General features: G+C 41.8%; 227 protein-coding genes, 4 tRNA genes, 9 pseudogenes and 1 other annotated feature (2 of these 241 cut by a window edge). Of the genes and pseudogenes, 201 read left to right on the top strand and 39 right to left on the bottom strand.

Annotated features, from left to right (window positions below; all coding sequences use genetic code 11):
- Nucleotides 1–220, bottom strand: partial view of a diguanylate cyclase domain-containing protein gene (locus tag NQ550_RS15815; RefSeq protein ID WP_025579148.1) — the 5' end (the start) only. 974 nt of this gene lie to the left of the window's left edge; the window shows 220 of its 1,194 coding nt (coding positions 1–220); it begins with the start codon at nucleotides 218–220; the stop codon falls past the left edge of the window.
- 346 nt (nucleotides 221–566) lie between these two features.
- Here NQ550_RS15815 and NQ550_RS15810 point away from each other — a divergent pair, with 346 nt between their 5' ends.
- The 8 genes from NQ550_RS15810 to NQ550_RS15775 all read left to right on the top strand — a co-directional run bounded on the left by NQ550_RS15810 (nucleotide 567) and on the right by NQ550_RS15775 (nucleotide 4,262).
- Nucleotides 567–776, top strand: coding sequence for a hypothetical protein (locus NQ550_RS15810; RefSeq protein ID WP_182437563.1), 210 nt, complete (start codon nucleotides 567–569; stop codon nucleotides 774–776).
- Between the two features lie 71 nt (nucleotides 777–847).
- Nucleotides 848–1,303: a MarR family winged helix-turn-helix transcriptional regulator gene (locus tag NQ550_RS15805; protein WP_025579149.1), complete on the top strand. Its 456-nt coding sequence runs from the start codon at nucleotides 848–850 to the stop codon at nucleotides 1,301–1,303.
- Between the two features lie 49 nt (nucleotides 1,304–1,352).
- The gene (locus NQ550_RS15800; protein WP_242833595.1) at nucleotides 1,353–1,925 is read left to right on the top strand and encodes a YczE/YyaS/YitT family protein; all 573 of its coding nucleotides are present in this window, start codon (nucleotides 1,353–1,355) and stop codon (nucleotides 1,923–1,925) included.
- A gap of 128 nt (nucleotides 1,926–2,053) precedes the next feature.
- Complete coding sequence (locus tag NQ550_RS15795) at nucleotides 2,054–2,365, top strand: alpha/beta fold hydrolase (protein WP_044996491.1); 312 nt, start codon at nucleotides 2,054–2,056, stop codon at nucleotides 2,363–2,365.
- A 362-nt stretch (nucleotides 2,366–2,727) separates the two neighbouring features.
- A complete protein-coding gene (locus NQ550_RS15790; protein WP_025579153.1) occupies nucleotides 2,728–2,934 on the top strand; it encodes a helix-turn-helix domain-containing protein in 207 nt (68 codons plus the stop codon).
- 326 nt (nucleotides 2,935–3,260) lie between these two features.
- A complete protein-coding gene (locus NQ550_RS15785; protein ID WP_005341260.1) occupies nucleotides 3,261–3,485 on the top strand; it encodes a DUF3791 domain-containing protein in 225 nt (74 codons plus the stop codon).
- The gene (locus NQ550_RS15780; RefSeq protein WP_025579155.1) at nucleotides 3,478–4,044 is read left to right on the top strand and encodes a DUF3990 domain-containing protein; all 567 of its coding nucleotides are present in this window, start codon (nucleotides 3,478–3,480) and stop codon (nucleotides 4,042–4,044) included. The genes NQ550_RS15785 and NQ550_RS15780 overlap by 8 nt, the downstream gene beginning before the upstream one ends.
- Nucleotides 4,032–4,262: a hypothetical protein gene (locus NQ550_RS15775; RefSeq protein WP_025579156.1), complete on the top strand. Its 231-nt coding sequence runs from the start codon at nucleotides 4,032–4,034 to the stop codon at nucleotides 4,260–4,262. The genes NQ550_RS15780 and NQ550_RS15775 overlap by 13 nt, the downstream gene beginning before the upstream one ends.
- Nucleotides 4,263–4,411: 149 nt before the next feature.
- Here the strand turns inward: NQ550_RS15775 and NQ550_RS15770 are convergent, their stop codons facing one another.
- The gene (locus NQ550_RS15770) at nucleotides 4,412–5,689 is read right to left on the bottom strand and encodes a sensor histidine kinase (protein ID WP_025579157.1); all 1,278 of its coding nucleotides are present in this window, start codon (nucleotides 5,687–5,689) and stop codon (nucleotides 4,412–4,414) included.
- 143 nt (nucleotides 5,690–5,832) lie between these two features.
- Between NQ550_RS15770 and NQ550_RS15765 the strand changes: the two genes are divergently transcribed.
- The 6 genes from NQ550_RS15765 to NQ550_RS15740 all read left to right on the top strand — a co-directional run bounded on the left by NQ550_RS15765 (nucleotide 5,833) and on the right by NQ550_RS15740 (nucleotide 13,571).
- Nucleotides 5,833–6,504, top strand: a complete 672-nt coding sequence (locus NQ550_RS15765) for a response regulator transcription factor (protein WP_025579158.1) — start codon at nucleotides 5,833–5,835, stop codon at nucleotides 6,502–6,504.
- A gap of 84 nt (nucleotides 6,505–6,588) precedes the next feature.
- Entirely contained in the window at nucleotides 6,589–9,057 is a 2,469-nt protein-coding gene (locus tag NQ550_RS15760; protein ID WP_197724775.1) for an ABC transporter substrate-binding protein, read from the top strand.
- A 53-nt stretch (nucleotides 9,058–9,110) separates the two neighbouring features.
- Complete coding sequence (locus NQ550_RS15755; RefSeq protein WP_025579162.1) at nucleotides 9,111–10,055, top strand: carbohydrate ABC transporter permease; 945 nt, start codon at nucleotides 9,111–9,113, stop codon at nucleotides 10,053–10,055.
- Nucleotides 10,052–10,939: a carbohydrate ABC transporter permease gene (locus tag NQ550_RS15750; protein WP_226852677.1), complete on the top strand. Its 888-nt coding sequence runs from the start codon at nucleotides 10,052–10,054 to the stop codon at nucleotides 10,937–10,939. Before NQ550_RS15755 ends, NQ550_RS15750 begins: the two co-directional genes overlap by 4 nt.
- Nucleotides 10,940–10,965: 26 nt before the next feature.
- Complete coding sequence (locus NQ550_RS15745) at nucleotides 10,966–12,489, top strand: HlyD family efflux transporter periplasmic adaptor subunit (protein WP_025579165.1); 1,524 nt, start codon at nucleotides 10,966–10,968, stop codon at nucleotides 12,487–12,489.
- A complete protein-coding gene (locus NQ550_RS15740) occupies nucleotides 12,486–13,571 on the top strand; it encodes a hypothetical protein (protein WP_025579166.1) in 1,086 nt (361 codons plus the stop codon). The genes NQ550_RS15745 and NQ550_RS15740 overlap by 4 nt, the downstream gene beginning before the upstream one ends.
- Before the next feature lie 56 nt (nucleotides 13,572–13,627).
- On the opposite strand, the pseudogene NQ550_RS15735 reads toward NQ550_RS15740, so the two are convergent.
- From NQ550_RS15735 to NQ550_RS15715, 5 genes and pseudogenes are all read right to left on the bottom strand, one after another.
- A pseudogene (locus tag NQ550_RS15735) lies at nucleotides 13,628–13,783 on the bottom strand (transposase); the annotation flags it as partial.
- Between the two features lie 169 nt (nucleotides 13,784–13,952).
- Entirely contained in the window at nucleotides 13,953–14,336 is a 384-nt protein-coding gene (locus NQ550_RS15730; RefSeq protein WP_025579167.1) for a DUF3592 domain-containing protein, read from the bottom strand.
- A 17-nt stretch (nucleotides 14,337–14,353) separates the two neighbouring features.
- Nucleotides 14,354–14,995: an ABC-2 transporter permease gene (locus tag NQ550_RS15725; RefSeq protein WP_049947370.1), complete on the bottom strand. Its 642-nt coding sequence runs from the start codon at nucleotides 14,993–14,995 to the stop codon at nucleotides 14,354–14,356.
- Nucleotides 14,992–15,849 carry an ABC transporter ATP-binding protein gene (locus NQ550_RS15720; protein ID WP_025579170.1) on the bottom strand — a complete coding sequence of 286 codons (858 nt, stop codon included), beginning with the start codon at nucleotides 15,847–15,849 and terminating at the stop codon, nucleotides 14,992–14,994. Before NQ550_RS15720 ends, NQ550_RS15725 begins: the two co-directional genes overlap by 4 nt.
- Before the next feature lies 1 nt (nucleotide 15,850).
- Nucleotides 15,851–16,225 (bottom strand): GntR family transcriptional regulator, encoded by a 375-nt coding sequence (locus tag NQ550_RS15715; RefSeq protein WP_021908000.1) that lies wholly within the window; start codon nucleotides 16,223–16,225, stop codon nucleotides 15,851–15,853.
- A gap of 483 nt (nucleotides 16,226–16,708) precedes the next feature.
- Here NQ550_RS15715 and NQ550_RS15710 point away from each other — a divergent pair.
- The 12 genes and pseudogenes from NQ550_RS15710 to NQ550_RS15655 all read left to right on the top strand — a co-directional run.
- Nucleotides 16,709–16,933, top strand: a pseudogene (locus NQ550_RS15710) (DUF961 family protein); the annotation flags it as partial.
- 102 nt (nucleotides 16,934–17,035) lie between these two features.
- Nucleotides 17,036–17,677, top strand: a complete 642-nt coding sequence (locus NQ550_RS15705) for a DUF2178 domain-containing protein (RefSeq protein ID WP_025579173.1) — start codon at nucleotides 17,036–17,038, stop codon at nucleotides 17,675–17,677.
- Nucleotides 17,678–17,680: 3 nt separating this feature from the next.
- Nucleotides 17,681–17,884 (top strand): helix-turn-helix transcriptional regulator, encoded by a 204-nt coding sequence (locus NQ550_RS15700; protein ID WP_008787613.1) that lies wholly within the window; start codon nucleotides 17,681–17,683, stop codon nucleotides 17,882–17,884.
- 68 nt (nucleotides 17,885–17,952) lie between these two features.
- A pseudogene (locus NQ550_RS15695) lies at nucleotides 17,953–18,735 on the top strand (ATP-binding protein); the annotation flags it as partial.
- Between the two features lie 215 nt (nucleotides 18,736–18,950).
- Nucleotides 18,951–19,556 (top strand): annotated as a pseudogene (locus NQ550_RS15690) (ATP-binding protein); the annotation flags it as partial.
- A gap of 158 nt (nucleotides 19,557–19,714) precedes the next feature.
- Nucleotides 19,715–20,050: pseudogene (locus NQ550_RS15685) on the top strand (helix-turn-helix domain-containing protein); the annotation flags it as partial.
- 10 nt (nucleotides 20,051–20,060) lie between these two features.
- A complete protein-coding gene (locus NQ550_RS15680) occupies nucleotides 20,061–20,282 on the top strand; it encodes a hypothetical protein (RefSeq protein ID WP_004844214.1) in 222 nt (73 codons plus the stop codon).
- 79 nt (nucleotides 20,283–20,361) lie between these two features.
- The gene (locus NQ550_RS15675) at nucleotides 20,362–20,670 is read left to right on the top strand and encodes a type II toxin-antitoxin system RelB/DinJ family antitoxin (RefSeq protein ID WP_025579177.1); all 309 of its coding nucleotides are present in this window, start codon (nucleotides 20,362–20,364) and stop codon (nucleotides 20,668–20,670) included.
- Nucleotides 20,667–20,996 carry a type II toxin-antitoxin system RelE/ParE family toxin gene (locus tag NQ550_RS15670; protein ID WP_025579179.1) on the top strand — a complete coding sequence of 110 codons (330 nt, stop codon included), beginning with the start codon at nucleotides 20,667–20,669 and terminating at the stop codon, nucleotides 20,994–20,996. Before NQ550_RS15675 ends, NQ550_RS15670 begins: the two co-directional genes overlap by 4 nt.
- Nucleotides 20,997–21,142: 146 nt before the next feature.
- Complete coding sequence (locus tag NQ550_RS15665) at nucleotides 21,143–21,334, top strand: antirestriction protein ArdA (RefSeq protein ID WP_259838010.1); 192 nt, start codon at nucleotides 21,143–21,145, stop codon at nucleotides 21,332–21,334.
- A 60-nt stretch (nucleotides 21,335–21,394) separates the two neighbouring features.
- Nucleotides 21,395–21,889, top strand: a pseudogene (locus NQ550_RS15660) (antirestriction protein ArdA); the annotation flags it as partial.
- A 5-nt stretch (nucleotides 21,890–21,894) separates the two neighbouring features.
- Nucleotides 21,895–22,665, top strand: a pseudogene (locus NQ550_RS15655) (conjugal transfer protein); the annotation flags it as partial.
- 64 nt (nucleotides 22,666–22,729) lie between these two features.
- Here NQ550_RS15655 and NQ550_RS15650 read toward each other — a convergent pair.
- Nucleotides 22,730–23,053 carry a winged helix-turn-helix transcriptional regulator gene (locus NQ550_RS15650; RefSeq protein ID WP_025579182.1) on the bottom strand — a complete coding sequence of 108 codons (324 nt, stop codon included), beginning with the start codon at nucleotides 23,051–23,053 and terminating at the stop codon, nucleotides 22,730–22,732.
- 123 nt (nucleotides 23,054–23,176) lie between these two features.
- On the opposite strand from NQ550_RS15650, the gene NQ550_RS15645 reads away from it, so the two are divergent.
- Together NQ550_RS15645 and NQ550_RS15640 are read left to right on the top strand one after the other, a co-directional pair.
- Nucleotides 23,177–23,695, top strand: a complete 519-nt coding sequence (locus NQ550_RS15645; RefSeq protein ID WP_025579184.1) for a nitroreductase family protein — start codon at nucleotides 23,177–23,179, stop codon at nucleotides 23,693–23,695.
- Nucleotides 23,696–24,750: 1,055 nt separating this feature from the next.
- Nucleotides 24,751–25,539 (top strand): reverse transcriptase domain-containing protein, encoded by a 789-nt coding sequence (locus NQ550_RS15640; protein WP_259838006.1) that lies wholly within the window; start codon nucleotides 24,751–24,753, stop codon nucleotides 25,537–25,539.
- 44 nt (nucleotides 25,540–25,583) lie between these two features.
- Here NQ550_RS15640 and NQ550_RS15635 read toward each other — a convergent pair whose 3' ends face one another.
- Genes NQ550_RS15635 through NQ550_RS15625 form a run of 3 tightly spaced genes read right to left on the bottom strand, consistent with a single transcriptional unit; the run spans nucleotide 25,584 to nucleotide 28,789 of the window.
- The gene (locus NQ550_RS15635) at nucleotides 25,584–26,597 is read right to left on the bottom strand and encodes a site-specific integrase (protein WP_021922144.1); all 1,014 of its coding nucleotides are present in this window, start codon (nucleotides 26,595–26,597) and stop codon (nucleotides 25,584–25,586) included.
- Complete coding sequence (locus NQ550_RS15630; protein WP_021922143.1) at nucleotides 26,578–27,561, bottom strand: tyrosine-type recombinase/integrase; 984 nt, start codon at nucleotides 27,559–27,561, stop codon at nucleotides 26,578–26,580. Before NQ550_RS15630 ends, NQ550_RS15635 begins: the two co-directional genes overlap by 20 nt.
- Entirely contained in the window at nucleotides 27,554–28,789 is a 1,236-nt protein-coding gene (locus NQ550_RS15625; protein WP_021922142.1) for a site-specific integrase, read from the bottom strand. The genes NQ550_RS15630 and NQ550_RS15625 overlap by 8 nt, the downstream gene beginning before the upstream one ends.
- 194 nt (nucleotides 28,790–28,983) lie before the next feature.
- Here NQ550_RS15625 and NQ550_RS15620 point away from each other — a divergent pair, with 194 nt between their 5' ends.
- The 5 genes from NQ550_RS15620 (at nucleotide 28,984) to NQ550_RS15600 (ending at nucleotide 35,694) form a co-directional block, all read left to right on the top strand.
- Nucleotides 28,984–29,613, top strand: a complete 630-nt coding sequence (locus tag NQ550_RS15620; RefSeq protein WP_055154370.1) for a reverse transcriptase domain-containing protein — start codon at nucleotides 28,984–28,986, stop codon at nucleotides 29,611–29,613.
- Nucleotides 29,614–30,045: 432 nt separating this feature from the next.
- Nucleotides 30,046–32,637 (top strand): ATP-dependent chaperone ClpB, encoded by a 2,592-nt coding sequence (gene clpB / locus NQ550_RS15615; protein WP_025580805.1) that lies wholly within the window; start codon nucleotides 30,046–30,048, stop codon nucleotides 32,635–32,637.
- Nucleotides 32,638–32,811: a DUF4250 domain-containing protein gene (locus NQ550_RS15610; protein ID WP_008706656.1), complete on the top strand. Its 174-nt coding sequence runs from the start codon at nucleotides 32,638–32,640 to the stop codon at nucleotides 32,809–32,811. It abuts the gene before it with no gap.
- A 426-nt stretch (nucleotides 32,812–33,237) separates the two neighbouring features.
- The gene (locus NQ550_RS15605) at nucleotides 33,238–34,677 is read left to right on the top strand and encodes a sodium:proton antiporter (RefSeq protein ID WP_025580804.1); all 1,440 of its coding nucleotides are present in this window, start codon (nucleotides 33,238–33,240) and stop codon (nucleotides 34,675–34,677) included.
- 15 nt (nucleotides 34,678–34,692) lie between these two features.
- Entirely contained in the window at nucleotides 34,693–35,694 is a 1,002-nt protein-coding gene (locus tag NQ550_RS15600) for a cytidylate kinase-like family protein (RefSeq protein ID WP_025580802.1), read from the top strand.
- Nucleotides 35,695–35,895: 201 nt separating this feature from the next.
- Here the strand turns inward: NQ550_RS15600 and NQ550_RS15595 are convergent, their stop codons facing one another.
- Entirely contained in the window at nucleotides 35,896–37,230 is a 1,335-nt protein-coding gene (locus NQ550_RS15595; RefSeq protein ID WP_025580801.1) for a sodium-dependent transporter, read from the bottom strand.
- A gap of 155 nt (nucleotides 37,231–37,385) precedes the next feature.
- Between NQ550_RS15595 and NQ550_RS15590 the strand changes: the two genes are divergently transcribed.
- The 9 genes from NQ550_RS15590 to NQ550_RS15550 all read left to right on the top strand — a co-directional run bounded on the left by NQ550_RS15590 (nucleotide 37,386) and on the right by NQ550_RS15550 (nucleotide 51,208).
- Complete coding sequence (locus tag NQ550_RS15590; RefSeq protein WP_242833682.1) at nucleotides 37,386–38,288, top strand: LysR family transcriptional regulator; 903 nt, start codon at nucleotides 37,386–37,388, stop codon at nucleotides 38,286–38,288.
- Between the two features lie 233 nt (nucleotides 38,289–38,521).
- Nucleotides 38,522–38,989: a MarR family winged helix-turn-helix transcriptional regulator gene (locus NQ550_RS15585; protein ID WP_022381257.1), complete on the top strand. Its 468-nt coding sequence runs from the start codon at nucleotides 38,522–38,524 to the stop codon at nucleotides 38,987–38,989.
- Nucleotides 38,990–39,125: 136 nt separating this feature from the next.
- Nucleotides 39,126–41,288, top strand: a complete 2,163-nt coding sequence (locus NQ550_RS15580) for an ABC transporter ATP-binding protein (RefSeq protein WP_025580799.1) — start codon at nucleotides 39,126–39,128, stop codon at nucleotides 41,286–41,288.
- Nucleotides 41,285–43,123 (top strand): ABC transporter ATP-binding protein, encoded by a 1,839-nt coding sequence (locus NQ550_RS15575; RefSeq protein WP_025580798.1) that lies wholly within the window; start codon nucleotides 41,285–41,287, stop codon nucleotides 43,121–43,123. Before NQ550_RS15580 ends, NQ550_RS15575 begins: the two co-directional genes overlap by 4 nt.
- 606 nt (nucleotides 43,124–43,729) lie before the next feature.
- Nucleotides 43,730–45,787, top strand: a complete 2,058-nt coding sequence (locus tag NQ550_RS15570) for a HelD family protein (protein WP_025579762.1) — start codon at nucleotides 43,730–43,732, stop codon at nucleotides 45,785–45,787.
- A gap of 320 nt (nucleotides 45,788–46,107) precedes the next feature.
- Nucleotides 46,108–47,253: a hypothetical protein gene (locus NQ550_RS15565; protein ID WP_025579764.1), complete on the top strand. Its 1,146-nt coding sequence runs from the start codon at nucleotides 46,108–46,110 to the stop codon at nucleotides 47,251–47,253.
- A 171-nt stretch (nucleotides 47,254–47,424) separates the two neighbouring features.
- Nucleotides 47,425–48,237 (top strand): class I SAM-dependent DNA methyltransferase, encoded by an 813-nt coding sequence (locus tag NQ550_RS15560; protein ID WP_025579765.1) that lies wholly within the window; start codon nucleotides 47,425–47,427, stop codon nucleotides 48,235–48,237.
- Between the two features lie 117 nt (nucleotides 48,238–48,354).
- Nucleotides 48,355–49,233 (top strand): Hsp33 family molecular chaperone HslO, encoded by an 879-nt coding sequence (gene hslO / locus NQ550_RS15555; protein WP_008706643.1) that lies wholly within the window; start codon nucleotides 48,355–48,357, stop codon nucleotides 49,231–49,233.
- A 58-nt stretch (nucleotides 49,234–49,291) separates the two neighbouring features.
- Nucleotides 49,292–51,208, top strand: a complete 1,917-nt coding sequence (locus NQ550_RS15550; protein WP_025579766.1) for an NAD(+) synthase — start codon at nucleotides 49,292–49,294, stop codon at nucleotides 51,206–51,208.
- Between the two features lie 61 nt (nucleotides 51,209–51,269).
- Here NQ550_RS15550 and NQ550_RS15545 read toward each other — a convergent pair whose 3' ends face one another.
- The gene (locus NQ550_RS15545; RefSeq protein ID WP_025579768.1) at nucleotides 51,270–51,707 is read right to left on the bottom strand and encodes an FMN-binding protein; all 438 of its coding nucleotides are present in this window, start codon (nucleotides 51,705–51,707) and stop codon (nucleotides 51,270–51,272) included.
- 103 nt (nucleotides 51,708–51,810) lie between these two features.
- On the opposite strand from NQ550_RS15545, the gene addB reads away from it, so the two are divergent.
- Nucleotides 51,811–55,185, top strand: coding sequence for a helicase-exonuclease AddAB subunit AddB (gene addB / locus NQ550_RS15540; protein ID WP_025579769.1), 3,375 nt, complete (start codon nucleotides 51,811–51,813; stop codon nucleotides 55,183–55,185).
- Between the two features lies 1 nt (nucleotide 55,186).
- The gene (gene addA, locus NQ550_RS15535; RefSeq protein WP_025579770.1) at nucleotides 55,187–58,996 is read left to right on the top strand and encodes a helicase-exonuclease AddAB subunit AddA; all 3,810 of its coding nucleotides are present in this window, start codon (nucleotides 55,187–55,189) and stop codon (nucleotides 58,994–58,996) included.
- 54 nt (nucleotides 58,997–59,050) lie between these two features.
- On the opposite strand, the gene NQ550_RS15530 is transcribed toward addA, so the two are convergent.
- Entirely contained in the window at nucleotides 59,051–60,454 is a 1,404-nt protein-coding gene (locus NQ550_RS15530) for an RsmF rRNA methyltransferase first C-terminal domain-containing protein (RefSeq protein ID WP_025579772.1), read from the bottom strand.
- Nucleotides 60,455–61,217: 763 nt separating this feature from the next.
- On the opposite strand from NQ550_RS15530, the gene NQ550_RS15525 reads away from it, so the two are divergent.
- The 8 genes from NQ550_RS15525 (at nucleotide 61,218) to NQ550_RS15490 (ending at nucleotide 68,874) form a co-directional block, all read left to right on the top strand.
- Nucleotides 61,218–61,538, top strand: coding sequence for a PadR family transcriptional regulator (locus NQ550_RS15525; RefSeq protein WP_020993548.1), 321 nt, complete (start codon nucleotides 61,218–61,220; stop codon nucleotides 61,536–61,538).
- Nucleotides 61,535–62,242 (top strand): DUF1700 domain-containing protein, encoded by a 708-nt coding sequence (locus NQ550_RS15520; RefSeq protein WP_029677075.1) that lies wholly within the window; start codon nucleotides 61,535–61,537, stop codon nucleotides 62,240–62,242. The genes NQ550_RS15525 and NQ550_RS15520 overlap by 4 nt, the downstream gene beginning before the upstream one ends.
- Entirely contained in the window at nucleotides 62,239–63,207 is a 969-nt protein-coding gene (locus tag NQ550_RS15515; RefSeq protein ID WP_025579776.1) for a DUF4097 family beta strand repeat-containing protein, read from the top strand. The genes NQ550_RS15520 and NQ550_RS15515 overlap by 4 nt, the downstream gene beginning before the upstream one ends.
- 131 nt (nucleotides 63,208–63,338) lie before the next feature.
- A complete protein-coding gene (locus NQ550_RS15510) occupies nucleotides 63,339–63,524 on the top strand; it encodes a PspC domain-containing protein (protein ID WP_008706626.1) in 186 nt (61 codons plus the stop codon).
- Between the two features lie 140 nt (nucleotides 63,525–63,664).
- Complete coding sequence (locus NQ550_RS15505; protein ID WP_022380942.1) at nucleotides 63,665–63,862, top strand: small, acid-soluble spore protein, alpha/beta type; 198 nt, start codon at nucleotides 63,665–63,667, stop codon at nucleotides 63,860–63,862.
- A gap of 122 nt (nucleotides 63,863–63,984) precedes the next feature.
- The gene (locus NQ550_RS15500; protein ID WP_025579780.1) at nucleotides 63,985–64,953 is read left to right on the top strand and encodes a Gfo/Idh/MocA family protein; all 969 of its coding nucleotides are present in this window, start codon (nucleotides 63,985–63,987) and stop codon (nucleotides 64,951–64,953) included.
- Nucleotides 64,954–65,147: 194 nt separating this feature from the next.
- Entirely contained in the window at nucleotides 65,148–67,829 is a 2,682-nt protein-coding gene (locus tag NQ550_RS15495) for a putative Ig domain-containing protein (RefSeq protein WP_025579781.1), read from the top strand.
- Nucleotides 67,830–68,115: 286 nt separating this feature from the next.
- The gene (locus tag NQ550_RS15490; RefSeq protein ID WP_025579783.1) at nucleotides 68,116–68,874 is read left to right on the top strand and encodes a hypothetical protein; all 759 of its coding nucleotides are present in this window, start codon (nucleotides 68,116–68,118) and stop codon (nucleotides 68,872–68,874) included.
- Nucleotides 68,875–69,019: 145 nt separating this feature from the next.
- On the opposite strand, the gene NQ550_RS15485 is transcribed toward NQ550_RS15490, so the two are convergent.
- Both NQ550_RS15485 and NQ550_RS15480 read right to left on the bottom strand, forming a co-directional pair.
- Entirely contained in the window at nucleotides 69,020–69,913 is an 894-nt protein-coding gene (locus NQ550_RS15485) for a C40 family peptidase (protein WP_025579784.1), read from the bottom strand.
- A gap of 187 nt (nucleotides 69,914–70,100) precedes the next feature.
- Nucleotides 70,101–70,436, bottom strand: coding sequence for a helix-turn-helix domain-containing protein (locus tag NQ550_RS15480; protein WP_025579785.1), 336 nt, complete (start codon nucleotides 70,434–70,436; stop codon nucleotides 70,101–70,103).
- Between the two features lie 118 nt (nucleotides 70,437–70,554).
- Between NQ550_RS15480 and NQ550_RS15475 the strand changes: the two genes are divergently transcribed.
- From NQ550_RS15475 to lanM, 6 genes and pseudogenes are all read left to right on the top strand, one after another.
- Nucleotides 70,555–71,109 carry a hypothetical protein gene (locus NQ550_RS15475; RefSeq protein ID WP_025579787.1) on the top strand — a complete coding sequence of 185 codons (555 nt, stop codon included), beginning with the start codon at nucleotides 70,555–70,557 and terminating at the stop codon, nucleotides 71,107–71,109.
- Nucleotides 71,110–71,114: 5 nt separating this feature from the next.
- Nucleotides 71,115–71,822 (top strand): LytR/AlgR family response regulator transcription factor, encoded by a 708-nt coding sequence (locus tag NQ550_RS15470; RefSeq protein WP_025579789.1) that lies wholly within the window; start codon nucleotides 71,115–71,117, stop codon nucleotides 71,820–71,822.
- A 206-nt stretch (nucleotides 71,823–72,028) separates the two neighbouring features.
- Nucleotides 72,029–72,792 (top strand): annotated as a pseudogene (locus NQ550_RS15465) (IS5 family transposase).
- 10 nt (nucleotides 72,793–72,802) lie between these two features.
- The gene (locus NQ550_RS15460) at nucleotides 72,803–74,188 is read left to right on the top strand and encodes an ATP-binding protein (protein WP_025581190.1); all 1,386 of its coding nucleotides are present in this window, start codon (nucleotides 72,803–72,805) and stop codon (nucleotides 74,186–74,188) included.
- A gap of 16 nt (nucleotides 74,189–74,204) precedes the next feature.
- A complete protein-coding gene (locus NQ550_RS15455) occupies nucleotides 74,205–74,333 on the top strand; it encodes a hypothetical protein (protein ID WP_255601783.1) in 129 nt (42 codons plus the stop codon).
- A gap of 32 nt (nucleotides 74,334–74,365) precedes the next feature.
- Nucleotides 74,366–77,017 carry a type 2 lanthipeptide synthetase LanM gene (gene lanM / locus NQ550_RS15450; RefSeq protein ID WP_025581191.1) on the top strand — a complete coding sequence of 884 codons (2,652 nt, stop codon included), beginning with the start codon at nucleotides 74,366–74,368 and terminating at the stop codon, nucleotides 77,015–77,017.
- A 52-nt stretch (nucleotides 77,018–77,069) separates the two neighbouring features.
- Here lanM and NQ550_RS15445 read toward each other — a convergent pair whose 3' ends face one another.
- Nucleotides 77,070–77,594 (bottom strand): RNA polymerase sigma factor, encoded by a 525-nt coding sequence (locus NQ550_RS15445; protein ID WP_025581192.1) that lies wholly within the window; start codon nucleotides 77,592–77,594, stop codon nucleotides 77,070–77,072.
- Nucleotides 77,595–77,894: 300 nt separating this feature from the next.
- Between NQ550_RS15445 and NQ550_RS15440 the strand changes: the two genes are divergently transcribed.
- The 5 genes from NQ550_RS15440 (at nucleotide 77,895) to NQ550_RS15420 (ending at nucleotide 82,362) form a co-directional block, all read left to right on the top strand.
- Nucleotides 77,895–78,125, top strand: a complete 231-nt coding sequence (locus NQ550_RS15440; protein ID WP_025581193.1) for a BhlA/UviB family holin-like peptide — start codon at nucleotides 77,895–77,897, stop codon at nucleotides 78,123–78,125.
- A 602-nt stretch (nucleotides 78,126–78,727) separates the two neighbouring features.
- On the top strand, nucleotides 78,728–80,437 hold the full coding sequence (locus NQ550_RS15435; RefSeq protein WP_025579939.1) for an IS1634 family transposase: 1,710 nt from the start codon (nucleotides 78,728–78,730) through the stop codon (nucleotides 80,435–80,437).
- Between the two features lie 2 nt (nucleotides 80,438–80,439).
- Complete coding sequence (locus NQ550_RS15430; RefSeq protein ID WP_025579941.1) at nucleotides 80,440–80,667, top strand: hypothetical protein; 228 nt, start codon at nucleotides 80,440–80,442, stop codon at nucleotides 80,665–80,667.
- 4 nt (nucleotides 80,668–80,671) lie between these two features.
- Complete coding sequence (locus tag NQ550_RS15425; protein WP_022381278.1) at nucleotides 80,672–80,950, top strand: hypothetical protein; 279 nt, start codon at nucleotides 80,672–80,674, stop codon at nucleotides 80,948–80,950.
- A gap of 236 nt (nucleotides 80,951–81,186) precedes the next feature.
- Nucleotides 81,187–82,362 (top strand): leucine-rich repeat domain-containing protein, encoded by a 1,176-nt coding sequence (locus NQ550_RS15420; protein WP_022381279.1) that lies wholly within the window; start codon nucleotides 81,187–81,189, stop codon nucleotides 82,360–82,362.
- Between the two features lie 80 nt (nucleotides 82,363–82,442).
- Here NQ550_RS15420 and NQ550_RS15415 read toward each other — a convergent pair whose 3' ends face one another.
- Nucleotides 82,443–84,155, bottom strand: a complete 1,713-nt coding sequence (locus tag NQ550_RS15415; RefSeq protein ID WP_025579942.1) for a hypothetical protein — start codon at nucleotides 84,153–84,155, stop codon at nucleotides 82,443–82,445.
- Nucleotides 84,156–84,682: 527 nt separating this feature from the next.
- Here NQ550_RS15415 and NQ550_RS15410 point away from each other — a divergent pair.
- The 11 genes from NQ550_RS15410 to NQ550_RS15360 all read left to right on the top strand — a co-directional run bounded on the left by NQ550_RS15410 (nucleotide 84,683) and on the right by NQ550_RS15360 (nucleotide 100,296).
- Nucleotides 84,683–85,399 carry an ABC transporter ATP-binding protein gene (locus tag NQ550_RS15410; protein ID WP_330366493.1) on the top strand — a complete coding sequence of 239 codons (717 nt, stop codon included), beginning with the start codon at nucleotides 84,683–84,685 and terminating at the stop codon, nucleotides 85,397–85,399.
- A 3-nt stretch (nucleotides 85,400–85,402) separates the two neighbouring features.
- Entirely contained in the window at nucleotides 85,403–89,185 is a 3,783-nt protein-coding gene (locus NQ550_RS15405; RefSeq protein WP_025579945.1) for an FtsX-like permease family protein, read from the top strand.
- 106 nt (nucleotides 89,186–89,291) lie between these two features.
- Nucleotides 89,292–90,497: an amidohydrolase family protein gene (locus NQ550_RS15400; protein WP_022381283.1), complete on the top strand. Its 1,206-nt coding sequence runs from the start codon at nucleotides 89,292–89,294 to the stop codon at nucleotides 90,495–90,497.
- Nucleotides 90,498–90,570: 73 nt separating this feature from the next.
- Nucleotides 90,571–90,805, top strand: a binding site (T-box leader).
- Between the two features lie 173 nt (nucleotides 90,806–90,978).
- Nucleotides 90,979–93,633, top strand: a complete 2,655-nt coding sequence (locus tag NQ550_RS15395; protein ID WP_025579947.1) for a valine--tRNA ligase — start codon at nucleotides 90,979–90,981, stop codon at nucleotides 93,631–93,633.
- 12 nt (nucleotides 93,634–93,645) lie between these two features.
- Nucleotides 93,646–95,682 carry an LTA synthase family protein gene (locus NQ550_RS15390; RefSeq protein WP_025579949.1) on the top strand — a complete coding sequence of 679 codons (2,037 nt, stop codon included), beginning with the start codon at nucleotides 93,646–93,648 and terminating at the stop codon, nucleotides 95,680–95,682.
- 110 nt (nucleotides 95,683–95,792) lie between these two features.
- Nucleotides 95,793–97,091 carry a bifunctional folylpolyglutamate synthase/dihydrofolate synthase gene (locus NQ550_RS15385; protein ID WP_025579951.1) on the top strand — a complete coding sequence of 433 codons (1,299 nt, stop codon included), beginning with the start codon at nucleotides 95,793–95,795 and terminating at the stop codon, nucleotides 97,089–97,091.
- Nucleotides 97,088–97,240, top strand: a complete 153-nt coding sequence (locus NQ550_RS15380) for a hypothetical protein (RefSeq protein ID WP_008707227.1) — start codon at nucleotides 97,088–97,090, stop codon at nucleotides 97,238–97,240. Before NQ550_RS15385 ends, NQ550_RS15380 begins: the two co-directional genes overlap by 4 nt.
- Before the next feature lie 10 nt (nucleotides 97,241–97,250).
- A complete protein-coding gene (locus tag NQ550_RS15375; protein ID WP_025579952.1) occupies nucleotides 97,251–98,588 on the top strand; it encodes a tetratricopeptide repeat protein in 1,338 nt (445 codons plus the stop codon).
- Between the two features lie 226 nt (nucleotides 98,589–98,814).
- Complete coding sequence (locus NQ550_RS15370) at nucleotides 98,815–99,132, top strand: STAS domain-containing protein (protein WP_306441450.1); 318 nt, start codon at nucleotides 98,815–98,817, stop codon at nucleotides 99,130–99,132.
- 22 nt (nucleotides 99,133–99,154) lie between these two features.
- Nucleotides 99,155–99,580 (top strand): anti-sigma F factor, encoded by a 426-nt coding sequence (gene spoIIAB, locus NQ550_RS15365; protein ID WP_020994121.1) that lies wholly within the window; start codon nucleotides 99,155–99,157, stop codon nucleotides 99,578–99,580.
- A 2-nt stretch (nucleotides 99,581–99,582) separates the two neighbouring features.
- Nucleotides 99,583–100,296, top strand: a complete 714-nt coding sequence (locus NQ550_RS15360; protein WP_008707232.1) for a SigF/SigG family RNA polymerase sporulation sigma factor — start codon at nucleotides 99,583–99,585, stop codon at nucleotides 100,294–100,296.
- 171 nt (nucleotides 100,297–100,467) lie between these two features.
- Here the strand turns inward: NQ550_RS15360 and NQ550_RS15355 are convergent, their stop codons facing one another.
- The 6 genes from NQ550_RS15355 to NQ550_RS15330 form a co-directional block, all read right to left on the bottom strand.
- The gene (locus NQ550_RS15355; protein WP_022381088.1) at nucleotides 100,468–100,965 is read right to left on the bottom strand and encodes a QueT transporter family protein; all 498 of its coding nucleotides are present in this window, start codon (nucleotides 100,963–100,965) and stop codon (nucleotides 100,468–100,470) included.
- Between the two features lie 68 nt (nucleotides 100,966–101,033).
- Nucleotides 101,034–101,648: a stage V sporulation protein AA gene (locus tag NQ550_RS15350; RefSeq protein ID WP_022381087.1), complete on the bottom strand. Its 615-nt coding sequence runs from the start codon at nucleotides 101,646–101,648 to the stop codon at nucleotides 101,034–101,036.
- A gap of 6 nt (nucleotides 101,649–101,654) precedes the next feature.
- Complete coding sequence (locus NQ550_RS15345) at nucleotides 101,655–102,011, bottom strand: SpoVA/SpoVAEb family sporulation membrane protein (RefSeq protein ID WP_025579954.1); 357 nt, start codon at nucleotides 102,009–102,011, stop codon at nucleotides 101,655–101,657.
- Between the two features lie 30 nt (nucleotides 102,012–102,041).
- A complete protein-coding gene (locus NQ550_RS15340; RefSeq protein WP_022381086.1) occupies nucleotides 102,042–103,124 on the bottom strand; it encodes a stage V sporulation protein AD in 1,083 nt (360 codons plus the stop codon).
- Nucleotides 103,125–103,193: 69 nt separating this feature from the next.
- Nucleotides 103,194–103,658, bottom strand: a complete 465-nt coding sequence (locus NQ550_RS15335; RefSeq protein WP_022381085.1) for a SpoVA/SpoVAEb family sporulation membrane protein — start codon at nucleotides 103,656–103,658, stop codon at nucleotides 103,194–103,196.
- 117 nt (nucleotides 103,659–103,775) lie between these two features.
- Nucleotides 103,776–104,195: a stage V sporulation protein AB gene (locus NQ550_RS15330; RefSeq protein ID WP_008707239.1), complete on the bottom strand. Its 420-nt coding sequence runs from the start codon at nucleotides 104,193–104,195 to the stop codon at nucleotides 103,776–103,778.
- An 816-nt stretch (nucleotides 104,196–105,011) separates the two neighbouring features.
- Between NQ550_RS15330 and NQ550_RS15325 the strand changes: the two are divergent.
- The 42 genes and pseudogenes from NQ550_RS15325 (at nucleotide 105,012) to NQ550_RS15120 (ending at nucleotide 133,777) form a co-directional block, all read left to right on the top strand.
- Nucleotides 105,012–105,776 (top strand): annotated as a pseudogene (locus NQ550_RS15325) (IS5 family transposase).
- A 111-nt stretch (nucleotides 105,777–105,887) separates the two neighbouring features.
- Nucleotides 105,888–106,808 (top strand): UDP-N-acetylmuramate dehydrogenase, encoded by a 921-nt coding sequence (gene murB / locus NQ550_RS15320; protein WP_044996597.1) that lies wholly within the window; start codon nucleotides 105,888–105,890, stop codon nucleotides 106,806–106,808.
- A gap of 85 nt (nucleotides 106,809–106,893) precedes the next feature.
- On the top strand, nucleotides 106,894–107,781 hold the full coding sequence (rapZ, locus tag NQ550_RS15315; RefSeq protein WP_025579633.1) for an RNase adapter RapZ: 888 nt from the start codon (nucleotides 106,894–106,896) through the stop codon (nucleotides 107,779–107,781).
- 10 nt (nucleotides 107,782–107,791) lie between these two features.
- Complete coding sequence (whiA, locus tag NQ550_RS15310) at nucleotides 107,792–108,751, top strand: DNA-binding protein WhiA (RefSeq protein ID WP_025579631.1); 960 nt, start codon at nucleotides 107,792–107,794, stop codon at nucleotides 108,749–108,751.
- Entirely contained in the window at nucleotides 108,748–109,002 is a 255-nt protein-coding gene (locus NQ550_RS15305; protein WP_008707243.1) for an HPr family phosphocarrier protein, read from the top strand. Before whiA ends, NQ550_RS15305 begins: the two co-directional genes overlap by 4 nt.
- Nucleotides 109,003–109,209: 207 nt before the next feature.
- On the top strand, nucleotides 109,210–110,355 hold the full coding sequence (locus NQ550_RS15300; protein ID WP_008707244.1) for a hypothetical protein: 1,146 nt from the start codon (nucleotides 109,210–109,212) through the stop codon (nucleotides 110,353–110,355).
- Between the two features lie 564 nt (nucleotides 110,356–110,919).
- Complete coding sequence (gene rpsJ, locus NQ550_RS15295) at nucleotides 110,920–111,237, top strand: 30S ribosomal protein S10 (protein ID WP_008707245.1); 318 nt, start codon at nucleotides 110,920–110,922, stop codon at nucleotides 111,235–111,237.
- Between the two features lie 96 nt (nucleotides 111,238–111,333).
- Nucleotides 111,334–111,966 carry a 50S ribosomal protein L3 gene (gene rplC / locus NQ550_RS15290; RefSeq protein ID WP_008707247.1) on the top strand — a complete coding sequence of 211 codons (633 nt, stop codon included), beginning with the start codon at nucleotides 111,334–111,336 and terminating at the stop codon, nucleotides 111,964–111,966.
- Nucleotides 111,967–111,987: 21 nt separating this feature from the next.
- Nucleotides 111,988–112,608 (top strand): 50S ribosomal protein L4, encoded by a 621-nt coding sequence (rplD, locus tag NQ550_RS15285; RefSeq protein WP_008707249.1) that lies wholly within the window; start codon nucleotides 111,988–111,990, stop codon nucleotides 112,606–112,608.
- Nucleotides 112,608–112,907: a 50S ribosomal protein L23 gene (rplW, locus tag NQ550_RS15280; protein ID WP_008707251.1), complete on the top strand. Its 300-nt coding sequence runs from the start codon at nucleotides 112,608–112,610 to the stop codon at nucleotides 112,905–112,907. Before rplD ends, rplW begins: the two co-directional genes overlap by 1 nt.
- Before the next feature lie 123 nt (nucleotides 112,908–113,030).
- A complete protein-coding gene (rplB, locus tag NQ550_RS15275) occupies nucleotides 113,031–113,876 on the top strand; it encodes a 50S ribosomal protein L2 (RefSeq protein WP_025579627.1) in 846 nt (281 codons plus the stop codon).
- 15 nt (nucleotides 113,877–113,891) lie between these two features.
- Entirely contained in the window at nucleotides 113,892–114,173 is a 282-nt protein-coding gene (gene rpsS / locus NQ550_RS15270; RefSeq protein WP_008707255.1) for a 30S ribosomal protein S19, read from the top strand.
- Between the two features lie 88 nt (nucleotides 114,174–114,261).
- Nucleotides 114,262–114,651 carry a 50S ribosomal protein L22 gene (gene rplV / locus NQ550_RS15265; RefSeq protein ID WP_008707257.1) on the top strand — a complete coding sequence of 130 codons (390 nt, stop codon included), beginning with the start codon at nucleotides 114,262–114,264 and terminating at the stop codon, nucleotides 114,649–114,651.
- 11 nt (nucleotides 114,652–114,662) lie between these two features.
- Complete coding sequence (gene rpsC, locus NQ550_RS15260; protein WP_008707259.1) at nucleotides 114,663–115,319, top strand: 30S ribosomal protein S3; 657 nt, start codon at nucleotides 114,663–114,665, stop codon at nucleotides 115,317–115,319.
- Nucleotides 115,319–115,756, top strand: coding sequence for a 50S ribosomal protein L16 (gene rplP / locus NQ550_RS15255; RefSeq protein ID WP_008707261.1), 438 nt, complete (start codon nucleotides 115,319–115,321; stop codon nucleotides 115,754–115,756). The genes rpsC and rplP overlap by 1 nt, the downstream gene beginning before the upstream one ends.
- A complete protein-coding gene (gene rpmC / locus NQ550_RS15250; protein WP_020994114.1) occupies nucleotides 115,746–115,955 on the top strand; it encodes a 50S ribosomal protein L29 in 210 nt (69 codons plus the stop codon). The genes rplP and rpmC overlap by 11 nt, the downstream gene beginning before the upstream one ends.
- 15 nt (nucleotides 115,956–115,970) lie before the next feature.
- Nucleotides 115,971–116,225, top strand: coding sequence for a 30S ribosomal protein S17 (gene rpsQ, locus NQ550_RS15245; RefSeq protein ID WP_008707264.1), 255 nt, complete (start codon nucleotides 115,971–115,973; stop codon nucleotides 116,223–116,225).
- A gap of 13 nt (nucleotides 116,226–116,238) precedes the next feature.
- Nucleotides 116,239–116,607: a 50S ribosomal protein L14 gene (rplN, locus tag NQ550_RS15240; RefSeq protein WP_008707265.1), complete on the top strand. Its 369-nt coding sequence runs from the start codon at nucleotides 116,239–116,241 to the stop codon at nucleotides 116,605–116,607.
- Between the two features lie 11 nt (nucleotides 116,608–116,618).
- On the top strand, nucleotides 116,619–116,930 hold the full coding sequence (gene rplX, locus NQ550_RS15235) for a 50S ribosomal protein L24 (RefSeq protein ID WP_008707266.1): 312 nt from the start codon (nucleotides 116,619–116,621) through the stop codon (nucleotides 116,928–116,930).
- A 21-nt stretch (nucleotides 116,931–116,951) separates the two neighbouring features.
- Nucleotides 116,952–117,491, top strand: coding sequence for a 50S ribosomal protein L5 (gene rplE / locus NQ550_RS15230; protein ID WP_008707267.1), 540 nt, complete (start codon nucleotides 116,952–116,954; stop codon nucleotides 117,489–117,491).
- A 15-nt stretch (nucleotides 117,492–117,506) separates the two neighbouring features.
- The gene (locus NQ550_RS15225) at nucleotides 117,507–117,692 is read left to right on the top strand and encodes a type Z 30S ribosomal protein S14 (protein ID WP_008707268.1); all 186 of its coding nucleotides are present in this window, start codon (nucleotides 117,507–117,509) and stop codon (nucleotides 117,690–117,692) included.
- 143 nt (nucleotides 117,693–117,835) lie between these two features.
- Nucleotides 117,836–118,237: a 30S ribosomal protein S8 gene (gene rpsH, locus NQ550_RS15220; protein WP_008707269.1), complete on the top strand. Its 402-nt coding sequence runs from the start codon at nucleotides 117,836–117,838 to the stop codon at nucleotides 118,235–118,237.
- 88 nt (nucleotides 118,238–118,325) lie between these two features.
- Nucleotides 118,326–118,865: a 50S ribosomal protein L6 gene (gene rplF / locus NQ550_RS15215; protein WP_025579624.1), complete on the top strand. Its 540-nt coding sequence runs from the start codon at nucleotides 118,326–118,328 to the stop codon at nucleotides 118,863–118,865.
- Nucleotides 118,866–118,882: 17 nt separating this feature from the next.
- Entirely contained in the window at nucleotides 118,883–119,251 is a 369-nt protein-coding gene (rplR, locus tag NQ550_RS15210) for a 50S ribosomal protein L18 (RefSeq protein ID WP_008707271.1), read from the top strand.
- 18 nt (nucleotides 119,252–119,269) lie between these two features.
- A complete protein-coding gene (gene rpsE / locus NQ550_RS15205; RefSeq protein ID WP_008707272.1) occupies nucleotides 119,270–119,779 on the top strand; it encodes a 30S ribosomal protein S5 in 510 nt (169 codons plus the stop codon).
- A gap of 15 nt (nucleotides 119,780–119,794) precedes the next feature.
- Nucleotides 119,795–119,977 (top strand): 50S ribosomal protein L30, encoded by a 183-nt coding sequence (gene rpmD / locus NQ550_RS15200; RefSeq protein WP_008707273.1) that lies wholly within the window; start codon nucleotides 119,795–119,797, stop codon nucleotides 119,975–119,977.
- A 143-nt stretch (nucleotides 119,978–120,120) separates the two neighbouring features.
- Nucleotides 120,121–120,561, top strand: a complete 441-nt coding sequence (gene rplO / locus NQ550_RS15195) for a 50S ribosomal protein L15 (protein ID WP_008707274.1) — start codon at nucleotides 120,121–120,123, stop codon at nucleotides 120,559–120,561.
- Nucleotides 120,561–121,877, top strand: coding sequence for a preprotein translocase subunit SecY (gene secY, locus NQ550_RS15190; RefSeq protein ID WP_025579622.1), 1,317 nt, complete (start codon nucleotides 120,561–120,563; stop codon nucleotides 121,875–121,877). The genes rplO and secY overlap by 1 nt, the downstream gene beginning before the upstream one ends.
- Nucleotides 121,878–121,946: 69 nt before the next feature.
- On the top strand, nucleotides 121,947–122,591 hold the full coding sequence (locus NQ550_RS15185) for an adenylate kinase (RefSeq protein ID WP_008707277.1): 645 nt from the start codon (nucleotides 121,947–121,949) through the stop codon (nucleotides 122,589–122,591).
- A 32-nt stretch (nucleotides 122,592–122,623) separates the two neighbouring features.
- On the top strand, nucleotides 122,624–123,379 hold the full coding sequence (gene map, locus NQ550_RS15180) for a type I methionyl aminopeptidase (RefSeq protein ID WP_008707279.1): 756 nt from the start codon (nucleotides 122,624–122,626) through the stop codon (nucleotides 123,377–123,379).
- 25 nt (nucleotides 123,380–123,404) lie between these two features.
- Nucleotides 123,405–123,623, top strand: a complete 219-nt coding sequence (gene infA, locus NQ550_RS15175) for a translation initiation factor IF-1 (RefSeq protein ID WP_005428560.1) — start codon at nucleotides 123,405–123,407, stop codon at nucleotides 123,621–123,623.
- A 626-nt stretch (nucleotides 123,624–124,249) separates the two neighbouring features.
- Nucleotides 124,250–124,363, top strand: coding sequence for a 50S ribosomal protein L36 (rpmJ, locus tag NQ550_RS15170; RefSeq protein ID WP_003497809.1), 114 nt, complete (start codon nucleotides 124,250–124,252; stop codon nucleotides 124,361–124,363).
- Between the two features lie 321 nt (nucleotides 124,364–124,684).
- Nucleotides 124,685–125,053, top strand: coding sequence for a 30S ribosomal protein S13 (gene rpsM / locus NQ550_RS15165; protein WP_008707282.1), 369 nt, complete (start codon nucleotides 124,685–124,687; stop codon nucleotides 125,051–125,053).
- Between the two features lie 162 nt (nucleotides 125,054–125,215).
- The gene (rpsK, locus tag NQ550_RS15160) at nucleotides 125,216–125,611 is read left to right on the top strand and encodes a 30S ribosomal protein S11 (RefSeq protein WP_008707283.1); all 396 of its coding nucleotides are present in this window, start codon (nucleotides 125,216–125,218) and stop codon (nucleotides 125,609–125,611) included.
- Nucleotides 125,612–125,642: 31 nt separating this feature from the next.
- Nucleotides 125,643–126,236 carry a 30S ribosomal protein S4 gene (rpsD, locus tag NQ550_RS15155; RefSeq protein ID WP_025579617.1) on the top strand — a complete coding sequence of 198 codons (594 nt, stop codon included), beginning with the start codon at nucleotides 125,643–125,645 and terminating at the stop codon, nucleotides 126,234–126,236.
- A 146-nt stretch (nucleotides 126,237–126,382) separates the two neighbouring features.
- Nucleotides 126,383–127,342 carry a DNA-directed RNA polymerase subunit alpha gene (locus tag NQ550_RS15150; protein ID WP_008707285.1) on the top strand — a complete coding sequence of 320 codons (960 nt, stop codon included), beginning with the start codon at nucleotides 126,383–126,385 and terminating at the stop codon, nucleotides 127,340–127,342.
- 138 nt (nucleotides 127,343–127,480) lie between these two features.
- Complete coding sequence (locus tag NQ550_RS15145) at nucleotides 127,481–128,017, top strand: bL17 family ribosomal protein (protein ID WP_008707287.1); 537 nt, start codon at nucleotides 127,481–127,483, stop codon at nucleotides 128,015–128,017.
- Nucleotides 128,018–128,300: 283 nt separating this feature from the next.
- Entirely contained in the window at nucleotides 128,301–129,188 is an 888-nt protein-coding gene (locus NQ550_RS15140; protein WP_025579615.1) for a phosphatidylinositol-specific phospholipase C/glycerophosphodiester phosphodiesterase family protein, read from the top strand.
- Nucleotides 129,189–129,518: 330 nt separating this feature from the next.
- Nucleotides 129,519–130,853, top strand: coding sequence for a MurT ligase domain-containing protein (locus tag NQ550_RS15135; protein WP_008707292.1), 1,335 nt, complete (start codon nucleotides 129,519–129,521; stop codon nucleotides 130,851–130,853).
- Nucleotides 130,853–131,575 (top strand): type 1 glutamine amidotransferase, encoded by a 723-nt coding sequence (locus tag NQ550_RS15130; RefSeq protein ID WP_025579613.1) that lies wholly within the window; start codon nucleotides 130,853–130,855, stop codon nucleotides 131,573–131,575. Before NQ550_RS15135 ends, NQ550_RS15130 begins: the two co-directional genes overlap by 1 nt.
- A 2-nt stretch (nucleotides 131,576–131,577) precedes the next feature.
- Entirely contained in the window at nucleotides 131,578–132,219 is a 642-nt protein-coding gene (locus NQ550_RS15125; protein WP_025579611.1) for a hypothetical protein, read from the top strand.
- Nucleotides 132,220–132,244: 25 nt separating this feature from the next.
- Complete coding sequence (locus NQ550_RS15120; RefSeq protein WP_025579609.1) at nucleotides 132,245–133,777, top strand: substrate-binding domain-containing protein; 1,533 nt, start codon at nucleotides 132,245–132,247, stop codon at nucleotides 133,775–133,777.
- Nucleotides 133,778–133,823: 46 nt separating this feature from the next.
- On the opposite strand, the gene NQ550_RS15115 is transcribed toward NQ550_RS15120, so the two are convergent.
- Nucleotides 133,824–134,396, bottom strand: coding sequence for a xanthine phosphoribosyltransferase (locus NQ550_RS15115; RefSeq protein WP_022380651.1), 573 nt, complete (start codon nucleotides 134,394–134,396; stop codon nucleotides 133,824–133,826).
- Between the two features lie 352 nt (nucleotides 134,397–134,748).
- On the opposite strand from NQ550_RS15115, the gene NQ550_RS15110 reads away from it, so the two are divergent.
- The 3 genes from NQ550_RS15110 (at nucleotide 134,749) to NQ550_RS15100 (ending at nucleotide 136,585) form a co-directional block, all read left to right on the top strand.
- Nucleotides 134,749–134,976 (top strand): hypothetical protein, encoded by a 228-nt coding sequence (locus tag NQ550_RS15110; protein ID WP_019162473.1) that lies wholly within the window; start codon nucleotides 134,749–134,751, stop codon nucleotides 134,974–134,976.
- A 130-nt stretch (nucleotides 134,977–135,106) separates the two neighbouring features.
- Entirely contained in the window at nucleotides 135,107–135,454 is a 348-nt protein-coding gene (locus NQ550_RS15105) for a metal-sensing transcriptional repressor (protein WP_008707305.1), read from the top strand.
- 300 nt (nucleotides 135,455–135,754) lie between these two features.
- A complete protein-coding gene (locus NQ550_RS15100; RefSeq protein ID WP_008707307.1) occupies nucleotides 135,755–136,585 on the top strand; it encodes an Mrp/NBP35 family ATP-binding protein in 831 nt (276 codons plus the stop codon).
- A gap of 76 nt (nucleotides 136,586–136,661) precedes the next feature.
- On the opposite strand, the gene NQ550_RS15095 is transcribed toward NQ550_RS15100, so the two are convergent.
- Complete coding sequence (locus NQ550_RS15095) at nucleotides 136,662–137,540, bottom strand: LysR family transcriptional regulator (RefSeq protein WP_008707308.1); 879 nt, start codon at nucleotides 137,538–137,540, stop codon at nucleotides 136,662–136,664.
- Nucleotides 137,541–137,798: 258 nt separating this feature from the next.
- On the opposite strand from NQ550_RS15095, the gene NQ550_RS15090 reads away from it, so the two are divergent.
- Nucleotides 137,799–141,563 (top strand): phosphoribosylformylglycinamidine synthase, encoded by a 3,765-nt coding sequence (locus NQ550_RS15090; RefSeq protein WP_025580562.1) that lies wholly within the window; start codon nucleotides 137,799–137,801, stop codon nucleotides 141,561–141,563.
- Between the two features lie 567 nt (nucleotides 141,564–142,130).
- Here NQ550_RS15090 and NQ550_RS15085 read toward each other — a convergent pair.
- Nucleotides 142,131–142,838: a hypothetical protein gene (locus NQ550_RS15085; protein ID WP_019162467.1), complete on the bottom strand. Its 708-nt coding sequence runs from the start codon at nucleotides 142,836–142,838 to the stop codon at nucleotides 142,131–142,133.
- Nucleotides 142,839–143,301: 463 nt separating this feature from the next.
- On the opposite strand from NQ550_RS15085, the gene NQ550_RS15080 reads away from it, so the two are divergent.
- The 21 genes from NQ550_RS15080 (at nucleotide 143,302) to trpA (ending at nucleotide 162,891) form a co-directional block, all read left to right on the top strand.
- Nucleotides 143,302–143,478, top strand: coding sequence for a hypothetical protein (locus NQ550_RS15080; protein ID WP_008707318.1), 177 nt, complete (start codon nucleotides 143,302–143,304; stop codon nucleotides 143,476–143,478).
- A 5-nt stretch (nucleotides 143,479–143,483) separates the two neighbouring features.
- Nucleotides 143,484–143,744 (top strand): cyclic nucleotide-binding domain-containing protein, encoded by a 261-nt coding sequence (locus tag NQ550_RS15075; protein WP_008707319.1) that lies wholly within the window; start codon nucleotides 143,484–143,486, stop codon nucleotides 143,742–143,744.
- 60 nt (nucleotides 143,745–143,804) lie between these two features.
- The gene (locus NQ550_RS22930) at nucleotides 143,805–143,972 is read left to right on the top strand and encodes a hypothetical protein (RefSeq protein ID WP_416386866.1); all 168 of its coding nucleotides are present in this window, start codon (nucleotides 143,805–143,807) and stop codon (nucleotides 143,970–143,972) included.
- Nucleotides 143,973–144,503: 531 nt separating this feature from the next.
- The gene (locus tag NQ550_RS15070; protein ID WP_025580559.1) at nucleotides 144,504–145,559 is read left to right on the top strand and encodes a methionine ABC transporter ATP-binding protein; all 1,056 of its coding nucleotides are present in this window, start codon (nucleotides 144,504–144,506) and stop codon (nucleotides 145,557–145,559) included.
- The gene (locus NQ550_RS15065; protein WP_008707324.1) at nucleotides 145,546–146,205 is read left to right on the top strand and encodes a methionine ABC transporter permease; all 660 of its coding nucleotides are present in this window, start codon (nucleotides 145,546–145,548) and stop codon (nucleotides 146,203–146,205) included. The genes NQ550_RS15070 and NQ550_RS15065 overlap by 14 nt, the downstream gene beginning before the upstream one ends.
- Nucleotides 146,206–146,276: 71 nt before the next feature.
- Nucleotides 146,277–147,221, top strand: coding sequence for a MetQ/NlpA family ABC transporter substrate-binding protein (locus NQ550_RS15060; RefSeq protein ID WP_025580557.1), 945 nt, complete (start codon nucleotides 146,277–146,279; stop codon nucleotides 147,219–147,221).
- 232 nt (nucleotides 147,222–147,453) lie between these two features.
- Nucleotides 147,454–149,379 (top strand): protein kinase domain-containing protein, encoded by a 1,926-nt coding sequence (locus NQ550_RS15055; RefSeq protein WP_025580555.1) that lies wholly within the window; start codon nucleotides 147,454–147,456, stop codon nucleotides 149,377–149,379.
- A 175-nt stretch (nucleotides 149,380–149,554) separates the two neighbouring features.
- On the top strand, nucleotides 149,555–149,962 hold the full coding sequence (locus NQ550_RS15050) for a hypothetical protein (protein ID WP_025580554.1): 408 nt from the start codon (nucleotides 149,555–149,557) through the stop codon (nucleotides 149,960–149,962).
- 178 nt (nucleotides 149,963–150,140) lie between these two features.
- Nucleotides 150,141–153,116, top strand: a complete 2,976-nt coding sequence (locus NQ550_RS15045; protein WP_025580553.1) for a leucine-rich repeat protein — start codon at nucleotides 150,141–150,143, stop codon at nucleotides 153,114–153,116.
- A 386-nt stretch (nucleotides 153,117–153,502) separates the two neighbouring features.
- Nucleotides 153,503–153,575 (top strand) — tRNA-Val (locus tag NQ550_RS15040).
- 15 nt (nucleotides 153,576–153,590) lie between these two features.
- Nucleotides 153,591–153,664: transfer RNA gene (locus tag NQ550_RS15035), tRNA-Met, on the top strand.
- A gap of 31 nt (nucleotides 153,665–153,695) precedes the next feature.
- A tRNA-Val gene (locus tag NQ550_RS15030) sits at nucleotides 153,696–153,768 on the top strand.
- A 16-nt stretch (nucleotides 153,769–153,784) separates the two neighbouring features.
- Nucleotides 153,785–153,858 (top strand) — tRNA-Met (locus tag NQ550_RS15025).
- A 293-nt stretch (nucleotides 153,859–154,151) separates the two neighbouring features.
- On the top strand, nucleotides 154,152–155,612 hold the full coding sequence (locus tag NQ550_RS15020; RefSeq protein ID WP_025579716.1) for a uracil-xanthine permease family protein: 1,461 nt from the start codon (nucleotides 154,152–154,154) through the stop codon (nucleotides 155,610–155,612).
- A 625-nt stretch (nucleotides 155,613–156,237) separates the two neighbouring features.
- On the top strand, nucleotides 156,238–157,725 hold the full coding sequence (gene trpE / locus NQ550_RS15015) for an anthranilate synthase component I (RefSeq protein ID WP_025579715.1): 1,488 nt from the start codon (nucleotides 156,238–156,240) through the stop codon (nucleotides 157,723–157,725).
- Nucleotides 157,722–158,300, top strand: a complete 579-nt coding sequence (locus tag NQ550_RS15010; RefSeq protein ID WP_025579713.1) for an anthranilate synthase component II — start codon at nucleotides 157,722–157,724, stop codon at nucleotides 158,298–158,300. The genes trpE and NQ550_RS15010 overlap by 4 nt, the downstream gene beginning before the upstream one ends.
- Entirely contained in the window at nucleotides 158,293–159,303 is a 1,011-nt protein-coding gene (gene trpD / locus NQ550_RS15005; RefSeq protein WP_025579712.1) for an anthranilate phosphoribosyltransferase, read from the top strand. The genes NQ550_RS15010 and trpD overlap by 8 nt, the downstream gene beginning before the upstream one ends.
- A 99-nt stretch (nucleotides 159,304–159,402) precedes the next feature.
- Nucleotides 159,403–160,203: an indole-3-glycerol phosphate synthase TrpC gene (trpC, locus tag NQ550_RS15000; RefSeq protein ID WP_025579711.1), complete on the top strand. Its 801-nt coding sequence runs from the start codon at nucleotides 159,403–159,405 to the stop codon at nucleotides 160,201–160,203.
- Between the two features lie 30 nt (nucleotides 160,204–160,233).
- Entirely contained in the window at nucleotides 160,234–160,872 is a 639-nt protein-coding gene (locus NQ550_RS14995) for a phosphoribosylanthranilate isomerase (protein ID WP_025579709.1), read from the top strand.
- Nucleotides 160,873–160,934: 62 nt separating this feature from the next.
- Entirely contained in the window at nucleotides 160,935–162,119 is a 1,185-nt protein-coding gene (gene trpB, locus NQ550_RS14990; protein ID WP_025579707.1) for a tryptophan synthase subunit beta, read from the top strand.
- Nucleotides 162,112–162,891, top strand: coding sequence for a tryptophan synthase subunit alpha (gene trpA, locus NQ550_RS14985; protein ID WP_025579706.1), 780 nt, complete (start codon nucleotides 162,112–162,114; stop codon nucleotides 162,889–162,891). Before trpB ends, trpA begins: the two co-directional genes overlap by 8 nt.
- Nucleotides 162,892–163,244: 353 nt before the next feature.
- On the opposite strand, the gene NQ550_RS14980 is transcribed toward trpA, so the two are convergent.
- Nucleotides 163,245–164,039, bottom strand: coding sequence for a Cof-type HAD-IIB family hydrolase (locus NQ550_RS14980; protein ID WP_025579704.1), 795 nt, complete (start codon nucleotides 164,037–164,039; stop codon nucleotides 163,245–163,247).
- A 179-nt stretch (nucleotides 164,040–164,218) separates the two neighbouring features.
- Nucleotides 164,219–164,422 carry a hypothetical protein gene (locus NQ550_RS14975; protein ID WP_172730338.1) on the bottom strand — a complete coding sequence of 68 codons (204 nt, stop codon included), beginning with the start codon at nucleotides 164,420–164,422 and terminating at the stop codon, nucleotides 164,219–164,221.
- Between the two features lie 249 nt (nucleotides 164,423–164,671).
- Between NQ550_RS14975 and NQ550_RS14970 the strand changes: the two genes are divergently transcribed.
- The 18 genes from NQ550_RS14970 (at nucleotide 164,672) to NQ550_RS14885 (ending at nucleotide 184,797) form a co-directional block, all read left to right on the top strand.
- The gene (locus NQ550_RS14970) at nucleotides 164,672–165,622 is read left to right on the top strand and encodes a diacylglycerol/lipid kinase family protein (RefSeq protein WP_008707346.1); all 951 of its coding nucleotides are present in this window, start codon (nucleotides 164,672–164,674) and stop codon (nucleotides 165,620–165,622) included.
- Between the two features lies 1 nt (nucleotide 165,623).
- Nucleotides 165,624–167,744 (top strand): glutamine synthetase III family protein, encoded by a 2,121-nt coding sequence (locus NQ550_RS14965; protein WP_025579702.1) that lies wholly within the window; start codon nucleotides 165,624–165,626, stop codon nucleotides 167,742–167,744.
- A gap of 116 nt (nucleotides 167,745–167,860) precedes the next feature.
- Complete coding sequence (locus NQ550_RS14960; protein WP_025579700.1) at nucleotides 167,861–168,781, top strand: AAA family ATPase; 921 nt, start codon at nucleotides 167,861–167,863, stop codon at nucleotides 168,779–168,781.
- On the top strand, nucleotides 168,771–170,564 hold the full coding sequence (locus tag NQ550_RS14955) for a cobaltochelatase CobT-related protein (protein ID WP_025579699.1): 1,794 nt from the start codon (nucleotides 168,771–168,773) through the stop codon (nucleotides 170,562–170,564). The genes NQ550_RS14960 and NQ550_RS14955 overlap by 11 nt, the downstream gene beginning before the upstream one ends.
- A gap of 178 nt (nucleotides 170,565–170,742) precedes the next feature.
- Nucleotides 170,743–172,641: an OPT family oligopeptide transporter gene (locus NQ550_RS14950; RefSeq protein WP_008707353.1), complete on the top strand. Its 1,899-nt coding sequence runs from the start codon at nucleotides 170,743–170,745 to the stop codon at nucleotides 172,639–172,641.
- Between the two features lie 24 nt (nucleotides 172,642–172,665).
- Nucleotides 172,666–173,031: a PqqD family protein gene (locus NQ550_RS14945; RefSeq protein ID WP_008707355.1), complete on the top strand. Its 366-nt coding sequence runs from the start codon at nucleotides 172,666–172,668 to the stop codon at nucleotides 173,029–173,031.
- A gap of 158 nt (nucleotides 173,032–173,189) precedes the next feature.
- On the top strand, nucleotides 173,190–174,062 hold the full coding sequence (locus NQ550_RS14940) for a YitT family protein (RefSeq protein ID WP_025579698.1): 873 nt from the start codon (nucleotides 173,190–173,192) through the stop codon (nucleotides 174,060–174,062).
- Between the two features lie 146 nt (nucleotides 174,063–174,208).
- Nucleotides 174,209–175,297: a PucR family transcriptional regulator gene (locus NQ550_RS14935; protein ID WP_008707357.1), complete on the top strand. Its 1,089-nt coding sequence runs from the start codon at nucleotides 174,209–174,211 to the stop codon at nucleotides 175,295–175,297.
- A 299-nt stretch (nucleotides 175,298–175,596) separates the two neighbouring features.
- The gene (gene ftsE, locus NQ550_RS14930) at nucleotides 175,597–176,280 is read left to right on the top strand and encodes a cell division ATP-binding protein FtsE (RefSeq protein ID WP_022380148.1); all 684 of its coding nucleotides are present in this window, start codon (nucleotides 175,597–175,599) and stop codon (nucleotides 176,278–176,280) included.
- Nucleotides 176,270–177,175: a permease-like cell division protein FtsX gene (ftsX, locus tag NQ550_RS14925; protein ID WP_025579695.1), complete on the top strand. Its 906-nt coding sequence runs from the start codon at nucleotides 176,270–176,272 to the stop codon at nucleotides 177,173–177,175. Before ftsE ends, ftsX begins: the two co-directional genes overlap by 11 nt.
- Nucleotides 177,176–177,255: 80 nt before the next feature.
- A complete protein-coding gene (locus NQ550_RS14920) occupies nucleotides 177,256–178,446 on the top strand; it encodes a S41 family peptidase (RefSeq protein WP_025579694.1) in 1,191 nt (396 codons plus the stop codon).
- Between the two features lie 179 nt (nucleotides 178,447–178,625).
- Nucleotides 178,626–179,495, top strand: coding sequence for a DegV family protein (locus tag NQ550_RS14915; protein ID WP_025579692.1), 870 nt, complete (start codon nucleotides 178,626–178,628; stop codon nucleotides 179,493–179,495).
- A gap of 92 nt (nucleotides 179,496–179,587) precedes the next feature.
- A complete protein-coding gene (locus NQ550_RS14910; protein ID WP_029677072.1) occupies nucleotides 179,588–181,525 on the top strand; it encodes a bifunctional metallophosphatase/5'-nucleotidase in 1,938 nt (645 codons plus the stop codon).
- 114 nt (nucleotides 181,526–181,639) lie between these two features.
- On the top strand, nucleotides 181,640–181,945 hold the full coding sequence (locus NQ550_RS22620) for a DUF3990 domain-containing protein (protein WP_226852910.1): 306 nt from the start codon (nucleotides 181,640–181,642) through the stop codon (nucleotides 181,943–181,945).
- The gene (locus tag NQ550_RS14900) at nucleotides 181,833–182,438 is read left to right on the top strand and encodes a flavodoxin family protein (protein ID WP_226852912.1); all 606 of its coding nucleotides are present in this window, start codon (nucleotides 181,833–181,835) and stop codon (nucleotides 182,436–182,438) included. Before NQ550_RS22620 ends, NQ550_RS14900 begins: the two co-directional genes overlap by 113 nt.
- A 483-nt stretch (nucleotides 182,439–182,921) precedes the next feature.
- Nucleotides 182,922–184,028 (top strand): RNA-guided endonuclease TnpB family protein, encoded by a 1,107-nt coding sequence (locus NQ550_RS14895; RefSeq protein WP_330671055.1) that lies wholly within the window; start codon nucleotides 182,922–182,924, stop codon nucleotides 184,026–184,028.
- A 137-nt stretch (nucleotides 184,029–184,165) separates the two neighbouring features.
- Nucleotides 184,166–184,588: a hypothetical protein gene (locus NQ550_RS14890; protein WP_025579222.1), complete on the top strand. Its 423-nt coding sequence runs from the start codon at nucleotides 184,166–184,168 to the stop codon at nucleotides 184,586–184,588.
- Between the two features lie 23 nt (nucleotides 184,589–184,611).
- On the top strand, nucleotides 184,612–184,797 hold the full coding sequence (locus NQ550_RS14885; RefSeq protein WP_243151981.1) for a hypothetical protein: 186 nt from the start codon (nucleotides 184,612–184,614) through the stop codon (nucleotides 184,795–184,797).
- Between the two features lie 228 nt (nucleotides 184,798–185,025).
- Here the strand turns inward: NQ550_RS14885 and NQ550_RS14880 are convergent, their stop codons facing one another.
- The 5 genes from NQ550_RS14880 to NQ550_RS14860 form a co-directional block, all read right to left on the bottom strand.
- Nucleotides 185,026–185,844, bottom strand: coding sequence for a DUF4097 family beta strand repeat-containing protein (locus tag NQ550_RS14880; protein ID WP_025579219.1), 819 nt, complete (start codon nucleotides 185,842–185,844; stop codon nucleotides 185,026–185,028).
- A complete protein-coding gene (locus tag NQ550_RS14875; RefSeq protein WP_025579218.1) occupies nucleotides 185,841–186,455 on the bottom strand; it encodes a DUF1700 domain-containing protein in 615 nt (204 codons plus the stop codon). The genes NQ550_RS14880 and NQ550_RS14875 overlap by 4 nt, the downstream gene beginning before the upstream one ends.
- A complete protein-coding gene (locus NQ550_RS14870) occupies nucleotides 186,452–186,769 on the bottom strand; it encodes a PadR family transcriptional regulator (protein ID WP_025579216.1) in 318 nt (105 codons plus the stop codon). The genes NQ550_RS14875 and NQ550_RS14870 overlap by 4 nt, the downstream gene beginning before the upstream one ends.
- 302 nt (nucleotides 186,770–187,071) lie before the next feature.
- Complete coding sequence (locus NQ550_RS14865) at nucleotides 187,072–187,482, bottom strand: Ig-like domain-containing protein (RefSeq protein ID WP_025579215.1); 411 nt, start codon at nucleotides 187,480–187,482, stop codon at nucleotides 187,072–187,074.
- 1 nt (nucleotide 187,483) lies between these two features.
- The gene (locus tag NQ550_RS14860) at nucleotides 187,484–188,386 is read right to left on the bottom strand and encodes a LysR family transcriptional regulator (RefSeq protein WP_025579213.1); all 903 of its coding nucleotides are present in this window, start codon (nucleotides 188,384–188,386) and stop codon (nucleotides 187,484–187,486) included.
- Between the two features lie 384 nt (nucleotides 188,387–188,770).
- On the opposite strand from NQ550_RS14860, the gene NQ550_RS14855 reads away from it, so the two are divergent.
- The 3 genes from NQ550_RS14855 to ttdB all read left to right on the top strand — a co-directional run bounded on the left by NQ550_RS14855 (nucleotide 188,771) and on the right by ttdB (nucleotide 191,735).
- On the top strand, nucleotides 188,771–190,036 hold the full coding sequence (locus tag NQ550_RS14855; RefSeq protein WP_025579211.1) for an SLC13 family permease: 1,266 nt from the start codon (nucleotides 188,771–188,773) through the stop codon (nucleotides 190,034–190,036).
- Between the two features lie 145 nt (nucleotides 190,037–190,181).
- The gene (gene ttdA, locus NQ550_RS14850; protein WP_025579210.1) at nucleotides 190,182–191,087 is read left to right on the top strand and encodes a L(+)-tartrate dehydratase subunit alpha; all 906 of its coding nucleotides are present in this window, start codon (nucleotides 190,182–190,184) and stop codon (nucleotides 191,085–191,087) included.
- A 15-nt stretch (nucleotides 191,088–191,102) separates the two neighbouring features.
- Nucleotides 191,103–191,735 carry a L(+)-tartrate dehydratase subunit beta gene (gene ttdB / locus NQ550_RS14845; RefSeq protein ID WP_008707382.1) on the top strand — a complete coding sequence of 211 codons (633 nt, stop codon included), beginning with the start codon at nucleotides 191,103–191,105 and terminating at the stop codon, nucleotides 191,733–191,735.
- Between the two features lie 319 nt (nucleotides 191,736–192,054).
- Here the strand turns inward: ttdB and NQ550_RS22615 are convergent, their stop codons facing one another.
- Nucleotides 192,055–192,123 (bottom strand): DUF6783 domain-containing protein, encoded by a 69-nt coding sequence (locus NQ550_RS22615; RefSeq protein WP_349048179.1) that lies wholly within the window; start codon nucleotides 192,121–192,123, stop codon nucleotides 192,055–192,057.
- Here NQ550_RS22615 and NQ550_RS22925 point away from each other — a divergent pair.
- The 12 genes from NQ550_RS22925 (at nucleotide 192,103) to thiI (ending at nucleotide 208,225) form a co-directional block, all read left to right on the top strand.
- The gene (locus NQ550_RS22925; protein WP_306452313.1) at nucleotides 192,103–192,183 is read left to right on the top strand and encodes a DUF6783 domain-containing protein; all 81 of its coding nucleotides are present in this window, start codon (nucleotides 192,103–192,105) and stop codon (nucleotides 192,181–192,183) included. The genes NQ550_RS22615 and NQ550_RS22925 overlap by 21 nt on opposite strands.
- A 178-nt stretch (nucleotides 192,184–192,361) precedes the next feature.
- On the top strand, nucleotides 192,362–195,142 hold the full coding sequence (locus NQ550_RS14840) for a transporter substrate-binding domain-containing protein (protein WP_025579207.1): 2,781 nt from the start codon (nucleotides 192,362–192,364) through the stop codon (nucleotides 195,140–195,142).
- 290 nt (nucleotides 195,143–195,432) lie between these two features.
- Complete coding sequence (uvrB, locus tag NQ550_RS14835) at nucleotides 195,433–197,421, top strand: excinuclease ABC subunit UvrB (RefSeq protein ID WP_025579205.1); 1,989 nt, start codon at nucleotides 195,433–195,435, stop codon at nucleotides 197,419–197,421.
- Nucleotides 197,422–198,067: 646 nt separating this feature from the next.
- Nucleotides 198,068–199,108, top strand: a complete 1,041-nt coding sequence (gene hrcA / locus NQ550_RS14830; RefSeq protein ID WP_008707388.1) for a heat-inducible transcriptional repressor HrcA — start codon at nucleotides 198,068–198,070, stop codon at nucleotides 199,106–199,108.
- Nucleotides 199,109–199,125: 17 nt separating this feature from the next.
- Nucleotides 199,126–199,770, top strand: a complete 645-nt coding sequence (gene grpE / locus NQ550_RS14825; protein WP_022381213.1) for a nucleotide exchange factor GrpE — start codon at nucleotides 199,126–199,128, stop codon at nucleotides 199,768–199,770.
- A 60-nt stretch (nucleotides 199,771–199,830) separates the two neighbouring features.
- Nucleotides 199,831–201,708 (top strand): molecular chaperone DnaK, encoded by a 1,878-nt coding sequence (gene dnaK, locus NQ550_RS14820; RefSeq protein WP_008707391.1) that lies wholly within the window; start codon nucleotides 199,831–199,833, stop codon nucleotides 201,706–201,708.
- A 119-nt stretch (nucleotides 201,709–201,827) separates the two neighbouring features.
- Nucleotides 201,828–203,015, top strand: a complete 1,188-nt coding sequence (dnaJ, locus tag NQ550_RS14815) for a molecular chaperone DnaJ (protein WP_022381214.1) — start codon at nucleotides 201,828–201,830, stop codon at nucleotides 203,013–203,015.
- 119 nt (nucleotides 203,016–203,134) lie between these two features.
- Nucleotides 203,135–203,860 carry a phosphatase PAP2 family protein gene (locus tag NQ550_RS14810; RefSeq protein ID WP_044996509.1) on the top strand — a complete coding sequence of 242 codons (726 nt, stop codon included), beginning with the start codon at nucleotides 203,135–203,137 and terminating at the stop codon, nucleotides 203,858–203,860.
- A 117-nt stretch (nucleotides 203,861–203,977) separates the two neighbouring features.
- Nucleotides 203,978–204,931 (top strand): 50S ribosomal protein L11 methyltransferase, encoded by a 954-nt coding sequence (gene prmA, locus NQ550_RS14805; RefSeq protein ID WP_008707396.1) that lies wholly within the window; start codon nucleotides 203,978–203,980, stop codon nucleotides 204,929–204,931.
- Nucleotides 204,932–204,935: 4 nt separating this feature from the next.
- Nucleotides 204,936–205,682, top strand: coding sequence for a 16S rRNA (uracil(1498)-N(3))-methyltransferase (locus NQ550_RS14800; protein ID WP_025579202.1), 747 nt, complete (start codon nucleotides 204,936–204,938; stop codon nucleotides 205,680–205,682).
- 21 nt (nucleotides 205,683–205,703) lie between these two features.
- Entirely contained in the window at nucleotides 205,704–206,858 is a 1,155-nt protein-coding gene (locus NQ550_RS14795) for a cysteine desulfurase family protein (protein WP_025579200.1), read from the top strand.
- 185 nt (nucleotides 206,859–207,043) lie between these two features.
- Nucleotides 207,044–208,225 (top strand): tRNA uracil 4-sulfurtransferase ThiI, encoded by a 1,182-nt coding sequence (gene thiI / locus NQ550_RS14790; RefSeq protein ID WP_025579197.1) that lies wholly within the window; start codon nucleotides 207,044–207,046, stop codon nucleotides 208,223–208,225.
- Between the two features lie 115 nt (nucleotides 208,226–208,340).
- On the opposite strand, the gene NQ550_RS14785 is transcribed toward thiI, so the two are convergent.
- A complete protein-coding gene (locus NQ550_RS14785) occupies nucleotides 208,341–208,577 on the bottom strand; it encodes an HPr family phosphocarrier protein (protein ID WP_022381218.1) in 237 nt (78 codons plus the stop codon).
- Between the two features lie 317 nt (nucleotides 208,578–208,894).
- Here NQ550_RS14785 and mtaB point away from each other — a divergent pair, with 317 nt between their 5' ends.
- From mtaB to NQ550_RS14740, 9 genes are all read left to right on the top strand, one after another.
- Entirely contained in the window at nucleotides 208,895–210,226 is a 1,332-nt protein-coding gene (mtaB, locus tag NQ550_RS14780) for a tRNA (N(6)-L-threonylcarbamoyladenosine(37)-C(2))-methylthiotransferase MtaB (protein WP_025579196.1), read from the top strand.
- A gap of 213 nt (nucleotides 210,227–210,439) precedes the next feature.
- Complete coding sequence (locus NQ550_RS14775) at nucleotides 210,440–210,712, top strand: IreB family regulatory phosphoprotein (protein WP_020994102.1); 273 nt, start codon at nucleotides 210,440–210,442, stop codon at nucleotides 210,710–210,712.
- Nucleotide 210,713: 1 nt separating this feature from the next.
- Nucleotides 210,714–211,136 (top strand): Holliday junction resolvase RuvX, encoded by a 423-nt coding sequence (gene ruvX / locus NQ550_RS14770; protein ID WP_025579194.1) that lies wholly within the window; start codon nucleotides 210,714–210,716, stop codon nucleotides 211,134–211,136.
- 12 nt (nucleotides 211,137–211,148) lie between these two features.
- Complete coding sequence (locus tag NQ550_RS14765) at nucleotides 211,149–211,406, top strand: DUF1292 domain-containing protein (protein ID WP_008707416.1); 258 nt, start codon at nucleotides 211,149–211,151, stop codon at nucleotides 211,404–211,406.
- Between the two features lie 163 nt (nucleotides 211,407–211,569).
- On the top strand, nucleotides 211,570–213,318 hold the full coding sequence (locus NQ550_RS14760) for a ribonuclease J (RefSeq protein ID WP_008707417.1): 1,749 nt from the start codon (nucleotides 211,570–211,572) through the stop codon (nucleotides 213,316–213,318).
- A 1-nt stretch (nucleotide 213,319) separates the two neighbouring features.
- Complete coding sequence (locus NQ550_RS14755) at nucleotides 213,320–213,664, top strand: YlbF/YmcA family competence regulator (protein WP_022381223.1); 345 nt, start codon at nucleotides 213,320–213,322, stop codon at nucleotides 213,662–213,664.
- Nucleotides 213,665–213,753: 89 nt separating this feature from the next.
- The gene (locus tag NQ550_RS14750; RefSeq protein WP_008707419.1) at nucleotides 213,754–214,158 is read left to right on the top strand and encodes an endolytic transglycosylase MltG; all 405 of its coding nucleotides are present in this window, start codon (nucleotides 213,754–213,756) and stop codon (nucleotides 214,156–214,158) included.
- Entirely contained in the window at nucleotides 214,155–214,799 is a 645-nt protein-coding gene (locus tag NQ550_RS14745) for an O-methyltransferase (protein WP_008707426.1), read from the top strand. The genes NQ550_RS14750 and NQ550_RS14745 overlap by 4 nt, the downstream gene beginning before the upstream one ends.
- A 5-nt stretch (nucleotides 214,800–214,804) precedes the next feature.
- Entirely contained in the window at nucleotides 214,805–216,028 is a 1,224-nt protein-coding gene (locus NQ550_RS14740; protein ID WP_020994100.1) for a peptidase U32 family protein, read from the top strand.
- Between the two features lie 38 nt (nucleotides 216,029–216,066).
- Here the strand turns inward: NQ550_RS14740 and sigK are convergent, their stop codons facing one another.
- Nucleotides 216,067–216,696: an RNA polymerase sporulation sigma factor SigK gene (gene sigK / locus NQ550_RS14735; protein WP_022381225.1), complete on the bottom strand. Its 630-nt coding sequence runs from the start codon at nucleotides 216,694–216,696 to the stop codon at nucleotides 216,067–216,069.
- A 157-nt stretch (nucleotides 216,697–216,853) separates the two neighbouring features.
- Here sigK and NQ550_RS14730 point away from each other — a divergent pair, with 157 nt between their 5' ends.
- The 5 genes from NQ550_RS14730 (at nucleotide 216,854) to NQ550_RS14710 (ending at nucleotide 220,886) form a co-directional block, all read left to right on the top strand.
- Entirely contained in the window at nucleotides 216,854–217,009 is a 156-nt protein-coding gene (locus NQ550_RS14730; RefSeq protein WP_008707432.1) for a hypothetical protein, read from the top strand.
- 10 nt (nucleotides 217,010–217,019) lie between these two features.
- Entirely contained in the window at nucleotides 217,020–217,685 is a 666-nt protein-coding gene (locus NQ550_RS14725; protein ID WP_008707434.1) for an HD domain-containing protein, read from the top strand.
- A gap of 248 nt (nucleotides 217,686–217,933) precedes the next feature.
- Nucleotides 217,934–218,914 carry a tRNA dihydrouridine synthase gene (locus NQ550_RS14720; RefSeq protein ID WP_025579191.1) on the top strand — a complete coding sequence of 327 codons (981 nt, stop codon included), beginning with the start codon at nucleotides 217,934–217,936 and terminating at the stop codon, nucleotides 218,912–218,914.
- 236 nt (nucleotides 218,915–219,150) lie between these two features.
- A complete protein-coding gene (locus tag NQ550_RS14715; protein ID WP_243283602.1) occupies nucleotides 219,151–220,116 on the top strand; it encodes a YibE/F family protein in 966 nt (321 codons plus the stop codon).
- Entirely contained in the window at nucleotides 220,113–220,886 is a 774-nt protein-coding gene (locus NQ550_RS14710) for a YibE/F family protein (protein ID WP_022381228.1), read from the top strand. Before NQ550_RS14715 ends, NQ550_RS14710 begins: the two co-directional genes overlap by 4 nt.
- Here NQ550_RS14710 and NQ550_RS14705 read toward each other — a convergent pair.
- Both NQ550_RS14705 and NQ550_RS14700 read right to left on the bottom strand, forming a co-directional pair.
- Entirely contained in the window at nucleotides 220,877–221,119 is a 243-nt protein-coding gene (locus NQ550_RS14705; protein ID WP_242833599.1) for a helix-turn-helix domain-containing protein, read from the bottom strand. The two genes, NQ550_RS14710 and NQ550_RS14705, sit on opposite strands and share 10 nt — an antisense overlap.
- A 54-nt stretch (nucleotides 221,120–221,173) precedes the next feature.
- Complete coding sequence (locus NQ550_RS14700) at nucleotides 221,174–221,383, bottom strand: hypothetical protein (RefSeq protein ID WP_147612036.1); 210 nt, start codon at nucleotides 221,381–221,383, stop codon at nucleotides 221,174–221,176.
- On the opposite strand from NQ550_RS14700, the gene NQ550_RS22920 reads away from it, so the two are divergent.
- The 13 genes from NQ550_RS22920 to asrB all read left to right on the top strand — a co-directional run.
- Nucleotides 221,368–221,637, top strand: coding sequence for a hypothetical protein (locus NQ550_RS22920; protein WP_259837839.1), 270 nt, complete (start codon nucleotides 221,368–221,370; stop codon nucleotides 221,635–221,637). The two genes, NQ550_RS14700 and NQ550_RS22920, sit on opposite strands and share 16 nt — an antisense overlap.
- A 381-nt stretch (nucleotides 221,638–222,018) precedes the next feature.
- The gene (locus NQ550_RS14690; RefSeq protein WP_008707440.1) at nucleotides 222,019–223,341 is read left to right on the top strand and encodes an ATP-binding protein; all 1,323 of its coding nucleotides are present in this window, start codon (nucleotides 222,019–222,021) and stop codon (nucleotides 223,339–223,341) included.
- Nucleotides 223,342–223,397: 56 nt separating this feature from the next.
- Nucleotides 223,398–223,889 (top strand): MATE family efflux transporter, encoded by a 492-nt coding sequence (locus NQ550_RS14685; protein WP_226839686.1) that lies wholly within the window; start codon nucleotides 223,398–223,400, stop codon nucleotides 223,887–223,889.
- 113 nt (nucleotides 223,890–224,002) lie between these two features.
- The gene (locus NQ550_RS14680; RefSeq protein ID WP_120062710.1) at nucleotides 224,003–224,371 is read left to right on the top strand and encodes a DUF2500 domain-containing protein; all 369 of its coding nucleotides are present in this window, start codon (nucleotides 224,003–224,005) and stop codon (nucleotides 224,369–224,371) included.
- A gap of 59 nt (nucleotides 224,372–224,430) precedes the next feature.
- Nucleotides 224,431–224,679: a hypothetical protein gene (locus NQ550_RS14675; protein WP_120062711.1), complete on the top strand. Its 249-nt coding sequence runs from the start codon at nucleotides 224,431–224,433 to the stop codon at nucleotides 224,677–224,679.
- A 75-nt stretch (nucleotides 224,680–224,754) separates the two neighbouring features.
- Nucleotides 224,755–224,994, top strand: a complete 240-nt coding sequence (locus tag NQ550_RS14670) for a winged helix-turn-helix transcriptional regulator (RefSeq protein WP_025581328.1) — start codon at nucleotides 224,755–224,757, stop codon at nucleotides 224,992–224,994.
- Between the two features lie 185 nt (nucleotides 224,995–225,179).
- Complete coding sequence (locus tag NQ550_RS14665) at nucleotides 225,180–225,872, top strand: CPBP family intramembrane glutamic endopeptidase (protein WP_049947394.1); 693 nt, start codon at nucleotides 225,180–225,182, stop codon at nucleotides 225,870–225,872.
- Between the two features lie 23 nt (nucleotides 225,873–225,895).
- Nucleotides 225,896–227,257, top strand: a complete 1,362-nt coding sequence (locus NQ550_RS14660) for an MATE family efflux transporter (protein ID WP_259837828.1) — start codon at nucleotides 225,896–225,898, stop codon at nucleotides 227,255–227,257.
- Nucleotides 227,258–227,370: 113 nt separating this feature from the next.
- Nucleotides 227,371–227,739: a DUF2500 domain-containing protein gene (locus NQ550_RS14655; RefSeq protein WP_173699392.1), complete on the top strand. Its 369-nt coding sequence runs from the start codon at nucleotides 227,371–227,373 to the stop codon at nucleotides 227,737–227,739.
- A 59-nt stretch (nucleotides 227,740–227,798) separates the two neighbouring features.
- Nucleotides 227,799–228,038, top strand: a complete 240-nt coding sequence (locus NQ550_RS14650; protein WP_025579579.1) for a hypothetical protein — start codon at nucleotides 227,799–227,801, stop codon at nucleotides 228,036–228,038.
- A gap of 317 nt (nucleotides 228,039–228,355) precedes the next feature.
- Nucleotides 228,356–229,045 carry a Crp/Fnr family transcriptional regulator gene (locus NQ550_RS14645; protein ID WP_025579581.1) on the top strand — a complete coding sequence of 230 codons (690 nt, stop codon included), beginning with the start codon at nucleotides 228,356–228,358 and terminating at the stop codon, nucleotides 229,043–229,045.
- A gap of 20 nt (nucleotides 229,046–229,065) precedes the next feature.
- Nucleotides 229,066–230,064, top strand: coding sequence for an anaerobic sulfite reductase subunit AsrA (gene asrA, locus NQ550_RS14640; RefSeq protein ID WP_025579582.1), 999 nt, complete (start codon nucleotides 229,066–229,068; stop codon nucleotides 230,062–230,064).
- A gap of 1 nt (nucleotide 230,065) precedes the next feature.
- Nucleotides 230,066–230,686: the 5' portion of an anaerobic sulfite reductase subunit AsrB gene (asrB, locus tag NQ550_RS14635; protein ID WP_025579584.1), read on the top strand. Its footprint extends 168 nt past the window's final position; only the first 621 of its 789 coding nucleotides appear in the window; its start codon is at nucleotides 230,066–230,068; the stop codon falls past the right edge of the window.

Raw genomic sequence — 230,686 nt, 5'->3', positions numbered from 1 at the left:
CCACAAAAACGCATACCACCGGCACACTCCCCTGTGCCCCCAGCATCATAGCCGCCACAATCACAAGAATGTGCAACGTGGTGGTGGAAATGGCCGGAAGCTCAATGTATCCCAGATAAGAAAAGGCAAACACCGCTTCCCAGGCCATCAGCATCAGGATGATCTCCTGCAATTTCTTTTTCGTCAGAGCAATCCCATATCGCTGTCGAAAACGCTCCATACTCCTTACTCCTCCACATCCTTTTCTTCATGTATTATACTTATATTATACTTATTCCTGTGTGAAAAGCAATACGATTCATAAATCTTTGCAAACATCAACCTGGACGAGCTTCATGCAAAGCATTCCAAATATTAGCGTGAAGAAGCATACCGCCTGTTAGATGCACTCCTGAAACAGTACAACACATAAGAAAACGATTGCTACACATTTTAACGATTTATGACAAAAGCGGCTTCCCGGGACGGAGAGCCGCTGATTTTCTTTAAGGAAGTTCTCAATGAAGCTTTCCGTGCAAGGGATGTCGGAGCCGACAATGGTTAAAGTATTTCGATTTTAACGCTTCTTGCACCAACAGCGTAAAAAAATATCTTTAGAGGCCTTTGATTCTCTTTTTTACTCATTTTCCAATGCATTTTTCCTCGATAAGACTTTGAAAGGCTATGATCCAATTGCTGTTGATGGCTCGGATATTTATGTTGATGAAATGTATGGACAATATGTGAAAGGAGCTGCGGAAGTAACAAAAGCGGGGTTGACATCTTTTATAAAATAGTTATAATTCTAAATATTAGAAATATAACTATTTTGTTTGTGCTTAACACAAAAAGGGAAGGAACGTGAAACATGGACATATCATTGCATTATCTGACAATGGCTAACCAGATGCTGATTCAGAAGAGGCTTCTGGAGCGGGTGAAGGCTTCGGGGCTTACGCTTGGACAGCCGAAGGTTCTGGATTATCTTAAAAATCATGATGGAGCCAGTCAGAAGGAAATCGCAGCGGGTTGTTTTATTGAGGCAGGGTCTCTGACTTCAATTTTGAATCGCATGGAAGAGAAAGGTTTGATCGAGCGGCGTATGCTCAATGGAAACAGAAGGACTTTTCATATTTTCATGACAGAATCCGGGAAAAAAAGCCAGAAGCTTGTGGAAGAAGCTTTTGTGGAGATTGAGGAGGCTGCATGGAAAGATATTTCTCCAGAAGAAGCAGAGGCTTTTATGAAGATTTATCATAAAATTTACAGTAATCTGTCTGAGACAGGCTGCGAAGAAACAGGGAAAGAAGGAAGGAACAAATGAACAAATTAACAAATTAAAAAGATACGTAATCTTTCTGATCGGCCTGTTCGTGAACTCACTTGGTGTTAGTTTGATCACCAAGGCAAGTCTCGTAACCTCACCAATCACATCGATTCCGTATGTATTAAGCTTAAGTTTTCCGTTTACGTTGGGAAACTTTACGATTTTTTTCAGCGTATTTTTGATCTTACTGCAGTTGCTGATCCTGCGTAAAAATTTTAAACTGGAACATGTTTTGCAGATACCGATATCCATTATCTTTGGATATTTCATCGATCTGACCATGCTTCTGTTTACATGGGTAAATCCACAGACATACATTATGAAAATCGTATATCTTCTGATTGGGTGTCTGATCCTTGGATTTGGTGTGTACATGGAAGTGCTGGCAGACGTTGTAATGTTGCCGGGAGAATCTTTTGTCCGAGCAATCGTTCTGACATGGAGAACCAACTTTGGTACGACAAAAATCTGCTTTGACGTTTCCATGGCAGTGATCGCAGCAGTCCTGTCTTTTGTATTTACCGGACATCTCAATGGTGTGCGTGAGGGTACGATCATTGCGGCACTTCTGGTTGGATTTGTTGCCAGAGTTCTTGGTAAGAAACTTGCATCTGTCTGAAAAAGATGCAACACATAAGATTCAGAAAAAAGACAAACAGCGTGCGGATAACTACCATTATTACATAGGACGCATCTGAGGAGCATCAGCAAACTTTGATCTGATATTCTGATTCTTCATTTACAGTAATGATGATGTCCTATGATTCAGATCCTAAAGAATATGCAAGGCTTGCTGGTTTTGGTTACAGAATGCTTGCTGAGGCAATCAAAGCAGATTTGGCATATCATATCAGTTGTCCGGCACTTCTTATCTGTGGCGAAAAAGATAAAGCGGGCTCAGCCCAAAGCTACAATAAAAAATGGCATCAGAGAGAAGGTTTACCGCTTAAATGGATAAAGAATGCTGGTCATAATTCCAATACGGACCAGCCGGATGAAGTAAACAGACTGATAGAAAAATTTATCAGCGAGGTAGATAGGAGAGGAGTGCCCCGATGAAATTAAATATACAGTGGAAAAAGTATTATGTGGGATTGCATTGATATGGTCAGTGACCTGCTGATGCAGGCAGAGGCAGTCTGAGACGACTGCAGATGACAGGGAAACGCACGCTAGACCGCCGGACGAATGAAACTGATAACAATGTTTACAGGGCGAAATGCCTGGAAAGGATGGATTCATGGAAGCACCAGATGGTGAGATTTCATTTGATTAATTCAGAGTAAATGGTTGGAGAGGCTGCCCTTTGCCGTGGCATCCTTTTTTCCATTTTACAGAAGATATCAAAAATCACAGGTATTCAACCTAACGAAATCGTGATATAATCAAAATATGTTTATACGAAAAGATGGAGGTAGCTTATGGGCGTAAGTTATAACAGGTTATGGAAAATGCTCATAAATAAAAATATGAAGCGGATAGAGATGCAGTACCTCACCGGGATCAGTGGAAACATTCTTGCCAGGATGGGAAAAAACCAGTATGTATCAATGGAGACGATTGAGAAGATTTGCAAGAAACTGGACTGCACCGTTGATGAGATGATGGAATTTACAGATGATGAGTAACAGGAGCAGACATGTCAAATTATTAAACCTGGCAGAATGCTTCAGAAGTCAAAAAGAATTTGAAAAAAGATAACACGTCGGATACGGCATAAATCTCTTAGTAACGCTAAGAGCGCACTTCGATACAGACAATTTCATCTGCCTGTATCGTGCAACCTGCGGTGCTGCTCCCGGTTTTGAGAAATCTCAATCCGGGAAATACAGCGAAATCAAAGATTTCGTACAAGGGGAGTTTCCCCTTGCGGCACAGGTGCCTATCCCAATAAAGTTTATGACTGAATATTTCAGATACAGACATATAAAGTTATAAATTTGGAGGATTCATTATGAGTGAGAAAACAGAGATTACTTTCATGCAAACAAGACTAATCCGGCTTGCTTCAGAAGAGTGGCATTTACCTGTTGAACAGATTATCCACTTGTTTAAAGAAGCTGATGTTCTTGGATATATAGAAAAATGCTATGGGATTTTTCATTGTGAAGGTGATGAAGCTGTGCTTGAAGACATTACAGAATTTCTGGAAGGAAAGGGGATAAAGATTAGTGCTTGAGTTAAAAGATGGATTTGTTCTCTATCATGGAAGTTATTGTGAAGTAAAAGAGCCAGATCTTGCCAAATGTGCAAAGAGAAAAGATTTTGGGCAGGGATTTTATTTAACCACATCCAAGGAGCAGGCAGAAAGTTTTCTGAGAACCTCGATAGTCAAAGCAATCGCAACCGGAACAATTGAAGAGGGACAGAAGTATGGATATATTTCAACTTTTGAATTCAAACTTTCAGAAAATCTTGAAACGCATATTTTTGAAAATGCAGATGTAGACTGGTTACATTGCATTGCCGCTCATCGAAAGAAAAAAATGTTCATCGAAGTTGAACGTGAAATGGCAAGGTATGATATCATTGCAGGAAAGATTGCGGATGATGCAACAAACGCTACCCTTACTGCTTACCTTGCCGGGGTTTTCGGGACAGCAGGCGATAAGGAAGCAGACGATTTCTGCATCAGACAGTTGCTGCCCAATAAACTAAAAGATCAATATTGCTTCAAAACAGAAGCCGCTATTAGGTGTCTGAAATTTGTGAAAGGTGAGAAGATATGGCTGAGGTAACAATTCCAAAAGAAAAAATGAATTATACAATAGATCTTCTTATCACTATGGTGACAGATGAGATTGCAGAAGAAACGGGCAAGGACAGAAAAGAGATATTGACAGATTTTCTATGTTCAAAGACAGGAAAAGCACTGTATGATGAGAAGACAAAGTTGTGGTGCACTGGCCCGGCATATATAGCTGAACTGTATATGGAAGAATTAAAGAAATCCTGATATGGGATGTGAGTTTAAATTTATACGACAATATGGTGATAAAAAACTTCTATTTCGAGGAAGTAACAAATAAACCTATATTATTCACGGCATAGCCGTGAATAATATAGGTTTATTTATAAATTTTTATGTTACAGAAAATTACTGTGTTATGCTAACGGCAGAGAAATCTGAAAAGTAGAACCACCGCCCGGGGTATCCAGTACAGAGATTGTTCCTTTATGAAGTGAAATGATCTCATACGCAATACACAGTCCCAGACCAAAATGCTGCCTGTTATTTCTGGCAGAATCTGCCTGGTAAAAACGCCGGAAAACAGAAGTCTTGGCAAAATCCGGAATACCGGGTCCGTTGTCTTTGACGCGGATAAGAAAGTGCGTTTCGGTCTGTGAAAGGGAAAGAATAATTTTCCCGTTTTCGGGGACATAACTGATGGCATTGTCAAGAAGGATTCCAAGCACCTGACTGATCCTTTCCGGGTCACAGGGACAGGAAGGGATTTCCTCTTCCGGAAGTTCAATGAAAAATTTCATATGGTGGTCCTGCATCAGGGGTTCATACTTTTCGTAGGTATCCAGAAGTAAAGTATCCAGTTCACAGAAAACCGGATGCATTTTCCAGGAATGGTTATCTGCATTTGACAGAGAGAGCATATCATTTATCAGGAGGGACATTCGTGTCCCTTCTTTTTCTATGACTGAAAGAAAATGTCCCTGTTCTTTCGGATCTGCCTTTTTCATGGCAGAGATTCCGGACAGGATTACTGCCAGAGGGGAGCGAAGCTCATGGGAGGCAGCAGCGATAAATTCGGTCTGTTCCTGCCTGCTTTTTTCCAGGGGAGTGATCATTCTTCCGGTAAAGAACCAGGAACAGATACTCAGAGCCAGAATTGCCAGAAAAGCTGCGCCGGAGAATGCAAGTCTCTGTAACAGAATCCTGTGTTTTACAGAATCCAGGGAATACAGGATGATCATACTGACGGTTCCGTGGCTCTTGGGGATCAGAGCAGTGGAAACATAGAAATCTTTCATCTGAAAAAAGATCCGTTTTGTCAGTTTACTGACCGCACCGGGATTGGAAAGATCAAGTGCATAGGAAGCAGCAGAGATTTCTTCTGCCTTCCGGAAAATCGTTTCATCCAGAGAATCCGTCTGTAGTTTTTTCAGATAAAGAGAATTTCCGTTGTCTCTGATATCCATGGAAATATCATAATTTTTTTCTGCCTGCAAAATCCAGTCACTGCTGATGATACTCTGCGTTTCCAGATGAGAGATACAGGAGATGGCGTTGTTCTGAAAGGTATTCCACGCATTCTGGCGTGTGCTGTTTTCTGCGATGAAATTACAGGCAGTTGTCATAATAAAAATGACGATGCCAATGATCAGAGCAGAGAAAAAAGTCATTTGAATATGAAGTCTGCGAAACATGAAATATTTACTCCTTTATGAGATTGTATGGTAATTGTATCATGAAAACCTGTAAATAATCTCTAAAAAAATTCCTGTAACCGAGTATAGAGACAATTTAGAGAAAACTCATGTATAATGAAAGATCAGGAGGATGAAAACAGATGAAAATTTTACTGATAGAGGATGACAGGGAACTGGCAGAGAGCATGAGATTTCAGCTCGAAAAAGAAGGCTATGAGACAGATATCTGCGATGACGGAGAAGAAGGGCTTTATTATATGAAAGAACGAAGCCATGATCTGGTGATCCTGGACCGGATGCTCCCGTCCATGGATGGCATCACTGTTTTGCAGGAAGCCAGAAAGAATCATGTTTCCACACCGGTGATCATGCTGACTGCACTGGGGGAATTACAGGATAAACTGACCGGACTGAAAGGCGGCGCAGATGACTATATGGTGAAGCCGTTTGCCTTCGAAGAACTTCTGGCAAGAATACAGTGCATGGTTCGAAGACCCGGAAGATGGGAGGACACGGCAGTATTATCGCTCGGAGATCTTATTTTTGATCCCGAAAGCGGCAGACTGGAAGGAAACGGAAAGGAATGTACCCTTTCCAAACGGGAAGGAGCACTTCTGGAGCTGATGCTTCGAAACGCCGGTCAGACACTTCCGAGAGAGGTAATCCTCAACCGTGTCTGGGGAGCAGACAGCGAGGTGGAGGATGGAAATCTTGATAATTATATTCATTTTCTGAGGCGAAGATTAAAAAGTGTCAGAAGTACACTGAACCTGAAAACCGTCCGGGGAATTGGATATCGGCTGGAAAATTAGAGAAAGTTTAGAGATTTGCCTGTTACAATCCATTTATCCTGAGAGGGACAGAAAGAAAATAAAAACATGGAGGTATATCCTGATATGAGAAAAATAAAAAGGTGGAAACAGGGAATCGCCGTTGCCGGAGTGATCGCACTTACCGGCAGCCTGCTTGCCGGATGTGGCGGTGCAGATGGAAAAAATTCCGGAAGCAAAGGAGAAACAGGAAGCAGCAATCAGGCAGGGAATGCAGATACAGCAGATCTTGTGAATGTAAATACCGACAATTCAGATGGTAAAAAAACAAAAGATGAGAGCGCAAAAGCAATGGGACGTTTTCTGGAAAATGATCTTACAGTACCTGAAAACAGCCAGTTTCTGAGAGATGTCAAAGTACTCGACTCAGGTGCATTGCGCATGGTTTATTACAGTACAGCAGATAACTGTTATTATGCAGCAGATTCTGCAGATAATGGAGAAACCTGGACGAATGGAAAAAGTCTGGAAGAACTGTTGGGGCTTAAGGAGAATCTGGGAGAATATATCAGCGTTGTTTCTGCAGCAGCGGATGGAAGTATATTTGTCGGGGCAGATCTGTCTCCTGACAGGGACAATGAAAATGCACAGACAACAGCCGACAGTGGGGAAGAGGATTCTGCGTATGACAACCTGAAAATGGAATTTTTCTATCTTTCCCCTGATGGAAATGTACAGAAAGTTGATACCGGAGATACGATTCAGTCTTCCTATACATTTCAGGCATGTTTCACAGAGAATGGGACAGTTCTTATCGTAGATCCAGGCAATGGCGTAGCAGAGATCAATCCTTCAGATGGAAGTCTGGTGAGAAGATATGAGGAAGGAATCCGTGTTGATTTTATCGGAACAGCAGGAAAAATGTTGTTTACCATTCAGGATCAGACTCTTCACGGATATGATCTGGATACTGGAAAACCACTGGACAATATCAGCGCGCTTACAGAGCAGATCCAGTCTGATGAGCAGGATGTCAACTGGACAACAACCAGCAGTTTTCCGCTTATGTTCTTAAAGGGAGATGAGGATAACAGCCTTTTTTATATTGATCATACCGGTGTTTACAGATATGTTCTGGGAGGCAGCACAGTGGAACAGATAATCGATGGTTCCTTGACTTCGCTCAGTTCACCGGATACAGGAACTGTAGCATGGGGACAGGACAGCGATGGAAATTTCTATGTGGGCTGTAATGCAGGCGAGGATATCAGAATTTATTCCTATGTATATTCCAAAGATACCCCAACGACACCGGATACAGAGCTGACAGTTTATTCCCTGAAAGACAGTAACTTCATAAAACAGGCAGCAGTGCTTTTCCAGAAAAAATATCCGGATATTTATGTGAATATTGAGGCGGGAATGTCAGGAGATGATTCCGTCACAGATACGGATGCGCTGAAAGTGCTCAATACAGAGATCATGGCCGGAACAGGACCGGATGTTCTGCTGCTGGATGGAATTTCAGAGGATACCTATATAGAGAGAGGAATGCTGGAGGATTTAAGCGGGGTATTAAAAGACGAAGATATCCTGCCAAATATCAAAGATGCATATACAAAAGAGGATGGAAGCATTTATACCATGCCTGTCAAGTTCGGCATTCCGATGATAGAGGGAAATAAGGATATCATCGCCGGAATTACGGATCTGACAACAGAGGCTGATGCAGCGGAAAGCCAGAAAGACAGCTATGGAAAACTGAAATTTTTCAGCTCTTTTTCCATATCACCGTCCGGGATGATACAGGGAACCATAGACAATAGTACATCGGCATGGATGAACGAGGACGGAACCCTCAAAGAAGATGCACTGAAAGAATATCTGGAGCAGGTAAACAGGATCTGGCAGACTCAGAAGGATGCGATAGAAGAGACAAAGAAAGCTTACCAGATGGGTGATGACTGGGCGAATTCAGATCGTTCCGGATATACAAATATTGCAGGATCGATAACGGATCTGCTTGTAAAAGTCAATACAGTGGCGGCAGGCGGTCTGCTTTCACCGGAGGGTCTGGTGTATCTGGATTCTGCAAAAAAAGTAGATCCGGATCTGGATTACAGACTTCTGAACGGACAAAGCGAGAATTGTTTCTATCCAAGGAGCATTGTGGGAATCAGTGCAAAGGCATCTGAAAAAGAAGCGGCAGAGAAGTTCGTAAAGTTCCTGTTTGAAGAGGAATCCCAGAGAGCAAGCAATGATGAAGGACTGGCTGTAAACAGCAAGGTTTATGAAGATATGGCTTACTGGAAAATGGGAAAATCCAGTGGAGATACCATTGGCTCGATCGGAACCTCTTATGATACGGGAGATGGTAATATCAAACAGCTTGAGATGGACGAGATCATTCCGGAAGATGAAGCAATACAGAACATCATGGATCTGGGAAAAATACTTACTGTACCTGCAAAGAGTAATCAGATCATCCGAAATGCAGTAACGGAATCCGGTGAGAAATACCTCAATGGAGAAACGGGGCTGGATGATGCTGTGAAAGAGATCATGCAGGAAGTAAATCTGTATTTATCTGAATAAGCTGCTGTCTGCTGCTGATTACCCAATACTGCAAGTTAAGGGAGTTTAAGAGAATGAAGATTAATTTAAAAGAACACTTATCTTTAACAGAGAAACGGAACGCAAAATCAGATTTGCTGTTTAGTCGGAAACGAAATCGCAGAAGATGTGCAGCTTTCAGAAATACAGAAAAAGGTCTGGCTTTTATTCTTCCGAGTTTTGCAGGTGTCTGCATTTTCTGGCTGATCCCGTATGTGGATGTGATCCGCAGATCTTTTTGCGGGGCAGTGAATGGAGAATTTGTGGGGATAGAGAACTACAGGACGATATTTGCAAACAAAGCGTTTCGTCTGGCAGCAGGCAACACACTTCGGTTCTTCGGAGTGTGTGTGCCGCTGCTGGTGGTATTGTCTCTGATCATAGCAGTCCTGCTTGCAGGGCAGAAAAGATTTACGCAGATTCTGAAAAGTTTCTTTCTTCTGCCAATGGCAATCCCCGTAGCATCAGTGGTACTTCTGTGGAGACTGCTTTTTGACGATCAGGGCTTATGGAATCACCTGCTTCATATGTTATCTGTTCAGACGACTGACTGGATGAATACAGGTGCTTCTTTTTATGTACTGGTGATCAGTTATATATGGAGAAATCTTGGATATGATGTAGTGCTCTGGATGGCAGGATTGTCTGCCATTCCGGCGGCACTTTACGAGGCAGCAAAAGTGGACGGGGCAGGGGAGTGGAAATGTTTTACGAAGATCACACTCCCGAATCTGCTCCCGTCCCTTTTTACGATCGTGGTACTTTCTGTACTCAATGCATTTAAGGTTTTCCGTGAGGCATATCTGGTGGCCGGTGATTATCCGCAGGAAAAAATGTATCTGCTTCAGCATCTGTTTAACAACTGGTACAGGGACCTGTCGCTGGATAAGATGTCGGCTGCGGCAGTGGTGACCGGACTGGTGATTTTTCTGCTGATCCTGGGATTGTGGAAAGCCTGGGGGAAAGGCGGGGCAGAATGAGAAAAGTTATGCAGATATTCCGTATCAGGAAGATAGGAAGCCTGCTCCTTGTACTCCTTGCACTGGTGGCAGTATTTCCGGTATTTTTTTCAGTTACAGGATCACTGATGGGGCAGAAGGAATTAAATGATCTTCTGGGGGCGGTACTGACAGCAGACAGTGGATCTGCTTCCGGTCAGGCAGTCAGTTATGTATTCTGGAGAGTACTTCCGCTTTATCCGACGCTGAGATCCTATGTGAAAGTCCTGCTGGATTCTCCGGAGTTTTTTGTGATGTTCTGGAATTCCGTAAAGATTACTGTCGGAGTTCTGGCAGGGCAGATCCTGGTGGGAGTACCGGCAGCGTGGGGATTTGCCAGATATCGTTTTCCGGGAAAAAATCTGCTGTTTATGATCTATGTGGCATTGATGATGATGCCCTTTCAGGTAATGATGCTCAGTAATTATCTGGTTCTGGATCAGATGAAACTTCTGGATCATCTGTGGGGGATTATTCTTCCGGCGGCCTTTTCCACGTTTCCGGTTTTTATCATGTATCGTTTCTTTGAGAGTATTCCGGAGGCACTGATGGAATCTGCGCGGCTGGACGGGGCGGGTGAGCTGCTTATTTTTATCAGAATCGGAATCCCTCTGGGTTCTGCGGGTATCATTTCGGCACTGGTTCTGGGATTTCTGGAATACTGGAATCTGATCGAACAGCCAATGGCATTTCTGAAGACCAAAAGTCTGTGGCCGCTGTCTCTGTACCTTCCACAGATCGATATCTCCCAGACAGGAAAGGCATTTGCGGTATCTGTTCTGGTTCTGATCCCGGCAGTGATTGTTTTTCTGGCAGGGCAGGATTATCTGGAACAAGGGATCATATCCACGGCAATCAAGGAATAGAGCGACAGAAACGAGAGGATTTATCTATGAAGAAAATAAAACTGATAAAAATTCTGGCAGGATTTTTTGCCCTGATGCTTTTGTTTACTTTTCTGTCCAGGGCGGCAGATTCGGTGAATGTAGCACAGGTAGAGACAAAAACAGCTCAGAATCAGGTGATCACGCATGAGGTGACCGGCACAGGTAAAGTGATGGGAACCAGAGAACGGGCAGTTTTTACCCAGGAGGGACAGAAGGTGGAGCAGGTTTATGTGCAGGAAGGACAGAATGTGAAAAAAGGGGATGCGCTGCTGAAGTTTTCTGTAAAATATCTAAAAAAAACCATAAAGGAAAAACAGGATGCCATAGATGTTCTGCAGGGGAAGATCAATGATCTGATCAGTGCAGAATCTGTGAATCAGCAGAAGAGAAATAATGAGTTTTCAGATGCACAGGAAAATTATAACAGTGCGGTTTCCAGCGGAAATTACAGTGTGCAGGCGGCACAGAATGAGGCAGCCATAGCCAGACAGAAGCTTCAGGATTATTACGCACAGCGGGATGCGGCGCAGAATGACGTACAGGATAAGATACCGGATGAGGAGAAGTTCAGTGATTCCAGCGAGTTTGATGATCCGGGAAATACAGACGATTTCGGGAATACAGATGATCCGGAGAACTCCGATGATTCCGGAAATACGGATCGCACAGATGGCGAAGGGAATAAAAATACATCAGGAAACGGCGACAATTCGAATGCGCAGGACAATTCTCAGGAGCAGGCATTGATTGATGATATCCGGGCGAAAGAGGAGGCGGTCAATGAAGCCATGCTCAGCCGCAGAAGAGAACTTCAGTCAGCAGAGCAGGCAATCCGGGATACGCAGATCGGTGATGCTTCGGATTCCACGCTGGAGAATACGCAGGCGGAACTTGAGACTGCGCAGAAAGATCTGGAAACGTTGCAGAAAGTGCTGGCACGAAAGGGAAAAGTGAAAGCACCCTGTGATGGTGTGATAAAGAGTCTGAGTGCAGTGACAGGAAGCCAGACAGGAGCGGAAGCTGCGGTTGTCCTTTATGAATCCAAAGGAACCTTTCGGTTTCAGGCAGAGGTCAGCAAAGATGATCTGAAATACATAAAGAGTGGCGGAGAGGTAATTTTAAAAGGTGCGGATGAAAAAGAGATTACAGGAGCGAAAGTGGAGTCTGTGAAAGAGGACAGCAGTAATGAAAATCAGTACATTCTTTCTGTACAGGTACCGGAGGGAACTCTTTCCATAGGAGATACTGCGGAATTTACAATTTCTCAGGATGCAGGTCCTTTTAATGTCTGTGTTCCGCTGAGCGCATTGTATGAGGAAAATGGCAGATACTATGTTTATGTGACAGATACACAGAACACCGTCCTGGGTGAGGTACTGGTAGCGCGAAAAACGTATGTGAATGTGAAAGATAAAAATTCTTCCACTGCTGCGCTGGAGAACGGGGATTTATCAAGTGACCAGAAAATCGTGACTTCCAGTGACAGAGAGATCAGCAGCGGCAGCCGGATCAGGCTGCTGGAGGAATGAGTGTCAGAAGTCAGAGTGCCTTTTTAAGGAAAGCCGGTACTCTGACTGTGTGGCTGATTATTTTCTGTATTTATTTTCTGGGAGTCTATAATTATGTGCAGATCAGAAATGATACAGCAGTATCGGTGTTTCTGTCCGCAGCTTATCCTGACAGGAAAGGAGCAGAAAATATCCTGAAGCAGGAAAGAAAAAGTGAGAAGCCTTATGATGTATGTTTTTATGCAGATGCAGGGTTGAGGGAGATTTCTGCGAAAGAAGGAAACCGGCAGGCACAGGCGATGACTGTGTATCTTAAGGGAAATCCCGCAGGGTATGACTGGCAGGCAGCAGCTCTGACAGAAGGTGATCCGGATGGCTGCGTGATTGATGGTACAACTGCCTGGGAGCTCTTTGGCAATAAGGTTCCGGGTGGTCAGATTCTGTTTCAGGGACGTACTTATACTGTCAGGAAAGTTGCGGACTGGGGGCAGAAAATTCTGGTTTTCGGGGCGGCTTCTGCGGATGATACCGAGACGGAACTTTTTTATAATCGTTTGTTTATCAGAAGGAGAAATGGAGAAACCGAAGAAAGTACAGTGAACGGATTTCTGATGAAATACGGACTTCAGGGAACTGTGGTATCCTCGACTTTACCGAAAAATGCAGGACTGGCGGCATTACTGCTGCTTCCGGCGGTTCTTTCTGGCAGTCTGTGGACGGAAATAAGCAGAGAAAAAAAGAACTATACAGTGAAAGATGCAGAGTACTGGTTCTGCAACCTGCTGTACAGTGTAATGGCAGGGACGGTGGTCTGGCTTCTTTTTACACATCTGACCTGGCCGGAGGGATGGATTCCGTCAAGGTGGTCTGACTTTGGGTTCTGGAAAGAAAAGGTGGATCAGGCTGTGGCAGAATTTAAGCTGTATCTGATGCTTCCGAAGACGGTATCCCAGACGGAAGGTATGATTCTTGGCGGGAAAACGGTTTGTGCAGGAGGGGGTTCCTGTTTTCTGTATTTGTTGTGGAAAGTATATGAAAAGGGATATGACAGAATCTCTGACAGAGGAAGGCGAGGGAAGGATTTTCCAGTGGAGCAGAATTAAATCCCTCTGGCAAAGTTCTAAGCAGTTATTAGGCTATCAAGGTTCGTTAATAGTTGCTATTCCAACTGTACATTCAGCTTACCGATATTTGAAAATGTCTCATAGAATTCATTCTTATAAGGGCAGCTGCTGCACAGCTTGAATGTGATATATCTTGCTGAATGAACTACTTTTGCAGCAATCTTCAGCAGTTTTAAGCGGACGGTATGGACTACAATTTCTCATAGTTCATCAGCTCTGTGACTGTGTGTCAGGCTCTTTGATAACTATTTTTTCTTATTGTTCTTCCATGTTTTGTATATAACATTGGAAACAGGAAGTAAAACACATATAGCTACAAACCAACCTGGAAAATGTGGCATAATCTCAATCCTCCTTATCTTATACAAGATTGAATATAGCCGCTGCAATGCAGATAGCAGCAACGATAAGTGATACAATAATTCGTAAAATGGAAAAACTATACAATTTTTCTGGATTTTGCGTGTCATAACGCACGGTAATGGTTGTTCCAATCTGTGACGCCATTGGTACTTGTATGCAGTTTTGGGACTGATACGTTCTTCCATTCACTTTATACGAAACGGTCACCCATTTTGAATTACGAAATTTTGAGTTTTCTGGATTTATTGTTTTGAAAGAAATAATCGTACCGACGGTTTGTGCCGTTTTGTTTCCTTTTAAAAAAAATTGAATACAGTTTATCAATCCAAAACACAATGCTATCGCAGCAATGACATAAAGAAAAATAGTATCTCTATCCATAGTCCCACCTTTCTTTATCACGCCAAGTCTGCTTTATCGTAAATCTTTATAGACAAAGATGCTGATATTGCTAAAATCGCAAAACCAATAAGGACAATACCGCCATAAACAAGGTATGGTGAAAACATAGAGAGGAAGTTCAAGTTTAGATTTCCCGCTCTCATAAGCAGTGGCAGAATAAATGGCGAAGCCATAATAATCACCCCAAAGGCAAACTTTGTTTTTTCATATCCAAACTTATACTGTATTGGCAAATAAATACCAATAAAAACAGATACTATAAGAAACATAAATGCAAACAGCTTGATATCTGATGTTCCTAATCCGGGCATAAACAAGGTTTCAAGTTCAAAAACGATACAACAGATTGCATATATAGCCATGCAAAAAATGTATTTTGATGAAACTATCGCTTTCCGTGAAAATGGTGTGGCACATAGTAATGTCGTAGCTTTTGGAAATTGATACTCTTTTAGGGATACATATTGCAACAGCATGAAAACGCCAAAAATGACAGAAAGAATAAATCCAAAAACTCCCGTAAACTCCGGTGTCCGCCAACGCATGACAGGTGGGATAAGCGCAATAACTACAAGCATAATCAGCACATATTTTTTTACAATCAGAAAATCCTTTTTTAGTAGGGCGAACAACATCATTTTTCACCTCCGATATTTCCAAGCATAATATCCTCAATCGTCGGACGCTCAACCATAATGTTGGGAATATAAGACCGTACTTCGGATATTTGTTTTGTAATTCCTGTAAATCCAAAATCAGTTTCAGATATAGATAAAAAAAGCTTGCGAGCATCAGTTGTTAAAGCTCCGCTATCACCTTTGACTATCCGATATGTGTCAAGCAAGGTATCCTTTTCCTCTCGAAAGACGATACGCCCGTTATCAATCATAATTAGCATATCGGCAATCTTATCAAGGTCAGAGGTGATATGTGTCGAAAAGAAAACACCTTTGCCGCCATTTTCCATGTACTCAGTTAAGATTTTCAAAAGCTGCCCCCTAACTAAAGGATCAAGTCCGCTTGTCGGCTCATCCATAATCAAAAGTTCTGCGTTATGAGAAAGAGCTAAAGCAAGAGCATACTTCATTCTCATACCTTTGGAAAGGCTATTGATTTTTTGCTTCGGGTCAAGCGAAAACATATCCATGTACCGCTTAAAATCCTGTTCAGACCATGAAGTGTACGCAGATGAAATAATTACTTTCATTTCACCCAGCGAAAGTTCTTCGTAAAATCCCCCGCCGTCTAAAACTATACCAATACGGTCTTTGATTTCTCTTTCATTCTTATCCATGTCAAGACCGAAAAACTGAATTTTGCCGGATAGCTTGTTCGTCAGACCTAAAAGCGTCCGCAGCGTTGTTGTTTTACCTGCTCCATTGACACCAATAAAACCTGTGATACACCCCTCTGGCAAAGAGAATGTCACATCTTTCAAAGAAAAATCGCCATACGACTTATTTAAACCGCTGACTGTCAAAATATCGTTCATTTCAATCCTCCTCGTAAAGAATATCCATCATGGAATTAAGTTCTTCCTTACTGATTTTCAGTGATTTTGCTGTTTGTATCATATCCGCCATTTTTTGTTCTACAAGCCGTCGTTTGGAGTCGCGGAGTAATTCAAGATTGCTTGTAGATACAAATGTCCCAATTCCTACTTGACTTACAATAAATCCCTCCTGTTCTAACTCCTCATATACCCGTCGAATTGTTAAGACGCTCACTTTCAAATCATTAGCAAAAGCCCGAATAGAGGGAAGTGCGTCCCCTTCAACCAATTCTTCTTTTAATATGGCGTCCTTAATCTGGTCTTTTATCTGTTGGTATAAGGGAGTGTCAGAAGTATTTGAAATTAGTATTTTCACAAATCCCCTCGCCCCTTTCTTCTAGTGTGATGTAACTATATACACATTATAAACAACAGACACATTATTGTCAATATAATACTGAAAACAAACAGATAGAGAGGAATTACAGGATTTTTCTTTACTCTCTTTTGGCAAATGGGGCTTTCCGTTGTAGTAGATAACAAGGGATAAAACTTTCATAGCAAGCATAGGAAATGAGTACCCACTTCCGTATTTTGCCCTGCAAAATTGCTTGTTGGGAAGTGTCCCAAACCCTCGATACGAAAGGAGCGCTTGGATAAAATTAAATATACAGTGAATAAAAGTATTATATGGAATTGCATTGATAATTATTGGTACAAATGTGGTCAAATCAAGAAAAACGAGTGCGAAAGCAAGTGAAAAATCCCTGTGAAGCCCGTTAAATCAAGGCTTAACAAAATCTTCACAAAAAATTAGCACTCATCACTTGTTATTACAGCGTAGCTTTTGTCTTAGTTCATTATCCCCGTGTCTGTACCGCCAGAAGTACCATTAAGGGAATTTCCGTACAATGCAGTTGTGGAGCTTGTCAATCCCGTAGCTGATACGGTATCACGAAAAACCTATACGGGTGCAGATGTGGACTGGTATGTAAAGGCAGAGGATATTGTATTGAAGAATAAAGGTAACCAGAACGCAGGCAGTCTACAGAACCCTACACCGCAGGGACAGCCGAAGAAATAAAAGTGATGTATTTGTCTTAATTTTGATTGACACGAACAACGCAGAGTGATATATTTATCTCATAAAGATACAAAAACATCTCATTTGAAAGGAGAGATAAATATGTCAAAGAAACAAATTAAAAAAATTATTTTTATGGGGGTAGGGTGTGCTTTATTGCTTATTGTTGGTACAATCTACTCCCTATTATACAATGATGGACGCTGGGTCAAAAATATGGATATGTCGGAATATGTATTTTCTTACAAGGATATTCCTATGTTAGTAATTGGAGCTTTAATAGCACTATATGCTATCTATATAGTAATTATCTGCTTTAAAAATGTCTTTTCAAAAAACAGCAGGGAAAAACGATATTCAAGAACAATTTCTCCTTACTGGGGATTTTGTGGAATGTTTGGTTTTCTGGGGTTTGGCGGATTTTGGACATACTATAAATTTGGAGAAATATTTCCTTTTGCTTTTTTCATATTTTTTGGTTTTTTCAGTTTTTTCTTTGAAGGTAAACTTTCTCATATCTTAGAAGATGAGCTTTTTCAAGAAAATAAACGTAAGGCACAATTAGAAGCCTACAAGATAGGTTTTAAACTATTATTTGTAGTTATCTGGCTTATGGCAATAGGTATGTTTTCCCGTAATGTTGAGTGGTGTGCAATATTTATGCTGATTTCTGTTTCACTTATCTATGCTCTTGTTCTTTTTCTTAGCAACTATTTATTATATCGTTATGAAAAAAGGGAATAAATTATGGAAGCAAAGTTTGTATGTAATTTAAAAAAATATCGTGTAGCACAAGAATTAACACAAGAACAACTCGCTGACATTGTAGGTGTTCGTCGTGAAACTATTATGAGATTAGAAAAAGCACAATATAATCCGTCACTTAAATTGGCAATAGATATTTCAAGAGCTGTAAAAGCTCCGATAGAAGATATATTTATTTTTGAATAAAGACAGTTTAAAGCAGTTAGTCTTAGGATTGACTGCTTTTTTCGTACACAGAAAGGAGAGATTGTTTTATGCGTAAGATTTGGAATAAAGGACACCGTATCAGAGCCAGCGACAAGCACCTTGTCTATCACTTTTCCATAGGAACGCTTCTGTTTGTATTTGTAGCGGTTCTTTTGCTACTGAATATCAAACAGCTCATGCGTACCGATTGGGAGCATTTCAGCTTGTTAGAGAATGGCTTGACACTTTCCCCTTACAACTTCATAACCATACTGATAGCGACTGGTGTTTGTGCATTGGTAGCTTTTCTGTATTACTGCTTCTGTTACAACAGTTTCAAGAAGCTCCTGCACCGTCAAAAGCTGGCAAGAATGATACTGGAAAATAAGTGGTATGAAGTAGATACTGTACAAGACAGCGGTTTTTTTACTGACCTGCAAAGCAGATCAAGGGAAAAAATCGTCTGGTTTCCAAAGATTTATTATCAAATGGAAAAGGGACTGCTTCATATCCGCTGTGAAATTACGCTGGGAAAATATCAAGACCAGCTTTTACGGTTAGAGGATAAATTGGAAAGTGGCTTGTATTGTGAGCTGACCGACAAGACCCTGCATGACGGCTATATCGAATATACCCTGCTTTATGATATGATAGCAAACCGCATTACCATTGATGAAGTATTGGCAGAAAACGGCTGTCTTAGACTGATGAAAAATCTTGTCTGGGAATATGACACACTCCCTCACGCTCTGATTGCTGGTGGGACGGGTGGCGGTAAAACATACTTTTTACTGACACTGATTGAAGCCCTACTGCATACCGACGCTGTCCTTTACATCTTAGACCCGAAGAACGGTGCGAGACGTTTCTACTTGAAAAGAGTAGACACTGCACAATCAATTAAAATTGTGTTGGAGAACTGAACACACGAACAGTCGAATGATGGGGTAACGCCCTGAAAGGCTACTTTAATACTCCGACTGGCAGGATTATGAGTAAACATAGGTCTGTCAGAAGCTCGGTGAAGTCGGCAGAGAGATACCGTAAGAGTTACCTATCGCTATCTGACCTTGCAGACTTGGGAACGGTCATGGGAAATGTCTACCACACGAAAGACGATATGATTGACTGCGTCAATGCCTTTTATGAGGGCATGGTCACACGCTCGGAAGAAATGAAACTGCACCCGAACTATCGTACAGGGAAAAACTATGCCTATCTGGGGCTTGCTCCACAATTCCTTATCTTTGATGAATATGTGGCGTTCTTGGAAATGCTCACGACAAAGGAAAGCACCGCCCTGTTAAGCCAGTTAAAGAAAATCGTCATGCTCGGTAGACAGGCTGGATACTTTCTGATTGTGGCTTGCCAGCGTCCAGACGCAAAGTATTTCGGGGACGGTATCAGAGATAACTTTAACTTCCGTGTGGGGCTTGGTCGCATGAGTGAACTCGGCTACGGTATGCTCTTTGGAAGTGATGTGAAAAAGCAGTTTTTCCAGAAGCGAATCAAAGGGCGTGGATATTGTGATGTGGGAACAAGCGTCATATCTGAATTTTACACTCCCCTTGTACCCAAAGGCTATGATTTCTTAGGTACGATTGGGAAACTTGCACACATAAGGCAGGACGGACAGGTGGCGTGCGGAGCGAAAGCCACAGGTACGGACTAGCCTTGCTGGTGTGGCGGTAGCCACGCCAGCATATATCAAGCCCCTCGGTATCTAACAGAGGGGCACAAATCACAAGGAAACATACACAAAAGTTACCGATTCTTGGCTGAAATCAAGCGTTTGGTAGCTTTTTTTACTGCTGTGACATCGGATATAAAATGTCACAGTTTTTTCGTAAAGGGGGTATCGCACTGAATGATACAGAGTGGATACAGGATTTTGCAGACAGACGTTTGCAGTACGGTGTATCCCAGACGAAACTTGCGGTCATGGCTGGAATCAGCCGTGAACATTTAAGCCGTATCGAATCCGGCAAGGTGGCGGTCACAGAAGAAATGAAAGTGAAACTTTTGGAAGCTCTGGAAAAATTCAATCCAGAAGCACCGCTTACCATGCTGTTTGATTATGTGAGAATACGGTTTCCGACACTGGATATTGGACACATCATTAAGGACATCTTAAAGCTCAATATCCAGTACATGATACATGAGGAGAAAAGAAATACTGAATTTTGGACAGAACCTTTATAACTGGTTTTTAAGCAACGCACAGAGCCTTGTGTTGATGGCGATTGTTGTTATCGGTATCTACTTGGGATTCAAGCGTGAGTTTTCCAAACTTATCGGATTCTTGGTAGTTGCCTTAGTAGCCGTTGGTCTTGTATTCAATGCGTCCGGCGTAAAAGACGTATTGTTACAGTTATTCAATAAGATTATTGGAGCGTAAAATTAGTATTGCTATTGTGCGGACATTTGTATATAATAAAGATAGATGGAAATACTACTCACGAAAGGAGATGTTTTATATGGCTACAAAATCAGCAAATTTATATGCAAGGATTGAACCAGATGTCAAAGAAAAAGCAGAAAGTATCCTGTCTACACTTGGTATCCCTGCTTCCAGTGCTATCAATATGTTTTATAAACAGATTATCTTACAAAGAGGACTTCCGTTTGAAGTAAAAATACCATCTGCCAGACCTGTTGACATCAGCACATTATCAGAAGCAGAGTTCAATGAAGAATTGGAGAAAGGATATGCGGATATGCAGGCTGGACGGACAAAAAATGCGAAGAAAGCCTTTACTGACATTCGCAAGGATTATGGCTTATGATATATGAAGTAGAAGTATCCGAACAGGCTGACAGTGATTTGAGAGGAATTTTTGAATATATTGCTTTTGAATTGCAATCGCCGGAAAATGCAAGCGGACAACTTGACCGTCTGGAAGAACAGATATTAAGTCTGGATACGATGCCAGAGCGTTATCGAAAATATGAAAAAGAACCGTGGAAAAGTCGTGGACTTCGTGTATTACCAGTAGACAATTATGTGGTACTTTATATTCCAGATAGCGATAAAAAGGTTGTAACAATACTTAGAGTAATGTATGCCGGACGGGACATAGGCAATCAGTTAAATCTCCACACAAAGCAATAAAGGATATGATTTAAAGCAGTCTTTCATTTATGATCGACTGCTTTTTTCATATTCAAAATTAAAAAGAAAGGACTGAATTACGATGGAAGAATGTAGCGTATTGATTGAAACGACCAAATCAGCAGAGGATAAAACCTCTCGCTGGTTTGATTTACCCATTGATTATGAGCTGTTCCGTGACCTGCTCGGCGTGGAAGCTGACAGCAAAGATTATCAATATTGAATTTTCTGCTCTATCCGAAAAAGGAAAGAAATACTTTAATCTGGAAGCCTACGCCCATGAGCTGGAAGAAAAAGGATGTTATGCGGTCTGCAACAATGGTATGTTCAAGCTCTGATGGTGGGTATTGCTTATGGCAGATTTTATGAATACGATGAGTGAAAGGAAGTGACCGCTTATGATTGATGATATGCAAGTCTATATAGCCAATCTTGGCAAATACAACGAGGGAGAACTGGTCGGGGACTGGTTCTCTTTTCCGTTGGACGAAGAAGTGATTGCAGAACGTATCGGCTTAAATGCGGAGTACGAAGAATACGCAATCCATGATACGGACAACTTCCCGATGGAGATTAGCGAATATATCTCCATTTCGGAACTGAACCGTATCTATGAGCAGTTAGAAGAATTACCAGATTACCTGTTGGACGACTTGGACAGTTTCGTATCCTATTATGGAAGTCTGGAAGAACTGGTGGAGCATAAAGATGACATCATTCTGTATTCCGGCTGTGAAACTATGACCGATTTAGCCTACTATCTGATTGATGAAGAACAGTCACTCGGAGAAATCCTGTCCTCTTTACAGAACTATATTGACTATGAAGCCTACGGGCGTGACCTCGATATAGAGGGGACATTTATTGCAACGAACGCTGGTATCTTTGAGGTACTGCGTATAAGAACTTTACCGCCATTGATACCCACACGGTACATGAAAAAGAAATCATTCAGCTAAGATTGAACGATACCAACGGTATTGAGAATTTCGTCAAGAACTTTGCGAAAGCCTATTACTCATGGGATACCAACAAAGAAACGATTGAAGCAAGGACAACGGAAATCAGTAAATACCTTACCAAAGAATTACAGGACTTGAACGCCGATACCATCAGAACGGATATACCAACCAGTGCGACTGTTACAAATGTGCTGGTCTGGAATATAGAACAGTCTGGAACGGACGATTTTACCGTTGCCTACGAAGTAGATCAGCAGGTAAAAGAGGGAGAACAGACACAGGCAGTCACAGAAAACTACACAGTGACCGTTCATGTGGATAAGGACGGTGCAATGGTCATTACCCAGAATCCTACCCTTGCTCCGGCGGTACAGAAATCAAAGTATGAACCGAAAGCACAGAAAGCCGATGTCAGTGTCAGCTCCGATTCAGTCAAAGACGCTACCTCTTTCTTGGAAACATTCTTTAAGCTGTACCCGACAGCTACGGAAAAGGAACTTGCCTACTATGTCAAAGACGGTGTGCTTGCTCCTGTATCCGGCGACTATGTCTTTTCAGAACTGGTAAACCCTGTCTTTACCATAGACGGCGACAACCTCAAGGTCAGCGTGTCCGTAAAGTATCTGGATAACAAGTCGAAAATGACGCAAATCTCACAGTATGAGCTTGTGCTTCATAAGGACGATAACTGGAAGATTGTAGAATAAGTTTGTAAAAAATGCTAAAAGAATATCATGGTAAATAATTTATAAAAAGTTATTTACCATGACATTATTTTTGAATCAAATATTGTTCTCCCCAATTACATAGTTCATCAAGAATGGGTGTCAGTGTTTCCCCGAATTTTGTTAAAGAATACTCTGTTTTTGGAGGAACAACTGGATAAACCTTACGGTTAATAAGTCCATCTTTTTCAAGCTCTCGAAGCTGTTGAGCTAGCATTTTATCAGTCGCTTTCGGAATTAGTTTATGAATTTCATTGTACCGTAACGTTTTGTTCATTAAATGCCATAAAATAACAGCTTTATATTTTCCACCAATAAGTTGAATGGTTGCCTCAACTGGACAGCTAAAACCACAACAATTATTTCCCATAATATCTTCACTTCCTTTTTGGATAGTATATTACAAAATAGTGCGTTCTTGTATAAAAATACTATTTCAGATAGAATTATAGTACAGGTTGACCTAATATACAAGAATTAAGGAGATTTTAATATGTCATTATTAGATATTGCTAAGAAAAGATATTCTGTTAGAAAATATGAAGATAAACCAGTTGAAAAAGAAAAGTTAGAAAAAATACTTGCTTGTGCTCATGTTGCACCAACTGCGGCGAATTTACAGCCGGTTAAATTGTTAGTGGTACAGGACAAAGAGCGATTAAAAAGCATTGCTAAAGCTGGAAATATTTACAATGCTCCACTGGCAATTATCGTTTGTGCAGACCATTCAAAGGCATGGACAAGACCTTTCGATAATAAACAGACGACAGATATAGATGCTTCTATCTTAACAGATCATATGATGTTGCAGGCGACAGAATTAGGATTAGGAACTGTATGGGTATGCTTTTTTAAACCAGATGTAATCAAGAAAGAATTTCAGTTACCGGATAATTTAGAGCCTATCAATATTTTGGCTATCGGTTATGGAAAAGGTATTGCAGAAGATTCAGAACGTCATTCAGAAACACGTATTCCTATGGAAGAATTAGTTTCTTATGATTATTTATAAATTTGGACAGAGATTATAGGTTGGGACAAAAGGCTTGCGTCATACTCTATATAGTATGCTCCGCAAGCCTTATTTCCATATATTCTATTTTGTTGTAGCTTTAAAAAGTCGTTCTGTACCGCTAATTTCAGCTAAGACAATATCCGTCATTAAGTGGTTGATGAGTAATAAGCCCTAAAAGCATAGTAGCTGATTTTGATAACATATATTTCACACTCCTTGACAAATACAATGATTTAAGAAACTCTATATATAGAGTGGTATTATATTATTCTAGTTTGATTATAACACGAATATCTGGAAAATGAAAGAGAGGAGGACTGACAAATGAACAAAACAAAAGAAAGACCAACCTCACAGCCGATAACGGTAATATAGATAAATTATCTGCAATGTTATCTTGTGGTCATGCTACTGCAAGAAAGATTGGAGAACAGGCAGGAGCAAAAATTGTGATTGGACGTAGGGTTCTTTATTCGGTAGAAAAAGTTAAAAATTACCTCTCATATCTGGAAGAATAACACCCTTTTTCATTTATGTTTCTTGTGATATATGGTATAATATTTATAGGTGCGAGCTGTGAAATCAGCATAGTTGATTTCCCCTAGCGAGCGGAAGAAATTCTGTACGCTTTGGTAAGCTGATAATCATACAATAGGAAAAAAAAATCCTATCAGGTAAGGTCTAGCCAACCGCCTGTACCGAGTCCTTGGAACCGAAATGGTAACATTAGGTTTAAGCGTAGGACAGGGAGCAACAGAGCCGAAACGAAAGTGAAGTGATTGAGCTGGGAAATTATTATGAGGTTGGAAATGGTCGATGTGCTCTATTACACAGCAGACAATACTGTTATGACCGATATGGCAAGGTTATAGCGGCATCCCCCAGTCTGAGAGCTTGGCGAGGTTGATGATAAGTATGTTATCGGAACAGCTGAGATCCTGTCATTTCCTTAAAAAAGGTATGGAAACCAAAACAAAGAAATGCGTTAGGAATCCAAATGAATGGCAGGAAGTCCGACACAGCCATATTATCGCAGAAGTCTGTGAAAGCAGATGGAGAAAAGGGCTGTGCACTTTATAGCTTCAAGAACAAAGAACTATGCAGACAAAAGAGAGCTGATGAACATGGTGAATGAGTTACTTGGAATACAGTATAATATCGCAAAAGCAAACAGAACCGACAGAAAGGTTCAGAATCTTGCAGCCTACATCAATGCGGATACGCTGAGAGCAATCCATAAGACTATGGACAGAAAGAAAGCGTATGGGATTGATAAGGTGACAAAAGAGGATTACGAAAAGAATCTGGAAGAAAATCTCGCAAATCTTGTGAAAAGGATGAAAAACGGAAGCTATCGCCCGAATCCAACAAGGCGTGTTTATATTCCGAAGGAAACAAAAGGCAAAATGAGACCGCTTGGAATTTCCAGTTATGAAGATAAACTGGTGGAAAATGCGATTGCACAGATACTGGAGCAGATTTATGAACCGAAGTTTTATAATGAGAGTTTTGGATTCCGCCCGAACAGGAACTGCCATCAGGCAGTAAGGGAAATCATAGAAATGGTGCAGTATCGAAAGACAAACTATGTGGTAGAAGCAGACATTAAAGGTTTCTTTGATAATGTAGACCATGAATGGCTGATGAAGATGTTGGCACATGATATAGCAGACCGGAAATTTCTTGAGATTATAGATAAATTCCTGAAAGCCGGAGTCATGGAAAATGGCAAATATCTCGACAGCGAACGGGGAACCCCACAGGGTGGATTATGCCGAGCTCGGCATAATCCACCTTATGACGAGATAGATGTTATGCCGAGATACGTTCAGTATTCTTAGATTTTGCCAGTGTTTCTATTTGCGTAACTCGGCATAATAATTCTCTACTTTAAGGAATTTAAAAACTGTAAAAGATCTTTATCTTTGTTCCAGTCAGGAAAATCTCTTTCCTCAGTAACTTTTGGAGCAAGTGCATTTATCGCATCATTTTTCAGACGATTATCAGCTCTCACGTAAACCATCGTCGTAGAAATATCCTCATGCCCGAGGAAATCTCTGATATAGACGATATTGATACCGGCTTCCAACATATGCATTGCTTTTGAATGACGAAACATATGACAATGTACATGTTCTGGGAATGTTGCATCTTTTTGGCGGATCGCATCTACATATTTTTTTATGATATAAGAGATACCATCGCGGTCAATCTTTCGATGATAACGGTTAGTGATCAAAAAATCGGTTCCTACAGCGTATGAACGGTACCGGCTAAGATAGTTTTCGACAAGTTTTGCTGTTGCGTCTGCTATCACGACTGTACGATATTTGTTGCCTTTTCCGTGTAATCTTACGGTTGCAACAGAACCTAACGATATATCGGCTATCGTGATATCGCATAATTCCTGAACTCTGCACCCACTGTCATACAAAAGTGTCAGGATCACCCTGTGTCGGAAACCGGTATGGGAATTAACATCCGGACTGTTTATAAGTGATGACATCTGTTCCACAGTCAGGAAAGATACTTCTTTCGGTGCAGCCTTTTTTGCCCTGATCCCAGAGACATTCTGTAAAGGGGCAATGTACTCGATATGTTCCAACTGTGCATAATCACTGAATGCTTTCAATGCAGCCAGCCGTTGATTTGCTGCAGTTATACCAGCCCCGTTGTTCCGGTACCATTCCAGGAATTCAATCACCAGTTCACGTTTGAAGTCCTTGATATAAAAAGAATTCGGAGAGGTCTCTTTTTCTTCTTTTAAAAACCGAAGGAACAGTTTCAAAGTGTCTCTGTAACTGAGAATGGTATTCCTGGAATAACATCTATGATGCGGCAGATAGTCCGTTAAAAATCCTGTGACCAGACAGGCAAAATCAGTAGAATTCGTGTTCATTGATAACTGCCTCCCTGATCAGATCAGGAAAAGATTCCATCATCCGTTCTTTTATATATGGAAAACGTTCCGCCGTAAGTTTTAGATAATACGCTGTTTCCTCAAAACTTTCATGTCCAAGCATTGTACGCATATATGGAAGATACGCAATCAGGTCTTTTCCTTCATCGCTCCATTTGCGGAGAAGATTTATGCAATAAGTATGGCGGAAGTCATGGATACGGGGACCTTTTCCAGTGTGAGAGATCCCAGCCTGTTCCAGATAGCGCCTGAAATTTTTATATACATTTCCTAAAGTCATCGGTCTTCCCGGAAGCAGCATAAAGAAATATTCATCATCGGATGAATGGACATGGATATTTTCTTTTAATTCCTTGCATTTGTCTGTAAGTAAAGGATGGATGGGGACATACCGCTCTTTATGATTTTTGGCCTCGTGAATAGTGATATATCCTTCTCCGAGGTTGATATCACGGATTCTGGCAAGGCGCAGCTCTGAAACACGCATTCCACTGGTGTACAGGATACGGAAAAAGACCGGCATCACATCAGCACGATACGGGCAGGAATCCGGCACCGACTGACTTTTGTCAACTGCATCAAAAAAACTTTGAAGTTCTTCATCTGTGTAAATATGTGCATCGTATCTGCTCCTTTTCCGGGTGATCCTTTTCGGCGGAATATATGCAGGAATCCCGATATCGTTGAGATATTTGCAGAAAACCCGCATGACACTGATACGGCTCGCCTGATTTGTGACAGTTTCATAAGTCCTTTTTCTGCACCATAGGTCACAAAGCTCTTTAGAGATACGCTTTTCGGAAAGATTGTTTTCACATAAAAAGGTGTCAATGCGTCGCAAGGAGCCTGCTTCTGATTCATAAGAGAATCCAAGTGCACGTTTTAATGCTATAAGATCATGGATCTCCTCTTGAAAAATGCTGTTATAGATTTCTTTATCCATGGCAGAATTCCTCCGGTGAAAGCACACATTCGGCCAGTTTCTGCAGATCTGTCTTCAGATAAACAGCCGTTACATCAGAATCAGAGTGCCCAAGGATATCTGTAATGACCGGAAGCGGTGTCTCCATTTCCAGTAGCATGGAGCCGGCAGAATGTCTTAAGGAATGAAAGCCGGAGTGCTTTTTTGTACGCTGGTCGATACCTGCTTTCCTCATGTATCTTACAAGCTGTTGCTGCATATGGTTTTCATTGCCGATAGGATCAAATGGCGGCATATGTTTCAGGAACACCTGATCCGATTCGTAGTACTGAGGTCGCCCATTTTTGATATAATCGATCACCGCCCAGCCTACCGCATCAGGTATTGGCAGAGTTAATAGTTTATGTGTTTTATGCTGTATGAGAGACAGCTTTTTATCTTCCCAGTTAAAGTTTTGGAAACGCAGGTTTTTGATATCTCCAATCCGAAGACCAAGAACACATGCAAGAAGGATCATTGCATAGTCACGTTTTCCGATAGGGCTGTTCCGATCAATGACCGAAAGCATTGCTTTCAGTTCATCAAGTTTCCATGCAGAAGGTATTTTGGCACTTTTGGAAACAGCAGGCATATGGATCTTTTCAGCATAATCAGTGGAGAGTATTCCGATAGAATAAATAAAACGCAGAAAATGTCTGATCCCGCAAACATTCTGTTCTATGGTCTTAAAACTATACCCTGCCAGCGTTTTCAGATAAGAATTGCAAACATCCATAGTGATATTTTCTATAGTTCCAATCTTCCTCTGCTGAAGATAGTCCATAAAAGCCCTGGAAATCCCTTTATAATGTCCGATTGTACTTGCTGACAGTTCCGTAGAATTCAGAAAATCTAAATAATCCGTATATAAATTTAAATAGTACGCATTCAACGTAATAGGATTTTTTGAGGCATAGTATCTTCTGGTAAGCACCTGATGCAAACGGTAATCTTCCAGCATATGCACAACACGGAGCAATTGGACTCTCTGTTGGGAAAGCGTTCCATTATTATATTTCGTAATGAAGCCGTATTGTTTTTCGAGATATTTAAGTCCCCGTTCCATATCGTATTCGGTATTTCCGTACTCTTCCGTAAGAAAGCACTGGATCTTATTCCATTCACCTTCATAAAAGCGGATGGTTGCAGAAGAATAGTTGTTTTCCTGCAACAGTTGTTTTAGTCCTTCTGTAATCATTTCAAGATTCATGAGTTTCTGACTCCTTTCTTTTTTTATGATTACAGAATAACAAAGTGTAGCATTTTTGCTTGTATTATGCCGAGATAAATTTAAAGAAATTCCGTATTTACGCAGATAATCAGCGTTATCTCGTCATAACGTTTATCTCGTCATAAGGAAATGGAGCAAGCCCGATACTTGCAAATATATATCTGCATTATGTATTGGATAACTGGTTTGATGTAATCGTGAAGAGACAGTGTAAAGGAGAGTGTTATCTTATCCGATACTGTGATGATTTTGTCTGTTGTTTTCAGAACCAGTATGAAGCAAAAATATTTAAGCAGAGGCTGGAAGAACGCTTTGCAAAATACGGATTGGAACTGGCAGGAGAAAAGACGAAGATATTGGAATTCGGGAGGTTTGCCAGGCACAACAGAAAAGCAAGAGGAGAGAGAAAACCAGATACCCTTGACTTTCTTGGTTTCACATTTTATTGCGGAATGGACGGAAAGAGAGAGTTTTTCCGTTGTAGGGTAAAGACCAGCAAGAAGAAATTTCGCAGTAAGATAAAAGCAATGAAAGAATGGATAAAGGCACATCGAGCAATGCCATTGGAACTGATATTTAAAACAGTGAATGCAAAATTGCGGGGACATTATCAGTATTATGGAGTGACCGACAATACAAGGGAAGTGAAGAATTTCCTAGTACAGACAAAATGGTTATTGTATAAATGGCTGAATCGGAGAAGCCAGAAAAGAAGTTATACGTCGGATACCTTTTTTAATGGACTGCTTCGAACATTCCCATTGTTAGAACCAAGTATTAAGGTAAGTTTGTTTTATAGATAAAGTATGAAATATAAAGTGAAAAGCCGTATGCGTTAATAGCGCACGTACGGTTTTGCGTAGGGGTATGGGGAGTAATCCCCATATCTACTAGAGACATAACCACATAGATGTAACAATGGACGTATATAACCATGTAAGTGAGATGTCCAGAATTGAGAGTGAAATCACAAGGCTGGAAAGCGTAGCAATTAGCTGACACCAAAAATAAAAAATTGGTGTCAAAATGGTGTCAAACCAAGAAAAAGTGATGATTATAAGGAAGAAAAAGTGTTGCAAACCTCGTAAAATCAAGGTTTGCAAAAAAAATCTCAAAAAATTAGCACTCACCTCTTGACAGTGCTAACAACGTGTGTTATATTACATGCAGAACAAAGGAAACAACATATTTCTCCTTCGGGAGAGATATTTCTCATATAAGAGGAGGGTTAGCCTATGAATATCAGTAAATTTACACAGAAATCCGTACAGGCTGTCCAGGATCTGGAGAAGGTTGCTTATCAGTTTGGCAACCAGGAGATTGAAGAGGAGCATCTTTTATATGCTCTGCTGGAACAGGAAGACAGCCTGATTCTTAAACTGATTGAGAAAATGGAGATAGATAAGGATTATTTCAGAAATTCTCTGAATCAGGCACTGGATGCCAGGGTTAAGGTATCCGGCGGTGAGCTTCGTTTCGGACAGTATCTGAACAAGGCTCTGGTCAGTGCAGAGGATGAAGCCAAGGCAATGGGAGATGAATATGTCTCTGTAGAGCATTTATTCCTTGCCTTGTTGAGATATCCAAGTCCGAGCATGAAGAAACTGTTTCAGGAATTTGGCATTACTAAGGAGCGTTTCCTGCAGGCACTTTCTACAGTACGAGGCCATCAGCGTGTAGTCAGTGACAATCCAGAAGCTACTTATGATACTTTGAATAAATATGGCGAGGATTTAGTCGAAAAGGCACGTAACCAGAAGCTAGATCCTGTGATCGGACGTGATGAGGAAATCCGTAATATCATCAGAATCCTTTCACGTAAGACCAAGAACAATCCGGTGCTCATCGGTGAGCCTGGTGTAGGTAAGACTGCAGCAATCGAGGGTCTTGCACAGCGAATCGTGGCAGAGGATGTGCCGGAAGGTCTGAAGGATAAGAAGATTTTTGCCCTGGACATGGGTGCTCTGGTGGCAGGTGCCAAATACAGAGGTGAGTTTGAGGAACGTCTGAAAGCAGTCCTTGAAGAAGTAAAGAAGAGTGAAGGAAACATCATTCTTTTCATTGATGAGTTACATCTGATCGTTGGTGCAGGTAAGACTGACGGAGCCATGGATGCAAGCAATATGCTGAAGCCTATGCTTGCCAGAGGTGAGCTTCACTGTATCGGTGCAACAACTCTGGATGAGTATCGTCAGTATATTGAGAAAGATGCCGCTCTGGAACGTCGTTTCCAGCCTGTTATGGTAGATGAACCTACAGTGGAGGATACCATTTCCATCCTTCGTGGTCTGAAGGAGAGATATGAGGTCTTCCATGGTGTTAAGATCACAGACAGTGCGCTGGTTGCAGCAGCTACACTTTCACATAGATATATCACAGACCGTTTTCTTCCTGATAAGGCCATTGACCTGGTGGATGAGGCCTGTGCCCTGATCAAGACAGAGCTGGATTCCATGCCTTCAGAGCTGGATGAACAGCGCCGTAAGATCATGCAGCTGGAGATCGAGGAATCTGCACTGAAGAAAGAGACAGATAATCTGAGTAAGGAACGTCTGGAAACACTTCAGAAGGAGCTGGCAGAGCTTCGTGATACCTTTAATACACAGAAAGCACAGTGGGATAATGAGAAGCATTCTGTAGAAAAATTACAGAAGCTTCGTGAGCAGATCGAGGATGTGAATAAGCAGATCCAGAAAGCAAAACAGAATTATGATCTGGAGAAGGCTGCACAGTTACAGTACGGCGAACTTCCGAAATTACAGCAGCAGCTGGAAATCGAAGAAAAGAGTGTCAAAGAAAGTGACAGAAGTCTGGTTCATGAGGCAGTCACTGATGATGAGATCGCAAGGATCATTTCCAGATGGACCGGTATTCCTGTAACAAGACTGACAGAAGGCGAGAGAGCCAAACTCCTCACTTTGGAAGATCAGCTTCACAAGAGAGTTGTAGGTCAGGATGAAGGTGTGAAGAGGGTTACAGATGCAATCCTTCGTTCTAAAGCCGGCATCAAGGATCCGACTAAACCAATCGGTTCCTTCCTGTTCCTTGGTCCTACAGGTGTAGGTAAGACAGAGCTTGCCAAAACTCTGGCAGAGAATCTGTTTGATGATGAACAGAATATGGTCAGAATTGATATGAGTGAATACATGGAGAAGTATTCTGTATCCAAACTGATCGGAGCGCCTCCCGGATATGTAGGATATGAGGAGGGTGGCCAGCTTACTGAGGCAGTCCGCCGTAAACCATACAGTGTTGTACTTTTCGATGAGATTGAGAAGGCACATCCGGATGTGTTTAACGTACTGTTACAGGTACTGGATGATGGCCGTATCACAGATTCTCAGGGACGTACGGTTGACTTTAAGAATACAATTCTTATCATGACTTCCAACATTGGTTCTCCGTATCTGCTGGATGGTATTGATGAGAATGGTGAGATCAAACCTGAGGCTCAGAGTCAGGTTATGGATGACCTGAGAGGCCATTTCCGTCCGGAATTCCTGAACCGTCTGGATGAAATAATTATGTTCAAGCCCTTGACAAAATCCAATATTGGTAAGATAGTAGACTTGATGGTCGGCGAGCTTGACAAACGTCTTGCAGACCAGGAGCTTTCCCTGGAACTGACAGATGCAGCCAAGGATCAGGTTATCGAGAATGGCTATGACCCGGTATATGGTGCACGTCCGTTGAAGCGCTATCTGCAGAAATATGTAGAGACTCTTGCGGCGAGAAAGATTTTGTCCGGAGATGTTCACGCAGGTGATACTCTGGTGCTGGATGTTCAGAATGGGGAATTCATTGTTACGGTAAAGGACGGAAACTAAATGATACCCAAAGATCCAATGATTCTGCTGAGTTATGTAAATACTCAGCTCAGGGATTACTATGATTCCCTGGAAGCACTCTGCACATGCAGAGGATTGAAGAAAGACGAACTGGTGGCGAAGATGCATTCCATCGACTATGAGTATGATGAAGCAACCAATCAGTTCATATAAGAAATATGCGAAATGCTCTCTGACAGCGGGAATTGCTGTTGGGGAGCATTTTTCGTATTGCATATAAGAAAGATCCCTGCTTTAATTGCTCAAAAGTGATAAACTGCGGAGCAGTTATTGGGTCATGTGTTTCAAAATCAGTACAATCTTAAAAAATAGATAAGGCAGTACAAAAAAATGTCAGTAATAAAGATTAAATCGTTAAAATATAAACGAAAATAATCAGGGAATATGTAAAAAATGTATAAAAAAACAGGAAATAAAGTATAAATATTCACTATCCACACAATTGATTTTTGTATGCTGTATGATATAATTGCATCTGTAAAAAACAAGCGCATATTAAATAGGAAGAAACACATATATGAAAAAAATCTCCTGAATGATAATCGCGCTGTACGAAAATACAATATGGAGGTGGCAGTTTTGAAAAAGTTGGTGACCGTACTGGGTGCTTTTTTTGCAGTTCTTCTGGCTTGTCCGTTGAGTGTATTTGCGGCAGAAGGCAGTAAAGCACCATCTACAGTACCTGTATGGCTTTGCATTCCCTTTGCAGGGCTTTTGTTATGTATTGCAGTGATGCCTCTGGTAAAAGCGGAGTGGTGGGAGTCTCATCAGCCACTGGTTGTTGCCTTATGGATCATTCTGATGGTGGTTCCATTTGCTTTCGTTTATGGAGCCGGAAAGACTGCAGAGACAGTTCTGGACTGTATTGTGAATGATTATCTTACATTCATCATTCTGTTATTCGGCCTGTTCTGCGTATCAGGTAATATTACCATGGAGGGTGATTTCGCAGGTTCCCCCCGTGTTAATGTAGGTCTGCTTGCACTGGGAACTCTTCTGGCAAGCTGTATCGGTACCACCGGTGCCAGTATGCTGATGGTACGTCCGGTAATTAAAATGAATTCATGGAGAAAGAGAAAAGGACATATTATGATCTTCTTTATCTTCATGGTTTCCAATATGGGTGGATGTCTTACCCCGATTGGAGATCCGCCGCTGTTAATGGGATTTATGCGAGGTGTTCCTTTCTTCTGGAGCCTGCATCTGTTCCCTGTGCTGATCTTTAATATGGTCATACTGCTATTTGCATTTTATCAGATCGATAAACGTTCCTACAGAAAGGATATTGCAAATGGCCGTAAACCGGATATCCGTAAACCGGGTACTCAGTTCCGTCTGGATGGACTGCACAATATCATCTTCCTTGTGATGATCGTTGGCGCGGTAATCTTAAGCGGTGTACTTCCGGGAATGTCCGCATTCCAGGATGCAGCAGGCAATGTAAGAGGCATTCATCTCTTTGGAGAAGTAACCCTGACATTCCCGGCTCTGATCGAAATCGTGATCATTCTGCTTGCTGCTTTTCTTTCCTTTAAGACAACAGATAAGCAGATCCGTATCAGAAACCATTTTACCTGGGGCGCGATCCAGGAAGTTGCAGTTTTATTCATTGGTATCTTTATTACCATGCAGCCTGCACTGATGCTTCTGAAAGCAGTAGGACCAAATCTTGGAATCACCAAGCCTGCAGAGATGTTCTGGGCAACAGGTGCACTTTCCAGTTTTCTGGATAACACACCGACTTATCTGGTATTCCTTACAACAGCAGGAACATTGGCATTTACCAATGGAATCACAACCACACTGGGAACTGTACCGACCAAGGTTCTGTCCGCAATTTCCTGCGGTGCAGTATTCATGGGTGCTAACACTTATATCGGAAACGCCCCGAACTTTATGGTAAAGGCAATCTCTGATGAGAATGGTGTGAAGATGCCGTCATTTTTCGGATATATGCTGTGGTCTGTGGCATTTCTGGTTCCGGTGTTTATTATCGATATGTTTGTATTCTTTTTATAAGGAGGGAGGATCATTATGCAGGACAATCAGGAAAAATGTAAAGAACTTGCAATACGCATTTATAACCTGGACGAAGAAGTTTATAAATGTGTGGGTTCCTCTCTGGGACGTACATTTACAGGACAAAAAGAAACAACTCTCCGTCATCTGGCAGCACTGATGTATACCAAGCCGGACGGACATCTGCTCAGAAGTGAACTGGCGCTGATCAGTAACATGGCCCGTACCATCAGGGATAAGAGCGAGAGAAGACGTCTTATGATAGAGTATGACAGTATTCTGAAAGAGATTGAAAGTCTTCCGGATACATTTGGACAGACAGATATTGTAGATAAAGAACGTATCAGTCTGAATAATCTGATCGCAAGACGCCAGAATGAGATTTCCGAAAATGATCATCTGATCATCTGTATCAGCCGTACACAGGGAAGTGGCGGTAATGATATCGGATTTGAACTGGCAGATCAGCTTCAGATCAACTATTATGATGCAGAGATCTTTGATCAGGTTATGAAGCGTCTGCAGGCAGATAAAAGTGTAGTCAGTGATACAGGTAATTTTGAGAAATTTGATAAATACAGAAAGAAAAAACATACAGATCTGAAAACCTGGTTCAGGGAATTCAACCGTTATCACGGACTTCCGAAACAGGATGCGGTTTTCTTCAACATGAGTGATCTGATCTGTGAACTGGCAAAAAGTGAAGACTGTGTGATTATGGGGCGCTGTGCAGACACGATTCTTAAGAATAATCACATTCCTCATATCAGCCTGTTTATCAGTGCTCCCTTCCAGGTTCGTGTGCAGCACGTTATGGATATCCGTAATATGAATTTGAAACAGGCAGTACGTTTTCTGAAGCAGATGGATAAGCAGCATAAGAAATATTATGAATTTTATACCGGTGAGAAATGGGGAAAACCGGAGAATTATGATTTGTGCATCAACAGTGCCAACTATGGACTGAAGGATACAATTGAGCTGATCCGGAGAATGCTGGATCAGAAGGTTCACTGATCAGAGGGAGATTTATCTGTCTGATTTAACCGAATCGAGTAAATAGCGGAGCGGATTGCAAATATCCGCCTGACAAAGAAAATAAGCTCTGTGGATAAAAGAAAAATCCACAGAGCTTATTTTTTGCCAAGTCCAGGCAGATATTTGTAAGCAGCAAAGCAATCTGGGAATGCCCGGCGCTTGCTGTAAACGACTTTGATTTTAACGCCAGTTGAATGTACTCATACCATAAACATAGATAAAGGCAATTATAATCGGAAGTACAAACCGGAAGAGTGGTTTCATCCACTTCTGTACCTTTAAGCCCTTACCTGTATTGGCCTCTCTGATAAAGTTATCCCATCCCCAGCCGAACTTATTACAGCAGAAGAGTGCAAGGATGAGAGAGCCAAGGGGTAAAATATTGTTGGAAACAATAAAATCCCAGAAATCAAGCCAGGTAGTTCCTTCGGCAAATGGCTGGAAGTGGAAAACGCTGAAACCAAGGGCTGTGGTAAGTGCCAGAAGAAAGACACCTGTGCCGCAGACCACGCTGCCTTTTGGACGAGACCAGCCGGTAAGCTCACGTATCATTGCCAGAATGTTTTCGCACACTCCCAGAACTGTTGACATGGCTGCGAATACCATGAACAGGAAGAATAAGGAACCCCAGATGCGACCTCCGGACATGTTGTTAAAAACTGCTGCCATTGTATCAAACAGAAGGCTCGGACCTGCGTTTACTTCCAGATTAAAGGTAAAGCATGCAGGGAAAATAATAACTCCTGCCAGAAAAGCAACCAGTGTGTCCAGTGTGATCACATGAATAGCTTCCCCCATCAGAGAATGCTCTTTGCCAATATAGCTGCCAAAGATAGCCATGCCACCCATACCTGTAGATAAAGTAAAGAATGCCTGGTTCATTGCCCCTACGATCACCGAACCATCAATCTTTGAGAAATCCGGTTTCAGATAAAAGGTCATTCCCTCACCAGAGCCTTTCAGAAAAAGACTGTGTACAGCGAGAGCAAGCATCAGTACCAGCAGTGCAGACATCATATATTTTGTCACACGCTCCAGTCCTCCCTGAAGATTGAAGGAAAGGATGAAAAATGCAATGACTACAGTGACCAGTAAGAAGAATACATTCACAGAGGGAGAGGAGATCATGGCTGAAAATCCCAGTGAACCATTTTTACCTCTGAGAAACTGTACAAAATAATAAATGATCCAGCCGCAGACAACAGTGTAAAATGCCATCAGGGCAATGTTGCCAAGCAGACAGAACCAACCGAAAATCCCCCATTTCTGTCCTGGCTTTTCCAGCTTACGGTACATGAAAAGGGGACTTGTCTGAGCCGCTCTTCCGATGGAAAATTCCAACACAAGAGCCGGGATTCCCAGGATGACCAGACACAGAAGATAGATCAGCATAAAGCTGCCGCCGCCATTTTGCCCGCACATCCACGGGAATTTCCACACATTTCCGCAGCCAATGGCGCAGCCGGCGGAAAGCATAATGAAGCCAAGCCGGCTTCCAAGCTGTTCACGTTTCATAAGATAACGCTCCCTTCAGAAGTTCATATAAGGGATATTATAAGATAAAAAACAATATTTGTAAAATTGATTGTTTTGTTGTATGTTATTGAAAATATCGTTTGTATAAGAAAAATAACGCTTCTGCGTTTTGATGGGAAAATATTGAAAAAAATATGGGAAAGGAACGAGAAATGGATACAAATGTGTTAAAAACTTTTATTGCAGTATGTGAATATTCCGGATTTTCGGCTGCTGCAAAAGAACTGGGATATACGCAGTCTACAGTTTCTTCACAGATTAAACAACTGGAAAAGGAACTTGATGTCAGGCTGTTTGACCGTTATTATCATAAAATCAATCTTACGGAAAAGGGAGTTTTAGTTTTGCAGCAGGCTCGAAACATTCTGAAGGCACAGGCAAAAATGCTCGATTCGCTGAATTCGGCTGAAAGCATTGAAGGCGAGATACGGTTGTCTATGTCCAGTTCTGTCTGCAGCAGATATTTTAAAAATGATTTTCTGCGTTTTCATCATCAGTATCCGGAAATAAAAGTGGAGATAACAGAAAACGGTACAGAGCAGATGTTTGATAAATTACGGAAGAACGAAACAGATTTAGTTTTCACTCTGGACAGGCATATTTATGATTCGGATTTTATTATTTGTGCGGAACAGGAAGAACAGGTTCATTTTATTGCAGCGGCTGATAATCCTGTTGCAGGCTGTTCATGGAAATTAAGTGAAATTTCTCAGAATGAGTTTGTGTTAACAGAACAAGCCATGAGCTACAGAAAAATACTGAATGAAATCCTTGCGTCCCAATCACTGGAAATCCGTCCGGTTCTTGAAATCGGAAATCCGCTTCAGATATGTGAACTGGTAAAAAACAGCAGCCTGCTTTCCTTTCTTCCGGATTTTATTTCGGAGAAATATGTGAAAGACGGACAGATTAAAAGACTGGATGTTGCTGGCTGCCCGGTAACTGTATGGACACAGTTGCTGCTCCACAAAAATAAATGGCGGTCTCCGGCAATTAATGTGTTTGTAGAATTTTATAAAGAAGTCATGCAGAGATAGAACTTGAAGAATACTGGAAATTTTATTCGACCTGAGATGAAAAATATTAGCCGGGCAAAATAAAATTGAATATTTACAAATTGGAAATATCAAAGTTAAATCTAAAATAATTATAAACTGCACAAAAAACACTTGCATTTTTTGTCTAAAAGTATATCATATATGATTAGTCAGGCTAATTAAAGAATAATATCAGACCTGAAAGAGGACAGAGGCCGGAAAGGAGTGAAGTTATGTGGTGCCCGGAAGAGGAGAAGAAAGAAAAACGAGAAGAGAAAAGCATGCCTGCGCTCTTTATGGAGATCAACCGCCAATATGGTATGAGATGTATGCAGCGTATACGGGAAATCGGTATCCAGCAGGGACAGATGCCGATCATTATGATCGTATACAGAAATAACGGCTGCAGCCAGAAGGAGATTGCAGAGCGTATGGGTGTAACACCGCCCACTGTTAATGTAAGTATCCAGCGTCTGGAGAAAGCCGACATTGTCTGCAGGAAACGTGATGATAAAGACCAACGCATCATGCGTGTATATCTGACAGAAAACGGAAGAAAAATCGTGGAGGAGCTCCAGCAGGAAAGCAAAGCTGTGGAAAAAGTGATGTTCAGCAATTTCAGTGAAGCAGAGCTATGTCTTTTACGAAGGTTTTTTGGGCAGATTCTGGATAATATTTCGGAGATACCTGTCAACAGGTAGAAACTGAAAAATACATGATGGAGCAGATTGAGAAAACTGTATCAGCATGTTCAGATAAAAAATATTGTCTGTGAAAGAACTGACATGTGAGTTTAAACAGACATACATTAAAAATAGGAAAAGAGGGAATCAAGCAATGATTAAACTGATGAAATATCTGAAGAAATCAGCGGGATACATTGTCCTGATCATAGCACTTCTGTTTCTGCAGGCGTACTGTGATCTTTCCCTGCCGGATTATACCTCCAAGATCATTAATGTAGGTATCCAGCAGAAAGGTATTGAAGACAGTGTGCCGGATAAGCTTCGGGATTCAACCTTGCAGAATCTTCAGATTTTTATGGATGAGGATCAGAAAAAGGAAGTTTCACAGAATTATACACAGGAAGAGGATACCTGGGTATTAAACGATGATATTTCCAAAGAAACCAGAGAGAATTTAAATGAGGATTTCTCCAAGGCAATGATGATGGTATCTGCCTTTTCCGAAGACAGTGAACAGGGGCAGGCAATGGTTGCACAGATGGGCCTTCCGGAGGGAACAGACCCACTGACAGCGCTGGCGCAGATGCCGGAAGAAGCAGTACAGCAGATTATGAGTCAGGTGGATGAGAAGCTGAAAGATATGCCGGAGTCTATTGTGACACAGGCTGGTGTTTCCTTTGTTGCTTCAGAATATGAAGCACTGGGGAAAGATGTGGATGCCATTCAGATGCATTACATCCTGATGTCAGGTATCAGAATGCTTGCCATGGCTCTGGTGATCATGCTGGCAGCAATCAGTGTCACATTTATTTCGGCCAGAGTGGCAGGCAGACTTGGCCATGACCTGAGAAACAGCATTTACCGCAAGGTTATGAGCTTCTCCAGCAGAGAATATCACAAATTCTCCACAGCATCCCTGATCACACGAAGCACCAATGATGTGCAGCAGGTACAGCAGGTTATGGCAATGATGTTCCGCATTGTTCTGTACGCGCCGATCCTTGGTATTGGTGGTGTGATTAAGGTATTGAACACAGATTCTTCCATGACATGGATCCTTGGTGTGGCAGTTGGCCTGATCCTGATTGTGATCTTTGTGCTGTTCCAGGTGGCAATGCCTAAATTCACTATCTTACAGACTCTGATCGACAGACTGAACCTGGTATCACGTGAGATCCTGACAGGTATCCCGGTTATCCGCGCATTCAGCCGTGAGAAGCATGAGGAAGAGCGTTTTGAGAAAGCAAACCTGGATCTGACAAAAACAAACCTGTTTGTCAACAGATGTATGACTTTTATGATGCCCATTATGATGCTGATCATGAATGGTGTATCTGTACTTATTATTTACAGTGGTGCCCATGCAGTAGACAACGGAACCATGCAGGTTGGTAATGTTATGGCATTCATCCAGTATGCAATGCAGATCATCATGTCCTTCCTGATGATCACTGCAATGTCTATTATGCTCCCGAGAGCAAATGTTGCAGCGCTTCGTATTGATGAGGTTCTGAAAACAGAGGTTTCTATTCAGGATCCGGAAACTCCGGTACATCCGTCAGAAAATGTGAAAGGTGAGATTGAATTTGACCATGTATCCTTTGCTTACCCGGAAGCAGGTGAGAATGTACTGACAGACATTTCCTTTAAAGCAAAGAAAGGTCAGACAATCGCAGTGATCGGAAGTACTGGAAGTGGTAAGAGTACCCTGATCAATCTGATTCCCAGATACTATGATGTGACAAAGGGTTCTGTTAAAGTAGATGGTGTGGATGTCCGTGACATGACTCAGAAAGAGCTTCGTGATAAGCTGGGATATGTGCCGCAGAAGGGTGTACTTTTCTCAGGTACCATTGATTCAAACATCCGCTATGGTAAGCCGGAGATCACTGATGCACAGGTAAAGGAAGCAGCAGAGGTTGCACAGGCTACAGAATTTATTGATACCAAACCGGAGAAATATGAATCCCCTGTATCACAGGGAGGTACCAATGTTTCGGGCGGACAGAAACAGCGTCTGTCCATTGCCAGAGCCATTGCAAAGGATCCGGAAATCTTTATCTTTGATGACAGCTTCTCTGCCCTTGACTTTAAGACTGACAGTCAGTTAAGAAAGGCATTGAAGGAGTACACCAAGGACGCAACTACCGTAATCGTTGCCCAGAGGATCAGTACCATCCTTGGTGCAGATCAGATCATTGTACTGGACGACGGACATATGGCAGGCATTGGAACTCATAAGGAACTGATGGCAAATTGTGAGGTATATCAGCAGATTGCAAGATCTCAGTTATCAGAGGAGGAACTGGCATGAGCGAACAGAGAAGAAGAGGTCCTATGGGAGGACATGGACGTATGATGTCCGGCGAAAAGGCAAAAGACTTCAAGGGCTCCATGGCTAAGCTTTTCCGTTATATGGGACGATATAAATTCCGCTTTATACTGATGTTTATCTTTGCAGTAGCGGGAACTGTGTTTAGTATTGTAGGGCCTAAGATTTTAGGTAAGGCGACCACAGAGCTGTTTAACGGCCTGGTTGCCAAGGTAAACGGAACCGGTGAAATTGACTTCGGAAAGATCGGGATGATCCTGTTATGGACACTTGGATTATATGTGTTAAGTGCATGCTTTTCCTTTGTACAGGGATTCGTAATGTCAGGGATCTCCAATGATGTTACCTATAATCTGAGAAAAGATATTTCAAAGAAAATCAACAGACTGCCTCTGAACTATTATGAGAGCAGAACAAACGGTGAGATCCTCTCCCGTATCACCAATGATGTGGATACTCTGCAGATGAGTTTAAACCAGAGTCTGACACAGCTGATCACATCAGTGACAACCCTGATCGGTGTATTTATTATGATGCTTTCCATCAATGTGTGGATGACTCTTGCAGCACTTCTGATCCTGCCGGTTTCCATGTTCATCATCCAGACTGTCATGAAGCATTCCCAGAAATACTTCCAGGACCAGCAGAGCTATCTGGGTAAAGTAAACGGTCAGATCGAAGAAAACTTCGGTGGTCATAATGTGGTCCGGGTTTTCAACAAAGAGAATGATGTAGTAGAAGAATTTGAGAAAGATAATCAGAAGCTTTATGAATCTGCATGGAAATCTCAGTTCTTCTCAGGAATGATGATGCCGATCATGCAGTTTGTAGGTAACCTTGGATATGTAATGGTAGCTCTCTTAGGCGGCGTGTTTGTAATCAAAAAAAGTATTGAAGTCGGTGATATCCAGTCCTTCTTCCAGTACATCCGTAACTTTACACAGCCAATCCAGCAGATTGCACAGGTTACAAACCTGTTACAGTCCTCAGCAGCAGCTTCCGAACGAGTATTTGAATTCCTGGAGGAGCCGGAAGAGAGTCAGAATGAGAAGAACCCTGTAGACGTTAATACACTTACAGGAGATGTACAGTTTGAACATGTAAAATTCGGTTACAATCCGGATAAGATCATTATCAATGATTTCTCTGCAGATGTGAAGGATGGCCAGAAGATTGCCATTGTAGGTCCCACAGGTGCAGGAAAGACAACTATGGTGAAACTGCTTATGAGATTCTATGATCTCAATGGCGGAAGTATTAAGGTAGACGGTTATGACATCAAAGACTTTAACAGAAGTAGTCTGAGAGAGATGTTTGGTATGGTGCTTCAGGATACCTGGCTGTTCTCAGGAACCATTATGGAAAATATCCGTTACGGACGTCTGGATGCTACAGATGAAGAGGTGATCGCTGCAGCAAAGGCAGCCCATGTGCACAACTTTATCATGCAGCAGCCGGGCGGCTATGACATGGTTCTGGATGAAGAAACCAGTAATATTTCCCAGGGACAGAAACAGCTTCTCACTATTGCCAGGGCAATTCTTGCCAATAATAAGATCCTGATCCTGGATGAGGCAACCTCCTCTGTAGATACCAGAACCGAAGTGCGTATCCAGAAAGCCATGGACAATCTGATGAAGGGCAGAACCAGCTTTGTGATCGCACACAGACTTTCTACCATCAAGGATGCAGATCTGATCCTGGTTATGAAAGACGGTGACATTATCGAGCAGGGAAATCATGAAGAGCTTCTGTCTAAGAAAGGCTTCTATGCAGACCTGTATAACAGTCAGTTTGAGAATAAGGTAACTGCCTGAAATATACAGTATGGAAATCATGATATAAATCATGGTGTAAATCTATGGCAATTTCTGAAAAAATGAAATTACTGTAAGAAAGAAATGTATTATAAATCCCTCAGGGTATTTGTGAAAGAGAATATATCCGGCAGATATAGGATCGCACAGATACTGGATGAGGGATTTTTATTATTGTTTACTGTAGCTTCTTATGGATGCATAGAAACAGATGAATCGAGATATACCGTGCAAATTTACGTCTTTTCTGTAAGAGGGGAATATGTTATAATTAAAAACCAATCTACGAAAATTGATATATTTTGTTACTGTTCACTGGTAATATCCCGCGAGGTGTTTTTTGTGAGCGAAGGTCACAGAAAACCCGAGACATACCGCGCGAATTTATGCGATTAGCATAAATTAAGTTTGCGAAGCAAACGATACTCCTTGGGCATTGCACAAGGAGGTTCATATTTCCTGCATCGCGAAGCGTGTTGCTGGGAACGGAGTGAACAGTAACTATATTTTATCATCATAATAATAAGAGAAAATGATAACAATAATAAGGAGTATTGTAACTGTGAAATTGCTGAACAGTTGCAAATATCAGAGGATATCAACAATATGACAGATAAGAAAAACGGCAGAGAATATCTGGGCTATGTGCTGGAAAAATTAAAAGAACGTATCACAGAAATCAGCCTTTCTCTGGTGGAAGGCCAGAAAGAGATTGAGGGAATGCATGAGTATTACTGGGAAAATTATACAGAGATGGACCAGTATGGTTATGAGAATTATGATAATCAGCAGGCATTGTTCCGCCAGATTTCCGCAAATGAAGAGCAGCTGATCCTGAAGCAGAGATTTCGCAGAATGGCAGATTCTCCATTTTTCGGAAGAGTGGATTTCATTTACGAAGGAGAGGACGAACCGGAGATCTTTTATATTGGAATTGGAAATTTCGCAGAGAAAGCAGGGCATATTCCATTAGTATACGACTGGCGTGCTCCGGTAAGCGGTTTGTTTTATGACTATGACAAAGGACCGGCTTCTTATGAGGCTCCCATGGGTGAAATCCATGGCGAGGTTGCTTCGAAATGGCAGTATAAGATCCGCAACGGAAAAATGATCTACGAATTTGAGAGTGATGTGAAGATTGATGATGAGATCTTGAAAGCAGAGCTGGGAAGTAACGGTGAGGTACAGCTTAAGAACATTATCCGTACCATTCAAAAGGAGCAGAATGCCATTATCCGAAATACCAAAGACAGGATCATGGTGATCCAGGGTGCAGCAGGAAGCGGTAAAACTTCCGTGGCGCTTCACAGGATCGCCTATCTTCTCTACCATGACAGACAGAATCTGAAGTCTTCCAATATTCTGATCCTGTCACCAAATGGAGTGTTTTCCGATTATATCTCCCATATCCTTCCTGAACTGGGAGAAGAGAATATTAAGGAAATGAGCTTTGATCTTTTTGCCTATAAGCAGCTTAGGGATACAGTTTCTGACTGCGAAGACCGCTATGATGAAATTGAACGCAGAATCCGTTTTCCGCAGAAAGCTTCTTTGGCAGAGAAAAAGCAGTCCATGGAATTTATAAATCTTATGGAACGCTATCTGGTGGAACTGGAAGACCGGCTGATGAATTTTAAAGATGTGGAATATAAGGGATTTGTAAAGAAAGAATCAGAGATTATTGAATTGTTTTATTTCAAATTCCAGGATTTTCCACTGCTCTCAAGGATGGATGCAGTTGCAGATTATTTCATTGACGAGGTGGAAACTCTGCGGGACCGTGATCTGGCAGATGATGAGAAAGACCTGATCCGTGAGAAATTCATGAAGCTGTATGTGACCGGAGATCTTTATGTGATCTACAGTCAGTTCCTGAAAGAAAATGGATACAAAGGACTTCCGCGTGTTTCTTATGAGAAAAGAAAGCTGAAATATGAGGATGTTTATCCTGTTCTTTACCTGAAATATCGTTTGCAGAGCCAGCAGGGAAGAAGCAATATCAAGCATCTGGTGGTAGATGAGATGCAGGATTACTCAAGGCTTCAGTATGAAATTCTGCAGAGGATTTTCTCCTGCAGAATGACGATCCTGGGTGACCGGGCACAGACTATGGATGATAAACAGCAGGATGTGCTGAAATTTCTGCCGAAGATTTTCGGGAGGGATATCCACAAGATCATTATGAATAAGAGTTACCGTAACACCATAGAGATTGCGTCTTATGCAAATCAGCTTGCGGGTATTGAAGATATGGAACTCTTTGAACGTCATGGTGCTCCGGTGGAGGAGAAAATATTTGCAGATATGAGCCATGCTGCGGAAGAGATTGCAGAAACTCTGAAACTCGGCGAAGAAGAATATGAAACAGCAGCGGTTGTCCTGCGTACAGAGAAAGAAGCAGAACATATGTGGCTTCTTCTGAAAGAAATTCTGGGAGAAAAAGGATTTGATATAAAAGAACGTCTGTCTTATCTGGACAGAAACAGCACAAGCTTTAAGAAAGGTCTTACAGTTACGACATTCTATCTGGCAAAAGGTCTGGAATTTGATCAGGTATTTGCAGTATTTCCGCAGAAAGATCAGAGCCCGCTTGTGCGTCAGGCGAGATATATCGCTGCAACAAGAGCCCTTCATGAACTGCATATGTATGAAGTGGAAAAATAAAAAAGTAATCGTTACTGTTCACTCCGTTCACAGTAACAAGTAATCTCTCAGTTACAGAGAAAAAAAGATAAATGGTATGATGAAGCAGAAAAATGGCGTTATGACAGACTATGCAAATCGCAGAAGGCTGAGAAATCGACATTGACATCTATGTAATGAAATTGTAAAATATATAATGTTAGGGGCAAAATATCTTTTGACCCTGATATCATATTTTATAAAGTACGGAACAGTTATAATAATATCAGAGAGAGGTTTCCTCTCCTGACCTGATATCAAATATTACCTGAAGACTATATATCTATTCTAAGGAGGATATTATGAAAAATAAAAGAGTACTAATGTTATTGGCCTTAACAACTGTATTATCTGTTTCCATGACTGCATGCTTTGGAGGCGGCAGTGACGAGGATTCAAGTGTAGTACAGGTAACTCCTACACCGGAGCCAACCAAAGCAGCGAAAGCAACTCCTACCCCTGCACCGGCCAATGCCCAGAATACTACCTATACATCTAAGAACAAAGCAGTATCCATTAAACTTCCGGATGCGACATGGGCGAATAAATCAGATTCTGACGATATGTTAAGCTTCGAGTCACCGAAACAGGGCAAACTCCTGATCCTGCATGGTTCCGGTGAGGAGGATATGTCTGTGGCGATCATTCCAAGCTCACAGGATACAGCCTCTGCACTTGTAAAGGCAGATAATCTTGTAGAAGGTACAGATTTTGAGATCCAGGATTATAAATCAGAGGAAGTCAGCGGTGTAAATGTTTACAGCTATACAGTTCATTACCTCACTGACAAGAGTGACTATAAATATGTTGTAAATAAATATTTCACAGATAATACAACAGAATTTTACAGTGTTGCAGGTTCTGTAAAGGATGAGAAAGCACTGGCAGGAATCAAGACTTCTGTTGATTCATTCACTATTTCCGGTGATTCTGTACTGAAAGCAGCAGCAACAGGAAAAACTTCAGGAACTACAGCAGGTACAACTGCGGACGGCACTTCAGGAACTACAGGAACAGCGGCTGCAGGTACAGACCAAACAGCATCCGGCAGTTCATCAGATGGAAGTTCTTCAGCAGGCACAGACGGTTCTTACAGCGATACTTCATCGGGCGGTTCATCAGATTACAGTTCATCAGACTATACTTCTGATGGCAGCAGTGACGGATCTTATGATTATGACGATGGTTCTTCCAATGGATATTATGCAGACGGAACACCTGTAGGAACAGATGATCCGGACTATGATACAGATCAGACAAGAACTATTTACAGAAACTCCGACGGATATCCGCTTGTAATTTATCCGAACGGTGACGGTACATGGTGTGATGATGACGGAAATACCTATGATTTTGCTAATGGTGAGGACGTTTATGATGAGAACGGTGTTGACTATTACTATCATGGAGAACCGGCGTATGTCCGCTATATGCCTAAGAATCAGTAACAGAAAAGTTGAAAAGGACGGCTGCTGTAAAAAACAGTCGTCCTTTTTTGCGCTGACAGAGACCAACCTGTTATTTACATAAGAACGGATGTTGTGGTAGAATAGCAGGGAAAATATGTGTTGCTGTGAACGGAGTGAACAGTAAAACAGGTAGATAATGAGGGCTGATGAATGGAATCATATGGAAGATTTGCCGGTGTTTATGATGTTTTCATGGATAATGTAAACTATCGTGAATGGGCAGACTATATTATAGAAACACTGGCTCAGGACGAGATCAGGGATGGTCTGGTTCTGGAGCTGGGATGTGGAACAGGTACTGTGACAGAGATGCTTGCAGATGCCGGATACGATATGATCGGTATCGATAATTCTGAGGAGATGCTTGCAGAGGCTATGGAGAAGCGGGCGGAATCCGGTCATGATATTCTATATCTTTTGCAGGATATGCAGGATTTTGAGTTATATGGTACGGTTCGTGCTGTGATCAGTGTCTGTGACAGTATGAATTATCTGACGGACGAGGAAGATCTGGAGTATCTTTTTGCGCTGGTAAATAATTATCTGGATCCGGGCGGACTGTTCATTTTTGATATGAATACGATCCATAAATACCGGGATGTGATCGGTGATACGACTATTGCTGAGGACAGAGAGGACGGAAGCTTTATCTGGGAGAACAGTTATGACAGGGAAAATGCCCTGAATGTATATGAACTGGCACTTTTTCTTCCAAGAGAAGACGGATTGTATGAGAAGTGTGAGGAGGAACATGTACAGAAAGCATATTCCATAGAAGCAATCAAGGCTATGATTGTGAAAGCAGGAATGGAACTGGTGGCAGTCTGTGATGCATATACTCATAATCCGGGTGATGAGAATTGTGAACGTCTGACTTTTGTTGCAAGAGAGCATGGAAAAAGTGCACAGAACGGATATCATGGAAGGATTCCGGAGAAACCTGAGACACATCGCGCGGATTGATGCGATTATAGCAGGCCTCTTAATTAATGCATTGTTTACGGGGATTGCTATTGATTTGATGTTAAGCCATGGACAAAATGAAAATAATATGAAAGAAATAACAGGAGTAATAAACGAATGAACGATTATATTATCAGAGCAATTGCAGCGAATGATCAGATTCGGGCATTTGCGGCAGTTACTACAGAAACAGTAGAAACAGCGAGACAGGATCACAATACAAGCCCGGTAGCCACAGCAGCACTGGGACGTCTTCTTACAGCAGGTGCTATGATGGGTACCATGATGAAGGGGGATAAGGACATCCTTACACTTCAGATTAAGGCAGGAGGTCCTCTAGAAGGAATTACTGTGACAGCAGATTCCAAAGGTCGTGTAAAGGGATATGTGGGAAATCCTGATGTATGTATCCCGGCAAACAGCAAGGGCAAACTGGATGTTGCAGGTGCTGTCGGAGTAGGATTTATGAACGTGATCAAGGATATGGGACTGAAAGAGCCTTATGTTGGACAGGTTGCGCTTCAGACCAGCGAGATCGCAGAAGATCTTACCTATTATTTTGCTACAAGTGAACAGGTACCGTCAGCAGTTGGTCTTGGAGTTCTTATGAATAAAGATAATACAGTACGTCAGGCTGGCGGATTTATCGTGCAGCTGATGCCGTTTGCGGAAGAAAGCACAATTGCGAAGCTTGAGGAAAATGTGCAGAAAATCACATCTGTCACAAATCTTCTGGAAGAGGGGCATACTCCTGAGAGTCTGCTTGAGAAAGTTCTGGAGGGCTTTGATATGGAGATCAATGAGAAAGTTCCTACGGAATTTTACTGTAACTGCAGCAGAGAAAGAGTGGAGAAAGCTCTGATCAGCATTGGAAGAAAAGAACTCAATGAAATGATCCAGGAAGGTAAGTCCATTGAGATGAACTGCCATTTCTGTAATAAGAATTATGAATTTACAGTGGAAGAACTGAAAGAAATCCTGCGTAAATGTAAATAAGAGACGCCAATGTACTGACAGATAGATCTGCCGGAGCACAGGGAAGAAGAGGTAGAAAATGAAAAACGGTTATATCAAAACAGCAGCCGCAACACCTTATATCACAGTTGCAGACTGCAATGCCAATGGAAATGAGATTATCAGACTGATCCATGAGATGGAGAAAGAACATGTGAAGGTTATGGTTTTTCCGGAGCTTTGTATCACAGGCTATACCTGTCAGGATCTTTTCCTGCAGAGACGTCTTCTCGACAGCGCCTGGGAAACTTTGCTGAAGATCACAAAGGAAACTGCTGATGTGGATGCCCTTGTTTTTGTAGGTGTGCCTTTCAGAAATCATGGAAAATTATATAATGTGGCAGCAGTTTTAAACAGAGGCGAGATCATTGGTCTGGTTCCGAAAACTTATCTTCCAAACTATGGAGAATTTTATGAGCAGCGCCATTTTGCATCAGGTCTTGGCTGTCTGGAATATGTGGATATTGAGGGAAAGAGAGTTCCTTTTGGAACAGATATTCTTTTTATCTGTGAGGAGGAGCCGGAGCTTGTGGCAGCAGCAGAGATCTGCGAGGATTTATGGGTGACACTGCCGCCAAGCGTTCTCCATGCACAGGCAGGAGCGAATCTGATCGTGAATCTGTCAGCCAGCAATGAGATGGTCGGAAAGGACAGCTACCGCAGAGATCTTGTTTCCGGACAGTCTGCACGTCTGGTGTGCGGATATGTATATGCAAATGCAGGAGAAGGTGAGTCTACACAGGATCTGGTCTTTGGCGGTCAGAATATGATCGCAGAGAATGGAGTGATCCTTGCGGAAGGAAAACGTTTCCACAATGGTATTGTATACAGTGAGATTGATGTGCAGAGGCTGAACGATGAGAGAAGAAGACTGACTACTTATCAGCCGGCTGACGACAGTGATCATATTAAAGTGTGCTTCCATCTGAATGTGGAAGAGACAAAACTGACCAGAAAATATTCGCAGTATCCTTTTGTACCTTCACGAAAAGAAGAAAGGGATATGCGTTGTGATGAAATCCTGAATATCCAGGCAATGGGACTTAAGAAACGTATGGATCATATCCATTGCCATAAGGCAACAGTGGGACTTTCCGGAGGTCTGGATTCCACACTGGCACTGCTTGTGATCGCAAGAGCCTTTGACCTTTCCGGTGCGGACAGAAAGGATATCCACTGTATTACCATGCCATGCTTTGGAACCACAGACAGAACTTATCAGAATGCCTGCAAATTAAGTCAGTGTCTGGGTGCGACTTTAAGTGAGATCAATATCAAAGAAGCAGTAAATGTACATTTCCGGGATATTGCTCATGATCCGTCTGTGCATGATGTGACTTATGAGAACAGCCAGGCAAGAGAGAGAACGCAGATCCTGATGGACAGTGCAAATCAGGATGGCTCGATTCTGGTGGGAACAGGAGATCTGTCTGAGCTGGCTCTGGGATGGGCAACCTACAATGGTGACCATATGTCCATGTACGGCGTGAATGCTTCAGTGCCGAAAACTCTGGTGCGTCATCTTGTACGTTATTATGCGGATACCTGCAAAGATGAGAAGCTGACAGAGGTTCTTCTTGATATTCTGGATACACCGGTAAGTCCGGAGCTTCTGCCGCCTAAGGATGGCAAGATCGCACAGAAGACAGAAGATCTGGTGGGACCTTATGAACTTCACGATTTCTATCTGTACTATATGCTTCGTGCAGGATTTGAACCGGAGAAAATTTACAGGCTGGCATGTGAGACTTTTGAAGGAATGTATGATAAGGAGACAATCTTCAAATGGCTGAAAACCTTCTATTGGAGATTTTTTGCACAGCAGTTTAAACGTTCCTGCCTTCCGGATGGCCCGAAGGTGGGAAGCGTTGCGGTTTCACCGAGAGGTGATCTGAGAATGCCAAGTGATGCAAGTGCAGGAGTATGGCTGGAGCAGCTTGAAAATATGGATATTTAGAATCGCATAGCGGAGTGGAGGATTCTAGTCGCGTGATTTTGCATGGCGAAGCGGAGAACGATCAGTTGTTCTCCGCTTTTTTCAGTGCTGTTTCAATTGCATTCAAAAGAATCATGGAAGTATACTTCTGATCTTCGGAATATTGGATATTTTCCAGCGACTGGGAGGTATAGATCTGGCTGGCCAGTGATTCCAGAGCCGGTTCCATGAGAGGAAACATGGCTGCGGTGCTTTCGCTTAAATTTACCAGACGGATGGAAGTTATCCTGTCAGAGTCAACAGTTACTTCCAGGTCAAAGGTGTTTTCATTCAGGTCGATGGAGGAAGTATAAATTCCCGGTTTGTACAGGCTTTTGGCATCGGCTGAGGCACTTTTTTTCTGACCGGGTCCAAACATGAAAAAAAGTACAATAGCCAGGATGACAGCAAGAAGAAGGAAAATGCCGGTGTATATAACTTCCTTCATATGTAGGACTATGATTTTTGTTTTTGCACTCATGGTACACGCCTCCTGGATGGTTTTGTATATTCTATTACAGAAGTGCTTAAATTATGATATACTGAAACAACGAATGTGAGTAACCGACAGTAAGGAGAGAAGAATGTCATTACAGTTTATTATCGGCAGTTCCGGTGCCGGAAAGTCTTATTTTGCATATGAGAGAGTAATCCGGGAGTCCATGGAACATCCGGAGAGAAATTACTATATTATTGTTCCGGAGCAGTTTACCATGCAGACACAGAAGACGCTGGTGGAAATGCACCCGGGAAAAGGAATCCTGAATATTGACATCCTGAGCTTTGAACGTCTTGCGTACCGTGTATTTGAAGAAACCGGCGGAGATAACAGAAAGGTTCTGGAAGATACGGGAAAAAGCATGGTGCTGCAGAAAATGGTGCAGCAGCACAGAAAGGAACTTGCCTATCTGGGAAGTCAGATGAATAAGCCGGGATATCTGGATGAGGTGAAGTCTCTGGTTTCAGAATTTATGCAGTATGATATCAGAGAAGAGAATCTGGCAGAAATGAAAGAGAAGGCCAAAGATCAGCCGTTACTTGAAATGAAGCTTAAGGATGTGGGAATCCTTTATCAGTCATTCAGGGAATTCCTGAAGGGGCATTATATGACAGGGGAAGAGGTGATGGATGTCCTGCTTAAACAGCTTCCTTTTTCCGAAAAACTTAAGGGAGCGGAATTTCTCTTTGATGGATTTACCGGATTCACGCCAATTCAGGTCAATGTGCTCAGGGAACTTCTGGTCATTGCTGACCGCATAAGTGTTACTGTGACTATGGACGAACGGGAGGATGCTTTTTCTCCGGGAAAACCTTATCAGCTTTTCTTTATGAGCAAGCAGATGATACGGACACTTGCAGGGCTGACCAGAGATCTGGAGGATCCAGTGTATCTGAAACCATCCGGACAGTCCCGGTTTGCACAGGCACCTGCCTTACAGTTCCTGGAGAAAAATATCTTCCGCTACAGAAAGGGCGTGTATGCCGAAGAACAGCAGGAGATAAAAATATTTACTGCGCCATCCCCCCTGGAAGAAATGCGGGAGGCTGCCAGAAGGATGTCAGAACTTGTGCGTACCTGCGGATACCGCTATGGTGAGATTGCAGTGATCACAGGAAATCTGGAAGAATATGCAAGACTTGCAGCACAGGTATTTGAGGAGGCAGATATTCCATATTTTATTGACGAGAAGCACTCGGTAATGATGAATCCTTTTGTGGAGTATCTGCGCGCTGCCATGGAGATGGCGGTACAGGGATTTCCTTATGAGAGTGTTTTCCGTTATCTCAGATGCGGGATGTCAGAAGTTACCAGAGAACAGGCTGATAAGCTGGAGAATTACGTGCTGGCGCTGGGAATCCGGGGATATAAGAAATGGTCTGAAAAATGGGTTCGTGTGTACAGAGGAATGGAAGCGGAGAAGATACAGGAACTGAATGAGATCAGAGAAATCTTTGCGGAAGAAGTAAGGGAACTTGCACAGGGATTTGGTTCCGGGAAGAAGACAGTGGAAGAGTACTGCCGGATTCTCTATGAGTTTATCCAAAAAAGCAATGTCTGGCAGAAACTGAAACGACAGGAGCGAAGGTTTAAAGAGTCAGGCGATAAAGCAATGGAAAAAGAATATAACCAGATTTATGGAATTGTGATGGACCTGCTGGATAAGATGGTTGAGATTCTTGGCGAAGAAACGGTAAACAGACAGGAGTTCCGACAGCTTCTGGAATCGGGACTTTCTCAGGCAAAAGTAGCGCTGATTCCGCCGAGCATAGATCAGGTAATGGTGGGTGATATGGAACGATCCCGCTTAAAGGAGATTAAGGCGTTGTTCTTTGTTGGCGTGAATGAGGGAAATATCCCAAAGAGCACACAGACAGGCGGAATCTTATCAGAGCTTGACAGGGATTTCTTCCAGGAGCAAGGAGTGGAACTGGCACCGGGGCCTAAAGAACTGATGAATATGCAGAGGTTCTATCTGTATCTGAATATGACGAAACCGGGAGAAAAGCTGATCCTCTCCTATAGTGATACAAATGCAAAAGGAGAAGGCATAAGTTCGGCATATCTGATCGGGAGTATACGCAGTCTGTATCCGAAGCTGGAAATTGAGGGTGGAGCCGGGGTCAGACCCCATAAAAATTCTATAAACAATTATTGTTATCCGGAAAGTCCGGAAGCTGGGATTGATCTGTTTCTGGAGAAGCTGGTACAGGAGACAGAGAAAGAACATGAGGATATTCTGGAGCAGGCAGATGAGACGGATGCAATGTTTGGAGAGCTTTATAGCTGGTATCTGCGGAATCCGGAATACAGAAGCAGAGTACAGAAGCTGGTACAGTCGGCTTTTGCCGGAAAACCAGAGGACATTATCAGCCAGAGTGTGGCGAAGGCATTATACGGAGAGGTTTCACCTTACAGTGCTACCAGACTGGAACGTTTTGCAGCCTGTGCATTTGCACATTTCCTTCAGTATGGAATGAAACTTACCGAGCGTGTGGAATATGAGTTTAAACCTATGGATATGGGAAATGTTATGCATGAAGCACTGGAAAGCTTTGCAGAAGAAGTGCGAAAAAGAGGCATGAAATGGACAGAGCTGACAGAACAGGAACGGAATGAGATTGCGGACCGGTGCCTGGATAATATTGTGGCAGATTATGGAAACACGGTGCTCAAAAGCAGTGCCAGAAATGAATATATGATCGAGAGAACAAGGAGAATCCTCAGAAGGACGGTATGGGCACTTCAGAAACAGTTGGAACAGGGAGAATTTCAGCCGGAAGGCTTTGAGGTAACCTTCGGGGGAGGGCGGATTGACAGAGTAGATATTATGGAAGATCAGAATAAGGTGTATGTGAAGGTGATTGATTATAAAACCGGAAATACATCCTTTGACCTGGTTTATCTGTATCATGGCCTGCAGTTACAGCTGATGATCTATCTGGATGGTGCTCTGCGTGTAGAGCAGAAGAAATATCCGGATAAGGAGATTATTCCTGCGGGAGTTTTTTATTACAATATCAAGGATCCTATGATCCAGGAGAAGATAGATGCGGATGTGGAAGCAGTCAGTGCAGGTCTTATGAAAGAACTGAAGATGAATGGACTGGTTCAGGCAGATCCGGAGCTTGTGTACAGGATGGACAGCAGTCTTGGCTCCATTCCTGTCGCATTTAATAAGGACGGAAGCTTTCGCAAAAATTCTTCTGTGGCAGACAGAACACAGTTCGCAGTGCTTGGACGGTATGTAAGGACGAAGATTGAGAAGATAAGAAGTTCTATTCTGGAGGGAGATGCAGAGGTTTCTCCCTATGAGCTCGGAAAAAAGAATGCGTGTACTTATTGTCCGTATATGACGGTATGCGGATTTGACCGCAGGCTGTCAGGATATGAATTCCGCAGACTGAAAAACTTCTCTGATGAGGAATTATGGAAAGCATTTGACAGGGAGGCAGAATAAGATGGGTGTACAGTGGACAAAGGAGCAGCAGGAGGTTATACGGCTGCGGGACAGAAATATTCTGGTCAGTGCGGCAGCCGGGTCCGGAAAAACGGCAGTACTGGTAGAACGTATCCTGAGTAAGATAACAGATAAAGAACACCCTGTGGATATTGACAGACTGCTGATCATGACATTTACAAGAGCGGCAGCAGGTGAAATGAAAGAGAGGATCTCGGCAGCTATTGAAAAAGCACTCTGTGAGGATCCCGATAATGAGCATCTGCAGAGACAGACAACCCTGCTTCATACTGCACAGATTACAACTATTGATGGTTTCTGTGCCTATATTATCCGGAATTACTTTCATCTGATTGGACTGGATCCGGGATATCGGACGGCAGATGAGGGGGAGCTGAAGCTTCTGCGAGGAGATGTTGTGAAAGCACTGCTTGAAGAATATTATGCCAAAAAAGATGAAAAGTTTCAGAAATTCGTGGAATGCTTTGCAACAGGAAAGTCAGATGAAAATCTGGGAAACCTGATACAGAAATTATATGAAATGGCTATGAGCAATCCTTTTCCGCAGGAATGGCTGTCCGGGTGTATGGATGATTACAGGATTGATTCCCTGGAAGAGTTAAGAGAGACTGAGTGGATGAGGATGCTCTGGGATGCAGTGAAGGATGAACTGCAGGAAGCGAAGCTTCTGGTGCAGGAGGCTCGAAGAATCTGCGCAGAGCCGGATGGTCCGTATCTGTATGATGAGGCACTGAGCAGTGATCTGCTTCTTATAAGAAGTCTGCAGGAACTGGCAGAGAAAAGAGATTATAATGGAACTGCAGAAATACTTATGAAACCCTCATTTGCCCGGCTGAGTACAAAGAAGGCTGCGGATGTAGATGAACAGAAGAAGCAGAGAGTGAAAGATCTCCGGGATGAGGAAAAGGGGATTCTGAAGGAACTGGGGCAGCGATATTTCCAGAGTGCAGAGAAAGAACTTCTGGAAGTGATCAGATATATCAGAGGCCCAATAGAGATGTTAGTTGAGTTGACGGCACGATTTAAAAAACAGTTCGGAGAGGCGAAGAGAGAAAAGAATATTCTGGATTTTACGGATATGGAACATTTTGCCCTGCAAATACTGATGACGAAAGAAGGAGAAGAAATCCATATGTCTCAGGCTGCGAGAGAGCTCTCCGCAAAGTATGATGAAGTCCTGGTGGATGAATATCAGGACAGTAACTTAGTGCAGGAGCTTCTGACAACGGCAGTATCCGGGTGGATCAACCAGAAGAAAAATATCTTCATGGTAGGAGATGTAAAGCAGAGTATCTATCGTTTCCGTCTGGCAAGGCCGGAGCTTTTCATGGAAAAATATAAAAGTTATTCCACAGAAGAAGCACAGGAGCAGAGAATTGATCTGCACAAAAATTTCCGGAGCAGGGAACAGGTTCTGGAGAGTGTAAACTTTATTTTCCGACAGATCATGGGGGAAGACCTGGGAGGGATTACCTATGACAAAGATGCGGCCCTTTATCCCGGAGCTTCTTTTCCAGAAGGAGAGTCAGAGGAATTTGTAAAGACAGAGGTTCTTCTGGTCGAGAGAGACGGAGAAGAACTGTCTGATGTACAGGACTATGAAGACGCAGGTGCATCGGGAAACCGCAGGGAAATGGAAAATCAGACCGGGCAGGAACTGGAGGCGTTGGCCATTGCACAGAGAATTAAAGAAATTGTGGGAAAAGAACAGATCGTAGATAAAGAGACGAAGGAATACCGGCCTGTGGAATACGGGGATATTGTAATCCTGCTGCGCACTGCCTATGGATGGGCAGAAACCTTCAGGGAAGTGCTGGCATCTCAGGGGATTCCCGTATATTGTACATCAAGAACCGGATATTTCTCTGCAACCGAGATTGTGACTGTACTGAATTATCTGAAGGTGTGTGACAATCCGCTGCAGGATATTCCGCTTATGGGAGTGCTTCGTTCACCGATCGTCGGATGCACTTCACAGGAACTGGCAGAGCTTAGAATACAGTATCCTGATGGTCTGCTCTATGAGAGTGTTTCGGCATATGCAGGAGAAAATGAAATCCCCGAAAAAGAACTGGATCCGGATAAGCTGAAATCTGAATTGTTAAACAGTAATCTGCGAACAGATGAAAAGAACTCTCTGAATATTAAATTAAAAGGATTTCTGAGTCTCCTTGAAAAGGTAAGAAATATGGCTGCATATACGCCGGTCCACGAATTGATCCTTTATGTGCTGAAAGAAACCGGGTATGGAGATTATGCAAGGGCACTTCCGGGAGGGGAGCAGCGTTTTGCAAATCTTACCATGCTTGTGGAGAAAGCTATGGACTATGAGAAGACAAGCTACAGGGGTCTGTTTAACTTTGTTCGTTATATCGAACAGCTACAGGCATATCAGGTAGACTATGGAGAAGTCAATCTGACAGGAGCGGGCAATACCGCAGTGGAAATCATGACGATCCACAAGAGTAAGGGACTTGAATTTCCGGTAGTATTTGTGGCCGGTATGGGAAAACAGTTTAATTTTCAGGATATGAATGCAGGTCTTTTGCTTCATCCGGAACTGGGAATAGGGGCTGATGCTATCATACCGGAGAAACGGGTGATCGCATCTTCGCTGAATAAGCAGGTGATCAGAAGACAGCTTCTGAAAGAGAGTCTGGGAGAGGAACTGAGGGTACTTTACGTTGCCATGACAAGAGCAAAAGAGAAACTGATCCTTACAGGAACAGTCGGAAAGCTGGAAAAGCAGATGCTGTCGCTGTCGCGTTTTCTGGATGAGGAAGAAGAACTGCTCCCACTGGGAACCAGAATGAAAGCAAAGAATTACTGGGCTTTTGTACTGCCTGCACTGGTGCGGCATCGGGCCATGAGTGAACTTCTGTGGGAATATGGAATCCTCATGAAGAAACAGCCGGGGATTTACGATGATATCTCTGAGTTTGTGATAAAAAAGATTACTGTCCGTCAGATGACAGAAAAGGCAGTTCTCATCCAGGCAGGAAACCAGATGCAGGAGGAATATCTGAAGAACTGGGATGAAAATAAAGTGTATGATGAGGCTGTGAAGGAAGAGATAGAGAAGAGATTTTCCTTTGCATATCCGTATAAATATCTGGAAGATATTCCGGTTAAAGTCAGTGTTTCGGATCTGAAAAAGAGAAGCTGGCATGATGAAAGTGAACTGGAAGAGAATATCAGTGTGTCTGCCGAAGAGCAGGAAGAAGAACAGGAAGCGCCGGTTCCAGCATTTATGGCAGAGAAGCAGGAAGAGTATAAGGGGGCTGCCAGAGGTACTGCTTACCACAGAGTAATGGAATGTCTGGATTATGCAGAAGCAGATACAGAGGAACAGCTTCGGGCTCAATTAAAGAGACTTCTGGAGAGCCAGAAAATGACAGAGCAGGAAGCGGAATGTATCCGGATCCGGGATATCAGGAGGTTTGTGGAATCCGGACTGGGGCAGAGGATGAAGAAAGCTGCCATGAAAAAACATCTTTACAGAGAACAGCCTTTTGTGATTCAGAGAAGTGCTTCTATGCTCGATGATGGTTGGAAGAACGAAACAGTGCTGGTGCAGGGAATTATTGATGCCTATTTTATGGAAGGGGATGAGATTGTTCTTGTAGACTATAAAACGGATAGAGTGAAGAGAGGACAGGAACAAAAGCTGATCGATCTGTATCATGTGCAGCTTGAGGATTATGCCCGGGCATTGGAGCGGATGACGGGGAAAAGAGTGAAGGAGAAGATCATTTATTCGTTTACATTGCAGAAAGAGATATTGCTGTGAGCGGAATAAAAATTATTATTGTGAATTCAAATATCCGGCAGGGATAAGCGCGTGTTATACGCGCCACCCTGCCGGATATTTGTTTTTCAGGATCTGGTTGACCAGTTTACCGAAGCCAATGGGATATCCATCTGCACAGAGGAGATGCCAGCCTTTTTTGTGAGCTGCTTCCTCGGGTTCGATATTTAAGGTTTCGCCCTTTAAATATCTGGTGATCCTTTCGTCAGAAGCGGAGAGAGAGATGACTGCTTCTGCTTCATCTTTGCGGATCGCCAGTGCAAGTGGCTGAGACGGCTCGAAGCGGTTTTTCTTCAGGTCACCGAGATAGAGACCGTTTCTTAAGAAGGTGATGCCGCGGAAGTTGTGGGCAACCGGGGGAAGATAGTAGGCTTTATCACCGCGGATTTCCACACGTTCCCAGTCAAATGGCTGACCGCAGAGGGTTTTCAGACCGATTTCGTTCAGAAATTCCTCAATTAGTGGAAATGCGTTTTTGTCCGGTTTTGTGTGAGGACGGGAGCTTTCCTTGATTGCCTGTCCTTTTTTACGGAAGAGCGCAAGGAAGTGTCCCTCTCCGTTCATTTTGTGTGGGAAAATCCGGATGCATTTGGTAAGCTCAGGATTTCCGTTTCCCCATTCAGGAACTCCATGGGAGAAGCCTTCATAATCTTCCATTTCTGCCAGTTCCATGTCAGGACGGTTTTTCAGAAGCCAGGAAACAGTTTGTTCGTCTTCTGCAGGCGCGAATGTGCAGGTAGAGTAAAGCATCAGTCCGCCGGGACGGAGCATATCGGCTGCCTGGAGGATAAGCTCTTTCTGGATTTCGGAAAGCTCCATGGATTTTTCGGGAGTCCAGTCTTTGGCAAGGGCTTCTTCCTTACGGAACATTCCTTCTCCGGAGCATGGAGCATCCAGGATGATCTTGTCGAAGAATTCGGGGAATGCTTTGGTTAACTTTGCAGGTGTTTCGTTTGCTACGAAGACATTTGGGATGCCGAAGAGTTCCAGGTTGCGAAGGAGGGCTCTGGCGCGGGAAGTGCTGATATCGTTTGCTACCAGAAGTCCCTGTCCCTGAAGTGCTGCGCCTGCTGCAGTTGCCTTGCCGCCCGGGGCTGCGCAGAGGTCCAGGACTCTGTCACCCGGCTCGATGGGGATGCGGGAGGCGGGGGTCATGGCGCTGGGTTCCTGAAGGTAGTAGAGGCCGGCCTGGTAGTATGGGCATCTGGAAGGACGGATGTCTTCATCGTAGAAGTAGCCGTTTTTGATCCATGGGATCTGACGGGTTGGAAATGGAGACAGGTTTTCGAAGTCTTCGCAGGTGATCTTGGAGGTGTTTATGCGCAGGCCGTAGGTTCGGGGAGCGCTGAAGCTGGAGAGGAAGGAGGGGTATTCGTTGCCGAGCATTTCTTTCATTCGGGTGAGGAAGGCGGGGTGGAGGGGTGTTGTGTTTTCGTTCATAATTGGGTAGGTTTCCTTTGCTGTAGTTTTGGGTTGGTGGGGGGACGCGCAGGAAAATATATCTGTCTGAGTGCGGTTTCGGCATCTAAGATCTTCTAAGTCGGTAAAAATCTGCTAAAAGCATGGAGAAAAATGCAAAACTCGCTCCGCTGCAGGCTTCGCTCAGACAGGTTGCGATTTTTCTCCATAACGCAGATTTCTACCGGCTAAGAAGATCTAAGATGCCTGCAAATGCACTCAGACAGATATATTTTCCTGCGCTGTTTACTGAAAATGACTGTAGTATAACGTGAGGTTTATGGAATATTAAGTTTATGAAATATTATAGCAATTCCATAAAATAATGCAATCAAGACAGTTCAGCAGGACTTCACGCTATGATGGACTGGATTGTTTGCAGTAATTTATGAAATAAGAAATTGATATGTAACAATACTTTCAAATGCATTATTTATGAGGATCGCTATAGTGAACCGGAAGACGTTAAGGAGGTATTTTCAGTAAAGGTATCAATATGATTATAAAGTATAAATGATTTTTGCTAAATAGTATTGACAAAATCATATTATACATCATATAATATCGTTAACAAAACAATATTGATGTTCTGTATAGTATGTGAACAGGATGGAATAAATGTATCAGATGTGAAATGGCGTTTACCTTTGGTATAGTCTGGAGCATTTTTCAGACACGCTCTAAGACTGGATTGCAGAGATGATGCTGTCTGTACAGAACATAATTGAAACGAGGGAGTGAGCATATGGTTTTTAATACGGGTGCTGCGCTTCTGGATGCGGTTGTTCTGGCGGTTGTTTCTAAGGAGAAGGAAGGGACTTACGGGTATAAGATCACGCAGGATGTGCGTGGAGTTCTGGATGTTTCGGAGTCTACTTTGTATCCGGTGCTCAGGAGGCTGCAGAAGGATGATTGTCTGGAGGTTTATGATATGGCGTATGCAGGGCGTAACAGGCGTTATTATAAGCTGACGGACAGAGGTGCTGCGCAGCTGGAGTTTTATAAAGCTGAATGGAAAATTTATGCATCCAAGATAAGCGGGATGTTTGAGGGAGGAATAGGATGATGGACAGGGCGCAGTTTATGCAGGAGCTGGAGAAGCTGCTTGCTGATATTTCCGAGACAGAGAGGCAGGATGCCCTTGATTTTTATAATAGTTATTTCGATGATGCAGGAGCTGAAAATGAAGCTTCGGTGCTCAGGGAACTTGGAAGTCCCAAGAAAGTTGCAGCGATCATCAAGGCGGATCTGAAAGGTTCGGCAGGAGGCTATGAGTATGGAGAATATACGGAGCATGGCTATGAGGATGCCCGGACTAAAGAGAGAGGACAGATGCCTGAGAAATATGGAGAAGAGTCGGGAACAGGGAAGCGTTTTTTCAGAAAGGGGAATCAGGCGGTGCTGATCCTTGCGGTGATCCTGCTGGTTTTTATTTCTCCTTTTGTTAAGGGGGCTGTTGGTGGGATTCTGACATTTGCAGTTGGAATCTTACTGCTTCCGTTCTGGCTGATCGTTGGATTGGGCATAGGCGCTATGGCTTTACTGGTTGGCGGAATTGCAGCTGTTGTGGCTGGAGCAGGGCTTTTGGCTGTAATGACCGGAACCGGGATCCTGACGATAGGAATTGGATGTCTGATGATTGCTCTGGCAATCCTTATGATATTAGGACTGATCAGCATCGCAGTACACATTGTGCCGAAATGGTTTCGGAAGATTACCGATTTTTTTAACAGGTTGCTCTACAGAAAGAGAAAGGAGGAGGTTAAATGAAGAAGTTTACAAAAGGAATGTTGATCGCAGCGGGGATTTTTGGTGCTGTGGGAATCGGGCTGACAGCTGCCGGTGGTGTTATGGGAGCCAGTATGTCGGAACTGACAGGGGTGAAAAGTCTGAAAAGGGTGCTTCTGGTGGCAGACGGGGATTATGATTATGATGACAGCGATGATTATGATGACGATGATGATTATGACGATTATGATTATGATGACAGCGATGACTATGACAGCGATGATTATGACGACAGCGACGACTGTGACGACAGTGAGGATTATGCCCGCGCTGTTGATGAGAATGAGGAAGATGGCACTGTATATCAGTTGAAGTATCAGCCCACAAAGCTGGATATAGAGCTGAAGTACGATGAGCTGATTCTGGAAGAGGGCGACAGTTTCTGTGTCAGAGTTTATGATGACAGTGGGAAGAATGTGACAGTGAAGGAGAGTTCAGATACTCTTAAGGTCAGAAGCACGAAAAAACTGTCTAAAAACAGAAAGGTGTGTATCTCCTATCCGGAAGATGTTAAGCTTCAGGAGCTGGAGATTGAGATGGGTGCAGGTACTGTTTATCTGAACAGAGATGTTGAGACAGAGAAGCTGAGTGTGGAGATGGGAGCCGGGGAATTTGAAAGTAAGAATCCGGTGACTGCAAGGGAGGCAGATCTGGAAATCGGAACCGGAAGTATGACATTTGCAGATCTGAGCGCCAGGAAGACAGATGGAGAATGTGGTCTGGGTGAACTGGATCTGACACTGACCGGTATGCAGGAGGATTATAATTATGATCTGGAATGTGGAGTGGGAAATCTGGATGTAGGTTCTGATTCCTACAGTGGACTTGGACGGGAGAAAACCATTTCCAATAAAGGTGCAGACAGGAAACTGGATCTGGAGTGCGGTATGGGAAATATATCAGTAGATTTCTCCGGGAAAGAGCACAGAGATTTGCAGATATCCTGAAGAGCATGTACTCTGACGTGCAGAAATAAAAGTGGTATTTAACCGAATCAGGAAGTTATTCGGTGTAGAGTAAGTAGCGAAGCGGATGATTTTATCTGCTCGACTAATCTGGATTTAAGGAGGAAATGGACATGGGTGACAAACGTTTATACAAATCATCAGAAAACAGTATGCTTTGCGGTGTATGTGGAGGAATCGCAGAATATTTTGATATTGACCCTACGTTGGTGCGTCTGGCATGGGTGATCCTTACCTGCTTTGGCGGTGCGGGAATCTGGGCATATATCATTGCGGCAATTATTATTCCCAAAAGATAACAGAATCCAATCTGCAATAGACAGAAGTTTAACCGAATCAGGCAGGCAGCGAAGCGGATTGCGAATATCCGTTTGAATGAAATACAGTATAAAAATTAAGAAAACAGCCCATACTCCAAAGAAAAGGAGTGTGGGCTGTTTTGGATAAAGAGAAGGAAATAAAAGCTTATCTTGATGGAGAATTATTGCCGGAGGTCAGAATGAAGTATGAAATTGCAGAGGAAATGGGACTGCTGGACAGAGTATTGAGTGATGGATGGAAAAGTCTGTCTGCAAAAGAGACCGGAAGGATCGGAGGATTGATGACGAAACGAAAAAAAGAGAAACTGAAAAAATAAATGAATGATATGGGATAAACATATAACGGAATAAACTTGTTCTCCGGGCGATGATGCTGTAAAATTAGAGCAAGTAGCGAAGTGGATAATTTTATCTGCTATAAATATGGGAGGACAATAAAATGAAGTTAGGTATTCTGGGAGCAGGAGGCATTGCTTCTACTATGGCGAAAACAGTGGCAGGAATGAAAGATGTGGAGGCGTATGCGGTTGCTGCCCGTGATCTGGAACGTGCCCGGGTATTTGCACAGAAATATGAAGTAAAAAAAGCATATGGATCCTATGAGGAAATGCTGGCAGATGATGAGGTTGAACTGGTTTATATCGCAACTCCTCATTCACACCATTATCTGCATGCAAAGATGTGTCTGGAAGCGGGAAAGCATGTGCTTTGTGAAAAGGCATTTACTGTAAATGCAGAGCAGGCACAGAAATTATTTGACCTTGCAAAAGAGAAAAAGCTTCTGATCACAGAAGCAATCTGGACGAGATATATGCCGTCCAGAAAGATGATCAACGATATTATTGAAAGTGGTGTGATCGGCGAAGTTACCGCAGTTACGGCGAATCTCAGCTATACAATAAGTCATGTGGAACGTATCCGTAAACCGGAGCTTGCAGGAGGTGCTCTTCTGGATGTAGGCGTATATCCAATCAATTTTGCCTCCATGGTGCTTGGCGATAAGGTAAAGGATGTAAAGGCTACTGCAATCTTTCAGAATGGAGTGGATATTCTGGATAGCATTGCCATGGTGTTTGAGGGAGACCGCATGGCAACCCTTCAGTGTGGAGCAAGGGAAATCTCAGACAGAATGGGAAGTATTTTCGGAACCAGAGGATATATGCAGGTGCAGAATATCAATAATCCGGAAAAGATTACAGTGTTTGATACCGAACATAAAGAAGTGGCTTCTTATGTTGTGCCGGAACAGATCTCAGGATATGAATATGAGGTAGAATCCTGCATGAAAGCAATTCATGAGGGAAAAACGGAGTGTCCGGAAATGCCTCATGCGGAAACAATAAGGATCATGAAAATCATGGACGACATCCGTAAATCCTGGAATTATGAGATTCCCTGTATCGAATAAAAAGTGTGGAATAATCTTATAAAAAAGACCAGTAATGTTTTTGACATATACCCGAAACATTACTGGCTTTTCTGATATTCATGACCATTATACAACATGTCATTCCGTAATTACAGAAACATTCCCGTCCAGTGGTATATTAATATTAATTAGGTAAATTGATACTTTTATATTTTATTATCTGGAGGAGAAGAATGAAAAGTAATTACAAAATTTTTACAGCAGTTTTTTTATCGGCAATTATGACAGCAGCAGCTCCGTTAACAGTATGTGGGGCGGAAGTTTTTTCGGCGGGAGAATCTTTCAGTGATGGAACGGGGAGTATTCCTGCCATATTGACAGATATGGTTCTGCCGGATGGAGAGATTGGAACGGAATATCAGGTACAGCTTGAAGCTGATACAGATGTGAACTGGAGTCTGGAAGAGGGAAGTGAGCTTCCGGCGGGATTTACGTTGTCTTCCGGGGGAGTGATCAGTGGAATGCCACAGGAGGAAGGGAGTTTCAGCTTTACTGTACAGGCGGACAATGGTATTGGAGTTTCTTCACAGGAACTGAGCCTTTATGTTGCACAGCGTGAGCAGGAACCTGTTATAAAGCAGTATGAGCTGACATCAGGTACTGCTTTGATCGATCTGGGAATTCATGCAGAGGGAGAACAGTCACGTAAGCGGTTATTTCTTTATAATGCAGGAACAGATTCGCTTCATCTCTCTGATTTTCCGCAGAGCAGATATTTTGATTTTTCCTACGCACCGATTTTCGATACAAATACGGATGAAGAAATGCAGCCCGGAAGTTGTGCGGCTGTGGACATTGATGATAAGAAGAATCTGCCTGCCGGAAATTATGAAGAGACAGTGACATTTGAGACAAAAGAGGGTGCTTCCTGTAAGGTTACTCTGAAAGTAATTGTGGGAGCTTCCTCTGAAAAAGATTATGAGCTGAGTATAGAAACAGGTACAGAAGAAGAATTTACAGAAAGCGATTTCTATGACCCGGAATTTCGTGTGGAGAAGTATGTAGTGGTCAGAAATTCAGGAAAAAAGGAAACCAGAATACGGATAGATACTTCTGGTCTTAAGAATTTTGAAGTGGATGACCAGATGGCAAAGTGGACAGAAGATTATGAGGAACAGGATTCCAAAAAGCTGCTGAAACCGGGAGAAACGCTTTATTTTTATATATTGCCGAAGCAGGAATACGGAATTTATGATGAAACGTTTGCATTTCTCGCAGATGACGGAAGCAGATATCCTCTTCATGTTACAATGAACAGAGAGAAGAATCCGACAGAAAAGAAGCAGCTGGAAATTACTGAAAAGTCTGCCGGGGGTTTTCCGACAATGCAGTGGGGCTATAAGACACTTCCGGAAGCAAAGACATATATTCTGAAAAATGTTACTGATACAGATATGAAGCTGTCTTTTAACCGTAGTAAAGAATGTAGTGTGTTATTATCTGGAAATGCTTATCTGGCACCTGGGGAGAGCACAGAACTGAGACTCTGGCCCAAACTGGGGCTTTCGGTGGGAAAATATAGTTTTCAGGTGACTGTGACTGCGAAAACAGTGGCAGGAGAACACCTGACAACGCAGAATCTGTATAATTCTTTTATTGTAGGAGACCGGACTTATCAGGGACTGGCAGATGCTGTTGCGCCTGTGACCGGAATTACCAATGGTGCAGAAAAAACTGCTGATGCTTTGCATCTGCCGAAGTCGCTGGAAGTCTATGGCGCCGAGGTGAATGGAGAGAAAACAACATTTTCTGCGTCTGTGAAGTGGGATGTGGAGAATTGTGCTTATGATCCGAAAAGCAAGGCAGCTCAAAGTTTTCTGGTCAACGGATCTCTGGAACTGAATGAGGATGAAAATAATGAAGGGCTGGACACTGCCGTACAGATAATGGTACAGGTGGATGCTTATCAGACATTAAACAGACCAGTTATTGATACGCGGTGGACCAGAGTGATCACAAATTATGCAATGCTTTATCTGAGAGATCTTTCCAATGAAGCGGACGGCTATCAGTTTGTGACAGCGAAATCTCAGAAGGATCTGAAAAAGGGGAATTATACTGCGCAGACAAAAATTACAAATTCTGAACTGAATCAATATCCTGAGCTGAAGTATATTCCGGAGGGAACACATAGTCTTTATTGCAGGGCATACAAAGAGAACAGCAGCCATGTTATGGAATATGGGGAATGGTCAGACGGGGTTCCGGTTACGGTAAAGGTAAAGACTCCGGACGCACCTGTGGTTCAGAAGGTGCAGGTGAAGAAAAATGATGTCAGAATAGTACTTAACAGCAAGGGTGAGGAACCGGACGGTTACGATGTTGTTGCTGCCAGAAGTAAGAACGGAAAAGAACCATCGGATTATATAAAGGTAAAGAGTGGGTATTCCGGAAGCAGTAAAGAGCTTATCTTACGGGGCGTACCGGCAGGAACGTGGTATATTGGCGTACATGCTTATAAATATCTGAATGGGAGCAATACCAAAGTGCTCAGTAAATGGGCAGAGGTCAGGAAGGTAACTGTAAAAACAAGCCTTGTAACAGGAAAACCTGCTGTTAAATCAGCTAAGGTTTCCAGACAGGGAACAAAAAGAAATGTAACGGTGACGTTTACTGCTCCAAAGTCCTGTGATGGAACAGACTGGGTACTGGCAAAGAAAGTTTCCAAATCTGATGACGGCAGCTATACAGGTGTAAGCAGTTATGCTTATACAAAGAAAAATCAGACAAAAACCACGGTGGTCTTTAAAAGTGTGAAGCCCGGAGTCTACTACCTTGCAGGACGTGCCTATGTAAAAGGCTATGCAAAAAGTTATACGAAATGGTCGAAAATAAAGAAAATAGTTGTGAAATAAGCACTGTTGTCATTTGTTTCGCAGAGATTTCACTTTTAAGAAAAAAGATCTCCCTTTTACCAGGCGTTTATACCTGCTTTTTCCCGTAATACTCAAAGTTTACGGTACTGCCAATAAACTTATTATACTCAAATCTTGTCTGAATTTGGAGATAAATAATGTCCTTTTTATGACAGATAAGGGACATATGAGGCATCGAAGTCTGTGAAGTATGTCATAATGAACAGGAAAAGCACATTATGATAAAGGCATCGACATTTTTAACAAATGTAGAAAGGATAACAAAATGAAGCAGAAAAAGATTGCAATTATTATGGCAGGGATTTTAGCAGCAGCGGCTGCTATGACTGGCTGTGCGGAACAGAATAAAACAGAGACACAGGTTGATTATACGCAGAACTCACAGGAGAAATCCGAACAGACAAAACAAAAAACAGCAGAAAAATCTCAGCCGGATAAAAAACAGGTAAATAAAAGTACATCCATTGGAAAAGAAGATTCAAATCAGACTGCGGATAAGAAGACGAAAATATCTGCTTCATCCAATAATGCAGGCGACGTACAGAATTCAGAGAATGGAACAGACAGTACTGCGGGAACTGATACAGACGATTCCCAGACCACAGGGGTGGACACTTCTGCATCTGAAGATAATGGTTCAACAGGTAATGGTGGTACTCAATCTGATCAGAGGGCAGATCAGGCAATGATATATGACAGTGAGGGAAATGGAAGGCTGATTTCTGAAGCTGATGATGGAAACTGGTATGACAGTGACGGAAATTACTATGGAAGCTGGGAAGATATTGAAGATGCTATGGTAAATGAAAATGGTGTCACAGATCAGGATGGCAATAAATATTACTGGACAGCACCTCACGATGCATCAGAAGAGGTCACAGATCCGTATGACCTGTATTCCTGGGATCCGGGAACCAATTCCTATATACCGTTTCAGGCTGCGGAATCTGACTGTAGTCCTGTAGGCAGAGGAAACGGCTGGTATTATTATGATGAAGACAGCGGCGAATATGTTCCGTGGTAGAATATAAAAATGCGAAAAGAAGCAGTTTTGAGACCATTTTAATGGGTTTCAAAATTGCTTCTTTTTGTTATATACATGAATAGTGAAGGGGTATATCCGACAGAATCAGGGGACAGAATTCTGCCGGATGTTTATCTGGTAAAGATCAGCTGATCAGTTTCAGGAAAGTATTTCTGTCACAGGTTCCGGAAACTGTTAAGCCCTGTGCCTTCTGGAATGCCTTTACAGCAGAGAGAAGTCCTGAGCCAAAGGTACCGGGAATCTCTACACCGTTTGGATCATAAGCACGTAAAAGAAGGAGAATCTCAGCGGCAGTTACCATATACTGTGTTTCACCATTTTTTACATAATGCTGTCCAAGAGCATTGTCTGTGTTTGTTCCCCAGATACCGTCTACATCCAGACCGGCACCATAATCCCTGTTCAGAGCTGTCTGAAGAACTTTAACGCCTGCTTTTTTGGTAGCAGCGTCTCTTTTTCCGGTAATAGAGATTCCTGCATTGGCGAATTTATTGGCATAACCCTGACCTTTGCGGATTTTTGCATTTCCTGCAGTTGGCTGAGGTTCAGGATCAGGATCAGTAGTTGAAGAATCTTCAGTATAACGGAGAACGCAATCCCAGGGGAAATTGTAATAACTCTGAAGTTTGATCTCTTTTCCGCTCTGATCTCCGGGTTTACCACCATGATATCCATTATTTTCATTTTTGCTGGCAGATACCACCTGACCATTACCAATGTGCATTACTGTATGACTTGCGATGTTTAATAATACATCGCCACGTTTCATGCCACTTCCTGTGCTGAGATTAACTTTGGAAGTTACATCCTTAAAGCCGCAGGACAGAAAAACGGATTTCATATTTCCTGTATAAGTGGCTCCTTTTGTTTTTACAGGAACACCAGCCTGCTGCCATGCGGAGATTACCAGTGAAGAACAATCGTAGTCCGGTCCCCATCTGTTATCCTGATCATATCCGTGTGCCGGATCGTTTGCGATTTCAATTGCCCATGTTACTGCTTTTTCTGTTTTTGTCATTTTTTTATCCTCCTGAAATTTGATTATTTATTTGCTCACCGGTGATACATCTTATAAAGAGTGAGAAAAGGGAAAAATGTAAACATGAAACAGAAAAAAATAAAAAGCATTTCCTGATTGTTGCTTCGAGGTCAGAAAAATGCTTTTCGAGGACAAAAACACGAAAATTGTCGAATTGTAATTATATTTAATCCTGATGAGAGGCCTGGTATATTTTCAGTATTTTTACAATGTATTCAGTCTGGCGTTCACCCATTTGATTCATGATTGAAATCGCATCCTGAATAGCCGGGCTTTGAATATCTTTATTATGAGGAAGCAGATCATAAAGAAAATAGTCAAGTCCCACATCAAGAATTTCAGAAAGCTTAAGGAGATTTTCAATAGTAGGCATATACTTACCTGTTTCAATCCGGCTGATCGTACTTACAGATAAACCACTTAATTCTTCCAGGTGTTCCTGGGTAATATTTCTGTTGATCCGAGCTTCTGCAATTCTTTTTCCGATAGTATTGTTTTTCATAAATAAAAATCCTTTCCTTTGATAAAGTTTAACAGACGGAATTAAATATGTATAAGGATATAAATGACAAGCGACTAATCAAATTTGATATGTTTTATGACAGGAGGAATATAGGAATATGGACGAATATACAAAGGATTTGTATACCATGATGTTTTCTTTGCAGACTTTGCAAAATCAGGGAATTACAATCAGAGAAACTGTATATAAAAGTCTGGACAAATTACTGTTATGGAATAAAGAATCTGAAAACAGTAAATATCTCGAATTAGCGTTGCTTCATATGCAGGCTTATGCTAATATGGGATTTGCTTTAGATGAAGAAAATAAGACAATACGTGAGATATTAAAAAAGACAGGAAAGACCAGAGAAGACTTTTTCCCGAAAGGATATCTTCTTGGAAAGAGAATTAAACTGACCAAGTCACAGGTTCGTGGTATGATTGGAAGATGGAGACCTTCCAGAGACAGTCCGATGACAATCGGAGAACTGGTGGATGATATCATCAGAAAGGTAAAAAACCATGAGGAAGGCAGATACATTTATCAGTATCACAGAACTGATGTGACAACCAAAGGGGATATCGAGGTTTATGAGCTGGTCATCAATAAGGATGAAAGTTATTTTTATGATGTGAAGAAATTCAGATTTTATACATTCATGGAGGAATAATTGCTATGATAAGAATAATGATTCTGGATGATGACGAAATGTATCTGAAAAAAGAAAAGGATATCACAGAACAGTATTTTGCAGAGAAAAACGTAGATTGCACGGTAACGATATACCAGAATGTGGAATGGTTTCTGCTGGGATTGAATGAAGAAAAATTCGATATGTATATTCTGGATATCCGGATGCCTGGAGAAAACGGAATAGAGGCAGCGAGGGAAATTCGCAGACTTTATCCGGATCCGGTTATTATATTTATTACAAATTTTGTGGATTATGCAATAGAAGCATATGAGGTAAACACCTATCGTTATATCCCCAAAGAGTGTCTGAAGGAAAAACTTCCGCAGGCTTATGATGCGCTTCTTCCTGGAATTATGGAGAAAGAAGAGCGGTACTATATCATAAATAAAAGAAATGAAGTTGAAAAACTGGCATATTCTGATATTTTCTATATGAAAAAAGAAGGAAAATATGTCATTTTTGTGCACAGGCGTGGGGAAGTAAAGATCAGAGCAAGTCTGTCAACAGTAGAAAAGGAACTGAATTCAAAAGAATTTATTATATCTGACAGAGGATATCTTGCAAACATCCAACATGTGATGAAGATGAAAGGAAGGGATCTTTATATGCGGGACGGTAATATTATTACAGTTGGCAGAGAAAGATTCAAAGGTGTCAGAGAAGCAATTCTGAATTACTGGGGGGTATGAAGAATGCTGAAAGTTTTATTGTATGGACTGGCAACGTTTATGGAGACAGGGATAGGTGTCTGGATATTTAGCCAGACGTTTTCTGAACGAAGAATATTAGAAAAAAAATATTATGTTCTAGAGCGTGTCTGAAAAATAAAAATTGCACAAAACGCATGTTTTATTTCCCTTTTTCATGATAAAATAAAGAAAAAGGGGTGTTCACTATGTTGAGACGATATGAGTTGACTGATGAAGAATGGCTTCGCATTGAACCTTTATTACCTCCTGAAAATACTGGAAAACAAGGACGTCCAAGGAAAGACAATCGTATCATTATGAATGGAATTGTATGGCTTGCACGTAGTGGGGCACCTTGGCGCGATCTTCCTGAACGTTATGGTTCATGGAAAACTGTCTATAGCCGATTCCGAAAATGGATCGATGATGGTATCCTTGATAATATTTTCCGTATTTTAAGTCTTGAAGCAGAATTGGAAGAATTATCCATTGATGCTTCTATTATCCAGGCGCACCAGCATAGTGCCGGTGCAAAAAAAGGGGGCCTTCAAATGAAATCGGGCATAGTCGTGGAGGAGCCAGCACCAAAATCCATGCGGTAGTAGATGCCTATGGATATCCAGTTTATTTAATGATCAGTGAGGGACAGCGTAATGATATCAATTATGCAATCCCTTTGCTCGATCAAATTGAAATAAACGGAAGCAATGTGTTAGCTGACCGAGGATATGACAGTAATAAATTGCTTGATTATGTGTACGCACGCGGTGGAGAGCCAACCATTCCATCCCGAAAGGGAGCTAAATTTGAACGTCATTGTGATTGGTGGTTATACAAAGAACGCCATTTAGTAGAAAAGTATTTTCTGAAATTAAAAGCATTCCGACGAATCGCTACACGTTATGACAAATTAGCTGCAACCTACTTGGGATTTATTTGTATCGCCTCAATATTAATTTGGTTAAAATAAACAATTTAAAATGTTTTTCAGACACGCTCTAGAATGGCTGTTGTATTCTTTGATTTTTTTTGGAATTTATAATTTTTCTGTTTCATTATGGCAGATTGATAAAAAAATAGAAAAATATGTCATAAAAGTTATTTGTATATACATAATTGGATTAATTGCAGGAATTATATATGATATTTTTTTTGTAAAGAAAAAGGAGATGGTCTTAAGAAGAATATTATATATCGGCATGATATTTTGGTTAACTGCTCAGTATTGGGCTGGATATCAATCGTTGTTAATGATTATTCTTGGGAGTGGAATAATTGTATTATATGTTTTTTGCTACTTTGATTGCACATTTAAACAGGCATATGTTTGGAATTTTTTCTATGCAGTTAATATAGGATTGATAAAAGAGGCTTATGTTGTATATGCAGGGGTGTTTAACCATAAACAGTGGGATGATTTTTATTCATATCCGAGAGGACATACATATCAGGAAGTTATATTTTGGATTTTAGGCTGTTTATTCATATTTTGGATAATTAAATTTATTTTGTCAGTAAACAGTATAAAAGGAATATTGCGTACACGTCTGAAGGAACTTTTTATTATTGGATTGTTAGAGTATGTTTTATTAATAGTTAGCATCATATACAAATTTGGTACGATTAAAAAGGAAAATTTTGTAATGACCGCATGTTTATTAGCAGTTAGTAATATAGCATTGATTGGTGTATATGTTAAGTTTCAAAAAAAGACCCTAGAAATGAGAAATCAGATTTTAGATATGAGATGCAAATTAATGGAAGAAGAATATGAAGAATTGAGAATGTCATATGACCGGTATCGGTGTTTGGTGCACGATGAAAAACATTTGCTTTTATATATAAAAGAATGCCTGGAAAATGGAGAACTGGATTCATGTATCACTTTTTTGAATCATTACAAGAGAGAAAGCATTAGATATAGTGGAGTAGCGTGGACAGGAATTCCAGAAATAAATTTTATGTTGAATATAAAAGTGCGAAAAATGGAAGAAAAGAATATTTTTTTTAAAGTAGATTCAAAAATAGAAAAAATTCCGATGAAAGACATAGATTTTGTTGTACTCCTAGGAAATCTTTTGGATAATGCAATAGAAGCTGCTGAAAAGTGTGAAGAGGGAAAAGGTAAAATTACGTGTATTTTTCGAAATATTAATGATATGTTTATTTTTAAAGTAAAGAATACAAGCATATATAAACCTTATGAAAAAAACACTAAATTTTATACAAGTAAAAAAGAGAAAGATGAGCACGGATGGGGGATTGAAAGTGTCAAACAAATTGTAAGAAAGTATAATGGTGAAATAGATTTTAAATATGATAAAGATTTTTTTGAAGTAGAAATAATAATTAGCGATAATACATAATGGGAGAGTGACGGTTATGAACGAAATGAATGATAAAATAATAGGAAATGTGGAAAAAGAATTAGATGAAATAGAGATAATAGATACGGAAAGTATAGAAGAGAAATTGTCTTTTATTGTATATGGAACTATAGTGTGTTGCTGAAATTGGATTATTTATGCAGAAAAAATCGAACTATGTTTCTTAAAATATTAATCTTAGATGTACATCGGCAGAAAAATTTTGGAAATCTAAAAGGAAGTACGCCAAAAGAACAATATGATTATTATGAAAAAAAATATCTTAACAATGCAACATATGTAAAATCTTTACTGCAGGAATATCCCGAGTTAAAACGTCTGCTTGAATTGAAAAATAACTCTATCCAGAGAGCAGAATGTGAAATCAGGAAATCTCTTTATGCAGAAAAAGAACAGATACAAAAAATATTCTGTGATGGAAGAAAGTTTTCCGGGACTGTGGGAATTTACATGTCGAAAGGCGATATACACAGAGGAGGACGAAGTGTGGCGAAGGTAGAATTGGATAATGGAACAATTCTGTACTATAAGCCACATAGTCTTGATAAGAATATAAAATATCAGGAACTTTATAACTATTTATGCAGAAAAACAGGAATTTCCTGCAGGACGGTACAATATTTATCTCATGATTCCTATGGATGGGAAGAAAAAATTGAGAATATTCCCTGTAAAAACGAAAGTGAGGTGGAGCATTATTATTTCAGAATGGGCATACATCTGTTTTTGGGATATGCCCTCGGAGCAACAGATCTTCATGGTGAAAATATTATTGCACATGGAGAATATCCTGTGATTATCGATATGGAGACATATCCGGGATATTTAAAACAACAATCAGAGAAAGACGGAAGTAGTGTAGAAGAAAAAATAAACAAAAGTACAGAGATAAAATTGGCAAATTCGGTTATACATACAGGAATGCTTCCTGTTCTCACATGGGGCAGAGGAAACAGAGGAGTTCTTATAAGTGCAATGGGAACAGAGGAAAAGATAAAAACACCGTTTAAACTTCCTGTGGTAAAGGATGATAAAACATCTGATATCCACATAGAATATGAACCTGTGGAAATGCAGATAAAGGAATGCATTGTAAGACTAAATGATCAGGTTATCAATGCGGCAGATTATACGGAATGCATTATCAGAGGATTTTGCAGAGCGTACATGGTGGCAATGGCAGATAAGAAAGTGGAGGTGATGTTGTCCGGCTTTTTTGACGGACGTTCCAGAGTTGTACTGCGGCATACCCAACAGTATGCAATGTATCTTATGGCTTCGTTTCATCCGGATTATATGAAGTCAAGAGAATGCAGGAAAGCTCTTTTGAATGTGATTCACAAAGAGGGGGAATCTTCTTTTATGAAAGAGATTCATGATTATGAAATTGACAGCCTTCTGGAAATGGATATACCCTGCTTTGAGATTGATGCGAACAGCAGATCTGTTTATGATGGAAATGGCGGAGAACATAAAGAATATCTGCCCTGTACTCCTTATGAGTCATGGCGAATGCATATGAAGCAGATGAGTTACTCTGATATGGAATGTCAGTGTGATTATATCAGGCTGTCCATGGAAATGCTGAAGGCATCTGATGGAAAGAAAAAGATGTTTCCGACCAGGATAAAGGGATATGACACAGATAAAGAGCGCAAAATATACAGTCAGATCAGAAAGATAGTTCATCGAATCTGCAGCAGAGCAATTATCCGGGAACAGAGCGCCGGCTGGGCGGGTCTGCAATTCTGGGATAATGGTCACTGGAATCTCAGATCAGGTGGAATATATTTATATGATGGAATATCCGGGATAGTCTTGTTTCTTGCAAAATATCTTCATGATTTTGAAGAAAAGAATGCAAGTGCAGAAGAAATTTATCATCTTGCTGTTTTGAGATTGAAAGCTTATACAGATGAAATACACAAAAAACAGATTTATGATAAAAATCTTCTGACAGGTATTGTAAATGGAGAAAGCTCGGTGGTATATACCTATCTTTATCTGTTTAAACTTACAGGAAAAAGAGTGTGGATGATTTATGCGGAAAAGCATTTCAGCATTATTGAGAGGGTATGGAAAGAAGATTCACAACTGGATTATCTGAGCGGAAATGCCGGAGCTATTGTAGTGGCAGTGATGTTATATAAAGAAACCGGAAATCTGAAATATTATGAAATAGCGGCAGATATGGAAAAAGATTTGTGGAAGAAAGGACAGGAAACCGGAAATGGATACGGATGGAGATTAAAAGGAACAGACGGACCGCTGGCTGGAATGTCTCATGGCAACAGTGGATTTCTGATGGCTTATGCAGCGTTGTATGAATGTAATCATAAAGCGGAATATGCTGATAAAATACAGCTTTTGCTGAGATATGAGGATTCTCTGTACTCAGAGAAAGCCGGAAACTGGAAGGATTTACGAGAGAGTTCAGGGGAAAGCTTCATGAATGCATGGTGCCATGGGGCGCCGGGAATCCTGCTTTCACGAATGAAACTGGAGGAGCTGTTTCCTGAGGATATGCAGATTAAAAAAGACAGGTTAAATGCTGCAGACTCTTTGTTTTATGGAGAACAGGATGAAAAAATTTGTCTGTGTCATGGGATGTCCGGGAATTTACTTATTATGAAGAAGTACCTTCGAAAATATGGTAATAAAAAAATGAAGGAGCAATATGAGGCGTTATGTGACTGCCTTTTATTTCAACTGGATCACCCGGCAAAAATATCTGGGACAGAATATCTGAATCTGGCTTTTATGAATGGCATTTCCGGTACGGGAATGGCATTAATGGAAATTTTATGAAAACTAAGGGAACACCTGCAGACTGTAAATTTATGGTCAGCAGGTGTTTCTTTTATTTGTTTTCGGAAATATATCTGAGAATTAGTTTCTTCTTCATCCGATTGACGTACTGGCGGGACAGCTTCAGTTTCCGGGCAATCTGGGCATCGCTTTTATCCTGATAAAAGTACATGGACAGAATTTTTCTCTGGACACTGTCCGAAGGGTAAGAGTTGATATATGCGGTTACATCATAATAGGTGTCATCAAAACTGTCGGGAGCCTGTAATGAAACAGAACAAGAATCAAAATCATCTTTTTCAGGTTCGGAAAGACAACTGCGGCAAAGGGAACGATATCTGTTTTCGACAGAGGTCTGCATGTATCTGATACATTCACCTTCTGAGGATGAAGAACTTAAATATGGCAATGTCTTTAACAAAGTAAGATACAATTCCTGTGTGGAATCTTCGCGTTCCATGCAGTGAATCCGGGATGCATATCCTTTCACAAGCGGTTCCATACGTTTGAGAATTTCACTGTCTGAATCTGGGATACCATTTTGATAATTTTGGATAAGTTCTGTCAGTGTTTTCATAGGTATCTACCTCCTTTTTAGGGGAAGTAGTAAGAAAACTGCTGATCAGAAACTAAAAAAGAAAAAAATTTGTGAGTTTACAAATGGAAGAGAAAAAACTCTTTATTAAGTGAGGTTGCAAATTTAGATCAGCGATAGGAGAAGAAATACATGGTAAAAAGAGATTTGCAAAATAATTGTAGAGAATAGAAATATGCTTTAAATTAAAACGGTAATAATAAGATTAGAAAAGACTTTTAGTAGACAAAACATAGAAAAAGTTTGCATAATAAAAGAAGATTAAGGAAGGAGGCAGAAACCATGGAAACAACGGTTATGAATGTGGCAGTTTCACAGGGAATCTGGGCTGTGCTTGCGGTTTTTCTTCTGATTTACATTGTGAAATCAAATGAACAGAGGGATACAAAGCAGGAAGAACGAGAGAAAAATTACCAGACGGTGATTGAGAGTTTAACTGAGAAATTTCAGATTCTGAATCAGGTTCAAAGCGATCTGAAAGAGATTAAGGATAATCTTTTTAACAAAAATTAAATAGGGAAAAGAAAAAAGCCTTTTCTGCAGGATATATTTTTCCAGCGGAGAGGGCTTCTGTCATTTTAGGTAAGAAAATAGGTTAATTTGAGAAAAATATGTTTACTAAAATGGTAGATGAATATAAGCATAACATTCGTGTCCATTAGAATACTTTTAATCCCAGATTTACAGATGTTCGTATAGTAAATGGTATATTATGATAATAAAACCTGACTTTTGGGTAGTGTAAAATAGATTAAAAAAAATGGCCGCAATCCAAGTGTTTATGCGAGGGTGTAAAAATTCTTGTGTCTATGGAAAGTAAATCTTTCTGATAAGAAATAGATATGTAAAATTTTGCTGTCGAATTAATGATTATGCGGCTGTCGAATATATCTTTGTACTTACAGTATTGCCATGTAGGAAAATTATATACATCATTTTCGATTTTTTTGCATGACAAGTAAGGCATCATGATTACCTTAACTTCCAAAAATGAGTAGCCCTAACGAAAATAAAATTTTAAAAAAGCCCGTATTTCTGCGGAAATTATTGCAAAAATACGGGTTGTGCTGTACAATAAATTTAGGGCTATATAAACCTGAATAAAGGAGGCAAATATGTACCTGAAATCAAGAGTTAAGCTACCGGATGTGCATGGAAAATTGACCCGATTAAGACGCGGGGATATCACATATATTAAGTATGAGTATGATCGCTATTATGATCCGGAGAAAAAATATACCTATCCACAGAGAGCGACTATAGGCAAGGTATGTCCAGATGATGACACTATGATGATTCCTAACGAAGCCTTTCTGAAATACTTTCCAGATGCAGTCTTATCAGGGATGGAAGACCGGACAGAACGTAGCAGCTGTCTGCGGGTTGGTACATATGCTGTAATGCATAAAATAGTATTGGATTATTCGTTAGACAAGCTGCTCGGACAGTTCTTCTCTGAGCGGGATATGGCATTATTGCTTGACCTTGCCTCTTACTCTATTGTAGAAGAAAGCAATGTGGCACAGCATTATCCGGATTACGCATACAATCATCCACTGTATAGTTCTGGTATGAAGATCTATAGTGATGCGTCGGTAAGTGATTTCTTTAAGAGCATCACCAAGGATAAGAGTACAGGCTTTCTGAATGAATGGAATGCAAAGAGAAATCGAAGGGAGCGTATTTATATTTCCTATGATTCTACGAATAAGAACTGTCAGGCCGGAGAGATTGAACTGGCTGAATTCGGTCATGCCAAGACAGATATCGGTTCAGCTATCATCAACTATTCGGTTGGATATGATCTTAAGAATAAAGAACCACTCTTTTATGAAGCCTATCCTGGAAGTATTAACGACGTATCACAGCTTAGGACCATGCTTGGTAAAATCACTGGGTATGGCTATAAAAAAATCGGTTTCATTTTGGACAGGGGATATTTCAGCCGTGGAAATATACGCTATTTAGACGAATGTGGTTATAGTTTTGTGATCATGGCTAAAGGCATGTCTTCTTTCATAAGTGATTTGATCTTAGAGAACAAAGGAACGTTCGAAAATAAGCGCTCTTGTGACATGAATGCCTATGGTGTGTATGGAAAAACAGTACAAAGGACTTTATTTGAAGGCGATGAAAAAAAGAGATACATTCATATTTATCATAGTATTTCAAAAGATGCTGATGAACGGGAGCATTTTGAAAACGCACTGAGAGAGCGGACAGCTTTGCTGATGTCACATCAGAATGAAACAGTAGAGTTCGGTTCAGCTTACGAAAAATACTTTTATCTTCACTACGATAAAGATGGCGTGTTTTTATATCCGGAAGAAAAAACAACTGTGACAGAACGGGAAATATCATTATGCGGATACTTTGTTATTATTACATCCGAAAGGATGACCGCAAAGGAAGCACTGCATCTTTATAAGAGCCGTGATGTATCTGAGAAACTTTTTGCCTCTGATAAATCATTCCTTGGAAACAAGAGCATGCGTTCACATACAAACGAAGGAGTTGAGGGAAGGATTTTTACACAATTCATCGCACTGATAATCCGAAACAAAATTTATACTGCATTACAGGAAGAGAACGAAAAACTTGAGAAGAAACAGAATTATATGACAGTTCCGGCAGCAATCAGGGAACTTGAGAAGATTGAAATGACACGCCAGACGGATAATGTATACCGGCTGGACCATGCTGTAACAGCAAAGCAGAAAAAAATCTTAGAGGCTTTTGGGATGAATGAAGGAAACATTACTTATCGAGCCGGAGAGATCAGTAATACACTTAAGAAATCAAACATTCAGAAAGAAAGGCGGTAAATATGGCACGTGAAATAAACGCAGAACTACTGGACACTAAAATTGAAAAAGCACAGAAGAATCTGGTGAAAGCAAAGCATCGGTATGATGCTGCGGCAGCAACATTAAAAGATTTATTGGATAAGAGGGATGCACTTCGCCAGAAAAAGTTATTGGATGCTATAGCACAGAGTGGACGGAGCTATGAAGAAATCATGCAGTACCTGCACAGTAAATCTGAAGAGGCGTGATCAAATGTTAACGGAATACTATTTTGCAGTCAGGTATGGAGATATCATTATTCTTCTCTATCATGAAGATATGATGTCTGTATGGGAATTATTATTTAAGAACAGCCAGAAGGAAAAGGCATTGAAAAGATTTTTAGAATACTGCTACATGATAGATGTAAAAGTAGCATTCGAAGGTTTGAAAGGAGAAAAAACCAAAGGGTTAAAGGCAACTCTTAAATTTGCGAAAGAACATGATATGTGTATGACTGAAGCACAGATTCAAGGTGCCAATAACATGTAAATTTCCAGCCCGAGATGCTTTTAGGGCTATTCCAGGCTGGAAATTAAGGCAGCTGCTAAACAAAAGGCTTTCAGACTACAGGCGAACATATGTTGCTGCAAAACTGTGGAGATTAATTTAAATTTGCATTTTGGTTCGGGGTCATTAGAATACTTTTAATACCAGAAATACAGGATCTTTTATAGTTAGTGATATATTATGATAATAGATGAATATTATTGATTGGAGGAGATTCTATGAAGTCAAAGAAAGTAAAGAAAATATTGTTGATTGCTTTAACGTGTGTAGCAATTTCTGCATCTGTCTCAGCAGAAGCTGCTATGAAATCACAGATAACCATTGAAAGTAAAAATAAGTATGAACAGTTGAAAATTTCAGAGAGCCGTGTGTATGGAGAATACCCAACTGGAGATTATAAGAAGATAATGCTTCTTCCTTCGGTTTCTAAAGTAGAAAAATTTTGTTTTGAAGATAATTTGAACATAGAAGAAGTAGAGTGGATGGCTTCAGTAGATACTGTTCCAGTTTTTGCCTTTAGCACATGTCCAAAGCTTAAAAGGGTAATACTTTCTGATAATGTGAAAAAAATTGGACAAAGTGCATTTATATACTGCGGTGAACTGACGAGTGTTAAACTTCCCCAAAATCTTCAAAGTATAGATTTTTTTGCATTTGCTGACTGTCGAAAACTGAAAACGTTATATATACCTGAAACAGTTACTGAGATAGGTGCTGAGGCGTTCATAAATTGTGATTCTCTAACAGTTCATGGAAAGAAAAATTCATATGCATACTATTACTGTAAGATGAATGGTATTCCTTTTGTAAGTGAGGGAACTGCTTCAAAACCAGAAACAAATCGTCCGTATATAAAATCTGTTGATTCAGATATAGTAAACAAACAAATCTATGTTACAATTGATTTGAGCGGAAAAGTAAAGAATGCAGATGGATATCAATATCAAATATATGATGGTACTAAGGTATTAGCTAATAAAAATTCTGCAAACACAACCTGTATATTAAAAAAAGTGCCGACTATGGGATTTGCCAGAGTCCGTTCTTATACTGTTCAAAATGGTAAAAAAAGTTATAGCAGGTGGTCTAATGAAATGCGTATGCCTCCTGTTAAACTAAATAAAGATAATATAAAATTAATAAAAATTACCGGGAAAAAGAAAACAGTAACCGCACAGTTTGGAAATTTAAAATACAGTGATGGGTTTGATTGCGTACTTAAGAATGCAGATTCAGGAGAAAATATTGTATTAAAAAATCAAAAGAAAAATACAGTTACTTTTAAAAATATAAAACCGGGAGTTTACTATTTGAAAGCGCATGCATATACGTTGTTGAATGGTATTAAACAGTTTGGCGTATGGTCAGATAATAAAAAAGTTGTTGTTAAATAGAAAATTGGAATTATAAAAAGCAGGCGAAAAACTGCCTGCTTTTTATAATGGAAATTTATGCTGTTATTGATGTAGCGAAATCAAGCTGTAATAAATTCAAGCGTATTATACTGAAAGAAGCCGTCAGTGGATGCTAAACCACTGGTGTGGGTAGCATCTTTGACATTGACATTGCACACAGCGATTAATTTATTATTTTGATCCAGAGCCACTGATTCCAGTTCAAAACTGTTATATGTGCGGCCCTGAGCATCTTTAGCAGGAATATCTGTAACAAATCCGAAATCCGGATATAAAAGTTTGCTATCATCAAGTTTTTTCAGATTATAATGAAGCAAGGTGTTTTTTGTTGTGATTTTAGTCGTTACTCCACTTACAGTATGTGGATTACTGGTTCCGACAAAAAGCCCTAATTTATTGTGATAGAAAATATCCTGGGATGTAGGCTGACCGGCGTTTACCAGTGTACAAAGATAAGTGGCTTTTACATTTTTTTCATTTTCAAATGTACATTTATAGAGCTTTAATGTTCCGTCAACAACGGACAATAATAAAGCTGTATTTGCCTCATAAAAATAATTAATTGCTTTAAGAGCAAATGATTTATCGTTATCGTTGGGAGTTACTGTATATGTTATTTCCTCATCCTCTTTGTTACTGCTGATAGCAACCACTTTGTTATTTCCTGCGACAACAAAGAATTTTCCGTTAAAACAGCTCATACCGTTGGCATGACCTAATAAACCGTCAGTGAATGTTTTAAAGTGAGATACACCTGCGCTTGTATTCATATAATTTTTACAGTAGCCAAGAACAGCGACTTTATCTTGACTTTGTTTTATAAAATATGGAGTATTGTTTCCGTTAAAGGATACACATCCCAGATTAGTTGTTTCATAGTTGGGATCTACTTTGGTAGGTACACGGGCTCCTGCTTTAAAACCGCATGCAAAAGTATAGGTTTTACCGGAGTAGGTAATGCCTTCCAGCACAGAGAATTTATCTTCTGCGGTTCCATCAGATGTTATAACATTGGATGCAAGCACAAGGTGATTGGCTTTCATACAGATTGATTCAAGGTTGTACTGCTTATATTCACCTGTTTTATTTACATTGATGACCGAACATGGAGTGTATTTTTTACCTTTATCATCAGTAAGATGATAATCAACTACCAGAATACGGTTCTGAAGTGTTGAAAAAGTGTTATTTGTCAGGATAAATAATCCAAATGAAGTGTGATAGTAAATATCCTGAAGCCGTGTGGTATAACCAAAACCTGAGTTAGTAACTGTGAATGTACTTGCTGCTTCAGCAGCCTTCCAGTCTACAACACTGAAAGCTAATGTCCCAGCATTGCTCTTGTCAGCGTAATGCATAATGATAAATTTCTCGTTAGTTCCGTCAGCAGCAGTGATACCTAATGCGCCTTTTGGACAAATTTCATTGATACTGTACGTACCGAGCTGATTGCCTTTGGTATCCAGTTTTACGATGGTTGTAGAACCGCCGTAACCTTTATGGTCTTCTGCAAGCATATACAGATAATTTCCAATTTTGGTAAGTCCCAGAGCGAACCAGTTCAGATCTTTTTTTACGGCAGTTGCTTTTGTTGCCATGTAGTCAGTCGTTTTGAGTAATGTAGTTTTAAGACCGGTTGTCTTTACGCAATACATATCTGACCCCACAATGGCAATTCCCGCTACATTTGTTGCACTTTTATCGGGAATCAGTGCACCGTCTACGGGGGTAGCTGAAATAGTTAAAGTTGTTCCGTTAAATGTTCCTGGCATAATTTTTGCCTCCTTTAAATTTTTTGAATTTGCAAATTCACTATATAAAGATGCTGCTTTTTGTGATTTGTAAACCATAAGTGTGTATATGAGCATGATTTTTTTCTTTTATGCGGAAATCAGGTAAGAATAAAAATAAAGATTCGAGGTCAGATGATGTATGTTTAGTCCCACTTTTATATTTTCGTCATCAGCTTAATGTAAAATAATAACGGGTAAAGAAGATATAAGATGTTCTGGTACATACAATTAAGAAGAAAGGGGCATGTGCTGTGTATAGTCAAAATGATGAACCGCCTGAGATGATCAGGCGGTTTTGAAGTATCTGGATTTTTTATGAATATTTTATTTTTAATTACAGGTATAATATGTTACAATAAATATAACCATTAAGACTACCAGGCAGGTCAGAATTTGACCTGCCTGTAAATAAATACGGAAATAAATCGGGTTCAAAAGAATCGTTAATAATTGTAACAAAATAAAATTACCGGTATGGCAAAAATAAAATTACAGGGGAAATGCGGATGAGTGAGATGACAGATGCATATGTAAAACTGGATAAGGTTTCCAAGATATATGGAACCAAAGAAGTAAAGATCGTTGCAGTGGATGAGATCAGCTTTGAGATTGCCAAGGGAGAGTTCGTAGTGATCGTTGGTCCCAGCGGTGCGGGCAAGACAACAGTGCTGAACATTCTTGGGGGTATGGATAAGGCTACCAGTGGAGAGGTTCTGGTGGATGGCAGGAATATTGCCAGATATAACAGTAAGCAGCTTACCGGCTATCGGAGAAATGATATTGGATTTGTATTCCAGTTCTATAATCTGGTGCCTAATCTTACAGCGCTGGAGAATGTAGAACTGGCATTGCAGATCTGTAAAAATCCGCTGGATGCCAGGGAGGTTCTGGAGGAAGTGGGACTGAAGGACAGACTGACCAATTTCCCGGCACAGCTTTCCGGTGGTGAGCAGCAGAGAGTTTCCATTGCCAGGGCACTGGCGAAGAATCCTAAGCTCTTACTGTGTGATGAGCCCACAGGTGCACTGGACTACCAGACTGGTAAGGCAATCCTGAAGCTGTTGCAGGATATGTGCAGGGAGCGTGGAATGACAGTGATCGTCATTACCCATAACTCGGCGCTGACACCTATGGCAGACCGTGTGATCAAGATCAAGAACGGCAAGGTTTCCAGGATGACAATGAATGACCATCCTACACCCATAGAGGAGATAGAATGGTAGGTGATGAATATGAAAGCAATGCATAAAGATTTCTGGATGGAGATACGCAAGAGCAAAGCCAGATTTATTTCCATATTTATGATCGTTGCTCTGGGAGTTGCGTTTTTCTCCGGGATACAGGCCTCGTCACCGGATATGCGCTTCTCAGGTGATGCCTATTATGATGAAACCAATCTTATGGATATCAAAGTAATGGGAACTCTGGGACTGACGGAGGATGATGTAGCTGCCATTAAGCAGGTGGACGGAGTAGAGAATGCAGAGGGCGCCTATGGTACAGATGTAATGTGTGGAGAAGGCGAGAAGCAGAAGGTACTTCATGTGGAAGCTGTGGATCAAACCATGAACCGGATCTCAGTGACAGAGGGAAAAGCTCCGGAAAAAAGCGGAGAGATTTTCCTTGACTGTATTTTTGCTGAGAGCAATGGATATAAGGTGGGTGATCAGATTACCCTGAAAGAGGGCGGAGACAGCGAACTGTTGAAAAAGACAGATTACACAGTTGTAGGTTTAGGAGAGAGTCCGCTTTACATATCCTATAATCGCGGAAATTCCACTCTGGGTTCCGGTGAGGTTAATGGATTTGCCTATGTGCTTCCTGAGGATTTTGACCAGGAGGTTTATACACAGATCTATGTGCAGGCTCATGGGGCACAGGATCTGATCAGCTATACAGATGCTTATGATTCCCTGATAGAGCGAGTGCAGGAGCAAGTGGAGGGGATTGAGGCAGAACGGTGCCAGGTCAGATATGATGAGATTGTAGAGGAAGCTAATGACAAGCTTGCAGATGCCAGACAGGAACTTGAAGACGGCAAGAAGGAGGCTGATGAGAAGCTTGCGGATGCCAGAAAAGAATTGGAGGATGGCGAAAAGAAGTTAAAAGATGGCAAGAAGGAATATAAGGATGGCAAGAAAAAGCTTGCAGACGCAAAAAAGGAACTGGAGGACGGAAAAGCCCGGCTTGCAGATGCAAAGAAGGAGTTAGAGGACGGCAGATCCCAGCTTGCCAGTGCGAAAGAGCAGATTGCCAGTGGCAGAGCACAGATCGCATCTGCAAAGGAACAGCTGAATGCCGGATGGGCGGAGGTTTCCGAAAACCAGGCAAAGCTTGATGATGGAAAGGCTCAGCTTGAGGATGGCAAGAACCAGTTAAGTGCCGGTGAGAAGAAGATTGCAGATGCAAAGACGCAGCTTACCCAGAGTCAGCAGGAACTTGACAATGGCAAGGCGCAGATCCAGTCAGGCAGAGAGCAGATTGCAGCAACCAGACAGGATTTAAATGCCAAAAAGGAAAGCTGCAATCAGGGACTTGCGCAGATTGAGCAGCAGGAGGCCGGACTTGCAGAAGGAGAGGCTCAGCTTGAGGGTGCCAGAAGTCAGCTTGCAGCATTGCAGGCACAGTATGAGCAGGCACAAGCTTCAGGCACATATTCCGAGGAAGACCTGGCGGCTCTGGCAGCACAGGTTTCCGCTTATCAGGAGCAGGTGGACAGTCAGGCGGCCCAGCTGGAAGCATCCAGAAACCAGATCGCAGCAGCAAGAAGTGAACTGGAGAGTGGTTTAAGCCAGGTGGAGAGCGGACTGGCCCAGCTTGATGCAAAGGAAGCAGAACTGAACCAGCAGGAGGCCGCATTTCCCGATGCCCAGGCAAAGATTGATGCAGGATGGAAAGAGGTGAAGGCTCAGGAGAAGAAGCTGGAACCAGCCAGAAAAGAGATTCAGGAAAAAGAAGCCCAGCTTGAGTCAGCACAGGAACAGATCGATGCTGCAAAAGCAAAACTAAATTCCAGCCAGGCGCAGTTAGAGGAGAAAGAGGCAAAACTTGCTTCGGGAGAAGCACAGATCCGGGAGAATGAAGGGAAGCTTGCTTCCGGCGAGAAAGAGATTGCCGACAATGAACAGAAGCTGAGGGATGGAGAGAAGGAAATCTCAGAGAACGAACAGAAGCTGAAGGATTCCAGAAAGGACATCAAAAAAGCTGAGAAGGATCTGGAAGAAGGTAAAAAAGAATACGAAGACGGCAAGAGGGATGCAGAGAAAGAAATCGCAGACGGTGAGAAGAAGATTCAGGATGCCCAGGATGAGATCGATGATATCAGTATGCCGGAATGGATGGTAACGGACCGCAATGATCTGCCGGAATATTCAGATTATGGGGATAATGCAGACAGAATGAGAAGTATCGGACAGGTTTTCCCTGTTATCTTTTTCCTGGTGGCTGCACTGGTAAGTCTGACTACCATGACACGAATGGTGGAAGAACAGAGAACCCAGATCGGTACAATGAAGGCTCTGGGATACGGCAAGTATGCGATTGCATCCAAATATCTGCTGTATGCCTTTCTTGCCACTGTGGGAGGCAGTATTCTGGGAATCCTGATCGGAGAGAAAATCCTGCCTTTGGTTATTATTAACGGGTATGGCATTATGTACAAGGGCATGATGAACAATATCCAAGTCCGTTATGAGTTTAAATTTGCAATGATAGCAGCAGGTGCGGCAACTGTGTGTACCGTCGGAGCCACCATTTTCTCCTGTTACAGGGCACTGGCGGAAACTCCGGCATCACTGATGCGTCCTCCTGCTCCCAAAGAGGGTAAGAGAATCCTGCTGGAACGGATCCCGCTTTTCTGGAAGCATTTGAATTTTACATGGAAATCTACTTTGAGAAACCTTTTCCGATATAAAAAACGTTTCTTTATGACGATTTTTGGTATTTCAGGAAGTATGGCGCTGATGCTGGTGGGTTTTGGACTCAGGGATTCCATTATGGATATTGCCAGACGGCAGTATCAGGAGCTTCAGCATTATACAGGAACGATCATTGATGATGAGGATGCCACAGATAAGGAGAGACAGGAGCTGGATGAGTTTCTGAAAAATAACAGTCAGATTGAGAGATATACGCATGTCCAGTTTACCAAGATGAGTGTTCCCAGAAATAAATCCAATATCAGCGTATATGTGTATGTGCCTGAGAATCTTGAGACCTTTAATAAGGATGTAACACTTCAGGACAGAAAGACAAAAGAGAAATATAAGCTGACTGATGCAGGTACAGTGATCAGTGAGAAGACGGCAACCCTGACAGGGCTGAAAGTTGGGGATACCATGACCATCACAAAGGATGGGAAAAATTATGAGACAAAGATCGCAGCAGTGACAGAGAATTACATGGGACATTATATTTATATGACAGGAAATGTCTATGAACAGATCTTCGGGGAGAAGCCTGACTACTCTGCAACTGTATTTACAGTAAAAGAGGAATATAAAGAATCAGAATCTGAGGTGGGAAATGAGATCCTGAAGCACCCGGCTGCATTAAGCATCAGCTATACCAGCAGTCTGGAGGCTCAGCTTCACAGAATGCTGGGAGCATTGGATACGGTAATTATAGTGCTGATCGTTTCTGCGGGAATGCTTGCTTTCGTAGTCCTGTATAATCTGAACAATGTCAATATTACGGAACGCCAGAGAGAACTGGCAACCCTGAAGGTACTGGGATTCTATGATAACGAAGTTTCTGCCTATGTATACAGGGAGAATGTTATCCTTACCCTCATCGGCGTGCTGGCAGGGGCTGTATTCGGAATCTTTTTGCACAGATATATTATCCGTACTGTGGAAGTGGATGCGGTTATGTTCGGAAGAAATATTAATCCTGTCAGTTTCCTGTACTGCGGACTGCTGACAATTGGATTCTCCATGATCGTAAATCTGTTTATGCATCAGAAATTAAAGAAGATTGACATGGTAGAATCCCTGAAAAGTGTGGAATAAACGATTTGTCGCTTTATTGCGGAAAAGAAGAAATTGTTTTTCTGTGGTTTTTAAATAGGTAGTCAAACGGATAGAATGGATAAGAGGAAGAAAGGGGAATATTATCATGGGAACAGCAAATCAGATAGAGCAGGAATTAATGAACTATATATCCGATCATAAAATCAGGAACACGCATTCACATCATCTGCCAGAACAGGCGATGGTGGATTATGATCTGGATAAGCTGATAAATAATACGTATTTACAATGGCAGCAGGTAACTCCGGGGACAACAGCAGAAAGCAGGAATGCATATCTGGAAAAAACACGATATAAATCTTATTTTGTCTGGCTTCAAAAGGCAATCGGGGAGTTGTATGGAATATCGGAGCCGATCACAGCTCAGAACTGGGATCAGATTTCAGATCAGATCAGAAAAGCGCATCAAAATCCCGACTTTTACATGGATGTACTGAAAAATAAGTGTAAGTATCAAAAAGTAATCGTAGATACCTACTGGAATCCGGGCTCTGACAATGGAAGACCGGAACTGTTTACGCCTGCTTTTCGACTGGATCTGTTCTTTTTGGGCTATAAAAAAGGACTTCGCAATCATGACGGTGTATCACTGGAAGAGAACTTCGGTGAGCTGCCGGACAATTTACAGGATTATGTGGAGTGGGTCAGAAAGTGGATCATACAAAAAAAGAGTGAGGGCTGTGTGGCCTTAAAAATAGCGATGGCCTATGAGCGTAGTCTTCATTTTGAAAAAGTGACGCGGGAGCAGGCTGAAAGGGTATTCCGTTTAAAAGAGTCGGATATAACCCAGGAAGATATCAGATGTTTTCAGGACTATTTGTTCTGGAAAATATGTGAAATTGCGGCGGAAGTGTCACTTCCATTACAATGTCACACAGGAATGGGGCAAGTTATAGATACGAATATACTGCAGTTGAACAATGTGATAAAAAATAATCCGGAAACGAAATTTGTGCTACTGCATTGTGGCTTTCCATGGGTGGATGATCTTTTTTCCATAGTAGACGGATATCCGAATCTATATCCGGATCTGACATGGCTTCCAATCTTATCCTACACCGCATCAAAACGTGTAATGCATCAGTTGATCGAGATGTCCCAGATTGATAAAATCTGCTGGGGATGTGATACGTGGACAGTAGAGGAAAGTTATGGCTCCCTTCTTGCATTCCGTTTTTCACTGTGTAGTGTTCTGAGAGAAAAAATAGAGGACGGATATCTTTCCGTAAATAATGCAAAGGATATTATTGATAAAATTTTGTTCGACAATGCGGGAAAAATATACGTATGACACCAGATAAATTTGTGAAATCCGGAGAAACGTTCTTGACAAGAAAGCCTTTTTTCATTATAGTAGAATCCAGAAAAAGGCTGTGAAAAAGAGGAGTAGGCGGTAATGCCCCACAGAGAGGGAAGCTTATAAGCTGGAAGGTTTCCCGGGAACAGAAGTGCTGAAGGTAGCTTTGGAGCCGGGAGGCTGAAGTGAGTGTGTATGAATCATATCAGAGTTATATACGCGCATGGTAGGTTTTCACGTATCCCGCGTTAAGGGAATGAGAGACAAACTAAGGTGGTACCGCGATCTATGTCGCCCTTTGCACGTATAATGCGTGTGAGGGGCGTTTTTTATCGAATAAGTTTATGACACAGTTATCTGGCTGGATGCGGAAAGCGAAGTCAGTATGCTTATTTGTTTGGTTGTCAGGGTGACTGCTTTATAACGGAGTAATCCGTAGATACTTTAGTTTCAGATATATAATTAGGAGGACATTATGAGCAAAGAACTTGCAAAAACTTACGATCCTAAGGGAATCGAAGAGCGTCTTTACACAAAATGGATGGACAATGGATATTTCCATGCAAAAGTAAATCCGGACAAGAAACCGTTTACCATTGTTATGCCGCCGCCAAACGTAACCGGCCAGCTTCATATGGGACATGCGCTGGATGAAACCATGCAGGACATCCTGATCCGTTTCAAGAGAATGCAGGGCTATGAAGCATTATGGCAGCCGGGAACTGACCATGCAGCTATCGCTACAGAGGTTAAGGTTATCGACAAGCTGAAAAAAGAAGGTATCGACAAACACGATATCGGCCGTGAGGAATTCTTAAAACATGCGTGGGCATGGAAAGAGGAGTACGGCGGAAAGATCATCAATCAGTTAAAGAAACTGGGTGCTTCCGCAGACTGGGAGAGAGAACGTTTCACAATGGATGAGGGATGTTCCAAGGCAGTACAGGAAGTATTTATCAAATTATATGAAAAAGGCTATATCTACAAAGGTTCCAGAATCATCAACTGGTGTCCTGTATGCCAGACTTCCATCTCTGATGCAGAGGTTGAGCATGAGGATCAGGACGGATTTTTCTGGCACATTAATTACCCGATCGTAGGGGAAGAGGGACGTTTCGTAGAGATTGCAACTACACGTCCGGAAACCCTGCTGGGTGATACTGCTGTTGCCGTAAATCCGGAAGATGAGCGCTACAAGGATCTCATCGGCAAGATGCTGAAGCTTCCTCTCACAGACAGAGAAATTCCGGTGATCGCCGATGAATATGTAGACAAAGAATTCGGAACAGGATGTGTAAAGATCACACCTGCCCATGACCCTAACGACTTTGAGGTTGGACGCCGTCACAATCTGGAAGAGATCAACATTATGAATGACGATGCGACCATCAACGAGCTTGGCGGAAAATACGCTGGTATGGATCGTTACGAAGCACGTAAGGCAATGGTAGCAGATTTGGAAGAACTTGGACTTCTGGTAAAAGTAGTTCCTCACAACCACAGCGTTGGAACTCATGACCGCTGCGGCACAACGGTAGAGCCTATGATCAAGCCACAGTGGTTTGTAAAGATGGACGAGATGGCAAAGGCTGCGATCAAAGCTCTGGATGACGGAGATCTGAAATTCGTTCCGTCCCGTTTTGACAAGACGTATCTTCACTGGCTTGAGAATATCCGCGACTGGTGTATTTCCAGACAGTTATGGTGGGGACACAGAATTCCGGCTTATTACTGTGATGAGTGCGGTGAAGTAGTAGTTGCAAGAGAAATGCCTGAGAAATGCCCGAAATGCGGATGCACACATCTTCATCAGGATGAGGATACACTGGATACCTGGTTCAGTTCTGCATTATGGCCATTCTCCACACTTGGCTGGCCGGAGAAAACACCGGAACTGGAATATTTCTATCCGACAGATGTACTTGTTACAGGATATGACATTATCTTCTTCTGGGTTATCCGTATGGTATTCTCTGCTCTGGAGCAGACTGATCAGGTTCCGTTCCATCATGTACTGATCCATGGTCTGGTACGTGACTCCCAGGGACGTAAGATGAGTAAGTCTCTTGGAAACGGTATCGATCCTCTGGAAGTTATTGATAAATACGGCGCAGATGCTCTTCGTCTTACTCTGATGACAGGTAATGCACCTGGAAATGATATGCGTTTCTACTGGGAAAAGGTAGAAGCAAGCCGTAACTTCGCAAACAAGATCTGGAATGCTTCCCGTTTCATCATGATGAACCTGGAAGGCAAGACAGTGACAGAGCCGGAGAACTTAAATGATCTCTGTGCAGAGGATAAATGGATTCTGTCTCACTTAAATACAGTGATTCGTGAAGCAACAGAGAACATGGAAAAATATGAACTTGGTATTGCAGTACAGAAGGTTTATGACTTCCTGTGGGATGAACTCTGCGACTGGTATATTGAGATGGCTAAGGTTCGTCTGTGGAAGGCAGAGGAAGATCCGAAGGCTGCAAATGATGCACTCTGGACATTAAGAACAGCGCTGACAGAAGGCCTGAAGCTTCTTCACCCGTATATGCCGTTTATCACAGAGGAAATCTACTGCACACTTCTTCCTGAAGAAGAGTCTATTATGATCTCCGAATGGCCTGTATACAGAGAAGAGAGAAACTTCCCGGATGCTGAGAAAGCAATCGAGGGCTTCAAAGAGGTTGTAAGAGGTATCCGTAATACCAGAACAGAGATGAATGTTCCGAATAACCGCAAGACAAGCCTGCATATTGTGGCAAAGGATGCTGAAACAGCAGCAATGTATGAGAACAGCAAGAAATCCTTTGTAAATCTTGCATTTGCAAAAGAGATTCTGGTACAGACAGACAAGAACGGAATCAGTGAAGATGCAGTTTCAGTAGTTGTTTCCAATGCGGTTGTATATATGCCGTTGGAAGACCTGATCGACAAAGATAAAGAGATTGAACGTCTTACAAAAGAAACAGAACGTCTCACAAAAGAGATCGCAAGATGTGAAGGTATGCTGAATAATCCGAACTTCGTAAACAAGGCACCTGCTGCCAAGGTGGATGCGGAGAAAGACAAACTTGCGAAATATAAAGAAATGATGGATAAGGTTAAAGGACAGTTAGAGCAGCTTAAGAAATAAGGGAGTGTTTAGATGAAATTGTATAAGATTTGTAACAAAATCTCCCTTTTACTCCATGTACTTGCCAGCGCAGCGGGATATTTTGTTATGGAGGCAATCTGCCGTCACTCGTTTATAGAAGCCTGGAATTATATGACACAGAGACCTCTGGTTTTTGCATATAATGCGGCATTCATTTTTACCTCGTCACTAATTGTTTATCTGTTTCACAGGAGAGTATTCTGGAGAGTACTGGTTACGTTGTTCTGGCTGATACTGGCCATTATTAACGGTGTTCTCCTGCTCAACCGTGTTACACCGTTTACAGGACCGGATCTGCATCTGATCACAGATGCAATGAAGATTGCCAACAAATATCTGCCTGTTGCAGGCGTTGTGGCAGTCTGCATCCTGTTTGGGATTCTTGTTATTTTACTGCTGATGCTGCTTATTAAAGGACCGAAGTATCAGAAAAAGATTAAATATCGCTACAATATTCCTCTGATCTTGCTGGCTGTTGCTCTTTTTGCAGGAAGTACACAACTGGCACTGGAGAAGAGGGTGCTTTCCAATTACTTTGGAAATATTGCTTTTGCATATGAGGATTATGGATATCCTTACTGTCTGGCAACTACGATTTTTAATACGGGAATCAGCTGTCCGAGAGATTATTCTGAGAAAGAAATCAAAAGAATTGAGAAGACGGAAAAGAATCTCCCGGAAACGCAGGAAGAAAAGCGTCCGAATATTCTGTTTTTGCAGTTGGAATCATTCTTTGATCCTACGCTGGTTAATTACCTGAATATTTCAGAAGATCCGATTCCGACATTCCGTAAGCTGATGAAGGAATATTCTTCAGGATATTATAAGGTTCCCTCTGTCGGTGCAGGTACTGCCAATACAGAGTTTGAATCCATTACAGGAATGAGTATGCATTATTTTGGACCTGGGGAATATCCTTATAAGAGTATTCTGAGAGAGACTACCTGTGAGAGTGCACCTTATGTACTGAAGAAGCTGGGTTATACCACCCATGCAGTTCATAATAATGAGGCAAACTTCTATGGAAGAAGATCTATTTTCCCGAATCTCGGATTTGATACGTTTACTTCCGAAGAGTACATGGCAAGAGAGAACGAGAAGAATCCAAATGGCTGGGTAAAGGATGAGGTTCTGACAGATGAGATTCTGAAGTGTCTGGACTCCACTGAGGGGCCGGATTATGTATATACTATTTCTGTACAGGGACATGGTGCGTATCCGGATGAGCAGATCCTGGAGGATCCTGAGATCACAGTTTCTGGTGCACCGACTGAGGAAGAGAATAATAAATGGGAATATTACGTAAATGAGATCCATGAGATGGATAATTTTGTCAAAGAGCTGACAGACAAGCTTGCAGATTATCCTGAGGATGTGGTCCTTGTTATGTACGGTGACCACCTTCCGACTATGGGATTGACTGTGGAGGACCTGAAGAACAAGTATCTGTTCCAGACAGAGTATGTGATGTGGGATAACTTCGGACTTAAGAAAAAGAATGAAAATCTTGCAGCATACCAGATGGCGGCAGAGGTTATGGATCGTGTGGGAATCCATGAGGGAACTGTTTTCCGCTATCATCAGGCAAGAAGAAATACCAGAAATTATCAGGTGGATCTGGAAACCCTGCAGTATGACCTCCTTTATGGAAAGAGATATTCCTACGGGGAAAGCGGCGAAAGTCCTTATCTGCGTACCAGAATGCGTATGGGAATCTATGATGTGACTCTGGATTCCATTCAATGTATTTCTGAGACAGATCATACATATTACATTAAGGGAACGGAATTTACGCCGTCCAGTGAAATCAAGCTGAACGGAGAATGGTATGATACGGTCTATATCAATCCGACTACGTTGATGATCACAGGTACGGAGCTGAATGATTTCGACAGGCTTGCGGTGATCCAGCGAAGCAACAGTTCGACGCGAAAACCGCTGAGCAAGAGCTATGACCGGTCCTGCTATGCACTTTATTCAAATAATAAATGGAAATTAACAGAAAGTGCCGGTGCGAATGAAAATTAATCCATAATTTTGTCGGATAAAATATTACGATTGGTACTGGACATCTTCCACCACTATTATATAATGTTAGAGTAACTAAATACATTATAGATAAGTGGTGGAATTTTTTTATGAATTACGAAGAAGCAGTTGCTTATATTGATGAAACTCCGAAATTTACAAAGAAGAACAGTCTGGATCACACAAAGGAATGTCTGAGAAGACTTGGTAATCCTCAGGATAAGTTTAAGGTGATCCATGTGGCAGGAACTAATGGAAAGGGAAGTACATGTGCGTTTCTGACCTCTGTTCTGAGAGAGGCGGGATATTCCTGCGGATTATTTACTTCTCCTCATCTGGTGGAGATCAATGAACGCTTCCAGATCAATGAGGTGAATATTGATAATGATACTTTCCTGAAGGCCTTTGAGAAAGTAAAGATACTTGCGGATGAACTGGTTGCAGAAGGCAGCTATCATCCGACTTATTTTGAGATGCTTTTTCTGATGGGAATGGTGATCTTTGCAGAGGCAGGTGTTGATTATGTGACTCTGGAAACAGGACTGGGCGGAAGAATGGATGCGACTACTGCTGTGGAGAATCCTGTTGCCTGTGTGATCACATCGATCAGTCTGGATCATATGCAGTATCTGGGAGATACAGTTGCCAAAATCGCAGGAGAAAAGGCCGGGATCATTGTGCCGGGGGTACCGGTAATCTATGACGGAAACGACCCGGATGCAGCAGAAGTGATCCGTGCCAGAGCAGAAGAACTGGGAAGCCCTGCTTATGAAGTGAAGAGATCAGATACAGAAGTGCTCAGAAATACTTCGGCGGGAATTGATTTTGCATTTCGGAATGAGTATTATAAGGATATGGTTTTCTCCATTCCGTTTATTGCAAAGTATCAGGTGATGAACAGTGCACTTGCATTAAAGACGATTGAGGTTCTGCAGAATGTGATTTCTGTATCTACGGATCAGATCCATGTGGGAATTGCCGGAACACGCTGGCAGGGAAGAATGGAAACAGTGCTTCCGGGCGTGATCGTGGACGGTGCTCACAATGAGGACGGGGTAGAGAAATTTGTAGAGACAGCAGAACATTTTCAGAAAGAATGTCCGCTGACTTTGCTTTTTTCAGCAGTAGATGACAAAGATTATACAGATATGATACATACGATCTGTAGCAGGATCACGTTCCGTCATGTGGTAGTAACCTCTGTTGGCGGATATCGCAAGGTTCCTGCTGAGAGATTTGCAAAGCTTTTTACAGAAGCAGGTGCTTCTTCTGTGGAAGTAGTGGAGGATGTTGAGAAAGCCTTTGGTAGAGCACTGGAAGTAAAGGGGGATGACGGAATGCTCTTCTGCGTGGGTTCCCTGTATCTTGTCGGTGAGATTAAAGATGTGATCAGGAGAAATAAGAAATGATAGATTATGAAGAGGAACTGAAGAAATTTGAACCTTGTCTGGATGTGGCAGATGCGGAGGGTGCGATTTATGAGAGAGAACTGACGGATATCCTGGATATTCTTCAGGAAGTTCTCCGCGAAGCCAAGAGTGGCAGACGGGTAAAATAAGGAGATACACATGAATTGTATGAATTGTGGCGCATTTCTGGTGGACAAAGATCTGGATTACTGCCCGAAATGTGGATGTAATGTGCTGATCCAGAAAAAGGTAGATTACCTTTCCAGACAGTATTACAACCGGGGGCTTGAGAAAGCCAGTGTCCGCGATCTTTCAGGGGCGATTGACTGTCTGAAGCAGAGTCTTATTTATAATAAGCATAATATTCAGGCGAGAAATCTTCTTGGACTGGTATATTTTGAGACAGGGGAGGTGGTTGCCGCACTCAGTGAATGGGTGATCAGTAAGAATCTTCAGCCATCCAGAAATCTGGCATCAGAATATATTAACAAGCTGCAGGCGAACTCCAATAAGCTTGAGGCGATCAATGAAACGATCAGAAAGTATAATGATGCCTTAAACCTGTGCAGGGAAGGTCATGAGGATATGGCTGCGATCAGGCTGAAGAAGATTCTCATACAGAATCCAAAACTGATCAAAGGTTACCATCTTCTGGCACTTGTGCAGATGAAAGAGGGGGAATATAACAAGGCAAGAAAGACGTTAAGGAAAGCCGCGCGGATTGATAAAACAAATACAACAACCCTTCGTTTTTTGAGAGAGATTGACGAACAGACAGGAGTATCCACACGTCTGGAACGTCAGAATAAAAGAAACAGGAAAGCTGTGGACAGCAGTGAGAATGATATGGCAATCCAGATTCCTCAGTATAAAGAAAAAGGAAGGATTCCGCTGTTTTTTACACTGGTTGCCGGATTTTGTGCAGGATTGCTGGCGTTTTATCTTCTGGCTGTTCCTGCCATACGTCAGGGAATCTACAGGGAAGCGAATCAGCAGATTATGAAATACAGTGATGCAGTGTCCAGTCAGGGAGCTGAGCTGACCAAGGCACAGAGTCAGGCTCAGGAATCAGGGGACACAGTTGAGGCTGCTTCCAAACAGATAGAGGAAGAGAAGAAAAAGAACAGCAGTTATGAAGCTCTGATCGAAGCATATGCAGCATTACAGCAGCAGAATGCAGATGAGGCTGCATTGAAGATACAGAATGTTTATGCGGATCTGCTGCCTGCGGATCTGAAGGGAATTTACAATACGATCTGTAACACTACAGGGACAACCGGGATTGAAGGAACTACAGATGCGACAGCAGCAGACGGCACGGACAGTGGTGACAGCGCAGATGGAGATGCTTCTTCGGATTCATCGGACGATGGAAGTTATGACGATGGTTCCTATGACAGTGGGGAATATGATGATGGTTCTTACGATAATTCTGATGGTGATTCGGCAGATGACGGAAGTTACGACACCGGTGATTATGACGATTCCGGATATTGATACCATTTTTCATTTTGATGTGGCAGAAGACATGAAATATCATAAGAAGATGTAAAGATACAAAAGAGATGCATGGAAGTCATGTGTCTCTTTTTTTTACCGAATCAAGTAAGTTCCCTGGAGCGTGTCTGAAAAAGGCTGCGAAAAGCAATAAACAGTTATTTGATGTAGAGCTACACTGCAAAGTGGATTGCGAACATTCGTCTGACAAAAAGTGAGGAGGGATATGATGGAGAACAGATTTGAAATACAGGGAAATTCCCTGATCATTCATTTACCGAAAGAGGTAGATCATATGGTGACAGACGAGATACGCAGAGATTCAGATGATATTATACGGAAAAAATATATACGAACGATCACATTTGATTTTTCAGGAACAGCGTTTATGGACAGTTCAGGGATAGGGCTGATCATGGGGAGATACCGGATGATGGGGATGCGCGGTGACTGTATACAGGCTACAGGAGTAAATTCCTATATTGAAAAGCTGCTGCATCTGTCAGGGGTATATAAATTTGTCGAAATCTGTGGGGAAGTCTAAAGAGAGGGGGAAGAAAACTATTATGGAAAATACCAATGAAATGAAAATTATTTTTGACAGCAGACCTGAGAATGAGGGGCTGGCAAGAGTTGCGGCGGCAGCTTTCTGCACACAGCTGAATCCTACTCTGGAGGAAGTGGCAGATCTGAAAACTGCTGTGTCAGAGGCTGTGACAAACTGTATTATTCATGCTTATGAAGGCCAGGTGCAGAAGATAGAGATTTTCTGCAGAAGGGAAGGGCAGAAATTATGGGTTGATGTGATCGATAAGGGAGTGGGGATCAGAGACGTTGCAAAAGCTATGGAGCCTCTTTTTACAACAAAGCCGGAGAAGGATCGTTCCGGGATGGGATTTACATTTATGGAAGCGTTTATGGATGAGGTAACAGTAGAATCACAGGTGGGATATGGAACAGTTGTCCATATGAAAAAGACGATCGGGAGGTAGGAATGGACCATACTCTTGCTCTGATCATGAAGTCACAACAGGGGGATAAAGAAGCAAGAGATACTGTATTTAAAGAAAACGCAGGACTTGTGTACAGCATGGCGAAAAGATTTGCCGGGCGCAGTGTGGAAATGGAAGATATCGTGCAGATAGGAAGCATTGGGCTACTGAAAGCCATAGATCGTTTTGATATTTCGTACGATGTGAAGTTTTCAACTTATGCTGTTCCCATGATCATAGGTGAAATCAGACGCTATCTGAGGGATGACGGGATGCTTAAGGTGAGCAGAAACCTGAAAGAGAACTGTGCCAGAATTTATTCTGCGAGAGAAGCACTGGAAAAAGAACTGGGACGTGAACCGATACTGGAGGAAGTTGCGAAAGCGACAGAACTTTCAGTAGATGAAGTGGTGATGTCGATGGAATCAGGAGCTGAAGTGGAATCTTTGCACAAAATTATCTATCAGGGAGATGGAAATGATATTTCGCTTATGGACAGGCTCCAGGAAAAAGAAAATGGACAGGATGCAGCACTGAACAGGATTTTTCTGGATGAAATCCTGAAAAAACTGGATGCAAGAGAACGTCAGCTGATCGGTATGAGATATTTTAAGGATATGACGCAGACGGAGATTGCGGCAGAGATGGGAATTTCCCAGGTCCAAGTGTCCAGGATGGAAAAGCGGATTCTGAAGGAACTTAAAAAGCAGGTATAAGCAGATGGGAGTAATTAACTCACCGCTTGTAGAAGGTGGAGTATTCTCTGAAGAGGTAAATAAAAAAGAGGTTACTGTGAACGGAGTGAACAGTAACAAAAAGAGTGTGCGGATTACTATAATATTGCACACTCTTTTTGCTATAATATCTTTATTGTTATATATCGTAAGTTATACAGTTCTCTGTGATCTGAAGATCACATTTTTGTATTTCAGAAGGGCTGTCTGAAGAATCAGTCCTACTACACCACAGGAAACTACTTCTCCGATACCTACGGTAAGCATCATAAGCGGAATCGGAAGATTTACTCCGTATCCGAAGTGAAGTACGAATGGCACGATGACTGCATTGGAAACAATCGGCGGGATCGGCGCAAGAAAACGGTTGCAGCTGCGGAGTCTGTAAGTAAATACTGCTCCGATCAGTGTTGCGATGCTTCCGAAAATAATGTCTACAGGAATGGCACCGCCAAAGAGATTGGCAATGATACATCCCACAAATAACCCCGGAATCGCAGCCGGTGTAAAGAATGGCAGGATGGTCAGTGCTTCCGAAAAGCGAATCTGAATTTCGCCATAGCTGAGTGGTGCGAATAAAAGAGTCAGAACCACATAAATAGCTCCGATCACTGCTGCTTCTGCCAGAAACTGAGTACCTTTGTTTTTCATATTTGATTATCTCCTTTAGTATTTGTTTTACGAGTGGAAGGTTTCGAACACTCGGCTATCGAAGTATATCACTTTTCGGAAGTACGGTCAATGTCTTTGATAAGAGTTTTATTAACATTTTCCTCGTACAGACGCATCTGTATCTGCATAGGTGTTGGATCATCTGTTATTTTCATATGACCGAAATGATTGAAGAAGAAAAGTACCCCAAGTCCGATTCCTATGGAATAAGTGATTTCAAGAACAGTAAAATGACCGGAAGTCTGTCCTGTGACCTGGGTATAGATCTGCGAGAAGAGACCACCGACATCTACATCGTTATTAAATGTCATGATAGAGAAACCTGCACCGAAAAAGGCGGCAAGACCGACGAAAATAATCTTGCACCACTGCCAGACAAGTCCGGAACCGGGTTTGTTTTTAAAAGTGATGATAAAGTCGGCTTCTCCAATATTATTGATTTCAAGGTCCGGTTCTTTTTTTTTGATTTCGGAGATCAGATCCATAACAGACATTACATAACGTCCTGGTTTATCCGGGTCAAGATTTATAACCGGCATCACCCGGAGCCGATTCAGAATTTTACTGTTGCTGCAGGAAAGTTTTGCAATGTCCTGAAGATAAATGTGTGGATGGTTTATCTGGATATTCTGATCTAACTGTAAATAGAGAGTATCACTCATGGTATGTTATCCTTTCATTTTGGGCTTGAAGATCAGGCTTGCAAAATAAGAGAAGATCAAAGCTGCGGAGACTCCCACCGCGCAGGCGGTAAAGCCTCCCATAAAGAGTCCGATCAGTCCGTTTTTGTCAATGGATTCTTTCATTCCTTTCCACAGGATATTGCCAAAACCAAGCAGGGGAACAGAAGCGCCTGCTCCGGCAAATTCTGCAAATGGCTGATAGATTCCGACAGCGCTTAAAACAGAGCCTGTACATACCAGAAGTACCATGATCCGTCCGGGCATAAGCTTTGTCCTGTCCAGAAGAATCTGTACCAGGGCACAGATCAGTCCGCCTGTCCAGAATGCATTAAAATAGTCCATGTATTTTTCCTCCTGAAAAAATTTCTGTATCTACATCATATCCGGAACCCTGTACTGTTCTATTACAACAGCGTGTGCGATACCGGGAATTGGATCCCCCTCGTTGAAGCTTACCTTTGACAGAAGGGCACCTGTGGGAACAAAGAGAATCCTTTTCCATTTTTTTTGTATAATACCCGGAAGAATATAGCCTGCCAGAACAGAGGCGGCACATCCACATCCACTGCCGCCGGAATGTGTATCCTGAGTCTGAGGATCATAGATCAGCATACCGCAGTCCTGATGGACAGATGAGATATCAAATCCTTTTTCTGTGAGAAGGTCGAACAGGATTGTCTGTCCTACCATGCCCAGGTCACCGGTGAAGATGGCATCATAATCGGATGGTTTTCGGTGAAAATCCTGAAGATTTCGGGCTATGGTGTCGCAGGCAGCAGGAGCCATGCAAGCTCCCATATTGAGGGAATCCCTAAATCCAAAGTCAATCAGTCTTCCGGTGGTGATTCCTGTTATAACTGCACAGATATTGCGGTTACGGAGTGTGTTTAGTGTTTTGTTGTCCGGGCGTGGTGGCGGTTCATATCCAAGTATACAGGCTCCGGCACCGGTGACTGTCCAGGTAGCAGATAAGGGCCTTTGATTTCCATATCCCAGGGGAAAACGAAATTCTTTTTCTGCGCTGGCAAAGTGGCTGGAAGTTGCGCAGAGGATATATTTTCCGTACCCGCCGTCGATACACATTGAACCAAGGGAAAGAGACTCTCCCATAGTGGAGCATGCTCCGAAAAGACCGTAAAAAGGAATTTTCAGATCAGCGGTTCCGAAAGAAGAGGCTGATGTCTGAGCCAGCAGGTCGCCTGCAAAAAGAAGCTGTATATCGGAACAGGTGAGGCCGTTTTTTTTGATTGCCAGCAGAGCGGCCTGTTTTTGCAGAGTGCTTTCTGCAGCTTCCCAGGTATCTGTTCCAAACATGGGATCTTCACATATGGTATCAAAGTATGCGCCCAATGGCCCTTCTCCTTCTTTCCGGCTGACAACAGAAGCACAGCTCTGGATAAAGACAGGATTCTGAAATGAAATGCTGGATGTACCGCAGGTCATTTGTCTGTTCATAGGAAACCTCCTTGTATAATTGTATGATTCTTATGCAAAAACACCTCTCAGGATATGGATGCTGAATAGTTACGGGATCATTGTAAAAAGATAATAAATCACACCGAGAATCCATGAACTCAGGATTCCATAAAGAATTACGGGTCCTGCGATCGTAAATATTTTGCATCCGATGCCGAATACCTGTCCTTCTGCCTTATATTCGATCGCAGAGGAAGCTACGGAATTGGCAAAACCGGTGATCGGGACAAGGCTTCCGGCACCGCCGAATCTGCCGATTTTGGAATAAAGATTACATCCTGTGAGGATCACACTGAAAAGGATCAGGATAAGGGAACACCAGGAGCCGGCGGTATCTTTGTCCAGCCCAAGGTTATCTGCGTAATTTAAGATGACCTGTCCAACAACACAGATGACTCCGCCTGTGAAAAATGCTTTGCACATATTCAGTGGCAGGCTGTGGACAGGAGTGACTGCTTTTACGTATTCTTCATATTGTTTCTGTTTTTTCTGACTGAGATTATTGTCTGACATAATATAAAACCTTTCTGATTGAAAATCCGAAATTTTGGCACACTAGGTTACTGAGAACGGAGTAAAGAGTAATCGATTGCTGCTTTTTTGGCACTGATGTTAAAGATTAGCTGGAAATTATGGCAGCCATCCGTTATAATAGTAAATCAGTGCCCCGACAGTTTTGCCGGCGGCTATGCACAGGATTGTAAAAGAAAGACCTCTCTGGAATCTGCTTCTTCTGGCAAAGATAGGGAAAATATCTGCCATCTCTGCCAGGGCCATGATCCATCCACCAAGGAAAATCCCTGAAAAGAGCCCGTACAGAATCAGAAACGGGGTGCCGAACCGGATATTCCAGTGAAAAAGAAAGAACAGGTTTCCAAGTTCGGTTCCCCAGAATGTGATGTCTTCGTACAGCAATATATGATCTGCTGTGTGGGTAATTCCTGCATATCTGGGAATAATAGAAAGGCCGATCATAAGACCGGTTAGTCCTCCGGCAATAATAAAACCGGAACATAGTCCTGTAAATCCGAGAAAAATCTGCTCTAACATAAGTGCCTCCGATCCTGCCGACAACAAAAGAAGTTTCCGGGTAACTGTCCGGCAGTCTGTTATTGTGAAGCACCGGACAGATATATCTGTGATATGTATTATGGCAGAAATATAAAAATATATACACTGTCATTCATTTGTTGCTGAGAACAGAGTGAACAGTAACCCTGGTAATATATCCGGCAGCAAAAGAGTGTATGAATAACTGTACTTTTGGAGAGAGAGATAGTATAATGTTACTGTTCACACACCGCTATCCCGCGAGGTATTTTTGCATGAATGTGCCAAAATTCTGAGACATACAAGCCAAAATTCTATTGCCGCAGGCAATCTGGAATGAATTTTGGCTAAGTTACTGAGAACGGAGTGAACAGTAACAGTATAATGACTGTATTATCTGACACTCTAGTACATCGTTTTCGAAATAACTATACCACTCACTTGTCTGCGAATCCGATTGCACAGGTCTAAAAGCCTCAGCGTAGCCCGCTACGCCTGCGTTTTTATACCAGCACACTCGAATCCGCATCCTACGCGATTGGTATAGTTATTTACGAAACGATGTACTAGTGTGCCGACAAGTTGATTCTTGAAACAATCTTGCAGGATAAATTTTCTTATTTCAAGGCGGAGGAAGGAGGCGTAGCGGTGGCTACGGCGACCGACGACAACGCGGAAATAAGAAATTTAGACGCAAGATTGTTCGAGAAATCAACTTGTTGGCACACTAGAGCGTGTCTGAAAAATAAAAATTGCACAAAACGCATGTTTTATTTCCCTTTTTCATGATAAAATAAAGAAAAAGGGGTGTTCACTATGTTGAGACGATATGAGTTGACTGATGAAGAATGGCTTCGCATTGAACCTTTATTACCTCCTGAAAATACTGGAAAACAAGGACGTCCAAGGAAAGACAATCGTATCATTATGAATGGAATTGTATGGCTTGCACGTAGTGGGGCACCTTGGCGCGATCTTCCTGAACGTTATGGTTCATGGAAAACTGTCTATAGCCGATTCCGAAAATGGATCGATGATGGTATCCTTGATAATATTTTCCGTATTTTAAGTCTTGAAGCAGAATTGGAAGAATTATCCATTGATGCTTCTATTATCCAGGCGCACCAAAGATAGTGCCGGTGCAAAAAAAGGGGGCCTTCAAATGAAATCGGGCATAGTCGTGGAGGAGCCAAGACCAAAATCCATGCGGTAGTAGATGCCTATGGATATCCAGTTTATTTAATGATCAGTGAGGGACAGCGTAATGATATCAATTATGCAATCCCTTTGCTCGATCAAATTGAAATAAACGGAAGCAATGTGTTAGCTGACCGAGGATATGACAGTAATAAATTGCTTGATTATGTGTACGCACGCGGTGGAGAGCCAACCATTCCATCCCGAAAGGGAGCTAAATTTGAACGTCATTGTGATTGGTGGTTATACAAAGAACGCCATTTAGTAGAAAAGTATTTTCTGAAATTAAAAGCATTCCGACGAATCGCTACACGTTATGACAAATTAGCTGCAACCTACTTGGGATTTATTTGTATCGCCTCAATATTAATTTGGTTAAAATAAACAATTTAAAATGTTTTTCAGACACGCTCTAGGAACTGATCGGAAAATTCGACAGAATGAAAACGTCAAAAGAAACATAATAAATTATAATAAATATAGAAAGATTGAGGAATGAAATCTGTGAATCAGAATATAATAGAGAAATTTAATGATCTGCTGGGAGAAGAGAAAGTAAAAGTGGATGAACCCATGAAACGTCATACCACATTTCGGATTGGCGGTCCGGCAGATTACTTTTTGCTTCCGTCTTCTGAGGAAGAACTGAGCGGGATTCTGAAGATATGCAAAAATGAAGAACTGCCATATTTCATTCTTGGAAATGGAAGTAATCTTCTGGTAAGCGATGAAGGATACAGGGGTGTCATTATTCAGCTTTACAGAAATTATGGTGATATTACAGTAAAAGGAAATGAAATCCATGCAACAGCAGGAGCTCTGCTGTCACAGATCGCGGTGGCAGCCAAAAATGCGTCGCTGACAGGATTTGAGTTCGCCGGAGGAATTCCCGGCACATTAGGCGGTGCAGTTGTCATGAATGCAGGTGCCTATGGCGGTGAAATGAAAGATGTGCTGAAAGAAGTAACTGTTATGACAGCTGCAGGAGAAATTCTCGTACTTCCGGCAGAGAAGCTGGAAATGGGATATCGCACAAGTCTTGTGAAAACAAAAGGATATCTGGTGTTGAGCGCAGTGATCGTTCTTGAACAGGGGAATCAGGAAGCCATAAAAGCAAGAATGAAAGAACTGACAGAACAGAGAGTAAGCAAACAGCCTCTTGAATTTCCAAGTGCGGGAAGCACATTCAAACGTCCTGAAGGGTATTTTGCCGGAAAGCTGATCATGGATGCAGGGCTGAGAGGATATCAGACAGGCGGTGCACAGGTTTCCGAGAAGCACTGTGGGTTTGTGATCAATAAAGATAATGCAACTGCAGCAGATGTGTGCAGACTGCTCAGAGATGTACAGGATAAAGTAAAAGAACAGTTTGGCGTAACTCTTGAACCGGAAGTGAAATTCCTTGGGAAGTTTTGATCTGACTGAATCGAAAAAGTACTGTGAACAGAGTGCAAAGACCAATGAGCAACAGATGAGATTAAGAAGTGACGGGAGATAGAAAATGCGTTTTGTAATAGTTACAGGAGTATCGGGAGCAGGAAAAACATCTGCATTGAAAATGCTGGAGGATGCGAAGTATTTTTGTGTAGACAATCTGCCGATCCCTTTACTGGAGAAATTTGCATCACTGATGCCTGAGATACATGGAGAAGATGTGCAGAATGTTGCACTGGGGATCGATGCAAGAAGCGGGCGTTCTCTGGATGAGCTGGAGATTGTACTGGACAGAATGAAAAAGGCAGGGTATGATTTTGAAATCCTGTTTCTGGATGCGCAGGACAGTGTTCTGGTCAAACGTTATAAAGAAACCCGCAGAAGTCATCCTCTTGCAATGGGGGGAAGAGTGGATGATGGAATCCGGATGGAAAGAGAGAAGATGCGTTTTCTGAAAGAGCGTGCGGATTATATCATTGATACCAGCAATCTTCTGACAAGAGAACTGAAACAGGAGATCGACAGGATATTTGTAGATAATCAGGATTTCTGCAATATGATGATTTCTGTACTGTCATTTGGATTTAAATATGGAATACCGGCAGATGCGGATCTCGTGTTTGACGTGCGTTTCCTGCCGAATCCATACTATGTGGACGAACTCAGACCGCTGACAGGGCTGGATGACAGGGTTTTTAATTATGTAATGGATTGTGATATAGCCAGGGCATTTGCGGATAAACTGGAAGATATGATCAATTTCCTTATTCCGAATTATGTGAAAGAGGGAAAGACAAATCTGGTGATCGCAATTGGATGTACAGGCGGCAAGCATCGTTCCGTCACGCTGGCAAGAGAACTTTATTCCAGATTGTCTGGAAATACAAAATACGGATTCAGGCTGGAACACAGAGATGCACAGAAAGACCGACTGGTCAGAAAACAGGAAGGATGATAAAGGAGAGATGTCTTTTTCAGGGATGGTGAAGGAAGAACTTTCCAGACAGATTGGATTGGCCAGACATTGCAAAATGGCAGAATTGGCTGCGATTTTATGTTCCTGTGGGAAAATGGAATGTTTTTCAGGGGACAGTAAACTGAAAATCCAGACGGAAAATGAAGCAGTTGCAAGAAAGTGCTTTACATTATTGCAAAAAACATTTAATATAGAAACAAAGATATTTGTACGTGAGAACAGTCACCTGAAACGGGTGAAGGTATATACAATAGAAATAACTGATCCCGAAGAAATCCAGGTAATTTTTCAGGCACTGCGGCTTGTCACGAACAGTATCGACCAGGGTACGCTTGTATTGTCGGATATGCTGGTGGTACAGCAGAATTGCTGCAAACGGGCGTTTATCAGGGGAGCTTTTTTAGCATCCGGTTCAATCAGTGATCCTGAGAAGGGGTATCATTTTGAGATTGTATGTTCTGATGCAAAAAGAGCAGAGCAGCTACAGACGATCATCCGCAGTTTTTCGGTAGATGCCAAAATCGTACAGCGTAAGAAATCACATGTGGTCTATGTGAAAGAAGGTGCGCAGATTGTTGACATGCTTGCTGTTATGGAAGCTAATGTGGCATTGATGGACCTGGAGAACATCCGCATACTGAAGGAAATGAGAAATTCAGTAAACAGAAAAGTAAACTGTGAAACTGCGAATATTAATAAAACCGTAAATGCAGCCGTCAAGCAGATGGAGGATATTAAGCTGGTCCGGCAGAAAATAGGATTTGAGCAGCTTAATGAAGGACTTGCACAGGTTGCTGAACTTCGGATGCAGTATCCGGAAGCTACACTAAAAGAATTAGGAATGATGTTAAGCCCGCAGGTGGGCAAATCGGGAGTCAATCACAGACTGAGAAAGCTGAGTGCAATGGCTGACGAACTGCGGGAGAAACAAGGAGGAGAATTATTATGATCAAAAAACCAATCACCATCAATTTATCCACAGGTCTGGAAGCGCGTCCGGTGGCACAGTTGGTACAGGTAGCTAGTCAGTTCAACAGTGAGATTTATGTAGAGATTGGAAAGAAGCGCGTGAATGCAAAGAGCATTATGGGTATGATGACGCTTGGGCTTGATGCAGGGGAAGAAATTACTTTATCTGCAAATGGTGAGGATGAGGAAGCTGCTATGGCAGGTATTGAGCAGTACTTAAGTAATCAGTGATCAAATAGTATTCAGGATAGAACACATCCGGAAGGGAAGACCGCTTTTCGGATGTGTTTTGTCGTGTATACGACAGCAATGTTACTGTGAACAAAGTGAACAGTAACACAGCAATCAATTTCATTGCCATAACAATAACATTAGATTGACCATAAAGATAAAACAGGGTATAATGAGCGAAAAGAGTAGAAATGAGGAGCGTAACAAATGTCAAAATTTCTGAAATTTATTGTACATTTTATAGTGATATGCACCATTGTCTGTGTTGTCGGGCTGGCAGTTCCGCCGTTTTTGGGAATTACGACAGAGATTATGGATGATTCCGGCAAAGAAACGAATCTGCCCATGGGATCGGTTACTTATGCAATTCCGGTAAAAATCAAAGAGGCAGCGGTTGGTGATTCTATTCTGTATCAGACTGATTCTAAAGCATACCGTTATATGATTACGGAAATGGATAAAAAGAATCATATTTTTAAGGTGATAGATTCCAGTGACAAAGATGCAGAACCTGTTGCCGTTGAGGTGAAGGATTACATACCGAAGGTTGTGATCACAGTAGGATATGCAGGATATCTCCTTCTTGCAACAGAAAGCATAGAGGGACTTATTATTCTCGGACTTGCCGTCCTTTTCCTGGTAATTCTGTATATAGTTGCGGAACTTCTGAAAAAAGAACCGCAGGATGATTATGATGAAACAGATACAGAACCCGGATATGTTAAGAGCAAGAAGGAACTTAAGAGAGAAGAGAAGGCAAGAGAGAAGCGTTATAAAGAAGAGGAACGCCAGATTAAGAAAGAGGAAAGGGCACGCAGGAAAGGAAAGGCTCCGGAACGAAAGAAAATTAAAACAGGCGGTTTTGTGGATGAAATCTATGAAGATGAGTTGGAACCTGTGAAGCCTGCGCAGCCGGAAACAATTCAGACTGCGACAAGCGAAGCCCATGAACTTCTCAGAAAAGAGATTGCAGCAGCTACGGCGGATGTACCGGTAAAGCAGGAAGAATCTGTACAGACGAAACCGGATGCAGGTGATATACATATGGAGCCTGTTTCCGGAAAGACAGAAGTGATTGTGCCCCAGGTAAAAGAGCAGCTGAAACAGATGATGAATGCTTCGGACAGAAAACCGGTAGAAGCAGAGGAAACAGAAGGAAACGCACAGGAAGAAATCAGGCGTATGGTAATTCCGACATGGTCGGCAGCACAGATTGCCGAGACAGCCAGAAGTCAGGGCGATGCGCCGGATATTGTGAGAGACGATGTTACAAAGGTTACATTATTTGATTATTCCGATATCATTGCGGATGAGAAGCCGGTCTATCCGCAGAAACAGACTGCTGAAGAATAAAATAAGAGATTGAAAAAATATGACGATGAAAAGAACGTGTTTCTTCCTATATATATAATATAGAAGGAACACGTTCTTTTTACTGCAGACAATCCGATCTCCATCATATCGTGAAGTCCTGCGTCAGCAGACCTGCAGATATCGGCCTTGTCGTTCACTATTCCGTAATGTTTCTATATAATAAAGCCACTAGTGTGTCGACACAAATTGATTCTTTTTTGTTTCGACATACAAGCCCAAATTCAATAAAAAATTGTACGGAATCAAGTACAAAAAAATATCAAAAAAAGTGAAAAAAACACTTGCATTTTTCTGAGAGGTCGTGTATACTCTCAATTGTTGTGACATTGATAGCAATGAAGCGCGAGGTTGCTGCCACAGAGATGGCAGGTTTTCCGTGGAGCGAATGTCAAGTTTGAAAACTGACGACAAGTCACTGTACAAGTTCAGAAGACCATCCAGGGATGGCGTGTGTGGTAAAAAATCGAAAGACACACACGGAGATGTGTACAGTCGCCGCTTGTCGTACTGCTTGAAAAGTACGAATAGGAGGAGACTTTTTTTATGGCAAATCAGGTAATGAGAATCACATTAAAGGCTTATGATCATCAGTTAGTAGATGCATCAGCAGCAAAAATCATCGAGACTGTTAAAAAGAACGGAGCAATGGTAAGCGGACCGGTTCCACTTCCAACTAAGAAAGAGGTTGTTACAATCTTAAGAGCCGTTCATAAATACAAAGATTCCAGAGAACAGTTCGAACAGAGAACTCATAAGAGACTGATCGATATCCTTACACCAACACAGAAGACAGTAGATGCTCTGTCAAGACTGGAAATGCCAGCAGGTGTTAACATCGATATCAAGATGAAGACTAAATAATTAGTCATCAACCCCAATTTGATAATGCTATAAGCATTAAGCTATTTACTATATGATTGCCGGTAATCGGTAATCCGCTATAAGGAGGAAGAAAGAATGAAGAAAGCTATTTTAGCTACTAAAGTCGGAATGACTCAGATCTTCAATGAAGACGGCCAGTTGATTCCGGTAACAGTTTTACAGGCTGGTCCTTGTGTCGTAACTCAGGTTAAGACAGAAGAGAACGATGGATACGAAGCAGTTCAGGTTGGATTCGGAGACATCAGAGAAAGCCTTGTTAACAAACCGGAAAAAGGACACTTTGACAAAGCTGGCGTTGCAGTAAAGAGATTCGTTAAAGAGTTCAGATTTGATAACGCTGCTGAATATACAGTAGGACAGGAAATTAAAGCTGATATCTTTGCAGACGGCGATCACATTGATGCAACAGCTGTTTCCAAAGGTAAAGGTTTCCAGGGTGCGATCAAGAGACATGGTCAGTCAAGAGGACCTATGGCTCACGGTTCCAAATATCACCGTCATGCAGGTTCCAATGGTGCTTGTTCTGATCCGAGCAAGGTATTCAAAGGAAAACACATGCCAGGTCATATGGGAAATGTTCAGGTTACTGTACAGAACCTTGAGATCGTACGCGTAGATACAGAAAATAACTTACTGTTAGTTAAAGGTGCTGTTCCAGGACCTAAGAAATCTTTGGTTACTATCAAAGAGACAGTAAAGTCCTTATAATAAGAAAGGAGGAGCACACAAATGGCAAACGTAACTGTTTATAATATGGAAGGCAACGAAGTTGGAACAATGGAACTGAATGATGCAGTATTCGGCGTAGAAGTCAATGAGCATCTTGTTCACCTTGCTGTTGTTCGTCAGCTTGCAAATAATCGCCAGGGTACTCAGAAAGCTAAAACACGTTCTGAAGTAAGCGGCGGCGGAAGAAAACCGTGGAGACAGAAAGGAACAGGTCATGCTAGACAGGGTTCCATCCGTGCACCACAGTGGACTGGCGGCGGTGTTGTATTCGCTCCGGTACCAAGAGATTATGAAGTAAAAATGAACAAGAAAGAAAGAAGAGCTGCTTTAAAATCTGCTCTGACTTCCAAAGTTCAGGACAATAAATTAGTAGTTGTTGATGCTCTTACATTAGCAGATGTTAAGACAAAGGAAATGCAGAAAGTTCTTACAAACCTGAAAGCTGAGAAAGCTCTGGTTATCACAGCAACAGATGACAAGAACGTAATCCTTTCCGCAAGAAACATCACTGATGTTCAGACTGCAACTCCAAGTACTATCAACGTATACGATGTTATGAACCACAACACCGTAATCGTAACCAAAGATGCTGTAGCATCCATCGAGGAGGTATATGCATAATGGCTGATATCAAGTACTATGACGTAATCAAGAAACCAGTGATTACAGAAAAATCTATGAATGCAATGGCTGAAAAGAAATACACTTTCTTAGTTCATCCGGAAGCAAACAAATCTCAGATTAAAGAAGCTGTAGAGAAAATGTTCGAAGGAACAAAAGTAAAGAGCGTTAACACCATGAATATGGATGGAAAGAAAAAACGCCGTGGTATGACAGTTGGAACAACTGCTAAAACCAAAAAAGCTATCGTAGCTCTGACAGAAGACAGCAAAGATATCGAAATCTTCGAAGGACTTTAATTGATAGCCCATGCGGTACGAGTGCCACTTCGGAAGCTTTGCTTCTTATGAATCTTCGGCACTCTGATTATCGCGAGTATACGCATTCAAAAGCGTGAGGACAAATTTGAAAGGAGAACAAAAATGGGAATCAAAAGTTATAACCCATATACACCGTCTAGAAGACATATGACTGGTTCCGATTTCTCAGAGATTACAAAATCTACACCAGAGAAATCTCTTACCGTGTCTTTAAAGAAAAACGCTGGACGTAACAACCAGGGTAAGATTACAGTTAGACACCGCGGAGGCGGAAGCAGAAGAAAATACAGAATCATCGACTTCAAGAGAAGAAAAGATGGAATCCCTGCAACAGTAGTTTCCATCGAGTATGATCCAAACAGAACAGCAAACATCGCTTTAATCTCTTATGTAGATGGCGAGAAAGCATATATCCTCGCACCGGAAGGCTTAAAAGTAGGTCAGAAAATCATGAACGGAGCTGATGCAGAAGTTCGTGTTGGTAACTGCTTACCATTAGAGCTTATCCCGGTTGGTACTATGGTACACAACATTGAGCTTCATCCTGGAAAGGGCGGACAGATGGTTCGTTCTGCTGGAAACGGCGCTCAGTTAATGGCTAAAGAAGGCAAATACGCAACACTGCGTCTGCCATCTGGTGAAATGAGAATGGTTCCGATCGTATGCCGCGCATCTGTAGGCGTTGTCGGAAACGGAGATCACAACCTGATTAACATCGGTAAAGCCGGACGTAAACGTAACATGGGTATCAGACCTACTGTTCGTGGTTCCGTAATGAACCCGAATGACCATCCACATGGTGGTGGTGAAGGAAAGACCGGTATCGGTCGTCCAGGTCCATGTACTCCATGGGGAAAACCTGCTCTTGGTCTGAAGACAAGAAAGAAAAACAAACCGTCCAACAAGCTCATCGTAAGAAGACGCGATGGAAAAGCATTATCGAAATAATAAGGAGGATTAAGCATGTCTCGTTCACTGAAAAAAGGACCTTTTGCAGATGCCAGCTTACTTAAAAAAGTAGACGCATTAAACGCTGCAAATGACAAATCCGTTATCAAAACCTGGTCACGCCGTTCTACAATCTTCCCGTCCTTCGTAGGACACACAATCGCTGTCCATGACGGAAGAAAACACGTGCCGGTATATGTAACAGAAGATATGGTTGGCCACAAACTCGGTGAGTTCGTTGCAACCAGAACTTACAGAGGACACGGAAAAGACGAAAAGAAATCCGGTGTTCGCTAGTATTTGACTTTATATTCTGTCTGCTGCCTACAAGACAGCGGACAGGTTAACCTGATATTGAGAGAAAGAGGAAAGGAGGCACTTTAAAATGGCAAAGGGACATAGAAGCCAGATAAAAAGAGCCAGAAATGAGAGTAATAGAGAGACAAGACCGTCTGCAAAATTATCTTATGCAAGAATTTCTGTTCAGAAAGCCTGCTACGTGTTAGATGTAATCCGCGGTAAAGATGTGCAGACAGCACTTGGTATCTTAACATACAACCCAAGATACGCTTCCAGCGTTATCAAGAAACTTCTTGAGTCAGCAATTGCAAATGCTGAAAACAACAACGGAATGAATGCAGACAACCTCTACGTTGCAGCCTGCTATGCAGATAAAGGACCTACAATGAAGAGAATTCAGCCAAGAGCACAGGGTAGAGCTTACAGAATCGAGAAGAGAACAAGCCATATCACCATCGTGCTGGATGAAAGATAAGGAGGAAAAGCATGGGACAGAAAGTTAACCCACATGGCCTTAGAGTCGGTGTTATCAAGGATTGGGATTCAAGATGGTATGCTGATGCAGACTTCGCTGATTACCTGGTAGAAGACTACAACATCAGAACATTCCTTAAAAAGAAATTATACAGCGCAGGTGTTTCCAAGATCGAGATCGAGAGAGCATCTGACAGAGTTAAGATCATCATCTACACAGCTAAACCTGGTATCGTAATCGGTAAAGGCGGAGCTGAGATCGAAAAAGTTAAAGCTGAATTAAAGAAATTCACAGACAAGAAACTTATCGTAGATATCAAAGAAGTAAAGAGACCAGACAAAGACGCTCAGTTAGTAGCAGAGAATATCGCACTTCAGCTTGAGAACCGTATCTCTTTCAGACGTGCTATGAAATCTACAATGCAGAGAACAATGAAGGCCGGAGCTAAAGGTATCAAAACATCCGTATCCGGACGTCTTGGCGGTGCTGATATGGCTCGTACAGAGTTCTACAGCGAAGGAACTATTCCGCTTCAGACACTTCGTGCAGATATTGACTATGGATTCGCAGAAGCAGACACAACATACGGCAAAGTTGGCGTAAAAGCTTGGGTCTACAATGGCGAAGTACTTCCAACAAAAGGAACTAAGGAAGGGAGCGATAAATAATGTTAATGCCAAAAAGAGTAAAACGTCGTAAACAATTCCGTGGCTCCATGAGAGGAAAAGCCCTTAGAGGTAATAAGATCAATTATGGTGAATTCGGACTTGTTGCAACCGAACCGTGTTGGATCCGTTCCAACCAGATCGAAGCAGCCCGTGTTGCTATGACTCGTTATATCAAACGTGGTGGTCAGGTTTGGATCAAGATTTTCCCAGATAAACCAGTAACAGCGAAACCAGCAGAAACACGAATGGGTTCCGGAAAAGGTGCTCTCGAATACTGGGTAGCAGTTGTTAAGCCAGGACGTGTAATGTTCGAAATCGCAGGCGTTTCCGAGGAAATCGCTCGTGAAGCATTACGTCTTGCGATGCACAAGTTACCATGTAAATGTAAAATCGTTTCTCGTGCAGACTTAGAAGGCGGTGATAACAGTGAAAATTAATAAATTCGTGGAAGATTTAAAGGCAAAATCAGCTGCAGAATTAAATGAAGAATTAGTAGCTGCTAAAAAAGAACTTTTCAATCTGAGATTTCAGAATGCAACTAATCAATTAGAGAATACAAGCCGCATTAAAGAGGTTCGCAAGAACATTGCAAGAATCCAGACAGTAATTACTGAGCAGGCTAACGCTTCCAAATAATAGGAGGAAACTATCGTGGAAAGAAATCTGAGAAAAACCCGCGTGGGTAAGGTTGTCAGCAATAAGATGGACAAGACCATTGTAGTTGCTATTGAAGACCATGTAAAACATCCTCTTTACAAAAAGATCGTGAAGAGAACATATAAATTAAAAGCTCATGACGAAAACAATGAGTGCAATATCGGTGATACCGTAAAAGTTATGGAAACCAGACCGTTATCCAAGGATAAAAGATGGAGACTGGTTGAAATCGTAGAGAAAGTTAAATAAGGAGGAAACCAGTATGATCCAGCAGGAAACTAGACTGAAAGTTGCCGACAACACTGGTGCAAAAGAAATCCTTTGTATTCGTGTTATGGGCGGCTCTACAAGAAGATATGCAAGCATTGGCGATACAATCGTTGCTACTGTTAAAGATGCAACACCAGGCGGCGTTGTTAAAAAAGGTGACGTTGTAAAAGCTGTTGTAGTTAGAACTAAAAAAGGCGCTCGTCGTAAAGACGGATCTTACATCCGTTTCGATGAAAATGCTGCCGTAATCATTAAAGACGACTTAACTCCGAGAGGAACACGTATCTTTGGACCAGTTGCCAGAGAGCTTCGTGAAAAGAAATTCATGAAGATCGTTTCCTTAGCTCCGGAAGTATTATAGGAGGGTGCCTAATGTCAGCTATGAAAATTAAAAAAGGTGATACTGTAAAAGTTATCGCTGGTAAAGATAATGGCAAAGAGGGTAAAGTCCTTGCAGTTAACGCAAAAGACAATACCGTTGTTGTTGAGAATATCAACAAAGTTACAAAACACAGCAAACCATCTGCTGCAAATCAGCAGGGCGGAATCATTACAAAAGAAGCTCCACTGCACATCTCCAACGTTATGCTGGTTGTTGATGGACAGGCTACAAGAGTAGGATTCCAGATGGACGGCGACAAAAAAGTCCGCGTTGCTAAAAAGACCGGTAAGGTTATCGATTAATTAAGAGAGGAGGCATGACAAGTGAGTAGATTAAAAGAAATGTACAAAAATGAGATCATGGATGCCATGACCAAAAAATTTGGATACAAAAATGTTATGGAAGTGCCAAAACTCGACAAGATCGTAATCAATATGGGTGTTGGTGAAGCCAAAGAAAACGCTAAGCTTCTTGATGCTGCAATCGCAGATATGGAACTTATCACAGGACAGAAAGCAATCGCTACTAAAGCTAAAAAATCTGTCGCTAACTTTAAAATCAGAGAGGGTATGCCGATCGGTTGTAAAGTTACATTAAGAGGAGAAAAAATGTACGAGTTCGCTGATCGTCTGATCAACCTTGCACTTCCTCGTGTACGTGACTTCCGTGGTGTTAACCCGAACGCATTCGATGGTCGTGGAAACTACGCTCTGGGTATCAAAGAGCAGCTGATCTTCCCGGAAGTTGAATATGACAAAGTTGACAAAGTAAGAGGTATGGACATCATCTTCGTTACTACAGCTAAGACTGATGAAGAAGCTCGTGAATTACTGACATTATTCAATATGCCGTTTGCAAAATAATAGGAGGAACGATTCATGGCTAAAACAGCAATGAAAATCAAACAGCAGCGTAAACAGAAATTCTCCACAAGAGAATATACACGTTGCAATATTTGTGGACGTCCACATTCTGTTTTAAGAAAGTACGGAATCTGCAGAATCTGCTTCCGTGAATTAGCTTACAAGGGACAGATCCCGGGTGTTAAGAAGGCTTCCTGGTAGGAACCGGATTTAAATAAAATAAACGATCGGCTGATTTATCAGTCCGATCATATGTCCAAACGAGATTTATGATAAAACAGGTAACAATGTAAACAATTAATATATATGCACATGTAAAGTCTGAATAACAGGAGGAAACTAACATGACAATGAGCGATCCAATCGCAGATATGCTTACAAGAATCCGTAACGCAAACACTGCAAAACATGACACAGTAGATGTTCCGGCATCCAAAATGAAAACTGCAATTGCTAACATCCTTGTTGATGAAGGATATATTGCAAAATATGATTTAGTTGAAGACGGAGTTGTTAAAACTCTTCATATCACACTGAAATACGGTGAAGACAAAAACGAAAAAATCATCACTGGTTTAAAGAGAATCTCCAAACCTGGTCTTCGTATCTACGCAGGTAAGGATCAGCTTCCAAAAGTTCTTGGTGGACTTGGAATCGCAATTCTTTCTACAAACAAAGGTGTTATTACTGATAAAGAAGCTCGTAAACTTCAGGTTGGCGGCGAAGTATTAGCATTCGTTTGGTAATTTGAACCAAGATTTTTTATAGAGAACAAACTGAAAACAGAGAGGATGAAACATCCTCTCCGATAATCTAAGTAAGGAGGACAAACATATGTCACGAATTGGTAGACTTCCGGTTGCTATTCCTGCAGGCGTAGAAGTAACTGTCGCTGAAGGCAACGTAGTAACTGTAAAAGGACCAAAAGGAACTCTCGAAAGAGCACTTCCTACAGAAATGGAAATCAAAGTTGAAGATGGTCATGTAGTAGTATCCAGACCAAACGACTTAAAGAAAATGAAATCTCTTCACGGTTTAACAAGAAGCTTGATCCACAACATGGTTGTTGGTGTAAGCGAAGGCTATACAAAAGAGCTTGAAGTTAACGGTGTAGGTTATAAAGCAGCAAAACAGGGCAAAAAGCTTGTGCTTAGCCTTGGATATTCTCATCCGGTAGAAATGGAAGATCCAGACGGAATCGAAACCAAAGTAGATGGTAACAAGATTATCGTATCCGGTATCAGCAAAGAAAAAGTCGGCCAGTTTGCAGCTGAGATCAGAGACAAGAGAAGACCTGAGCCATACAAAGGTAAAGGTATTAAGTATGTTGATGAAGTTATCAGACGTAAAGTTGGTAAGACTGGTAAGAAATAATTCAGGAGGGTGAGAAAATGGTAAATAAGGCATCTAGAGCGAAAATTCGTGAGAATAAGCATAGAAGATTACGTCATCATTTAAACGGAACTGCAACAACACCACGTTTAGCAGTATTTCGTTCCAACAAGCATATTTATGCTCAGATCATTGATGACACTGTAGGAAAAACTTTAGTATCTGCTTCTACTCTTCAGAAAGAAGTAAGAGCTGAGTTAGAGAACACTGATGATGTAGCAGCTGCTGCACATTTAGGAACCGTTATTGGTAAGAAAGCTGTTGAAGCTGGCATCGAAAGCGTTGTTTTCGACAGAGGAGGCTATATCTACCACGGTAAAGTTAAAGCACTGGCAGACGCAGCAAGAGAAGCTGGGCTGAAATTCTAATAAGGAGGAGCGAAACACATGAAACGTAATCTTATTGATGCTAGTCAGTTAGAATTAGAAGATAAAGTAGTATCAATCAAGCGTGTTACCAAGGTTGTTAAAGGTGGTCGTAACTTCCGTTTCACAGCTTTAGTTGTTGTAGGTGACGGCAACGGACACGTTGGTGCAGGTTTAGGTAAAGCAGCCGAAATTCCTGAAGCGATCCGCAAAGGAAAAGAGGATGCTATTAAGAAATTAGTAACAGTAGCAAGAGACGAAAACAACTCTATTACACATGACTTCGTTGGAAAATACGGAAGCGCTGAAATGCTTCTGAAGAGAGCTCCGGAAGGTACTGGAGTTATCGCCGGCGGTCCTGCCCGTGCGGTAATCGAGTTAGCTGGTATCAAAAACATCCGTACAAAATGTATGGGATCCAGAAACAAACAGAACGTTGTTCTTGCAACAATCGAAGGCTTAAGACAGTTAAAAACTCCGGAAGAAGTTGCTAGACTTCGCGGAAAATCTGTTGATGAGATTCTGGCTTAAGGAGGAAATACAAAAATGGCAAACACATTAAAAGTTACATTAGTAAAATCTCCTATTGGTGCAGTTCCGAAACACAAAAAAACTGTTGCAGCTATGGGTCTTACAAAAATGCACAAAACAGTTGAAATGCCGGATAACGCAGCAACAAGAGGAATGATTCAGCAGGTACAGCACCTGGTAAAGGTTGAAGAAGCTTAATTGCGATTTAACCAGAGAGAATTCTGATATGGATCTGATATGAACCTGTTATTCGCAGAGAATGGCAGGAGCATACAGAAACATATTCAGACACAATACAATCTGAACTTATAGATTTGAAATAATAATAAGGAGGTGCCAACATGGAATTATCAAACTTAAGACCAGCAGAAGGTTCTAAGCACAGCGATAACTTCAGAAGAGGCCGTGGACATGGTTCTGGAAACGGTAAAACAGCCGGTAAAGGACACAAAGGACAGTTAGCTCGTTCCGGTCACAAGAAACCGGGATTTGAAGGTGGTCAGATGCCTTTATACAGACGTCTGCCTAAGAGAGGATTCAAAAACAGAAATACAAAAGAGATTATTGCAATCAACGTTGACGTACTGAACCGTTTTGAAGATGGTGCAGAAGTTACAGCAGAAAGCTTACTTGCAAGCGGTGCAATCTCCAAGATCGCTGATGGCGTTAAAATTCTTGGAAACGGTGAGCTGACAAAGAAACTTAATGTCAAAGTAAATGCTGTCAGCGAGACTGCAAAATCAAAAATTGAAGCTGCTGGTGGTACAGTAGAGGTGATCTAATGTTTGAAACTCTTAAAAATGTTTTTAGAGTGAAAGAAATGAGACGCAAGCTGTTGTATCTGATATGGATGATTTTTATCATCCGTATCGGCTGCCAGATTCCGGTACCGGGAGTTGACAGTGATTTCTTCAAACAGTGGTTCAGCAGCAATGCCGGTGATGCATTCAATTTCTTTGATGCATTTACCGGTGGTTCATTTGAAAGAATGTCAATTTTCGCATTAAACATCACACCATATATTACATCTTCCATTATCATTCAGCTTCTTACTATTGCAATTCCGGCACTGGAAGAAATGCAGAGAGATGGTGAAGAGGGAAGAAAGAAGATGACTGCGATCACACGTTATGTGACCGTAGGTCTTGCTTTATTTGAGTCAATCGCAATGGCAATCGGATTCGGACGTCAGGGTATGATTCCGAATCTGGACTTCTTTAAAGGTGTTGTAGTTGTTGCCTGCCTTACAGCCGGTTCAGCTATGCTGATGTGGCTCGGTGAGCGTATTACGGAAAAAGGCGTTGGAAATGGTATTTCCATCGTACTTACCATTAATATCATTTCCAGAGTACCAAGCGACCTGACATTACTGTATGAGAACTTTATTAAAGGAAAAACAATTGCAAAGGGTACTCTTGCAGGACTGATCATTGCAGCCGTTATTCTTCTGGTAGTAGTTCTGGTACTTATCCTTAACGGAGCAGAGAGAAGAATTCCGGTTCAGTATTCCAAGAAAATGGTTGGAAGAAAGCTGATGGGCGGTCAGTCCACCAATATTCCGCTGAAGGTTAACACCGCCGGTGTTATCCCGGTAATCTTTGCATCCTCCATTATGTCTTTCCCGGCTGTCATTGCGCAGTTAACAGGAAAAGGTAATGGTACAGGAATCGGAAGTGAGATTATTCGTGGTCTTTCTTCCAATAACTGGTGTAATCCGAAACAGCTCCAGTATACATGGGGATTGATTCTTTACATCGTACTTTGTGTTTTCTTTGCATATTTCTACACTTCCATTACATTCAATCCTCTGGAAGTTGCAGATAATATCAAAAAGCAGGGTGGATTTATTCCGGGTATTCGTCCTGGAAAACCTACGTCAGACTATTTGACTAATATCTTAAATTATATTATATTTATAGGTGCAGTAGGTCTTATCATTGTGTGCGTGATTCCGTTCATCTTTAATGGTGTATTCGGAGCGAATGTTTCATTCGGTGGTACATCTATCATCATTATTGTTGGTGTTATCCTCGAAACTGTGAAACAGATTGAGTCACAGCTTCTCGTACGTAATTACAAAGGCTTTCTGAACAATTAAAAATGAGAGGTTGTGGTGCATGGCATCACAGCCTTGATTTGCTAAAAAAGAAAACGGAGGGTATAACTTATGAAAATCATTATGTTGGGTGCACCGGGGGCAGGAAAAGGAACTCAGGCGAAGAAAATTGCTGCGAAATATCAGATTCCGCATATTTCTACCGGAGATATTTTCCGCGCAAACATCAAAAATGGAACAGAACTGGGTAAAAAAGCAAAAACTTATATGGATCAGGGACTTCTCGTACCTGATGAACTGACCTGTGATCTGGTTGTGGACAGAATACAACAGCCGGATGCAGCAAATGGTTATGTGCTGGATGGTTTTCCAAGAACAATTCCTCAGGCAGAGTGCTTAACAGAGGCTCTGAACAAACTGGGAAGTAAAGTTGATTATGCAATCGATGTGGATGTTCCGGATTCCAATATTGTAAACCGTATGTCCGGAAGACGTGCCTGCCTGAAATGTGGTGCTACTTATCATGTTGTACATGCAGCACCGAAGGTTGAGGGCGTTTGTGATACCTGTGGAGAGAAACTGGTGCTTCGTGATGATGACCAGCCTGAAACAGTTCAGAAACGTCTTAACGTATATCATGAGCAGACACAGCCGCTGATCGATTATTATACTAAAGAGGGAATTTTAAAATCAGTGGATGGTACAAAAGATCTTGAAGAAGTATTTGCAGATATTGTTGCCATCCTGGGAGAGTAATTGGGTGTTTTTAAACACCATCTGGAGGTAAAATGTCGGTTTCTATCAAGACAGAACATGAAATTGAACTTATGAGGGAGGCAGGTCATCTGCTTGAAAAAGTGCATGATGGTCTGATCCCTTACATTAAACCGGGAGTGAGCACAAAGGAGATTGACCGTATCGGAGAACAGATGATACGTGATCTGGGATGCATCCCGAATTTCCTGAACTACGGAGGGTTTCCGGCGTCATTCTGTATCAGTCTGAATGATGAGGTAGTTCATGGGATCCCGTCTGAAGAGAAGATCATTCAGGAGGGAGATCTTGTAAAGATTGATGCCGGTCTTATTTATAAGGGGTATCATTCTGATGCAGCGAGGACTTATGCTGTCGGTGAAGTTTCACCGCAGGCACGTAAGCTGATGGATGTGACCAGAGAGTGTTTCTTTGAGGGACTCAAGGCCGCACGTGCGGGAAATCATCTGAATGATATTTCCAAGGCAATCGGTGCTCATGCTGCCAAATATCATTATGGGATTGTCCGCGACCTGGTTGGACATGGAATCGGCACTCACCTTCATGAGGATCCGCAGATCCCGAATTTTCCGCAGAAGCGAAGAGGAGTTCGTCTGATGCCGGGTATGACACTTGCTGTAGAGCCTATGATCAATCTGGGACGTGCAGATGTGGCATGGCTGGATGATGAGTGGACTGTTGTAACTATGGATGGTTCTCTTTCTGCTCATTATGAGAATACGATTCTTATTACAGACGGAGATCCGGAGATTCTGACTCTTACGAAATAATTGGACGACATACAGGAGGTTTAAAATGTCAAAAGCAGATGTAATCGAAGTGGAAGGCACTGTTCTGGAAAAGCTGCCTAATGCGATGTTTAAAGTGGAACTGGAGAACAAACATGTGGTGCTTGCACATATCAGTGGTAAGTTACGTATGAATTTTATTCGTATTCTTCCTGGAGATAAAGTTACGATTGAACTGTCTCCGTATGATCTGTCTAAGGGCAGGATTATCTGGAGAGATAAGTAAGAAATATTGGACTGCAGTTGGTGCAGTGATGAGAAAGAGAGCTGGAGGGATCTGGTTCTCTTTTTTTGTGCCAGAAGGGACGCATATAAAAATAATTCATTTCATGTGCGGTTTCGGCATCTAAGATATTCTAAGGTGAAAAAAATCTGCTAAAGGCATGAGCCGCCTTATCAAACTCGCTCCGTTGCAAACTTCGCTCAGACAGTGAGGCAGTCGGCTCATAACGCAGATTTTTTTCGCCTAAGAATATCTAAGATGCCTGCAAATGCACATGAAATGAATTATTTTTATACGCTGTGTGTTGGCAGTGGGAAGGTTTAGCTGTGATTTTTCAAACATGCTCCAGAATAGATATTAAAACTAGCTACGCTGAGGCTTTTAGACCTGTGCAATCGGATTCGCAGACAAGTGAGTGGTATAGTTATTTCGAAAACGATGTACTAGTTTTTATAGATGGATGATTAGGCGGGAATGGGGGAGAAAATGAAAAAATGTGATTTTATTCAAAAAAGTGCTTGCATTTTATATTTTGGTGTGATAGTATATAAGCCGAACGCGTGAGTAGTATGTATTTGTGCGCTCAAAAAACTGCAGATTTTAATGAATTTACGGAAGGAGGATTTCCAGTGAAAGTAAGATCATCTGTAAAGCCGATCTGCGAAAAATGCAAGATCATTAAAAGAAAAGGATCTATCAGAGTAATCTGTGAGAATCCAAAACACAAACAGCGTCAGGGTTGATTGACGGTTTAAAGTTTGTATAACGTGCGGCTGCAGTGTGAGACGCCCGGAAGGGTTGTTCAGACTGTTAAGATAGTTTTAGCATGTATTGCCTAATACCGAGAGGCAACGTTGGCCCGTTGGCCGCAGTAATTCGGAAAGGCTGCTTTTCGCCAATTGCAGCTGGGTGTTTTACCGAGGCACCCCAATTAGGAACTGAGAAATAAGGAAGTGATGTGTCCGATACATCCCATTTCACCTTACTTGAGTGAGAGAATTCGCGAGGGTAAGTGATGTACAGGCATTAAGGACTTTCAAAGTAGAAGATGGAGGAAACAGTACATGGCTCGTATAGCTGGTGTAGACTTACCAAGAGAAAAACGTATTGAAATCGGTCTTACCTACATTTATGGTATTGGTAGACCAAGCGCAGACAAAATCCTTGCAAAGGCAGAGGTTAATCCTGACACACGTGTCAGAGATCTGACTGATGACGAAGTAAAGAGACTCAGCGCAGTTATTGATGAAACAATGACAGTAGAAGGTGACCTTCGTAGAGAAATCGCCCTCAACATTAAGAGACTGCAGGAAATCGGATGCTACAGAGGTATCCGTCATCGTAAAGGACTTCCGGTTCGTGGTCAGAAGACTAAGACCAACGCCAGAACACGTAAAGGTCCTAAGAGAACAGTAGCTAATAAGAAGAAATAAATAAAGCTTTAAACATCTGATAAGCGTAAGCTGATCTTATGAGGAAGCTTGCATGGACACTTGATGAATGACAAGCGAAGCGAGGAAATGAATTTAGTGGACATGGTGTTTCTTGTAACATATATTTGATTGATAAATAGGAAAGTGTAGGTTAGTTTTAAAATGGCTAAAGTGACTAAAAAAGCGACTGCAAAACGTCGTGTCAAGAAAAACGTTGAACACGGACAGGCACATATTCAGTCTTCTTTCAACAATACAATTGTTACTCTGACTGACAATGAAGGAAACGCTCTTTCATGGGCAAGTGCTGGTGGTCTTGGATTTAGAGGTTCAAGAAAATCTACTCCTTATGCAGCACAGATGGCAGCTGAGACTGCAACAAAAGCTGCACTTATTCATGGTTTAAAAACTGTAGATGTTATGGTAAAAGGACCAGGTTCTGGACGTGAAGCTGCAATCCGTGCCCTTCAGGCTTGCGGACTGGAAGTAACAAGCATCCGCGACGTAACTCCGGTACCACACAACGGTTGCCGCCCACCAAAACGCAGAAGAGTCTAATTGATTTAGAATATTAGGAGGTATTTGAGAAATGGCAGTAAATAGAGTGCCTGTTCTGAAAAGATGCAGATCCCTTGGCCTGGATCCGATTTATTTAGGAATTGATAAAAAATCCACAAGACAGTTAAAACGTGCAAATCGTAAAGTGTCTGAGTATGGTTTACAGTTAAGAGAAAAACAGAAAGCAAAATTCATCTACGGAGTTCTGGAAAAACCTTTCCACAACTACTACGACAAAGCTGACAGAATGCCTGGACAGACTGGTGCAAACCTTATGATCCTTCTTGAGAGCAGACTTGACAATGTAGTATTCCGTATGGGATTTGCAAGAACAAGAAAAGAAGCTCGTCAGATTGTTGACCACAAGCATGTACTTGTAAACGGAAAATGTGTAAACATTCCTTCCTACCTTGTAAAAGCCGGTGATCAGATCGAGATCAGAGAAAAATCCAAAGGTTCTGAAAGATACAAAGGTATCCTTGAAGTAACTGGCGGACGTCTTGTTCCGGAATGGATCGATGTAGATCAGGAGAACTTAAAAGGAACTGTAAAAGAACTTCCTAACAGAGAAGCAATCGATGTTCCTGTAAACGAGATGCTTATCGTCGAGTTGTACTCCAAATAATCCATAGGATTATATTATAGAAAATTACCTGGTAATATTTCTATTATTTATACGATTCAGTGGTTGATTATTATCTTCCGCTGAATTGTAGTATTTGAATGAATACCCCTCAAACTTTTATTAACCCAGAAGGAGGGAACCCTATAGTGTTTGATTTTAATAAACCTAAGATCGAGATTACCGAATTATCTGAAGATAAAAAATTTGGCAGATTCGTAGTTGAGCCTCTGGAAAGAGGATATGGAACTACACTTGGAAATTCTTTAAGAAGAATTATGCTGTCTTCCCTGCCGGGTGCAGCTGTAAGCCAGGTTAAAATTGATGGTGTGCTTCACGAATTCAGCTCCATTCCGGGCGTAAAAGAAGACGTGAGCGATATTATCATGAATCTGAAGAGCCTTGCTATTAAGAACCACAGCACAGACAATGAGCCGAAAACCGCATACATCGAATGTGAAGGAAAAGGTGTTGTAACTGCAGCTGATATCCAGGCTGATCAGGATATCGAGATCATGAATCCGGATCAGGTGATTGCTACTTTAAACGGTGGCAAGGACTGCAGACTTGCTATGGAGCTTACTATTACAAAAGGCCGCGGATATATCAGTGCTGATAAAGGTAAATCTGATGATATGCCGATCGGTGTACTTGCAGTTGATGCTATCTATACACCGGTAGACAGAGTCAACATGACTGTAGAGAATACACGTGTTGGTCAGGTAACCGATTATGATAAGCTGACACTGGATGTGTATACAAACGGTACACTTGATCCGGATGAGGCGGTAAGCCTTGCAGCAAAAGTATTAAGCGAGCACTTGAGCCTTTTCATTGACCTTTCCGAGAATGCAAAGACCGCTGAGGTTATGATCGAGAAAGAAGACAATGAGAAAGAAAAAGTCCTGGAAATGAGCATTGATGAACTTGAGTTATCTGTTCGTTCCTATAACTGCTTGAAGAGAGCCGGCATTAATACAGTTGAAGAATTATGTAACAAGACTTCTGATGATATGATGAAGGTTCGTAACCTTGGACGTAAATCATTAGAAGAAGTTCTTGCGAAACTGAAAGAGCTGGGCTTACAGCTTCAGCCTGCAGAAGAGTAAGAATTGATCAGGTTATTGGTTCTCTAAGGGAACAATAACCAGTTAGCAAAGAGATATTATACGGTGGGGATGCCTAAGCAGTCGGACAGTAAGACCGAACAAGCGTGCCCGGCTGTCCCACAGATGGAGGAAAATTAAATGGCAAAATATAGAAAATTAAGCAGAACATCTGACCAGAGAAAAGCATTACTGAGAAGCCAGGTAACAAGCCTTTTATATCATGGAAAAATTGTTACTACAGAAGCTAAAGCAAAAGAAATCCGTAAAATCGCAGAAGGCCTTGTAGCTATGGCTGTTCGTGAAAAAGATAACTTCGAAACTGTTACTGTAACTGCTAAAGTTGCTCGTAAAGATGCTGAAGGCAAGAGAGTAAAAGAAGTTGTTGACGGAAAGAAGAAAACTGTATACGATGAAGTACAGAAAGAGATCAAGAAAGATGCTCCTTCCAGACTTCACGCTCGTCGTCAGATGATGAAAGTTTTCTACCCGGTTAAAGAAGTACCTGCAAAGGGTGCCGGAAGAAAGAAAAACACTAAAGACGTAGATATGGTTGCTAAGATGTTCGATGAGATCGCTCCAAAATACGCTGACCGTAACGGTGGTTACACAAGAATCGTTAAGATCGGACCGCGTAAAGGCGATGCTGCAATGGAAGTACTGATCGAATTAGTATAATCCAGCCAGATTTTCGATTTTATATTTGTCCAGACGATGATAAGACTGCATATGTATGGTGTTCATGCCGTATATATGCAGTTTTTTTGTTATGCTATAGGAAATCACTTCCTTGTAACATAACCGTTTATTACCCTTGATTATTTGAGCCAGATAGCGTAAAATCGTAGAGTATATAAAAACCATATTGATGAAGAAGTGTTAAATAAGACATTGGAATGTTACAAAATACGAGAGCAAAAGATAAGCGAGGAATACAAATGACCGGCAGGAGATTGAAAAATTGAGGCAGAATACGAAAAAGAAACGATCAGGATTTGGTTATTTCATCAGGATGTTTTTGTTGTTGGTGGAATTACTGGCTGTTACACTGTTTCTGTGGGGAAATGATGCTTATTCCATATCTGCCACCACACCTGAATTTAAGTGGGAAAATTATAAAACGATCGCACATGCACTGGGAGGGATTGGTGATAAAACCTATCTGAATTCAAAAGAGAGTTTTCTGGCAGGCTATCAGATGGGGTGCAGGTTGTTTGAAGTTGATCTTGTGAAGACATCTGACAATGTATGGGTGTGCCGCCATAGCTGGTATCAGTCTCTTGGACAATGGGAAGGCGATGAAAAGAAAGTTCTGTCCTCAGAGGAATTCTTATCCCGGCCCATTTATGGAAAATATACTCCTATAACATTTGAAGATCTGCTGGTGCTGCTGAGCGATTATCCGGATACTTTTGTGATGCTGGATTCCAAGCAGTATTCTGTCCGTAATTATCAGAAGACGGTGGAGGACTATGCTGATTATATCGAACTTGCAGAAGCGGCAGGTGTTCCGGATGTGATGGGACAGATCATACCGGAAATCTATAATCAGGCAATGTTTGCCGGAACAGCACTGCTGTATGATTTTCCTGGATATATTTATTCTTTATGGCAGGAATACTCTATTAAAGAACTGACTGAAATTGCGGCATTTTGCAGAGAAAAGAATATTCAGGCAGCTACAGTCTACTATAAATACTGGTCAGAGGATGTGCAGAAGATTTTTGACAAAAAAGGAATCAGGTTATATATTTATACTGTGAATGACCTGAAGGAAGCACAATATTATATGCAAGAGGGTGCGGCAGGTGTATGCTCAGACTATCTGCAGGATACTATGTTTAACTGAGTTGTTCTGCCGGCATTATGAAATGATCATAGAGGATTATTATAGCTATAGCTGTTCCGGAATGAATAAGGGTAAAGATATCAGGAGCAAAAAGAATTTTAACAGGATATAGCAAGAATTCTCCCTCCTCTATAGGTGGTAGATGAATTGCAAATAAGAAAATGAACGGCAGTGGCGGGCGGAGAGAAATCGGTATCTCCCACTGACATGAGGCAAACCACAGTCAGTATGTTGTTGACACGTCAGACTCTGTGAAATTACCGACTGTGAGTTGAAACAAATAAGCGGCAATAACAAAGATTATATTTATAAAGGAAATTATCATACACAATGAAAATAAGAGTAATGATTGCTGTCTGTGCAGCAAAATTTGTAGGATACGTATGTAAGAAAATGGGAAGACAGGGTGTGACCTGGGCAGGAAAAGTGGCGATTAAGATCTGTCCGGACATTCTGGAACAGCTTTCCTCACAGGTACGAAAGGCTATTTTTGCAACCTGCGGTACAAATGGAAAGACAACTACCAACAATATGCTCTGTGCGGCACTGGAAGCGGAAGGACAGAAAGTAATCTGTAACCATACAGGTTCCAATATGCTCAATGGAGTTGTTGCCGCATTTGTGCTGGCTTCGAAATGGAATGGTAAAATTGATGCGGACTATGCATGCATTGAGGCCGATGAAGCATCCACCAGACATATTTTTCCGAGAATCAAACCGGACTATATGCTTCTGACAAATCTTTTCCGCGACCAGCTTGACAGATACGGAGAGATTGATATCACTATGAACATTCTGGAAGAAATGATGCGCAAGGTTCCGAAGATGCAGATTATTGTAAACGGTGATGATGCATTATCCGCATATCTTGCCATGGATTCCGGGAATCCATATGTAACTTATGGTATCAGTAAACCGGTGATCAAATCTGCGGCAAATGAAATCAGGGAAGGACGTTTCTGTAAGCGATGCGGTGAAAAACTGGAATATCGTTTCTATCATTACAGCCAGCTGGGAGATTATTATTGTCCAAAATGCGGATTTGCAAGACCGAAGCCGGATTTTGATGCGGAGGATGTAAAGGTAGGCGACCAGCTCAGCTTTTGTGTAGAAGGAAAACACATTGTAGCAAATTATAAGGGATTTTATAATGTGTATAATATACTGGCAGCTTATGCGGGAGTGAGGACTGCGGGATTTGCGGGAGAGCATTTCGGGGATATGCTCCGCAGATTTAATCCGGAAAACGGACGTATGGAGCAGTTTCGCATTAAGGGAACAGGAGTAACCTTAAATCTTGCCAAGAATCCGGCGGGATTTAATCAGAATATTTCCGCAGTGATGCAGGATCAGGCACCGAAGGACATCATTATTGCGATCAATGATAATGCTCAGGATGGAACAGATATTTCCTGGCTCTGGGATGTTGACTTTGATCTTCTCGGAAATGATTCAGTGAAATCTATTACTGTAAGCGGTATCCGCTGTCAGGATATGCGTCTGCGGCTGAAATATGTGGATATCCCGTCTGTCCTCGAGGGCGATGTTGAGAAAGCAATCCGCGACAGAGTAGAGGACGGAGTGGGGAATCTGTATGTGCTGGTAAACTATACAGCATTATTCAGTACCAGAAATATTCTGAAGAGACTGGAGGGCGAGAAATAATGAAAATTACAATAGGACATTTATATCCGGATCTTCTGAATCTTTACGGTGACAGAGGTAATATCCAGTGTCTGATGAAGAGATGCCAGTGGCGTGGGATTGAGGCTGAGACCATACCGTTTGAGCTGGATGATAAAATAGATTTCTCGAAGCTTGATATCGTACTTCTGGGTGGCGGTTCGGACAGAGAACAGATGATCGTATGTGAGAAGCTACAGAAAATCCAACCGGATTTTAAGGCTTATGTGGAAGATAACGGCGTTGTCATTGCAATCTGCGGTGGCTATCAGTTACTTGGGAAGTATTACAAAACAGATCAGGGAAACATGAAAGGACTGGACCTGGTAGACTTGTATACAGAGCAGGGCGAAGGCCGTCTGATCCAGAATATCGTTCTGCAGAGTGAGCTGTTTGATATGCCGATCGTTGGATTTGAGAATCATGGAGGAAGAACCTGCATTAATAATAACAAACCACTGGGAAAAGTACTTTACGGTGCAGGAAATGACGGTAAGTCAGGCTATGAAGGCGTAGTATATAAGAATGTGATAGGGACTTATCTGCATGGACCGTTACTTCCGAAGAATCCGCAGCTTGCAGACTGGCTCATTCAACATGCGCTGGAAAGAAAGTATGGAAAAGAAACAGAACTTACATCGTTAGATGACAGTCAGGAAAAAGAAGCAAATGACTATATATACCACAGATTTGTAAGAGGATAATTATGGCGAAATCATGTAATCAAAAAGGAAAAATACTGTATCTGCAGAAAATGCTGTCTGAGACAACCAGCCAAAAGCCTGTCACCATGCAGGAGATTCTGGCAAAACTGGAAGAACAGGGGATTCGAGCTGAGCGAAAGAGTATTTATGATGATATGGAAACCCTGCGTGATTTTGGAATGGATATACATTACAGAAGAGGACGGGAAGGCGGATATTATGAGGAAAAATCTGCTTCAGATAAAACAGAAGCGGATAATACGATAATACATCAGCCAGATGGCGAAACAGGAGAGAAATCTGAAAATGTGCAGGAACAGATTGGAAAAGAATCTGAAGCACCTGCAAAGATCAGTGCTCCGACACCCTCCCAAACAGGAGAGAATATAAAAGAAATCAGGCTTGTATGTCAGAATTCTACAAAGAAAAAAATCCAGCGTACCTTTGGCTCGGAGATTTTCTGCAAAATAAAGGGGGAGGATAATTTTATTGTAACTGTTGAGGTTGTGGTTGATAAGGCATTTTTTGGATGGTTGACTTCTATGGGAAGAAATGTACATATTCTGAAACCAAAGAAAGCAGCCGTTGCCTATCGGGATTATCTGAAGAACATTGCAAAAGATTATAAGGGAATTGATAAATAAATATGATATCAGAAAGGATCGTATTATGAAAAGAAGAGCAACAGCTATTCTGCTTGGAATAATGGTATCCTCCATGTTCCTGTCTGCCTGCGGGAAGAATGAGGCAAAAGAAGCAGCAAATGAAAGCGCCCAGGTAGAAGAAGAGGGCGTAGGCGAAGTAACTGAGGAAGGTGAAAAAGTAGAGGCAGAAAATAAAAATGCTTCTGATGCCGATGACAGCAGCAAGGCAGGAGACAGTGCAAAATCAGACGAAGACAATAAAGAGACATCAGTGAAGGAGGAAGAAGACGGAGATTCTTCAGGAAAAGATTCAGATGATGAATCAGAGGAAGATGCTGAGGTAACGGAAGCTTCTGCCGGAAAGATAGGTGTGCTTCTTTCTGATGACGATGAGGATGCAAAAATTGACAGCGAAGAGATGACTTCGCAGATTGAAGATGGAGGATATGAGGCAGATGTGAAGAATGCCGGCGGCGATCCTGCGCTTCAGATTTCCCAGATTCAGGAATTTATTGATGAGCAGGTTTCTGCCCTGATCATTGATCCGGTAGATCCCTATGGCCTGACGGATATCCTGAAAACTGCCAATGAGCAGGAAATACCGGTTATTTCTTATGACAGTCTGATCCGGGATACTGCGGATATCAATTATTATGCAACTTATGATACCAGAGCAATAGGAAAGGATATTGCCAAAGAAATTATCAAAAAAATGGATCTGGATAAAGCCAGAGAGGATAAGAAGTCTTATACAATAGAATTTCTCATGGGATCTCCGGATGACAATGCTGCACTGTTTCTGTGTAATGGAATCCAGGAAGGGCTTCAGGAATATCTGGATGATGGAACACTTGTATGTAAATCCGGAAATACGTCATTTGATGATACAGGAATCATGAGATGGAGCGAGACATCTGCAAAGACAAAACTTGATTCGATTATAAGTGAGTTTTATGCAGAGGAGAAGGCTCCGGATATTATCTGTACTGCATATGACGGATTTGCTTATGCTGCAGAGGAAATTTTAAGTGACAGTGGTCTGGAACCGGGAAGTGATGAATGGCCGATGATCACAGGATATGGCAGTGAGGCACAGGCAGTAAAGGATATTGCAGCAGGTAAAATGTCATTTACCATGTTTATGGACCGTAAGGAACTGGCTAAGGGCGGAGCACAGATGGCCATTGACTATCTGACAGGAGAGAAAGTTGACGTAAAAGATTATTCACAGTATGATAACGGAGTAAAGATTGTGGGAACTTTTACATGTGGAGCACAGATGATCGACAAGGATAATTATCAGATTCTTGTGGATAACGGAACTTATACGGAAGATGAGATCGCTCCTGATCCCACACCGACACCGGAGGTGACACCTGCGCCAGAGGCAACACCTGTGCCGAAAGTGACATTAAAGACAGCCTCAGAGGAAGATTCAAAAGAAGTGACACCAACTCCCGAAACAGAAGATAAATCAGAAGGTGAAACGAGAGAAAATCTGATCTATGATTCCGAAGATAACTCAAAAGTGGAGAAAACATCAGATCAGAAAAAATAAAGAATTCATAGAACAAAAAAGGATGGGTTTTCCCATCCTTTTATAGTTAATCTCTGAAGGTTAAGGAATCGTCTGTCATGGAATCAACAATGGCAAGAGATTCAAGACGTATTCCCATATCGCGGATCTCCTGACCGCCATGCTGGAAGCCTTTCTCAATAACAATACCGGCTCCTTCAAGAGTTGCCCCTGACTTCTTAACAATATCGATCAGGCCGAGAAGTGCACATCCGTTAGCAAGGAAATCATCAATCAAAAGTACATGATCTTCAGGTCCGAGAAACTTCCTGGAAAGGATCACATCATATACTTTCTTATGAGTGAAAGATTCTACTTTAGTTGTATACATTTCTCCATCCAGATTCACGCTCTGTGCTTTCTTGGCAAAAACTACAGGTACATCAAAGTACTGTGCAGCAATACAGGCGATACCGATACCGGATGCTTCAATTGTAAGGATTTTAGTGATTGGACAGTCGGAGAAGCGGCGTTTGAATTCTTTGCCGATTTCATTGATGAGGGTAATATCCATCTGATGATTTAAGAAACTGTCTACTTTTAAAATATTTCCCGGTTTTACAACTCCATCCTTAAGAATTCGGTCTTTTAAAAGCTTCATAGATTTCTCTCCTTTATATATGTAATTAGTTTGTAGCTGTCGGTAACTATCCGGTACACTGCTTCCCGAAAGTACTGAATAGTTACAGTTACTGTGAATATGCAGAATTCAAAAAAACATCAGGCTGCAAAATGAACAGTAACATTGCTGTTTTGATAATTATAAACTATGATACGCTATAATTCGTCTTCATGCAATTATTTTTGACAAAAAATCTAAAAATAATTATAATAGTCTCAGACTGGTTGGGAAAAACCGCAGGACAATCTGTGCAGATTGCCGTAAATCAGCCGAAGAGGGCTAAATAGTGAAACGGATTGTGAATATCCGTCTTACGGACTGGAGATGGAATATGAAAGAATATGAACTGATATGGGAAATTTTTAATAAATGTCCGCGGAATCAGATGCGTGATGTTTTTGTGGAAGAGCTGGAACTTGAGGATCCGGAAGAATATATCAGAAATAAATTCAAAGGAAAAGAAGTTTCCTATGAGAAAACTGTCCTGGAGGATGGAACCATTATTTTTGATATTACGACTTCACAAATAAAACAGCGTTGCTCCTTTACAGAAATTTGACAAATGTGGTATAATATCATTTACGCTGTACGGAAGTGCTGTAAGCAGGAAAGCCACAGACAGCGTGTGAGGATATAAGGACAGATAAGCGGTAAAGAATCGGATATTCTGAAAGAGAAAGGGGAATGTTATGGCCGAGGAACAAAAGACACATACGCATGTACTGGAGGATGGGACGGTAGTTGAACATTCTCATGGGGAGCATGGGCATCATCACAGTCATGCACATACAAAGGCAGTGCTGAATCGTATGTCCAGAGCAATCGGACATATGGAATCTATCAAACGTATGATAGAGGACGGAAGAGACTGTGCGGAAGTTCTGATACAGCTTTCAGCAGTGAAATCTGCTATCAATAATACAGGTAAGATCATTCTGCAGGATCATATCGAACACTGTATCGTAGATGCAGTGGAACATGGTGATAAAGAGGCAATTAAAGAACTTGAGGTAGCAATTGACAGATTTGTAAAGTAATATGCGTACTCTGGAGCTTGTTTGAAAAATGCTTTACGCAAGATGTGCGTCACAATTTGTGGGAATGATTTTTCAGACACGCTCCACACTGGCAATAGAGAATATTTTGTTATTGTTCACACACAACTATCCCGCGAGGTGTTTTGGCATGAATATGCCAAAATCCCGAGACATACAAGCCAAAATTCCATTGCCGTAGGCAATCTGGAATGAATTTTGGCTACGTTACTGTGAACGGAGTGAACAGTAACAATATTTTGTCAGTACAGCAGTGCGTAAATATAAAGGAGAAGATTAATTATGGCAAAAGAATGTAACAACACTTCATGCGACAAAGCAAGCTGCGAAGGTTGTTCAAGCAGCAAGAAACAGCAGAGCTTTCAGGCAGAAATGAATGCTCAGTCAAATGTAAAACATGTGATCGGGGTTGTCAGCGGAAAGGGTGGAGTTGGTAAATCCTTCGTAACAGGCTCTCTGGCAAACATGATGGCAGCACAGGGATACAAAGTCGGTATCCTGGATGCGGATATCACAGGACCGTCCATCCCGAAAATGTATGGATTAAAGGGTGCAGCAATGGCAAATGATGAAGGTATCTACCCGATGATCACAAAAAACGGGATCAAGGTAATGTCCATCAACCTTCTGCTTCCTACAGAGGATACTCCTGTAATCTGGAGAGGTCCGGTTCTTGCAAATATGGTAAAACAGTTCTGGACAGATGTTATCTGGGGCGACGTAGACTATCTGTTTGTGGATATGCCTCCTGGAACAGGTGATGTTCCGCTTACAGCATTCCAGTCTCTGCCGATCGAAGGAATCGTGATCGTAACATCACCTCAGGATCTGGTTAAGATGATCGTTAAGAAAGCCTTTAATATGGCTGAGATGATGAAGATACCGGTACTTGGAATCGTAGAGAACTACAGCTATGTGAAATGTCCGGACTGCGGAAAAGAGATCAAAGTCTTCGGTGAGAGCCATATTGATGAGATCGCAGCAGAGCTGAAGGTTCCTGTACTTGGAAAAATGCCGATTGATATGGATTATGCAACCAAGGCAGACGGCGGATTCTTTGCAGCAATCGATAATCAGTATATTACTGATGCACTGGCTGTAATGCCGAAATAAGAAAAAGAAGTTCTCATTCAGTAAGAAACGCGATTATAAAAATTGTTGTTTCAGTACTGAGTGAGGACTTCTTTTATTATATGGAAGTAAACATTTCAATAAAGCGTTCAGCAGCCTGAGAGACAGTAAGACTGTCATGCTGGGCAAGTATAAGCTGACGTCCGGGAAGAGGCTCTTTTAACATGAGCGGTGTCAGCTGATCATTTTCTTTTAACATATAATCAGGAACACAGGCAATCCCCAGTCCGATCCGTGCCAGATCCAGAAGCAGGTCATTACTGTTTAACTCTACTTCAGGAAGAAGCTTGAGATTATGGGCTGTGAATGCCTCCCGCAGATATTCACTGGTGGTACTTTTGGGGGAAAGCATCAGGATCGGATAGTTCAGAAGCTCTTGCAGTTCGGTCTGAACAGTGTGTACAGGAAAGTAATCCGTATTGGCAACGAATACATCGTGGAATTCTTTTAGCACACGTGTCTGAAAATGACTGCCAAGCCTGGAATTGGGACAGTTGCATACAATAAGATCTGCCTGACCCTTTTCCAGAAGCTCTGCACAGCCGATGGAGGTACTGTTTGTGACTTTGATACGGACATCCGGGTAGGTTTGATGGAATTTCTGAAGATAATCAATGAGAAAATACCGGCAGATCGTATCGCTGGCAGCAATACGCAGCTGGCCTTTCAGCAGATTGTCTCCTGACAGGAGAGATTCTCCCTCGTCCAGAAGCTGGAGAGCCGGTTTTACATGCTGGAGCAGAAGTTCGCCTTCAGGAGTTAACAATACTTTCTTGGTACTGCGGATAAAAAGAGGATGATTTAGCTTCTTTTCCAGAGTTTTAATGGACTGGCTGACTGCTGACTGGGAGATAAAAAGCTGGCGGGAGGCCTCTGAGAAGCTGAGGGTGGTGGCAACATAGTAGAATACTTTGTATAGTTCAAGATTAATATCCATAGAAATAAATCCTTTCATAAAATAATGTGATGATACAAATTGTCGACAGCAATGGAACTTTAGATTGTATGTCTCGGGATTTTGGCATATTCATTCCCCAATATCTCGTCGACAGTGGAGTGTGAACGGTGATTAATTAATTGTATTAATAAAAAATATAAGATATATTAATTTTACTAATGATATTTCCTATGATACTATAAAAGAAGCAATAGTCAAGCATTTTTAAAACAATGCATACATAAGAAAGGAGTTTCTATGAGTAACGTAAGACGTGTCTATGTAGAAAAGAAACCGGCCTTCGCTGTACAGGCAAAGGAATTAAAACATGAGGTCAGCAGCTATCTTGGAATAAAATCCGTAACAGCAGTACGTGTGCTGATCCGCTATGATGTAGAAAATATTTCTGATGAAGTTTTTGATAAAGCATGCAAAACTGTTTTTGCAGAGCCACCTGTAGATGATTTATATCTGGAGAATTTTGAGGCAGCAGAAGGCTCCCGCATCTTCTCTGTAGAATTTTTACCGGGACAGTTTGACCAGAGAGCAGATTCTGCTGTTCAGTGTGTACAGTTCCTGGATGAGAATGCACAGCCTATCATTCGTTCCGCAACTACTTATGTAATTGAAGGAACTATTACAGATGAAGAATTTGATGCTATCAAGCATCACTGCATCAACCCTGTAGATTCCCGTGAGACAGGTCTGCAGAAACCGGAAACACTGGTAACTGTTTTCCCGGAACCGGAAGATGTTAAGATTTTTGACGGATTTAAGGAAATGCCGGAAGCAGAATTAAAGGAACTTTATGATTCTTTAAATCTTGCAATGACATTCAAGGATTTCCAGCATATCCAGCATTATTTCAAAGAAGAAGAGAAACGTGACCCGTCCATGACAGAAATCCGTGTACTTGATACATACTGGTCTGATCATTGCCGTCACACAACCTTCTCCACAGAACTGACAGATGTAAAATTTGACGAAGGTGATTACAAAGCACCGATCGTAGATACTTACAAGAAATATCTTGCTGACAGAGAAGAACTTTACAAAGGTCGTAAGGACAAATTTGTCTGCCTGATGGACCTGGCTCTGATGGCTATGAAGAAACTGAAAGCAGAAGGAAAGCTTGCTGATCAGGAAGAATCTGATGAGATCAATGCCTGCAGTATTGTAGTTCCTGTAGACGTAGACGGTAAAGAAGAGGAATGGCTGATCAACTTCAAGAATGAGACACATAACCATCCTACTGAGATCGAGCCATTCGGTGGTGCAGCTACCTGCCTTGGCGGTGCAATCCGTGACCCGCTTTCAGGACGTACCTATGTATATCAGGCAATGCGTGTAACAGGTGCGGCAGATCCTACTGTTTCTGTAAAAGAAACTCTCAAGGGTAAACTTCCGCAGAAGAAACTGGTAAGAAGCGCAGCTCATGGCTACAGCTCCTATGGAAACCAGATCGGTCTTGCAACAGGCTATGTAAAAGAAGTTTATCATCCAAATTATGTGGCAAAACGTATGGAAATCGGTGCTGTTATGGGTGCTGCTCCCAGACGTGCGGTTATCCGTGAGAATTCTGATCCGGGAGATATCATTATCTTACTTGGAGGACGTACAGGACGTGACGGTATCGGTGGTGCTACCGGTTCTTCCAAGGTTCATACAGAGGCTTCCATCGAAGTGTGCGGTGCTGAGGTTCAGAAGGGTAATGCACCTACTGAGCGTAAGATCCAGCGTATGTTCCGCCGTGAAGAAGTCAGCCATATTATCAAGAAATGTAATGACTTTGGTGCAGGCGGTGTTTCCGTTGCTATCGGTGAGCTGGCAGCAGGTCTTAGAGTAGACCTTGACAAGGTTCCGAAGAAATATGCAGGTCTTGACGGAACTGAGATTGCAATTTCCGAATCTCAGGAACGTATGGCTGTAGTAGTTGACCCGAAAGATGTAGATACTTTCCTTGGCTATGCAAATGAAGAGAACCTGGAGGCAATTCCTGTTGCAGTTGTAACAGAGGATCCTCGTCTGGTACTTGTATGGAGAGGAAAAGAAATTGTAAATATTTCCCGTGCATTCCTGGATACCAACGGTGCACATCAGGAAACAACTGTAGAAGTAGAAATCCCGAACAAAGAAGGCAATCTCTTTGAAGAGCGCCCGGATGTAGCTGATGTAAAAGCTAAATGGATGGAAACTCTGGCAGACTTAAATGTATGCTCTCAGAAAGGACTTGTGGAAATGTTCGACGGTTCTATCGGAGCAGGCAGCGTATTTATGCCATATGGTGGTAAATATCAGCTTACAGAGACTCAGTCCATGGTAGCAAAGGTTCCGGTACAGAATGGTAAAACAGATACTGTAACCATGATGAGCTATGGCTTTGATCCGTATTTATCCTCCTGGAGCCCATATCACGGAGCTGCTTATGCAGTGACAGAGTCCGTTGCAAGAATCGTGGCTACAGGTGGTGACTATAAGAAAATCCGTTTCACATTCCAGGAATACTTCCGTCGTATGACAGAAGATCCTAAGAGATGGAGCCAGCCTTTCGCAGCACTTCTCGGTGCTTATGCAGCACAGATGGGATTTGGACTTCCATCCATCGGTGGTAAGGACAGTATGTCCGGTACATTCAATGATATTGATGTACCTCCGACACTGGTATCTTTCGCTGTTGACGTTGCGAAGATCCAGGATGTGATCACACCGGAATTAAAGAAAGCAGGAAACAAACTGGTATGGCTTCGCGCACCGAAGGATCAGTATGATCTGCCGGATTATGCAGGAATCATGGATCAGTATGAAAAACTTCATAAAGATATGCAGGATGGCAAAGTTGTTTCTGCTTATGCACTTGACCGCCATGGTATTGCAGCTGCAGTTGCAAAGATGGCATTTGGTAATGGCATGGGCGTGAAGATCGAGCATAACCTTGACCCGAGAGATTTCTTTGCACCTGGATTTGGTGATATTATCCTGGAAGTTCCGGATGGTAAGGTTGGTGAGCTTTCCATCACTTATACAGTGATCGGTGAAGTAACTGCTGACGGTAACTTCTCCTATGGAAATACAGTGATCACTGTAGACGAAGCTGAAAATGCATGGAAAGGTACTCTGGAAAAAGTATTTAAGACAGTTTCTTCTGAGAATGATAAAGAGGCAGCTGCCAGAGATGAGAAGCTTTATCGTGCAGACAGCATCTATGTATGCAAGAACAAAGTTGCAAAACCTCGTGTATTTATTCCAGTATTCCCTGGAACAAACTGCGAGTATGACAGCACACGTGCATTCGAGCGTGCAGGTGCAGAGGTGGATGTAAAAGTATTCAAGAACCTGACTGCTGAAGATATCCATGACTCTGTAGAGCTTTTTGAGAAAGCGATCGATCAGGCACAGATCATCATGTTCCCGGGCGGATTCTCCGCAGGTGACGAACCGGATGGTTCCGCGAAATTCTTTGCAACTGCATTCCAGAATGCGAAGATCAAAGAAGCTGTTATGAAGCTGATCAATGAAAGAGACGGTCTGGCACTTGGTATCTGTAACGGATTCCAGGCTCTGATCAAGCTTGGTCTTGTACCTTACGGCGAAATCTGCGGACAGAAAGCAGATTCTCCTACACTGACATTTAATACTATCGGACGCCATATCTCCAAGATGGTTTATACTAAGGTTGTTAGTAATAAATCTCCTTGGCTGCAGAAAGCACAGCTTGGCGGTGTATACTGTAACCCGGCTTCACATGGTGAAGGACGCTTCGTTGCAAATGAAGAATGGCTGCAGAAGCTGTTTGCAAACGGACAGGTTGCAACTCAGTATGTAACTCCGGATGGACAGCTCAGCGTTGATGAAGAATGGAATGTCAATGGCTCTTATATGAACATTGAAGGTATTACCAGCCCGGATGGACGTATCCTTGGTAAGATGGCACATAGCGAACGTCGCGGGGACGGAGTTGCTATTAATATCTATGGAGAGCAGGATATTAAGATCTTTGAGTCTGGTGTGGAATATTTTAGATAAAATATTTTTCCAGACGGAAGGTTCCCAGAGGAAGGACAGAAAGCGCTGTCCCTCCTCTGGACTCCACCCTTGCGCTTCTTTTAAGGGCAGCGCCGGGATTGTGGTGTGGAGGAGTGTATTAACTTTGCGTATTCGCCTGGTTGGGCAGCGCCCTTTTTTGATGATGAAAATAATAAAAACTATTGCAATTTCGTGGCTTTTTGAATATACTATATGTAACAGAGTTGCCCGAAGCCTTTTTGGCATTGGGGACCAAGCTGAGACTTGTGCTCAGCTTTTTTACGTTAAGGAGTGATTTTATGGATTTGAAAAAGCCATTGACTTTTGATGAGCAATTGGATAAGTTAGCTGCCCATGGGATGATTATCAGAGACAGAGAAAAAGCAAAAGATATTTTGAATTTGTGACATAAACATATTTGCAGCAGTCAAAAGAAGAAGCAACATGTTTGAAAGAAAAATTAAGTCAAAAATGCCGCAGCCTTTGAAAATATTGGCTGCGGCATTTAAAATATATGATATGTTTGATGTAAAAAACATCAGGTTCTCAACCAGACATTTGGGTAAGTCAAGACGATGCTTCTGATATAAGATATGCAACATTAAAATCATCATATACTTGAGAATTTAAATGCATATCTTCATATAACTTGATATAGTCGCCGATTGTTTTGCCAAAAACAGAACTATTACAATTATTGCATGTGTTATCCTCTGCATATATATGAGTGTTTCCATCGTTGTCCTCAACAAATAAGAGAGTAACATCTATTTTATCTTCTGTTAACCAGAAAGAGATATATTTTGAAAGAGTCCCATCAATTTCTGTGGCACCATCCGGAATTTGCTCATCTGATTCCAGCTCATTAATATGTTCCCAAAAAATTTGAGGAGAGAACACAAGTAATTTTAAGTTTTTTTGAGAGTCTTCTGAGTACCATATATGTGCTTCTGTGTTGAGATAGTCGGTTATATTAATATCCGTATCTGCCGGTAACTCATAAGTTTCACCGACGTCGGAAGTCAGTGAAAAGGTTTTTGTATGATTAGAATAAGAAGTGACAATCCCCTTGACAAAATAGTAAGTTGTATCTGACTCACTGTCATAATAAGAGCCGGAACCATCTATATCATAAGATACATGTTGCCCCTCAGGCTCCTTAGGGGCGGAAAGGGTGATTAGATCTGAGGGGGCTTTGCCAAAAGCTTGTCCGGATAGCAATATACTACCGAGTACGATACTGCCTGCGATACATAGAATTTTTACATTATTCATGGTTAAATGGCCTCCTTGTTTAGTTGTTGAATATTATATCAATTAAAGTGTGAAAATTGTAATTTTGACTTATCGAAATATGTTTTAGAAATGAGTAGGATTTCGGTTATTTTTGAATATGATAAAGAATAAAGACACAAGTATTGTTCGGTTTATTAGTCGTGTTCCAATGGTTACTGGAAAATAATTGATGATTACAAATACAACGTATTATCAATAGCAAAGCTATAGGATTTCAAAAATGAAGTCTTATAGCTATTTTTGTGTAGCAGTAAAAATTGTGAAGGGTATGTTTGGGAAAAATATTTTTGATTACTTGATTTGAATCAAGCGGTGAAATTGCTATTTGTCAGACAATAAGATATAATTAGAGAAAATCTTGTTTGCAAAAGAACAGGATAAACAGTAACTTTAAGCAAGATGGTTTTGTCTGGTGATTTTGAGAGTGTAAAAAGGAAAAAGTATGAGTGATGAAAGAAAAAGGGAAAATGAAGAGGAAAAACTGAAAGATTTTTTTCATAATGTGATAGGAATAAAATCGGAAGCTGTGCTGGAGGTGTTGGCGGAGAACTCGGAAATCTGTAAGTTGAAAGCAAAAACTTTGCTGATGAAAGAGAACGAGAAGGTAAAGCTTTGGTAGGGATCATGAATTTGGACAAGCAGATAACCTCTTTCCTGACAGTGGAGTTGATAACGGATTGTGAAATTGTAAGGATATCAGCGGATGTTCTTCGAAAGCTGGCTATGGAGAATATAGAAATTGCTCTGGTCTGTAATCGAATGCAGAGTGTGGCATCTATGAGGGAATATGAATACAGAAAAATGATTCTTACCTGTAATCCGGTACAGAGATATGAATATTTCCTGGAAACCTATCCGGGGCTGGAAAAATATGATGGGGCTTGACAGAGCTGGAAAGTAACCTGGGCCAAGACAAAAGGTGCATCTGGTTATGAAGTATACAAACTGACTGGAAAGACATGGAAAAAAGTCAGTGACACAAGATCCACTTCTTTTACAGATAAGGGATTAAAAAAGAATACTACTTATCAGTATAAAATCCGCGCATATCAGACAGTGAAAGGAAAGAAAGTTTACAGTGCGTTCTCATCTGTGAAAAAAATTAAAAGATAAGGAGCTAAGAGGAAGAAAAAGTTCTCAGCGATTTTGACAGGTGTTTTTTGATACTGTTTTGTATGGTAATGTCAGTAACTGTAAATGCTGCGCAAAAAATACCTGGAAGAGTAAAAATGGTAAGTGCGTATTCTGGATCCGGATTGCGAATATCCGCTTGACTCAGGTTCATGTTACATGGGACAAAACGACAAATTATTCTCAGATGGATTATCCAAGTCAAAATGAATATAGCAGAGGATGACCTGTAATGGATGCAAAAGTGCAAATCCCAAAGAACCGGATGTGGATGATGGAATTTAATGAATATTACGTTTTCAAAGCAGTAGGATGAAAGGAATATGACCTTTCTCCTGCTGTTTTTCTTTCTGAATAAATCCAGGAGATATAGAATTTGATGTGGTAAAGCGATAAAAATATAGTTTTAAACTATAACTGGTGCTAGATATTATGAATTGGCATATTTGGAAGTGTAGTGGTATAGTATGTTCATGCTCAACGGAGCGGGGAATAAGAGAGAGGGAGAATGAGATGTCTGGGATTGTGATTGAGAAGGTCCGGAAGTCTTTTGACACGAAAGATGGCGTGGTCGAGGCTTTGAAGGATGTGAACCTGAATATCGATTCCGGTGATATATATGGGATTATCGGTATGTCGGGGGCAGGTAAGAGTACATTGGTACGATGTATGAATTTTCTGGAGGTTCCTACAGAGGGACAGGTTCTGATAGATGGGAAGGCTCTTGGAGATTTGACAGAGAAGGAATTGAGAAAACAGAGGGAAGAGATTGGTATGATCTTCCAGCATTTCAATCTGCTGATGCAGAAGTCAGTGATCGATAATGTCTGTTTTCCCCTTTATATAAAAGGAAAGAAGAAGGCAGAGGCCAGAAAGAGGGCAGCAGAGCTTTTGGAGATCGTTGGTCTGGGGGACAGACAGAATGCTTATCCTGCACAGCTTTCCGGTGGTCAGAAGCAGAGGGTTGCCATTGCAAGAGCACTTGCATCGGATCCGAAAATCTTACTTTGTGATGAGGCTACCAGTGCACTGGATCCGCAGACTACTTCTTCCATTCTGGAATTGCTGAAAAAGATTAACAGACAGTTTGGAATCACCATAGTGATCATTACTCATCAGATGTCGGTTGTGCGTGAAATCTGTACACATGTGGCGATCATGTATGAGGGTGAAGTGGTTGAGAAGGGACTGGTTGCAGATATTTTTGCAAATCCTCAGTCAGAGGTTGCCAAAGAACTGATCCGAAAGGATACAGGCTCTGATATCGACGCAGACAGCAGACTGGATGCAGGCAGGGAAAAAGGACAGGCAGAGATCAAAAGCGGTGAGAAAATACGAATTGTATTTTCAGAGAATTCAGCTTTTGAGCCTGTGATCGCAAATCTGATCCTTACCTTCGGAGAACCGGTAAATATCCTGAAGGCAGATACCAAGAATGTAGGTGGTGTAGCCAAGGGAGAGATGATACTGGAGTTCATGGAAGGCAGCACCAGGACAGAAATGATGAAGCAGTATCTGAAAGAAAAAGGTTTAGCAATCGGGGAGGTGACAGAATATGTGGGATCATGAAACAATAATGATGATTGTCCAGGGTGTGGGAGAAACACTTTACATGACAGTTCTTTCCACAGTTCTGGGATACCTGTTCGGACTTCCTATGGGAGTGCTGCTGGCAGTGTCTGATAAAGAGGGACTGAAACCAAATGCAGTGTTGTATAAGATACTGGATGCAATTGCAAATATTGTGAGAAGTATTCCGTTTCTGATCTTACTGATCCTGCTGATTCCTTTTACCAGAGCAGTGGTGGGAAAGAGCTATGGATCAACAGCAACGGTAGTTCCTCTGGTAGTGGCTGCCATTCCTTTTATCGCACGAATGGTGGAATCGTCTATTAAAGAGGTAGATGCAGGTGTGATCGAGGCAGCCAGAGCTATGGGTGCTAGTAATATAAGAATCATCGTGAAGGTTCTTCTGGTAGAAGCAAGAACTTCACTGATCACAGGAGCGACTATTGCGATTGGAACGATTCTTGGCTATTCGGCCATGTCCGGTGCAGTAGGAGGAGGCGGACTTGGTGATATCGCCATCCGCTATGGATATTACAGATATCAGTCAGATATCATGATCGTCACAGTTATCCTGCTGGTGGTGCTGGTACAGATTTTCCAGTCAGTGGGAATGATGATCGCAAATAAGATTGACAGAAGAAAGTAGTTTTAAGAAATCGTTGATTATAAAATGGTTATGAAAAAAGTTAAAATATAAAATTCAGGAGGACAATTATTATGAAAAAATTAGTGGCAGCAGTTTTAACAGGAGTATTAGTAGCAGGAACTTTAAGCACAGGAGTTTACGCAAAGGATGATGACAAGACAATCACAGTTGCAGCGTCTGCAACACCCCACGCAGAAATCCTTGAAGAAGCAAAGCCAATTCTTGAGAAAGAAGGATATGACCTTGAAGTTACCGTATTTGATGACTATGTAAGACCAAACGAGGTAGTTGAGAGCGGAGAATTCGATGCGAACTACTTCCAGCATATCCCATATCTGGATCAGTTTAATGAAGAGAAAGGTACACACCTTGTAAATGCAGGTGGTATTCATTATGAGCCATTCGGAATTTATCCGGGAACAAAAGACAGCCTGGATGACCTGGAAGATGGAGATTCTATCGCAGTACCAAATGATACAACAAATGAAGCAAGAGCACTTCTTCTTCTCCAGGACAACGGAATCATCACACTGAAAGATGGCGCCGGATTAAATGCAACAGTTAAGGATATCGAAGAGAATCCTCATAATGTAGAAATCGTAGAACTGGAAGCTGCACAGGTTGCACGTGTAACAGGCGAGACAGCTTACGTAGTATTAAACGGAAACTATGCTCTGGAAGCAGGCTTCTCAGTTGGAAAAGATGCACTTGCATATGAGAAATCTGATTCTGAAGCAGCAAAGACATATGTAAACGTAATCGCAGTAAAAGAAGGCAATGAAGACAGCGAAAAGATTCAGGCACTTGTAGATGTACTGAAATCTGATGAGATTAAAGATTTTATCAATGAGAAATATGATGGTGCAGTAATTCCTTTTGAAGAAAGCTCAGATGCAGAAGAAGCAGATACAGAAGATGTAGATGATGCAGACAGCAAAGATGCAGAAAATGCAGATACAGCTGACACAGCAGAAGAAAATGCAGATACAGCTGACACAGCAGAAGACGCTGAATAAGTAAAGATAACAGGAGATTCCTTTTTCAGGTAAAACTGGGAAGGGAATCTTTTTTGTGCAAAAACATATAGGATTTCCATGAGTTTTCTGATACAATCTATAGTAATTCTATAAAAAACGACAGACAATCCGATTTATCGGGAAACTGATATAAAATTATCATGGCGATGCGAAAAAATGTGACCAATTTTTGATTGTCGGCGGTCGGTTATACCAAAGCAGGAGAGATTGTATGAAAGAGAACAAGATATGGAACGATTATTTGCCAGAAGACATGCAAGAACACTGGACTGTATATGAATGTCTGAAGGAAAGTGAAGATTCATCCACTTTCCTGGTGAAAGAGACAGTTACCGGAATCCTGTGCGTGCTTAAATGGGGGCGTAACAGGCAGGCAGAGTTTCTGCGCAATGAAATGGAAATCATGGAAAAAATGGCGGACAGGAAATTGTCCGGGATTCCAAAGACATACAGGATATTTGAAGAAAATGGCGAAGTGTATCTGGTAAGGGAATATATAGAGGGAATGTCTCTGGCTCAGATGGTTTTGCAAAAAGGTGGCATATCAGAAGCGGAAATCTGCAGGATCAGCAGGAAGATATGCCAGACAGCAGAGCAGTTTCAGAATCCGGATGAGCCTATGATACACCGGGATATAAAACCGGAGAATATAGTGGTCACACCTGGTGGTGAGGTGGTATTCATTGATTTCGGTACTATGCGCAGTTATAAAAAAGATGGGTCGCGTGATACTTTTGTGGTGGGTACCAGAGGAACTGCGGCGCCAGAGCAGTATGGCTATACACAGACAGACCAGCGTACAGATGTGTATGCAATCGGGCAGACAATGCTGTATATGGTTTCAGAGAGCTATGAAAAGAATCAGCTTTCTGAGTGTGCAGTGAGCCGGAGAATGAAAAAGATAATAGAGAAGGCCTGCTCTTTTGAGCCTGATAAAAGATATGGAGATGCTGCGCAATTAAGGAGAGCAGTTGAGAAATGTCAGGCGAACAATAGAAAAAAGGTTTATAAAAAAGCAGGCGCAGTCTTTGGACTGATTGCAGCAGGTTATATACTGGCAATTTTTTCCCCGGATGGCACAGTGATTGAAAACAAAAGGATTGAAACGGCAGAACAGAGTGCGGCAGAAGAACAGATACAGGCAGAGATAACCTTCAGAGAAGAACTGATAGAAGAAGCCGTGCGCAAGGAACTGGGGCTTTCAAAGACAGACAAAATAACTGCCTCTATGCTGGAGGATGTAAGGAAACTCCGCATTGTCGGAAAAGAAATTCTTGATGATGAGGACACATTCTGGGGTGAAGGCCACCATGTGGATGGAAAGGACAGCAGCTTCGGATCTGTGCGCGGAAATATTACAGATCTTTCGGATCTGGCACAAATGGTAAATCTGGAGGAACTTGCGCTGTGTAACCAGAAAATCGAAGATATTTCCGGGTTAAAAGAGTTGCCTTTGAAAAAACTTTATCTGAGCAAGAATATGATCACAGATTTCTCTGTGCTTTTGAATCTGATAGATCTGGATACCCTCTGTATTATGGAGAATCCGGCAGAGAATCTGTCAGTGATTGGAGAATGCACAGGCATTTTAAGATTAAATATACAGGGGATGAATCTGACAGATATAGACTTTCTGAAAAATCTGAGCCTGGATTACCTGGATATGAGTAATGTGGAAGTAGAAAACAATATATTTGAGCCATTGGCAGAGATGAAGAAACTGGATACTCTGTGCATGTGTGATGTAAATGAGGCGGCTGCCGAAACTCTTTCGCAGATGAGTACCTTAAAGGCGCTGTTCATGTGGGGGGATAGTACCATACTGGAGAATCTGAAACCATTGAAAGGGATGACACAGCTGGAGACACTTGCATTCACAACACAGATTTCCTCGTTGGAAGGAATCGAACAGTTTCCTTCATTAAATTTCCTGTCAGTGAGTTTCAGCCTGGTGAAAGATCTGTCTCCTGTCACAGGAGCAAAGAATCTGCAGGTAATAGATATTTCCAATGCAGATATTGAAAATTTTGAACCGCTGTTTGGACATTCGGGACTAACAGAGGTACACTGTACAGAGGGACAAAAAGAAAAAATCATGAAGATAGATTCTTCCCCTGATTTTGAAATTTATACATAAAAAGGGACAAAATTGTCCCGCTCTAAAATGGGCAGATATGGTACACTTAACAGTATCATATCTGCTTTTAAATTATGGATCAGTCATCAGATAACGGATAGTGGTAAAGATCAAAAAAAACAACCTCGGGTTTTGACAGAAGGGAGATATGAACAGGAAAGAGGTGTGAGAAGAAATGAAAGAAACAGAAGAAATCATGGGAATGATAAAAGAGGAAGGCGCCGCATATTTTGCAAGGGAACGAGGAAACAAGGTAGAGGTAGGGCTTTATCTTGAGCATATAATCGAAGAGCGTGGAATGAAAAAGAAAGACATTGTGCGAAAGCTGAATCTGGAAGAATCCTATGCACGAAAACTGTTTGGCGGTCAGCGAATCCCCACAAGGAAAATACTACTGCAGTGTGCGTTTCTCCTTTCTCTTGATCTGTCGGATACACAAAGGCTTCTGGATATCGGTCAGAAGCCGAGACTTTATCCGCGCGTACGTTACGATGCAGCAATTATTTATGGACTGGAAGAGAAGATGACACTAGAAGAGATGAACAGCTTCCTGGATGAAATAGGGGAAGAGATTTTACTGTAAAATATTTTTGAAAGATATCCCTGAAGGGATTCTGAACGCTGTCAAAAATGAAGATGGCAGTGTATAAAATTACAGAGGTACTAAAAAAATCATTCTCGCAAATTGTGCAAGCTGCGATTACATCTTGCAGGGTGCTTTTTTTAATACACTCAAATCCAGAAAAAGGAGGGTTTTACGTATGAAGAAAAAACAAGTCGCATTATTGTTGGCAGCACTTATGTGCATAACATCTGTGGCAGAAAGCGCAGCTGTTATGGGTGCAGAATTTTCTTCGGGGGAAGAAACTGTAGAGATGCAGGGCACGGAGGAAGAAGCCGAAGCAGAGGATACGGCAGAAATCTGGACATCCGGGGAAGAAGTATCAGATTTTGGTACGGACGAAGCGCCGGAAGTGGACGGATTTACATCAGAAGAATCAGAGGCATCGACAGACGCAGCAGGTGCTAAACAGGTAAAAGGATCTTTTGAAGTGGCATACATAACAGAGGAACAGTACAATAATGCCCTGCAGAATGAAGAACGTCCGGAAGTGGACATGAAAACAGTAGAAGACACTACTTTTTCAAGTGCGTTAAACAGTATCGAAGGAGAAAATACAGGATACTGTTTTGTAAGCGTCCAGGATCTGGAAGATGCAGCAGACTTTGTGGCTCCTGAAGGGATGACAGTACTGGTGGAGAATGCAAGAGCCAGAAGTATTACACCGAACGGAAACATCGCATTCTGGGGTATGATAGATCCGCCAGAGACGATTGAAATCAAAGAAGGAAAAGGAACGACAGCTTTCTTCTGTCAGGATATGAGAAGCGTATTAAAAGGAACTGGTTCCGATGATAAAGTGATCTTTTGTGGGCAGAATAATGCGATAGGTGGTATTTCCGGAGTAGAAAATATATATCTGAGAAATAACAGCCATGATCTGCAGGTATTTGGTTCCAGTGAATTTTTTAATATTTACAATGAAACGGATAATATCAAAAACAATCCACAGGAAGAAAATGCTTTTTTTATACACATTGTAAACAGTAAGACTGCTCCGGTATTCCATAAAACATTTGACTGGGGTACTGGCGAGTTTGAAAATGAAAATGGAGAGAAGTGGAGCAGTCCTTACGGAATTGGAATTATATATAATACATCAGATGAGAAAAGTGAATGGGAAGATATTCCTGTTCCGGCTGGTACACAGGCAGTGAAGTATGATATGTCTGACGAAGATATTGTGGAAATGCTTTCCAGAATTTGGGTCTATTCAGAAGATGGTACGACTCAGGATATGAATGGAAAAATCTGGAATCCGGATAAAGATAATGCGGTTGATCTTCAGGAATTCCGGGATTGTGAAGGAATGTCAGCAAAGGAGATTTTCGAGGCACACGGAAGGGCAGAATTCCCTGATGGAGGATGTGTGTGGATTAATGTCGCACCGACAGCACAGGCGGAAAGATATATAAATGCATATCAGAAGAAGAACAATGCCAGTGGCTATTATCTGATGAATATGAAAGCTAACACCAAGATCAGTGGAACGCTTACTGTTCCAAGTGCTGCGAAAGCACTGAAGATAGAGGGACAGAATAATTATGACGAAAGCACAGATACAGATAATTTTGTTCCGGTTTCAATTTCTTCTGTAAATGTTCCGGCAGGCAAGAAACTGTCACTGTCCAGGATTCTTGTAAAGGCGAATACTTTAACCTTTACAGGCTCTGGAGAAGTGGAACTTATGAATGCCAGATTAAATGCAAATGTAACAGCAGATAAAATTAAGATTGCGGATGCTGTAGTGAAGAGCCTGAACTGTAAAGAACTGACATCAGAAGAGGGTGTATGTCTGGTTGTATCTGAATATCTGAATTTTGAGAAAGCAGTGATTAATCCGGAAATAACCATTTATGGACAGCCGGGAGCTTATCTGAAATTTGGTGAAATTGACAGTGCAGAATACTCTCAGACAGCAATTCCGCAGATTTATCTTGGAACAAACGGAAAACAGACAGCGCAGCTGTATATAGGTGGAGCATTGAAACTTGGTACATATGAAACGGAAGGTGAGACATATTCAAGAAATCTGATCGTTCGACAGTTTGATACAAAAGAAGCGCAGGCAGCAGGCGTTCCTGTATCGAAAGACTGTTTTGATCCAACATATAGGTATGCATGGGATGAGACAGAGGATAATGACTGGTTTTACTTTACAAAAATATACAAGAATGAAGAAATAAATCTTGTTACGGTCAATGCTAGTCTGGATGAAGAATATTCTACAAACAGACTTCTGGCGCAGTTTAGATTTGATGTAAATGGTGAGAAAAAATATGGAGTAGTACTTCCTCGATACATTCATCTAGATGAATTCGAAGGTTTAACAGCCGGAATTGATGGAAATAAACATCGTTTATTTTATGTAGACTGGTGGACAAATGAAGAGAAAATAAAAGCTGTTGAGATTCCTGCATACTATGAGTTCTCAGGTCAATCTCTGAACAGCATCGCATCTGCACAAATTTCTACAATCAAGACTCAACTTTATGCAGGTAAGGCGCTTAAACCGTCAGTAACAGTAACCTTAAACGGCAAGAAACTGAAAGCCGGAACAGACTACACCGTTTCCTATGCAAATAACACAAAAACCGGCTCCACAGCATCTGTGATCATTACAGGTAAAGGCAATTATGTTGGCACAGCGATCCAGAATTTCGAAATTGCGGCGATTCCGGCAAAAGGAAAGGTATACACATCCGGAAACCTGAAATACAAGGTAACTAAATCCGCATACAAGAATGGAACAGTAAGCGTTTATGCTCCGGCAGAGAAAACTCTTACAAGTGCATCTGTTCCTGCAACAGTAAAAATTAATGGTTATACATTTAATGTAACAGCAATTGGTGATAAAGCATTTAATGGCTGCACAAAACTGAAAAAAGTCACGATAGGATCCAAAGTAACCACAATTGGAAAACAGGCGTTTAACGGATGTAAAGCGCTGACTTCCATTACAGTTAATTCTAAAGTGCTCAAAACAGTAGGAGCATCTGCATTAAAGGGAATTTCTGCTAAGGCAGTAATCAAAGTTCCGGCAGCAAAATTAAGTGCATACCAGAAGCTTTTCAAGGGCAAAGGACAGAAAAATTCTGTAAAGATTACAAAATAAGAAATAGAAACAAAGATTATATAGCTAAAACCATACAGTTAAAATTATATAGAGGCAGAATCAGTAAAAATTTCTGCTACACATAAAAAGATAGTTCTTGAAGAAGAAGCCCGGAATTAGTGTACCGACAAGATTGTTTCAAGAATCAACTTGTCGGTACATCAGAGTTGTTGTCATGAGCAATTCTGTTTCCGGGTTTCATTTACCTGTATTTCTTTGGAAAATTCAGGTGATAAGATGGATTTAAAATGTATGAACAATTAGAAAAATAAAAAAAATTAAAAAAGTTTCAAAAAAGGTGTTGACATCCGACAAAATCCATTATATAATAGCAAAGCAAGTTACGGAGCGGACAACAAATAAGCCGCCTGAAACAAGCGCAATATGGAATCTTAGCTCAGCTGGGAGAGCATCTGCCTTACAAGCAGAGGGTCATAGGTTCGAGCCCTATAGGTTCCATATCTTAAAGAAAATGGCGAGATAGCTCAGTTGGCTAGAGCACACGGTTCATACCCGTGGTGTCGAGGGTTCGAATCCCCCTCTCGCTACTTGACAGAGAAATCTGTCACCAACAAATATGGAATCTTAGCTCAGCTGGGAGAGCATCTGCCTTACAAGCAGAGGGTCATAGGTTCGAGCCCTATAGGTTCCATATCTTAAAAGAAAATGGCGAGATAGCTCAGTTGGCTAGAGCACACGGTTCATACCCGTGGTGTCGAGGGTTCGAATCCCCCTCTCGCTACTACATGAAAGATGAGTCTGTAAATCGAGTGAAAGGTTTATAGGCTTTTTTATATTGCCGGCATATTCATACAAAAATATACAAAATTTCTTTTTACTATTGCCATAATCCCCAAAATCCTTTATAATGCAAAAAGGTGAAAGCAAAAGTTCATTGTAATGACAGTAGTATGAAATGATAACAGGGTGGTTATTCAAAAAAGGATAACTGCCTTGTTTTTGATTATAGGAAAAATCGCTATTGTAAAACCTTTTGCCGAATCACATCAACATTCACGAAAGAGAGGGAAAGGAATGGAGAAACAAGAGAAAAACACAGTAACACCCTACGACCTTGATGGAAGGCCGCCACTGAAGCTGGCGATTCCTCTTGGTTTGCAGCATGTGCTGGCTATGTTCGTAGGTAACCTTACACCGCTTCTGATCATCACAGCAGCCTGTGGAATCGAAGCCGGCGGAGAACTGCAGGTAGCACTTCTGCAGAATGCCATGCTGATTGCAGGTATTGTAACATTGGTTCAGGTATTTACCATAGGACCTGTGGGTGGTAAACTCCCCATCGTTATGGGAACCAGTTCCGGTTTTATTGGCGTATGCCAGAGTGTTGCAGGAGTCATGGGTAATGGAGTGGTTGCGTATGGTGCAATTATGGCGGCATCCTTTATCGGCGGTCTTTTTGAAACTGTACTTGGAAGCTTCCTGAAACCACTGAGAAAATTTTTTCCGTCAGTTGTAACAGGAACCGTTGTATTATCAATCGGTCTTTCACTGATCGCTGTTGGTATCAGTTCTTTTGGAGGAGGAAGTTCCGCTAAGGACTACGGTTCTCTGGAGAATCTGTTTGTAGGTTTTGTAGTTCTGGTCGTAATTGTCGTATTAAAACATGGGACGAAAGGATTTACAAGCTTTGCATCAATTCTGATCGGCATTATCGTTGGATATGTGCTGGTAAGTATTATGGCAACAGTTCTTCCTACAACATTTACCTATGTGGATGATGCAGGTGCAACAGTAGAAGCTACCAAATCCTGGGTTCTTAACTGGGATAAAGTAGCAAGCGCATCCTGGTTTGCAGTGCCGAAGATCATGCCTGTCAAATGGGTATTTGATGCAAGGGCAATCGTTCCGATCTGCATCATGTTTATTGTAACAGCTGTAGAAACTGTCGGTGATATTTCCGGTATCACAGAGGGCGGTCTTGGAAGAGAAGCTACAGACAAAGAGCTTTCCGGCGGCGTTATGTGTGATGGCCTTGGATCTTCACTGGCAGCAGTATTTGGCGTACTTCCGAATACTTCTTTCAGCCAGAACGTAGGTCTGGTTGCAATGAATAAGGTTGTAAATCGTTTCTCAATTGCAACAGGCGGTATTTTCCTTATCGCATGTGGTCTGTTTCCTAAGCTTGCAGCACTGATCTCCATCATGCCTCAGAGTGTACTGGGCGGTGCGGCAGTTATGATGTTCTCATCTATTGTTGTCAGCGGTATCCAGCTTATCACAAAATGGCCGGTAACTCCGAGAAACGTAACAATTGTCTCCGTTGCACTTGGTCTTGGCTATGGACTTGGGGCAAACTCAGCAGTCCTTGCACATATGCCGCAGGCAATCACATTGATCTTCGGCGGTTCAGGAATCGTACCTGCAGCACTGTTTGCTATCATTCTGAATATCGTGCTTCCACCGGATGAGAAATCCGAAGTTGAGATTGCAGAAGAGATTCTTGACATGAAGAAAAAAGAGGCACAGAAGAAATAGCAGCAGAATCAACTTGTTGGCACACTGGGATTGTTCGAAAGTGAATAAGTAAAACAATAAAAAGCGCGAAACTGGGAATATCTGGTTTTGCGCTTTTATTCAGATTATAGTGAATGATTATCTGGTGCAGATGTATGTGGCGAAAATAGACTGCAGATGTCTGGAATGAATTTTGGCTACGTTACTGAGAACGGAGTGAACAACAACGTAATGATAAAAATATGTTATTGAATGAAATTCAGGGTTGACAAATATAGCTTCCGGTGGTAAATTAAGTGTAAATTTAACAGATTAAACCGATGAAGCGGAAGTCAAAGTAGTCATGCGCGCACAGAGAATCCGGGAAGGTGAGAGCCGGGTGGAAATGCAGTCTGCCAAATGGGCCGCTGAGGGCACAGTGAAAGGTTGAAGATTACAGAGCAGACTAAGTATCCTGTGACGTGAGGCATACGTCAGTTGCCGGGAATATGAAGGTATTTCGCAAAGAGTACGGTTCAAACCGTAAATCAAGGTGGCACCGCGGGTGAAGTATATACGCTCGTCCTTGACAGAAACGATAATTCTGTCAAGGACGGGCTTTTTTATGTTTCTGGCAGAAACTGAATTAATCACAGGAGGTGTTTCCATGTATCCAACATTAGAAACCATCAGGCAGCTTGCACGGACAAAAGAATATCGTCGTATTCCTCTGTGCAGAGAACTTTATGCAGACAGATATACACCGGTAGAGGTAATGCGCATTTTGCGAAAAGCCAGCCGCCATTGTTACCTGCTGGAAAGTGCCAGCCAGACAGAAGTGTGGGGCAGGTATTCTTTCCTGGGGTATGAACCGTCCATGGAGATTACCTGTACAGACGGAACATTGAAGATCCGGACAACCGATGCTGAGGGAAAAACAGAGGAAACCGTAAGGCAGGTCACACATCCCGGTGATACTCTCAGAGAAATCATCCGGAAATATAAAACCCCGGTAATGGAAAAGATGCCTCCTTTTACAGGCGGTCTTGTAGGATATTTCTCCTACGATTATATCAAATACAGTGAACCCAAGCTGAAACTGGAGGACAGGGAACAGCAGGATTTCAGGGACATGGATTTAATGCTTTTTGATCAGGTGATCGTATTTGACCATTTCAGACAGAAAGTACTTCTGATCACAGGTGTGATGACAGAGGATCTGGAAGCCTCCTACGAGAAAGCAGTAAAGAAATTGAAGGAAATGGCGCAGCTGATCCGAAACGGGGAGCATATGGAATTTGAACCGCTGAGACTTCAGTCAGAAATACAGCCGAAATTTCCGAAAAAAAAATATGCAGAGATGGTGGAGAAAGCCAAACATTACATCAGAGAAGGTGATATTTTCCAGGTAGTACTTTCCAATCCCATGCGTGCGAAAGCAACAGGAAGCCTGTTTGATACTTACCGGGTTCTTCGGGCATCTAATCCTTCTCCTTATATGTTTTATTTCTCCAGTGATGACATTGAACTGGCAGGTGCTTCTCCGGAAACCCTTGCGAAGCTGGAAAATGGTACCTTAAGTACCTTCCCTCTGGCAGGAACCAGACCAAGAGGAAAGACAAGAGAAGAGGATAAAGAACTTGAAGAGGGACTTCTGAAAGATGAGAAAGAGCTGGCAGAACACAATATGCTGGTAGACCTGGGAAGAAACGATATTGGAAAGATCAGCAAGATCGGAACTGTAAAAGTAGAAAAGTATCTCTGCGTAGAACGTTTTTCCCATGTAATGCATCTGGGCTCCACAGTAACAGGGATTATCCGGGATGATAAAGATGCTGTGGATGCAGTGGACGCAATCCTTCCGGCAGGAACCCTTTCCGGAGCACCCAAATTCAGAGCCTGCCAGATCATCGAGGAACTGGAACAGAGCAAACGAGGCATTTACGGAGGCGCCATCGGATATCTGGATTTTGCAGGAAATCTGGATACCTGTATTGCCATCCGCCTGGTTTATAAGAAAAACGGAGAAATCTGTATCCGTTCAGGTGCTGGAATCGTGGCAGACAGTGTACCGGAAAAGGAATTTCAGGAATGCTGCAACAAGGCAAGAGCAGTGGTACAGGCAATTGAACAGGCACAGGAGGGATTAGAATGATATTACTGATCGATAATTATGACAGCTTTTCCTATAACTTATATCAGCTCATCGGCACAGTGGAACCGGACATCAAAGTAGTGAGAAACGATGAGTGTACACTGGAAGAAATCGCAGAGATGAAACCGGAAGCCATCATTTTATCCCCTGGTCCGGGAAGGCCGGAGGATGCAGGTATCTGTATTCCGGTGATTAAAGAATTTGCAGGAAAAATCCCCATCCTGGGTGTGTGCCTGGGACATCAGTCCATCTGCGAAGCCTTTGGAGGAACAGTTTCCTATGCAAAAGAGCTGATGCATGGAAAGAAAAAACTGATGTATAAAGCAGGAGAAAGTCAGCTTTTCAAGGGGCTGCCGGATACCTTTGCAGCAGCCAGATATCATTCCCTGGCAGCGTTAAAGGATACCCTGCCTGCAGAACTTAGGGTAACAGCAGAGTCAGAGGACGGAGAGGTCATGGCAGTGGAACATACGAAATATCCTGTGTTCGGAGTACAATTTCATCCTGAATCTGTAATGACACCGGACGGCAGAGTGATGATAGAGAACTTTATGGAGGTAGTGAGAAATGATTAAGGAAGCCATTATTAAATTATCAAAGAAACAGGATTTAGCTTATGCGGAAGCAGAAGCTGTAATGGACGAGATTATGAGCGGTCAGGCAACGCCTGTACAGATGTCTGCTTATCTTACTGCATTAGCTTTAAAAGGAGAGACAATTGATGAAATCACAGCTTCCGCAGCAGGAATGAGAGCTCACTGTATCAAACTTCTCCACAACCTGGATGTGCTTGAAATCGTGGGTACCGGCGGAGACGGTTCTAATTCCTTCAATATTTCCACTACTTCTTCTCTGGTGATCGCAGCAGGCGGTGTTCCGGTTGCAAAACATGGAAACAGGGCAGCATCCTCCAAATCCGGTGCAGCAGATGTTCTGGAAGCACTGGGAGTGAAGATTACACTGACGCCGGAACGCAGTGCAGAGATCCTGAAAAAGATCAACATCTGCTTCCTGTTTGCGCAGAATTATCACATTGCAATGAAATATGTGGCACCGATCCGTAAAGAGCTAGGAATCCGTACTGTATTTAACATTCTTGGACCGTTAAGTAATCCGGCAGGTGCAAACATGGAACTGATGGGAGTTTACGATCAGTCACTGGTGGAGCCACTGGCACAGGTTATGGCAAATCTGGGCGTTAACAGAGGAATGGTTGTCTATGGACAGGACAGTCTGGATGAGATTTCCATGTGCGCACCTACTTCTGTATGTGAGATCAGGGATGGCAAATTTACTTCCTATGAGATCACACCGGAACAGTTTGGATATGAGAGATGTGAGAAGGGTGCCCTGACAGGTGGTACACCTGCAGAAAATGCAGAGATCACAAAAGCAATCCTGAAAGGTGAGGAAAAAGGTCCGAAGCGTCAGGCGGTATGTTTAAATGCAGGTGCAGCACTCTATATCGCAGGAAAAGCCACTTCTATAGAAGAAGGAGTGAAGCTGGCAGAATCCCTCATCGACAGTGGTGCAGCACTGAAGAAACTGGAAGAATTTGTAGAAGAGACAAATAAATAAAAAACAACGAAAAACTACTAATGTAAAGGAAATCTGTAACTGTCCGGTAATCTGCTGACTGTGGATATACAGAACAGTTACAGAAAAATCATAGAGATTATGAAGAATATATTAGAAGAAATAGCAGCCAGAACAAGAGAAAGAATTGCAAAAGAAAAGTCAGATATTTCTGTTTCGGAGCTGGAGAACCAGATTCAGGAAGTAAATAAAAATGCAGGGCAGAAAATCACATTTCTCCAGGCATTAAAAAAAGATGGTATGTCCTATATCTGCGAGGTAAAGAAAGCCTCCCCCTCAAAGGGACTGATCGCACCGGATTTTCCATATCTGGCAATTGCAAAGGAATATGAACAGGCAGGTGCAAGTGCAATCTCCTGTCTCACAGAACCTTTTTATTTCCAGGGAGCAGACCAGTATCTGAAAGAAATCGCAGCCACTGTACAGATACCTGTACTCCGCAAGGATTTTACAGTAGATGAATATATGATCTATCAGGCGAAATCCCTTGGTGCTTCCGCGGTATTGCTTATCTGCGCCATCCTGGATGACGGAGAATTAAGAGCATACAGACAGCTTGCAAAAGAGCTGGGACTGGATGCACTGGTAGAAGCACACGATGAGTACGAAGTGGACAGGGCCTTAAATCTCGGGGCAGAGATCGTGGGAGTCAATAACCGGGATCTGAGAACCTTTCAGGTAGATATGAATAACAGCATCCGCCTGAGAAAAATGGCACCGGACAATGTAGTTTTTGTTTCCGAGAGCGGAATCCGCACCCCGGAGGATATCCGAATTCTTTATGAGAATAAAGTGGATGGGGTACTGATCGGGGAAACACTGATGCGAAGCCCGGACAAGAAAGTAGCACTGGAAAGCCTGAATGGCAGCCCGTTACGCTGAAAGATCGAATATTATCTGAGAGGATAGAATATGACCAGAGAACAACAGCAAAGAACCAAAATCAAAATCTGTGGTCTGAAACGCCCGGAAGACATTACCTATGTAAATGAAGCAAAACCTGATTACTGCGGATTTATCATAGAATTTCCGAAGAGCAGCAGAAATGTTACAGGTGCATTGGTGAGAGAACTTACTGCAAAACTTAATCCGGACATTATCCCTGTAGGTGTTTTTGTAAATGCAGCACCTGAGCGTGTGGAGGAACTGCTTCTTGACGGAACTATCCATATTGCACAGCTTCATGGACAGGAAGATGAGGCATATATACGGAGAATCCAAAAGAATACAGGGCATCAGGTTATAAAGGCTTTTTCCGTAAAAACAGCTCAGGATATTGAAAATGCCATGAAAAGTCCGGCAGATTATATACTGCTTGATCAGGGTGGCGGTGGAACCGGACAGACCTTTGACTGGTCACTGATCCCGGAGATAGACAGACCGTTTTTCCTGGCAGGAGGACTGGGTGCAGATAATCTGGAAACAGCCGTCCGGACTATTCATCCCTATGCAGTAGATCTGAGCAGCAGCGTGGAGACGGATGGAATGAAAGACAGAGATAAGATTTTGAAGGCAATTCAACTGGTGCATATAAAATCAGAAAGAATATAGAATACTCTGACCGACCATCTGACAGGCCAGGGATTACATACATAAAAGGAGGACATATACAGATGTCAAAAGGAAGATTCGGCATCCATGGAGGACAGTACATTCCGGAAACACTGATGAATGCTGTCATCGAATTGGAGGAAGCCTACAACCATTATAAAGATGATCCGGAGTTTAACGCAGAGCTTACAGAGCTTCTGAACGAATATGCAGGAAGACCATCCCGTCTCTACTTTGCATCTCACATGACAGAAGATCTGGGTGGAGCAAAAGTATACTTAAAGAGAGAAGACTTAAACCATACAGGTGCTCACAAAATCAACAATGTACTTGGCCAGGTACTTCTTGCAAAAAAAATGGGCAAGACCCGTGTCATTGCAGAAACAGGCGCAGGTCAGCATGGTGTGGCAACAGCAACAGCAGCAGCTCTTATGGGTATGGAATGTGAAATCTTCATGGGAAAAGAAGACACAGAACGTCAGGCATTAAATGTATACAGAATGCGTCTTCTGGGTGCAAAGGTCAATGCAGTTACTTCCGGTACCGCAACACTGAAGGATGCTGTTTCCGAGACAATGAGAGAGTGGACAAACCGTATTTCCGATACACATTATGTACTTGGTTCTGTAATGGGACCTCATCCGTTCCCTACAATTGTTCGCGATTTTCAGGCAGTGATCTCCAAAGAAATCAAAGAGCAGATCCTTGAAAAAGAGGGTAGACTTCCGGATGCAGTGCTGGCATGTGTGGGCGGTGGTTCCAATGCAATCGGAACATTTTACAATTTTATCAATGACAAAGATGTCCGTCTGATCGGATGTGAGGCAGCAGGACGTGGCGTAAATACGGCAGAGACAGCAGCTACCATTGCAACCGGCAAACCGGGAATCTTCCATGGAATGAAATCTTATTTCTGCCAGGATGAATATGGTCAGATCGCACCTGTATATTCCATTTCCGCAGGTCTGGATTATCCGGGAATCGGACCGGAACATGCGCATCTCTATGATACAGGACGTGCAGAATATGTACCTGTCACAGACGAAGAAGCAGTAGAGGCATTTGAATATCTCTCCAGAACAGAGGGAATCATTCCTGCTATTGAGAGTGCTCATGCAGTAGCTTACGCAAAGAAAATTGTTCCGCAGATGAGAAAAGACCAGATCGTGGTCATTACAATTTCCGGACGTGGAGATAAGGACTGCGCAGCAATCGCGCGTTACAGAGGGGAGGATATTCATGAATAAGAGAATTACAGAAGCATTTGAAAAAGGAAAGGCATTTATCCCGTTTATTACCTGTGGAGATCCGTCTCTGGAAGTGACAGAGCAGCTTGTCTATGCAATGGAGGAAGCTGGTGCAGACCTGATCGAGCTTGGGATTCCGTTTTCTGATCCTACAGCAGAGGGACCGGTGATCCAGAGAGCAAATGTGAGAGCACTTTCAGGTGGTGTGACTACAGACAAGGTATTTGACATGGTGGTAAAGATCAGAAAGAACAGTTCTGTTCCTATGGTGTTTATGACTTATGCAAACGTGGTATTTTCTTACGGAACGGAGCGGTTTATTAAAACAGCTGCAGAAATCGGAATGGATGGTTTGATTTTGCCGGATGTGCCATTTGAGGAAAAAGAAGAGTTTGACAGTGTATGTAAGAAATACGGTATTGATCTGATCTCTCTGATCGCGCCGACTTCTCATGAGAGGGTCGCACAGATTGCGAAGGATGCGGAAGGGTTTGTGTATTGTGTTTCTTCTCTTGGTGTTACAGGAACAAGAACTAATATTACTACGGATATCGGAGCTATGGTGAAGTTAGTGAAGGCTGTGAAGGATATTCCATGTGCTGTGGGATTTGGTATTTCTACGCCGGAGCAGGCGAAGAAGATGGCAGCACAGTCGGACGGGGCTATTGTGGGATCTGCTATTGTTAAGTTGTGTGCAGAACATGGAGCGGACTGTGTACCGTATGTGAAAGAGTATGTGAAAGCTATGAAGGATGCGGTAATGGAAGCTTAAATATTGAAAAAGGGACGCACAGAAACATATTTCATTTCGTGTGCGGTTTCGGAGCCTAAGAACTTCTAAGCTGTTAAAAATATGCTAAAAACATAAGAAAAATGACCCAAACTCGCCGCATGCTGCGGCTCAGACAGTGGGTCATTTTTCTTATAACGCATATTTTTATCAGCTAAGAAGTTCTAAGACTCCTGCAAATGCACACGAAATGAAATATGTTTCTGCGCTGTGTATTGGTATGAAATGAAAATCCTTCTGATAGATTGCGGAGAAGTTATTATAGCAATTTCATAAAATACTGCAAGTAATCCAGTCCGTCATAGCGTGGAGAGCTGCGGAGTAATTCGTATCTTTTATAAAAAGGATTTCAGAATCTGCAGAACTCCGTTTTCCCAGTAGGGTGGGCAGGTATCTTTGGCAGCAGCCTGTACTTCCGGACGGGAGTTGGAAACTGCGTAGCTGAGACCGGTATTCTGAAGCATTTCAATATCGTTGAGGTTATCTCCGAAAGTGCAGGTTTCGTCAGGTGAAATTCCCAGATATTCCTGAAGGAAAGCAACGGAAGGACCTTTGCCGGAACCCGGGGCAGTACAGTCCATCCATTCCTTGCCGGCGGCAGCCATAACTGTTTTGTCTTTCCAGGTGGGAGTGAATAAAGGGGCGCACATTTCCTCACAGGCGTTGGGGTGGTAGACAGCAAATTTGTTTACCTGCTGCCCCTCGAGTTTTAACATTTCCGGAACTTCATGGATATCATATCCGTAAGAATCTCTCAGCCAGTGAAACATCTGGCTGCCTCCGTCTTCTGCGAAACAGCGTTCAGGTGTGGAAATAAAATAATCACAGGAAGGCATATTCTCTCTTACCATAGAACACATTCCTTTCCAGATTTCGTCCGGCAGAGTATCCACTTTCAGAATCTCCTTCGGAGTCCGTACAACAGTTCCTCCGTCAGAGATATAAAGCAGTCTGTCTGCGACAGGGGCAAACAGTTTTCTCTCACTTCTGTACTGCCGTCCGGAGCATGCCACAAACACAATCCCCTTATCAATCAGCCTTCCGATAACCTCCATATACTCCCTGTCAATAGCCAGAGTCCCATCCTTTACCAAAGTTCCATCTATATCTGAAGCAATCAATTTAATCATATGAATAAGAAATCCTTTCTATAATAAATACAATAGGCATTTGCGAAACTCTGAACCTATTGAAAATACTGGTTTTTCGTTTTACAATTACCTAATAAATACAATCCCCATTTTATCACGCCAAAATATAACTTGCCATAAAAAATTTAGAAAAATTGCAACTATTCACCAGTCCCGGTTCATGCGTTACCATCCTGCAAAATGTTCTGTGAGGAAATCCCATTTGCATAGCCTGTCGTTGCAAGGCGCATTACTGTGAACGAAGTGAGCAGTAACAGCCCGGCAGTCCCGTAGCTAGCCAACAGGCAGGAAATATTTTTGGTTTCAGGTGCATTTGCAGTGGGCGTAGTAACTCTTGGTGCGTGGGAATCTGCGTTATTCAAAAATTGCTCACTGTCTGAGCGAAGCGAGTTTGAGCAATTTTTGAATGTTTTTAGCAGATTTCCACACACCTAGAGTTATTAGCCCGCGAAACCGCACCTGAAACCAAAAATATTTCCTGTCGTCCCCAATTTTTTTGCCCGCCAAACCCCATTGACTTTTCCACCCTTTTTTCTTATATTATATAAATAGAAATCTGCGTACTCTGAAAACTACGCATTTAAACCCTGAAAAAAGGAGAGTTGCTCGAAATGAACAAAAAAATGCTCTTTGTTTTCAATCCCAAGGCAGGCAAAGGCAAGATTAAAACAAACCTGCTTGATATAGTAGATATTTTCAACAAAGGCGGTTATGAAGTCATTATCTATTCCACACAGAAACCAAAAGATGCCTACGAGAAAGCCAAAGAATACGAATCCAAAGTAGATCTTATCGTATGTAGTGGCGGAGACGGGACTCTTGATGAGGTGGTTACCGGAGTAATGGAAAAGAAGAGTTCCATTCCCATCGGATACATTCCGGCAGGAAGCACCAATGACTTTGCAAACAGTCTCTTTATGCCGAAAAGCATGACAGATGCCGCTTCCATGATCATGGAAGAGAAACTTTATCACTGTGACATCGGCAGATTCAATAACCAGAGCTTTACATATATAGCAGCTTTCGGTCTTTTCACAGATGTAGCCTATCAGACAGATCAGGATCTCAAGAATATCCTTGGCCATGTAGCCTATCTTCTTGAGGGAGTGAAACGCCTTTTTGATATCAAATCATACCATATGAGAATTGAATCCGAAGAATTAACTGTGGAGGATGACTTCATCTTTGGAATGATCACCAATTCCCGTTCAGTGGGAGGGTTCAAGAACCTTACAGGCAAGAACGTGGATATGAATGACGGACTTTTTGAAGTCACCATGATCACAAGACCGAAGAATCCGCTGGAATTGCAGGAGATCATGACTGCAATGCTGACAGCAGAGGACAATACAGATCTGATCCATTCTTTTAAATCAGCCAGGGTGACCATTACCTCAGAAGAACCGGTACCATGGACTCTGGACGGTGAATACGGCGGCAGTCATACACAGATAGAGATTGAAAACTGCCACGAAGCACTGAATCTGTATCTGAAAAGTACAAAAAATGAGGAAACCAGATCAATTGGAATTTCCCCGTTAATAAATAAAAAGGAGAAATAAAATGGGTGAGTATATCAATGTAGTAGAGACTTTTGGATGTGACGTGTTTAATGATTCTGTCATGCAGGCACGACTTCCGAAGAAGATCTACAAAGAATTGAAAAAAACCATAGAAGAGGGCAAAGAACTGTCTATGGAAATTGCGGATGTAGTAGCACACGAGATGAAAGAATGGGCCATCGAGAAAGGTGCCACACATTACAGCCACTGGTTCCAGCCCCTTACAGGTGTGACAGCAGAGAAACATGATGCCTTTATCACAGCTCCGATGGATAACGGCAAGGTCCTGATGTCTTTCTCCGGAAAAGAACTGATCAAAGGTGAACCGGATGCATCTTCTTTCCCGTCCGGTGGATTAAGAGCAACTTTTGAGGCGAGAGGATATACAGCATGGGACTGTACATCACCGGCTTTTGTGCGTCATGATGCAGCAGGCGGAACACTCTGTATTCCTACTGCATTCTGCTCCTACACAGGAGAAGCCCTTGATCAGAAAACACCACTGCTTCGTTCTATGGAAGCAATCAACACCCAGGCACTCCGTCTGCTGAGACTTTTCGGAAATACAACTTCTAAGAAAGTAACTCCGTCAGTAGGAGCAGAGCAGGAATATTTCCTGATTGATAAAGAGAAATGGCTTCAGAGAAAAGACCTGATCTATACAGGCAGAACCCTTTTTGGTGCTATGCCTCCGAAGGGACAGGAAATGGATGACCATTACTTTGGAAGTATCCGTCAGAGAATTTCCGCATACATGAAAGAGGTAAATGAAGAATGCTGGAAGCTTGGAATTCCTGCAAAGACACAGCATAATGAGGTTGCTCCTGCACAGCATGAGCTTGCACCGATTTATGCACCGGTCAATATCGCAGCAGACCAGAACCAGATGATGATGCGTATCCTTAAAAAGGTTGCCAGCCGTCATGGAATGCGCTGTGTCCTTCATGAGAAACCATTTGCAGGTGTGAACGGTTCCGGTAAGCATAACAACTGGTCTCTTACCACAGATGACGGAATCAATCTTCTGGATCCGGGCAAAACACCTCATGAAAATATTCAGTTCCTTCTGGTCCTCACCTGTATCCTGAAAGCAGTAGATGAACATGCAGATCTTCTGCGTGAATCTGCGGCAGATGTGGGAAATGACCAGAGACTTGGCGGCCATGAAGCACCGCCGGCAGTGATTTCTGTATTTCTTGGAGAGCAGCTGGAGGATGTTCTGGAACAGCTGGTCAGCACAGGAACAGCAACTCACAGTAAAAAGGGAAGTAAGCTGGAAACAGGTGTTAAGACTCTGCCTGATTTCATGAAGGATGCCACAGACCGTAACCGTACGTCACCTTTTGCTTTTACAGGAAATAAATTTGAATTCCGTATGGTAGGCTCAAGGGATTCTATTTCTGCATGTAACGTAGTCCTGAACACGATCACAGCAGAAGTATTTAAGGAAGCATGTGACCGTCTGGAAAAAGCTCCTGATTTCGAACTGGCGGTACATGACCTGATCAAAGAATATGCCACAGATCATCAGAAAATCGTATTTAACGGAAATGGCTATGCACCGGAATGGGAGAAAGAAGCAAAACGCCGCGGACTTCCGATCCTTCCGAGCATGGTAGATGCAATCCCTGCACTTACTACAGAGAAGGCAGTGAAACTCTTTGAATCTTTTGATGTATTCTCAAGAGCTGAGCTTGAATCACGTGCAGAGATTAAATATGAGATTTATTCTAAAGCAATCAATATTGAAGCAAAGACAATGATCGACATGGCAACCAAGCAGATTATTCCGGCAGTTATCAGATATACCACTGTTCTTGGCGAATCGATCAATACAGTGAAGACAGCGGGCGAAGGACTGATCGATGTAAGTGTACAGCTTGACCTGCTCAAGAAAGCGTCAAAACTCTTAAAGGCTGCAAACAGTGCCATGAGTAAGCTGAGCAAACTGGTTGAGAAGACCCCGGAATATGCAGAGGGACGGGACAGAGCCGTATTCTGCAGAGAAAAGGTGGTTCCTGCAATGGAAGCTTTACGTGAGCCGGTAGATGAACTGGAAATGATCGTAGATAAGGAAATGTGGCCGATGCCTTCTTATGGAGATCTTGTATTTGAAGTATAATGTTGTAAAAATATAAAGAAGAATGCTATAATGAAAGGGTCGTGAATCTGTAAAAGATAAGCGGCCTTTTTCTATAACACAAACTGGACTATAATAGTTATATAAAGGAGAACTAAATGGAAGAACTGAAATTTCTGGAGGAGCAGCAGGTAGCCCCTGAACTGATAAAGAGAGTAGAAGAATTCCGCAGCCGGTATGAGGTGGCACCGGAGACCGTAGACAGGATTGTGAAACCATCCATTCCATTTTACGGAAAAGACATTCTGGAAATGGCCATTGCCGGACTGCTCAAAGGGGAGAATCTATTACTCACCGGTCCGAAGGCAACAGGAAAAAATATCCTTGCAGAGAACCTGGCATATATTTTCAACCGTCCCGCGTACAATGTTTCTTTTCATGTAAATACTAACAGCGGAGATCTGATCGGCACAGACACTTTCGTGGACAACGAAGTTAAGCTTCGCAAAGGAACTATCTATCAGTGTGCAGAATACGGTGGTTTCGGAATCCTCGACGAGATTAATATGGCAAAGAACGATGCAGTTTCCGTTCTTCATGCAACTTTGGATTATCGCCGTTCCATCGATGTTCCGGGCTATGACAAAATTGATCTTCATCCGGCTGCCCGTTTTATCGGAACCATGAATTACGGTTATGCAGGAACCAAAGAACTCAATGAAGCGCTGGTATCCAGATTTCTGGTCATAGACATGCCGGCTCAGACTGAAGAATCCCTGGAATTTATTTTCCGCCGGATGTTCCCGAATATAAAAGAAAACGCCAGAACACAGTTCATCGGAGTATTCCTGGATCTTCAGCTCAAAGCCACAAACAGTGAAATTTCCACCAAACCTCTGGATCTGCGAGGTCTCCTTGCAGCCATGAAGATTGTAGAAACCGGACTTTCTCCGAGAAAAGCAGTTACTATGGGAGTGGTGAACAAGACCTTTGACATTTTCGAGAAAGAAATCGTAGAGGATATTGTGAAAACCAGAATTCCGGCAGACTGGACAAGGGATGATGTATATGAAAGATGAGAAAATCGTAGAAATCGACGATTATCGTCTGGAACTGGAAAACAGGATCCGCAATCTCCTCTGGACTATCAGCGGGGATTACACGTTAAATATGAAAGTAGACGTTTCCCTGTATCTGCGCTCAAAAGCAATCGCTCTGTATGACGGCATCAAGCAGGGCGCTCTGGCAAAATATTATGACAGAAATCTGCTGGGTTTATATCTGGTAAAAAAAGTTTTCTGCCAGGCAGGAGAGGGAGAACTGACTGCAGTAGCACAGCTATGTGTAGAAGAAGCAATCGGGGACAAAATCTGTCAGGAACGTCCGGGAGTCCGGGAGATGCAGAAGGAAGCATTCGAGGATATCCTGGATCAGGAGTTTGAACGGATGCCCGCATACGGAGATATTCTTGGCCGATTGAAGATTGCCATCCTGCGTGACCGTTTACAGAATGGAAACCATTATGTAGAAGAGCGTCTTCGGGAAATCCGCGACATGGTTTACAAAGCCAGAACAGCTGCAGACACTATAGAATTGATCCGTATTATTGACAGTCTTTACAACACTATCATTGATCCGAATTTTGAGAAAGATCATGGAACACTGGAACAGGTTATGGCAGTCACCCTGGAAGAACTGACAGAATACGACTGGGAAGATTTTCTTACAGAAGAACTTTATGAGGAAGCTCTGGAGAGTTACATCGAACAGATGACAAATAAGATTACGGACATGGAAGACACTGCTGTCACTGAAGAAATGGAAAAACAGCGCCAGACCAAACACAAAATTACAATTCTCACAGAGGAAGAACTTGAGAAAGCATACACCTATGTTGAGTTGAATTTCGGAAAAACTTATCTCACTCCTGCAGAAGAGAAGCGAATGAATTATCTGATGTGCAGGGAACTTCACAGGGACTGCAGCCTTTATTTTACAGAAGGAATTCTCAAGAATCCGGTGAAACGAAATTATCAGTACGAATATGCAGTGCGATTAAAGAATAAGAATATCTGGCTCTACCATGACAAACACAGGATTGTAAAGCAGAACATCGCATCCCTTACAGACCTTTTGCGAAAGACACTGGTGCTGAAAAGCGAGACGCAGGAAGTACTGTCAGACAGAGGAACGATCATTCCGTCCAGACTCTGGCGTGTGGGCAGAAGCAGTGAAGCAAATCTGTTTAAAAGAGAATTGAAATCTGATGCATCTGATTTCGTAGTAGATGTGCTGATCGATGCCAGCGGTTCCCAGATGTCCAGGCAGGGAGATGTGGCATTACAGGCTTATATCATCAGTGAAGCATTAAGTAATGTAAACCTGCCTCACCGTGTCATGAGCTTCTGCACATTCTGGGACTATACGATCCTTCACAGATTCCGTGAGTACGATGATCCACAGTCAGCTAATGAAAATATTTTTAATTATGTAACTTCTTCCAATAACAGGGATGGACTTGCTATCAAAACCGTAGGATACGGTCTGCTTCAGAGATCTGAGGAGAAAAAAATCCTCATTGTATTAAGTGATGGAAAACCATACGATGTCATTGTAAACAGACCTCACGCAAAGAACCCGGAACCTTATATGGGAAAATATGCGATCAATGATACTGCTACAGAAGTGAGGCACCTGCGAAACCTTGGAGTAAGTGTTCTGGGAGTATTTGCGGGGGAAGAAAAGGATCTTTCCACAGAAAAAAAAATATTTGGCAAAGATTTCGCATATATCCGGGATATTTCGAATTTTTCCAGAATTGTTGGGAGATACCTGATTAAACAGTTGGATTCAGATGAATAGACTGATAAAACAGGGCAAAAATATGCTGTTTGAGCGTGCTGATATGTTAAGAGATTATCAAGTTAGCACGTCAATATGGTAAAGTGCATAAAAAACCAGTTTTTTCACCTTGCCTTTTTGTATAAATTTCGCTATAATGTTCTATGTTTATAAATCAATACAAAAGGGAGAGGAAATCATGAACGAAAACAAAGAGTTCAAACCGTATATTCCGGCTGACAAGATCACACCAGAATTTACGGTGACATCCATCATCATGGGTGTTATCCTTGCAGTCATCTTCGGTGCAGCCAATGCTTATCTTGGTCTGCGTGTAGGTATGACTGTATCTGCTTCCATTCCGGCAGCAGTTATTTCCATGGGCGTAATTCGCAAGATCATGAAAAAGAACTCCATTCTGGAGAGCAACATGGTCCAGACAATCGGTTCAGCCGGTGAATCACTGGCAGCCGGTGCAATTTTCACAATGCCAGCTCTGTTCCTTTGGGCAGAAGAAGGACTTTGTGAAATGCCGGGTATCGTGGAAATCACATTAATCGCACTTTGCGGTGGTGTTCTTGGTGTACTTTTTATGGTACCACTTCGTAACGCACTGATCGTAAAAGAGCATGCAACACTTCTTTATCCGGAAGGAACTGCCTGCGCAGATGTTCTTCTTGCAGGTGAAGAGGGTGGTGCAAACGCTGCGACAGTATTCTCAGGTATGGGAATCGCAGCGATCTTTAAATTTGTCGTTGACGGTTTAAAGGTAATCCCTGCAGACGTTGCAGTAGCATTTAAAGGATTCAAAGGTGAAATTGGTATGGAATGCTATCCTGCACTTCTCGGTGTTGGATATATCGTAGGACCAAGAATCGCATCCTTTATGTTTGTTGGTTCTCTTATTGGCTGGATGGTGCTGATTCCGGTAATCTGTCTGTTCGGAGCTGATACAGTTATGTATCCCGGAACAGAAACAATTTCTGCTCTTTATGCAGCAGGCGGAGCATCTAAAATCTGGAGTACTTATGTAAAATATATCGGAGCAGGAGCTATCGCAACAGGTGGTATTATTTCTCTGATCAAATCCCTGCCTCTGATCATTGCAACCTTCCGTGATTCCATGAAGAGCATGAAGGGTGGCAAGAATACAAGTACAGAAAGAACTGCACAGGATCTTCCAATGAACGTTATCCTGATCGGTATTGTGGCAATGGTTGCGATCATTTGGCTTGTTCCGGCTATCCCGGTTAACCCGATCGGTGCGCTGATCATCGTAATCTTCGGCTTCTTCTTTGCAACTGTATCTTCCCGTATGGTTGGTCTTGTAGGAAGCTCCAACAACCCTGTATCAGGTATGGCTATCGCTACTCTTCTGATCGCAACAATGGTTATCAAAGCATCCGGCAATACCGGTATCGACGGAATGAAAGCAGCAATTGCTATTGGTTCCGTAATTTGTATCGTAGCAGCGATCGCAGGTGATACTTCACAGGACTTAAAGACAGGTTATCTTCTTGGTGCAACTCCTAAGAAGCAGCAGATCGGTGAGCTTATCGGTGTTGTTGCTGCCGGTCTTGCTATCGGTGGAGTTCTTTATCTTCTGAACACTGCATGGGGATACGGAAGTGCAGAAGTACCTGCTCCTCAGGCTACTCTGATGAAGATGATCGTAGAAGGTATCATGGGCGGCAAGCTTCCATGGACACTGGTATTTATCGGTGTATTCCTTGCAATTGGTCTGGAAATCTTAAGAATTCCGGTTATGCCATTTGCTATCGGTCTTTACCTTCCAATCTACCTCAACGCTGCTATCATGATCGGTGGTGTTGTTCGTATGTTCGTTGACGGAAGAAAGAATGTTGATGATAAGAAAAAAGAAGAACAGGCAACAGACGGTACACTTTACTGTGCAGGTATGATCGCAGGTGAAGGTCTTGTAGGTATCCTTCTTGCAATCCTTGCAGTAGTAAACGTAAGCAGTGTATTTGATCTCTCCGGAAGCATTAACCTTGGTAATGCAGGCGGCGTGATCCTGATGTTACTTATGATCTTAAGCCTTCTGAAATTCAGTATCTGGAACAAGAAGAAAGCCTGATCAGGCGGAGATGATAATATTTAAATGAGTAAAAAGAAAAAAGAATTACAGATCAATTATCTGGATCTCATTCCTGAGCGCAGTGCACAGCTTCGCTGGCATACTGATATCAGGGGGAGAATGGTGCTGGAAATAGAGAATAAGGGCGCGTTTAACACGATCGCCCAGAAACTGTTTGGAAAACCCAGATATACGAAGATACATCTGGATGACAATGGTACATTTATCTGGCCACTCATAGATGGCAGGAAGACAGTGGAAGATATTGCTGCACTGGTAAAAGACGAATTTGGGGAGAAGGCAGAGCCTTTATATCCAAGGATCGTTAAATACTTCCAGATAATGGAGAGTTATCATTTTGTAAATTTTATCAATAAGCCTGAAAAATAAGGTAAGAATAAGAGCGGGAGCAGTCCTTCATGGATTGCTGCCGTTCTTGTAGTTTATGGAAGAATAATTACGGCACAGTGATAAAGCGGTATCTCTGGCTGATATTCATGAAAGCATAAAACAAATATTATTTTTACAGAATACAAGGAGGCGAATGAATGAAGTTAGTAAATGGAAAAAGATCACAGCTTCTGGAATATCTGATGATCATAGCAGGAACCGGATTAATGGCACTGGCGATCAATTCCGTATTTGATGCATCAGGTATGGTAACCGGAGGCTTTTCAGGTATCGCGATCATTATAAAAGCAGGGAGTCAGGGAATCATTGACGGTGGTATCCCTCTCTGGGTAACAAATATGGGTTTGAACATTCCACTGTTTCTGATCGGATGGAAGATTAATGGATTCTCCTTTGTAAAAAAAGCTTTGATGGGAGAAATTGCTCTGTCCACCTGGCTTGCCATAGAACCTGTATGGAATCTTGCTGGCAATGATCTTCTTCTTGCCGCACTTTACGGTGGTGTGATCCAGGGTGTGGGAATCGGTCTTGTCTTTCTGGGCGGTGGAACAACCGGAGGAACCGATATGATGGCAGCTATCATCCAGAAATATCTGCAGCACTATTCAATCGCACAGATCATGCAGGTAATAGATGCAGGCGTTGTACTGGTGGGTATGTATGTGTTCGGCATCCACAAGGCACTCTATGCGATTATTGCGGTATATCTGGTGACAAAAGTATCTGACGGTTTGATTGAAGGTCTGAAATTCTCAAAAGCTGCCTATATCATTACAGCAAAGCCAAAAGAAATAGCAGATATGATCATGAAAGATCTGGACAGAGGTGTAACAGGCATCAGTGCCAGAGGAATGTACTCAGGACAGGATAAACTGATGCTTTTCTGCGTGGTAAATAAAAAAGAGATCGTAATGCTTAAAGAAAAAGTAGATGAAATTGATCCGGAAGCCTTTGTGATAGTGACAGATGCCAGGGAAGTTCATGGAGAAGGTTTTATTGAAAAAAAGTAACACAAAAAAATATATAAAAAATTGTAAATTTTTTTCTCTTTCCTCTTTCATTTTTGGTAAATATATATTAAAATACAATACAGGTATAAGGTTTTATGGTTAAAACGGAAAATAAACACTATAGGATGAGAAGGGATTAAAATCAGATGATATCGAATCAGGTGCTTCAGAATACTCTTGAAGGGTTAAAAGAGATTTCCAGAACAGAATTTTGTGTACTAGACACAGAAGGTAAAGTGCTTGCAAGTACTTTTGCAGATTTTTCCATTGCAACACAGGATGTACAGGCTTTCGTAGAATCACAGGCCGACAGCCAGCTTGTAAAGGGGTTCCAGTATTTTAAAGTCTGTGATGACTATCAGTTGGAATATATACTGGTTGCCCATGGCGACGATGAAGATACTTATATGGTCGGCAAGCTCGCCGCTTTTCAGATCCAGAATCTGATCGTAGCGTACAAAGAACGCTTTGACAAAGACAGCTTTATCAAGAACCTGCTTCTTGACAATCTGCTCCTTGTTGACATTTATAATCGTGCGAAGAAACTGCACATTGAGGCAGATGTCCGCCGCGTAGTCATGATCCTTGAAATGCCACAGGAGAAAGACCACAGCTCCATGGAAAGCGTGAAGAGTCTTTTCGGTGGTAAAAGTAAAGACTTTATCACAGCAGTAGATGAGAAGAGTATTATCGTAGTCAAGGAACTTGAAGATGGTGAGAATTATCCTGAGATGGATCAGCTTGCACATACTATCCTTGATACTCTTGGAATGGGAAATGACGGTAAGACACATATGGCATACGGTACTATCGTCAATGAACTGAAAGAAGTATCACGTTCCTATAAAGAAGCCCGCATGGCTCTTGATGTAGGTAAGATTTTCTTCGGAGATAAAGAAGTGATCGCATACAGCTCTCTGGGAATCGGACGACTGATCTACCAGCTCCCGATCCCACTCTGTAAGATGTTTATCAAAGAAATCTTCGGCGGCAAATCCCCGGATGACTTTGACGAAGAGACTCTGGTCACAATTGATAAGTTCTTCGAGAACAGCCTCAATGTTTCAGAGACATCCAGACAGCTTTACATCCACAGAAACACTCTGGTCTATCGCCTCGATAAACTCCAGAAGAGTACAGGTCTTGATCTCCGCGTTTTTGAAGATGCCATTACATTCAAGATTGCACTCATGGTAGTACGTTATATGAAATATATGGAAACACTGGAATACTGATATATTATAATAGAAGGAAAACTTTCAATGCCTGCCACAGCTTTAATTGCTGCCGCAGGCATTTTTGACCTTTACAAATCCAGCCTTGCAGTGTATAGTTAGAAATCGAGATTGCAATTGATAAGGTATGCAATATCCTGAGACATGCAAGCCAAAATTCCATTGCCGCAGGCAATTTGGAATGAATGTTGACTGCATTACTGTGAACATTCTATGAATCCTCAAAAATCTCTTGCAATCCCCAAAAACATACATTACAATAATGTTACAAATCCATTAACCCATTGGAGGAAAAATCTATGATAGATCTTATAGATGTAAGCAAGTCCTATGGTCCCGGCCTTCCGGCAGTGAACCATGCGAACTTACATATAGATAAAGGTGAATTCGTCTTTGTAGTAGGAAACAGCGGTTCAGGAAAAACAACCCTGATCAAACTTCTTATGAAAGAACTGGATTCCACATCCGGCCAGATCATCGTAAGCGGTGAACGTCTGGAAGGAATGAAACACAGAAGAGTAGCCAAATACCGCCGTAAGCTGGGCGTAGTATTTCAGGACTTCCGTCTTCTGAAAGACAGAAATGTATATGAGAACGTAGCGTTTGCCCAGAGAGTAGTCAATCGTCCCACAAGAGTAATCCGCAAACGTGTCCCGGAGGTGCTTCAGGAAGTTGGACTTGCTGTCAAATACAAATCCTTCCCGGATGAACTTTCCGGTGGAGAACAGCAGAGAGTTGCACTGGCAAGGGCGCTGGTTAACCGTCCGGATATCCTTCTGGCAGACGAGCCTACAGGAAACCTGGATCCGAAGACTTCCGAAGAAATCATGAAGCTTCTGGAACAGATCAACGACAGAGGAACCACAGTCCTTGTTGTAACACACAACAAAGAGATCGTAAATGCAATGAAGAAACGTGTAGTTACTATGCATGAAGGTTCCATAATAAGTGACGAGAAAGAGGGAGAATATCATGAGGCCTAGCACAATATGGTATACCCTGAAACAGGGTATCAAGAACATTAAGAGAAACTGGATGTTTTCCCTGGCATCTATCATTACCATGGCTGCCTGTATTTTTTTGTTTGGCATTTTCTTTTCTATCGTGAATAACGTAAACAATGTTGCTCATAAAGTAGAGCAGGAAGTCCCGATCACAGTATTCTTTGATAAAGGAACAACGAACAAACAGATCAAGGCAATCGGTAAGAAAATTAAGGAACGCCCGGAAGTAGAGAAAATTGAATTCACATCCGCTGATGAGGCATGGGAAGAATTTAAAGAGACATATTTCCAGGGATCTGAAGCGGCAGACGGATTTAAAGATGACAATCCGCTTGCAAACCAGGCAAACTACAGTGTATACATGAACGATATCACGAAACAGTCAGAGCTGGTTTCTTATATAGAAGGGCTGAAACATGTACGTCTGGTAAATCAGTCCGAGGAAGCAGCCAAGACACTGGGAAATGTCAATAAACTGGTTTCCTATGTTTCCATTGCAATCATAGCATTATTACTTATCATTTCTATTTTCCTGATCAGCAATACAGTATCTGTCGGTATTGCAGTTCGTAAGGAAGAAATCGGAATCATGAAGTACATAGGAGCGACCGATGCATTTGTAAGAGCTCCATTCCTTCTGGAAGGCATTGTGCTGGGAGTTATCGGTGCTGCTATACCGTTGGTCGGACTTTATTTCTGCTATAATGCAGCGGTATCCTATATTCTGAACAAATTTAATGTGCTGACCGGTGTGGTTGATTTTATCCCGGTATGGCAGATTTACCAGACATTGCTTCCTATAGGACTGGCACTTGGAATCGGAATCGGACTGATCGGAAGTTTCTTTACAACAAGAAAGCATTTAAGAGTATAATAAAAAGCAGATAAGCATGAAGCTGCCGGAACAATGATATCATATCATAAACCGGCGGCTTTTTTTACAGGAGTGTAGACATGAAAAATAAAGAATTTTGGAAAGGTGCAGTAGCAGGAGCACTGGTTGTGACGTGCATCGGTACAGGTGCCTTTGCGGGAACAGGTCTTGCAGCAAAAGGAACAGCTCTTGGTGATCGCAAGTGTACATCAAAGCTGGTATATCTTGAGGAGCTGATCGACAGATATTATCTGGGAGATAAGGATGAAGAAAAGCTTCAGGAAGGGCTTTATGCAGGTCTTCTCTATGGGCTGGATGATCCTTATTCCAGATATTATACAGCAGAGGAATACGATTCTGAGAATTCTTCCAATGAGGGAAGCTATGTGGGGATCGGCATTCTTATGGAGAAGAACAAAGAAGGCGGAGTAAAGATTGTTGAATGCTATGAGGGCGGTCCCGGAGAAAAAGCAGGACTGGAGGAAGGGGACATCATCAGTGCCATTGACGGGGAAGATATCACAGAGGATGAAGTATCTGATGTTGCAGACATTGTCCGCAATTCAGATAAAGACAGTGTGGTGCTTACTGTTCACAGAGAAGGTGCAGAAGATGCCATGGAAATCACAGTCCCTGTCACAGATGTGGAATTACCGTCTGTTTTCCATGAAATGCTGGATTCTAAAATCGGTTACATCCGCATTACACAGTTTACAGGCGTTACCGGCGAACAGTATCAGGAAGCTTTTGATGACCTGCAAAAACAGGGAATGGAGAAAATGATCGTGGATCTCCGCGATAATCCTGGTGGACTTCTTGATTCTGTCTGTGATATCCTGCGGAAAATCCTTCCGGAAGGACTGATCGTTTACACCGAAGATAAGGACGGAAACAGAGAAGAGGAAAAATGTGATGGCAAAAACGAACTCCGGATTCCGCTTGCAGTCCTGGTAAATGAAAGCAGCGCCAGTGCATCAGAGATTTTTGCCGGTGCAGTGCAGGATTATGGTATTGGAACGATCGTCGGAACAACCACTTTCGGAAAAGGCGTGGTACAGTCCATCCGCCAGCTCTCAGACGGAAGCGCCATTAAACTGACTGTTGCCAATTACTACACTCCAAAAGGAAACAACATCAACAAAACAGGAATCAAACCTGATATAGAGGTTTCTCTGGATACCCGTCTGCTGAATAAGAATAAAGACGAGATTACTCATGAGGAGGATAATCAGCTGCAGGAAGCGATTAAGGCAGTTGAGAAGGAAAAGTAGTTGTTTGGCTGATAGTTTGATGCTATACTGTATGTAGCTGTATTTATAATAGAAGTGTTTTTATTATAGATGAAAGACCCATTGCTGAGCAGGCAGCGGATTTTGCTTTGCAACTGCGAAGACACTGAACAGTTAATGGGCAGAAAGTGAAAAATATCAGAAAACGAGAGGGCGACAACATGAGCGAATATGTGATCACCACCGACAACAATTCAGATCTTCCGGAGGAATATCTCAAAGACCATGGAGTAGGCTGCATGTATCTCAGTTATTCCATGGATGGAAAAAATTATACACATGGAAATTTCCTTCCGGAGCATGAATTTTATGAGGCAATGAGAAACGGTTCCATGCCAACCACAGCACAGGTAAATCCTGAAAATGCAAAAGCACTGCTGGAGCCTTACCTGAAAGAAGGAAAAGATATTCTTCATATTGCATTTTCCTCTGCCTTAAGCGGTACATACAATAGCAGCCGTATCGCAGCAGAGGAACTGATAGAGGATTATCCGGACCGCAAGATCATCGTGGTAGATTCTCTTGGCGCTTCCCTTGGTCAGGGGCTTCTGGTTTACCTTGCACAGGAGAAGAAAGAGCAGGGAGAAGATATGGAGACAGTTGCGAAATGGGCAGAAGAGAACAGGCTTCATATGGTACACCTTTTTACAGTCAACGATTTAAACCACCTATACCGCGGAGGCCGTATTTCCAGAACTACTGCAGTAGTAGGAAGCATGCTAAATATTAAACCGGTCCTTCATGTAGACAACGACGGAAAACTCACTGCCATCGGAAAAGTCCGCGGCCGTAAAAAATCCCTTCAGGAGCTGGTAAAGCTTATGGATGAGAAAATCGGCAGCTATCATGACACCTGCCATACCATCTTTATCAGTCATGGCGACTGCGAAGAAGATGCAAATTATGTGGCAGAGAAAGTAAAAGAAAAATACCAGATCAACACGATTATCATGAATCAGGTAGGAGCCACCATCGGCGCTCACTCAGGTCCGGGAACAATGGCGTTGTTCTTTGTGGGAGATGAAAGATAAATTAGTTTTTGCAAAATGGTTTCATGGTATCATTATCCTGCGGGAAGATAAATGATACTGTGGAACCATTTTTGATATTACAGGAGAATTTTATGAAATTATTAAAAAAAGCATTCGCATTCACATTTATATTTATGCTGAGCGTTTCAGGACTGACAGGATATCAGGTAAACGCCTCAGAGGAGCAAAAACATCTGGATATCCTCTTCACCCATGATCTGCATTCTCATTTGAACAGCTTTCAAACGATTGTAGACGGGACACAGCAGGAGACCGGCGGGTTTGCCCGGCTGAAAACATTGATCAATGAGCATGAGAAAGAGAATACAGATACACTCATATTGGATGGCGGAGACTTTTCCATGGGAACTCTGATACAGACTGTATATGACACAGAGTCCGCCGAATTGCGGATGCTTGGATATCTGGGCTGTGATGTGACAACTCTGGGAAATCATGAATTTGATTACGGCTCCGATGGTCTGGCAGATATGCTGAACGCCGCAGTCAGTTCAGGCGAAAACCTTCCCAGGATGGTTGTGTGTAATGTGGACTGGGATGCAATGAAAAAAGCCGGCTTCAGTGAAGGACAGAAACAGATTTATGAAGCATTTCAGACATATGGAGTAAAAGACTATACGGTAATTCAAAAAGGTGATGTAAAGATTGCAGTACTGGGTGTTTTCGGCAAGGATTCTCTGGATTGCGCTCCTACCTGCGAGCTTCTTTTCAAAGACCCGTCAGAAGCAGCCAGAGAAACAGTAGAGGAAATAAAAAAGAACGAAGATGTAGACATGATCGCCTGTGTATCACACAGCGGAACATGGGAGGACGAAAAAGTATCAGAGGACGAAATCCTTGCAAAGAATGTTCCGGACATTGATCTGATCGTCAGCGGACATACCCACACACAGTTGGCAGAACCAATCCTGCAGGGAGATACCTGCATCGTATCCTGTGGAGAATATGGGAAAAACCTGGGAACACTTTCCATGACTCAGAAAGAGAATGGACGGTGGGAAACGGATACCTATGAGCTTGTTCCGGTTACGGATGAAATCAAAGCAGATGAAGCCACACAGAAGAAAATAGATGAATTGTCAGATACTGTTGATATCAATTATCTCTCCAATTTTGGTTATACCAGAGAGGAAATTCTGGCAGAGAATGATATTGAATTCAACAGCCTCAGTGAGATGGAAACAAAGCATGAGGAGTTAAATCTGGGAGATATCATATCAGATGCTTATGTATATGCAGTAGAGAATGTAGGAGACTCTGACGGAGAAAAAGTAGATGTTGCAATCGTACCTGCAGGAACTGTAAGAGATACTTATACAAAAGGCAATATAACAGTGGAGCAGGTATATAATTCCTTCTCGCTGGGAACAGGAAAGGACGGACTTGCGGGTTATCCTCTGATCAGTGCATATTTAACGGGAAAAGAACTGAAAACAGTGGCAGAGGTAGATGCCTCAATTTCAGATTTTATGACAATAGCCAGATTATATTGCAGTGGAATGAATTTCACCTATAATCCCCACCGCATGATCTTAAATAAAGTAATAGACTGTTATCTGACAGACAAGGACGGGGAAAGGGAAGAAATACAGGACGATAAATTATATCATGTTGTCACCGACCTGTACACAGGCCGTATGCTTGGCTCTGTTCTGGACAAATCCTATGGTCTGATATCCATCGTCCCCAAAGATAAAAACGGCAATCCCATAGAGAATCTGGAAGATTATGCAGTCATGGATGGAAAAAAAGAACTGAAAGCCTGGGCTGCAATTGCAGAGTATATGCAATCCTTTGAAGACACAGACAAAGACGGAATTGCAAATGTGCCGAAATATTATGATACAACACACGAAAGAAAAGTTATAGACAGCAGCAAAAACATCATAAATCTGATAAAACATCCGAATAAATTTGCCGTAGCGATTGTCGGGATCTGTATTGTGGCTGTTGGGGTGATTCTGCTGTTAATCTTTGGGGTTGTAAAGATTATCAGAAGAAGGAGATAGCATTTTACTATAAACATTGCATGATCAGTTGCTCTATCAGGAGGGTAAAGGGCGGATATGTGAAAAGCTATTTTATAGTGCAGACTATACAAGGATTTTGGACAGGGATTCTATTTGACAGATATTGAAGAACAGGCACAAAAGATGGCAATAAGAGTAGCCAGAATTTATAGAAAAACGCCAACTGTAAATGTTTATGAGATAGATGATAATATGGCATTGATATGGGGGTTGGTATATAATAGTAATTGTTTACTGAATGAGCAAAAAAATAACGAAAAGAGGAAGGTACATAATGAAAGTATTAATGCTCAACGGCAGCCCGAGAACAAAAGGAAATACATTTATTGCATTAGAAGAAATGAAAAAAGTATTCGAAGTAGAAGGTGTAGAAGCGGAAATTGTACAGGTAGGCAATAAAGATGTAAGAGGATGCATTGCCTGTAGACGTTGTGTGGAACTTGGCAAATGTGTTTTTGATGATGTGGTGAATGAACTGGCACCGAAATTTGAAGAAGCAGATGGAATTGTGGTTGCCAGTCCGGTATATTTTGCTTCAGCGAATGCTACACTGATTGCCACCCTTGACAGACTGTTTTTCAGCACATCTTTTGATAAAACAATGAAAGTGGGCGCAAGCGTGGTCTGTGCAAGACGTGGAGGCTGTTCAGCGACTTTTGATGAGCTGAACAAGTATTTTACCATATCAAACATGCCGATTGCGGCCAGCCAGTACTGGAATTGCATACATGGACGCGAACTGGGAGAAGCTGACAGGGATGAAGAAGGAAAGCAGACCATGCGTGTACTCGCCAGAAATATGACTTTTCTGATGAAGAGTATCGAACTTGGTAAAAAGCAGTTTGGACTTCCGGAGAAGGAAGAACGTGTATTTACTCATTTTATCAGATAGAGCTTCCTGAGTGCTTTTAACAACCGTAGCAAGAATTCCCTCACCTCTATAGGGACGCCACTGAAAAACTGTTTTTGTATACTATATATAGTATCTTAAAGTTGATTGATGTACTTTATTTTGCGCTAATTTATACGCAAAAAGGACTTTTTCAGTGGCCTTCTATAGGTGATGGGATGAATTGCATATTCGAGCATGTCTGCTCAAATTCATAAAAAATCGCAAAAACACTTGTTCTGATACAATAAATATATTATAATAGAAAAAAAGAACAATATGCTCTTGGAATTTGGACGGTCGAAATAAGCAATAAGTGAGTGTACATAATGAGTTTAGATAATAATTCTCATTCAGTGTTTTTGTTTGATTCTGGTTATGAAATATAGCAGAAAGATGCTGGACGATAAGATGTCAGAGAGAACAAAAGAAATCTTTGAAATATAGCACCTGTTGAAACAATCCATCAGTATATAGAGAGTCAGGGTGAGAAAGATAAACCGGGCAGTAAAAATAAGGATCTATCCAAATAAAGAACAGATAACCCAGATAGAGAAGACGATCGGCTGCAGTCGTTTTCTCTATAACCGGATGCTTGCGGATAAGATCCGTCATTATCAGGAAGAAAAAAAGATGCTGAAAAATACGCCGGCCGGATATAAAAAAGAATATCCATGGCTGAAAGAGGTAGATTCTCTTGCGCTGGCGAATGTACAGTTAAATCTGGAAGGGGCTTTCCGGAAATTTTTCCGGGAACCGGGAGTGGGATTTCCGCATTATAAATCAAAAAAACATTCGCGGAAATCCTATACAACGAATATGGTAAATGGGAATATCTGTCTGCAGGACAGGTTCCTGAAACTGCCAAAGATGCAGCCGGTAAAAATAAAACTCCACCGTATGATCCAGGAGGGATGGAAGCTGAAATCAGTGACTGTGAGCAGGGAACCGTCCGGAAAATATTTTGCCAGCCTGCTGTTCGACTGTGAAAACCAAACAGTGGAGAAAAGACAGGCGGAAAAATTCCTGGGGATGGATTTTGCCATGCATGGGATGTGTGTATTTTCTACCGGTGAAAGAGCCGGATATCCCATGTTTTACCGGAATGCAGAGAAAAAACTTGCCCGGGAACAGAGAAAACTTTCCAGATGTGAAAAGGGCAGCCGTAACTATCAGAAACAGAAGAAAAAGGTTGCTTTATATCATGAAAAGATAAAGAACCAGAGGAAGGATTTCCAGCATAAGCTCAGCCACAGCCTTGCAGAAGACTATGACGCAGTATGTGTGGAGGATCTGAACCTGAAGGGGATAGCCGGAGGCCTGCATTTCGGAAAAGGGATACAGGATAACGGATACGGTCAGTTCCTTTCCATGCTTGGATATAAGCTGGAAGAACGTGGAAAATATCTGATAAAAGTAGACAGATATTTTGCATCCAGTAAGATATGCAGCGTATGCGGACATAAAAAGAAAGAGCTGGCATTATCAGAACGGATATACCTATGCGAATGTGGAAACCGGATGGACCGGGATGTGAATGCGGCGGTCAATATTCTGAAAGAAGGAAAAAGAATATATAAAAAATGTGCATAATAGCACAGAAAAGATCCGTAACCGGATAAAAAAAGAACCGCGGGACACGCGGGGATAGCCTGTTTTAGCTTTGCCCTGAAGGGCAATTGAGCAGGAAGCTCCCACTTCAAAATCTGTAAGATTTAAGTGGCGAGAGCATGTCACGAAATTTGATGAGATGCGTACAGAAATGTATAAAAGGCGTTTCTTCTGCTCCTGCGGGAGAGGATCTGACACTTCATCTTGGTCTGGATATTACCGGTTCGGAGACAGATAAGATTGATTTTGGAACCCCGGTAATGGAGGCTGTTAAAGACTTGAGGAAAAACGGAGGCTTGTCAGAAAACTCATGGATAACTTCCGGAATCCGCCAGCAGGAATATGAGTCCTATTATGCGGATAATGGTTCTCTTTTGTTTATCGGAATCTTTCTCGGTTCTCTTTTCCTTATGGGAACAGCTATGATTATTTATTATAAACAGATTTCCGAAAGATATGAAGATCAGAAACGATTTGAGATCATGCAGAAGGTTGGATTAAGTCTCGGGAGGTCAGAAGTTCTGTCCGCAGACAGATTCTGATGGTATTTTTCCTCCCGCTGTTAATGGCAATGCTTCATATTACCATGGCATTTCCAATGATCCGCCGGTTACTTTTACTTTTCGGAATGACGAATACGAAGCTGTTTATTGGATGTACGGCGGGAACAGTATTGATCTTTGCTGTTGTGTATGGGTTGATTTATCTTATGACGGCGCGTTCTTACTATCATATTGTAGAACGCAAATAAATATCAGGGTCAGAAGATTCTTAGATCATTCGTGTTTATACGATGAGATTTTGGAAACTTCTGACCCTGATATGTTTATTTATATTTTATGATTAGATAGAAATTTTCAGTCAAAAAGAATGAGCGTATTAGAGCGTGTTTGAAAAATCATTCAGCATTCCTTTTTGAATGTCAATCGGAAAATTTCAGGGAAAGGCTCTGTTGTTGAGAATGAAGTAAACAGTAACGTTATCTGCACTTCAGCCTTATATTTCCACTGTCAGTCTGGATCACCAGATTTCCGCCCGTTCCTTTTTGTGTGTAAGAAATATCACAGTCATCTTGGTCTTCCACCATCTTACCGGTCAGCGCATCATCTACATTGATATCTCCCATATCAGTATTCACCTGTATGTTCCATGTGCGCATCACGTCTTCTTTACCAATAAAACAAAGATCACCCATATCCGTTTTCACTTTCAGATTATTGAAATCACAATTTTTAAAAAATACATCTCCTGAATCCGTCTGAACGGCTCCATTTTCGATTTCGCATCCATTCAGCAATATATTGCTCATATCCGATTTAATATCTGCAAGCTTCCATTTCTGACCTTCCGGCACGTAAATTGTTACCACATTTTCATCTGTAGTAAGTGTTCCTTCACCCAAAAGACCCGACAAAAATCCGATATCAACATGATAATAAGTCTTCCCATCATTGTTATTTTCCTGAATCCTTAATTTACCATCCTTTACCTGATAACTGATCGGATCCTTTTTCTGATCGGATGCCCGATAAGAAATATAACAGTACTGATCATTTGAATTGACTACTTGCAAATTCATATCTGTCATGGAGATGTCTGCTGAGTCGAAATCATCAAGCTTTGTTTTCTTAAGAACCATCTCATTATCGCTTTTTTTTGCAGCTCCATCCATTTTGTTTAAATCCGCTGATTTCACATATTTACTTCCACCGCTCGCAACACCGATGCCCGTCAAAGCTGTACCACATACACAGCATCCGACTCCTACTGCAAGCCATGCCTTTGCCCATCTTTTCATCGTTCTAACCTCTCTCTCTTTCTGCCAGTGATCCGGCGTACCAGCTTCGCAATTAGCATGCTGCTCCATTTACATAGATATACGCACAACAGTACACCAAGGATGCCAGCGCCCACAGCCAACAGCCCACTTCCTGTAAGCATTGCAAAACCGCTCATAGAAAACGGGACTGCCAGTATACCGCGGACAAGGATTTTCCCGCCAATAAGCATCAGACATAAAACTACACATAACAAAATTGCAAATACACACACAACTAATGCAAGAACGACTGCAGCAAATGCTGCCAGAAGCGGAGCTCCTACCGGTGCTGCAAATAATACCAATAGCGCTATCCATACCACATGTTTTCCGGAACCTTTCTGTTCTGCTCTGGTCTGTCCATCTGTTTCATAATTCTGATGAGCTTCTATTTTCTTATTCAGAAGATTCGCCATCAGTTCTCTGGCAGCCTCCTTCGGCGTACCAAGTTCTTTCATCAGTTCTTCTGCTCCTTCCTCATCTGTCTCCTGAAAATACTCGGTAAAATATTCCATTGCATCTTCATAGTCCTGTCTCGGAAGCTTCCGCAGATATTTATGCAGCTGGTTTAAATATTCCTCTCTGCTCAACCTCTTATCCTCCCTTCAATAATTCCATCTACAGTGTCTTTGTAGATTTGCCATTCATTGCTCAGATATGCAATCTGTGCCTTGCCTTCTTCTGTAAGGGAATAGTATTTTCTCTTTCTTCCCTGATACTCCTGCGAATAGGTAGTCAGATATCCTGCACTTTGTAACTTCTTCAATATGGGATAGAGCGTAGATTCTTTAATGTCAGCAGCCTTCTTCACTGTCTGACTGATCTCATAGCCATAAGAATCCCTGCTTTCTACCACTGACAGTATCATATATTCAATCAATAATGCTGATACCGGAAAATACATGGAATCACCTCCTGGTATATATGTAAAATATTTATATATATAAATTTTATATATACTATACTTCGATGCTACCACAATGTCAATACATATATAAAATTTTTATATATATTTTTCGGAGTTCAATCGTTATGGTATCTCTGGACAATTTGCAATGGATTTCTGATATCAAACTATTCATTTGACTATCTTTTGGAGTGTGTTTGAACATATCGGTATTTCGTGGAGTCTGACTCCAATATGCAGGACCTCATGTGGTCATAAAAATATGCGCATCAGCCGTAAAACTGATGCGCACATAAAAATTATTTTACTGTAACTGTAATCACTTTATATACACCATTCTGTGCATATACCCATATCTTACAGTTTCCTTTTCTCATAGCTTTGATTACACCATCAGATGTCACAGTTACTACTTTTGTATTACTGCTTTCATAGTAGAGATTTCTGTGGTGTTTGATTTTTTTGTCTTTCTTTATTTCTATAGCTGTAATCTGAGCAGTTTTACCTTTCTTTAAGGTTACTTCTGTATCATTCTTCTTATTTCCAATCTTTATAATGGAAACAGCTTTGGCTACGCCGTATTTTCCATCCTTAGTTATTGAATGTACTGCTACGGAGGTACCTGTGATTACTTTCTTTCCATCCACCATCTTGTAAGCCTTTACAATGTACTTGTAGTAAGTTGCTTTTTTCAGCTTAGTGGCGTACAAATCAGAACTTCTGAATCAGCGGATGTTCTCGGTAGTACATCCTGGTGAAGTTCAGGAATTTCTGCATATTGTCACTGATATATTTCCCCTTTTTCCATATCATTCCGATCTTTATGCGGATGGGTGGACTGAGGGGAATTCCTTTTATGCCGGAAGAGGCAAATCTGTCGGTCATGCTGGAATAGAGAAAACTTCCATATTTACAGGTCTTTACTAGCTGCAAAATCGTATAAATCTGGCTGCTGCGCATGACGATATCCGGAATGTAACCGTCCATTTCGAAACGTGTTTTCAACAACTGGTTCTGTACGGAATCAGCATTGAAAAAGATTAAAGATTCTTTAGACATTTCTTTTGTGGTAACCACTTCTTTGTCTGCCAGTCGGTGGTCATCACTTACACAAAAAACAACCTGGTCGTTGGCAAGGAGAGCCTTGTTAAACTTATCAATATTATACTGTTCCATATTTACCAGAGCCAGATCCAGAGTGTCGTCCTGTACCAGATTGCAGGCACGGACAGAGCCATATTCCTCCAGAACAACAGCGATTTCCGGATATTGGTCATGAAATGCGATGAGAAGCTCAGGAAAAAAGACGGTGCTCAGCATAGGCGGAATTCCGATACGAAGAGGGGGCTTTACTCTCGCCATACTGGAGTAATCTGCCTGAAGCTCGGTGCAGTACTGAAGAATGTAGGTAGCTTTGTTATAAAGCTCTTCGCCTTCTTCGGTAAGAATCAGTCGGTTTCCCTTCCTATAGAAAAGGCTGATGCCGAATTCAATTTCCAGGTCGCGGATAGCAACGGACACAGTGGGCTGAGTAACGTATAATTCCTCGGCTGCCTTGGTGATACTGTGGCAGCGGCTTGCTGTGCAAAAGTAACGGAGTTGGTTAAGTGTCATAAGTAAATACCTCTAAGTTCGTTCTATATGTCATTTCTATAGCAATTGCAGTATTTTCTGAAACTGCTTTAAGTTATCTTCAAATAAAAAATACCATATACCTATCATAATTTCCATATTTATTTCTAAAGTTTTTTTTTAATGTAGTAATATTGCATAAAAAAAACCTGCTAAAATTGAGATTATAAAAATTTTTTATGGGGATATGCAACCCATTAATTTGTTTTTTTATACGTGCATGATTTATAATAAACTCATCAAAGGAAACGTGCACGGCCGGTACCTTTCAAGAGAGATTAATAAAAAAGACGGATAAGTAAGACAAAAGCGAAGAGCAAAATAAAAAACGAAATCACAGAGAAAAAGTGAAAGGAGATCAATAAAATGTCTCAACAAACAATCACACTGTTATTTCTTGTGTTTACGATCATTAGTTTCATCCTCGAAAAGATACCACTTGGGCTTACAGCTTCGATCTGTGCAATCGGATTGACACTCACCGGAGTAGTGGATGTATCTACAACGTTTTCACAGTATGTAAACAGTAACGTAATCCTTTGTGTTGGCATGTTTGTAGTAGGCCAGGCACTATTTGAAACAGGAATGGCAAATAAAATCGGAGGTCTGGTCACCAGATTTGCCAGAACAGAAAGAACATTGATTATTGCAATCATGGTAATCGTAGGTGTGATGTCCGGATTCTTATCAAACACAGGTACAGCAGCAGTGCTGATCCCTGTAGTCTGTGGAATCGCTGATGAATCCGGCTATTCAAGAAGCCGCCTTTTGATGCCACTGGTATTTGCAGCAGCGCTTGGCGGGAATCTTTCCATCATCGGTGCACCCGGAAACCTGATGGGTGTAAACGCACTTCAGGAAATGGGGCTTTCCACAAGCTTTTTCATGTATGCACCGGTGGGAGTCCCGATGCTTCTGGTAGGAATTATCTACTTCGTTTTCATTGGATACAGATTTCTTCCGGATGGAAAAGGGGCTGTAGGGGCAACTGTTGAAAAACAGAAAGATTTCAGTGATGTACCGAAATGGAAACAGACTGTTTCACTGGTAGTTCTGATACTTGTGATTCTTGCAATGATTTTTGAGAAACAGATCGGAGTCAGCATTGAGATTTCTGCATGCATCGGAGCAATCATTCTGGTGCTGGTTGGAGTTCTTTCAGAAAAAGAAGCACTGGCTTCCATTGATCTGAAAGTAGTATTCCTTTTTGGAGGATCTCTTACACTTGCCAAAGCCCTGGACACAACAGGTGCCGGTGAACTGATAGCAGATAAGATCGTAGGACTTCTGGGTGCAGACCCGAACCCGATTGTGCTTCTTCTGGTAATATTCATTGTAACCTGTGCACTGACAAACTTCATGTCAAACACGGCCACAACCGCACTGATGATCCCAATTGCAGTTTCTCTGGCAAACAACCTTGGTGCGGATCCGAGAGCTGTTGTTATCGCAACTGTTATCGCAGGCTCCTGTGCATATGCAACACCGATTGGAATGCCTGCAAATACTATGGTAGTAGGACTTGGAGGATATAAATTCAAGGATTACGTGAAATCAGGTTTACCGTTGATTCTGGTATCCTTCGTGATCTGTATGATCCTTTTGCCTGTTCTGTTCCCGTTCTATCCGTGAGAGGATAAACCATATGAGACGGAAGATTTTCCGCTTAATGTAAATGTATCAATAGAAATAAAGCAGAAAACATGCTGCTTTAGATAAATAACCCAAAATTAAAAGCCAAACAACCCTAAACCATTGAATGATCAGGAGGTAAATCATGACTAAGGAAAATGGAGTTAAAGTATTAACAGACATGGTAGCAGATTTTGTTGCCCACATTGGAAAAAAATTACCGGACGACGTAGTAACAAAACTGGAAGAGCTTGGTTCTCAGGAAAGCGCAGCACTTCCAAAAGTACTTTATGAGACAATGACTAAGAACCAGGGACTGGCTGTAGAGCTGAACCGCCCAAGCTGCCAGGACACAGGAGTTCTTCAGTTCTGGCTGAAATGCGGAACTAATTTCCCGTACATCAACGAGCTGGAAGCCCTTTTGAAAGAAGCTGTTGTACAGGCTACTTTTGCAGCACCATTAAGACATAACTCTGTAGAAACTTTTGACGAGTACAACACCAAGAAAAACGTTGGAAAAGGAACTCCGACTGTATGGTGGGACATCGTTCCAAACAGTGATAAATGTGAGATTTACGCATACATGGCAGGAGGCGGATGTACTCTTCCGGGAAAAGCAATGGTACTTATGCCAGGTGCAGGATATGAAGGCGTTACCGATTTTGTTCTTGATCAGATGACAACTTACGGACTGAATGCTTGTCCTCCGCTTCTTGTGGGTGTAGGTGTAGGAACATCTGTAGAGACAGCAGCCCTCAACTCCAAGAAAGCACTTATGCGTCCGATCGGTTCTCACAATGACAATGCAAATGCAGCAAAAATGGAGAGGCTTCTGGAAGACGGAATCAATGCAATCGGCCTTGGACCGCAGGGAATGGGCGGAAAATATTCTGTAATGGGTGTTAATATCGAGAATACAGCCCGTCATCCGTCTACAATCGGTGTAGCAGTAAATGTAGGCTGCTGGTCACACCGCCGTGGTCACCTGACCGTAAATTCTGACCTTACAGTAACCTGTGATACACATTCCACATGGAAATTCAACGCATAATCGGAGGGAAAAAACATGATCGAAATCAGAGGAGATAAAAAAGTTCTTATTACACCAATCAGTGAAGAAGACCTGGCTGACATCAAAATCGGTGATATTGTATGGCTGGACGGAGAGCTGATGACCTGCCGTGATGTGGCACATCGCCGTCTGGTTGAGTATGGAAGAGAACTTCCATATGATATCAAGGACAAAGCAATTTTCCACGCTGGCCCAATCGTTCGTAAAATTGAGGGAACAGAAGATGACTATGAAATGGTTTCCGTTGGACCGACAACCTCCATGCGTATGGAGAAATTTGAGTATGAATTTACTAAGCTTACAGGTGTAAGAGTAATCGTTGGAAAAGGCGGAATGGGACCGAATACAGAGCGTGCATGCAAAGAATTTGGTGCGATCCACTGTGTATTCCCGGCTGGCTGTGCAGTAGTAGCTGCAACAGAGGTTGAGAAGATCGTAGAACATCACTGGGATGAGCTTGGAATGCCTGAGACCTTATGGTGCAACAAGGTAAAAGAATTTGGTCCGCTGATCGTATCTATCGATGCACAGGGGCGCAACCTGTTTGAAGAAAACAAGGTTATCTTCAATGAGAGAAAAGAAGCTGCTAAGCAGGCTATTTATCCGGAAGTTAAGTTTATTAAATAATGCATTTCAGTTTTACAAAAGTAAAAACCGTACGATTTCTTCTTTATTGTTTCAAAGATAAAAAAAGATAAACATCATCTAAGATGAAAAGAAAAGGTGGCTCACAGATTTCCTTCATACATGGTCTGTGGGCTGCTTTTTTCTGTATACGAAATTTAAATAAATAGTAACTTTAACCGAATCAAGTAAGTCCCCTGCGGAGGTTGCGAAAAGCAATAAGCAGTGGGTGGGGACTCGCATACAAATGATTATGCCACTGCTACATCTTTTTCCTACGCCTTGAAATAAAAAAAATTATCCTGCAAGATTGTTTCAGGAATTAACATGTCGACACATTAGAGCGTGTCTGAAAAATCATTCCCGCAATCTGCACGCCCCACTTTGCGATATATTTTGTCCGAATTCGGTTGTCGTAGCCCATGAATTTTGGCAAGTAAAGATTATCTGAAAACTGAAAAACAGGTATAAAAAATAAATATAGGGCTGTTGCAATGACGGAAAATAAGGTATGATATCTGCAGAAGCATGATACATGTTTCCATAACCCGGGTGAAGTAAATGAAAAAGGCAATAATCTGTTGAGATATCTTCACCGGATAGACACAAAATCATTTGGAGAAAGTTATATGAAAAAGTTTAGGTTAAATGTACAGAGACATATCTGCATTTTATTATGCCTTATTTTATATATTACTGTGCTTCCCCTTCCTGTATCAGCAGAGGAAGCAAAATCCAAAACAGTCAGAGTAGGCTGGTATGAGGGAACCTATAATACCACAGGACCAGACGGTCAGAGGAGAGGCTACAGCTACGAATACCAGCAGGCAGTAGCTGCGCATACCGGATGGAAATATGAATATGTGGAGGGAAGCTGGGCAGAACTGATGAGTATGCTGAAAAATGGACAGATCGATCTGCTGGGAGGCATTTCCTATACAGAGGAACGTTCCACTTCCATGCTTTTTTCAGAATTGCCTATGGGAGAGGATAAATATTACCTGTATGTGGATACTTCTAATACAGATATCTCCATTTCAGATCTGACTACATTAAATGGAAAAAGAATCGGTATGCTGCCGAATGCACTTCCTGCCGAAATGTTCCATGAGTGGGAGAAAAGTCATGGAGTGAACACGCAGCAGGTTGATATTACCGGTGTAGATGATGTTCGTCAGAAATTGAAAAATCATGAAATTGACGGATTTGTTTTAAATGAATCTCCACAGTGGGAAAGAGACGATATTTCTCCTGCTATTCTGATTGGTAGCTCCTATAATTATTTTGCAGTCAGCAAAAAACGCCCGGATTTGAAAGAAGAGCTGGATCAGGTAATGCAGAAGATAGAGAGGGAGAATCCTTTTTATACAGACGATCTTTATAAAAGGTATCTCTCCGCAAATTCCCTTGAAACTCTTACGGATGAGGAACAGAACTGGCTGGAACAGCATGGGGCGGTCCGGATTGGATATCTGAAAAATGATGTGGGTATCAGCCTTGTGGATACGGAGTCAGAGAAACCGGTAGGAATTATTAACGATTATATTAGTCTGGTATCCGGTTATCTGGGTGAACAAGCCATAGAATTTCAACTGACAGGTTTTGAATCCCAGGAGAAAGAGCTGCAGGCATTAAAGGATAACAGGATTGATATGATTTTTCATATGAACCAGAATCCATATGAAGCTGAGCAGAATGATATTGTATTGTCAAATACTGTTTTTGAAATTAATGTTGCAGTACTCACCGGTGTTAAGAAGTTTGATGAAAATAAAGAGAATACAGTAGCAGTGAGCAGGAATAACCTGCTGGGGAAGTGGTATATTTCTTTTAATTATCCATTCTGGAAAATAAAGGAATACGACTCATCTGCTGAGGCCGATAAAGCAGTTCAAAGTGGCGAGGCAGACTGCTTTGTTGTGAAGGCAGGACAGTCATTAAAGACACTGGAGGACAGCAAAATGCGCAGTATTTTTCTTACGAAATCCGGCGCTTCCTGCTTTGCGGTCACCAGGGAAAACACAACATTAATGAATATCCTGAACAAAACCATTCAGACTCTGCCTGCTTCCAGACTTTCCAGTCAGTTTTACGTATATGAAAACGCACCGGGCAAGGTTACTCTGGCAGAATACATAAAGGATAATCTGCGGGTAGTTTCCATTTGGTTTGTAAGTGTGGTCTTGATTATTGTATGGATTATAGTTTATCTGCTGATACAAGCGAGAAAAGCCAAGATTCAGGCAGAAAAGGCTAATGCCGCCAAATCAGATTTCCTTTTCAATATGTCTCACGATATCCGGACACCCATGAATGCCCTGCTGGGATACAGTGAGCTGATAAAAAGGGAACTGACTGATCCGAAACTTCTGGATTATCAGGAGAAGATGGAACAGTCCGGAAATCTGCTTCTGTCTATTATCAATAATGTGCTGGACATGGCCCGGATTGAAAGCGGTAAGGTGGAACTGGATGAAGATTATGTGAAGATCAGAGATATTTATCAGGGAATTTACAAAATTTTCCAGGCGGAAGCGGAGAAAAAAGGTATTCACCTTAAGATGGAATGCGATGTCAAGCATGAGCACGTAATCTGCGATGAGACGAAGAACAGGGAAATTTTCCTCAATCTGATCAGTAATGCGGTAAAATATACAGCTTCAGGGGGAAGAGTTACCATAAGGATCACAGAGCTTGACTGTGACAGGAAAGACTATGTGCGGATACGGACTCAGGTAATTGATACAGGTATCGGAATGAGCGAAGAATTCCTTCCATCTCTCTTTGAGGCTTTTGCCAGGGAACGAAATACAACAGACGGAAAGATTGCGGGAACAGGTCTGGGAATGCCGATCATAAAGAAGTATATTGATATGATGTACGGAACTATTGAAGTAGAAAGTAAGCAGGGAGAAGGAAGTAAATTTACAGTTACCCTGGAATACAGGATTGCTGATAAGAGTTACTATGAACGGGCTACGGAAAAATTTTCAGATATGGATGAAACCAGGATCAGCGGAAAACATATTTTGCTTGCAGAGGATAATGATCTGAATGCGGAAATCGCAGAGTTTATCCTGGAGGATATGGGACTTATAGTTGAACGTGTTGAGGATGGAGTTCAATGTGTGTCAAGGATAGAACAGAAACCGGCAGGTACCTATGACCTGATCCTTATGGATATCCAGATGCCGAACATGGACGGCTACAGGGCAACTGAGATGATCCGCGGACTGTCAGATAAAGACAAAGCCACTATTCCAATCATAGCCATGACAGCCAATGCCTTTGAGGAAGACAGAAAAAAGGCACTGGCAAAAGGAATGAACGGACATATTGCAAAACCTGTTGATGCAGAAAAAGTTGAGAAGACTATTTGTTCGGTTTTAGGCAGCCAGAGCGAACAGTAACGCGATACGTATTACTGTTCGCTCCGTTCGCAGTAACGTAGCCAAAATTCATTCCAGATAGCCTGCGGCAATGGAATTTTGGCTTGTATGTCTCGGGATTTTGGCATATTCATGCCAAAACACCTCGCGGAATAGTAGCGTGTGAACAGTAGCGACACGTTCTAAAGTGCAGAACAGGTATTCGCTTGTTCTGTACTTTTTTTATATAGGATGATATACTGAAAACATAACCATACTAAAACATATCTCAATTTTTGATAAGCGAAATTTGATTAAAACAGGAGAATATTATGGATCATTTTAAATTGCACTCCGAATACAAACCAACCGGTGACCAGCCTCAGGCAATCGAGAAACTGGTCGAAGGTTTTAAACAAGGCAACCAGTTCGAGACTTTACTGGGGGTCACAGGCTCCGGTAAGACCTTCACTATGGCGAACGTCATCGCCCAGCTTAATAAACCAACCCTCATCCTCGCCCACAACAAAACTCTCGCGGCGCAGCTTTACGGTGAGATGAAAGAATTCTTCCCTGAGAACGCAGTGGAATATTTTGTCTCCTATTATGACTACTATCAGCCGGAGGCTTATGTCCCGTCTTCAGACACCTATATTGCCAAAGACTCCTCCATCAATGACGAGATTGACAAACTCCGTCTCTCTGCCACAGCCGCAATGTCAGAGCGGAAAGACGTAGTGGTCATTTCCTCCGTTTCCTGTATCTACGGACTGGGTTCCCCTCAGGAATTCTTTGACATGATGATTTCCCTGCGTCCGGGAATGACCAAAGACAGGGATGAGGTAATCCGGGAGCTGATTGACATTCAGTACACCAGAAATGAGATGGACTTCCACCGAAGCACCTTCCGTGTCCGTGGAGATACCCTGGAAATTTTTCCTGCCAACAGCTCCGATACAGCCGTGAGAGTAGAATTTTTCGGAGATGAGATCGACCGTATTTCAGAAATTGATGTACTGACAGGAGAAATCAAATGCCAGCGTTCTCATATCAGCATCTTCCCTGCATCCCACTATGTAGTGCCAGCAGAACAGATTCAGAGAGCAGCTGTAGCAATAGAAGAAGAATTAAAAGAACGTGTAGAGTATTTCAAAAGCGAAGACAAGCTTCTGGAAGCCCAGCGAATCTCAGAACGCACCAATTTCGACATTGAAATGATGAAAGAAACCGGATTCTGTTCAGGAATCGAAAATTATTCCAGACATCTGTCAGGATTAAAGCCCGGACAGCCGCCATACACACTGCTGGACTATTTTGGAGATGACTTCTTACTTATTATAGACGAATCTCATATCACAGTACCTCAGGTAGGAGGAATGTACGCCGGTGACCAGAGCCGGAAGCAGACATTGGTGGACTATGGTTTCCGTCTTCCTTCGGCAAAGGACAACCGTCCTTTAAGCTTCGAAGAATTCGAATCCAAACTGGATCAGGTCATGTTTGTATCTGCCACTCCGGGACAATATGAGTATGATCATGAACTCCTCCGTGCAGAACAGATCATCCGTCCAACCGGACTTCTGGATCCGAAAGTAGAAGTCCGCCCCATTGAAGGCCAGATCGATGATCTGATCGGAGAAGTAAACAAAGAAGTGTCAAAGAAACACAAAATCCTGATTACCACTCTCACCAAACGAATGGCAGAAGACCTGACAGAATATATGAAAGAAGTAGGAATCAGAGTCCGTTACCTCCATTCCGATATCGATACCTTAGAGCGTGCCCGCATTATTCGTGATATGCGTCTGGATGTTTTTGATGTTCTGGTAGGAATCAACCTTCTTCGAGAAGGCCTGGACATCCCGGAGATCACCCTGGTAGCAATCCTGGATGCAGACAAAGAAGGCTTCCTCCGTTCCGAAACCTCTCTCATCCAGACCATCGGACGAGCTGCCCGAAACAGTGAAGGCCATGTAATCATGTACGCAGACAACATGACCGATTCCATGCACAAAGCCATCACCGAAACCAACCGCCGCCGAACCATCCAGGAAGCCTATAACAAAGAACACGGAATCACTCCGACTACTATCAAAAAAGCAGTCCGCGACCTCATTGCCGTATCCAAAGCAGTAGCCGAAACCGAAGTCCGACTCCAGAAAGACCCAGAGTCCATGACCCGCAAAGAACTCACCAAACTCATCGCCCAGGTAGAAAAACAAATGCGCGCCGCAGCCGCAGACCTCAACTTTGAACAGGCCGCCGAACTCCGCGATAAAATGATCGACCTGAAAAAGAATCTGGATATTTTAGATAAATAGTGCTATACTGAGTCTTTTTCATCTGTGTAATCGAATTTGAAGACAAGCAAGTGATATAGTTATTCTATAGCAATTCTCTAAAATAATGTATCTTAATCCAGTCCATCAGAGTGTGAAATCCTGCGTCAGATATCTTCCTTGTCTTTCGCACTTTGCTGAACTGTCTTAAATGCATTATTTACAAGGATTGCTATAGAAGAGGCGATTCGCCTCCCAGGCGAGAGCCCCGCCTGTATAATCGTCCTGAACAGCCAGCGGGGAGAAATTATTGATATTGTGTGCATTTGCAGGATGCTTAGAGATACTTAGTCTGCAGAAATCTGCGTTATGAGCCGGCTGCATCACCTGTCTGAGCGGAGTCTGAGACGGAGCGAGTTTGACAAGCCGGCTCATGCCTTTAGCAGATTTCTGCAGACTTAGTATCTCTTAGCGTCCGAAACCGCACACAATATCAATAATTTCTCCCCGCGTCCCTTTTCTATAACATAATCTTAATAACCCCTATTGTTCATAAAATAACAAAAAATTCACAAAATAATATTGACAAACCAAATCAAGAGTGCTATCTTATGAGCATAAGGTGTTAGCACTCCTAAAACATGAGTGCTAACAAACCAAAACAAAGGCAGTAAAGGAGTGGAACTTCATGGATCAGGAATTAGATGATCGTAAAAAGAAAATACTAAAAGCCATCATCAAAACCTACATGGAAACAGGCGAACCGGTGGGTTCCCGGACCATTTCCAAGTTTGCAGATTTAAATGTAAGCTCTGCCACCATCCGGAATGAGATGTCAGACCTGACAGATATGGGATATATCGTACAGCCCCACACCTCAGCCGGAAGAATTCCTTCTGATAAAGGTTATCGCCTCTACGTAGACGAGCTGATGAAAGAAAAGGAATCAGAGGTTCAGGAAATCAAGGATCTCATGATAGAGAAAACTGACAAACTGGATAAAATGTTGAAGCAGGTAGCAAAGGTACTGGCCTCCAATACCAACTATGCAACAATGATCTCTGTTCCACAGTACAGCGGAAGCAAGATTAAATTCATCCAGCTTTCCCGTGTGACACCCCTTCAGCTTGTGGCAGTAGTAGTGAGTGATAACAATGTCATCCGAAACCAGATCATCAATCTGGATGAGGAGATGGACGATCAGACAATCCTGAAATTAAATCTTCTTCTTAACACCAACTTAAATGGGGTGCCCATTCAGGATATCAATCTGGGAATGATTGCCCGCCTGAAAGAACAGGCAGGTGTACATGGCTCTGTGGTTGGCACAGTCCTTGATGCAGTGGCAGACACCATCCAGGTAGACGAAGACGATATGCAGATATATACTTCAGGAGCAACCAACATTTTCAAGTATCCGGAGCTTGCAGACACAAGCAAAGCGAGCGAGCTGATTTCAGCATTTGAAGAGAAGCAGGATCTGGTAGACCTGGTGAAAGAGAGAATGTCTGATACAGAGAACACAGGAATTCAGGTGTACATTGGTGATGAGATGCCGGTGCAGACCATGAAAGACTGCAGTGTAGTCACAGCCACTTACGAACTTGGAAAAGGAATGCATGGTACCATCGGTATCATCGGTCCCAAGCGTATGGATTATGCAAACGTAGTTGACAGCCTGAAGGCTTTGAAAGTCCAGCTGGACGAACTGATTAAGAAAGAGAGTTAGAAAGGCGGTAATAGAGAGTGTCAGAAGAAACAAAGAACACAGCTCAGGAAGAAGAGACAACAGATACTCCGGTAACAGAAGAAACTGTTGAGAATGAACCTGAAGTTGTAGAGAACGGCGAAGCAGAAACAGAGGAAATCCCGGTAGAGGACGGAGACGAGGAAGCTTCCCAGGATGACAAGAAAGACAGCAAATCAAAAACTTCTTTCTTCGGCAAGAAGAAAAAAGAAAAAGATAAATTTGAACAGCAGATTGAAGAACTTACAGACAGGCTGAAACGAAACATGGCTGAATTCGATAACTTCCGTAAGAGAACGGAGAAAGAGAAATCCAGCATGTATATCATCGGAGCCAAGGACATAGTTGAGAAAATGCTTCCGGTTGTGGATAACTTCGAGAGAGGTCTTGCACAGGCACCTGAAGGAGATTCTTTTGCAGATGGCATGAAGATGATCTATAAACAGCTGATCACCACATTAGATGAGCTGGGCGTGAAACCGATTGAAGCAGTGGGTAAGGAATTTGATCCGAACTTCCACAACGCAGTAATGCATGTGGAGGATGAAGAAGCTGGTGAGAATATTGTGGTAGAAGAATTCCAGAAGGGTTACACCTACAAGGATTTCGTAGTCCGCCACAGTATGGTAAAAGTAGCCAACTAATTTACATGAAAATATAGAATATATCAAATCTAGTTGAAAATAAACAGGAGGAACAAGATTATGGGAAAAATCATTGGTATTGACTTAGGTACAACAAACAGCTGTGTAGCCGTAATGGAAGGCGGACAGCCAACAGTTATCGCTAATACAGAAGGCGCAAGAACAACACCATCAGTTGTCGCTTTCACAAAAACAGGAGAACGTCTTGTAGGTGAACCTGCAAAACGTCAGGCAGTAACAAACGCAGAGAGAACAATCTCTTCCATTAAAAGAGAGATGGGTACTGACTATCGTGTAACAATCGACGACAAGAAATATTCCCCACAGGAAATTTCCGCTATGATTCTTCAGAAACTGAAAAAAGATGCAGAAGGATACCTTGGTGAGAAAGTTACAGAAGCAGTTATTACAGTTCCTGCATATTTCAATGATGCTCAGCGTCAGGCAACAAAAGATGCCGGTAAAATCGCAGGTCTTGATGTAAAACGTATCATCAACGAGCCAACAGCAGCAGCTCTTGCATATGGCCTTGACAATGAAAAAGAACAGAAGATCATGGTATACGATTTAGGTGGCGGTACATTCGATGTATCTGTAATCGAAATCGGTGACGGCGTTATCGAAGTACTTTCCACAGCAGGTAACAACCGTCTTGGTGGTGATGACTTCGACCAGAAAGTTACAGATTACATGCTTGCAGAGTTTAAGAAAGCAGAAGGCGTAGACTTAAGCAATGATAAGATGGCACTTCAGAGATTAAAAGAAGCTGCAGAGAAAGCAAAGAAAGAGCTTTCTTCCGCAACAACTACAAACATCAATCTGCCATTCATCACAGCTACAGCAGAAGGCCCGAAACACTTCGATATGAACCTTACAAGAGCTAAATTCGATGAATTAACACATGACTTAGTAGAAATGACAGCAGAACCGGTACGTCGTGCACTTTCAGATGCAGGTATCACAGCATCTGAACTTGGCCAGGTACTTCTGGTTGGTGGATCTTCCCGTATCCCGGCTGTTCAGGATAAAGTAAGACAGTTAACAGGCAAAGAGCCAAGCAAGAACCTGAACCCGGATGAGTGTGTAGCACTTGGTGCTTCTATCCAGGGTGGTAAACTTGCAGGTGATGCAGGTGCAGGTGATATCCTTCTTCTGGATGTTACTCCACTGTCACTGTCCATCGAGACAATGGGTGGTATTGCAACAAGACTGATTGAGAGAAATACTACAATTCCTACAAGAAAGAGCCAGATTTTCTCAACAGCAGCAGACAACCAGACAGCAGTAGATATCAACGTTGTACAGGGTGAGCGTCAGTTTGCAAAAGACAACAAATCCCTTGGTCAGTTCCGTCTGGACGGAATCCCGCCAGCACGTCGTGGCGTTCCGCAGATTGAAGTTACATTTGATATCGATGCAAACGGTATCGTAAATGTATCTGCTAAGGATCTTGGAACAGGTAAAGAACAGCACATCACAATCACAGCTGGTTCTAACATGTCTGATTCCGATATCGACAAGGCAGTAAAAGAAGCTGCTGAGTTTGAAGCACAGGATAAGAAACGTAAAGAAGCAATCGATACAAGAAACAATGCTGATTCCATGGTATTCCAGGTTGAGAATGCACTGAAAGAAGCCGGAGACAAGATCGATGCTAATGATAAAGCTGCTGTAGAAGCAGACCTGAACGCACTGAAAGATTTACTGTCTCAGACTGCAAATGCAGAAGAGATGACAGATTCTCAGGTAGCAGATATCAAAGCTGCTCAGGAGAAGATGATGGAAAGTGCTCAGAAGCTTTTCGCTAAAATGTATGAGCAGACACAGCAGGCAGGCGGCCAGGCAGGACCGGACATGAATATGGGCGGCGGTGCAGCAGGCAGCACAGATGCAGGAAACAACGATGATGTTGTAGATGCTGATTACAAAGAAGTATAATGTGACATTTCTGTAAAAGCAGAGATTTGCAACGGAAATATCAATAATAACTGTTCAGTGGGAGAGTCTCTCTCACTGAATAGTTGTGTTATAAATAAAACGGGTATAGGATTAAAATCATGGCTGATAAGAGAGATTATTATGAAGTCTTAGGCGTGGACAAAAGCGCCGATGACGCAACACTTAAAAAAGCATATCGTAAGCTGGCCAAGAAGTATCACCCGGATGTAAATCCAGGAGATAAAGAGGCTGAGGCGAAATTTAAAGAGGCAACAGAGGCTTACACCATCTTAAGCGATCCGGAGAAGAGAAAACAGTATGACCAGTTTGGCCATGCGGCTTTTGAAAACGGTGGAGGAGGTGCCGGCGGCGGCTTCGGAGGTTTTGATTTTAACGGTGCTGATATGGGTGATATCTTCGGCGATATTTTCGGCGATTTATTTGGCGGCGGCAGCAGAAGTAGACGTGCTAATAATGGTCCGATGAAGGGAGCTAATCTCCGCGCACGCGTAAATATTACTTTTGAAGAAGCTGTCTTTGGCTGTGAGAAGGAACTGGAGATCGTACTGAAAGACGAGTGCACCACCTGTCATGGAACAGGTGCGAAGCCGGGTACTTCACCGGTAACCTGTCCGAAATGTCATGGAGAAGGTCAGGTTGTTTATACACAGCAGTCCATGTTTGGAATGGTGCGTAATGTACAGACTTGTCCGGATTGTCATGGATCAGGTAAGATCATCAAGGATAAATGTACTTCCTGCCGCGGAACCGGATATACATCTTCAAGAAAGAAGATTCAGGTATCTGTACCTGCAGGTATTGACAATGGTCAGAGCATCCGCATCCGTGAGAAGGGTGAACCGGGTACAAACGGAGGTCCGAGAGGCGATCTGCTTGTAGAAGTAAATGTTGCACGTCATCCGATCTTCCAGAGACAGGATATGAATATCTTCTCTACTGCGCCTCTTACATACGCGCAGGCAGCACTGGGCGGTACTGTACGTATCAACACAGTGGATGGAGAGGTTGAATATGAAGTGAAACCCGGAACTCAGACAGACACAAGGATCCGTCTGAAAGGAAAAGGTGTACCGTCTCTGAGAAACAAGAATGTACGTGGCGATCATTATGTGACTTTTGTTGTGCAGGTTCCTACAAACCTCAACGAAGAAGCAAAAGAAGCACTGCGCAAATTCGATGAGGCGTGTGGTAACCGTCCGAAATCAAAAGATTCTGATGATTTTGAAAAACCGGAAAAGAAGAAAAAGAGTTTCATGGATAAATTAAAAGAGACTTTTGAGGATTAATTATAAAAGAAAATTAAAGAAAAGAGGTTTACCCTCTTTTCTTTTTTTGTATAGTCGTGTATATTGAAGAGTAACGGTAAAAATCAGATGAACAGACAGGAATAAAAGTTTCCTGAGAAATGGAGAGATATTTGACAAAAACAGAGAAGATCGCAGCTTTTAGGGAGAAGTATCTCCCTGTATGGGTAATTTTGCCGCTGATAAGCATTTTTGTATTAAACTGTCTTATTTACTGGGGAAGCGGAGTACTGACAGCAGACAGATATCATTTTGATTTTACCATGTCACTGGACAGGGCAGTGCCGTTAATACCACAGTTTATCTGGATTTATATTCTGGCATTTCCTTTTTGGGCAGTGAATTATATTCTGGCTGCACAGAGAGGAAAAGATGGATTTTATCGGTTTGTGGCAACTGATCTGACTGTTCATATTACATGTTTTATTATTTTTCTGGTTTTGCCAACTACCAATGTCAGACCTGAGCTTGCAGGAACTACATGGTCCCAGCAGATGCTTAAGTTTGTTTATCTCATGGATGGTGGAAACAGTCCGTCTAACTTATTTCCGTCAATCCATTGTTATGTAAGCTGGCTGAGCTGGCGCGGAGTCAGTAAATCAGAGAATATTCCAAAATGGTATCAGCATTTTTCACTGATATTTGCAATACTGATCATTATTTCTACCCAGGTGCTTAAACAGCATTATCTGGTGGATGCCATTGCCGGAGTTGCACTGGTAGAACTGGCGTGGAGATTTTACAGCAAAGGAAACCGCCACGAGATATTCAGACATTTTTTTGAAAAAATAAGTGAAGCATGCAGTCGGTGGGTAAATAAGAATTGACTGGATGTGGTGAGATGCTGCATTATGGGAATAGCTGCAGAGTAACAGAGAATGGGCCAGACATATTTTTGGATGATAATAGTTAATTATATAACATAAAGAAATGGAGACAATTACATGAAGTGGAACCGTTTTACAGTAAAAACGAAAACAGAAGCAGAAGATATCGTTATCAGCACACTTGCAGAAGTCGGCATTGAAGGCGTGGAAATTCAGGACAAACAGCCTCTGACTGAGGAAGACAAGGCTCAGATGTTTGTAGATATTATGCCGGAAGGACCTGCAGATGACGGCGTTGCCTATCTGAATTTTTATCTGGAAGAAGATGCAGACAAAGAAGCAATCCTGAAAGATGTTCGTGAAGCATTAGATGACCTGAAGAATTTTATGGACATCGGAGAAGCTACCATTGAAGAATCTCAGACAGAGGACAAGGACTGGATCAACAACTGGAAACAGTATTTCCACCAGTTCTATGTAGATGATATCCTTATCGTACCGTCATGGGAAGAAGTAAAAGCAGAGGATAAAGACAAGATGATCCTCCACATTGATCCGGGTACAGCCTTCGGTACAGGTATGCATGAGACTACTCAGCTTGTGATTCGCCAGTTAAAGAAATATGTAACACCGGATACAGAGATGCTTGACGTAGGAACCGGAAGCGGTATCCTTGGTATCGTTGCCCTGAAACTTGGTGCGAAACATGTACTGGGAACAGACCTTGATCCATGTGCAGTTCCTGCAGTTGCAGAGAATAAAGAAGCAAACCAGATCGTGGATGAAACTTTTGATATGGTGATCGGAAACATCATTGACGATAAAGCGATTCAGGATCAGGCAGGATATGAAAAATATGATATCGTAACAGCAAATATCCTTGCAGATGTTCTGATCCCTCTGACACCGGTAATTGTAAACCAGATGAAAAAAGGCGCTTACTACATTACTTCCGGTATTCTTGATGTGAAAGAAGAAGTTGTAGTGGAGGCAGTAAAAGCAGCAGGCCTGACGGTCGTAGAAGTGACACATCAGGGCGAGTGGGTTTCCGTAACAGCAAGAAAGGACTGATCCTATGCAGCGTTTTTTTGTGGAGCCTTATCAGATTGAGAAAGAGGCACACCGTATCCACATCAATGGGACGGATGTAAATCATATTAAAAACGTTCTCCGCATGAAATGTGGGGAGGATGTGTGGATCAGTGACGGAGGAGATAAAGAATACCGCTGCCAGATTGAAGAACTGGGAGAGGATGAGGTTCTGCTGCATATCCTCTATGCACAGGAGCCGGAATATGAGCTGCCAAATAAAATTTATCTTTTCCAGGGACTGCCGAAAGCAGACAAGATGGAACTGATCATCCAGAAAGCAGTAGAGTTGGGAGCTTTTTCTATAATCCCGGTAGAGACAAAGCGATGTGTGGTGAAACTGGATGTTAAGAAGGCAGCAAAGAAGGTGGTTCGCTGGCAGCAGATCGCAGAGAGTGCAGCAAAGCAGTCCAAGCGAATGCTGATCCCGGAAATCCATGAAGTAATGACCTACAAACAGGCACTGGAATTTGCGAAACAGTTAGATGTAAAACTGATCCCGTACGAACTTGCCAAAGGAATGAAAGAAACCAGAGAAATCCTCAGCGAGATTAAGCCTGGACAGTCTGTCGGTATCTTTATCGGACCGGAGGGTGGATTCGAGGAAGAAGAGGTAGCAAAGGCACTGGAAGCAGGTGCCCATGCGATTACACTTGGAAGACGAATCCTCAGAACTGAGACAGCAGGACTTGCGATTCTTTCAGTTCTGATGTTCCAGTTGGAAAATGAATAATAGAAACAAGAGAGAACAAAAATGGAAGCATATTTTGATAATTCAGCCACGACTCGCTGCTTTGAAGAAGTAAAGGACATCGTGGTAAAAACAATGATGGAAGATTTCGGAAATCCATCTGCCATGCACCAGAAAGGTGTAGACGCAGAAGGGTATGTCAAAGAATCTGCCAGAACGTTGGCACAGATACTGAAAGTAACAGAAAAAGAAATCCTGTTCACTTCCGGTGGAACAGAGTCAAACAACCTGGCTCTGATCGGTGGTGCGCTTGCCAACAAACGAAGCGGTAATCACATTATCACAACTGCAGTAGAGCATGCTGCAGTCAGCCAGCCGGTAGCTTTTCTGCAGGAACAGGGATTTGAAGTGACCATTCTTCCTGTAGACGGGCATGGAGTAGTAAAACTTGACGCATTGGAGAAAGCATTAAGGCCGGATACTATTCTCGTATCTACAATGATGGTAAATAATGAGACCGGTGCGGTTATGCCTGTAGAGAAAATCGGTGCAATAATCCAGGAGAAGTGTCCGAAGGCGCTGTATCATGTAGATGCGATCCAGGCATTCGGCAAATATCGTATTTATCCGAAGAAATGGAATATCCATCTTCTGTCTGTCAGCTCACATAAGATCCATGGACCAAAAGGAGTTGGATTCCTGTACATCAACAGCAAGGCAAAAGTGCAGCCTCTGATTCTCGGCGGCGGCCAGCAGAATGGCATGCGTTCCGGAACAGACAATGTACCGGGAATCGCAGGACTTGGTGTTGCAGCGAAGATGATGTACCAGAACTTTGACGAGAAAGTAGAGCATCTTTACCAGCTCAAAGAACGCATGGCAGAAGGACTTTCTAAGATTGACGATGTAGTAATCAACGGAATGCCTGTCAGAGAAGGCGCACCGCATATCTTAAGCGTCAGCTTTCTGGGAATCAGAAGCGAGGTATTGCTTCATACCTTAGAGGACAGAAACATTTACGTATCAGCAGGAAGCGCATGCTCCAGCCATAAGAGAAAACCAAGCGCAACACTTTCAGCAATGGGAATGAGCAATGCACAGATCGAGAACACTGTACGTATCAGCTTCTCAGAGGAGAATACATTCGAAGAAGTTGACTACTGCCTGGAAGTTCTGAATGAAGTACTGCCGATGCTGAAACGCTATGCACGCAGATAACAAATAATAGTTATAAGTGATATTTGGAATGGAACCTGAGATAAGCTCAGGAATATTTGAAAAGGTTGTTAATAGCATTTATATGAATTCTATTTGAAAATTACAGATATTAAATCCAGAAAAATATTAATTCTAATATTATATAAAACAATTTATTATAAGCAAAATAAGAGAAGGAGAAACAAATGATATTCCACGCATTTTTAATAAAATACGCAGAAATCGCCATCAAGGGCAAGAACAGATACATCTTCGAAGATGCCCTTGTAAAGCAGATGAACATCGCCCTTTCCAAAGTAGAAGGTGAGTTTGAAGTAAAGAAAGAACAGGGAAGAATCTATGTATTCTGCCCGGAACAGTATGATTATGATGAGACAGTAGAAGCTTTGCAGCACGTATTTGGTATTGTCGGAATCTGCCCTGTAGTGATCTGCGAGGATCAGGGATTCGAGCAGATGGCAAAGGACGTAGTTTCTTATATGAAAAACTGTCATCCAAACTACAGCGGAAGCTTTAAAGTATATACAAGAAGAGCAAAGAAATCCTATCCGATCACATCCATGGAAGTCAGCGCAGAACTGGGCGGCCGCATTCTGGATGAATTCCCGGATGCAAGTGTAGATGTACATGAACCGGATCTGACTCTCTCTGTGGAAATCAGAGACAAGATTTATGTATATTCCCAGACTATCAAGGGTGCAGGCGGAATGCCGATCGGCACAAACGGAAAAGCCATGCTTCTTCTTTCAGGCGGCATCGACAGCCCGGTAGCAGGATACATGATCGCAAAACGTGGCGTTAAAATTGACGCTGTATATTTCCACGCTCCGCCATACACCAGCGAGAGAGCAAAACAGAAAGTTGTAGATCTGGCAAAACAGGTAGCAAAATACAGTGGACCAATCCGCCTTCATGTAGTGAACTTCACAGATATCCAGCTCTATATTTACGACCAGTGTCCGCACGATGAGCTGACTATCATTATGCGTCGTTACATGATGCGTATTGCAGAGCATTTCGCAAAAGAAAGCAGATGTCTCGGTCTGATCACTGGAGAAAGCATCGGTCAGGTTGCCAGCCAGACCCTGCAGAGCCTTGCAGCAACAAACGAAGTCTGCACACTCCCTGTATACCGTCCGGTTATCGGATTCGACAAACAGGAAATCGTAGAAAGATCCTGGGAAATTGGAACCTATGAAACATCCATTCAGCCATTCGAAGACTGTTGTACTATTTTCGTGGCAAAACATCCGGTTACCAAACCAAACCTGAACGTGATCCACCGTTCTGAAACAAAACTGGAAGAAAAAATTGACGAACTCATGAAGACAGCGCTGGAGACTGTTGAGATTATTGAGATTGATTAATATCGATTACAAACATTCGGAATCTGCTGACGCTACTTCCTTATGTTTGAACTTGAAACTCTGGTATACAAAAAAAGAGGAACTGGTAAACAGTTCCTCAATGACTGCGAAAAAATTATTCTGTAACGTATTTGCCTACGATTGCCATAACGGTATCAAGAGCAGCGCCATCAGCGTGGACGTTTAAATCGATTGGTTTGGATAAATCAAGGCTGAAAATACCCATGATAGATTTTGCGTCGATTACATATCTTCCGGATACTAAATCGAAATCGCAGTCGAATTTGCTGATTTCATTAACGAACGCTTTCACTTTATCGATAGAGTTCAGTGAAATTTTAACTGTTTTCATTATGAGAACCTCCCTTAATAATAGTTATTTGCTGACCTGATTGTCTGTCAGCTTACAGTTTTCATCTTAACGGCAGAGACCATAAAAGTCAAGGTGAAAACGGATAAAATTTCCAGAAAGATTTAGTGAAAATGTAGAACAGTGCTAAAATATCAGACTGTTTTGTAGAAAATGAACAATAACTAAAGCGAAAACAAAATCTATTCTGTAAGCATATAAGTTTTCGAAATGTCAGCATGTATACAAAGTCCAGACTACAGAAAATGAGTATGCAGGTATAGAATTATAAAAACAGAAAAATCAATTAGGAGGAAAGAATGGGAAAAAAAGTTGCACTTCACAACTTAGGATGTAAAGTAAACGCCTATGAAGTAGAAGCCATGCAGCAGCTTCTGGAAGAAGCGGGCTACGAGATCGTACCTTTTGAACCGGGGGCTGATGTATATTTGATTAATACCTGTACAGTAACCAACATTGCAGACCGTAAATCCAGACAGATGCTGCACAAAGCAAAGAAAATGAACCCGGATGCTATCGTGATCGCAGCCGGATGTTATGTACAGACAGATGAAGGGAAACTGGATAAAGATGAGGCTGTAGACCTGATCCTTGGAAACAATCAGAAGGGAAATATTGTCCAGGTACTCGAGGAATATGAGCAACAGCACACCAAACAGAAACATGTGCTCAAGATCAACCAGACAAAAGAATATGAAGAACTGGCAATTGATCATACAGCAGAGCATGTACGCGCATATATCAAAGTTCAGGATGGCTGTAATCAATTCTGTACTTACTGTATCATTCCTTATGCAAGAGGTCGTGTCAGAAGCCGTAAGATCGCGCATGTAATGGATGAGGTTCATGCACTTGCAGCAAAAGGATATAAGGAAGTCGTTCTGACAGGAATTCATTTAAGCTCTTATGGTGTAGATTTCCCGGCAGAAGAGAAAGAAACACTGCTTTCCCTGATCCGGGCAGTACATGAGGTAGAAGGAATCGAACGAATCCGTCTGGGCTCCCTGGAACCGGGAATCATCACAGAAGAATTTGTGCAGAGCATTACCGCATTGCCGAAAATGTGTCCGCATTTCCATCTGTCCCTGCAGAGCGGATGTGATACCACACTGGAGCGAATGAATCGCAGATACAGAAGCGCAGAGTATGCAGAGAAATGCGGGCTTCTGAGAAAATATCTGGGAAATCCTGCACTTACCACAGATGTGATCGTTGGTTTTCCGATGGAAACAGAAGAAGATTTTCAGGATTCCTATGATTTCGTAGAGAGCATTCATTTTTATGAAACTCATATTTTCAAATATTCCCGCCGCCATGGAACAAAGGCTGCAGCCATGTCCGGACAGCTCACTGAAGCACAGAAAACGGTCAGAAGTGACAAGATGCTTGCTTTAAATGAACAGCATGCGAGAGAATATGAGAAATCCATGCTCGGCGGTGAACTGAAAGTACTTCTTGAGGAAGAAGTAGAGATTAACGGAGAGCAGTGGTATATCGGCCACAGTATGGAATATATTAAAACAGCAGTGAAAAAACAGGACAACTACAGTGTGAATGATATCATTACTGTAAAAGCTGAAGAATTCCTGGAAGAACATACATTAACAGGTGAGGTTCTGGGAGTAGAATAGTTACAGTTCACTTCATTCTCAGCGGAATAGTGGTGTGTGAACAGTAACAACAGTAACGAATAATCATCAATAAATTTGCGGTTGCACAATACGTGAAATTATATTAAAATATAGAAGAAAATATGTGTATTGTATACGAAATTTGCAATACATAGCAAAGCAGAATTACTAAGAAGGCTTTGCGACAATAAATCAGGTAAGGACGTGAATAAAATGGCAGAGAACAATCTGGGTAATACCCAATATTTCAGAACAAAACCAGACCAGGAACTTCAGGTAAAAGAAGTTCTGGATCTCGTTTACACAGCAATGGATGAGAAAGGATACAATCCGGTCAATCAGATCGTTGGATATATTATGTCCGGAGATCCTACTTATATTACCAGTCACAAGGGCGCAAGAAGCATGATCATGAAGGTAGAGCGCGACGAACTGGTAGAGGAACTTTTAAACGAGTATATTAAGAACAAATCCTGGGAACGCTGATATGAGGATTCTGGGATTAGATTATGGATCAAAAACAGTCGGTGTAGCCATTAGTGATCCGTTGGGGATCACCGCTCAGGGTGTAGAGACGATCTGGCGTAAACAGGAGAACCACCTGCGCCAGACACTTGCCCGTATTGAAGAACTTGTTTCGGAATATCACGTGGAGAAGATCGTGCTTGGATATCCGAAGAACATGAACAATACGATTGGAGAACGTGCCCAAAAATCACTGGAATTTAAAGAAATGCTGGAGACACGTACAGGTCTTGAAGTGATCATGTGGGACGAGCGTCTGACAACAGTAGAAGCCAATCGTACTTTAATGGAAGCCAGTGTGCGCAGAGAGAACCGCAAGCAGTATCTGGATCAGCTGGCTGCTGTTTTTATTTTGCAGGGATATCTGGATTCCCTGTCCTGTTAGGAGATTAATAAGATGGAGAAAATTAAATTTCAGCTTGAGGACGGAACAGAAGCGGAGTTTTATGTAGAGGAGCAGACTAGGATCGGAGGAGTTGCATATCTTCTGGTATCTGATTCTCAGGATGATGAGGCGACAGCCTATATTTTTAAAGACGTGTCAGAGGATGACAGTCAGGAAGCCTGCTATGAAATGGTCGAGGACGAGGATGAGATGCAGGCTGTTTTTAAAGTATTTGAACAAATGTTAGATGACGTAGACCTTGAAATGTAGCATGGAGGTGTAGTACTTGAGTAACGAAAATAACAACCAGTTTAATAATGAAGCGCGTGAAAATCATGACGGACAGTTCGGACATGGTCAGAAGAGGCCATACAACAGACCGAAGAATTATAAATATAAACCACAGCACAGAAACTCTTATGGAAGAAAACCAATGCAGGACCGCAAGGCTCCGGCAGATAAAGAGAAGAACGGAATACAGGTACCATTTAAGGCTGCGATAAAGAATTCTTCCCGCAGACCGAAGAAACCAACATCTAAATTAAAGATCATTCCTCTGGGTGGTCTGGAACAGATTGGAATGAATATCACAGCATTTGAATATGAAGACAGCATTGTTGTGGTAGACTGCGGTCTTGCTTTCCCGGAAGATGATATGCTCGGAATTGACCTTGTCATTCCGGATGTCACCTATTTAAAAGAGAATATTTCCAAAGTAAAAGGCTTTGTGATCACTCATGGACATGAGGACCATATCGGTGCGCTGCCGTATGTACTCAAAGATGTAAATGTCCCTGTTTATTCCACGAAGCTGACCATTGCTCTTATTGCAAATAAGCTGAAAGAGCATAATATGACCAATACTACCAAGTTAAAGGAAGTAAGGCATGGACAGGTCATTAATCTTGGTGATTTTTCAATTGAATTTATCAAGACAAACCATAGTATCCAGGATGCATCTGCACTTGCGATCTATTCTCCGGCAGGCATCGTAGTGCATACCGGCGACTTTAAAGTAGATTATACTCCTGTATTCGGAGATGCCATTGATCTGCAGCGTTTTGCAGAGATTGGAAGAAAGGGAGTACTGGCACTGATGTGTGACAGTACTAATGCAGAGAGAACCGGATTTACCATGTCTGAACGTTCTGTGGGACATGTGTTTGATAATCTTTTCAATGAATATAAGACAAACAGAATCATTATTGCCACTTTTGCATCCAATGTAGACCGCGTACAGCAGATCATTAACACAGCTTATCGTTTCGGACGCAAGGTTGCAGTAGAGGGCCGCAGTATGGTAAATGTTATCACAACTGCAGCAGAGCTTGGATACCTTCGCATTCCGGATCAGACTCTGATTGAGATCGATCAGGTTAAGAATTACCCGGATGAACAGGTAGTGCTGATCACAACAGGAAGCCAGGGTGAATCCATGGCAGCTCTTTCCCGTATGGCTGCAAACATCCATAAGAAAATAGTGATCAAACCGAATGATACTATTATTTTCAGTTCCAATCCGATTCCGGGAAATGAGAAAGCGGTATCCAAGGTTATCAATGAGCTTTCCATGAAGGGTGCGAAGGTTATTTTCCAGGATGTCCATGTTTCCGGACATGCCTGCCAGGAAGAAATCAAGCTGATCTATTCTCTGGTAAAACCGAAATATGCAATCCCTGTTCATGGTGAATACAGACATCTGACCGCACAGAAAAATGTAGTTGAGGAACTTGGAATCCCCAAAGAGAATATCTTTGTCCTTGCATCCGGAAATATTCTGGAGCTTGACAGCCAGAGTGCACAAGTAACAGGCACTGTACACACAGGAGCAATCCTGGTAGACGGACTTGGTGTAGGAGATGTAGGAAATATCGTTCTTCGTGACCGTCAGCATCTTGCAGAAGATGGAATTATGATCGTTGTGGTTACGTTGGAACGCCACAGCAATGTGATTCTTGCAGGACCGGACATTGTTTCCAGAGGCTTCGTATATGTGAGGGAATCTGAGGATCTGATGGATGGTGCAAGAGAAGTGGTAGAGAATGCACTGGATTCTTGTCTGGAACGTAATATTACGGACTGGGGCAAGATCAAGACAGTTGTGAAGGATGCGCTCAGTGAATTTTTATGGAAACGTACCAAGAGAAGTCCTATGATCCTGCCTATTATCATGGAGGCATAAAATGGAACCAAATACAATAGAGGAAAGTATTAAAGGGCTTCTGGAGGCTATAAAGGAGAGCCCTGAATATCTGGAATTTCAGAAGCAGAGTGATATCCTGAAAAAGAAGCCCGAACTGAAGGCACGTGTGGATACATTCAGGGCAGATAATTATAAAGTCCAGAATGAATGTGATTCCGATAATCTGTTTGAAGTTGTAGAGCAGATGGGAAAAGAATCCGCAGAGCTGCGCAGACACCCGGAAGTGAATGCGTATCTGGATGCGGAGCTTGCTTTGTGTAAAATGATGCAGAGAATCTGTATAAAACTGGGAGAAGGTATTGATATAGAGGTCCCGGGAATGTGAGCAGATAAACTGTAAAACAGTTATCCTGCTGTGAGCAGATAACTGAGCGGATGACTTTATCCGCCTGACATACAGAAAGGAAATAGCTTATGAGTGATACCAGAGAACGTGCAGGTGCAGCAGGTGTTGTTGTTGCAGGAACGTTTTTTAAGATCGTACTTTATATATGTGTGATAGTTTTACTTTTCTGGGTAGGAAAGGCTTCTTATCAGTTTGGACATGATGTCTTTAATCAGCAGGCCATGAGTCCCGGAGAAGGACAGGAAGTTACAGTGGTGATCAAGGAAGATACTTCCTTGTACAAGATTGCCAAAACTCTTCAAAAAAAAGGTCTGGTCAAGAGTGCAACGGTATTTTATGTTCAGGAGAGACTGTCCACTTATCATGGAAAGCTTCAGGCCGGAACGTATCTGTTAAGTACAGCATATACACCTAATCGTATCATGGGAATTCTGGCAGGTGATGATGAACAGGAAGGGGTAAGTGATTCGTGATAGTTGACGAGCGGATGCGTACCTATATTAATTCACTGGATATGGGAAATACACCGTTTCTTGAAGAATTGGAGCAGTATGCCATCAGGGAACGGGTGCCGATCATCCGGAGAGAAATGCAGAGCTTTATAAAAATGTTTCTGGCTGTAAACCGGCCGAAGCGTATTCTGGAGGTGGGGACAGCCATTGGCTTCTCCACACTTCTTATGTGTGAATATGGTCCTGAGGATCTTGAAATCGTAACGATCGAGAATTATGAGAAGAGAATTCCCATCGCAAAAGAGAATTTCAGGAGAGCCGGACGGGAAGCGCAGATTACTCTGCTTGAGGGAGACGCAGGACAGATATTAAAAGAACTGGAAGATTCGTTTGACATGATTTTTATGGATGCTGCAAAGGGACAGTATATCAACTGGCTTCCGGATGTGATGCGTCTTATGAAAAATGGCGGTGTTCTCATCTCTGACAATGTGCTTCAGGAGGGAGATATCATAGAATCCCATTATCTGGTAGAGCGCAGAAACAGAACCATATATAAGAGAATGCGTGAGTATCTGTATGAACTGAAACATAATCCATCCCTGATAACTTCGATCATTCCCCTGGGAGACGGAGTTACAGTCAGTGTGAAACAGGAGTGAACAATATGAGAAAAATAGAATTGCTGGTTCCGGCTAGCAGTCTTGAGGTATTGAAGATTGCTGTTATTTTCGGAGCAGATGCAGTATATATCGGTGGAGAAGCCTTTGGACTTCGTGCCAAAGCAAAGAACTTTTCCCATGAAGATATGAAGGAAGGAATCGCTTTTGCCCATGAACATGGAGTGAAAGTTTATGTGACGGTAAATATTCTGGCCCATAATTATGATCTGCCGGGTGTGAGGGAATATCTGACAGAACTGAAAGAACTGAAGCCGGATGCACTGATCATTGCAGACCCGGGAATCTATATGTATGCAAAGGAAATATGCCCGGAAATCGAACGTCATATCAGTACACAGGCAAACAATACTAACTATGAGACATATCGTTTCTGGTACAATCTGGGAGCAAAGCGTGTGGTAACAGCCAGAGAGCTTTCGCTTGCGGAGATTAAAGAGATCAGAGAGCATATTCCGGAGGATATGGAGATTGAAACATTCATCCATGGTGCTATGTGCATTTCTTATTCCGGAAGATGTCTGCTCAGTAATTATCTGGCAGGACGTGATGCCAACCAGGGAGCCTGTACCCATCCCTGCCGTTGGAAATATTCCATTGTTGAGGAGAAACGTCCGGGAGAATATATGCCGGTATTTGAAAATGAAAGAGGAACCTATATCTTTAATTCCAAGGATCTCTGCATGATCGAGCATATGGACGATATCATTAACAGCGGAATCGACAGTCTGAAGATAGAAGGCCGTATGAAAACCGCTCTCTATGTCGCAACAGTTGCCAGAACTTACCGCAAGGCAATAGACGACTATATGGAGAGCCCTGAGAAATATCAGGCAAATATGCCATGGTACCAGGAACAGATTTCCAACTGTACCTACAGACAGTTTACAACCGGATTCTTCTATGGAAAACCGGATGAGAATACACAGATTTATGATAATAATACTTATCAGAAGGAATATACGTATCTGGGATTTGCTGAGGCAGTGGATGAACGGGGTTATGCGCAGATCACTCAGAGAAATAAATTCTCTGTAGGTGAGACAATTGAAATTATGAAACCAGACGGACAGAATGTAGCTGTCACTGTGAAGGGAATTTATGATGAGGAAGGCAATTCCATGGAGAGTGCGCCTCATGCACAGCAGAAGCTGTTTATCGACCTGGGAACCGAAATCCAGGTTTACGATCTGTTAAGAAGAGCAGAGTGATTAATAAACGCAGCCAACGTTAAATTTGTTGGCTGCGTTTACTGCATTTGCGGGAAAAGGCCTCGAAGCTTTTGCAGAGCAGTTTTTTCGATCCTGGAGACATAAGAGCGGCTGATACACAGTTTTCGGGCAATTTCCCGCTGAGTTTCTTCCTCCATGCCAAAGAGCCCATATCTGCAGCAGATCACCTGATATTCCTTATCTGACAGGACTTTTTTCAGAGAGCGTAGAAGATAGTCGGTATTTTCGCGGATATAGCAGTCTTCTACAATATCTACAGGTGCACTCTCGATCACATCTAACAGATTAATCTCATTTCCTTCTTTATCTGTTCCTATGGGTTCATATAGGGACACTTCTTTTGAATGCTTTTTCTTAGCACGAAAATACATCAGCAGTTCATTTTCTATACATCTGGCAGCATAGGTGGATAACCGGGAAGCCTTCTGGGGATTAAAGGTTGTGACAGCCTTGATCAGTCCGATGGTTCCAATAGAGATCAGATCATCTGTATCCTCACCGGTTCCCTGATATTTTTTGACCACATGTGCTACCAGCCGGAGATTATGCTCGATCAGGATATTCTTTGCCTGAGAATCACCCTCCTGATATTTTTGAAGATAATATTTTTCCTGGGATATGGACAAAGGTTTTTGAAAGGCCTTCAAATCGCTACCTCGAAGGGGATTTCTATATAGTTTATGTCAAGGACAGGGCGTTGGTGCTTTTCCAGAAAATTTTGAGCCTTTTTACAATTATTTTACCTGTTCTGTACAATTGTGTGATGGCAGAGAGCCTTTTTCTCTGATATGCTTAATAAAGCTGGTGATGAACAAGGATATGATTTTCGATGCTGATGGACAGGCTGCACAGACCGAATTGAAAGATCAGAGAAAAGGAGCAGTCAGATATATGATAAAAACCTATGTAATAGATACAAATGTACTGATTCAGGCACCGTATGCAATAAAAAGGCTTTGAGCCAAAGGGAGTGAAATATTTGAAATACAAGGAAATAGCAAATAACAAAGAAATTAATGCATATCTGCAGAAAGGTAATGCAAATCTGGGACAGCTGGGTTTTACAGATCATTCAAAGGCACACTGCGTGCAGGTTGCACATCAGGCAGGAAAGATACTGAAACGGCTGGGATATTCAGAACATGAAATTGAGCTGGCAAAGATTGCCGGCTATATGCATGATATTGGAAATGCCATTAACAGAACCCATCATGCAGAATATGGTGCACTGCTTGCAAATGATTTACTGAAAGAAACAGATATGTCTCTGGAAGACAGGATAACTGTAATAGCAGCCATCGGTAATCATGACGAATCAACAGGAAGCCCTGAGGATGTGGTTTCAGCGGCACTTATTATTGCAGATAAAACAGATGTAAGAAGAAGCCGTGTGCGCCAGAAAGAACAATCCGCTTACGATATCCATGACAGGGTAAATTATGCAGTTACAGACGCCAAGCTGAAAATCGCTGAAGACAAATCTGTCATTGCACTGAACCTACAGATTGATGAAAAAATCTGTTCCATGTATGATTATTTTGAGATTTTCCTTGAGCGTATGATGCTTTGCAGGAAAGCTGCGGAAATACTTGGAACAACTTTTAAACTGACAGTAAATGGCCGAAAGGTTTTGTAGAATTGCTATAATAAAAAGAATAGAGAAATTTATTGGAAGAGATGCTTGAAAAAAAGGTATCTCTTTTTTGGATTGCTATAGTTGATTTTGCAGCGGATATTTCAAATCTGCATTGAGAAATCAGAATGACTACAGTATAATGGAGGAAGAATTTAACCGAATAAACTGCAGAGCAGTTATTCGGTGTAGAACTACGTAGCGAAGCGGATGATTTTATCCGCTTGAATACAATACAACAGGAGAAGCACATGAAAATATATTTAGCCCCCCTTGAGGGAATCACAGGATATACATACAGAAGGGCACTTTACCAGTGCTTTGGAGGTTTTGACAAGTATTTTATTCCTTTTATTCTTCCAAACCAGAAAGGACATCTCAGCACCAGAGAAAAGAAAGACATTATGCCTGAGAATAATGAGGGGATGTATGCTGTTCCCCAGATTTTGACAAAGAATGCAGAGGATTTTATCCAGACAGCGGAAACACTGCAGGAATACGGTTATAATGAAGTGAATCTGAACCTTGGCTGTCCGTCAAAGACTGTTGTGACAAAAGGCAGAGGTGCGGGATTTCTGGACAGACCGGATGAACTGGACAAATTCCTGGATGAGATTTTCCGTAAATGTGATATGAAGATTTCCATCAAGACTCGATTGGGTATGGATGATCCGGAAGAATTTGAAGATCTGCTGACGATTTATAATAAATATCCACTGGAAGAGTTAATTGTTCACGCAAGAGTGCAGAAAGACTATTACAAAAATACGCCACGTCTGGAAACATTTGGGGAGGCGGTGGAGCGGGCCAAGAGCCCGGTTTGCTATAACGGAGATATCGTCACAGCAAAGGACTGTACCAGATTACAGGACATGTTTCCGACCCTGGACTGCATTATGACAGGCAGAGGAACACTGAAGAATCCTGCACTTGCCAGAGAGATCCGTGGCGGTGCACCTGCGTCAAAGGAAGAAATCCGCAGATTTCATGATATGATGTATAATGAATATTGTGAAGACCTGTCCGGAGACAGAAATATCCTGTTCCGTATGAAAGAATTATGGTCTTATCTGGCACCTATGTTTACAAACAATAAAAAATATGCCAAAAAGATTAAGAAGGCTGAGAAATGTGTGGTATATGAAAATGCAGTCAGAGAATTATTTGGCTGTGAACAGTTAATTGGAGAAGTGGAAAATGCGGATATGGAAAAAAATACTGGATTATTATAACAGCTGAAAGATATAGAACTCACAGTATTTCGATAAAAAGTAACTGATTAGTATCTTTAAGGCTGCAATATTTTTTATTAAGAAGGAGAAAAAAGAATCCTATGAAATCTCATGTATTTCAGATGAAATATTTCTTAGCAGGCATCTATATTATCTGTGTTATATTTACCTGCTTTAACGCCAGGTTTTATCATACGCCTCTGGCGAAGATATCTTCAGTAACAGAAAAGGAAACAATGAGCAGAAAAGGAACCAGGGATGCAGAAGAGTATTATTATACTCAGAAAATTACAGCGCGTATATTAAATGGTACCCATAAAGGGGAAGAGATTTCTATTTCTAATGAATATACATCGTCTCAGGTTCAGAATCAGAAATATCACAAAGGAGACACGGTCCTTTTAAGCGGTTCAAGGGAAAATCCAGGGAAATCCATACGTTCCATAAAGCGTGATGGTTATCTGGCATTGCTGGCAGGTGGTCTGTTTTTTCTTCTGATCTGTATTACAGGAAAACAGGGATTCTATACGATCATATCGCTGATATTGAACACAATTATATTCGCGTTTGGATTTCAGGCTTTTATGAAAGGGGAAAATATCTTAAATATCTGCAATGTAATTGCTTTTCTATTTTCGATAACAACTCTGATCTGTCTGAATGGGATCCACAGAAAAACATGGGCTTCTGTTATTTCAACTATATGTGTACTGTTTCTGATCATGGCATTATTTGAATTTTCTATTCAGTTTTTTGGAGATCTGGATTATTCTAATCTGGAATATCTGGGGAGTATGAGTAATTCCGCTGATATATTCTGGACAGATATTATGCTGACAGGACTTGGAGCTATCATGGATGTAGCTGTAACTATCAGTGCTGCAACAGGGGAAATTGTCAGAAAAAATCCAGATGTTTCTCTGAGAAAATTAATACATTCAGGACGGGAAATCGGATATGACATTATGGGAACCATGATAAATGTGTTGCTTTTTGTTCTGGCAAGCAGTATGATTCCTATGTTTATCCTGAAAATGAACAATGAGATCAGGTTTATAACGATCATACGATATCATATTCCATATGATATCTGTCGTTTTCTTATTGAAAGTATAGGAATTGTACTGGCAATCCCTGTATCTGTTTTTATTTCTTCTATTATCATGAAACTACCATCTCTGAAAAGGAGCGACAAAAAATGATAATTTTTCTTGCACTGGTGTTGATTATTTTAATGATTCTGATTGGTGGGGAGCGCGGAGCAGTTTCTCTTATGACACTGGCCGGTAATATTGTAATTCTGTTTATTTCGATTCTTCTGATGTCCATTGGTTTCCCGGCTCTGCTTCTGATATTGGCTGCAGGGGCAGGAGTCTGCTATAATTCCCTGTTCTACCAGAATGGAAACAATCCAAAGACACGGGCGGCTTTTCTGGCTACCTTGCTTGTGATGCTGCTTTTATTTATTCCGATTTATCTTATTATATGGAGATCAGGAAGCTATGGACTGAATGAGCTTCAGCTTTCAGAAGATGATTTTATGTATTATTACAGTACGGATATCCATATTAATATGCTTCATGTGGCAGTTTTTGTAACTGTTTTCAGTACTCTTGGAGCGGTTATTGATACTGCTTTATCTGTAACTTCTTCTGTATATGAAGTCTGGACACATAAAAACAGCCTGACAGCGAAAGAACTTACTTCTTCCGGCTATCAGGTTGGAAAAGAAATTATAGGAACAACTGTAAATACGCTGCTTTTTGCTTATCTTGGAGGCTCTATTCTGTTATTTGCCTATGTTCAGACACAGCAATATAACCTGGAAATTATTCTCAATTCCAAATTTCTTTTTCAAGATGTTGCAATCATGCTGTCTGGGGCGATTGCCTGCCTTTTTACAGTACCGGTATCAATCAGATGTGTGATCCGCCAGATCCATCATGCTGCATCTGAAACAGATCACAGCTGATCGGACTTGTTTTCACAGTCTTTGCAGATTCCATGAAGCATATCTCCGCTGCACTGCAGGCGGAAACCATGATCCCGGAACAGATGCTCTTTTAATTCATCCATAAAGTTACAGTCAAGATGTACAACCTTGCCGCATCTGATATATTTCAGATGCAGGTGGTCTGTACATTTTTTTTCTTCTCCTGCGAACTGAAACACTGCTTTGTCAGAATTCAGATCTGGGTATTTAATTACAACGTGTTCCGCGCAAAGCTTATCCAGATAGCGGTAGACAGTTGTTGAGTGCTATTTTGATAAACGCAAACAGTTTGCACTTATATTAAATGGATCAGATCGCCCACTAAAAAGATTTTCAGGCACATCGGGGTGTGCAGAAAGGACTTTATTATGAAAAAAATTATTTACCATAACAGCACTTGCAGCGGCAACAGCTCTCAGCTTTGGAGCACTGAATCTTGCATATGCAGCAGAAACAGAGAATGCTTCTTCTGACAAAAAAACTGAACGTTATGGCCAGCTTTTATCCTATGTATGATTTTGCAGTAAAAGTAGGCGGTGATTGTCTCATGCTTATCTGGCAGCATTTTGGTAAAAAAGAAGTTTACTACATTATATCGGCCGGTCTGGGTGAGGATATTATTGAAAGATCACTTGGTGATCTGGATGGTTTTGTAGAACATCTGGAAGAATACAGGATCGCAGGAAAGAATTACCGGACTCATATAAGCTTATGGGATACCCTTGAATGAAATAACGCTATCTTTTTGCGTTCCGACAAAAGTGCCGTTGTGACAGACTGCAGCAAGATTTGAATCATATTCATCAGTGATTTCAGAATTTTTCATTATTAAATACATATATTTATAATTAAGAGCGTTACAATGCCGGTACCTTGAGAACATTGGAGGCTGCAATTATGAGGGCTTTTGATAGAAAAAAAGTCTTTTAATATATCCTGAACAATGATATAATATTCTAAAATGTTGACGAATATACATTTTTGCTTTCTAGAATATTGATATAAGGACATTTTTATTTTCTAAAATGTTGATAATAAAAGAAATATAGTAATTAAAAATGTTACAAAGTTGTTCTTGATAAAAATATTGTTTGGTAACAGGAGGTGTTTTATGTTAAAAAGAAAAGTGACGCATTACATAAAAAAATGGGTAGATTCAAAAAACAAAAAATGTCTTGTAATTCAGGGAGCCAGACAAACAGGAAAAACATATATAGTTGAAAGATTTGCAGAAGAGAACTATGAAGAAATTGTTGAAATTAATTTTAAACAGATACCTTCTGCGATGGATATTTTTTCCGGTGATCTAACAGTAGATAATATGGTCATGGCTATGCGGTTTCGTTTTCCTGAAAAGAAGATTATTCCAGGAAAGACTATGATTTTTCTGGATGAGATCCAGGAGTGTCAGGAAGCAATAACTTCTCTTAAGTTTTGGGCATTAGATAATAGATTTGATGTTATTGCATCAGGATCACTTTTAGGAATTGATTATAAACGTGCTTCTTCTTACCCTGTTGGGTATGTTGATTATCTGAAAATGTATGGAATAGATTTTGAGGAGTTTCTTTGGGGAATGGGAATCTCTGAGGATATGATAATGAATCTCTGTGGATATCTTGGTTCAAAAGCTGCTATTCCAGAGGCAATTCATTCTCAGATGATGAAATATTTTAGGCAGTATGTTGCTATAGGTGGTATGCCGGAAGCAGTTCAGAAGTATATAGATACAAAAGACTTCAGGGAGGTTGACCGGATTCAGAGAAGCCTGTTACAGGGATATCAGTATGATATAGCCCATTATGCTACAGCTGAAGAAAAAGTAAAAGCGGAGAAGTGCTACCTTTCCCTTGCGAAACAGTTATTGGATAAAGAGAATCATAAATTTCAATATAAAGAAGTTGAGCATGGAGGCAGGGCACAGAAGTATTTTTCTAGTATCGAATGGTTACTTCGTGCAGATATGTTGTATTTGTGTAAACTTGTAACAGATATAAGATTTGATCTGGATGATTATGCAAGAGATGATTTTTTCAGAGCTTATACAACGGACTTGTCTCTGTTGATGGCGATGAAAGATTTTTCCTTGAAGCAGCATATTATAGAAAATACCTTAGCAGGAAATTCCAAAGGAGGAATATTTGAATGTGCTGTAGCAGATGCTCTTTATAAGAAGGGATATCAGTTATATTTCTATAAAAATGAGACAACGAAAAAAGAAATTGATGTAATCATTCAAAAAGATGGAAAAGTAGTTCCTATTGAGGTCAAGAGTGGAAATACACGTGCAAATTCACTAAAGTCGATCATGAAAAATAATAAAGATATAAGCTATGGATATAAGTTCATAGATGGGAATGTAGGAACCAGCGAAGAGGGAATAATCACATTACCGCTCTATATGATCGCTTTCTTTGATAAAGTATCAGAATAACTGTTCTTATTTTTGCAGAAATATATCTAACAGTCTTTTTAAGGGAAAGTTCACCTGTGATAAATTCAGTGTTTTCTTTTTATACTGCATGTGCAAGCTTTATCGGTCAGAACTGGAGTGCCGGTAATAAAAAACGAATGCTGAAATCTTATAGAGTCAGCCTTATATATGCCTTTATTTTCGGTGCAATCCTGGGTGGACTACTCCTTGTGTTTGGCCCACAGTTTCTTTCTCTGTTCGCTACGGAACCAACAGTTATTGATGCTGGTATGCAGAGGATTCGTATTATGGCATTCAGCTATGCGTTTAGCTGTTTTATGGATGGCAGTATCGCCGCATCCCGAGGTATCGGAAAAAGTATTCCGCCTACCATTATCGTTATCCTGGGCTCCTGCGTATTTCGTATTGTCTGGATTTATACAGTATTTGCACATTTCCGGACGATTTCATCACTGTATCTTTTGTATATCTTCTCATGGGGAATTACAGGACTTGCAGAAACTCTGTTTTTTGTTGTAAGTTTTAAGAAAATATGGGCTGGAAAATAGTCACAACCATTCTGTGATTTATATGCCAGGTGGATTCCGCAATTGACTGGAAAGAAAAACAGCTTACAAAACGGGTGAAATCTCAATCGGAAGTTATGGAGGTGAATTAGAAAATGTTTGATCTGATGAGTATTATAGTTCCAATCATTTTTATTATTGTGATTGGTATTATTGTTTTTTCTCTGGGGCAGGGAATTGTTACGTGGAATAAGAATAATCAGTCACCTAGATCAACCGTGTCAGCTGTTATTATTGCGAAGAGAGAAAATATTACACATCATCAACATGCAAATGCAGGGGATGCGAGTGGAGCACACGGATTCCATACTACAACAAACACAATGTATTATGTGACATTTCAGACAGAAAGCGGAGATAGAATGGAGTTTCAGGTGTCAGGAACAGAATATGGAATGTTTGCAGAAGGAGATACAGGAAGATTGACTTTTCAAGGAACGAGATACTTAGCGTTTGAAAGGTAACTTCAAGTTTTATTGCTCAGGAAATTGAGGAGTCATGCAGTTGACAAGGAGGGATTCTTATGCCAGAAATGATTTATAGTTTTAATGGAAAAGATATCACTATGAATGTATGTATACAAATAAGGGATGTATTAAAATTATTGCAACAACATTATCACATTAGTTTCGAGAAAGCAGCACTGAAATTTTACAAATCAGAAACGTATAAGACATTGCAGGAAACAGAAAATGGATTATGGGCAGAATCGGCAGAATATATAGCTGACAGGTATTATGAGGAAGTCGAAAGTAATTCAGTTGCCGTTTAATAACAAAATACGACAGTGATTAAATCTCTTAAAACAGATGAAAGCTCAATCGGGATTTAAAGCTTTCGGGTGAATATGTATCGGAAGTCTTTAATAAGCGAGAAACAGGTTACAGGTGTTACAGAAAAAGTTACAGGTATCGAAGCAAAAATATTAGAACTAATATCGAATGATCCGGCCATTACTACTTCAAAGTTAGCAAATATGCTGTTTGTTACAAGAAAGACAATTTCTACACATATGAAAATTATGAAGAAAAATAATGTGATTGAAAGAATTGGTTCTGATAGAAAGGGCTATTGGAAAATCCTCTGATTTTGCCAGTCAAAAACCTTAAGTTTCCGCAAAATAGGTTTTGTTTGTGGCAAGCATCATTAGATGCTCCATAAGGCCTAAAACAGTACCAGATTTTTTTCTGAAAATTGTGATTTGGATCTTGATATGGGAAATGTAAATCTCAATTGGAAATTGTCGAACTGACACATTAGAAAGGTGATTAAATGAGTTGGGTAAATATACAGTACGAAAGTAATTTGAGAAAAAATGATAAAAGGGATGGGATGAAAGCTCTTGCAGTTTACTGCTTAATTATGTGCAGTGCTTTCTTTCAGGGCTGGCTTTATACAACAAATGCAAAGATTTTTGTGCTGAATTTATCGCAGATATGGATTCCTTTGATTTTGACTGCAGGCTTTTTTTTATTCTTTTACTGTAGCAAAGAGAACATTAGAAGTATTGGAATTAATTCTGATAATATATGGAACAGTATAGGGCTTGGTTTTGCAGGTGGTTTCTTACTGCTTACTATACAGACAGTATTATTTATGATTCAAGGTAAATCAATATCGTTTACCAGCCCTCAATTGTTAAATTGGGTTATATTTCTATTTGCTGCTTTTGAAGAAGAAGTATTATTCAGAGGATACATACAAACAAGATTATCTGGACTCATAAACAGTCAGTGGATAGTTGGAATAATCAATTCTGTTCTTTTTTTGTCCATACATTATCCTGTAAAATGGGTCGTATCTGGAGCAGTATCTTTTGATGTGTTATCAGCAGTATATATAGTATTACTTCTTGCTTTGCACTTCTTTTGTGATGCTGTATATAAAAGGACTAACTGTCTGTGGGGAGCAGTCATACTACATATAATCTATAATGCAGTAGGAGCAATGATTATAATTCAATGAAGTAATTTTTATGAGGTAATTTTATGTGTGAAAATGAAAAAAAGAAATCTCATTCCATTGAGATGACCACAGGCTCTCTCTGGAAAAATATACTCCTCTTCAGCCTTCCGCTTATGGGATCACAGGTACTGGAGGTTCTTTTTAACTTAAGCGATGTTGCTGTTGTTGGACGGTTTGCAGATTATATGGCACTAGGTGCCGTCGGCTCCACAACTTTGCTGGTTACTCTGTTTACCGGAATCCTTATCGGAATGGGTGCCGGTGTCAATGTCCGCGTAGCTCACGAACTGGGTGCCGGTAATAAAAAAGGCACAGAAGAAACAATCCATACTTCTCTTCTTTTGTGCGCAATCACAGGTCTGCTCGTCTGCGCCATCTGTCTTCTGTTTTCCGGGCGGATGCTGTCCATGATGAACACGAAGCCGGAACTTATTGATCAGGCTATTTTATATATGAAGATCTATTCCCTGGGAATGCCTGCAATGGCCGTATACAATTTCGGAAACGGCGTATTAAGTGCCATAGGTGATACGAAACGACCATTGATCTACCTTTCCATCGCAGGTGTGGTCAACGTTCTTCTGAATCTGTTTTTTGTTATTGTCTGTCATATGGCAGCCGCAGGCGTTGCAACAGCCAGCGCAATTTCTCTGTATATCTCTGCTTCTCTGGTGATGATTCATCTCCTCAGAAGAACCGATGACTGCAAAGTATCTCTGCGTAAGATCTGCCTGCACCCCAAGGCCTGCAAAGCAGTTCTCATGCTTGGCATCCCTACAGGTCTTCAGAACGGAATCTTTGCTATTGCAAACCTGTTTGTGCAGACTGGTGTCAACTCTTTTGATGCAGTGATGGTTTCCGGAAATGCAGCTGCCGCAAATGCTGACTCCCTGATTTATAATGTCATGTTTTCTTTTTATACTGCATGTGCAAGCTTTATCGGTCAGAACTGGGGTGCCGGTAATAAAAAACGAATGCTGAAATCTTATAGAGTCAGCCTTATATATGCCTTTATTTTCGGTGCAATCCTGGGTGGACTACTCCTTGTGTTTGGCCCACAGTTTCTTTCTCTGTTCGCTACGGAACCAACAGTTATTGATGCTGGTATGCAGAGGATTCGTATTATGGCATTCAGCTATGCGTTTAGCTGTTTTATGGATGGCAGTATCGCCGCATCCCGAGGTATCGGAAAAAGTATTCCGCCTACCATTATCGTTATCCTGGGCTCCTGCGTATTTCGTATTGTCTGGATTTATACAGTATTTGCACATTTCCAGACGATTTCATCACTGTATCTTTTGTATATCTTCTCATGGGGAATTACAGGACTTGCAGAAACTCTGTTTTTTGTTGTGAGTTTTAAGAAAATATGGGTTGGAAAATAGTCACAGCCACTCTGTGATTTATATGCCAGGTGGATTCCACAATTGACTGGAAAGAAAATCAGCTTACAAAACGGGTGAAATCTCAATCGGAAGTTATGGAGGTGAATTAGAAAATGTTTGATCTGATGAGTATTATAGTTCCAATCATTTTTATTATTGTGATTGGTATTATTGTTTTTTCTCTGGGGCAGGGAATTGTTACGTGGAATAAGAATAATCAGTCACCTAGATCAACCGTGTCAGCTGTTATTATTGCGAAGAGAGAAAATATTACACATCATCAACATGCAAATGCAGGGGATGCGAGTGGAGCACACGGATTCCATACTACAACAAACACAATGTATTATGTGACATTTCAGACAGAAAGCGGAGATAGAATGGAGTTTCAGGTGTCAGGAACAGAATATGGAATGCTTGCAGAAGGAGATACAGGAAGATTGACTTTTCAAGGAACGAGATACTTAGCGTTTGAAAGGTAACTTCAAGTTTTATTGCTCAGGAAATTGAGGAGTCATGCATTTGGCAAGGAGGGATTCTTATGCCAGAAATGATTTATAGTTTTAATGGAAAAGATATCACTATGAATGTATGTATACAAATAAGGGATGTATTAAAATTATTGCAACAACATTATCACATTAGTTTTGAGAAAGCAGCACTGAAATTTTACAAATCAGAAACGTATAAGACATTGCAGGAAACAGAAAATGGATTATGGGCAGAATATATAGCTGACAGGTATTATGAGGAAGCCGAAAGTAATTCAGTTGCCGTTTAATAACAAAATACAACAGTTATTAAATCTCTTAAAGCTGGTGAAATCGCAATCGGGACTTAAGGAGGTATACACAATAGAAGATTTAACGAAATTGAAGGATTAGGAGACCACTTCAAGCTTATCCAATTAGAAAGAAATCATTTTACAGAATCATTATGCCAGTGTACGTTAAATGTGTACTGGCTTTTTAATTATATTTATAAATGTGACATACATCACGGAAAACGACAAACTTTTTCATTATAATACAAAAGGAAAGCAAGACAGGAGTAGTTTATTATCAAGACTGCAAAAGTTATGCCAGTGAGGTTGATACAATGGGACAGATAACAATTAGGGAATTGGGGAATATGGATTTTTTCAGAGAAATACCAAAGGACATTCTGCAGAATCTGCTTAATGAAAGTAAGATTGTTTCTTATAAGAAAAAGGAAGTGATTTTTCATTCACGCAGTAGAACAAAAACAGTGTATTTTGTGTATTCCGGTGAGGCGATGCTTTATAATCTGACAAAGCACGGAAATCGAAAGGTGATTTTTATCCTGGGAAAAGGACGGCTTTTAAATCAGAGTATTGTAAGTAAAAAGCCCAATGCACTTTTTTGCGAGGCTGCCTGTCCGGTGCAGATACTGGAAATTGCAGAAGAACCATTCCTTCATCTTATGGAGCAGAGTCATGATCTGACAAGAGCTGTTCTGAGAGAATATGAAAGAAATCTCTGGCGAATGGGCCATCAGTTAAAAAATACGACCGGGAACATGCAGATGGAGCGAAAAATAGCTGCAAAATTGTGGAAGCTGGGTCGTGATTTTGGTGTGGATACGGAAGACGGAGTGATGATAGATATTGATCTTACCATTACCCTGATGGCAGATTTGGTTGGAGCACCAAGGGAAAATGTATCCCGTGCCTGTAAGGTCCTTACAGACAGAGGTCTGATCCATTATGGTAATAAGCGATTTACACTGACAGATTTTGAAGGTCTTGCAGAATTCTATAAAATGTGATTATAAGAAAGGGGTATCTGATGGGAAAACGTTTCAACAGTGATGAGATGCAGAAGGTTTTTGAAATTCTGCAGGAATCCTATGATGTGTATGGACCGAGAATTTACCAGGGAACAGGCTGTTTTTCAGATACAGATGTAATTCGTTATGGACGGTTGGACAGCTGGGAAGAACTTGTCTGGGATCAGAAGTCGGATTACAGTTTTAAAGAAGCATTGTTTCCAATCTCAGAGACGATTCTTTATTTTACAGAGAATGAGATGAAAACAGCAGACGGAGCACCGAGACAGAGATTGATTTTTTTGAAAAGCTGTGATTTTCATGCTCTGAAACGTCTGGATGAGATGTATCTGAAAAACGGTGCAGAGGATTATTATTACAGAAGAATGCGGGAAAATACAGTTTTTGCTGTGATGGGTTGTAAGGAATCCGGCAAAAACTGTTTTTGTGTAAGTATGGGCACAAATCGTTGTGAAGAATATGATATGTATATTTTTCAGGATGAAAAGGGCTGTTACATGGAACTGAGATGCAGAGAACTGGAAGAATTATTATGGGATTGTGGGCAGAATGTTCAGGAGAAACCGACTTTTGTGGAAAAGAATGAGGTTTATGTAGAGATTCCGGAGAAACTTCCGGATACAATTCACCAGGATTCCATGTGGCAGGAATATGGCAGCCGCTGTATTGGCTGTGGACGCTGCAATTTTGTCTGTCCCACATGTACCTGTTTTACTATGCAGGATATTTTTTATAAAGACAATCCAAAGGCTGGAGAGCGCCGCCGTGTATGGGCTTCCTGTCAGGTGGACGGATATTCTGACATTGCCGGAGGGCACAGCTTCCGCCAGAATCAGGGTGAAAGAATGCGTTTTAAGGTATTACATAAAATTTCAGATTATAAGAAAAGATTTGGATACCATATGTGTGTCGGCTGTGGACGTTGTGAAAATGTGTGTCCGGAGTATATTTCCTATATTGCATGTCTTCAGAAACTGAAAGAAAAGGAGGGAAAATAAGATGGCAAATGAATATATTCCTTTCTTATCTAAGATAAAAGAAATAGTGAAGCATACAGAGACAGAATATACATTCCGTATGACATATGTGGGAGATGTAAAACCAGGGCAGTTTTTTGAAGTTTCTGTTCCTAAATATGGTGAGGCGCCCATTTCTGTCAGTGGTATCGGAGAAGATTATGTTGATCTGACCATACGTAAGGTTGGTAAAGTAACCGGAGAAATTTTTGAATTGAATGAGGGAAGCAGCTTTTTTATGCGTGGTCCTTATGGAAATGGTTTCGAGAAAGAGAATTATCAGGGGAAAGAACTGATCGTGGTAGCCGGTGGAACAGGAGTATCTCCTGTGCGAGGCGTGATCAGTTACTTCGGTGAGCATCAGAATGAAGTAAAAAAATTACATACGATCCTTGGTTTTAAATCTCCGTCAGATATTCTGTTCCGTGAAGATCTGAAGAAATGGGAACAGCAGATGGATCTGATTCTGACGGTGGACTCATCCGATGACGATGCTTATAGGACAGGACTTGTTACAAAGTATATTCCGGAGCTTGAACCTGATAATATCCATGAGACTGCAGCTATTGTTGTCGGACCTCCGGTCATGATGAAATTTGCAGTA

Origin of the sequence: Blautia wexlerae DSM 19850 (assembly GCF_025148125.1) — a bacterium.
Classification (GTDB): Bacteria; Bacillota; Clostridia; order Lachnospirales; family Lachnospiraceae; genus Blautia_A; species Blautia_A wexlerae.
Note: the sequence above shows the minus strand (reverse complement) of the source record. Positions and strands in the feature narration are given on the sequence as shown.

What these genes read in the sequence shown, in the direction of transcription:
- NQ550_RS15520 (WP_029677075.1), top strand. Translation starts at nt 61,535, where the DNA reads ATGATGGACAGGGCGCAGTTTATGCAGGAGCTGGAGAAGCTGCTTGCT.
- trpA (WP_025579706.1), top strand. Translation starts at nt 162,112, where the DNA reads ATGAATAAGAGAATTACAGAAGCATTTGAAAAAGGAAAGGCATTTATC.
- rplR (WP_008707271.1), top strand. Translation starts at nt 118,883, where the DNA reads ATGGTAAATAAGGCATCTAGAGCGAAAATTCGTGAGAATAAGCATAGA.
- NQ550_RS15405 (WP_025579945.1), top strand. Translation starts at nt 85,403, where the DNA reads ATGAATATGAAAGCAATGCATAAAGATTTCTGGATGGAGATACGCAAG.
- rplP (WP_008707261.1), top strand. Translation starts at nt 115,319, where the DNA reads ATGTTAATGCCAAAAAGAGTAAAACGTCGTAAACAATTCCGTGGCTCC.
- NQ550_RS15065 (WP_008707324.1), top strand. Translation starts at nt 145,546, where the DNA reads ATGTGGGATCATGAAACAATAATGATGATTGTCCAGGGTGTGGGAGAA.
- uvrB (WP_025579205.1), top strand. Translation starts at nt 195,433, where the DNA reads ATGGATCATTTTAAATTGCACTCCGAATACAAACCAACCGGTGACCAG.
- NQ550_RS15495 (WP_025579781.1), top strand. Translation starts at nt 65,148, where the DNA reads ATGAAAAGTAATTACAAAATTTTTACAGCAGTTTTTTTATCGGCAATT.
- NQ550_RS15725 (WP_049947370.1), bottom strand. Translation starts at nt 14,995, where the DNA reads ATGATGTTGTTCGCCCTACTAAAAAAGGATTTTCTGATTGTAAAAAAA.
- NQ550_RS15145 (WP_008707287.1), top strand. Translation starts at nt 127,481, where the DNA reads ATGGCAAAATATAGAAAATTAAGCAGAACATCTGACCAGAGAAAAGCA.
- NQ550_RS15670 (WP_025579179.1), top strand. Translation starts at nt 20,667, where the DNA reads ATGATATATGAAGTAGAAGTATCCGAACAGGCTGACAGTGATTTGAGA.
- NQ550_RS15410 (WP_330366493.1), top strand. Translation starts at nt 84,683, where the DNA reads ATGAGTGAGATGACAGATGCATATGTAAAACTGGATAAGGTTTCCAAG.
- NQ550_RS14910 (WP_029677072.1), top strand. Translation starts at nt 179,588, where the DNA reads ATGAAATTATTAAAAAAAGCATTCGCATTCACATTTATATTTATGCTG.
- NQ550_RS14880 (WP_025579219.1), bottom strand. Translation starts at nt 185,844, where the DNA reads ATGAAAAGATGGGCAAAGGCATGGCTTGCAGTAGGAGTCGGATGCTGT.
- NQ550_RS15385 (WP_025579951.1), top strand. Translation starts at nt 95,793, where the DNA reads ATGAATTACGAAGAAGCAGTTGCTTATATTGATGAAACTCCGAAATTT.
- rplN (WP_008707265.1), top strand. Translation starts at nt 116,239, where the DNA reads ATGATCCAGCAGGAAACTAGACTGAAAGTTGCCGACAACACTGGTGCA.
- NQ550_RS15435 (WP_025579939.1), top strand. Translation starts at nt 78,728, where the DNA reads ATGTACCTGAAATCAAGAGTTAAGCTACCGGATGTGCATGGAAAATTG.
- NQ550_RS15625 (WP_021922142.1), bottom strand. Translation starts at nt 28,789, where the DNA reads ATGAATCTTGAAATGATTACAGAAGGACTAAAACAACTGTTGCAGGAA.
- hrcA (WP_008707388.1), top strand. Translation starts at nt 198,068, where the DNA reads ATGGATCAGGAATTAGATGATCGTAAAAAGAAAATACTAAAAGCCATC.
- NQ550_RS14750 (WP_008707419.1), top strand. Translation starts at nt 213,754, where the DNA reads ATGAGTGATACCAGAGAACGTGCAGGTGCAGCAGGTGTTGTTGTTGCA.
- NQ550_RS14760 (WP_008707417.1), top strand. Translation starts at nt 211,570, where the DNA reads ATGCAGGACCGCAAGGCTCCGGCAGATAAAGAGAAGAACGGAATACAG.
- NQ550_RS14720 (WP_025579191.1), top strand. Translation starts at nt 217,934, where the DNA reads ATGAAAATATATTTAGCCCCCCTTGAGGGAATCACAGGATATACATAC.
- rplW (WP_008707251.1), top strand. Translation starts at nt 112,608, where the DNA reads ATGGCTGATATCAAGTACTATGACGTAATCAAGAAACCAGTGATTACA.
- NQ550_RS15730 (WP_025579167.1), bottom strand. Translation starts at nt 14,336, where the DNA reads ATGGATAGAGATACTATTTTTCTTTATGTCATTGCTGCGATAGCATTG.
- rpsM (WP_008707282.1), top strand. Translation starts at nt 124,685, where the DNA reads ATGGCTCGTATAGCTGGTGTAGACTTACCAAGAGAAAAACGTATTGAA.
- spoIIAB (WP_020994121.1), top strand. Translation starts at nt 99,155, where the DNA reads ATGGAAAATACCAATGAAATGAAAATTATTTTTGACAGCAGACCTGAG.
- asrA (WP_025579582.1), top strand. Translation starts at nt 229,066, where the DNA reads ATGGGAAAACGTTTCAACAGTGATGAGATGCAGAAGGTTTTTGAAATT.
- NQ550_RS14940 (WP_025579698.1), top strand. Translation starts at nt 173,190, where the DNA reads ATGAAGTTAGTAAATGGAAAAAGATCACAGCTTCTGGAATATCTGATG.
- NQ550_RS14900 (WP_226852912.1), top strand. Translation starts at nt 181,833, where the DNA reads ATGCTCAACGGCAGCCCGAGAACAAAAGGAAATACATTTATTGCATTA.
- NQ550_RS15110 (WP_019162473.1), top strand. Translation starts at nt 134,749, where the DNA reads ATGAAAGAATATGAACTGATATGGGAAATTTTTAATAAATGTCCGCGG.
- mtaB (WP_025579196.1), top strand. Translation starts at nt 208,895, where the DNA reads ATGGGAAAAAAAGTTGCACTTCACAACTTAGGATGTAAAGTAAACGCC.
- NQ550_RS14935 (WP_008707357.1), top strand. Translation starts at nt 174,209, where the DNA reads ATGATATCGAATCAGGTGCTTCAGAATACTCTTGAAGGGTTAAAAGAG.
- NQ550_RS14660 (WP_259837828.1), top strand. Translation starts at nt 225,896, where the DNA reads ATGTGTGAAAATGAAAAAAAGAAATCTCATTCCATTGAGATGACCACA.
- NQ550_RS14950 (WP_008707353.1), top strand. Translation starts at nt 170,743, where the DNA reads ATGAACGAAAACAAAGAGTTCAAACCGTATATTCCGGCTGACAAGATC.
- NQ550_RS14795 (WP_025579200.1), top strand. Translation starts at nt 205,704, where the DNA reads ATGGAAGCATATTTTGATAATTCAGCCACGACTCGCTGCTTTGAAGAA.
- NQ550_RS15300 (WP_008707244.1), top strand. Translation starts at nt 109,210, where the DNA reads ATGTCAAAATTTCTGAAATTTATTGTACATTTTATAGTGATATGCACC.
- NQ550_RS15010 (WP_025579713.1), top strand. Translation starts at nt 157,722, where the DNA reads ATGATATTACTGATCGATAATTATGACAGCTTTTCCTATAACTTATAT.
- NQ550_RS15805 (WP_025579149.1), top strand. Translation starts at nt 848, where the DNA reads ATGGACATATCATTGCATTATCTGACAATGGCTAACCAGATGCTGATT.
- NQ550_RS15675 (WP_025579177.1), top strand. Translation starts at nt 20,362, where the DNA reads ATGGCTACAAAATCAGCAAATTTATATGCAAGGATTGAACCAGATGTC.
- NQ550_RS15770 (WP_025579157.1), bottom strand. Translation starts at nt 5,689, where the DNA reads ATGTTTCGCAGACTTCATATTCAAATGACTTTTTTCTCTGCTCTGATC.
- NQ550_RS15020 (WP_025579716.1), top strand. Translation starts at nt 154,152, where the DNA reads ATGGAGAAACAAGAGAAAAACACAGTAACACCCTACGACCTTGATGGA.
- rplD (WP_008707249.1), top strand. Translation starts at nt 111,988, where the DNA reads ATGGCAAACGTAACTGTTTATAATATGGAAGGCAACGAAGTTGGAACA.
- NQ550_RS15105 (WP_008707305.1), top strand. Translation starts at nt 135,107, where the DNA reads ATGGCCGAGGAACAAAAGACACATACGCATGTACTGGAGGATGGGACG.
- NQ550_RS15760 (WP_197724775.1), top strand. Translation starts at nt 6,589, where the DNA reads ATGAGAAAAATAAAAAGGTGGAAACAGGGAATCGCCGTTGCCGGAGTG.
- NQ550_RS15095 (WP_008707308.1), bottom strand. Translation starts at nt 137,540, where the DNA reads ATGGATATTAATCTTGAACTATACAAAGTATTCTACTATGTTGCCACC.
- NQ550_RS15785 (WP_005341260.1), top strand. Translation starts at nt 3,261, where the DNA reads ATGAGTGAGAAAACAGAGATTACTTTCATGCAAACAAGACTAATCCGG.
- NQ550_RS15570 (WP_025579762.1), top strand. Translation starts at nt 43,730, where the DNA reads ATGACAGATAAGAAAAACGGCAGAGAATATCTGGGCTATGTGCTGGAA.
- NQ550_RS15705 (WP_025579173.1), top strand. Translation starts at nt 17,036, where the DNA reads ATGTCAAAGAAACAAATTAAAAAAATTATTTTTATGGGGGTAGGGTGT.
- NQ550_RS14710 (WP_022381228.1), top strand. Translation starts at nt 220,113, where the DNA reads ATGATAATTTTTCTTGCACTGGTGTTGATTATTTTAATGATTCTGATT.
- trpC (WP_025579711.1), top strand. Translation starts at nt 159,403, where the DNA reads ATGAAGAATATATTAGAAGAAATAGCAGCCAGAACAAGAGAAAGAATT.
- NQ550_RS15045 (WP_025580553.1), top strand. Translation starts at nt 150,141, where the DNA reads ATGAAGAAAAAACAAGTCGCATTATTGTTGGCAGCACTTATGTGCATA.
- NQ550_RS15575 (WP_025580798.1), top strand. Translation starts at nt 41,285, where the DNA reads ATGAGCGAACAGAGAAGAAGAGGTCCTATGGGAGGACATGGACGTATG.
- NQ550_RS15545 (WP_025579768.1), bottom strand. Translation starts at nt 51,707, where the DNA reads ATGAGTGCAAAAACAAAAATCATAGTCCTACATATGAAGGAAGTTATA.
- trpD (WP_025579712.1), top strand. Translation starts at nt 158,293, where the DNA reads ATGATTAAGGAAGCCATTATTAAATTATCAAAGAAACAGGATTTAGCT.
- NQ550_RS14870 (WP_025579216.1), bottom strand. Translation starts at nt 186,769, where the DNA reads ATGTATTTTCCGGTATCAGCATTATTGATTGAATATATGATACTGTCA.
- rpsH (WP_008707269.1), top strand. Translation starts at nt 117,836, where the DNA reads ATGACAATGAGCGATCCAATCGCAGATATGCTTACAAGAATCCGTAAC.
- NQ550_RS15440 (WP_025581193.1), top strand. Translation starts at nt 77,895, where the DNA reads ATGGAAACAACGGTTATGAATGTGGCAGTTTCACAGGGAATCTGGGCT.
- NQ550_RS14945 (WP_008707355.1), top strand. Translation starts at nt 172,666, where the DNA reads ATGAGTAAAAAGAAAAAAGAATTACAGATCAATTATCTGGATCTCATT.
- NQ550_RS14655 (WP_173699392.1), top strand. Translation starts at nt 227,371, where the DNA reads ATGTTTGATCTGATGAGTATTATAGTTCCAATCATTTTTATTATTGTG.
- NQ550_RS15530 (WP_025579772.1), bottom strand. Translation starts at nt 60,454, where the DNA reads ATGAACGAAAACACAACACCCCTCCACCCCGCCTTCCTCACCCGAATG.
- NQ550_RS14715 (WP_243283602.1), top strand. Translation starts at nt 219,151, where the DNA reads ATGAGCAGAAAAGGAACCAGGGATGCAGAAGAGTATTATTATACTCAG.
- NQ550_RS15415 (WP_025579942.1), bottom strand. Translation starts at nt 84,155, where the DNA reads ATGCCAGGAACATTTAACGGAACAACTTTAACTATTTCAGCTACCCCC.
- NQ550_RS15445 (WP_025581192.1), bottom strand. Translation starts at nt 77,594, where the DNA reads ATGAAAACACTGACAGAACTTATCCAAAATTATCAAAATGGTATCCCA.
- NQ550_RS15720 (WP_025579170.1), bottom strand. Translation starts at nt 15,849, where the DNA reads ATGAACGATATTTTGACAGTCAGCGGTTTAAATAAGTCGTATGGCGAT.
- NQ550_RS14675 (WP_120062711.1), top strand. Translation starts at nt 224,431, where the DNA reads ATGCCAGAAATGATTTATAGTTTTAATGGAAAAGATATCACTATGAAT.
- NQ550_RS15460 (WP_025581190.1), top strand. Translation starts at nt 72,803, where the DNA reads ATGTTTTTCAGACACGCTCTAGAATGGCTGTTGTATTCTTTGATTTTT.
- NQ550_RS15650 (WP_025579182.1), bottom strand. Translation starts at nt 23,053, where the DNA reads ATGGGAAATAATTGTTGTGGTTTTAGCTGTCCAGTTGAGGCAACCATT.
- NQ550_RS15425 (WP_022381278.1), top strand. Translation starts at nt 80,672, where the DNA reads ATGTTAACGGAATACTATTTTGCAGTCAGGTATGGAGATATCATTATT.
- NQ550_RS14645 (WP_025579581.1), top strand. Translation starts at nt 228,356, where the DNA reads ATGGGACAGATAACAATTAGGGAATTGGGGAATATGGATTTTTTCAGA.
- NQ550_RS15580 (WP_025580799.1), top strand. Translation starts at nt 39,126, where the DNA reads ATGATTAAACTGATGAAATATCTGAAGAAATCAGCGGGATACATTGTC.
- NQ550_RS15350 (WP_022381087.1), bottom strand. Translation starts at nt 101,648, where the DNA reads ATGAGTGATACTCTCTATTTACAGTTAGATCAGAATATCCAGATAAAC.
- NQ550_RS15060 (WP_025580557.1), top strand. Translation starts at nt 146,277, where the DNA reads ATGAAAAAATTAGTGGCAGCAGTTTTAACAGGAGTATTAGTAGCAGGA.
- rpsJ (WP_008707245.1), top strand. Translation starts at nt 110,920, where the DNA reads ATGGCAAATCAGGTAATGAGAATCACATTAAAGGCTTATGATCATCAG.
- whiA (WP_025579631.1), top strand. Translation starts at nt 107,792, where the DNA reads ATGTCTTTTTCAGGGATGGTGAAGGAAGAACTTTCCAGACAGATTGGA.
- map (WP_008707279.1), top strand. Translation starts at nt 122,624, where the DNA reads ATGTCGGTTTCTATCAAGACAGAACATGAAATTGAACTTATGAGGGAG.
- infA (WP_005428560.1), top strand. Translation starts at nt 123,405, where the DNA reads ATGTCAAAAGCAGATGTAATCGAAGTGGAAGGCACTGTTCTGGAAAAG.
- rplC (WP_008707247.1), top strand. Translation starts at nt 111,334, where the DNA reads ATGAAGAAAGCTATTTTAGCTACTAAAGTCGGAATGACTCAGATCTTC.
- NQ550_RS15560 (WP_025579765.1), top strand. Translation starts at nt 47,425, where the DNA reads ATGGAATCATATGGAAGATTTGCCGGTGTTTATGATGTTTTCATGGAT.
- NQ550_RS15510 (WP_008706626.1), top strand. Translation starts at nt 63,339, where the DNA reads ATGGGTGACAAACGTTTATACAAATCATCAGAAAACAGTATGCTTTGC.
- ttdA (WP_025579210.1), top strand. Translation starts at nt 190,182, where the DNA reads ATGACTAAGGAAAATGGAGTTAAAGTATTAACAGACATGGTAGCAGAT.
- NQ550_RS15755 (WP_025579162.1), top strand. Translation starts at nt 9,111, where the DNA reads ATGAAGATTAATTTAAAAGAACACTTATCTTTAACAGAGAAACGGAAC.
- prmA (WP_008707396.1), top strand. Translation starts at nt 203,978, where the DNA reads ATGAAGTGGAACCGTTTTACAGTAAAAACGAAAACAGAAGCAGAAGAT.
- NQ550_RS15055 (WP_025580555.1), top strand. Translation starts at nt 147,454, where the DNA reads ATGAAAGAGAACAAGATATGGAACGATTATTTGCCAGAAGACATGCAA.
- rplF (WP_025579624.1), top strand. Translation starts at nt 118,326, where the DNA reads ATGTCACGAATTGGTAGACTTCCGGTTGCTATTCCTGCAGGCGTAGAA.
- NQ550_RS14765 (WP_008707416.1), top strand. Translation starts at nt 211,149, where the DNA reads ATGGAGAAAATTAAATTTCAGCTTGAGGACGGAACAGAAGCGGAGTTT.
- NQ550_RS14690 (WP_008707440.1), top strand. Translation starts at nt 222,019, where the DNA reads ATGTTAAAAAGAAAAGTGACGCATTACATAAAAAAATGGGTAGATTCA.
- NQ550_RS15490 (WP_025579783.1), top strand. Translation starts at nt 68,116, where the DNA reads ATGAAGCAGAAAAAGATTGCAATTATTATGGCAGGGATTTTAGCAGCA.
- NQ550_RS14885 (WP_243151981.1), top strand. Translation starts at nt 184,612, where the DNA reads ATGGCAATGCTTCATATTACCATGGCATTTCCAATGATCCGCCGGTTA.
- rapZ (WP_025579633.1), top strand. Translation starts at nt 106,894, where the DNA reads ATGCGTTTTGTAATAGTTACAGGAGTATCGGGAGCAGGAAAAACATCT.
- trpB (WP_025579707.1), top strand. Translation starts at nt 160,935, where the DNA reads ATGTCAAAAGGAAGATTCGGCATCCATGGAGGACAGTACATTCCGGAA.
- NQ550_RS15135 (WP_008707292.1), top strand. Translation starts at nt 129,519, where the DNA reads ATGAAAATAAGAGTAATGATTGCTGTCTGTGCAGCAAAATTTGTAGGA.
- addA (WP_025579770.1), top strand. Translation starts at nt 55,187, where the DNA reads ATGGGTGTACAGTGGACAAAGGAGCAGCAGGAGGTTATACGGCTGCGG.
- ftsE (WP_022380148.1), top strand. Translation starts at nt 175,597, where the DNA reads ATGATAGATCTTATAGATGTAAGCAAGTCCTATGGTCCCGGCCTTCCG.
- NQ550_RS14855 (WP_025579211.1), top strand. Translation starts at nt 188,771, where the DNA reads ATGTCTCAACAAACAATCACACTGTTATTTCTTGTGTTTACGATCATT.
- rplB (WP_025579627.1), top strand. Translation starts at nt 113,031, where the DNA reads ATGGGAATCAAAAGTTATAACCCATATACACCGTCTAGAAGACATATG.
- NQ550_RS15335 (WP_022381085.1), bottom strand. Translation starts at nt 103,658, where the DNA reads ATGTCAGACAATAATCTCAGTCAGAAAAAACAGAAACAATATGAAGAA.
- NQ550_RS15075 (WP_008707319.1), top strand. Translation starts at nt 143,484, where the DNA reads ATGAATTTGGACAAGCAGATAACCTCTTTCCTGACAGTGGAGTTGATA.
- NQ550_RS14650 (WP_025579579.1), top strand. Translation starts at nt 227,799, where the DNA reads ATGCCAGAAATGATTTATAGTTTTAATGGAAAAGATATCACTATGAAT.
- rpsD (WP_025579617.1), top strand. Translation starts at nt 125,643, where the DNA reads ATGGCAGTAAATAGAGTGCCTGTTCTGAAAAGATGCAGATCCCTTGGC.
- NQ550_RS15115 (WP_022380651.1), bottom strand. Translation starts at nt 134,396, where the DNA reads ATGAAGCTTTTAAAAGACCGAATTCTTAAGGATGGAGTTGTAAAACCG.
- NQ550_RS15090 (WP_025580562.1), top strand. Translation starts at nt 137,799, where the DNA reads ATGAGTAACGTAAGACGTGTCTATGTAGAAAAGAAACCGGCCTTCGCT.
- ruvX (WP_025579194.1), top strand. Translation starts at nt 210,714, where the DNA reads ATGAGGATTCTGGGATTAGATTATGGATCAAAAACAGTCGGTGTAGCC.
- NQ550_RS14785 (WP_022381218.1), bottom strand. Translation starts at nt 208,577, where the DNA reads ATGAAAACAGTTAAAATTTCACTGAACTCTATCGATAAAGTGAAAGCG.
- NQ550_RS15225 (WP_008707268.1), top strand. Translation starts at nt 117,507, where the DNA reads ATGGCTAAAACAGCAATGAAAATCAAACAGCAGCGTAAACAGAAATTC.
- NQ550_RS15585 (WP_022381257.1), top strand. Translation starts at nt 38,522, where the DNA reads ATGTGGTGCCCGGAAGAGGAGAAGAAAGAAAAACGAGAAGAGAAAAGC.
- NQ550_RS14810 (WP_044996509.1), top strand. Translation starts at nt 203,135, where the DNA reads ATGGAGAGATATTTGACAAAAACAGAGAAGATCGCAGCTTTTAGGGAG.
- trpE (WP_025579715.1), top strand. Translation starts at nt 156,238, where the DNA reads ATGTATCCAACATTAGAAACCATCAGGCAGCTTGCACGGACAAAAGAA.
- NQ550_RS15070 (WP_025580559.1), top strand. Translation starts at nt 144,504, where the DNA reads ATGTCTGGGATTGTGATTGAGAAGGTCCGGAAGTCTTTTGACACGAAA.
- NQ550_RS14980 (WP_025579704.1), bottom strand. Translation starts at nt 164,039, where the DNA reads ATGATTAAATTGATTGCTTCAGATATAGATGGAACTTTGGTAAAGGAT.
- NQ550_RS15375 (WP_025579952.1), top strand. Translation starts at nt 97,251, where the DNA reads ATGAATTGTATGAATTGTGGCGCATTTCTGGTGGACAAAGATCTGGAT.
- NQ550_RS15610 (WP_008706656.1), top strand. Translation starts at nt 32,638, where the DNA reads ATGATACCCAAAGATCCAATGATTCTGCTGAGTTATGTAAATACTCAG.
- NQ550_RS14755 (WP_022381223.1), top strand. Translation starts at nt 213,320, where the DNA reads ATGGAACCAAATACAATAGAGGAAAGTATTAAAGGGCTTCTGGAGGCT.
- NQ550_RS15590 (WP_242833682.1), top strand. Translation starts at nt 37,386, where the DNA reads ATGGGAAAGGAACGAGAAATGGATACAAATGTGTTAAAAACTTTTATT.
- NQ550_RS15515 (WP_025579776.1), top strand. Translation starts at nt 62,239, where the DNA reads ATGAAGAAGTTTACAAAAGGAATGTTGATCGCAGCGGGGATTTTTGGT.
- rpmD (WP_008707273.1), top strand. Translation starts at nt 119,795, where the DNA reads ATGGCAAACACATTAAAAGTTACATTAGTAAAATCTCCTATTGGTGCA.
- NQ550_RS14890 (WP_025579222.1), top strand. Translation starts at nt 184,166, where the DNA reads ATGTCACGAAATTTGATGAGATGCGTACAGAAATGTATAAAAGGCGTT.
- clpB (WP_025580805.1), top strand. Translation starts at nt 30,046, where the DNA reads ATGAATATCAGTAAATTTACACAGAAATCCGTACAGGCTGTCCAGGAT.
- NQ550_RS15790 (WP_025579153.1), top strand. Translation starts at nt 2,728, where the DNA reads ATGGGCGTAAGTTATAACAGGTTATGGAAAATGCTCATAAATAAAAAT.
- NQ550_RS14680 (WP_120062710.1), top strand. Translation starts at nt 224,003, where the DNA reads ATGTTTGATCTGATGAGTATTATAGTTCCAATCATTTTTATTATTGTG.
- NQ550_RS15330 (WP_008707239.1), bottom strand. Translation starts at nt 104,195, where the DNA reads ATGTTAGAGCAGATTTTTCTCGGATTTACAGGACTATGTTCCGGTTTT.
- dnaK (WP_008707391.1), top strand. Translation starts at nt 199,831, where the DNA reads ATGGGAAAAATCATTGGTATTGACTTAGGTACAACAAACAGCTGTGTA.
- NQ550_RS15595 (WP_025580801.1), bottom strand. Translation starts at nt 37,230, where the DNA reads ATGAAACGTGAACAGCTTGGAAGCCGGCTTGGCTTCATTATGCTTTCC.
- NQ550_RS14860 (WP_025579213.1), bottom strand. Translation starts at nt 188,386, where the DNA reads ATGACACTTAACCAACTCCGTTACTTTTGCACAGCAAGCCGCTGCCAC.
- NQ550_RS15370 (WP_306441450.1), top strand. Translation starts at nt 98,815, where the DNA reads ATGATGGAGAACAGATTTGAAATACAGGGAAATTCCCTGATCATTCAT.
- NQ550_RS15120 (WP_025579609.1), top strand. Translation starts at nt 132,245, where the DNA reads ATGAAAAGAAGAGCAACAGCTATTCTGCTTGGAATAATGGTATCCTCC.
- NQ550_RS15050 (WP_025580554.1), top strand. Translation starts at nt 149,555, where the DNA reads ATGAAAGAAACAGAAGAAATCATGGGAATGATAAAAGAGGAAGGCGCC.
- NQ550_RS15700 (WP_008787613.1), top strand. Translation starts at nt 17,681, where the DNA reads ATGGAAGCAAAGTTTGTATGTAATTTAAAAAAATATCGTGTAGCACAA.
- NQ550_RS15480 (WP_025579785.1), bottom strand. Translation starts at nt 70,436, where the DNA reads ATGAAAAACAATACTATCGGAAAAAGAATTGCAGAAGCTCGGATCAAC.
- rpsK (WP_008707283.1), top strand. Translation starts at nt 125,216, where the DNA reads ATGGCTAAAGTGACTAAAAAAGCGACTGCAAAACGTCGTGTCAAGAAA.
- NQ550_RS15455 (WP_255601783.1), top strand. Translation starts at nt 74,205, where the DNA reads ATGAACGAAATGAATGATAAAATAATAGGAAATGTGGAAAAAGAATTA.
- NQ550_RS15360 (WP_008707232.1), top strand. Translation starts at nt 99,583, where the DNA reads ATGGACCATACTCTTGCTCTGATCATGAAGTCACAACAGGGGGATAAA.
- NQ550_RS15305 (WP_008707243.1), top strand. Translation starts at nt 108,748, where the DNA reads ATGATCAAAAAACCAATCACCATCAATTTATCCACAGGTCTGGAAGCG.
- secY (WP_025579622.1), top strand. Translation starts at nt 120,561, where the DNA reads ATGTTTGAAACTCTTAAAAATGTTTTTAGAGTGAAAGAAATGAGACGC.
- NQ550_RS15795 (WP_044996491.1), top strand. Translation starts at nt 2,054, where the DNA reads ATGATGATGTCCTATGATTCAGATCCTAAAGAATATGCAAGGCTTGCT.
- NQ550_RS15395 (WP_025579947.1), top strand. Translation starts at nt 90,979, where the DNA reads ATGAGCAAAGAACTTGCAAAAACTTACGATCCTAAGGGAATCGAAGAG.
- NQ550_RS15525 (WP_020993548.1), top strand. Translation starts at nt 61,218, where the DNA reads ATGGTTTTTAATACGGGTGCTGCGCTTCTGGATGCGGTTGTTCTGGCG.
- NQ550_RS15645 (WP_025579184.1), top strand. Translation starts at nt 23,177, where the DNA reads ATGTCATTATTAGATATTGCTAAGAAAAGATATTCTGTTAGAAAATAT.
- rplX (WP_008707266.1), top strand. Translation starts at nt 116,619, where the DNA reads ATGTCAGCTATGAAAATTAAAAAAGGTGATACTGTAAAAGTTATCGCT.
- NQ550_RS15085 (WP_019162467.1), bottom strand. Translation starts at nt 142,838, where the DNA reads ATGAATAATGTAAAAATTCTATGTATCGCAGGCAGTATCGTACTCGGT.
- NQ550_RS14915 (WP_025579692.1), top strand. Translation starts at nt 178,626, where the DNA reads ATGAGCGAATATGTGATCACCACCGACAACAATTCAGATCTTCCGGAG.
- NQ550_RS14955 (WP_025579699.1), top strand. Translation starts at nt 168,771, where the DNA reads ATGAAAGATGAGAAAATCGTAGAAATCGACGATTATCGTCTGGAACTG.
- NQ550_RS15500 (WP_025579780.1), top strand. Translation starts at nt 63,985, where the DNA reads ATGAAGTTAGGTATTCTGGGAGCAGGAGGCATTGCTTCTACTATGGCG.
- rpsS (WP_008707255.1), top strand. Translation starts at nt 113,892, where the DNA reads ATGTCTCGTTCACTGAAAAAAGGACCTTTTGCAGATGCCAGCTTACTT.
- NQ550_RS15565 (WP_025579764.1), top strand. Translation starts at nt 46,108, where the DNA reads ATGAAAAATAAAAGAGTACTAATGTTATTGGCCTTAACAACTGTATTA.
- rpsC (WP_008707259.1), top strand. Translation starts at nt 114,663, where the DNA reads ATGGGACAGAAAGTTAACCCACATGGCCTTAGAGTCGGTGTTATCAAG.
- NQ550_RS14965 (WP_025579702.1), top strand. Translation starts at nt 165,624, where the DNA reads ATGGGTGAGTATATCAATGTAGTAGAGACTTTTGGATGTGACGTGTTT.
- NQ550_RS15745 (WP_025579165.1), top strand. Translation starts at nt 10,966, where the DNA reads ATGAAGAAAATAAAACTGATAAAAATTCTGGCAGGATTTTTTGCCCTG.
- murB (WP_044996597.1), top strand. Translation starts at nt 105,888, where the DNA reads ATGAAATCTGTGAATCAGAATATAATAGAGAAATTTAATGATCTGCTG.
- NQ550_RS15750 (WP_226852677.1), top strand. Translation starts at nt 10,052, where the DNA reads ATGAGAAAAGTTATGCAGATATTCCGTATCAGGAAGATAGGAAGCCTG.
- thiI (WP_025579197.1), top strand. Translation starts at nt 207,044, where the DNA reads ATGATATTCCACGCATTTTTAATAAAATACGCAGAAATCGCCATCAAG.
- NQ550_RS15485 (WP_025579784.1), bottom strand. Translation starts at nt 69,913, where the DNA reads ATGACAAAAACAGAAAAAGCAGTAACATGGGCAATTGAAATCGCAAAC.
- NQ550_RS15600 (WP_025580802.1), top strand. Translation starts at nt 34,693, where the DNA reads ATGCAGGACAATCAGGAAAAATGTAAAGAACTTGCAATACGCATTTAT.
- NQ550_RS15125 (WP_025579611.1), top strand. Translation starts at nt 131,578, where the DNA reads ATGGCGAAATCATGTAATCAAAAAGGAAAAATACTGTATCTGCAGAAA.
- ttdB (WP_008707382.1), top strand. Translation starts at nt 191,103, where the DNA reads ATGATCGAAATCAGAGGAGATAAAAAAGTTCTTATTACACCAATCAGT.
- NQ550_RS15355 (WP_022381088.1), bottom strand. Translation starts at nt 100,965, where the DNA reads ATGAAAAACAAAGGTACTCAGTTTCTGGCAGAAGCAGCAGTGATCGGA.
- NQ550_RS15185 (WP_008707277.1), top strand. Translation starts at nt 121,947, where the DNA reads ATGAAAATCATTATGTTGGGTGCACCGGGGGCAGGAAAAGGAACTCAG.
- lanM (WP_025581191.1), top strand. Translation starts at nt 74,366, where the DNA reads ATGTTTCTTAAAATATTAATCTTAGATGTACATCGGCAGAAAAATTTT.
- NQ550_RS14670 (WP_025581328.1), top strand. Translation starts at nt 224,755, where the DNA reads ATGTATCGGAAGTCTTTAATAAGCGAGAAACAGGTTACAGGTGTTACA.
- NQ550_RS14970 (WP_008707346.1), top strand. Translation starts at nt 164,672, where the DNA reads ATGAACAAAAAAATGCTCTTTGTTTTCAATCCCAAGGCAGGCAAAGGC.
- NQ550_RS14840 (WP_025579207.1), top strand. Translation starts at nt 192,362, where the DNA reads ATGAAAAAGTTTAGGTTAAATGTACAGAGACATATCTGCATTTTATTA.
- rplV (WP_008707257.1), top strand. Translation starts at nt 114,262, where the DNA reads ATGGCAAAGGGACATAGAAGCCAGATAAAAAGAGCCAGAAATGAGAGT.
- NQ550_RS14800 (WP_025579202.1), top strand. Translation starts at nt 204,936, where the DNA reads ATGCAGCGTTTTTTTGTGGAGCCTTATCAGATTGAGAAAGAGGCACAC.
- NQ550_RS14995 (WP_025579709.1), top strand. Translation starts at nt 160,234, where the DNA reads ATGACCAGAGAACAACAGCAAAGAACCAAAATCAAAATCTGTGGTCTG.
- NQ550_RS14960 (WP_025579700.1), top strand. Translation starts at nt 167,861, where the DNA reads ATGGAAGAACTGAAATTTCTGGAGGAGCAGCAGGTAGCCCCTGAACTG.
- NQ550_RS14665 (WP_049947394.1), top strand. Translation starts at nt 225,180, where the DNA reads ATGAGTTGGGTAAATATACAGTACGAAAGTAATTTGAGAAAAAATGAT.
- NQ550_RS15100 (WP_008707307.1), top strand. Translation starts at nt 135,755, where the DNA reads ATGGCAAAAGAATGTAACAACACTTCATGCGACAAAGCAAGCTGCGAA.
- addB (WP_025579769.1), top strand. Translation starts at nt 51,811, where the DNA reads ATGTCATTACAGTTTATTATCGGCAGTTCCGGTGCCGGAAAGTCTTAT.
- NQ550_RS15340 (WP_022381086.1), bottom strand. Translation starts at nt 103,124, where the DNA reads ATGAACAGACAAATGACCTGCGGTACATCCAGCATTTCATTTCAGAAT.
- NQ550_RS15740 (WP_025579166.1), top strand. Translation starts at nt 12,486, where the DNA reads ATGAGTGTCAGAAGTCAGAGTGCCTTTTTAAGGAAAGCCGGTACTCTG.
- hslO (WP_008706643.1), top strand. Translation starts at nt 48,355, where the DNA reads ATGAACGATTATATTATCAGAGCAATTGCAGCGAATGATCAGATTCGG.
- NQ550_RS15430 (WP_025579941.1), top strand. Translation starts at nt 80,440, where the DNA reads ATGGCACGTGAAATAAACGCAGAACTACTGGACACTAAAATTGAAAAA.
- NQ550_RS15130 (WP_025579613.1), top strand. Translation starts at nt 130,853, where the DNA reads ATGAAAATTACAATAGGACATTTATATCCGGATCTTCTGAATCTTTAC.
- NQ550_RS15080 (WP_008707318.1), top strand. Translation starts at nt 143,302, where the DNA reads ATGAGTGATGAAAGAAAAAGGGAAAATGAAGAGGAAAAACTGAAAGAT.
- NQ550_RS15775 (WP_025579156.1), top strand. Translation starts at nt 4,032, where the DNA reads ATGGCTGAGGTAACAATTCCAAAAGAAAAAATGAATTATACAATAGAT.
- NQ550_RS15380 (WP_008707227.1), top strand. Translation starts at nt 97,088, where the DNA reads ATGATAGATTATGAAGAGGAACTGAAGAAATTTGAACCTTGTCTGGAT.
- NQ550_RS15470 (WP_025579789.1), top strand. Translation starts at nt 71,115, where the DNA reads ATGATAAGAATAATGATTCTGGATGATGACGAAATGTATCTGAAAAAA.
- NQ550_RS15345 (WP_025579954.1), bottom strand. Translation starts at nt 102,011, where the DNA reads ATGGACTATTTTAATGCATTCTGGACAGGCGGACTGATCTGTGCCCTG.
- NQ550_RS14775 (WP_020994102.1), top strand. Translation starts at nt 210,440, where the DNA reads ATGGCAGAGAACAATCTGGGTAATACCCAATATTTCAGAACAAAACCA.
- rpsE (WP_008707272.1), top strand. Translation starts at nt 119,270, where the DNA reads ATGAAACGTAATCTTATTGATGCTAGTCAGTTAGAATTAGAAGATAAA.
- NQ550_RS14920 (WP_025579694.1), top strand. Translation starts at nt 177,256, where the DNA reads ATGAAAAATAAAGAATTTTGGAAAGGTGCAGTAGCAGGAGCACTGGTT.
- NQ550_RS15765 (WP_025579158.1), top strand. Translation starts at nt 5,833, where the DNA reads ATGAAAATTTTACTGATAGAGGATGACAGGGAACTGGCAGAGAGCATG.
- NQ550_RS15420 (WP_022381279.1), top strand. Translation starts at nt 81,187, where the DNA reads ATGAAGTCAAAGAAAGTAAAGAAAATATTGTTGATTGCTTTAACGTGT.
- NQ550_RS15640 (WP_259838006.1), top strand. Translation starts at nt 24,751, where the DNA reads ATGGAGAAAAGGGCTGTGCACTTTATAGCTTCAAGAACAAAGAACTAT.
- NQ550_RS15635 (WP_021922144.1), bottom strand. Translation starts at nt 26,597, where the DNA reads ATGAACACGAATTCTACTGATTTTGCCTGTCTGGTCACAGGATTTTTA.
- ftsX (WP_025579695.1), top strand. Translation starts at nt 176,270, where the DNA reads ATGAGGCCTAGCACAATATGGTATACCCTGAAACAGGGTATCAAGAAC.
- NQ550_RS15390 (WP_025579949.1), top strand. Translation starts at nt 93,646, where the DNA reads ATGAAATTGTATAAGATTTGTAACAAAATCTCCCTTTTACTCCATGTA.
- NQ550_RS15400 (WP_022381283.1), top strand. Translation starts at nt 89,292, where the DNA reads ATGGGAACAGCAAATCAGATAGAGCAGGAATTAATGAACTATATATCC.
- dnaJ (WP_022381214.1), top strand. Translation starts at nt 201,828, where the DNA reads ATGGCTGATAAGAGAGATTATTATGAAGTCTTAGGCGTGGACAAAAGC.
- NQ550_RS14740 (WP_020994100.1), top strand. Translation starts at nt 214,805, where the DNA reads ATGAGAAAAATAGAATTGCTGGTTCCGGCTAGCAGTCTTGAGGTATTG.
- NQ550_RS22920 (WP_259837839.1), top strand. Translation starts at nt 221,368, where the DNA reads ATGCTTCTTCTGACAAAAAAACTGAACGTTATGGCCAGCTTTTATCCT.
- NQ550_RS15475 (WP_025579787.1), top strand. Translation starts at nt 70,555, where the DNA reads ATGGACGAATATACAAAGGATTTGTATACCATGATGTTTTCTTTGCAG.
- NQ550_RS15550 (WP_025579766.1), top strand. Translation starts at nt 49,292, where the DNA reads ATGAAAAACGGTTATATCAAAACAGCAGCCGCAACACCTTATATCACA.
- rplO (WP_008707274.1), top strand. Translation starts at nt 120,121, where the DNA reads ATGGAATTATCAAACTTAAGACCAGCAGAAGGTTCTAAGCACAGCGAT.
- NQ550_RS15630 (WP_021922143.1), bottom strand. Translation starts at nt 27,561, where the DNA reads ATGGATAAAGAAATCTATAACAGCATTTTTCAAGAGGAGATCCATGAT.